The organism is Chromobacterium sp. CCUG 30098, assembly GCF_059916605.1.
In genome coordinates this window covers 57,672-278,927 of sequence record NZ_JAUCGS010000001.1, presented here as the reverse complement: position 1 = coordinate 278,927, position 221,256 = coordinate 57,672, and the positions used below count along the sequence as shown (strand labels likewise).

Sequence of the window (221,256 nt, the reverse complement as noted above, 5' to 3'; positions counted from 1 at the left end):
TCGACTTCGCCTGCCTGGAATGGCAGGGCGTCCGGCTGGAAATCGTGCGGGCCGACGCCAAGGTGGGCTCCGGCGCGGCCGGCAGCGTCGTCTATTGGCGCAGCGGCGACCTGGACGCCGACATCCATCGGCTGACCGGCCTGGGCGCCGCCTTGTATCGCGGCCCGCTGGCGATAGAAGCGCAACAGGGCATCTGCCAATTGCGGGACCCATGGGGCAATTGCATCGGTTTGCGCGGCCCATGGACGCCCGCCACAAGGACAAGGACACCGTGAGCTACCTTTACCTGAAAGCCTTTCACATCTTTTTCGTGGTGTCCTGGTTCGCCGGGCTGTTCTACCTGCCGCGCCTCTATGTCAATCTGGCGCTGGCGGAACAGGACGCCGAATACCAGCGCCTGCTGCTGATGGCGCGCAAGCTCTACCGCTTCATGACCCCGCTGGCCGCGCTGGCGCTGGCCACCGGTCTTGGCCTGTGGCTGGGCTTCGGCATCGGCGGCGGCTGGCTGCACGCCAAGCTGACCCTGGTGCTGCTCTTGGTCGGCTACCACGGCTGTTGCGGCAAGCTCTACCGCGACTTCGCCGCCAAAACCAACCGCCGCAGCCATACCTGGTTCCGCGTGTTCAACGAACTGCCGGTGCTGGTCTTGCTGGCGGTGGTGATTCTGGTGGTGGTCAAACCGTTCTGAGGAGATGGATCGCATGCGCAAATGGATTGCATTGTGGCTGGGCTGCCTGCCCGCCTGGGCCGCCACCCCGCTGCCGCCCAAACCGGCGCTGCCGCCGGAAGTGGTGGCCACGCTGCGCCGCGACGGCGCGGAGCTGCTGCGGCTACCGATGTGCGTGGACGCCAAGGGCGCTTTTTCCGGCCAGCGGGAGGTCGGCGACGCCCTGCTCAGCATCGGCGGCACCGTCTCCGCGGCGCGCGCCCAGCACAAACCCTTGCTGAACGCCAACGCCAGCTGGAGCGACCAGGACGGCAAACGCGTGGTCAGCGCCCAGACCCTGATCGGCGCCCAGCCGGAATTGGTGGGGAGCTGGCCGCAACGCGCCACGCCTTACGGCCAGAGCAGCGGCGTAGTCTCTCAGCAAAGCAGCCTGTCGCTGTATCTGCAGATCTCGCCGCGGGCGGAAGCCTGCGGTAAACCCAAGGGCGAACAGATCGCCCATTAGAAGCTGTTCAATGTCCGCTGCACTGCGGCGATACAGCGTTGAACTGGCTGGAGTAGGTATAAAATGGCAGTGGAAATCGAACGCCGCTTCATCGTCGTAGGCGACGCCTGGCGCGGCCTGGCCCCAGGCGTGCAATACCGCCAGGGTTATCTGTCGGTGGAAAAGGAACGCACCGTGCGCGTGCGCGTGGTCGGAGATCAGGCCTGGCTGACGTTGAAAAGCAATATCAGCAACGTCAGCCGCCACGAGTTCGAATACCCGGTGCCGCTGGCCGACGCGCAAACCATCATGGGAGCGATGTGCCCGATGGTGGTGGACAAGCTGCGCCACCGCATCGAGCACGGCGGCTTCATCTGGGAAGTGGACGAATTTTTCGGCGACAACGCCGGCCTGGTCTTGGCCGAAATCGAGCTGCCGGATGAAAGCACCTCATTCGACCAGCCGGCCTGGATAGGCGAGGAAGTCACCGAGGACGGCCGCTACACCAACGCCTATCTGTCCAAGAACCCCTATAGCCGCTGGTAGTCTTGCCGGCCTGACGCCATGGATTAGCGATGGCTCGGATCAAGGCTATGCGAATGGGTTGCCATATTGCAGAACGTAATCATGGTAGCCCATTTTAAATAACTTATGCTCCATCTCTATTTCCGCCGAATCACCCGCGTGCAAAGATTTTAATACGCTTTCCGAAAACTCCATGGCCGCAGTTCCATTCGCTGTGATCAGGTTTCTATCCCGCACCGTTTGCGCTGCGATAAAGCCAGCGTGATGGCGATATTCCGGATATTCCGCCCACAAATGCTGAGCATTGCCGGTGTGGCGATAATCATTCAACAAGCCATTCCGCGCCAAAAAATCCACCGCGCCGCAAATTGCCGCCACGACAACCCCTGTTGCCAAGCAAGCGGCAACCCTCTCCCTCAACTCAGGGCTGTCCAGGCCCCAGGCGTTGCCGCCGACTAAAACCAACAGCGCGGTATCGCCGGGAATATCCATCAGAGCGTAGTCAACAACCGTTGTAAAACCACCCATGGATTTGCACACGCCCCGCTCCAAGGAGGCCGTGGCCACCGACCACTGCTTGCTCATCGCCAGCCGGCTGGCCAGAAAAGCGCTTTCCCACTCGGCGTACTCATCCAATAAGAAAAATACGGCTTTTTTCATGACGCGTTCTCTATCGAAAATGACATGGTCAAAAGCATATATCACTCATAGCCCACCTACGCCAGCCTCGGTTAAAATAGCGGCCAATGGCGGGTCCAGCGCCCGCGCCCAATCCGAACACACCCGCGGCCGCGGCCGCCCGACAAGGAAACGCACATGTCCCGCAATCTGGAACTGTTTGAACGTGGCAAGAAATCCATCCCCGGCGGCGTCAACTCGCCGGTGCGCGCCTTCGGCCAGGTCGGCGGCACGCCGCGCTTCGTCAAGCGCGCCGAAGGCGCCTACTTCTGGGACGCCGACGACAAACAGTATCTGGACTATGTAGGTTCCTGGGGCCCGGCCATCGTCGGCCATGCCCACCCGGACGTGGTGCGCGCGGTGCAGGAAGCGGCCGTCGGCGGCCTGTCCTTCGGCGCGCCCACCGAGGGCGAAGTGCTGATCGCCGAGGAAATCCGCAAGCTGCTGCCCTCGGTCGAGCAAGTGCGCCTGGTCTCCTCCGGCACCGAGGCCACCATGTCGGCGATCCGCCTGGCGCGCGGTTTCACCGGCCGCGACCTCATCGTCAAATTCGAAGGCTGCTACCACGGCCATTCCGACAGCCTGCTGGTCAAGGCCGGCTCCGGCCTGCTCACCTTCGGCAACCCGTCCTCCGGCGGCGTGCCGGCCGACTGCACCAAGCACACCCTGGTGCTGCAGTACAACGACGTCGAACAGCTGGACAAGACCTTCCGCGAAATCGGCGACCAGATCGCCTGCGTGATCCTGGAACCGATCGCCGGCAATATGAATTTGATCCAGCCCTCGGCCGAGTTCGTCCAGGCGCTGCGCAGCCTGACCGAGCAACACGGCGCGGTGCTGATCTACGACGAAGTGATGACCGGCTTCCGCGTGGCGCTGAACTGCGCCCAGGGCCTGCACGGCATCAAGCCGGACCTGACCACGCTGGGCAAGGTGGTGGGCGGCGGCATGCCGCTGGCGGCCTTTGGCGGCCGCGCCGACATCATGGCCTGCATCGCGCCGCTGGGCAACGTCTACCAGGCCGGCACCCTGTCCGGCAATCCGCTGTCGGTGGCCGCCGGCCTCGCCACCCTCAAACTGATCCAGCAGCCGGGCTTCCACGCCGAGCTGGGCCGCCGCACCGCGCGTCTGGCCCAGGGCCTGGCCGACGCCGCGCGCGCGGCCGGCGTGACCATGAGCAGCGACAGCGTGGGCGGCATGTTCGGCTTCTACTTCAGCGAGCACGCGCCCAAGTCCTACGCCGAAGCCACCCGCTGCGACATCGAACGCTTTAAGCGCTTCTTCCACGCGATGCTGGACGAAGGCGTCTACTTGGCGCCGTCCGCCTACGAAGCCGGCTTCGTCTCCAGCGCCCACAGCGACGACATCATCGAGCAGACCCTGGCCGCCGCAGCCCGCGCGCTGAGCCGCGTCTAAGCCTGAACGCCGCCGCCTCCGCGCGGCGGCGCCTTCCCGTATGCACACTCCCCCCACCCGCCTGGCCTGGCGGCTGCGCGTCGAAGCCTCCGGCGTGGAGCTGCAGCCCTGCGAGCAAACGCGAGGCCCCGACGGCTACGGCCGCGGCCGGCGCCTGCCGCTCACCAGACTGCTGGCGGAACAGGACGGCCTGGACTGGCTCGGCGGCCAGGACCGGCTGATCCTGCGCGCGCTGGCCGCCTTGCAGGCCGACATCGCCGCCGACGGCCACGCGGCGCTGGACGCGCTGGCCGCGCTGCCGCTGCTGGTCGGCCACCCGGCGCTGTACTGGGCCGACGCGCCGGAACAGCCGCTGCGGGTGGAGGCCGGCCAAGTGGCGCTGGAACTGGAGCGCCAGGGCGAACAGATCTCCCTGCGGCTGAGCCCGCCCGGCATCGCCGCATGCGCAGGCGTGCTGTGGCGCAAGCTGGCGCCGGACCGTCTCGCGGTCTACCGGCTGGACGAGGAGGTGCGCCAGATCGCCGCCCTGCTCGGCCACAGCCTGAGCCTGCCCTGGCACGCCCGCAAGAAAGTGCTGGACGCCATCCGCGACATCGCGCCGGAGCTGCCCTTGCACGACGTCAGCGCCAGCTTTGACGACAGCCTGCCCAGCCAGCCGGCCGACGCCGTTCTGCGCGCGCTGCTGCGGCTGGACGAGGCCGGCCTGCGGCTGCAGCTGAAAGTGCGCCCGCACCCGGCCAGCGCGCTGTACGCGCCCGGCCGCGGCGCGCCCGGCCTGGTGGTGAGCGCGGACGGCGTCGCGCTGCAGCTCAAGCGCGACCTTCCCGCCGAGCGTGCCCGCCAGCGCCGGGTCCACGCCGCCTGCCCGACGCTGGCCGCCGCGCGCCGCGACAGCGACGAATGGGTGCTGGACGGCCAGCAGGCGGCCTTGGACCTGCTGGCCGAACTGCAGACGCTGGACGCGGACACCCTGCAATGCGAATGGCCGTCCGGCCAGCGCCAGCGCATCCGCGCCGGCGTCGGCCTGCCGCAGCTGAAACTGAGCGCCAAGCGCAAGGGCGGCTGGCTGGAAGTGGACGGCGAACTGGGGCTGGACGACGGCAACATCCTGGCGCTGCGCCATCTGCTGGAAGCGCTGGCCGGCCAGTCCGGCCGCTACCTGCGCCTGTCCGACGGCGACTGGCTGGCGCTGTCCGACTCCCTCGCCGCCCGCCTGCGCCAACTGACGCTGCTAGCCGACCACGCCGCGCCCGGCGGCCTGCGCCTGAGCCCGCTGGCCGCGCCGCGGCTGGGCGAACTGGCGGCCGAGGCCGGCGCTTTCGACGGCGACGCCGGCTGGAATGAACAATGGCGGCGGCTGCAATCGCTGCAAAGCTTCGAACCCGAAATACCGGACACCCTGCGCGCCACGCTGCGGCCTTACCAGCAGCAAGGCTACAACTGGCTGGCGCGGCTGGCCCACTGGGGCGCCGGCGCCTGCCTGGCCGACGATATGGGCCTGGGCAAGACGGTGCAGACGCTGGCGCTCTTGCTCAGCCGCGCCGCGCTCGGCCCGCAGCTGGTGGTGGCGCCCACCTCGGTGGCGCTGAACTGGCTGGCAGAGGCCGCCCGCTTCGCGCCCAGCCTGCGGCTGCGGCCCTACCAGCAACAACGGCGGCTGGACAACGCCGGCCCCGGCGATCTGGTGGTGGCCAGCTACGGCCTGCTGCAACGCGACGCCGACACCTTCGCCGAGGTGCGCTGGGCCAGCGTGGTGCTGGACGAGGCGCAGGCGATCAAGAACGCAGCCAGCCAGCGCGCCCAGGCCGCCCACGCGCTCTACGCCGATTTCCGCCTGGCCGCCAGCGGCACCCCGGTGGAAAACCATTTGGGCGAATTGTGGAGCCTGTTCCGCTTCGTCGCGCCCGGCCTGCTGGGCAACGAGGACAAATTCCAGCAGCGCTTCGCCCAGCCCATCGCCGACGGCGACGAAGACGCCCGCGACGCGCTGAAGGCGCTGATCCGCCCCTATCTGCTGCGCCGCACCAAGCAACAGGTGCTGACCGAGTTGCCGCCGCGCACCGACATCACCCGCGCCGTCCCGCTGAGCGAGGCGGAAATGGAAGTCTACGAGGCGATGCGTCAGCAGGCGCTGGACAAGCTGGGCCAGCCGGGCGAGGCCGAGGGCGGCGCGATGCAAGTGCTGGCCGAACTGACCCGGCTGCGCCGCTTCTGCTGCCACCCCACGCTGACCCAGCCGGACAGCGCCTTGCCCTCCGCCAAGCAGGCATTGTTCCGCGAACTGATGCTGGAACTGCTGGACAACGGCCACAAGGCGCTGGTGTTCAGCCAGTTCGTCGATCACCTCGCCATCGTCCGCCGCTGGATGGACGAGCAAGGCATACGCTACCAATACCTGGACGGCGCGGTGCCCGGCCCGCAACGCAAGGCGCGCATGGACGCCTTCCAGGCCGGCGACGGCGAGGTGTTCCTGATCAGCCTGAAAGCCGGCGGCACCGGCCTCAACCTGACCGCCGCCGACTACGTGATCCACCTCGACCCCTGGTGGAACCCGGCGGTGGAAGACCAGGCCAGCGACCGCGCCTACCGCATGGGCCAGCAGCGGCCGGTGACGGTGTACCGGCTGGTGGCCCAGCACACCATAGAAGAAAAGATCGTGGCGCTGCACGCCAGCAAGCGCGAGCTGGCCGACAGCCTGCTGGACGGCGGCGATCTCAGCGCGCGGCTGGACGGCGCGGCGCTGTTGGCACTATTGCGCCAAAGCTGAGCATTGCCCTTTCGTCATAAAATGGGCAAGCTGGCGTCATTTCCTTGATTCCGGATTATCCATGCTCAAAGCCCTCCTGCTGTCCAGCCTGCTGCTGTCCGCGCTGCCCGCCTGGGCCGGCCTGTCCCAGACCGACACCGCCTCCGAGAAAATCTCCGTCGGCACCCTGTCCATCGTCGCCGCGCCGGCGATCAGCGTGGCCGGCAGCGCCCAGGGCAAGGGCGAATCGCTGCTGGCCCCGGTGCTGGCGGTGACCGGCAGCGCCTATGTGATCACCGGCCTGGCCCAGGGCGCCGGCGACACCGTCAAGATGTCGCTGGATGCGGTGCAAGGCGGCGCCAAGCTGGTGGTGGAGTTGTCCGGCAAGGCGCTGAAAGCCACCGGCGCCGCGGTCGGCGCCTCGGTGCAAGTCACCGCGGTGGCTAGCGGCACCATGCTGGTCACCTCCGGCAAAGTGCTGGCCTTCATCCCCAACAAGCTGGGCGAGGCCCTGCTGGAGCACAACCGTGTCCCGTCCTGACGCTCTGCCCGCCCGCCTCGCCGGCCTTGGCCTGGCGCTCTGCCTGCTGCTGCCGCACACCGCCCAGGCCGGCCGCAGCTGCGAGGAACAAACCATCACCCCGGCCACCTTCGGCAAGGCGATGGCCGCCGCCGAACAGCTGCGGCAAAAGCTGGACGCCAGCGGCGGCGGCGTCGCGGTGATCGGCCGCGTCGGCCAGGACCTGTCGCGCTTCAAGCTGCGCTACACCCATGTCGGCATCGCCTACCGCCAGCCGGAAGGCCGCTGGCGCGTCGCCCACCTGCTCAACGACTGCGGCAGCGCCAGCTCCGACCTGTGGTACGAGGGCCTGGGCAATTTCTTCCTCGACGATATGTATTCCTTCGAATCGGTGGCGCTGCTGCCGCCGCCGGCGCTGGCCGCCCGCCTGCGCGAACGGCTGCAGGCGCCGCCGCGGCTGCGCGAACTGCACACCCCGCAATACAGCCTGCTGGCCTATCCCTTCGCCACCCGCTACGAAAACTCCAACACCTGGGTGCTGGAAACGCTGGCGGCCTCGGCCAGCCAGGAAGCGCGCATCGCCAACCGCGAACAGGCGCAAATGTGGCTGAAGCTCAACGGCTACGCGCCGTCGGAACTCAAGCTGGGGCCGCTGACGCGGCTGGGCGGCCGCATGTTCAAGGCCAATGTCGCCTTCGACGACCACCCCAACGAGATGCGCTACGCCGACCGCATCCAGACCGTGACCGTGGATTCGGTGATGAACTTCCTGCAGGCGCGCAAGGAGGGCTGGCAAGTGTTGGACATCCCCGCGCCTTGACTTGGCCTCGAGCCTGTTCACGATCTTTTATGAGTACCTTGAGATGCTGTGTAGATACGTAGGAGACTTCGTATTCGACGCGCCCCGGCACCCTTCAAGCCTGCCGTCGGGGGGCGGGCCCGAGGTTTTAGCTACGCAACAACTTCGCTTCGCGGGTTTTAAGCGGCGGCTTGTTCGAGCACCGCGACCTTAGCGCCCCATCACTGAGAATCTTTGATTCGCTCAGCGATGGGGCGGCTGGGCCGCGCACATCTCCCTTTCCGTTTGATTTCCTCGCGACGCTTCGCTCGGTCAGGGCGGAACCGGCCCTAAATCATCATTTAGGCCATTAGCCCGATCTGAAATAATCAAAAACGAGCTCCAGCAGCAAAACCAGCCTACATAGCGCAGCGACGGGCCTGTGCCGCCGCCGCGCCTGGCCTCAACCGCTGTTGCGCAAGCCGGCCGAAGTGCCGTTGATGGTCAGATGAATCGCGTACAAGGCCTCGGCGTCGTCCGGCTGACGGCGCAGCCGGCTCAGCAACTCGGCCTGCAACAGGCCCAGCGCGTCCAGATACGGCAAGCGCGTTTCCAGGCTGCGGTGCAGCGTCGGGTTCTTCTCCAACAGCGCGCTTTGGCCGGTGACGGCGTAGAAAGCGTCCAGCGTGGCCTGCCACTCGGCCTGGATGCGGCCGAACAGCGCCTCGGCCAGCGCTCGGTCCTCCACCAGGCCGGCGAAGCGGCGGGCGATGCCCAGATCCGCCTTGGCCAGCACCTGCTCCATATTGGACAACACCACCTGGAAGAACGGCGAACTGCGATACAGGCTTTGCAGGCGCGCGCGGCCGGCTTCGCCGTGGCGCTCGATGAAGGCGCGCACCGCCGAACCGACGCCGAACCAGCCGGGCAGCATCACCCGCGATTGCGACCAGGAGAACACCCAGGGAATGGCGCGCAGGTCCTTGATCGAAGCCAGGCTCTTGCGCGAGGCCGGCCGGCTGCCGATATTGAGCTTGGCGATGGCGTTGATCGGCGTCGCCTCCAGGAAGTACTGCATGAAGCCCGGCGCTTCCACCAGCTCGCGATAGGCGCGGTAGGCGGCGTCCGACAGCTCGTCGAACACCGTCTCGTCGGTCTCGCAGCTGGCGCAGCCGCTGAGGCTGGCTTCCAGCGTCGCCGCCACCAGGGCTTCCAGGTTGCGGCCGCCGATGGCCGGGTCCGAATACTTGGATGCGATCACCTCGCCCTGCTCGGTGATGCGGATGCGGCCGGCCACGCTGCCGGCCGGCTGCGCCATGATGGCTTCGAACGACGGACCGCCGCCGCGGCCCACCGAGCCGCCGCGGCCGTGGAACAGCCGCAGCTTGACCCGGCCGTCGGCGAAACAGCGCACCAGCCGCTTTTCCGCCTGGTAGAGCTGCCATTGGCTGGTCAGATAACCGCCGTCCTTATTGCTGTCGGAATAGCCCAGCATCACTTCCTGCATGCGGCCGCGGCTGTCCAGCAGTTGCTGGTACCACGGCAGCGCGAACAGCGCCGTCATCACCTGAGCGCTGCGGTCCAGATCGGCGATGGTTTCGAACAGGGGCACCAGGTTGACGCTGGCGCGCGGCTGCCCGTCCACCAGCCGGATCATGCCGGCCTCCTTCAGCAGCAGCGCCAGCGCCAGGATGTCGCTGACCTGGGCGCAATTGGAAATAATGCTCTGGCCGATGGCGTCCACGCCGAACTGACGTTGGATCAAGGCCGCCTCGCGGAAGATGGCCAGTTCCTTCTCCGCTTCGGCGCTGTAGTCCAGATAGGGCGAATACAGCAGCCGCGGCGTGGCCAGCTCGCGCAGCAGCACCCGGGTCCGCGCCGCCTCGTCCAGCGCCGCGAACTCCTCCAGCCCGGCGCGGGCGAACAGCTCGCCCACCACCGCCTCGTGGCTGCCGGCGAACTGGCGCAGGTCCAGCGGCATCAGGAAGAAGCCGAACACGTCCACCGCGCGGATCAGTTCCGCCAGCCGGCCGTCGGCCAGCGTCGCGCTGCCGTGTTCGCGCAGCGAGGCATCCAGCACCGCGAGATCGGCCTGGAATTCAGCCTGGTCGGCATAGGGCCGGCCCGCCGGCCAGCGGCCGCTCAGGCTCACGCCCAGCCGCAGGCCGGTGGCCAGTACCCGCGCCTCCATTGCCGCCAGCGCGCGCCGATACGGTTCCTCGCGGCGGCTCTCCTCCTGGTCCGGCGTCAACGCCGCCAAGCCCACCAAGGCCGGGCTGACGCCGACCAGGCGCTGCGACAGCGACAGCTCGCGGTACAAGGCCGCCAGCTCGTACAGATAATGTTCGAAGGCCACTTGCGCCTGGCGCGTCACCGCGTGGCGCAGCACCACGGCGTCGACATTGGGGTTGCCGTCGCGGTCGCCGCCTATCCAGCTGCCGACGCGGATGAAGGACGGCAACGGCGTCGTCTGGCCCCAGGTGGCCTCAATCTGCCGGTCCAGGCGCTGATACAGCGCCGGCAAGGCCTGGAAGAAGGTCAGCGGGTGGTAGGCGACGCCGTTTTCGATCTCGTCCTTGACCGCCAGCTTGAAGTGACGGATTTCCGAGGTCTGCCACAGCGCGACGATCACGCGCTTGAGCTTGGCCTCCAGTTCCTCTTCTTCTTCCGGCGTCAGGTCCGCCGCCGCCAGCTTGCCCAGGAAACGGCGCACCGCGCGGTGGCCGTCCAGCACGCTCTGGCGCTGCACCTCGGTGGGGTGGGCGGTGAGGATGGCGCCGACATAGGCGTCGCGCAGGGTGTCGGCCAGCATGGCGATGCTGACGCCGTCCGCCTTCAGCTTGCCCAGCGCGCGCGACAGGCTGCCCTGCTGCGGCGCGGAACCGGCCTGTCGGTGGGCGCGGCGGCGGCGCACATGGTGCAGGTCCTCGGCGATATTGAACAGCTGGGCGTACAGGCCGCAGGCGCGCACCAGCGCCATCGCCGCCGCCGGGCTCAACTCCGCCGCCAAGGGCTGGCTGCGTTCCTCGGCGCTGCGGCCGGCGATGGCGCGCACCTCGGCGTAGACCTCGGGGCCGGCCTGTTCGCTCAACACTTCGGCCAGCGCGCGGTCCAGGCGCGCCAGATCGGCGCGCAGCGGCAAGTCCTTGTCTAAATCGCTCATTCGGTATTCCTTGATGATGACGAGCGGCCGTGGCCGCTCCTAGTTTTGAATCGGCTCAAGTCAGCGCGGTCGCTGACTTCAGACGATTCGTTTCGCATGCAAAACATCATAAGCAGGCTTGCCTCTGTAGTGGCAACACTACTGTCATTTAAGCCGTTAGATATTGACCTGACTGCGCATTGCGCAACATCAAGCTTTACGCCCCCGCCTGGACGATGCCGCGGCGCTGCGCGTCGGGCCGGCGTGCTAGAATGCCCGCCATCCAAGCACATAGCCCAATCGGAAACCGGTTTTCATGGACAAAATCGTCATCGCCAGCCGCGAGAGCCGGCTGGCCATGTGGCAGGCCGAACATATCCAGGCCCGGCTGCAAGCGCTCTACCCCCACCTCAGCGTGGACATCCTGGGCATGACCACCCAGGGCGACCAGATTCTGGACAAGACCCTGTCCAAGATCGGCGGCAAAGGCCTGTTCGTCAAAGAGCTGGAAGTGGCGCTGGCCGAAGGCCGCGCCGACCTGGCCGTGCATTCGATCAAGGACGTGCCGATGGTGCTGCCGGAAGGCTTCGCGCTGGCCGCCATCTGCGAGCGCGAAGACCCCCGCGACGCGCTGGTGTCCGCCCGCTGCGCGGACTTGTCGGAGCTGCCGGACGGCGCGGTGGTGGGCACCTCCAGCCTGCGCCGCGAATCGCAGATCCGCGCCCGCTATCCGCGGCTGGTGGTCAAGCCGCTGCGTGGCAATGTGCAAACCCGGCTGCGCAAGCTGGACGACGGCGAATACGACGCCATCATCCTGGCCGCCGCCGGTCTCAAGCGCCTGGGCCTGTCCGAGCGCATCCGCAAGGAGCTGCCGCCGTCGGAAAGCCTGCCGGCCGCCGGCCAAGGCGCGCTGGGCATCGAAATCCGCGCCGACCGCGCCGACCTGATGCGACTGCTCGCGCCGCTGAACCACGCCGCCACCCACGCCTGTGTCAGCGCCGAGCGCGCGCTGGCGCGCGAGCTGGGCGGCAGCTGCCAGGTGCCGCTGGGCGCCTTCGCCACCCTCAGCGAAGACACGCTGACGCTGGGCGGCTTCGTCGCCAGCCCGGACGGTTCGGTGATGCTGACCGCCAGCGCCAGCGCCCCGGCCGATTACGCCGACGCGCTGGGCCGCGTCGTGGCCAAGAAGCTGCTGGACGACGGCGCCGGCCCGCTGATCGAAGCGGTGCTGGCCGACCCGCGCTGAGACGGCGATGCCGCGCGTCCTGGTCGCCCGCCCGCTGGCGCAAAGCGCCGAGCTGCTGCGCCTGCTCGCCGCCGCCGGCTTCGACGCCGGCCATCTGCCGCTGATGGAGATCGCTCCGCAGCCGGATGCGCTGGCGGCGCTGCCGCGACAAGCGGCGGCGGCGGACTGCCTGGTCTTCGTCAGCCCCAGCGCCATAGATCAGGCCTGGCCGGCACTGCGAACGCTGGACCTCGCCGCCAAGCGGCTGGTCTGCGTCGGCCGCGCCAGCGCCGCCAAGCTGGCCGCGCTCAGCGGCCGGACGGCGCTGCACCCCGCCGAGGGCAGCGACAGCGAAGCCTTGCTGGCCCTGCCCGAACTGGCCGATATGCGCGGACAGCGCGTGCTGATCGTGCGCGGCGTCGGCGGCCGGCCGCTGCTGGCGCAAAGCCTGGCCGCGCGCGGCGCGGCGGTGGAGTTCGCCGAAATCTACCGCCGGCTGGACGGCGCGCCGGACTGGGCGGCCTTCGACCTCGCGCCGCCGGACGCGGTAATCGTCACTTCCGGCGAAATCGTAGAGCAATTGTTCCGTCTCGCTGGCCCCAGTCGAATCAGGACGTTACAATGCCTGCTATATTGCGTGCCGCATCCGCGCGTGGCCGACCGGCTCGCCGCGCAAGGCGCGACGCGCATCATGACAACCCGGGCCGAAGACAGCGCGCTGGTCGCCGGCCTTAAAAAATGGTTCTGTCGTCACCCATGAGCGAATCCCAGATCACCGAAACCGCCAAACCCGAGTCCAAGAAATCGCTGAGTCCGGCCTTGCTGATCGCCATCGCCGCGCTGGGCGTGTCCGGCTGGCAGTACTTCAGCACCCAGCAGGAACTGACCGCCGCCCGCCAGGAACTGGCGCGCCGGCTGGCCGAAGGCAGCGGATCCGCCAAGGAGCTGCGCGCGATGACCGAGCAGGCGATCAGCGCCAACCGCGCCACCGAAGGCCGGCTGGCGCTGATGGAGGCCCGCGTCAACGAATCCGCCGGCCAATACGCGACGCTGAACGGCATGTACCAGGAACTGACCAAGAACCGCACCGACTGGCTGCTGTCCGAAGTCGAGCACACCCTGGCCATCGCCAGCCAGCAATTGCAGCTGGCCGGCAATGTGCCGGCCGCCGTGTCCGCGCTGGAGATGGTGGACGCGCGCCTGGCCAAGTTCGACCGCCCGCAGCTGATCGGCGTGAAAAAGGCGGTGGCCACCGACCTGGAAAAACTCAAGGCCCTGCCCTATCTGGACAGCGTCGGCCTCACCGTCAAGCTGGACCGGCTGATGCTGTCCGCCGACAGCCTGCCGCTGGCGGTGGACGCCCACCGCCTGGCCAGCCAGAAACCGCAGGCCAAGGCCGCGACGCCGGCCAGCGCGCCGCTGTGGGAACGCTTGGTGGCCGACGTCAGCAAGAGCCTGGGCGAGCTGATCCATATCCGCCGCATGGACAAGCCCGAAGCGCTGCTGCTGTCGCCGGAGCAAGCCTTCTTCCTGCGGGAAAACCTGAAAATGCGCCTGCTGGACGCGCGCCTGGCGCTGATCCAGCGCGACGGCAAGACCTTCGCCGCCGACATCGTGGCCGCGCGCAGCTATGTGCAGCGTTACTTCGACCGCGACGCTCCGGCCGTCACCCAATGGCTGGGCACGCTGGGCGAACTGGAAGGCGCGCCGCTGGACGTGGCGCTGCCGGACATGAACGCCAGCCTCAAATCGGTGCGCGACGCCCAAGGCGCGGCAGGAGAATAAACCGTGAAATTCGCCTTGTGGATTACCGGGCTGTTTGCCCTCGCGGTGCTGGTCGGCCTGGCCGCCACCCTGAACACCGGCTACGCCATCCTGTTCCTGCCGCCTTACCGGATGGAAGTGTCCTTCAACCTGCTGATCGTGTCGGTGGTGGCGCTGATCTTCGTGGTGCACCTGGTGCTGCGCATGGTGGCGGTGGCCGCCAATCTGCCGGCGGAAGTGCGCCGCTTCCAGCGCCAGAAAAAGCTGAAAGCCTCCCGCCACGCGCTGCGCGAAGCCGGCATTTCCTACTTTGAAGGCCGTTTCCAGAAAGCCGAGCGCGAGGCCAGCAAATCGCTGGACGACGAATACTCGCCGGAAAACAAGGCGCTGGCGCTCTTGATCGCCGCCCGTTCCGCCGGCGCCGCCGGCGATCTGGACAAGCGGGACGGCTATCTGGCGCAACTGGACGCCATGCCGCCGCGGCTGCAGCTGGCGCGCCATATGCTGGACGCGGAACTGAAGCTGGAAGCCAAGGACCCGCTGGGCGCCTTGGCCGCCATCGAACGCGCGCGCGCGCTGTCGCCCAATCTGACCAACGCCTTGCGGCTGGAATTGAAGGTCCGTCTGTTGCAGAAGCAGCCGGAGGCGGTGCTGGCGCTGACCGAGAAACTGCTCAAGGCCGACGCGCTGGAGCCGGAACAGGCGCGGCGCTACCGCTTGGCCGCCTACCAGCAACAGCTGGTGACGCTGCTGGGCGGTCAGGAAATCCGCGACTGGCTGCGCCGCATTCCGGAAGCCGAACGCAGCAACCCGCAGCTGATGGACCAGGTGGTGGCGCGGCTGATCGTGCTGCAGGACTACGACTACGCCGCCACCTTGCTGGCCGGCGCGCTGGCCAACGACGACCACGACACCCCGGAGCTGTCTCGCGAACTGGGCAAGCTGGCCGAGCACCTGAGCGAGGACAAGCGCCTGGAACTGCTGAAAACCGCGGAAAACTGGCTGAAGAAGCGGCCGCGCGACCACTGGCTGCTGATGGCCTTGGGCCGTCTGGCCCTGTGCCAGCAGCTGTGGGGCAAGGCGCAGAGCTATCTGGAAGCCAGCGCCTCGATCTCGCCGACGCTGTGCGCCCACGCCGAGCTGGCGCGGCTGTTCGAAGCCACCGGCAAGGAAGAGCTGGCGGCTCAGCATTACAACAAGAGCCTGGAGCTGGCGCTGAAACAGGGCTGCTGACCCCGGGGACTCCATACGAAAAAGGACATGCTCGCGCATGTCCTTTTTTATTTGCCCTGATTGTTATCGGCTCAACTCGACAACAGCAGCACCCCCCAGGCCAAGGCCAGATAGCGCGCCGCCTTGCCCAGGGTCAGCCACAGAATGCTGGACCACCAGGGCAGGCGCAGCCAGCCGGCGGCCAAGGGGATGGCGTCGCCGATCACCGGCAGCCAGGACAGGGCCAGCACCGCCGGGCCGAAACGCTGAAACCAGCCGGCCAGCCGCGGCGGCAGCTCCTTGCGCGGCGCCAGCCGCCCCAGCCACAGACTGGTGACGCTGCCGGCGGTATTGGCCACCGTGGCCACCAGCAAGGCCGGCCACAGCCACTCCGGCCATTTGTACAGAAAGGCGGACAGCGCCAGTTCGGAATTGCCGGGCAGGATGGTGGACGAGGTGAAGGCCGACACCGCCAGCCCGCCCAGGCCCAGCCAAACCAAATGACTCATTCATCAAACCCGATGGTTTCGCCGCAGGCGGCGGCGATGGCGGCGCTGAGCGTGGAGAAGAACTCCGAACCGTCGCGCGCGGCGATCCAGCGGCCGTCGCGGAAGGCGAAGTGGTAGCCGCCGCTCTTGGCCGCGATCCACAGCTCCTGATTGGCGGTGTGGCGGTTGACGATGATCTTGGCGCCGTCGCTGAACTCGATGTCCAGCACATTGCCGGACACCAGGTAGTCGGCGTCCAGATCATTGTCGTCGATGGCGGCTTCGATGCGTGCGAAGATGGCGTCGGTGTGCCGCAGAAATTCGGTTTCGTTCATTGCGCTTTCCCGTTGAATGACGGCCTGGACGCCGTCTTGGCGCGGCTCAGGCCTTGATCGCCGGGCGCATCGGAATCACACGACGCGCCGCAGCTTTGCTAGTATCCAGATTTTGCCACATTGGAACTCATTCGTATGCGCACCTTGCTGGCTTGTGCAAGCCTGACCCTGTTCCTGGCCGCCTGCGGCTTCAAAGGCCCCTTGTATCTGCCCGCCCCCGCCGCCAAGCCGGCCGCCGCCGCGCCGGCCGTCAAACCCGCGGCCAAGGCCAACGCCTCCGCCCCGCGCGCCGCGGCCGAACCCGCCGCTCCCGCCGTCCGCTGACGGTTCCCGCCGCGCTTTGGGCCCGGCGCGGCGGCCGCGAAATGCCGAAGACATATTGATATTCCCACGCGGTTTCCTGCGCTTCAGTCATATCCTTTACACTCAAAGGCTGTATCTGCAGATAAAGGAGCCGCCGATGTCCCACTTCGCCCGTCATCTGGAACATCACACCATCGTCAACCCCTTTCCCGGCATCGCCAAGCTGGAAGCGGCCTTGGGTCACCGCATCGGCGCGCGCATCGGCTCCAATGAAAGCATGGCCAAGCCGGCCTCGCCGCTGACGGCGGAATTCGGCGAGATGATGACGGAGCTGGCCCGGCTCTACCCGGACCCCTACGCGCACGGGCTGCGCCAGCGCGCCGCCGCCCACAACCGCGTGGACCCGAGCCAGGTGCTGTTCGACACCGGCGCCGACAGCCTGATCCTGCTGGCGCTGCGCCTGGCCTGTAATGTCGGCGACGCGGTGGTGTGCACCGCCGGCACCTATCCCACTTTCCGCTATTTCGCCGAAGGCGTGGGCGCGCGCATCCTGGAAGTGCCCTACCAGCAGCAAGGCGACCGGCTGCAAGCCGATCTGCCGCGGCTGGCGGAGGTGGCGCGCGCCGAACGCGCCGCCGTGCTCTATCTCGCCAACCCGGACAATCCCAGCGGCCATTACTGGGGCGCGGACGATATCCTGGCGCTGCGCGAAATGCTGCCCTCGTCCACGCTGTTGATTCTGGACGAGGCCTACGTCGATTTCTGCGTGGACGCGCAGGACGCGCCGCCGCAAGGCGCGCTGCCCAACACGCTGCGGCTGCGCACCTTGTCCAAAGCCTATGCGCTGGCCGGCCTGCGGGTGGGCTACGCCGTCGGCCCGCAGCACATCGTCGCCAAGGCGGACCAGATACGGCCTCAATTCGCGCTGTCCAGCTTCGCCCAGCTGGCGGCTCAAATCGTGTTGGACGATCCGGACTACTCGCGCCAGCTGATCGCCGCCACCATCCATCTGCGCGACAAGCTGTCCGACGCCTTGCGCGCGCGCGATCTGGTGGTGATGCCCTCGCACACCAACTTCGTCTGCATCGCCTATCGCGACGCCGCCAGCAGCGAGGCCATTCACCGCCAACTGCTGTCCGACGGCATCGCCGTGCACCGGCCGCCGCATCCGGCGGTGCGCCATCTGCTGCGCGTCACCGCGCAGCCGCAGGCGCTGTCGGCCAAGGTGATGGCGGCGCTGGCGGAAGGTTAAGAAGCGGCTCAACATCCGATGCGCTTCGTGATACGAGGCGCGGCGAGCACCGCTTCGTAAATGCCCACGCGCTACGCGTGCGTTTCGCTTTCTCAGCGGTTTTCGCCTTGTCTCGCCCTGGCTCGCAAGACTTTGAACCGCTCTCCCGCCCCATAAAAAACGCCCTGGACCGGCTAGCGGCCCAGGGCGTGGTCTTTTCCCCGCCGTCCTCACTCCGAGGTGCTGGGGTTCCAGTAAGCCTGGCTGATGAAAGGCTGGGCCACCAGCTTGGCGGCGATCTCCTCCAGCTCCTCCCACTCCACCGAGGTGGACAGCAAGGTGGCGGTCATCTCCACCTCGTCGTCGCCGAAGGGCTCCACGTCCAGATCCCCCACCGGGTATTTGGACTCCTCCAGCAGATCGCTGAGCAAGGCCATCGCGTGCTTCTGGCCGGAACGGCTGGAAATCACGCACAGCTGGTAAGTGACTTCGCTGGTTTCGTCGTCGATCGGCTTGCGGTTGATGGAGTTCACCACCGGACGCAGCAAGGTGTTGCTGGCCAAGACGAACAGCGTGATCAGAAAGGCCTGCGGAATCTGACCGGCGCCGGCGCTGGCGCCGACCGCGGCCGAGCCCCACAAGGTGGCGGCGGTGTTCAAACCGCGCACATTCAGGCCTTCCTTCATGATGGTGCCGGCGCCCAGAAAGCCGACGCCGGACACCACGTAGGACGCCACCCGCGCCGCGCCGCCGGTGCCGTCCAGCTGCAAGGCCATGTCGACGAAGGCCGCCGCGCCCACCGCCACCAGGGTATTGGTTCGCAAGCCGGCGGTACGCTGACGGAACTGCCGCTCATAGCCAATGGCCGAGCCCAGGATGAAAGCCGTCAACAGGCTGAGCAAGGTTTGCAGCAGACCAGACCCGTTGAAGCCCAGAAACTGCAGTAAGGTTTCCACTTCTTATTCCTCCTGCGGTCGATTGAAAAAACAGCGCTCCCGTCGCGCCGGGAAACAGTCAGGCAGTTTGCCACATCCGCGTCACCGGGTCGTGTCCGACCAGGCGATTGCTGCGCGGCGAAGCACACGTGGCGCCGGCCCAAGCAGGAAAATTGACGACGGCGGATTCCTGCTGACAGTACGCTGTCAGCAGGGGGGCCGCACACTGTCCTCCAGGCCGCAACGCCGCCTCCGTCCCGCCCGGAAGCGGCGCCGGGATGTCCCCGGCCGGATCTCGATAAAACCTGTTCAAGGAGTGTGCCATGTCCCCCGTTCTACACTGGTTTGAAATTCCCGTGCTCCAATTCGAGCGCGCCGTCGCCTTCTATCAACAGGCGCTGCGGGTGGAGCTGCAAGAAGAGAGCTTCGACAATAATCGCATGGCCCTGTTTCCCCAAACCGGCGACAGTTGCGGCGGTGCGCTGCTCAGCTGCCCGCAAGCCCGCCCCCATGTCGACGGCGTGCGCGTCTATCTGGACGGCGGCGCCGATCTCGACGCCACGCTGGAACGGATAAAGAGCGCCGGCGGCATCGTGGTGCAGCCCAAGACCGCGCTGCCGGAGAACTGGGGCCAGATCGCGCTGTTTTCCGATCCGGACGGCAATCTGATCGGCCTGCACAGCGCCGCATGAGCCGGCGCTACTGGATAGGCGTGGCCAGCCGCGACCATGTTCGGCGCGGTCTGGCCGGCGGCTTCGCCCAGCTCTGCCACGGCAAGGCCGCGCCGCTCAGGCGGATGGCGGCCGGCGACGGCCTGATCTATTACTCGCCGGTGTTGAGCCTGGAGGGGCGCGAGCCCTGCCAGCGCTTCACCGCCGTCGGCCTGGCGGCGGACGCGCGGGTCTATCCCTTCCGGGTCAGCGCCGATTTCGAACCCTACCGGCGCGACATCGCCTTCTGGCCGGCGGAGGACGCCGACATCCGTCCGCTGCTCGGTCAATTGGCCTTTATCGAGGATCCGGCGCGCTGGGGCTACGCTTTCCGCTTTGGCCACCTGGAAATCGGCCGTGCCGATTTCCTGTTGATCGCGCGCGCAATGCGGGCGACACTGCCGCCATCCATGCTGCGGGAATCCGACTGAATGCGCCGAGCCGACCGACTGGTCCAAATCCTCTTGCTGCTGCGCGGCCGCCGCCGCACCACCGCCCGGCAATTGGCCGAATGGCTGGAGGTGACGCCGCGCACCGTCTACCGCGATATGGCGGACCTGATGGCCAGCGGCGCGCCGGTCAACGGCGAGGCCGGCGAGGGGTATTGGCTGGAAGCCGGCTTCACGCCGCCGGCGGTGGCGTTTTCCGCGCGCGAACTGGCGGCGCTGGAAGTGGGCGCCCGCATGCTGGCCGCCTGGGCCGACCGCGACACCGCGGCGGCGGCGCAATCGGCGCTGGGCCGCATCCACGCGGTGCTGGGCTCGTCCGGCCTGCCGCCGGAACCGCTGTACGCGCCGACGTCGGGCAATTACCCGCGCGAGCGCTTGGCGCCGCTGCGCGACGCCATCGTCTCCCGCCAGCCGCTATGGGTGGACTACCGCGACGAAAGCGGCCGCGGCAGCCAGCGCGCCTTGATGCCGCTGGCGCTGTTCTTCTGGGGCGACCGCTGGCTGCTGGCCGCCTGGTGCGGGCTGCGCCTGGACTACCGCAGCTTCCGCGTGGACCGGCTGCAAAGCTGGCGCGCCACGGACTTGAGCTGTCCGCCCGGGGTCAGCCTGGCCGGCTATCTGAGCCATGTGGACGCCGGCGGCCAGGCGCTGGCCTGGCTGGAACAACACCAGCGCCAACCCTGGCATCAGGAATAAGACCCGCTAACAAAACCCCTGATCCCGCGTTGCGCCTCCTTGTCGTACTACGGGTACTGCCTGCGTCGGCGCGCCTTGGCTCAGGTTCTCTGCGAGGTGTTGTTAGCGGCTCTAAGCGCCGCGTCGCCGGCTCAAGGCAGCAAGATGATGGAGCCGCTGGTCTTGCGTCCTTCCAGATCGCGGTGCGCCTGCGCCGCCTCGGCCAGAGGATAGCGATGCGAAGGCGCCACCTTGATCCTGCCGTCCGCCACTCGTTCGAACAGCGCCTGGGCCGAAGCCTCCAGCTCCGCGCGGCTGGCGATGTAATCGGCCAGCTTGGGCCGGGTGAAGAACAGAGAGCCGCGGCTGGTCAATTCCAGCGGCGCGAACGGCGGCACCGCGCCGGAGGCGTTGCCGAAGCTGACCAGCATGCCGCGCGGGCTCAGGCTGGCCAGCGAGATCTGGAAAGTGTCCTTGCCCACCGAATCGTAAACCACCGGCACGCCCTGGCCGCCGGTGATCTCGCTCACCCTGGCCACTACGTCTTCTCGGCTGTAATTGATCACATGCTGGCAGCCCAGACCGCGCACGATGTCGGCCTTGGCGTCGGAGCCGACGGTGCCGATCACCGTCGCGCCCAGCGCCGTCAGCCACTGCACCGCGATCTGGCCGACGCCGCCGGCGGCGGCGTGCCACAGCACGGTCTGCCCCGGCCGCACCGGGTAGCTGCGCTGCACCAGATACTCCACGGTCATGCCCTGCAACATCATGCAGGCGGCGGATTCGTCGCTGATGCCGTCGGGAATCTTCACCAGCACCGCCGCCGGCAACAGCCGCTCGCTGCTGTAAGCGCCCAGCGGGCCGCCGGCGTATGCGACGCGGTCGCCCACCGCCAGGCCAGACACCTCCGGCCCCAGCGCCTCCACCACCCCCGCCGCTTCCTGGCCCAGGCCGGACGGCAGCGGCAGCGGATACAGGCCGCTGCGCTGATAGGTGTCGATGAAGTTGACGCCGATGGCGGTGTGACGCACCCGCACCTGGCCCGGTCCCGGCGCGGCCAGCGTCTGGCTCTGCAGGCCCAGCACTTCCGGCCCGCCGGTATGGGAGAAAACGATGGCTTGAGTCATGGCGGCCTCCTCGGCGCAAAAAATCCAGTGTGCGGCAGCGCCCTCCCCCGGACAAGACACTGTCGCAGAACAGACTGTTTCGATGCTCAGGCCAATAATTGCCCGCGCCCCCAGGCCAGCGCCTCCGGCAAGACGCGCGGCCAGGCTTCAAGCCTGTGGTCGTCGCCGTTGAACACCGTCTGACGGCAGTCCAGATACAGCGCGGCCGCTTCGCGCCAGTCCAGCACCTCGTCGCGGCTGCCCAACAGCAGCCAGTAACGGCGCGCGGACGGCTGCGCCACGCGCTGCGCCAGCAAGGCCCGCATATCGGCGTCGCTCAGGGTATAGACCACGCCGGTATAGGGATTGGTTTGTTCGCCGATGAAGCGCGCCAGGTCGTCGTAAGGCCGCACCGCCGGGTTGATCAGCACCGCCGGGCGTTGATGACGCTCGGCCAGAAACGTGGCGTAATACCCGCCGAGGGAGCTGCCGATCAACAGGGTGTCGGCCGGCAAGGAGGCCACCAGGGCGGACGCCTGCTCAATCGCCTCGGCCGGATGCGGCGACAGCTGCGGACAATGCAGGGTCGCATCGAAAGCGTTCTGTTGCAGATAAGCGGCGGTTTCGTTCGCCTTCAGCGATTGCGGACCGGAGTTGAAGCCGTGCAGGTAAACAATATGCATGCGAATGGGAACAAACGGAAAAGAAAGAGTTCATTCTAAATGGCCATCGTCCCAAGAAAAACCCTGGCAGCCGCGGCTGGCAACCGTCCTTTCGACGGGCTTGCCAATACATTCGCATGAATGATACAAAAACGCGGAAAAAATAATAAAACCGACGATTTATGCCATTGAGCGCGGTTTACAAAGATAACAGGAGAACATTAATGCTTGCCACCCTGCCGGACAACGCCCTCGTCGCCGACGCCACCACCACCAAGCCTTACTCCGTCGCCAGCCTGATCATGGCTTGCGGCTTTCTGCACCACAGCGCGCAGGCCTTTCTCGACGACGTGCGCGCCGATCAGGCGCTGATCCGTTCCGGCTTCTGCCCCCGTCACCATGTGCATGTGGACCGCGACGGCCAGGCCACGGTGGACGGCTTCGTCCACGAGCAAGTGGGTTTGTTGCTGCAACACAACGCCTCCCTGCATTTCGCCCTGCATGAGATGCTGATGCAGTTTGGCCCGGACGCCTGCAACGACACCCTGGCCGGCATCATCGTGCGCGGCCTGTGCGGGGTTCAGGACTGGCAGGCCGCCTGCCAGTGCCTGGCGGCGATGCGCCGCGGGCCGGCCCGCGCCTGAAAGCCCGGCCTGGGTTTCGAGGCCTACTTGGCCCTCTTGGCCAGATCCAGCGCCTTGAGCCTGGCGCCGACGTCGCCCTGAACCGCCGCCTTGGCGTACCAGCGTATCGCCGCCGGCAGATCCCGCTCCACGCCGTCGCCGTGCTCGTACATGCTGGCGATCAGATATTGCGCGCCCATATCGCCCTGCTGCGCGGCTTTTTCGTACCAGTACGCGGCCAGCCGGTAGTCCTTGGCCGCGCCGCGGCCCAAGAAGTACTGGGTGCCCAGATCCAGCTCCGCCGGCAGATAATCCTGCCGCGCGGCCAACTGGAACCAGCGCGTCGCCTCGGTCTGCGATTTGGCCACTTGCTGGCCGCTTTCATACAGCGCGCCCAAGGCGTGCTGCGCCTGCGGCAGACCCGCGTCGGCAGCGCGGCGCAGCCAGCGCTCGCCCTGCGCCCGGTCCGGCGCGCCGCCTTCGCCGCGCCAATGCATCATCGCCAGGTCGAAAGCCGCCACCCGGTCGCCCGCCTGGGCCGCTTGCTCGAACTGCCGGCGCGCGGCGGCGAAATCGCCGCGCTGATAGCTGGCCCAGCCCGCCACGTCCGCGGCCAGGGACGCCAGCGCCCACGCCGCCCATATCCCGCCTGCCCACGCCTTCATCGCGCCTCTCCTCATCGGGCCCGTACTACCAAAGCTTAGAAGCTGTTCAAAGCCCGCTGAAGCGCCAATGCGCTACTGACGCATTCCGCTTTCTCAGCGGCGTTCGCCCTGTCTCGCTCTCGCTCGCGAAACTTTGAACAGACTCTTAGTCGGCGGCGGCTCGCCGCCCAGCTTCCTGTCGATGAACTCCAGGAAGGCGCGCGCCTTGGCCGGCACGTGCTTGCGCTCGGGAGACACCGCGTGCAGCGGCAGGGGATAGCGCTCCAGCAGAGGCAGCAGCCGGCCGGTAGCCCGGCGCAATGCTTGCTATGCTGAAAGTCCATCCCGCGCGACTAAACCACCATGGCTCCACCCCTAGGCCCTCATCCCGAGCGACAGCTGTACCGCGACGCGGACGGCCGATATTGCGCGCGTCTGGGCGGCTGTCAGCTCAGCAGCGTGTTCCAGCCCTTGTTCTACCGCAGCGGCGGCGTGTTCGGCTACGAGGCGCTGCTGCGCGTGCGGACGCAGGACGGCCAGACGCCGTCCCCCGACTCTTTTTTGTCCGGCCTGCCGCCGGAGCTGGCGCTGGAGGCCGATCAGCTGGCGCGGCTGATCCACATCCGCAATTTCGCGCAAAGCGGCCAATCCGGCTGCCTGTGCCTGAACCTGCTGGCCCAGACCGCGGTGGTGGACAACCACGGCCGCAATCACCTTCCCCTGCTGCAAGGCCTGCTGGACTCGCTGGAACTGGACAGCGGCGGCGTGATTTTCGAACTGCCGGAATACGAGGTGGAACACCACGGCCAACCGCTGATCAACAGCCTGCGTCTGACCGCCGAGGCCGGCTTCGGCCTGTCTGTGGACGATTTCGGCGCGGTGGCCGCTCGCCACGGCAAGGTCAAGTCGCTGTGCCCGGACCTGATCAAGATAGACCGCAGCCTGCTGCTGGACTATATGTCCGGCGAACGCCACCGGCTGCCGGTGCTGCTGGAGCTGGGCTGGCAGATAGGCTGCCGCATGGCGGTGGAAGGCATAGAAACCCGCGAGCAACACCAGGCGATGCAGGAACTGGGGGTCGAGCTCTACCAGGGCTTCTACCTGGGCAAGCCGGCCGAACTGCCGGTGACCTGCCAGCTGTGACCGGCGCGGTCCAGCCACAGGCTGAGCAAGGCCAGCGCGGCCAACGCCGCGCCCAGCCATACCGGCGCGCGCAGGTTCCAGCCGGCGTCCAACAAAGCGCCGCCGCCCCAGGAACCCAGCATCAGACCCAGATTGACCACCGACATGTGCAGGCTGTTCACCATAGGCCCGCTGCCGCCGGCGCGCACCACCCGCGCCACCATCGCCGGATTCATCGGCAGGCCGGCCAGGCCCAATAGCAGCACGCACGCCGCCGTCGCCGCCTGCCATTGCGCCAGCAAGGCCAACGCCACCAGGGCAGCCAGCAAGACCAGCAGACCGCCGCGCAGCACGGCGCGGGTGTGGCTGTCCGCCAGGCGGCCGCTGAACAGATTGCCGAGCACCGTCGCCAGCCCGTAAGCGGCGAACAGCCAGGGCAGCTCCGAAGCGGCGAAGCCGCTGACCCGGGTGAACAAGGGCGCCAGATAAGTGAAGGCGGCGAACACCGCGCCTATGATCAGGCCGCTGCTCAGATAAGCCGCCCACAGGCTGGGTCGCGCCAGCCGGCGGCCCTCCTCGCCCAGACTCAAGGTCTGCGGACGGACGCCGGACGGCGTCAGCGCGGCGATGCCCGCCGCGGCCAACGCCACCATGCCCGCCACCAGCCAAAAGCTCACACGCCAGCCCCAGCTCTGATCCACCCAGGCCGCCAGCGGCAGGCCGGCCACCGAAGCCAGCATCAGGCCGTTGAGCACCAGCGCGGCGGCGCGCGCCACCCGGTGTTCGCCCACCAGTTCCGCCGCCAAGGCCAGGGCCACGCCGAAGAAAGCCGATTGCGCCACGCCGCAGATCAGCCGCGACCACAGCATCTGCCGGTAATCGCCGGCCAGCGCGCCCAAAGCCTGCCCGGCCAGGAACAACAGCAACAGACCGATCAGGCTGTGCTTGCGCCGCGCCGAACGCAGCAGCCAAGTCAGCGCCGGCCCGCCCAGGACCACGCTGGCGGCGAAGGCCGATACCAGATTGCCCACCGCCGGCAAGCCGACGCCCAGGGCCGCCGCCAACGACGGCATCATCCCCGCCACCATGAATTCCGACGTCGCCATCGCAAAAATGCATAAGCCCAATAGATACACCGTCGCCGGCATCGCCGACTCGCCGCTCTTGCCTGTCATCCCGCTTCTCCCGTATCGCACATGAACGAGGGCTTATGCTAGATTCCTTGGCGATACGGAAAAATAGTCTTCAATTCCATACATAACGGAACTGTATTCCGTAATTTCGGGGCAAACCATGGAAAAAATGAGCGGCATCGAGCTGTTCGCCCACATCGCCCAACAAGGCAGCCTGGTGGCCGCCGGACGGCAACTGGGCATTTCCGCCTCGGCCGCCGGCAAAGGCCTGGCGCGGCTGGAGGCGCGCTTGGGCGCGCGTCTGGTTCAACGCAGCACCCGGCGGCTGACCTTGACCCCGGCCGGCGAACAATACCTGCAACGTTGCCTGCGCATTCTGGACGAAGTGGAAACGGCGGAGCGCGAGTTGCAACAAGAGCAGGCCGCGCCGCGCGGCCGGCTGAAGGTGGGCCTGCCGCACGAATGCGGCGTGCTGGCCCCGCTGCTGGCCGCCTTCATGCAAGACTATCCGGAGATCGAACTGGATCTGGACTACAGCGACCGTCTGGTGGACGTGATAGGCGAAGGCTTCGATGTGGTGATTCGCGGCGGCGAACCGGGAGACTCGCGCTTGAGCGCGCGGCGGCTGGGCGCTTACCGCATGCGGCTGGTGGCCGCGCCGGCCTACTTCGCCCGCTGCGGCGAGCCGGCGTCGCCGATGGATCTGACGAAGCACCGCTGCCTGCATTACCGCTATCCGCGCAGCGGCAAACTGGCGCCGTGGCCGCTGGCCGGCCAGGATGAAGACGCGCCGGCGCTGCCGGTCCATGCCTGCGCCAATACCGGCGACGCGCTGATCCAGCTGGCGGAGCAAGGCGCCGGCATCGCCTGCCTGCCGGACTTCACCGTGCGCCGCCAACTGGCGGACGGACGGCTGCAGGCGCTGCCGGAAGCCTGGGCCGAGCGCAGCGGCGTCCTTTATCTGCTATGGCCCGGTTCGCCCTATCCGCCGCCGCGGCTGCGCGCCTTCATCGACTTCTTCGCCAAACGCGGCTTCCCCGGCGGCTGAACCCCGCCGGACTCTGGCTCAGGGCGCCGACACCAGCCGGTCCGCCATCGCCTTGATCGCCCGCATCTGCACCCCGTTCTTCCAGGCGAAATTCACGCCGGTATAGCCGAACCAGTCCCAGCAGCCGTTCGGGTTGCCCGGCGGCATCGCCGTGGTCTGCGGATACAACACGATGATGCGATTGCTGTCCGCCCATTCGTTGTAGCCGGCATGGCCGTAGAAAGCGTCGCCGACCGCGCCCGCGTACTGGCGGCAACCGTGCAGCGCCACATGCACCTTGCAGGATTCGCCCTCGGCGCAGGCGCGCGGCACATAGACATAGCCCTCGTCGGCCAGGCTGCTGCCCGGCGGCGCGTACGGCTTCTGGTTGAAAGCGGACACCTGGCTGCTCAATTGGCCGGCGCGCGGCTGCAAGGGGCCGTAGATTTGCGTCAGGATAGCGCCGGCCTGGTCGTAGCCTTCGCCTTTCCAGTCGCAATGGTTGACGTAAGGCGACTTGGTCTCGCCGCAGTCATTGCCGTAAGCCGGCGTGATCTGGGCATGGCCGGCCGGCAGGCTGCGCAGGTAGTCGATGCTCGCCGCCGGCACCCCCAGCTTGCGGAAATAACGCTCGGCGCTGTCCACCACCGCCGTCTTGACGGTATTGTCCTGGCTGCCGCTGAACAGATAGACGCGGCGCTTGGCCAGGTTGGACAAGGGATCGATCTGTCCCGCCAGCGCGAACTGCTGCGTCGCCAGCACCAGGCCGCCCACCTCCGGCGGCGGACCGCTCATGCAGGCCGGCGCGCCCGCCAGCATGCCCTTGGAACAATAGTAAGGCCCGCCCGCCACCACGCCGACGCCTCGCACCGAGGCGGAAAACGCCACCTGATACTGCACCGCCATGAAGGCGCCGGACGACAGACCGGACACCGAAGACTGCCGCGCGTCGCCGCGATACGCCGGCAGCGGCTCCGCCGCCGCCATCTGCGCCAGCGTCAACGCCAGCGCCCCAGCCCACCACCAAGCAGGTTTCAACATAAGCCCTCCTTAAAGAACCCGTTCCCTGTCCGCCCCGCGTCGTCAAACGCGACACGGCGAGCGCGGCTTTGAAACGCCCATGAGCCACGAGCGCTCCGCGTGCTCGGCTGCTTCGCCTTCGCTCGCGAGACTTTGAACAGACTGCGGTATCGCGCGAGGATCGCGCTCCCGCCTGGATTATGGCGTCCCCAGCCGGCAAAAATCACCCCAATGTCATGAATCGTCGGCAAATCGGTCAGTTCCCGCCCTGCCCCCAACCCCTCTCTGCCGCCGGAGCTGTTCCGCGTCGCTGGTATTCCGTACTATTCCAGTTTCATCAATGACAAGAAGAACGGCATGCCCCCGCTCCCCGCGCCCCGTACCGCCGGCCTGCGCGTCTCGCTGTTGCTCGGCCTGACGCTGACGCTCGCCGCCTGCAAACCCCAGCCGCCTCCGCCCGCCGCCGAGCCGGCCGACACCGCCAGCGCGCCGTCCGTCGCCGGTCAAGTGCGACGCCTGAGCGCCGTGCCGGCCGGCGTCGAGCTGCGCGGCAAGCTGACCGCCGCCTACGGCTGGACGGACAGCGCCGGCGAGCACGTGCTGGTGCTGGCGGAGCGACAGGAAGCGCGCGGCGCCGACGGCGCGCAGAGCGCGACGCTCTACGCCGCGCAATACACGCTGGGGCAGGATAGGCCGCGACGGCAGTGGATGCTCAGCGACGGCGTGACGCGCTGCGAGTTCGACGCCAGCGCGACCTTCGATCTGGCCTCCATTGCTTTTCCGGACCTCAACCGCGACGGCGCGCTGGAAACGGTGGTCGGCTATCGCAGCGCTTGCGCCAGCGACGTCAGCCCCAACGACTACAAGCTGATTCTTCACGCCGGCAAAGCCAAATACGGCCTGCGCGGCCTGGATCGCCAGGGCGTGCGCTGGCTGGACCCGGACAGCGGCCACCTGACCGGACTGCCGCTGCCCGAGGACTGCAGCCCGCAGGGCCAGCGGGCGCTGCAGGCCAAGGGCTGGGAGAAAGACTTCGAACCGCCCTATCTGCCCGGCTGTTACACCGACGAAAACGACTTCGCCGCAGCGCCACCGGCTTTTGCCCGCCACATGCGCCAGCAGTGGTTCGCGCTGATGCGGCATCAGGAAGACAACTGGCTCAAGCAACAACAGGAATGAGCGCGCGGCTTGCGGCCCTCGCAAACCTGCCCTTCGGTAATTATGATAATAATTCTTGTTTGCAATAAAATCGGAGCCACCACCCGCGTCTATCCTAAGGATTTTCATGGCTTCCGATTTTTCCCGCCCGCGCCGCGCCGCGCTGCGCTTATGGCTGAGCGCCGGCCTCGCTCTGGCCTTGAGCGCCTGCGGCGCGCCTGAACAAAGCGCCGACGCCTCCGTCGCCGCCGCCGGCCAGTGGCCGCGCACCTTGAGCACGCCCAAGGGTCCGTTGACGCTGGAGCGGCCGCCGCTGCGCATCGTGTCCACCAGCGTGACCCTGACCGGCACCCTGCTCGCCATCAACGCCCCGGTGGTGGCCAGCGGCGGCAGCGCCGCCAATTCCAAAGTCACCGACGGCCAGGGCTTCTTCACCCAATGGGGGGCCGTGGCCAAGCAACGGGGCGTGCAGCCGCTTTACCAGGGCGAGCCCAATGCCGAAGCCATCATCGCCGCCCAGCCGGACCTGATCGTGATGGCCGGCACCGGCGGCGACTCCGCGCTGAAGCTGTACGAGCAATTAAGCCAGATGGCGCCGACTCTGGTGGTCAATTACGACGACAAGAGCTGGCAGGAGCTGGCGACGCTGCTGGGACGCGCCAGCGGCCGCGAGGCCGACGCCCAGGCGGTGATCGCCCGTTTCGACGCCGAAGTCGCGCAGTTGAAAAGCAAGCTGAAGCTGCCGCCGCAGCCCACCGCCGCCATGGTGTACAGCGAGGACGGCTCCGGGGCCAATCTTTGGACGCCGGAATCGGCCCAGGGCAAACTGCTGCAAGCGCTGGGCTTTACGCTCGCCACCGCGCCGGACAGCGTCAAGGGCAACACCAGCCAGGGCGTGCGCCGCGACATCGTGCAACTGTCCGGCGAGAAATTCGCCGAAGGGCTGCGCGGCAACAGCATCCTGCTGTTCAACGCCGACGCGCCCAGCGTGCCCAAGGTGCTGGCCAATCCCTTCCTGGCCGGCAACGCCGCGGTGCGCGGCAAGCAGGTCTACGCCGCCGGCTTCGACACCTTCCGCCTGGATTACTACAGCTCGCGCAATCTGCTGGCGCGGCTGGCGCGGCAATTCCAATAGCCGGCACGGCCGGCTTCCTTCCCGACAGGCTCGCGCCCGACACGGCGCGGGCCTGTTTTCACATTGATCGCCGCCATCCGGCGCCGCCTTCTCCATGAGCCGCCTTCCCATGACGGAGCAGTGTAATTTTTTTAAGTAAATAAACAATGTTACTCATTAAATAAATTACATTAATGGCAATCGATGGAAAAGCATCGATAGCAAAGCCTATTTAGCCCCCCATCTGAAATCACGGCCAAATCAGGAGGCTCCCACCACAAGCGCCGCTTGTCAGGCGCAAAAAAAGCCCCGGGCGCGGACGCGCCTCGGGGCACTTCAATGCATTCCATGCCGCGATCAACTTGATGAGCGGCCATGCCGGCGCACGGCGCCGCGCCACGCGACAAAAAAGGCCGCCTTGAAAGGCGGCCTGTTCGGCATGCGGCGCTTATAGCCGCCAAGCGGGATGATTCACGACCAACCCAGGCTGGCCAGCTCCTCCGCGCTCAGATGCCGCCATTCGCCCTGCGGCAGCTCGCCCAGCGCCACGCTGCCCAGGCTGATGCGGTGCAGCTGTTCCACCCGGTTGCTGGCCGCCGCCACCATGCGTTTGACCTGGTGATACTTGCCCTGGGTGATGGTCAGCAGAATCACATGGCTGTCCAGCCGCTCTATGCTGTCGGCGGCGAACTCCGCGCCTTCGTCGTTCAGATAAACCCCGCTTTGCAGCTTGGCGATGAACTCCTCGCTGGCCGCGTGTTTCAGCGTCACCTGGTAGCACTTGGGCACCAGCTTCTTGGGCGAGCTGAGCGCGTGCACGAACTGGCCGTCGTTGGTCAGCAGGATCAGGCCGGTGGTGTCCACGTCCAGCCGGCCCACGGCGGTGATGCCCAGATTGCCGAACTGATAAGGCAGCAGCCGATAAATGCCGGGATTGTGCTGCGGCTTGTGCGAGGTTTCGTAATTGGGGGGCTTGTGGAACAGCAAGTAGAGCGGCCCGGTCACCACGTCCCAGGGCTTGTCGTCCACCACCAGTTGCCGGATATCGGCCAGTTCCACCTGCTGACGGTAGTTGTCGACGATCTCGCCATTGAGTTCGACCAGGCCGTAGTCGATCAGCTGCCGGCATTCCTTGCGGCCGCCAAAGCCTTGTTGTTGCAGTAGTCGGTAAAGTTCCATCAGCGGATGGTAGCACACCGCCCCCGACGCGCCAGGCCGCCAAGCCGGAGCGTCAGGACACCAGCGGACGCATGGGATCCGCCACGCACACCCGGTCGCGCCCTTCCTTCTTGGCGCGGTACAAGGCCGCGTCGGCGGCGGCCACCACGCTGCCGGCGTCGGTGCCGTGCAGCGGGCACAGCGCCAGCCCCACCGACAAGGTGACGCGGATATCGTGCCCGCCGGCCACGATGGGCAGAACGCGCACATCGTGGCACAGCTGGCGCGCCTTGGCGTAGGCGTCGTTCAGCGACGCGCCGGGCAGCAGGATGAAGAACTCTTCGCCGCCGTAGCGGCAAACGATGTCGCCGCTGCGGAAGGCGTCGCTCAGATGCGCCGCCAGCGCCGTCAGCACCGCGTCGCCGCAAGGGTGGCCATACCGGTCGTTGATCTGCTTGAAATGATCCGCGTCGACCATCAACACCGCCACGTCCCTGTGCACCGCCAGCATATGGCTGAGGATGCGCGGCAGAATATCGTCCAGATGACGGCGGTTGAACAGGCCGGTCAGCGGATCGCGCAATGCTTGCTCACGCAAGCCCTGCTGCAGCAGTTCTATTTCATTCAGATTCTGGCGCAGCGCCTGGTTGGCCTGCAGCAAATCCTGCTCCAGCTGTTTGCGCTCGCTGATGTCGTTGACGCCGTTGATCACAAACCAGCCGTCGTCGGCCCTCACCACGGAACAGGAGATCAGCGCCCAGAACTCCCGGCCGTCGGCGGCGCGCAGCCGCACTTCGCGGTCGCGCACGCAACCGCCTACGCGCAGCAGCGCGGACACGCGCTCGCGCTCGGTTGGATCCACGTAGAAGTCCTGCACCCGCAGCGGCCGCCCGGGCGCCAGACGTTCGCGGAACAACTCCTCGGCGCGGGCATTGGCGTAGATCAGTTCGCCGCCCTGCAAACGGTTCATCGCCAAGGGGAAGGGCGCCGCGTCGGCCATCAGGCGCAAACGCGCCTCGCTGTCCGCCAGTTCGCGGGTCCGGGCGCGGACCTTGCCCTCCAATTGGCGGTTGACGCCGCGCAGCCTGGCCTCGGTGCGTCGCAGATCCACCGCCAGCGCGCCGAACACCAGCAAGGTGGTGGTCTGGATCAGCATCAGCATGCTGAGAGTCAGCAATGCCTGCTCGCCGTGCCCGAAAGCGCCGTGGCCGGACACGCCGCCGGCCAGAGCCAGCAGCAAAATCCCCAGCGACAGGCCATGGGCCAGCCGCAAGCGCTGGCGAAACGCGAACCACAGCAGAGGCAGGCTGAAGCAATAAGGCAGGGCGGCATAACGTCCGGTGCTGTCGTCTATGCCCAGCATGGCCAGGCCGGCGACCAGCAAGGTCAGCCAGGCGGTCAAACCGTCCAGCGAGCCGAGGCCGCCGTGGCCTTCGCCTGTCACCGCGCGCCTCAACAGCAGCAGACAGGGCGTCAGGCTGAAAATGCCGGCAAGGTCCGCCAGCCACCAGGCGATGAAGTGACGCCCCAGCGGCAATAAGAGTTGCGGCTGGCCATGCAGCAGGGCCGCCGTGCCGCCCATGGCGGCGATGGCCGCGGCCAGCGCCGCGCCGGCGATGAAGGCCTGGACATAGGACAGGCTGTGCAAGGGCAGGCGCCGGCCGCAGCGGTAGCGCACCAGCAAGGCGCCCAACAAGCTGCCCACCGTATTGGCGCCGGCGATCAACAAGGCGTCCGCCAGCGGCAACTGGCGCGACAAGAGGCTAAACAGCAAAGATCCCGCCGCCAGCCCCATGCCGTAGCGCTGGCCGCCGCGCAAGGCGACCGCCATCGCCAGACCGGCCGGAAACCAGGCCGGTGTCAGCCAGGTTTCCGCATTCATGAAGCCGGCCATCAATAGCCGCGCCAAGCCCCAATAGGCCGCGGCCACGCTCAGCTGCCGCCATGCGGCCGCCCAAAAGCCCGCGGCGGCATCCCTCCATCGCTGCATGCTTGTCTCCACCCTCCCTCAGCGCACAGCCGCGACGGCCGGCGAATGGGGGAAACCATCCGTCCCCCGCGCGCCGGCTTGAGCGCGACCGGTGTTCCGGGCCGTCCCCGGAACGGGGAGCAAGGCGGGAAACGCCGCTTTTTAGTCAATATAGATATATTGGATAAATTCCGCCGTCATTCCTTGGCTTTCTTGACTGCCACGCACGCAGGGGACGGGCGGGCTATCTTGCTGATTCACATCGCGATTGAATAAATGATAGCTATCATCTAAAACGGAATCACCGCTTCGTCATTGCGTTGCGTCACCCTCTAGCCGAACAGGAAGGTCAACGATGCGCTACAGCTCAACTCACAAGACCGAAACCCGTCAACGGATCCTGACCATGGCCTCGCTGCGTTTTCGAGCCGAAGGCGTGGCCAATGTCGGCATCGCCAATCTGATGGCCGATCTGGGACTGACCCACGGCGGTTTCTACGCCCACTTCCACAGCAAGGACGATCTGGTGGCGCAATCCTGTCGCCAGGCGCTGCTGGACATGAACGAGATTTGGCAGGCCCAACTGGAGCAGGCGCCCAACGGCGCCGGGCTGAAACGGCTGGCCAAGGATTATCTGAGCGCGGCGCACCGCGACTTTCCTGACTCCGGCTGCGCCGCCGCCGCGCTGGCCGGGGAGCTGGCCCGCCACGACAAAGCCACGCGCCAGGCGTTTTCCGAAGGCTTGCAGGCGCTGCTGCACACGCTGCGCCAGGCGCAACAATGCGACACGGCGGCCGGCTCGCGGCCGGCGCTGGCGCCCGAAGCCTGCCTGGCCCTGATGGTGGGCGCCTTGCTGCTGTCCCGCGCCATCTCGGACGAGACGCTGTCCGACCGGCTGCTGAAAACCGCGGCGGCGGCGCTGGCCCTGCAAGCCCGGGCGTAGAACCCGTTCAAAACCTCGCGGACAAGCGCGAGACAAAACCTTGCGGCGGAAGAAACGGAAGGAGCGCGCGGCGCGTGAACGTGCTGAGGCCTAGCCGCCGCGTGAGATCTCGCGCAGCGCAGCAGGCAGGAAACGGCCTCTTTAGACGATGTCGAGGTGGTCTATGCCTTCCAGCGGGTCCCTGGACTTGGAGCCTTCGCTGTAAAGCTTGATCTTCAACCGCAGATCGTTGATGGAGTCGGCGTTGCGCAGAGCGTCCTCGTAGCTGATCAGATCCGCCTCGTACAGCTCGAACAAGGACTGGTCGAAGGTCTGCATGCCGGTCTCGCGCGAGCGGCCCATCACTTCCTTCAGGCCGGCGATTTCGCCCTTGAAGATCATGTCGGACACCAGCGGGCTGTTGAGCAGGATTTCCACCGCCGCCACCCGGCCGCGGCCGCTTTTGATCGGCACCAGCCGCTGGGAAATGATGGAGCGCATATTCAGCGACAAATCCATCAAGACCTGTTGATGACGCTCCTCGGGGAAAAAGTTGAGGATGCGGTCCAGCGCCTGGTTGGCGTTGTTGGCGTGCAGCGTGGCCAGGCACAGGTGGCCGGTTTCGGCGAACTGCAAGCCGTAGCCCATGGTTTCGCGGTCGCGGATCTCGCCCATCAGGATCACGTCCGGCGCCTGGCGCAGGGTGTTCTTCAAGGCGATGTCCCAATCATCGGTGTCCACGCCCACCTCGCGCTGGGTGATGATGGACTTCTTGTGCTGGTGCACGTATTCGATCGGATCTTCGATGGTGATGATGTGGTCGTGGTTGTGGCTGTTGCGCCAGTCCACCAGCGCGGCCAGCGAGGTGGATTTGCCCGAGCCGGTGCCGCCGACGAAGATCACCAGCCCGCGCTTGATCAGCGCGATGTCGCGCAAGACCAGCGGCAGGTTGAGCTGGTCGAAGGTGGGGATTTCGGTGTTGATCTTGCGCAACACCATGCCGGCGTGGCCCTGCTGCACATAGGCGCTGACGCGGAAGCGCCCCAGGCCCGGCGGATTGATCGCGAAGTTGGCCTCCTTCTTGGTTTCGAACTCCTCGGTCTGCCGGTCGTTCATCACCGCGCGCACCAATTCCTTGGTGTGCTGGGCGGACAGGGGCTGCGGCGCCACCGGTGTGATCTTGCCGTCTATCTTCATCGCCGGCGGGAAATCGGCGGCGATGAAGACATCGGAGGCGTTCTTGCCGGTGGCGTGCTTCAGCAGATCCAGTATGAACTTGGAAGCCTGGTCTTTTTCCATGATGAGGTCCCGCGGGTCGCCGTTTCTAGTGTAGCGCAGCGCCCGCTCAGAATTGATCCTTGTTGGCGGCCTTTTGTCTGGCGTCCGCCGGCGACACCATATTGCGCCGCACCAGCTCCTGTAGACACTGGTCCAGCGTCTGCATGCCGTGCTGCTGACCGGTCTGGATCATGGAGTTGATCTGGGCGATCTTGTTTTCGCGGATCAGGTTGCGGATCGCCGGGGTGCCCAGCATGATTTCATGCGCGGCCACCCGCCCGCTGCCGTCCTTGGTCTTGAGCAGGGTCTGGGCGATCACCGCGCGCACCGATTCGGACAGCATCGAACGCACCATCTCCTTTTCCCCGGCCGGGAACACGTCGACGATACGGTCTATGGTCTTGGCGGCGGAGCTGGTGTGCAGGGTGCCGAACACCAGGTGGCCGGTTTCCGCCGCGGTCAGCGCCAGGCGTATGGTTTCCAGATCGCGCAATTCGCCCACCAGGATCACGTCCGGGTCTTCGCGCAGGGCGGACTTCAGCGCATTGGCGAAGCTGTGGGTCTGCAAGCCCAGCTCGCGCTGGTTGATCAGGCACTTCTTGCTGTCGTGGACGAACTCGATCGGATCCTCCACGGTCAGGATATGGGAGAAGTGGTTGTCGTTGATGAAATCAATCATCGCCGCCAGCGTGGTGGACTTGCCTGAGCCGGTGGGGCCGGTCACCAGCACCAGCCCGCGCGGAAAGGCGGCGATTTCCTGGAAGATCTTGGGCGCGCCCAGCTGCTCCAGCGACAGCACCTTGGACGGAATCACCCGGAACACCGCCCCCATGCCGCGGTTCTGCACGAAAGAGTTGACGCGGAAACGGGCGATGCCGGGCAGGTCGAAGGAAAAGTCGCACTCGAAGGTGTCTTCGAAGATTTTGCGCTGGTAATCGTTCATGATGTCGTACACCATGTCGTGCACGTCATGGTGGTCCATCGGCGGCAGGTTGATGCGGCGGATGTCGCCGTTCACCCGGATCATCGGCGGCAGCCCGGCGGACAGGTGCAGGTCGGACGCCTTGTTCTTGACCGTAAAGGCCAAGAGCTCCGAAATTTCCATAATATAATCTCCACGATGACTGCGCCGCCGCCATGGTTTCAGCCGCCAGGCGACCACTTGAAAAATAATGAAGAACCGCCCGCGTCGGCGACGCGCCCGAACGAGACCCCGGCATTTCCGGCTCTGGCGCTGATTGTAAGCTCAACTCAGCCATTTGGGATATCGCCGTCACCCCATATTATTAATGATGCGCGGCCATGATTCTTTGTAGAAACCCCAAACCCGGGCAACAAGCCTCACCGCCCGCAGCAAACCATTTCTCGACGCCATGACAGACTCCATCTCCCAACCCTTGCAGCAAGTCCGCCAACGCCTGGCGGACGCGGAACACGCCGCCGGCCGTCCGGCGGGATCGGTGCGCTTGCTGGCCGTCAGCAAAACCTTCCCCGCCGCGGACATCGAGCAAGCCTATCTTGCCGGCCAGCGCGCCTTTGGTGAAAACTACGTGCAGGAATTGCAGCAGAAGGCCGAGGCGCTGGCCGGCCTGGAGATCGAATGGCACTTCATCGGCCCGATGCAATCCAATAAAACCCGAGCGGTGGCGGAATTGGCGCACTGGGCCCACTCGGTGGAGCGGCTGAAAATCGCGGAACGGCTGTCGGCGCAACGTCCGGCGGCGCTGCCGCCGCTGAACGTGTGCATTCAGGTGAACGTGTCCGGCGAGGCCAGCAAGAGCGGCTGCGCGCCGGAACAGGCGCTGGAATTGGCGCGCGCGGTGGCGGCCTTGCCGCGTCTAACCCTGCGCGGCCTGATGTGCATCCCGGAACCCACGGAGGACACGGCGCGACTGGCGTCTCAGTTCGCCCAGCTGCGCAGGCTGCGCGAACGCCTGATCGCCGAAGGGCTGGCGCTGGACACGCTGTCCATGGGCATGTCCTCCGACATGGCCGTCGCCGTCGCCGAAGGCGCCACCCTGGTGCGGGTGGGCACGGCCATTTTCGGCGCGCGCCATTATCATTGAATGACATCGGCTTGAAACGATAGCGGTTTCAGGCCGGTTTATAAGGAAAAAGCATGCGGATTACCTTCATAGGCGGCGGCAATATGGCCAACGCCATCATCGCCGGCCTGATCAAGCAGGCGGCGCATCGCATCCACGTGGTGGACCCGGACGCCGGCAAAGTGGAACGGCTGCGCCAGGAATACGACGTCAGCGGCGGCGCGGCGCTGCCGGACGCCTTCGGCATCGGCGACATCGTGGTGCTGGCGGTCAAGCCGCAGCATCTGCGCGACTTGTGCCTGGAGCTTGAGCCCAGGCTCAACGGCGCGCTGGTGATCTCCATCGCCGCCGGCATCCGCCTGGACGCGCTATGCCGCTGGCTGGGCAGCAAGCGCGTGGTGCGGGTGATGCCCAACACCCCGGCGATGATAGGCAAGGGCGTGTCCGGCCTGTTCGCCTCGGTGGGCGTCAGCGAAGACGACCGCCAGGACGCCAACACCGTGATGCAGGCGGCCGGCATCACCGTCTGGCTGCAAAACGAACAGCGCATCGACGACGTCACCGCCGTGTCCGGCAGCGGCCCGGCCTATGTGTTCTATTTCATCGAAAGCATGATAGAAGCCGCCCAGCAAACCGGCTTTTCCGAAGCGGAAGCGCGCCGGCTGGTGCTGGCCACCTTCGAAGGCGCGGTGGAACTGGCCAAGCAAAGCCCGCTGTCCGTGGCCGCCTTGCGCACCAATGTGATGTCCAAGGGCGGCACCACCGAACGCGCCATCGCCCGCTTTGAGGCGGAAGGCGTCAAGCAGGCCATCATCGCCGGCACGCTGGACTGCCGCGACCGCTCCATCGAAATGGGCCAACAACTCAGCCAGGACTAAGCCACATCATGTTCTTCGACACTTTGCGCTTTCTGATCCACACCCTTTGCGGCCTGTTCGTGCTGGTGCTGCTGCTACGCTTCTATCTGCAAGTGGCGCGCGCGCCGTTCAAACACCCGCTGTGCCAGTTCGTGATGGCCGCCACCAATTTCGCGGTGCTGCCGCTGCGCAAGCTGGTGCCGGCGATGCGCGGCTACGACAGCGCCACCATGTTGCTGGCCTGGCTGGTGGCGCTGCTGTCCAATGTACTGGTCACCTTGCTCAGCTCGGTGCCGGAAGTCTTCACCTTTCCGCAAGTCTGGGTGGCGCTGTCGCTGCTGTCGCTGCTGGAAGTGTTCAAGCAATCGCTGACCCTGTTGATGGGCAGCGTCATCGTTCAGGCCGTGCTCAGCTGGGTCAGCCCCTACAACCCGCTGATGCCGGTGCTGGACGCGCTGACCCGGCCCTTCCTGCGCCCGTTCCGCAAGGCCAATATCGGCGGCGTGGACCTGTCGCCGCTGGTGCTGCTCCTGATCATCCAGGTGATCCTGATGCTGCCGGTGCGCATGCTGGAAGCAAGCTTCTTGACCCAACTCAAGGTAGTACTGTAGCAATTCAGGTTATTTGTCATATTTTTTCGCGGCCGCGCTTTGCGGCCGCTCGTTTGGCAACCGATTTGCATCACCACACCAGGAGACTTCCAATGAAAAAAGCCTTGCTCGCCGCCGCCCTGTTGAGCGCCGCCGCCGCTCCCGCCTTCGCCAATATGCAGCTGGCGCAAAAATACAGCTGTACCGCCTGTCACGCGGTGGACAAGAAGATCGTCGGTCCGGCCTATAAGGACGTGGCCAAGAAATACGCCAGCCAGAAAGGCGCGGAAGCCATGCTGATGGCCAAGATCAAGAACGGCGGCTCCGGCGTGTGGGGCCCGGTGCCGATGACCCCGCATCCGAACATCCCGGACGCGGACCTGCGCGCGCTGGCCAAATGGGTGCTGTCGCTGAAATAAGCCATCCCGACGCTAGAAACCCGGCACGCCGCACGGCGCGCCGGCTCCCGGAAAAAGGCGGCGGATTGCCGCCTTTGAACTGTCCGGGACATTTTATGTCTTAGCCTGTTGCGCCAATACCCTTTTAACGATGCCTCAGGCTTGTTACCGGAGTGAAACAACGCTATACCGATTGTCAGCAGCAGGGAGTTAATATCACCTAAGCGCCTAAGACAGTTGCAGAAATAGCGGGGCGCCGGTAATCTTCTCCGCCTGTTGCCAACTCTATGCTGGAAGCACCTATTATGGCCAAACTAACCGAACAGGATATCCTCAACTGGACCGGCGACGATTACATGAACGCCGACCATCTTGAGTTTTTCAAAGACCGGTTGTTGCAGATGCAGCAGGAGTTGCTCTCTAACGCAAATGCGACCGCCAATCACCTGCAAGAGCAGGAAGCCACGCCGGATCCCGCTGACCGCGCCACGCTGGAAGAGGAATACGCGCTGGAACTGCGCACCCGCGACCGCGAGCGCAAGCTGCTGCAAAAGATCCAGGCCTCGCTGCGCCAGATCGAAGACGGTTCTTACGGCTTCTGCGAAGACACCGGCGAACCGATCGGCCTGCGCCGCCTGATGGCCCGCCCCACCGCCACGCTGTCGGTGGAAGCCCAGGAACGCCGCGAACGCATGAAGCGTCAGTACGCCGACTGACCGTTCCGGTTCTCGCCCGCAAAACGCCCTGGCCGCATCCGGGGCGTTTTTCATGTCCACCTGTTCCCCGTCCAAGAAAAACAAGCAGATAAATCGGGAGCCGATAGCTTATCCCTAACGATCATCTAGTATGAATTTAGGGCATTAAAGCAGGCCGGCCGCTTGTCTAGCGTCGTGGAATCCGGTTATCTTGCTGCTATGCAAAAACTGAAATAGCAAGGAAGCCGCCTTTATGCAACGCCAGACCGACGACGTCAGAATCCGCGAAATCAAGGAATTGCTGCCGCCCATCGCCCACCTGTACGAACTGCCGATCACCGAGGCCGCCTCCGAGGTGATTTACGCCGCCCGCCGCGACATCTCCGCGCTCTTGCGCGGCGAGGACGACCGCCTGCTGGTGGTGATCGGCCCCTGCTCCATCCACGACACCGAAGCCGCCATCGAGTACGCCAAGAAGCTGGCGCCGCTGCGCGACAAGCTGTCGCAGGAGCTGGTGGTGGTGATGCGCGTCTACTTTGAAAAACCGCGCACCACCGTCGGCTGGAAAGGCCTGATCAACGATCCGCTGCTGAACGAATCCTTCGACATCAACAGCGGCCTGCGCATCGCGCGCCGTCTGCTGCTGACCCTGAACGACATGGGCATGCCGGCCGCCACCGAATTCCTGGACATGATCACGCCGCAGTACTTCGCCGACCTGATCAGCTGGGGCGCCATCGGCGCGCGCACCACCGAAAGCCAGGTGCACCGCGAACTGGCCTCCGGCCTGTCCTGCCCGGTGGGTTTCAAGAACGGCACCGACGGCAATCTGAAGATCGCCGTGGACGCCATCCGCTCCTCCAGCGTGCCCCACCATTTCCTGTCCGTGACCAAGACCGGCCACTCCGCCATCGTCTCCACCGGCGGCAACCCGGATTGCCACGTGATCCTGCGCGGCGGCAAGGAACCCAATTACTCGGCCGAGCACGTGAGCGCCGCGGCGGCGGAACTGGTCTCCGTGGGCCTGCCGCAAAAGCTGATGGTGGATTTCAGCCACGCCAACAGCCGCAAGGACTACCGTCGTCAAATGGAAGTGGCCGACGACATCGCCGGCCAGCTGGCCGCCGGCAACGCCAATATCTTCGGCGTGATGGTGGAAAGCCACTTGGTGGAAGGCCGCCAGGACCTGAAGCCGGGCTGCGAGTTGACCTACGGCCAGAGCGTCACCGACGCCTGCATCGGCTGGGACGACACGGAAAAACTGCTGACCACGCTGGCCGACGCGGTGAAGGCGCGCCGCGCGCGTCAAGACTGAGCCGGCGCCAAGCCGACAGCCTCGCGGCGGAGCATGCGCTCCGCCGTTTTCATTGGCTCAGCTGCTCGCCGGCCAGGCGGCCCAGAGTGGCGATCGCCCGCGCCAGCGCCGGCGACCACGGCTGGCCGAAGTTCAGCCGCAGGCAGTGGCCGAAACGCGGCTCGGCGGAAAACACCAGGCCCGGCGCGAAACTGATAGATTCGGCCAGCGCCCGCTCCAACAAGCGGCCCGCGTCCAGCCCTTCCGGACATTCCACCCACAGCAGCAGACCGCCCTGCGGCCGCCGCAGCCGCGTGCCCTTGGGGAAGGCCGCCAGCACTGCGTCGGCCAGTTGGCCCATCTGCCGCGCCAATTGCCGCCGCAAACGCTCGGCGAAACGCGCGTAGTCGCCGTCGGCCAACACGTCCGCCAATAAGCCCTGATACAAGGCCGAGCTCACCAGGCTGCTGCTATTGCTCTGCCGCGCCAGCGCCGCGTGATGACGGCCGCCGGACAACCAGCCCAGACGAAACGAAGGCGCGAAGCTCTTGGTGAAGGACGAGCAGTAAATCACCTCGCCGCGGCTGTCCCAGGCCTTCAGCGGCGTCGGATGCTGCTCGCCGAAGTAAAGCTCGCCGAACACATCGTCCTCGATGATGGTCAGGCCGTGACGGTAAGCCAGCTGCAACAAACGCTTCTTGGCTTCGTCCGGCATCAAGGCGCCGGTGGGATTCTGAAAATTGGTCACCGTCACCAGGCAGCGCGGCGCCGGTCCGTGGCGCAAGGCGAACTCCAGCGCCTCCAGCGACAGGCCGGCGTCCGGCGTGCACGGGATTTCAAGCGCTTTCAGTCCCAGGGCCTCCAGGGTTTGCAGCAGACCGAAGTACACCGGCGTCTCCACCGCCACGGTGTCGCCCGGCCGGGTCAGCAAGCGCAGCGACAGGCTGATCGCCTCGGTGATGCCGTGGGTGAACAGAATGGCGTCCGGCTCCAGCGCCAGCTGCCACTGCGCCGCCAGCCCGCACACCAGCCGATGCAGCCGCGCCTGCTCGCCGCGCGGCAGATAGGCGCCGATCAGCTCCGGCCGCTGGTTCAGCGTCTGTTGCAGCCGACGCGCCAGCGCCGCCGCCGGATACATGCTGCCGTGCGCTTCCGCCATGTGCAGCTGGGTGCCGATGTCCAGGCCCGACCATTCGATCAATTGCGACATGCGGCTGTCCACCCGCACCAGGGTCGCCGCCGACGGCAAGCCGTCGTCCCGGGCATGCGCCTGCTGCGCGCGGCTGGGCAAGGCGGCGAAAAAGCCGGCGCGCGGCCGGGCGCTGACGCGTTGCCGGCGCTCCAGATGGCGGTAAGCCGCCAGCGCGGTCAAGACGTTGACGCCGTGCAGGGCGGCCAGGCGGCGCACCGAGGGCAGCCGGCTGCCGGGCGGGTACTCGCCGCTGTCCAGCCCGCGCTCGATGTCCGCGGCAATGCGTAGATACAGGGAATCAGTCATCGCTGTTATATAGAACAGATTGTGCGCAGCATAAACTGTTTGCGTCGGCTGTGGGAAGGCGAGGCGCGGCGCTTGCGCTAGGCTGGCCCTACTTTTCATCGCAAGAAAGCGCATCATGCCGTCCACCTTCTGGCGCGACCTGTCGCCCTCCGCCGCGCTGGCCGCGGCGCTGGCCTTATTGGTCGGCTATTCCGGTCCCTTCCTCATCATCGTCCACGCCGCCCAGTCCGCCGGCTTGTCCCCGGCCCAGCTCGGCTCCTGGATCTGGGCGGTGTCCATCGGCTCCGGCGTGGCCGGCCTCTACCTGTCCTGGCGCTGGAAGGCGCCGGTGATCACCGCCTGGAGCACCCCCGGCGCGGCCCTGCTGCTGGCGGCCCTGCCCGGCGTGCCCTACGGCGAGGCGGTGGGCGCCTTCCTGGCCGCCGCCGCCATCGTCACCCTGCTGGGCGTCAGCGGTCTGTTCGACCGGCTGATGAAGGTGTTCCCCGCCGCGCTGGCGGCGGCGATGCTGGCCGGCATCCTGTTCCGCTTCGTCGCCGAACTGGCCAGCGCCGCCGGCCACGATCCGCTGCTGGTGGTCAGCATGGCCGCGCTGTTCTTCGTCGGCCGCCGCTTCTTCCCGCGCTACGCGCTGCCGGCCGCCATCCTGCTGGGCCTGCTGCTGGCGGCGGCGCAAGGCCTGTTCCAGCCGCTGCCGGCCCACGGCGGAGGCGGCGGCGGTCCGCTGTTCACCGCGCCGCAATGGTCGTGGAGCGCCTTCTTCAATCTGGCCTTGCCGCTGGCGCTGGTGGCGCTGACCGGTCAATTCCTGCCCGGCATGGCGGTGCTGGCCTCCTCCGGCTACCGCATCCCGGCCCGCTCGCCGGTGTCGCTGCTGGGCGCGGTGTCCATGCTGACCGCGCCCTTCGGCGGCCACGGCGTGGTGCTGGCGGCGATCACCGCCGCCATCTGCACCGGGCCGGAAACCCACCCCGATCCCAAACGCCGCTACGTGGCCGGCGTGATCTGCGGCGCGCTCTATCTGGCGATAGGCGCGGCCGGCGGCGCGCTGGCCAGCCTGATCCTGACCCTGCCCAAGGCGCTGGTGGCCACCGCCGCCGGGCTGGCGCTATTCGGCACCCTGGCGTCCTCCTTGAGCGCGGCGCTGAGCGACGAGAGCCGCCGCGAAGCGGCGCTGATCACCTTCGTGGTGGCGGCCTCCGGCGTCAGCATCGCCGGCCTGGGCGCGCCGCTGTGGGCCTTGCTGGCCGGCGGCGCGGTGGCCTTGATCCTGCGTCCGGCCAAGGCCCGGCAGGCCGAAGCCGCCGTCGGCCAGCGCGGCTGAACCGGCACTGGCAGCCCGGCGGCGGGCATGATAAGTTAAGGGACTGGATACAATATTCCGCGCGGCGACCGAACCGGGCGGACCCTGCCCACCCTCGAGGAAACCATGTTCGCTGCCACCGTATACGCGCAACGCCGCGCCCGTCTGCAAGCGGCCGGCCTGTCCGGCCTGCTGCTGTTTGTCGGCAATGTCGATTCGCCGATGAACTATCACGACAACACCCTGCCCTTCGTGCAGGACTCCAGCTTCCGTTATTTCTTCGGCCTGAACGAACCGGGCCTGGCCGGCCTCATCGACGCCGACAGCGGCGAAGCGACGCTGTTCGGCAACGATCCGGACGTGGCCGACATCGTCTGGACCGGCCCGCTGCCCAGCCTGGCCGAACGCGCCGCGCTGGCCGGCCTGACACACAGCCGCGGCTACGCCGAACTGGCCTCCGCGCTGAGCGCCGCGCGCGCCGCCGGCCGCGCCGTCCATTACCTGGCACCGTACCGCGGCGAGACCCTGATTGAAATGGGCCGCTTGCTGGACGTTCATCCGGCCAAGGTCAAGGACGGCTTCTCCGCGCCGCTGACCCATGCCGTGGTGGCGCTGCGCGAAATCAAGGGCGACGAAGAAATCGCCGAAATGGAAGCGGCGCTGGCGGTGACCCGCGACATGCACGTCGCCGCGATGCGCCACGCCAAACCCGGCGTGATGGAATACGAAGTGGTGGGCGAGATGGAAGGCATCATGCGCCGCCGCGACTGGCAGCTGGCCTATCCATCCATCTTCTCCCGCCGCGGCGAAGTGCTGCACAACCATCACCACGACAACCGCCTGGAAAGCGGCGACCTGGCGCTGAACGACACCGGCTGTACCTCCGGCGGCGGCTACGCCAGCGACATCACCCGCACCTTCCCGGTGGGCGGCAAGTTCAGCCCGCGTCAGCGCGAACTGTACAATATCGTGCTGGACATGCAGCTGGCCGCCATCGAGGCGATGAAGCCGGGCGTGCGCTATCTGGACGTGCACAAGCTGTCCGCGCGGCTGATGGTGGAAAGAATGAGCGCGCTGGGCTTCTTCCAGGGCAACGCCAACGCCATCGTCGAATCCGGCGCCTACGCCATCGCCTTCCCGCACGGCCTTGGCCATCAGATCGGCATGGACGTGCACGATATGGAAGGCCTGGGCGAAGACCTGGTGGGTTACGGCGAGGACACCGAGCGCAGCCCGCTGTTCGGCCTGGGCTACCTGCGTCTGGGCAAGCCGCTGAAACAAGGCATGGTGGTGACGGTGGAGCCCGGCATGTACTTCATCCCGGCGCTGATCGAAGCCTGGGCCGCCGAAGGCCGCCACAGCCAGTACATCGACTACGACAAATTCCGCGAATACCAGGACTTCGGCGGCATCCGCATCGAAGACAATGTGCTGGTCACCGCCGACGGCAGCCGCGTGCTGGGCGCGCCGATTCCCAAGACGGTGGAAGAAGTCGAAGCCGCGATGGCCGGTTGAAACCCGCCGCTCCCGCCTTCCAGCCGCCCATGGGCGGCTTTTTCACGCCCGGTCGCCTGCGCTCGCCCCCGCGTCGCATTCTGACCAGCCCCCGCCGCGGGCCGATGCTAGTGTCGGTCTTTCCTTGCGTCAGCATCGGGAGACCCCTACATGGCTGCATTACCGGAAACCGGGGCGACAGACCGCCTCAACCGCACGGTGTTCCTCGGTTCGTCCAGCTGCATTCTGGCGCTGGCGCTGTGGGCGATGCTGGACACCGACGCCGCCGCCCGCGTCATGGCCCAGGTGCTGGGCTGGATCACCGAGGGCTTTGGCTGGTACTACTTCCTGGCCGCCACGCTCTATGTCTTGTTCGTCCTCGTCATCGCCTGTTCCCGCTTTGGCAGCATCAAGCTGGGACCGGCCCATTCGCGGCCGGAATACAGCCTGTTCACCTGGGGCGCGATGCTGTTCGCCGCCGGCATCGGCATCGACCTGATGTTTTTCTCGGTGGCCGAACCGGTCACCCACCTGCTGGCCCCGCCCGAGGGCGCGCCCGGCACTCACGCTGCCGCGCGCCAGGCCATGTCCTGGACCCTGTTCCACTACGGCATCACCGGCTGGTCGATGTACGCGTTAATGGGCATGGCCCTGGGCTATTTCAGCTATCGCCATCAATTGCCGCTCAGCATCCGCTCGGCCCTCTATCCCATCTTCGGCCGCCGCATCCACGGCGCGCTCGGCCACGGCGTCGACATCGCTGCCGTGCTCGGCACCATCTTCGGCATCGCCACCTCGCTGGGCATAGGCGTGGTGCAGCTCAACTACGGCCTGCGCTTCATGTTCGACATTCCTGAAGGGGTGCTGGCGCAGGCCTTGCTGATCCTGCTGTCGGTGGCGATGGCCACCCTGTCCGTGGTCTCCGGCGTGGACAAGGGCATCCGCCGGCTATCGGAATTGAACGTGCTGCTGGCCATCCTGCTGATTCTGTTCGTGCTGTTCAGCGGCAATACCGTGTTCCTGCTCAACGGCCTGGTGCTGAACGTGGGCGACTACCTGAACGGCTTCGCCGGCATGACCCTGAACACCTTCGCCTTCCAGCGCCCGGTGGACTGGCTGAACGCCTGGACCCTGTTCTTCTGGGCCTGGTGGGTGGCCTGGGCGCCCTTCGTCGGCCTGTTCCTGGCGCGCATCTCGCGCGGCCGCACCCTGCGCCAATTCATCATCGGCACCCTGGTCATCCCCTTCGTGTTCACCTTGATCTGGATTTCCATCTTCGGCAACAGCGCGCTGGACCTGGTGCTGGCCGGCAACCAGAGCTTCGGCAAGACCGCGATGGAGACGCCGGAACGGGCGTTCTATTCGCTGCTGGCGCAATACCCGTGGACCGGTTTCAGCGCTCTGCTCGCCACCGTCACCGGTCTGCTGTTCTACGTCACCTCGGCCGACTCCGGCGCGCTGGTGCTGGGCAACTTCACCTCCATCCTCAAAGACCCGGCCAGCGACGCGCCCAAGTGGCTGCGCATTTTCTGGTCGCTGGCCATCGGCATCCTGACGCTGTCCATGCTGATGGTGGGCGGCGTGCCCACGCTGCAGAACGCCACCATCATCATGGGCTTGCCCTTCTCTTTCGTGATGTTCTTCATCATGGCCGGCTTGTACAAGGCGCTGCGGCGCGAAGGCATGCGCGAAGACAGCCGCCAGGCCAGCCTGGCCGGCTCGCTGTCCGGCCGCACCTACGCCCACTCCGATCCGCGGCTGAACTGGCAGCAACGGCTGAGCCGGGCGATGAGCTATCCGGACGCGGACCAGACCCGAACCATGCTGGAACACAGCTGCCTCCCCGCCTTGCGCGAGGTTTGCGCCGCGCTGCGCCAGCGCGGCGCCAAGGCGCGGCTGGAACAGGAAACAGACCCGCAGACCGGCCTGCCGCGGCTGGGCCTACTCATCGCCGGCGACGGCGACGCCGCCTTCCGCTACCGCATCCAGGCCGCCATGGCGGCCACGCCCTCCTTCGCCATCCGCGCCGCGCCCGGCCATTACTGCCGATTGGAAGTGCACTTGCAGGACGGCAGCCAGGGCTACAGCCTGTGGGGCTACCACAAGGAACAGATCATCGCCGACATCCTGGACCAGTACGAACGGCATCTGCACTACCTCCACCTCAGCCGGCAAGCGCAGTCCGCCGCCTCATAGACCTCCGCGCCGCCGGGCTGGACGCCGCCGCCGCGGCGTCGCACCATGCGCTATTCAATCCGGCATGATGGGAAGCGCGATGGAAACCGTGGAATGCGTGGTGATAGGCGCCGGCGTAATCGGCCTGGCCATGGCGCGGCAGTTGGCGATGGCCGGCCGCGAAGTCGTCATCGTGGAAGCGGAAAGCGCCATCGGCCAGCATGCGTCCAGCCGCAACAGCGAAGTGATCCACGCCGGGCTCTACTATCCGCCCGGCAGCCTGAAAGCGCGGCTCTGCGTGGCCGGCCGCCAGCGGCTGTACGACTACTGCGCCCAGCGCGCGATTGCCCACCGCCGCTGCGGCAAGCTCATCGTCGCCGCGAACGAAGCCGAACTGCCGCGGCTGCAAGCCTTGCAACAGCGCGCCGCCGCCAACGGCGTCGATGATCTGCGCTGGCTGGACGCGGAACAGCTCCGGGGGCTGGAGCCGGCCTTGCAGGCCCGCGCCGCGCTGTTGTCGCCGTCCACCGGCATAATAGACAGCCACGGCCTGATGCTGTCCCTGCTGGCCGACGCCGAGGCCCACGGCGCGACGCTGGCGCTGAACTCGCCGCTGAGCGGCGGCCGCGTTGGCGACGATGGGCTGGAACTGGACATCGCCGGCCTGCGGCTGCGCGCGCGTTGCGTGGTCAACGCCGCCGGCGCGTGGGCGCCGCGAGTCGCTGCCAGCATTGCCGGGGTTCCACGTGAAACCATTCCCACGCCCTATTACGCGCGCGGCGTCTATTTCGCGCTGCAAGGCCGCTCGCCGTTCCAGCGCCTGATCTACCCGCTGCCCGAGGCCGGCGGCCTGGGCACGCATCTGACGCTGGACCTGGCCGGCCAGGCGCGCTTCGGCCCGGACCTGGAATGGGTGGACGCCATCGACTACCAAGAGGACCCGGCGCGCGCGGAGCGCTTCTACGCCGGCATCCGCCGCTGGTGGCCGACGCTGCCGGAACAGGCGCTGGCGCCGGCCTACGCCGGCATCCGCCCCAAGATCGCCGGACCCGGCGCGCCGGACGCGGACTTCCTGATCCAGGGCCCGGCGCAGCACGGCGTGCCCGGCCTGCTCCAACTCTACGGCATCGAATCCCCCGGCCTCACCGCCAGCCTGGCGCTGGCCGAATACGCGGCGGCGACGCTGACGGCATAGCGCCGGGACGAGTTATCCGCTTACAATCGAACCGTCCCAACCCGCCGCCTCGCAGTCTATGCTCATTCTGAATCAACGCCAGCAGGAATTGCTGGCCATGGTCAAACGCGACAGCTACGTCAGCGTGGAAAAGCTGGCCGAACATTTTTCCGTCACCCGGCAGACCATACGCCGCGACATCGCGCTGCTGGCCGAGCATCAGTTGCTGCAACGCTATCACGGCGGCGCCAGCGTGCTGTCCAGCGTGGAGAACGTCGCCTACCAGGCGCGGCAGGTGCTGTGCATAGACGAAAAGCGCCGCATCGCCGAATGCCTGGCCCGCCACATCCCGGACAACGCCTCGCTGTTCATCAATCTAGGCACCACCACCGAGGAAGTGGCCAAGGCGCTGCACCAACACCGCGGCCTGCGGGTGATCACCAATAATCTGCACGTGGCGGACACCATGTGCGACTACCCGGACTGCGAAGTCATCGTGCTGGGCGGCATGCTGCGCAAACGCGACCGCGGCATCACCGGCGAGGCCACGGTGCAGCTGATCCGCCAGTTCCGCGTCGATTACGGCATCATCGGCATTTCCAGCATCGAGCTGGACGGCACGCTGCGCGATTACGACTACCGCGAGGTGCGCAGCGCCGAGGCCATCATCCAGCAATCCCGCCACGTGTTCCTGGCCGCCGACCACAGCAAGTTCGACCGCCCGGCGCTGGTGGAGCTGGGCCATCTGTCGCAGATAGACGCGCTGTTCACCGACCAGCCGCCGCCGCCCGCCGTCGTCGAGCTGATGCGGGAGGCGGATACCCAATTGTACGTGGCGGACTGAGCCGGCCTCGGAGCCCGCTCAAGGTCCGTCCGCCTTGCGCCGCGTCTCAGGGCTGCTGCCGCGTCGCCGCCAGCACGATCTCGCGAATGCACACATTCTGCGGCTGCTGATAGGCGTAGACGATGGCGCTGGCCACGTCTTCCGCCGCCAACACGCCGCCCATCTCCTGTTTCCAGGCTTCGTAACCGGCCTTGATCGCCTCGCTGCTGGTATGCGACAGCAACTCGGTGTCCACCGCGCCCGGCGCTATCGTCACCACCCGCACGCCGTGGTCCGCCACTTCCTCGCGCAGATTCTCAGACATCGCGTGCACCGCGAACTTGGTGCCGCAATAGGCCACATGGTTGGGGAAGGTCTTGCGCCCGGCCACTGAGCTGATATTGATCACCGTGCCGCGCTTGCGCTCCACCATGCCGCCCAGCACCGCGTGGATGCCGTTGAGCAGGCCGTGCACATTGACGTCGAACATGGTTTTCCACTCTTCCGGCGCCTGCTCGGCCATCTGCCCCAGCAACATCACGCCGGCGTTGTTGACGATGGCGTCCACCGGCCCGAAGCGGCCCTCCGCCTCCGCCACCGCGGCGGCCAGCTGGGCGCGGTCGGTCACGTCCACCGCGCGGCACAAGGTATTGGGCAAGGCCAGCGCTTCCAGCCGCTCCGCCCGACGCGCCAATAGCAAGAGCGGATGGCCTTGTTGCGACAACAAACGGGCGGTGGCGGCGCCGATGCCGGAGCTGGCGCCGGTGATGACAATGAGAGCCTTACTCATGGAACTTCTCCTTTAGCAATAGAAATAACTGATATCAAATCCTTGAGCAGCACTATAATTCGCTGACGATTCCACGAAAAATCGTTTATTCCACTTGCTGCCATCGGTTTAATTTATGGATATCCGCTCGCTCAAAGCCTTCATCGCTGTATTCGAAGAGCGCAACATCACCCAGGCCTCGGCGCGTCTCTACCTGAGCCAGCCTGCGCTGTCCGCCACCATCCGGCAACTGGAAGAACAGCTGGGGGCCGCGCTGTTCCAGCGTCAGCCGCGCGGGGTGGAAGTAACCGACGCCGCCCGGCTGCTGTACCCGGCGGCGCGGCGGCTGGTGGAAGAAGCCGACAGCCTGACACAGCTGTTTCGCGGCCGGCAGGACTGCCTGCCGCTGACGCTGGGAGTGGCGGCGGACCTGGGCCAGGCCGATGTGGCGCGCGTGTTGGCGGCAGCCTACCGCGCGGTGGACGGCTTGCTGCTGGAGCTGGCTGCGGGCTGCGCCGGCGACGCGCGGCTGGACGAGGAGGCCAATCGTTGCGAGGACGAGCTGTTCCTGCCGCTGTGGGAAGAGGATTATGTGCTGGCGATGCGCGCCGACGCGCCGCTGGCGGGACAGCCGCTGCTGCGGCCGGGACAACTGCTGGGCCAGGACCTGATCGCCTGCCCGGACCATCCGTCACACCAGCGCTTCGCCAGCCTGTTGGGCGAGGCGGCGCGGGAACTGGCGGTGGCGGCGCGCTGCGCCACCCTGCAACAGGCGGCGACGCTGGCCGCGGCCGGCGCCGGCGTCGCCTTCGTCCCGCAGGGGCTGGCCCTGGACCAACCCGGCCTGTGGAGCTGCCGGCTGGATCAGGCGGCGCTCAGCCGCCGCGTCGGCCTGTGCTACGCGCCGGACGCCTTGGCCAAGCCGGCGCTGGCCCGTTTGAAACAAGGCCTGGCCGCCGGCTGAGGACCTGTTTTAACAGCGGCTGACAAAACTCAGTTTTACGGCAGAGGCAAGACGCGCCGACGTAGGCAGTGCCTTGAGTACGACAAGCCGGCGCAGCACGGCATCAGCGGTTTTGTCAGCCGAGCTTGGTCTTAGAACCTGCTTACGATCTCGCGAGCTAAGGCGAGACAAGGCGAAAACGGCTGAGAAAGCGGAATGTACACGTGGTACATGAGCATTTCGAAGCCGCACTCACCGTGTCACGTCTCACGACGCGCAGCAGATCGTAAACAGGTTCTTACTGCACCGCGGCGAAAGCCTTGGCCACATAAGGCGCATTGGCGCGGGTCAAGCCGGCCACGCACATGCGGCCGGTGCCCACCAGATAGACGCCGAAACGCTCGCGCAGGGCGTCCACCTGGGCCTGGCTGAAGCCGGTGTAGCTGAACATGCCACGCTGATGGACCAGATAGGCGAAGTCCTGCTCCGGCAGCGCCTGCTTCAGCACTTCCACCAGAATGCCGCGCATCTCCAGGATGCGGCCGCGCATCTCGTTCACCTCGGACACCCACAGCGCTTTCAGCTCGGCGTCGCCCAGCACGGTGGCGATCAAGCGCGCGCCGGTGGTGGGCGGATTGGAGTAGTTGCGGCGCACCGTGGCCTTGAGCTGGCCCAACACCAGCTCCGCCTCGGCCTGGTTCGGGCATACCACCGACAGGCCGCCGCAGCGCTCGCCGTACAGCGAGAAGATCTTGGAGAAGGAGTTGCTGACCAGGAAGGACACGCCGGCGTCGGCCATCGCGCGGATGGCGTAGGCGTCCTCTTCCAAGCCGGCGCCGAAACCCTGGTAGGCGATGTCCATGAAGGGAATCAGCTGCTTGCGCTTGGCCAGCGCCACCACCTGATCCCACTGCGCATTGTCAAGATCCGAGCCGGTGGGGTTGTGGCAACACGGATGCAGCAGCAGGATGCTGCCGGCGGGCAGGGTTTCCAGCGTGTCCAGCATCGCCGCGAAGTCCACGCCGCGGGTTTGCGGATCGAAATAGGGGTAGCGATTGACCGCGATGCCGGCGCCTTCGAAGATGGCCACGTGGTTGTCCCAGGTCGGATCGCTGACCCACACCTGGGCGTCGGGGAAATAGCGCTTGAGGAAGTCCGCGCCCACTTTCAGCGCGCCGGAGCCGCCCAGGGTCTGGATGGTGGCGACGCGGCCGGCGGCCAGCGCCGGGTGTCCCTCGCCGAACAACAGCTCCTGCACCGCCTTGCGGTAGGCCGGCAGGCCGTCCATCGGCAGATAAGTGCAAGGCTGGGCCGGCTGGGCCGCCAGCTTGGCCTCAGCCTGCTGCACCGCGTTCAGGCGCGGAATGCGGCCCTGCTCGTCGTAATACAGGCCGATGCTGAGGTTGACCTTGTCGCCGCGCGCATCCTTGCCGAAGGCGTCGACCAGCGACAGGATGGGATCGCCGGCGTAGGCGTCGACGTGCTGAAACATGTGTTTCTCCTTGAGTAGTGTGGTATCGCCTCGTGCAGCCGTTTAGAACGGCTAACAAACCCCTGATGCTGCGTTGGACCGACTTGCCGTACTCAACGGCGCGCCATGCCTCAGGCGTGAAACCCATGTTTGTTAGCCGCTCTTAGAACGTGTTTACGATCTCGCGAGCTCAGGCGAGACCAGGCGAAAACCGCTGAAAAAGCGGAATGTACGAGTGGTACATGAGCATTTCGAGACGGTACTCGCCGTGCCACGTCTCACGACGCGCAGCAGATCGTAAACAGCTTCTTACGCCGCCCTCTGACGGGGCGGTAAAGATAGAGTATTGTGCCAGACGGATTCAGGACCCGGACGCCAGATCGTCGCGCTTCAGCGCCAGCATCATCGCCGCGATCCACGGCAGGATCAGCCAGCCGCCCAGCACATTCAGCGCCGCCACCAGCTTCAGCCGCGGGCTGCCCACCAAGGCGGCGGTCAAGGTCGGCACCAGATAAGCGCCGCCCAAGGCCAGCGCATTACCCAGATACATCGCCCATTGCTGCCACTGCGGCTCTCCGCTGTAAGCGCCGTAAGCCCACAAGGCCAACGCCGCCGCCAGCACCGTGAAGAACAGCTTGCGCGCCATCGTCAAAATCTTCATATCTTCCTAATCCGTTCTCGCCGCGACGGCGCCATCAGCCGCCGCCACAATGAAATGCCAAGCTTAATCAGGCTTGCGCCAATATGGCAAAAGCAATTGCATAAATCAGACAGTTTGCGCCACATTTTTACCAAACAGCGCAAGATTGATATGCATCAGGCAAGCATGGGATTCCCATTTCAACTAATGCGAACCATCTGCCTACAATCCACTTGCCCTCACCGCCAAACCGCCGCACGCTTAGCGCGCGGCCACCATGAGCCGTCTCGCACCGCGACTGACTGCTCAGAACCTGTTTACGATCTGCTGCGCGTCGTGAGACGTCACACGGTAAGTACCGCTTCGAAATGCTCATGTACCGTTTGTACACTGCGCTTTCTCAGCCGTTTTCGCCTTGTCTCGCCTTAGCTCGCTAGATCGTAAACACGCTCTCAGAGAAGAGGAATGCATCATGACGCCGCGCCCTACCCTGCTTGCCCTGGCCACCGCCCTTGCGCTGGCCGCCCCGCTCGCCGACGCCTGCTCATCGCTGATCGTCGGCAAACAGGCCTCCGCCGATGGCTCCATCATCATCGCCCGCAACGAAGATTATTACATCAATAACTGGAACAAGCGCCTGGTGCTGCATCCGGCGCGCGCGGCGGCCAAGGATGAGACGCTGAGCTTCAAGAACGGCCTGAAAGTGCCGGCGCCGGCACAGTTCTACCGCTACAGCGGCCTGATGGACTGGAACGGCGACAGCGCCGGCGGCGACGGTCTGTACGAGGAACGCGGCGTCAATGAATTCAATGTGGCGGTATCCGCCACCAATAGCGCGGAGATCAACGCCCGCGCCAAGAAAGCGGACCCGCTGCTGGACAGCGGCGTGGTGGAGGCGGTGATCCCCTCGCTGATCCTGCCGCAGGCCAAGACCGCGCGCGAAGGCGTGGAACTGCTGGGCCGCTATCTGAGCCAATACGGCGCCGGCGAAGGCAATGGCGTGCTGATCGCCGATCCGAACGAAGCCTGGTATATGGAAATCGGCTCCGGCCACCACTGGCTGGCCTATCGCGTGCCGCAGGACAGCTATTTGATGGTGGCCAACGGCCTGCGCCTGCACGACATCGACCTCGCCGACCGCGCCAATGTGATCGCCAGCCCCGGCCTGGCCGAGTTCACCGCCAAACACCAGCTGCTGGCCAAGGTGGACGCCAAGCGCTTCAACTTCGCCCAGGCCTTCGGCGTCACCGGCGACAAATACAATGTGGACCGCGAATGGCTGGGCCAGCATCTGCTGAACCCGGCGCTGCGCCAGGCCACGCGGCAGGCGCAATACCCGCTAACGCTGAAGCCGGAACACAAGATCGCGGTGGCCGACGTGGCCAAGGTGCTGCGCGCCACCTTCCACGGCACCGCACTGGCCAAACAGAAGGACGCGGACCGGCCGATGGGCGTGGACCGCACCATAGAAACCCACGTCATCCAGCTGCGCGCCGGCCTGCCCAAGGAATTGGCGGCGCTGACCTGGCAATCCTTCGGCAGCCCGGCCGGCGCGGTGCTGGTGCCAATGTACGAGAACGCGATGAAGGACATCCCCGCGCCGCTGCGCGCCGGCGCCGCCAATTACGAGAGCGGCTCCGCCTACTGGGCCTTCCGCGCCAACGCCACGCTGGCCCAGACCAAGCCGGACAAGTATCTGCCGGTGCTGGCGCAATGGCAGGCGCGGCTGGAGCGGCAGTTCCAAAGCCAGCAGCCGGCGGTGGACGCCATGCTGACCAGTCTCTACGCCAGTCAGCCGCAAACCGCGGTCGGCTTTGCCGGCCAGTGGAGCGGCGGCAATATGCTGAGCGCGGTGCAATCGGCGCGCGACGTGCACGCCGGCCTGCTGACCGACCTGACCAAAGCCAGCGAGAAGAAATACAGCCCGGAGGAGCTGGAAAAAATCAAAAACCTATAAGAACGTGTTTACGATCTCGCGAGCTAAGGCGAAACAAGGCGGAAACGAGCGAAACAGCGGAATGTACAGGTGGGACATGAGCATTTTGAGCGGGTCCTCACCGTGCAACGCTTCACGCCACGCAGCAGATCGTAAACAGGTTCTAAGTGGCTAGCAGCCAGGAGCGGCGCCGGCAAGCCCGGCCGCTCCCGCCAGTCCGGGCGTGTTATCTTTGATGGCATCCCCATCGCCCGGCTGGCTGCGCCATGACCCTCCACATCGACACCGATCCCGCGCGGCTGGACCGCGAACGCGTCTACCGCTACCTGTCGGAGCAATCCTACTGGGCGCGCCAACTGCCGCGCGACATCTTCGAGCGCTCGCTCGACCATTCGCTGTGCTTCGGCGCCTACGCCGCCGACGGCGAGCAGATAGGCTTCGCCCGCGTGATCACCGACTACGCCACCTTCGCCTATCTGGCCGACGTGTTCGTGGTCGAAGCCTGGCGCGGCCAAGGCGTGTCCAAGCAATTGATGGCGGCGATCGATAGCCATCCCGGCCTGCAGAACCTGCGCCGCATGCTACTGGCCACCGCCGACGCTCACGGCCTGTACGCGCAGTTCGGCTTCAGCCCGCTGTCCCGGCCGGAATGGATGATGGAAAAAAGAGACGCCGACATCTACCAGCGGCTGGCCGCGAATCCCGGAAGCGCGGCATGAGCGTGCGCAAACAGTTCTGGGTCGATCCCTACCAGACCGAGCTGCACACCACGGTGGCGCACGTGGACGGCTCGCGGGTCTGGCTGGACGCCACCCTCTTCTACGCCTTCTCCGGCGGCCAGGAAAGCGACACCGGCAACATAGCCGGCCGTCCGGTGCTGCGCGCGGAAAAACAGGGCCTGGACATCGCTTATACCCTGGCGGACGACCATGGCCTTGGCGCCGGCGACGCGGTGACGGTGGCGATAGACTGGCCGCGCCGCTACCGGCTGATGCGGCTGCACTTCGCCGCGGAGCTGGTGCTGGAAACCATTTGCCGCGAACTGCCCGACGCGGAAAAGATAGGCGCCCACATCGCGGAGGACAAGGCGCGCATCGATTTTGCGCTGGCCCGGCCCATCACCCCGCTGCTACCCGCCATCGCCTCCAAGGTGCAGGCGCTGATAGACGCCGATCTCGCCATCGTCAGCGCCTATTCCGACGAAGCAAACCAGCGCCGCTACTGGGAACTGCCCGGCCTCTACCGCGTACCCTGCGGCGGCACCCATTTGCGCCGCAGCGGCGAAGTGGGCGAACTGAAGCTCAAACGCAAAAACGTGGGCCAGGGCAAGGAAAGAGTGGAGATCACGCTGGCGCGGCCATAAGAGCCTGTTCAATGTCTGCTGCGCTACGTGAGTCGTGGCGCGGTGAGTACACCTTCGAAATGCTCATGTAGCACGTGTACATTCCGCTTTCTCAGCTATTTTCGCCTTGTCTCGCTCTTGCCCGCGAGACTTTGAACAGGCTTTAAGAAAAACCCGCGCGGGCATGCCCGGCGCGGGTGGTTTCACGTGGAACAGCAGTCTGCAAACGCTCAGGCAGGCTGCTTCGGCCAGTCCGCCTCGGCCAACTGCGGCCACGCGGTCTGCTGCGGCAGGCGCGACAGCTCGACGCAGTAACGCTTCCACGCCGTCAACAAGCCCTGCTCCTGCGTCGTCGCCAGCCCCAGTTCCTGCGCGTCCTCCAAGGGCCGGCGCTGAGCATAGGCAATCGCCAAACGCTGCTGCAACTCCTGCTGCGCCTGCGCCATTAGCGCCGCACGCTGCGCATCGGCATCCACTTTCCAGGCTTTCTTGTTCCACACCGCGAAAGGCGGCGGTTCCAGCTCGGTGGCCTGCAAGCTGTCCGGCGTGTCGCCGATTTGCGCCGTCACCGGCTGCGCGCTGGCCTTGCTCCACAGCTTAAGCGCGCGAAAATCCACCACCAGCAGCCAGCCGCCGTCGCGGTAGACCGCCGCTTGCTTGTCCCCTGCCTGCGGGGGTTGCTGCTCGGTGGCATTGGCCGGAATCAACCAAGTTTCCTCAACATCCAGCGGCGATAGATCCGCCGTAGTGGTGCCCAGATACTCGCCGGATTCCGGATGGTAGGCGTAGACGGTTTTCTGTTTGCGTTCTTGCATGGCGGTTTCCTTAGTATTTGATGCAGGCGAGCAGGGCTACGTTGCGGGGACGGGTTTCAACGCCAATGCCACTGTTTGCGCCCGTTACGAGTGTCATTTGATCAGATGACAACATCACTCTGCCGTATGCCCAGGCGCCACCGCCCGAGCCAGGAGTAAGCGCCAATGCACCTCCATCGTTTGGGCGTATGATTGTGTGGACATGAGGCCCGACAATCCCGACCTGCGCGCTCCCCAGCGCACGGCCCGGATCAACGTTGCCCCCATCATCCCACCCTCGCACAAACTCCCCGCGCAAATCAGGCAGATTGAACGTCGTCGAGCCATCTCCGGCACCATAAGAGGTTCCAATCACGGCAAACAAACCGGGGTAAGTGCTGCGACTAACCGGAGAACCGTCGCACTTCAACCAACCAGGCGGCGTATAAGGCATCGCGAAATGCCCTACCAGGCCCGGCGCGCCGGACATGGTCAGCAGATTGGTGATAGGGCCGTCCTCGCACTGGGTCAGGTCCACGTAAAAACCACGAGACTTGACGCCATCGTTGTTGAACACGCGGAACTGGTTGCCCCAGACATCGATATTCACGTCGCTGAGCTTGCTGTCGCTTTGCGGCGCTTGCAATTGCAGCTGGCCGCCTTCCTTGCCGCCCTCGGCCAGGAAACGAGAATTGGGCTGAAAATCCACCCGGCCATTCATCTTGCCGCCGCTCAACGGCAAAGCGTCGGTAATGCCGTAGCCGGCCAGCGTGGTCGGCTTGCTATTGCCGCCCCAGGTCAGCTTCTTCAGCGCCTGCAGTAACTGGTCCTTGCGCGCCGGATCAGCGCTCTGGCCGCTGTCGCGTATCACCGTCAACAGCTCGTCCTGGCTGGATTGGGCGGCGGACTGGACATTGTTCAACCACTCCGAGGTCACCACCGTGCCCAATTCGCCGGTGTAAGGGTTGCCGTCGTGGAATAGGCCGTCCGGGCTGTTGATCGGCTTCATGGTGTTTTGCATCGCGCTCTCGCTCCATTTACAGGGTTGGCCCGCTGGCCGGGCTGGCGGCCTGGTGCGGACTCCGGGCCGGGCGAGTGGTCCGTAAACCACCCGCTGACCTGCTTCGCTAGTGAATCAATACCGTCATTTTGCCGGGAAGCGACGCGCGTCAGCAGTGGACGGATGTCAGTAGTTTGGAGCGCAGCCACAAAGCAAAACGGCGGCCAAAGCCGCCGTTTTGCAGACACTTAACGCTCAGTTTTTAGACCGGCGCCGCAGGCCAGTCCGCCTTGCCCAGCTGCGGCCACGCGGTCTGCTGCGGCAGCCGCGACAGCTCAACGCAGTAACGCTTCCACGCCGTCAGCAGACCTTGTTCCTGCGTCGTCGCCAGCCCCAGTCCTGCGCGTCCTCCAAAGGCCGGCGCTGAGCATAAGCCGCTGCCAAGCGCTGCTGCAGCTCCTGCTGCGCCTGCGCCGTCAACGCCGCACGCTGCGCATCGGCGTCCACTTTCCAGGCTTTCTTGTTCCACACCGCGAAGGCCGGCGGCTCCAGCTCGGTGGCCTGCAGGCTGTCCGGCGTGTCGCCGATTTGCGCCGTCACCGGCTGCGCGCTGGCCTTGCTCCACAGCTTGAGCGCGCGAAAATCCTCCGCCAGCTGCCAGCCGCCGTCGCGATAGACCGCCGCTTGCCTGTCCCCCGCCTGCGGTGGTTGTTGCTCGGTGGCATTGGCCGGAATCAGCCAGGTTTCTTCAACGTCCAGCGGCGACAGATCCGCCGTGGTGGTGCCCAGATACTCGCCGGTTTCCGGATGGAAGGCGTAGACGGTTTTCTGTGTGCGTTCTTGCATGGCGGTCTCCTTAGTATTTGATGCAGGCGAGCAGGGCTACGTTGCGGGGGCGAATAGAACGTATAAAATCAGCCCCGTAGGGGGCACTACCAACTGATTTCGCATAGTGAAGATGCGCAACATTAACACTCGCCGGTTCATACCCTAGATTCACTAAGTTATTATTTGTCCAATCAGGCGCCCCGACAGCTTCGTTCGCATCATCATCAACCCAAACCTGGGTGGATATTTGGGCACTGCCAAACACACGTCCAGCATCAACCAATGGGCGGTCACTGCTCCAGCCGCGGATAAATTCTCCGCGCAAATCAGGCAAGTTAAACGTCGTCGCCCCATCTCCTATACCGTATCGCGTCCCAATGGCCTCAAACAACGCGGGATAAACAGTGCGGCTGGCCAAGGAGCCATCACATCTCAACCAACCGGACGGTGCGGATGGCATTGCAAAGTAGGTCACCTCGCCGGCGGGCGCCGCAGCACGCAATTGACTAGCCGTCGCGCCATCGGCAATGCCGTAACCCGCCAGCGTACCCGCCTTGTCCGCCTTGATGGAAACCTCGGCCTTAGTGGCCCCATCGGTAATCCCGTAACCCGCCAACGTTGTCGGCTTGCTATTGCCGCCCCAGGCCAGTTGCTTCACCGCCTGCAGTAATTGATCCTTGCGGTTGGCGTCCAATGCCTGGCCGCTGTCCTTGATCAAGGCAATCAACTCGTCCTGAGTGGCGGCAGTCGCCTGCTGCAGGCTGTTCAGCCAATCGGCGCTGACGATGGTGCCCAGTTCGCCGGTAGTGGGGTTGCCGTCATGAAACAGGCCGTCCGGGCTGTTGATCGGTTTCAGGGTGTTTTGCATCGCGCTCTCGCTCCTTAATTGAGTCTGCCCATGAGCCGGGCCGGCGACATAGGCGGGGTACGGACCACATTAGCCGTCGTCAGACCGCCAGTTGACCCGCTTCGCTAGTGAATTAATGCCCTCATTGTGCCGGGGAGCGACGCGCGTCAGCAGCGGACGGATGTCAGTGGCGGGCAGGCAAAAAAATGGCAACCCCGCAGGATTGCCATACTTGAAAACCAATGATGTTTACGGCGCGATCGGCGCTTTGTGTACGTAACCGCCATGCATACCGGACAGCGCTGCAGGCAAGGCCAGTTGGAAGACCGAGTTATTTTCGGCGTAGACATGACTGATGCTGTAGCCGCCGCCCCAATCCCCGACTCCAGCCAGATGCACCCAGCCATCGCTGGGCGTGATGCGCTTGTTCTCCGCAACCTTGCCATTACGATACTGGCCGTAGTCATAGTAGATAGAGCCGCTGATGCAACGCAGCCAATTCATAAAAGTGACCGGCCCTTCGGTGCCAACCCCGTACGCCAGCGCCACCGCCATATTTTTGCCATCCAACACTTGCGGCGAATAGGTCAAAGCGCCGCAGTGCACCTCCGCAATGTGAAACTCGTAACCATAACGTTTGTTTCCACGCTCCATTGCATTCAGCAAATCCACCACCGGCTGCGTCAGCTTCGGACCCGTGCCCTCAAACGAGCCATTATCGTGAATGAAACGCCCCACCGAACCGACACTCTGGCTATAGGAAACAGCATGCATGGGTGTAGCAAACGGCGCGGTAATCTGGTTGGTTCTCGCCTGCACCATGCCCTCGGGCGTGAACGGATCAAAGAAGCGGCCGCCATCCGCCAGCAGGTTGCGGCGCGGCAACATGGCCACGGTGATGCCATCCTGGATGCCATAGCCGGCCAGGGTGCTGGCCTTGTCGGCCTTGACCGACACCTCGGCCTTGGTCGCGCCGTCGCTAATGCCATAGCCCGCCAATGTGGTCGGCTTGCTGTCTCCGCCCCAGGCCATTTTTTTCACCGCCTGCAACAGCTGGTCCTTGCGGCTGGCGTCCAGCGTTTGACCGCTGTCCTTGATCAGGGAGATCAGCTCCTCCTGAGCCGAGCGCGTAGCCAGTTGCAGGTTGTTCAACCAGTCGGCGCTGACGATGGTGCCCAGTTCGCCGGTGGTGGGGTTGCCGTCGTGAAACAGAGTGTCCGGCGTGTTGATGGGCTTGAGTGCTTCTTGCATGGAATCGTCTCCCGCGGATAAGAAAAGGCGAAAAGAAAAATCGGCCGGAGGCCGATGACAGCTGTCGCTGCTGAAATGACTGGGAACGATTTTGCGGGAAACGCGCGCAAGGCGGCAGGCGACGGGTGTCAGTGCCATAGCCGCAAAAAAAGCCGCATCCGGAAAGGATGCGGCTGGCGTGCGCTTGGCCGACTTAACTGAAGCTGAGCACGCTGTTGGCATTGCCCGCCACGCCGCTGGTGGCCGGCGAATATACCGTCGGGCAACCGGTCGATGCGGCCTTGGTGTCGTAGGCCTCCAAATAACTGGTGCTGTAGGTCTCAAACCCCACCTGGCAGTTCTTTGCCCAACCGCCATTAATTACCATGGTCGTTCCGCAAAGCGCTCGGAACCCATTGTTGCAGTTTTCCGCAATGGCCATCGGCGCGTAAATCACCCCAGCCCAAACCGCTTGGAAACCCGTATCGCAATTGAGCGCCTTGCCGCGCCGCCCCTGCGGCAAAGACGGCACCGGTCCGGAACCATGATTCCATGTCACAGCGCCAGAATGCGCCTCGAAGCCGACCCCCGATTGCTCCACCACGCTGCCATCGCACCAGAGATAGGCGTTGCGGGCGGAGGCAAAACCAGTTCGCACCCCGGTAATACGCCCCTCGGTTACCCAAGCTCGGCTGGTATCCGCGCATATTATCCCTTGCGGATTGGTACTGCGGTCGTTGATATCCAGGCGCAATGGCACCTTGGTCAGATAGTTCTTACCCTCCCCGACAATGTTCAAGTTGTGCAGCTCGCAGTGGGAGCCGCCGCCGACAGCGGCGCCCCACTCTTTAACCTTGTTGACCCTCAGCTTGCTGTTGCTGAAGCGGGAGTTTTGCTCCACTTGCAGGCCATTGCTCGCGCCCTCCAGGATCAAAGAGCTTTCCGCGCCCCAAACCCAGGAGCCTTCGCCGATATGCAGGCAACGATGGGTCCAGTTGTTTTCGGTGGCTTCGCCGATCAAGTGAAAACCGGAAAATTCGACGCCGCGGGCATTGGAGAACACCACGCCGTGGCTGACCTTGTTGGCGTCGGCGATGAAGCGGATCTGACAAGCCGAGGGGTTGGCGATATTGCCGCGGATGCGGATGCGGCTGGCGAAAGGCTGGTTGCCCAGCCAGATGCCGGTGGCGGTGTATTGACCATCGTCCACTTTGATCAGCACATCGGTCTTCAGGGTTTTGCCGTTGAGGCTGTTCCAGGCGCTGGCAATGTCGGCAAACTCGCGGCCGGGGCCCACTTGCAGCTCCTTGTAGCCGTTTATCCCCCAATCGTCGGTCTTCATCGCATCGGTGATGCCGTAGCCGGCCAGCGTGGTCGGTTTGCTGGCGCCGCCCCAGGCGATCTGCTTCACCGCCTGCAGCAACTGGTCTTTGCGCGCCGGGTCCGCGTTCTGGCCGCTGCTTTTGACCACGGTCAACAGCTCCTCTTGGCTGGCGATGACCGCGGACTGGACGTTGTTCAGCCAGTCGGCGCCGACAATGGTGCCCAGCTCGCCGCTGCTGGGGTTGCCGTCGTGAAACAGGGTGTCCGGCGTGGGAACCGGCTTGATGACATCTTTCATCAGTCTCTCCAAAAAACAGTGAATGAATCAGGATAGGGACGGGGTTTGCTGGGATTGGCTGCCTAGGCGCGCCCAAACCTCCTGCTGCGTATCGAAGACCGAAGACGCCGGAACCGGCGCGGGGTCGGCCGCAAGGTCTTTGTTTTGATCGGGGTTTGCCGTGGATTGGGGGTCTTGCATGGAGCGCTCCTGAAGGAAGGGAAAGAGCACAGGCTCCCGCCCGCCGGGGCGGGGCTGTGAGGGGAAGGGAGAAAAGACGGGAAGGTCCGCGTGAGGCGCGGTTTAAGGCTGGTAGGCGAAGTAGACGTAGGTGTGGGCCGGCTTCAGATCCTTGAACAGATCTTCCAGTCGCGGATCGCCGAAGGTGGTCAGGCGTTCCCCGGCCAGCGACTGGCCGGCGCGGAAAAAGTACGGCCGGGTCTTGGCGCCGAACACGGTGACTTGCCACACCCAGGGGATGTCCGCCGTCCACAGCTGCTGGCCGGCGCGGTTGAGACCGGCGCGGAACGGCTGCGGCTCGCTGATGGCGATACGGTAGCCCATGCCCGACGCCAGCCGGGTGAAGTAAGGAATGGACAGGCCGCCGGTTTCCGCCAGCTTGGCCAACACCGCCTGCTGGCGCTGCTGGTAGGGCGCGTCCGTCGGCGGGGTCAGGCCGCAGACGCGCTCCCAGTCCGGCAGCAGGCCTTCGGCCAGCAGCGGCGTGGTGGCGCCCACCAGCTGCCGGGCGCCGTTCTGCACCCGGTCCAGCGCCGCGCCTTCGCTGCCCAGCTCGGCTTGCAGCCGCGGTCCGTCCGGACTGTAGCTGACCGGCGGCAACAAGCGCGTCAGCAGTTCGCTATGCGGGGTTTGCGGGCTCATTGCATCCCCCTCACCGTGAGTTTGCCCAGGCGCAGCCATTCCACCGTTTTCTCATTCACCGCCGGCGCGATATTGTCGGCGGGCGACAGCAATTGACGGTCCACCACGCCGGGCAGGTCGGAGATCAAGGCTTCCAGCCGGCTCTTGTACAGCTTGCTGCCGGGGGCCAGGCTGGAGAAATGGGCGGCCAGCACCTGACGCAGCGGCTCGGTGACGGCTTGCACAGTGGTGCCGTCCACCGTCAGCGCCACCTCGATGTCCACCGGACGCGGCGTGGGCGCCAGCACCAGGCAGTTCTTGGCGGTGACCGGGCGCAGGTCTTCGATATGGGCTTGCACCGCGGCCAGGGTGTCGGCCGAGGGCAGGCTGTCCTGGGCGGTGATCACCACGTCCACGGTGCCGAGGCCGCGGCGCAACGGGTAGACATAGGCGGCGGACACACCCGGCACCTCCAGCGCCCAGCGTCGGTAATCATGGCGGTTGCCGCCGGCCGGCGGACGACGGATCAGCTCCAGCAGCCGCGCCAACAAGGCGGCGTCGTCCTCTTCGTCCACGCCGCCGTCCATGCTGGCGAAGCTGACGCGGCTGGCCAGGCCGCTGGGCGCGGCCATCAGTTCCGCCACCGTGCCGGCCGGCACATTGCCGGCCAGGCCGGGCAGATCGGCGGCCACCGCCGCGCGGGCCTGGCCGTCCACATCCAGCTGGCCGCCGGCCTGAGTGGTGTAGAGCTGTTCGCCCAAGCGCACTTTCAGACCGGCGGCGAAGCCGGCGCCGGGATTGCCGCTCAGTTGCAACAGGCCTTTGGCCGCCACCGGCGGCTTGCGGCTGAGGCCGCGCACCCGGGCGTGCTGTTCCAGATAGTCGCGGTCGGCGCTGTCCGGGAAGATCTGGCGGGCGATCCAGCTTTGATGCTGGTACAAGCCTTCCACCGCGCTGGCGACCGAGCTGGCGCGCACGTAAAAGTCGCTGTCGGGACCGACGTCGGCGTCGGCGCGCAGGTTTTGCAGATCGCGCAGCAGCGCGCCGCGTATGGTTTCAAAATCCGGGGTGGACAAAGGCATCAGGCTATCCTCACATGGTGTTGGAAATGTCGGGTCTGGCCGCCGGCCTCTTCCACTTCGACCAACAGCAGCAAACGGCCGCTGCCGGGGCGTTGCGCCTCTACGCCGACGCGGCGGGCGCGTCCGTCGCGCAACAAGGGTTGCAAGGCTTGTTCGGCGTATTGGCAGGCCAGCAGGTCGATCTGGTTGCTGTCCTTGCTGCGAGACAATAGATGCAGGCGGGAGCCGAGTTCGGGATCGGCCCACCAGCCGCCCAGCGGGGTCATCAGCCTCAGGTAGACGGCATTGGCCAGGGTGTCGGTGGTGCCGCCGGCGTAATCGCCGGTGATGGGGTCCAATAGAGGGTCCATGGCGTTATTTTCCGGGTTTGCAGGGGTTGGGGATAAGGGACGCGGGTCAGTGCCGGCGAACATTCAAACAAGCGATATCAACAGCACGCTTGGTGAAAATCGTGTTTTACAACGGTGGACTGGTCGTACCGTGCACGCCGTTATGTTGGTGGCCCACCAGGCTCTTGCCGCCGGCCACCACGTCGCCGCTGACGGTGACGCCGCCCTGAATGGCCATGCCGCCATTGCCTTTGATCTGACCTTGCGCCACCAGCTGCGCGCTGGTGCTGAGCGTGGGCGTGGTAAAGCTGGCCTGCTCGCTGGCGTTGACCTGCCAGTTCTTGCAGCACAGGCTGAAGGTGTCGCACTCCACCTCGATCAAGCGGCCGCGTTTAAGCACGATCTTGCTGCCTTCGTCGCTGTACAGCGCCACTTCGCCGGGTTTGAGCTGCTTCAACCGGTAGTTGCCGTGCTCGGTGGCGATCACCACGCCGTGGCTGCTGCGCCCGCCCAAGGGCAGCACCACCGCCATGCTGCCCGGCGGCGGATTGGCGCTGTAGCCGTAATGCTGGAACAGCTCGGCGTCCTGCAATTGCTCGCCGGCCAAGGCGTCGGCCTGCACGGTTTGCACGTCGCCGGCGCTATCCACACGGGTCAGCACCGCGCGAAAGCCCTGCCGCACATTGCTGAAGGCGCGGCGAATTCTCTGGTCTACGTCATTCCACATCGTTTCAACCTTTCTTTGTCTCAGCGTTTGCGCATGACCGGCAGCCAGCGGCCGTCCTCTTTCAACGTCAGCCGGGTAGTGCTGCCCTGCCCGCGCCCGCCGCTGAAGGTGCGCGCCATCAGGAAATAAGTGCCGCCCTTGATGCCGTGCGGCTCGCTTTCCACCTGGATGCGCTGGCCGGGGGTCCACAGTTCGCCGGCGCTGTTGCGATGTCCGGCCACGGTGGCGCTAAGGGTGTAGCCGGCCAGCCGCGCGTCGGCCAGCATCTTGTCCGCGCGCGCCGCCAGTTCCGCCGGGTTGGCGGCGTCCGGCTCCACCACGATGCGCGGTTTGTGATACCGAACATCCGGGTCCGCGGACTGGTGCTTGAGATCGTGTCTGCCTGGGGTCAAGGCTTGACGATGGCCCTGGCCCAGCAGGGTCAGCTGCGAGTAGCGCGGCGCGTGGGAACGGGTTTCCGCCAGGCTGAGCACATTGTTGCCCTTGCCGTCGCGGCGCAGGATCAGCTTGGCCTTGGCCGGCGCGCTGTAGTCCGGTCCGCCCACCACCAGGGTGCCGTCCGGATCGAACCAGGCGGCCAGGCCATTGGCCGCGGCGGCGCGGGTGAGCACGTCCCAGGCGCTGTTGCCCGGGTCCACGCTGATTTTCTCGATCTGGCCCTTGCCCTTGGCGTCCACGCGCACCCGGCTGACGCCCAGCGGCTTGATCACGTTCTCCAGCACGTCGCTCAGCGTCATGCCCTTGCCGGTGAGCAGCGGCGCGCTGCAGTCCAGCAACATGCCGGCCAGATCCCGGCCCGACAGCGTCAGCTGGTGGCTGCCGGCGCCTATGCTGTGACTGATGTCGTCCACCCGCCCCTGCAGCACCACGTCCGCGCCCACCAGTACCTTGACCTCGGCGCCCGGCTCCACCGCCGGCGGCACCTCGCCGCCGGGCAGGCCCAGCGACACCTGCCAGGCGTCGGCGGCCACGGTCAGATCGGAGTCGATGCTGTACTGGGTCCAGTAACGATGAGCCTTGCCGGCGATCTCCAGGCTGACTTCATTCTTGGCCGAGGCGCTTTTAGCGGGCGTAACCATGGATCAGCTCTCCTGCTTGCAGATGGTTGGGATGCGCCAGCTGCGGATTCAGGCGCAGCAGTTCGGCGGCGCGGCCGCTGTCGCCGTACCACAGATGGGCCAGCTGACGCAGATTGGCGGCGGATTCCACCTTGCGGGTAATCAAGGGCGGCTTGGCGGCCACCAGGCCGGCGGCGCTGCGTTGCACCTGCAGGCCCAGATCGCGCAGGCTTTCAATCACTTGGCGCGCGTCCTCGCCCGGCAGCGCCTTGCGCCATTGCTCTATGGTCTGCTGCAAGGTGGCGCGCACGTCGCCGGCCACTTGCTCCAGCGCCGGCGGCGTCAATGTCGGCTGCGCGGCTTCCGAGCGGAACAGATCGGCGGCGGCGTTCGCCATCGAGGTGGACACGGTCAACTTGAGCAAGGCGTCGATGCGGATCTCGTCCTCGGTCCAGACCTCCAGCGCCTTGCCGGCCTGGCTCAAGCTGTCCGACGCGCGGCCGATTTTCTTGGACACGCCGTTGAGCCTGTCCTTCATCGCGTTCCAATCGGCCAGAGTGGCCTGCGGCAGCTTCGCTTCCGCCTCCCACTTCAGGCCCGGCCAGATTTCCAGCTTGACGCCAAAACGCCAGTTGGCGACCTCGTCCACCAAGGACGTCACCTGGCCGATGAAGGCTTGCGGATAGGCCAGCAAGTCCACCACCTGGGCAATGCCTTGCTGCGCCATGCCGGCAAGCTGCCGCACGGTATCGCTCAAGCGCACGCGCAGCGCGCCCAGCCGGGTCAGCGCGGTATTGGCGTTTTGCAGCAGGCCCTGAGCCTTGGCGAAGGCCTCGCCGCCCAGGCTGCGCGCCTTGGCCGCCAAAGCGCTGATGGCCTCCACCTGCTGCAAGGGCTGCTGGCTGGCGAAAAAGGGATTGCCCGGCGTGGCCTCCACCCAGTTCACTTCCACGGTGCAGGAATCCGGCGCGTCGGCCTCGTGACTGATCTGGTAATCCAGCAGTTGCGCCTTGGGCATGCTGCCGAATACCGGGTGGATCAACTCGCCCGGACCGGCCTGGTCCAGCGCGGCGACGAAGTCGCGCAGCCGCTGCTGATAATCGCGGCCCCAGAAGAAGACGCTGAGCGAAACCTTGCGCGCCTTGCGGCCCAGGTCTTCTACGTCGGCACCGTCCAGATAGGGGTATTCGTGCATCGCCTGGTCGCGCTGGGCGCTGTCCACGCTGCGCAGGCATTCGAAGCGCACCCCGCGGAAACTGGCGTCCACCAGCGCGCCGGCGGCGGAACCGGCAAACAGACTGAGATTGAACATCAGCTTCTCCTTTGTTGTTGGCTATTGGCGGTGTTGACGGCGGCGACGATATTGCCGTTTTGGACGTCGACGGTGATATTGGTGGGCTGCGCTAGATGGCTGACCAACTGGCTCAAGCTGGCCTGGATCTGCGACATGACCATCAGCAACTGCTCGTTTGAAGCATTAGCGCTTGGACCGTCGAGCATGCCGGTATTGGAGAGCGCCGGAGATGGTGAAGCCAATGCGGCCATCGCGACAGGAGTAGACAGGGCATCCTCTGCCCCAGGCTGCGCCATGCCTGCCGCAGCCGCCGTTTTCTTGGTTGGCTTTTGCGCTGGCTGCGCATTTTTGGGCGTGGTACGCGGCTTATCCGTCGCCGCTTTTTTCGCAGCCTCTTTAGGCGTGGTCTGCGCGCTGGTTTTTGGAGTCAAATTGACAGCCTTTCGCTGTTCCTGCTTTTCCAGCTTTGCCCTTGCCGCATATTCTTTTTCAACGGACTTAATATAATTTCTGTTCAGCTCGGCTATTTTCTCTCCAGTCATGACTTCCGTATATCTCGCGCCCATCAAATCGCTACGATCATTATGCGCAAACCAAGAGAATACTCCCGTACCATCGATATCCACCGCGGAATAGGCTTGGCCGTTTTTATCCACTAAGGTTTTTTTCAAATCGACATCATTAGGCAGCGTGCGAGGGGGTCCCCACTTATTAACATAATCTCCGCCGGTCATGCCTTGGGCGAACAATTTGACACTATCCCCCGCAGCCTTGCCCACAATGGCTTCCGCCGCGCGTTGCGCAGCAGCGCCTTTCACCAGTTTTCCAGCTTTACCCCCGACACTCATTGAAGCCGCAACTCCAAGACCCTCGGTCATTGCCTCATGGAATCGGCCATTAATGACATGGTCGCCAAACGCGATAACATCGTTTGTTGCGCTCAAGGCCATTGCCGCACCAGGCATCATGTCGGGAAGCTTGGGAATTAATTTTGCCAATGCACCCGGCACCGCCTCTTTCCCCAAAATTGATGCCGCCAATGTCGCGGCATCGGGAATCGCCTGCTTGCTGGCCACCTTCTTTCTTAATTGCTCCAGCTTGATTTTCTTCTGCCCTTCGGGCAGGTCCTCAAGAGTCTTGGCTGGGCTGGGAAGTTTTTTGGGCGCTTGTTTTTTCGGCCGTGCAGGCTCCTGATTTTTCTTGTCGCCAAATAGTTTTTCGTACAGTCCCAGCCCCGTGTCCGCGAGCGATCCTGTTATTTTATTTTCGAGTGGGTCGGTTATTTCGCTGACTTTGCTGCCAACCACATCCATCGAGCTTTCGGCTGCATTCAACAATGTGTCGGCAAGGCCGATCTTGCCATCCTTGGGCAGGGATACATGGTCTCCGCCCAAAGCAAAGGTATCGAAAGCGGTTCCAGGCCAGCTGCCTTCCGGCAAGTCAAAAGCCTCGGTAAAATTTTTGGCGTCCGCTTGCACTATTTTTTTGATATCCATCCCCTGATCCTTGAGGATCTGGGGGATCATTTCTTTGGCAAGCTTATTTGAGGCCTGATTGTAAATCGCATCGGAATATGGCTTTTCCCCATGCTTCTTCATTAAATTCTTGGTTGATGCACGGAGAAAAGAGTCATAAACATCGCCAGTCCCGCCATTGGTCGACTCCGCCACGGACAGCCATAGATACAGCCCATCCAGCTCCTGCGAACGCTTGATTGCCTTGGCTTTTTCATGCGGCAGCACTGCGCTTTGATGCGCTTCTTGCTTCATCTTTTCTGCAACCGCACCCTTCAGAAAAGAGTAAATATCCGCATAATTCCCTCTTTTCCTGGCGGCCATTTCTTCTAGCTTCTTCAACTGCTCCGGGCTTAATTTAAGCATAACTGCTCCAGGTCAATACTTCACCGCCCCGTGAAATCAACTACTCATCAGATAAGACTCTATATCTGTCAAAATGCACTGATGTTTTACCGCAGCTTAAAACTGCGTATTCGCTCATATGATTTTCTGAGGCGACAAGGCGGGAATATATGAGAAGACGGCCAGATGCTTCCTGTTAACCAACGCTCCACATCCAGCCGTTCATTATTTAATCAGCCGATTAAATAAGCTTGAACTCACTCCTGAACTTTACGCAGCGACAGCAGCTTGATATCGCGGCGCGCTTCGCTTTCCACGCCGTATTTCTCGCCCACTTCCAGCGTGAAGCAGTCCAGGTAGCTGGTGCGCTTGCCGCCCGGCGCCACCGGGAATTCGGTGAGCTTGGCGCCTTCGATCGCTTCCCAGTCCAGCTCGCCGGACAGCGGGATGGAGACGGTGACGGACAGCTCGTATTCCGAGATGCCGCGCGCGAAGCCGCGGGCGCGGCCGCTGCTGTTCATGGTTTTCACCAGCTTGCGGCCGGTCTTGCTGCTGACGTTCAGATCGATGACGTCGATTTCCTGGCCGTTGACTTCCAGTACGATCGAACCTGCGTATTCTTTCAAAGCCATGTGAATGTCCTTTTCGGTTTCATGTGGGCGGCCCGGCCGGTTTGACGGCGGGCCGCCGGATCAAGCGTTAACGGGGGAAAACTAGGTCCGCCCGGGTAAGCGCGCGGGAGCAAGACGGCGCGCCGCGGCACCCCGCGTGTTTACCCAGCGCCGCTTAGAGCCTGTTTACGATCTGCTGCGCGTCGGCGATACGGCGTTGAAACCCGCTTCGAAATGCTCATGTACCACGCGTACACTCCGCTTTCTCAGCCGCAACGCCTTGTCTCGCCTTAGCTCGCGAGACCGTAAACACGTTCTTACAGCAGCAGATCGATGCGGCCGGCGAACACGTGCAGGCCGTTGACCACGTCCACCGGGATCTTGGCGTCCAGACGGTTCACGTCTTGCGCGTCGCGCTCAACGATCAGGCCGTCCTTGTTGGCCTCCACCGCCTCGATGATTTCCAGCTCTTCCAGCTTGTAGAGCACGTCCAGCAGCTCGGATCGGACCTTGGACGGGGTGCGATCGGACAGTTTTTCGCGCGGGAAGCGCAGCGCCACGCGCTCGCGGCAGGCGCGGCGCACGTAGTCCAGGGTGCGGATGGTGGTCAGATCCAGCAGCGACACGTCGTCCACGCCCTGCGCGTCCTTGGTGTAGGTGCTGATGGAGCGCACGATCTGCACGCGTTCGCCCGGGCCCACTTCCAGCGGGGTCACGCCGTTGTAGAGGGCGTTTTCCTGCTCGGTGCGGCTGGTGCGGGCGGCTAGTTCCACCACATCCAGGCCTTTGAGCTCCAGGGTGTTGAGCGGACGGGCCGGATCTTCCTCGCTGGCGATCACCGCGGCGTAAGCGGCGGCCAGTTCGCCCGGCAGCTTGGCGGAGCCGCGATACCAGGCGGCGCTGACGCGGCCGCTGGCCAGTTTGGAGGCGACGGCGCTGACTTCCGACAGCGCGCCGACGGCGCCGACCACGCCGATGGCGCCGCGTTGCTCCATCGGACCGGACACGAAGTCCAGATGGGTGCGCAGCGCGGTGAAGGCGGTGTCGTTGTTGAAGGGGTTGACCACGATGTGGTGGCCGCCGCTGACCACGGCCGCCAGCGCCGGAGCGATGTCCGGATCGGCGGCGCCGCCCTTCATCGCGCCCACGGTGATGCCGAGGCCGGCGATCTGTTCCTGCGCTTTCAAGGCGACGGCGTTGCCGGCCGCGCCCTTATGGCGCGCGGTCAGGGTCAGCACTTCCTTGGCGGCGGCGGCGGTCACCGGCAGATCCGCCAACTTGTCGACGGCGGCCTTGGCGGCGGCGGCGATCTTGGCGGCGTCGTCGCCTGCGGCCACGGCCACGTCGATGCGGCGGCCGCCGATGAACAGGCTGGCCACGCCGGCGCCGGTGGCCGGGCCGGTGAAGGTGAAGGTGCCGACGGCGGCGGCGGCGCTGTCCGCGTCGTCAACCGCGATCACGCTGAGTTGCAGATAGGGATTGGCGTTGATGGCGGCGCGGGCCAGCAGATGGGCGTAGGAGCCGCGGCCGAAAGCCTGGGCGGCCTGCTCGTCGCTGAACACGTCCAGCGCGGCCAGAGCCGGCTGAGCGGAGTCGGCGAAACGCTGGCCGATCACCAGCACGCGCTGCGGATTGCCCGGCAGGGTGCGCACCGCCAGCTTGGTGTTGAACTCGAAGTATTTGCCCGGCTTGCGGATGGACGCCGGAATCTGGTCGAAGCTGATGTTGGGGCTGGCCATAAAGTATGGGCTCCTGATTGATGCGGTTGGGGGAAAGTCGCCGCGCCGGACAGCGCGGCGGGATACTGCGAAAAATCAAACGGCGGGCGACTTGGGCTGCAGCACGACATCCTGGGCCTTGACGGCCGTTTTACCGTCCAGGCTGTAGTCCAGCCGGGTGCTGCGCCATTCGGCGGCGGGGCCTTCCAGCCTGCCGCCGAAGCGGGCGAACAGCTGGTCCGGATCCGTCTCGCCTTGCGGCGACGGCCAGTGGCCGTTGTCCAGCGCCTCGTCCAGCCAGTGGGTGGCGAAATCGCAAGCCACCAGGCTCCAGGGCTCGCCGTCCCGCTGCGCCTGAGCCAGCGGTCGCACTTGCTCGGGAATCAGCGGCGACACCGCCAGGCCGAAATCCTGGGCCGCCAGCAAGCGACGCACCGCGTAAACCAGCTGCCAGACGCCGGCGCCGGCGTAGCCGCGATCCGCCTGCAGGCGGTCGCCGACGATGACGGTGAAGCGGGCCTGCGCCTTGTAGCGCTGGCGTTGGCTGGCCGAAGGCTGGCAGGCGATAACGCCGCCGGCCACGGTCCACAACGCCGGCAGGCGCGCCAGCGCCTGCGGATTCAGACCCGGGCTGCCCGCCGCCGGCGTCAGCCGGCTTTGGTAACGGCCTTGCGCCAGATCCAGCCCGCAGAGGCCGGTTTCGTCCAGATCGGCCGCCACTTCGCGCACCATGCGGCCCAGGCCTTGGCGCAGGCGGTCGGCGATGGCGTCTTGCAGTTGGATCAGCTGGGACATGATTTCCTCAATGATTCAGCGGTTTATCGATACGGCTATTGTCTCGCGCCCGCGGTTTTGGGCTTAGCTGAGCGATGTCAGTGGGGGCTTGCGGCCGCGGGCGCGGCCGAGGTGGATCAGGCCTTGATGCAGGCCAACAGGGCGAGGTTGCGAGGACGGATGGATCGGAGCGATTGGGCGTCGCCCACCGCTTGGCCACTAGGAGTGAGCTTGTGAACTTGAACGGATGAGGAAGTCGCCGGCTCATACCCCAACTCAAGCAAGTTATTGCTCTTGCGATCGATGACTCCAACCGCCAGAGCAACATCGTCGTCCACTAGTGCTTGCGTCGATGCTTGCGCCGAACCTAATACCCGACCTGCATCAACCTTACGTCCATCGTCCCAACCACGGATGAATTCGCCCCGCAGATCGGGCAATTGAAACAGCTCGGTGTTTTCCGGACGGGACGAGCCGGTTTGTTCACCCGGCGGAGTGAACTCGGCCTGGTAGCGGCACTTCTTGGAAATCATCCAATCCTGGAAGTAGCCGCCGGCGGAGTCGGCGTAAATCGGGTCGTGGCCATCCACCGAGAACACAATGGTGTTGTCCGGAATATTGACTTTCAGCTCAGTCTTCAGGCTCCACGCCAGCTTGCCGTCGACAAACAGGCGATAGGTCGCGCCGTCGTAACACAACGCGATGTGATACCAGCGGGCCTCAGGAAACGCATTGGCCTGGCCCTGTACGCCTTCGCAGATAAAACCGGAACCGGGACCGGCCAACCAAACCATCGGCGCCTTGGTCTGCGAATGGATGCCGAGACCGATCTCGCCCCAGGGCGCCGAAGCGTTCATGCCGAAAATCCAGTTGGGATGACCGGTGAACATCGGGTAATGCCAGCCTTCAATCGTGAACGCGTCCGGGTTGAACTTGCTTTGCACGGTGAAGCGGGCGTAATGGCCCTTGGCCTTGGTCTGCAAACTGGTTTTGCCGAATTTGCTTTGCTCGGAGCTCAGGTTCGCGGTGCCCACCAGCACCGCCTCTTTGCCGCTGATCAGATCGATCAATTTGTTGCGATCGTCAAACTTGAGCAGCGCCTGGATGTCCGTGTCCATTTCCTTGTTGGCGAACATATCGCCAATAGCCTGGTACAAAGAGGCATATTGCTGTTTGGACACCAGCGAGCCATCCGCCTTGATCCAGCCCGCCGGCGCTTCCTTGCGGGCGAAATACTGGATGGCGCCGCTCGGAACCGAAGCGCCCGAGTTTGCGCCGTCGTCGCAGCAGCACTGATTCATTTCGATACGTACGGGATTGGTTTCCGCTTGCCCCAGGACATTGACCTGGAATTGCGGCTTGATGCAGACAGTCGTGTTCGACATCTGGCTCTCCTTCTCTGGGTTGATTGAATACGAGGCAGAATCGGCGTCGCGCCTTGGACGCTGTTACCGATCCGCAGCGCGTGGGCGGGGGGAGGAAAATAACTTGGAACCGGTGTAGAAATGCACGCGCGGCATTTGCGCCAAAGCTGTTTGCGCGCTCAGTGGATCAAGCGCTTAAGGAACTCGCCCAGCAGCGTCACCGCCAGCGCGGACACCGCGCCGGACAAGGCGCCGCTGCGCGCGGCCTGGACTTCGACGTCGCGCAGGCGGCTGTCCAGCTCTTCCAGTTTTTTGTCTTGTTTGGCGAGGTGGGCCACGATCATGTCCAGCTTGCCTTCTATGCGGCCCAGGGCCATCAGATTGTCATGTTCCACGTGAAACCCGCCTTTCAGCCTTCGGCCAGTTGTTGGCAAATCACGCAGCGGGTGCAGCTGGGCATGATCGCCCGTCGCGCGGACGGAATGGGGTCGCCGCAATCCTCGCAGTGGCTGTAGCCTGTCTGGTCGAACTGCTGGTAATGGCGGGCAATCGCTTGCTCGCGGAACTCGGTTTCCAGCTCGCTGGCCCGATCGAAAAAGTCGCTCATGGTTGTGGTCCTTCGGAAGTAAACAGCCCGCCGAGCGCCGTCAGCCTTTGTTCCAGCTGCTGGCACCAGGCGCCGTAATCGGCGGCGTGGGCCAGGAGGTCTGCTGCCGGTAGCCCGGCGCCGGCGGAGGCGGCTTGATGGGGATTTGCAATAGATACGGAGTCGGTTGCGGGCACTGCGGCGGCGGAGTAGCCGAGGACTTGCCAGTAGAGGCGCAGGCTGTCAGGGCCAAGGCCGCCATAGCGGCCGCCATCCTGTTGCACGACATATTCGATCCTTTGTTTCTGGTCTCGCAGCCGCTGCTGCAGATCCTGTTGCTGACTCAACAAGCGCGCCTCCTGCCTGCCCAGCAGTTCGCGCAGACGTTGCTGCTGCTGCAAGGCCGCCTGCAGTTGCAATTGAGCGCGCTCCGCTTCCGCGGCCTGGCGGCCTTGATCCGCCGCCCGCTGTTCGGCCAAGCGCGCGCGCCAGTTCTCCGCGCCGTGACGCAGCCCCAGCGGGTAGGCCAGGCCCGCCGCCAGCAAGGGCGGCAGCAGCCAGCCCCCCAATTTCAGCCATGCGAAGCCCGGCCCCATCAGCGCCCGCCTCGATCGCGCCAGGCGGCGATCAGCCGCAAACCGGCGGAGTAGCCGCCGACGATGCCGAGATAAATCAGCCAGATATCCGCGCCCAGGGTGCCGCGCAGCCCTTCCACCACGAACAAGAGCGTGGCCGCCGCGCAGGCGATGTTCGCCCACAGCCGGGAATGGCTCAGCCGGCGGCCGCCGGGCCGGGTCAGCAAGTCGGACAGACGCATCATTTTTTCTCCTTGTCGAGGTCGGTCGGATTCAACTCAAAGTGGGGAAACTCGCGGAACGGCGCGTCCGGTCGGCCATACCAATTCAGGCCTAGCGCGGCGCCGATCTCGCCCATCAGCTGCCAGTGCGGATGGTGGGCGTCCCAGACCGGCTTGCCGCCGATCAGCGGCACCACGTCGAAGGCGCGCGCCGCCGGGCTGCCGTGCAGCATGGCGTTGTGCGCGGACTGGCCCGCGCGGGCGTTGGTCACCTTGAGCCCGGGCCGGCTGCGGCCCTGCGCGTACAAGGCGTCTTGTTCCGCTCCGGAACGCCAGGTGCAGGTGATCAAGGCCTCCACGCCGGCGTCGCGGCAGCGCCGCACAAACGCTTCGGCCAGGGGTTGCAACTGCGGGTGCAGGTCGGAAATAGCTCTGCTGGCCATGAAGACTCCTTTTGTTGACGAAACGTGGCTCATTGGCCGGCCGTCATGCGCGGCGCGCGCGCAGCCCTGCCAGGCGGACGGAACCGGCTTGAAACAAACAGGAGAAATCGGAAGAGAGGGGGAAGCGGCGTATCGCCTTAGTGCAGATCTTGGCTGGGCGTTTTCAGCACGCGCCACACCATGCGGTCGCTCAGTTGGAAACGGATGGCCAGCACGCTGACCGCCTCGTTGGCGCCCAGTCCCTGGTCCAGCAGTTGGTCGAAGTCGCTCAGCAATTGTTGATTGCGCGCCAAGCGCAAGGCCTGGCTGCAGCGCGGCACGTACAGGATGTCGCCGCCAAAATGATGAGTCAGGCTGGCTGCGGCGTCTTCGCCTATCACCTCCACCAGCGCGGCGAAGCGCAGTTGCCCCGCCTTGCTTTGGTTTTTGGAGATGGGCAAGGTAGTGCCGCCCAGCGCCTGCACCAATTGCAAGGTGCGCGGCAAACCGATCAGTTCCGCCACCAGGCGCATGGTTTCGGGCAGGGCCGGGGCGATATTGGCTACGGTCATCGCGGAAATCTCCTTGTAATCACGGAACAAAGACGATAAGTTCTAAATGAGTTATAATTAATCAAGGCCATGTACGCAGTTTGCATTTAGAACTGTCGTTCTAAACACTGGCAAGCCCATGAATTCTATCGAATACAGCCATTCATGCGCTGGCTCACACAAGGACCTTGCCTTGCGCCGACTTGTTTTGAACTTGCCTCAGATTCATAAGTGCTATTTTAGTTCAAAACGTAAAACCGATCAATTAGTACGATGTCACTACCTGTCCTTTAGTGCAGGTCATTTGACCGAGCCGTGGCGCCGGCCTCGCACGCCAAATGGAGTTCTATATGGAAAAAAACTTGGAACAAAGTGACTTCAAGCAACGGCTGGAGTTGCTGATAGGCGCGGAAAAGCCCTACGCCTGGGCCACCCGCATTGGAATCAACAAAGGTTCGTTCACCAATATGTGGTATCACGGCGGGGTGCCGCGCGCGGCCACAGCCAGCAAGATCGCGGAGGCCAGCGGCTGCAGGCTGGAATGGCTGCTGCACGGCAGCGGGCCGCAGTACGAGTCGGCGCCGCCGCTGGGCGCTTCGATCAGACTAGAACGCGATTCGGACTGTTTTGTACCCGACAACGTCCATGAAGAGTTCTGTTTCATCCCGCGCTATAACCTGAAGGCCTCGGCCGGCTTCGGTTCCAATGCCAGCGATGAAGCGCCGATGTTCTATATGGCGTTCCGAAAATACTGGATCAAGAACCATCTGAACGCGTCCGCCCGGGACCTGGCGGTGATCAGCGTCAAGGGCGACAGCATGAGCGGCGTGCTGGAGGACCGCGACACCATCCTGGTCAACACCGCGGAACACTCGCCCGGCGAGGGTCTGTACGTGATCCGCATGGGCGAAGACATCTTCGTCAAGCAGTTGCAGCGTTTGCCCGGCGGCGCGGTGCAGGTGCGCAGCGCCAATCCCTTGTACGAAACCTTTACCGTGGACCTGCAACGCAATACAGGCGAATTCGAAGTCATCGGCCGCGTGGTCTGGTTTGGCCGCCAGATCGGCTGACCCGGACCCGACGCGGGTGTAAACTGTTGTTTTGCCGCACCGCATGAAACGAGACACCACCATGATTCAACACATCGAAGCCAGCCTGAACGAGGCGCAAACCGCCTTGGCCAATCTGCTGGCCAACCCGGAAGCGCTGGCCAGCATCGACGCGGCGGCGCAAACCCTGATCGCCAGCCTGACAAACGGTGGGCGCGTCTTTTCCTGCGGCAACGGCGGTTCGATGTGCGACGCCATGCATTTCGCCGAAGAGCTGACCGGCCGCTACCGCAAAAACCGCCGCGGCATGGCCGCCGTCGCCATTTCCGATCCCAGCCACATGACTTGCGTGGCCAACGACTACGGTTACGAGTTCGTGTTTTCGCGTTATCTGGAAAGCCACGCCCGCGCCGGCGACGTGCTGATCGGCATCAGCACCAGCGGCAATAGCCAGACCATAATCAACGCCGCGCAAGTGGCCCGTGAAATGGGCGTCAAGGTGATTATCCTCACCGGCCGCGCCGGCACTCGGCTGGAGCCGCTGGCCGACGTCTACGTCAACACGCCCGGCGGTCAGTTCGCGGACCGAGTGCAGGAGTTGCACATCAAGGTGCTGCACATCCTGATCGAACTGGTGGAACGCCACTTCTGCCCGGAAAACTATTGAGTTTCCCCGCTTGGTCACGCTTGCCATTGTGCTGACGACGCGCGCCGCGCCATAAGCGACGTCCGTCAGTACAACGGCATTAATGCGACGCAAAAAAACCGCCGCCCGGTCTACCCGGCGGCGGTTCTGCTTTCCGGCGGCGCGCGCTAGCGATTGAGGAAGGCAGCGATGCGCTGATACACCATGCGGCAGACGTCCGGCACGATGGCCTCCAGATTGAGGAAGGCGTGCACCATGCCGTCCAGATGCAAATGCTCCGCCTCCACCTCCGCCGCTCGCAGCTTGTCGGCGTAAAGAAAGGCCTCGTCGCGCAGCGGATCGAAGCCGGCCGACACCAGCATGGTCGGCGACAGCTTGCGGCTGAATCCGCCATGCAGCGGCGAGGCCTGCAGGCGGTTCTCCGCGTGCTGGAAGTAGTTATCGAAATACCAGGCCACCCGCGCCTTGGTCAGCAGATAGCCTTCGCCGTTCTCGTCCACCGACGGCTGGCTCAAGGTGTAGTCGACGCTGGGATAGATCAGCACCTGGCGCTTGATCCGCAGCGAAGCGTCGTACTGCCCCAAAGCGCTGAGGCTGGACGTCAGCGCGCCGCCGGCGGAATCCCCGGCCAGCGACAGCTGGCGCAGATAGGGCAGCCCGCGCGCGTCCAGCGCCTGCCACAAGCCCTTGGCCACGACGGCGGCGTCCTGCAAGCCGGCCGGGTACGGGCTTTCCGGCGCCAAGCGGTAGTCGGCGGCCACCACCACGTGCTGGCTGGCGGCGGCCAAGCGCCGGCAGATCGGATCGTAAACGCTGACGCTGCCCACCATGTGCCCGCCGCCGTGGAAGAACGCCAGCACCGGCAGCGCTCGCTTCGGATCCGGGTGATAGACGCGCACCGGCACGGTGAAATCGCGGCCGGGCACCAGGTCGTCGTTGACCCAGGCGATGTCCGGTCCCGGCGTCACCAGCTGTCGGGTCAGATTGGCCAGCGCTTCGCGCGCGCCTATCGACGTCGCCTTGTAGCCTTTGGCCACCAACTCGGCCAGTTCGCGGTTGTATTCTTCCAGCCAGACGGCCAGAGCGGGATCGAGCTGATGCATGCAAGCTCCTATCGGCCCAGGCGTGACGGACGGCGCGCGGGCGCAGCGAGAGAAAGGGGACGGCCGGGCGCGGGCCGCCGCGGCGCCAAGCGCACGGCGAGCGGTCCGTTGCGGACTTAAACCGGTTCAAAGCCCAGCGAGCAGCAGCGAGGCCAAGCGAAAACCGCCGGGAAAACGGTTTTGCCCCTACGGGCTTGGAACAGGCTCTCAGCCAGCTTATACCATTGGTATTGCCACGCAAGCGTACAAGCGCGCATGGCCTCGCTGTTATTCCCGTCGGACCGCGCCGGCGCTCCTTCAACCAAACAGGCGCTCGAGCAGGCTGGGTTTGCGCGTTTGCAACAATTGCTCGGCGCCCAACAGCAGATCGTCGATCAGCCCCGGGTCGGCCCGCGGCTGGCGCGCCAGCGCCGGATTGGAGTGGCCGGACGGCGCCAGCTCCAGATGCGGCCCGCGTCGCGTCAGCCTATAGCCGCCGGCGCAGCTGGGACAGAAGATCTCCTCGCCGTCGGCCATGCCGCGCGGCACCGCGATGATGGGACCGCAGCCCTGACAGCATTGCAGCGGAATGCCCGGCTCGCTGTGGCCGATCACGTGATCGAACCGGCCGGCCTCGCCCAGCAGGATGAAGCGCTCGCCCAGTTCGCGGTCGAACTGGGTGCCCAGATTCTCCCGTACGATGGCCAGCGCGCGCTCCTTGGGCATGCCCCGCCGATACGGCCGGGTGCTGGTCATCGCGTCGAAGGCGTCGGCGATGCCGACGATGCGCGCCGCCAGCGGTATCTCCTTGTCCCTCAGCCCCTGCGGATAGCCGCGGCCGTCCGGCGTTTCGTGGTGGCGCAGCACCGCGTCCAGCGCCAGCTCCGCCAGCGGGTGATCGCTGAGCAAGTCCGCCCCCACCCGGGGATGGGTCTTGATCACCTCGTACTCGGCGTCGCTGAGTTTGTCCGGCTTGTTCAACACCGCGTCCGGCACGCCCACCTTGCCCAGATCATGCAAAAAGCCGCCCAGCGCGATGCGCTCCACCTCGGACTGCGGCAGGCCAAGATCATCGGCCAGCGCGTAGCTCAAGCGCGATACCCGCCATAAGTGCCCGCCGGTATAGGCATCGCGCGCCTCCACCATCATCGCCATCGTATACAGCGTTTTCAGCAGCTCCCGCGCTTGTCGCATTTCCGTCCCCGCATGCCGATGAAGCCCGGCCGCGAGAGCGATATCTGCAAGCGCTCCGGCGGCGACTCAGGCCGAATGATTTCAATATGGCATATCAATGCGGCTTTGCTGCGCTGGCAGCAATACGACAGTCAAACGCTTGGAAATAGAGCAATAATTCCATTTGCATGAAATTTTCATTTTTCTTGGCTAGCCTAGGCGGCACGCGGATTGCGCGCCGCCAGCGGCGCCGGTCCATGCGTTCGCGCCGTCGCCTGACGGCGCTCCACACGAGGAGACAACAATGAAATCGCTGCTATTGCTGGGCCTTGCCCTGAGCCCCCTGGCCCACGCCGCCGCCGCCGAACCCATCCAGCCCGACCCGCGCTACAGCCATGTGCTGTCCTCGTCCGGCCCGCTGAGCCGCGAGCAGCTGCTGAAGACGGCTCCGCCGGCGCCGCAGAGCCGCGCCGCGCGCGGCGACGCCAATGTCGAGCTGATGTCGGTGCCCGGCCCGGCCACCTACACCTATCTGCGCTGCTATTACCGCACCGGCGGCGACGCCGCCAAGCCCACCACCGACTACGTGTGGGGCCTGGACCCCAGCAGCGGCGACTACTACCGCCTGAACGGCTATTGGTGGTCCAGCAGCGCCTTGGACTGGAAGAACATGTATTACACCGACGTGGCGCAAAGCACGCTGCAATCGGTGTGCCGCGGCACCTTGCAGAAGAAGGGCATCCAGCAGAACCCGGCGATGGTGTTCGCCGCCGACAACCAGCTGTCGTTCAACTACACGGTGTGGACCAACGACAAGGCCGGCCAAGGCTCCGCCGTCAACAAGATCGTCGCCTTCGGCGACAGCCTGTCGGACAACCAGAACGTCTACAACGCCTCGATGTGGACGCTGCCCAACCGCAACAGCTGGTTCCTCGGCCACTTCAGCAACGGCCAGGTGTGGGTGGAGTACCTGGCCGGCCGCCTGCAGCTGCCGGTGTACAACTGGGCGATAGGCGGCGCCGGCGTGGACACGCAAAAGCTGGTGATCCCCGGCGTGCTGCAACAGGTGCAGTCGTGGAAGGACTACATGAAGCAGGCCCGCGACTACGATCCGGCCACCACGCTGTTCACCATGCTGATCGGCGGCAACGATTTCGTGAACTACAACAACTCGGTGGACAAGGTGATCAGCGGCCAGAGCCAGGCGCTGACCAGCCTGATAGACGCCGGCGCGCGCAACATCCTGGTGCTCAATCTGCCCGACGTGTCGCGGGCGCCGGTGTTCCAGTTCAAGTCCGGCGCGGCCCAGGTGGCCGTCCAGGTGCGCGACTACAACCAGCGCCTGAACGCGCTGGCCGCCCAGCTGCGCCTCAAATACGGCAGCGGCCTCAAGCTGAACGTGTTCGACAGCTACGCGCTGTTCAACAAGGTGCTGGGCAACCCCGCCGCCTACCAGTTCAACAACGTCACCCAGTCCTGCCTCAACATCAACGCGGACTCCAGCACCAACTACCTGAGCGCCCAGAGCCCGCGCGCCAACTGCGTGAATCCGGACAGCTTCGTGTTCTGGGACACCTTGCACCCCACCACCCGCACCCACAAAGTGCTGGCGGACGAGGTGTACGGCTTCCTGAACGGCTCCGCCGGCCTGGCCGCCCTGCCGCGACGCTGAGGACCGGTTCTAAAATCGATTGAATCAAGCAAGCGACCCAGCCCTTCCCCGACAGGCCGCTCACCGGCGGCCTGTTGTTTTGCAAGGGCTTTTCCGGACGCGCATTTGAGCGCGGCTGCGGCAAGGCATACAATGAAGGATTTTCCGGCGCGCCCGCCCTCAAGCAGCGAGCCGGCCCGGAACCGCAAGCGAAGGCCCCCGATGTCCTCCCTGACCCCATTGCTGCAGAGCGCCGAAGCCGCGCGCGCAGAACTGATCGCCCGGCTGCAAGCCGAAGACACCAATTGTTACCGCCTGTTCCACGGCAGCGTGGAAGGCGCGCCCGGCCTGACCGTGGACCGCTACGGCGAGCAGCTGCTGGCCCAGACCTTCCACCAGCCGCTGAGCGAGGACGAACTGGCTGCGATCCACGCCCACTACCAGGCCAGCCATCCCGGCCTGCCGCTGCTCTACAACGACCGCAGCGCCGGCAACTCCCGCATCGGCAACGCGCTGACGCTGGAACAACAGGCCGAAGCCGAAGCCGACCACACCATCCGCGAACTGGGCGTCAACTACCACTACCGCGCCCGCCACAAGGGCCAGGACCCGTGGCTGTTCCTGGATTTGCGCGCCGCGCGCCGCCGCGTGATGCAGCTGGCCGCCGGCAAGAGCGTGCTCAATCTGTTCGCCTACACCTGCGGCGTCGGCGTGGCCGCGGCCAAGGCCGGCGCCAGCTTCGTGATGAACGTGGACTTCGCCGAATCCAGCCTCAGCGTGGGCCGCGCCAACGCCAAGCTCAACCTGCTGGCCACCCGGCCGCGCTGCGTGCAGAGCGATGTGTTCGCCGCCATCCGCCAGCTGTCCGGCATCGGCCAGCCGGAGCGCGTGCGCGGCAAGAAAATGCCGCCCTTCCCCAAACTGGAAGCTCGCCAGTTCGACCTGGTGTTCCTGGATCCGCCGCGCTACTCCAAGAGCCCCTTCGGCGTGGTGGACCTGATCAACGACTACCAGGCGCTGTTCAAGCCGGCGCTGCTGGCCACCGCGCCCGGCGGCACGCTGATCTGCTGCAACAACGTCGCGCAGGTGGACGGCGACGACTGGCTGGAAGCGCTCAAGCGCAGCGCGGCCAAGGCCGGCCGCGAAGTGCGCTCGGCGGAATGGATCGCCCCGGACGCGGACTTCCCCAGCCCGGACGGCAAGCATCCGTTGAAGATCGTCGCGCTCAGCGTCTGATCTGTGCTCTTGACGGCTTAGGCCCCCGCCCTAGCTGCCGCCGTCACATCCAATCCCAGTGAACGCCCGCCTTCCGCGGGCGTTTTCGCATGAAAAACCACAGCGTTTAAGCCATATGGCATTTTTACGCATAACTTAAAATTACCGTTTATTTTCACCTGTAAATACTTAAATATCCCGATACGGCACCACGCCGCAACGGCCGCGCTAGACGGCATACAACAGACAGCTTGACTCAAATCACGTATCGGGAAAGTCGCTATGAAACCTCAACTGCTACGCGGCCTGCTGGCCGCCGCCGGCCTGTTCGCCGCCAGCCAGGCCCATGCCCAGCTGGACCCGCAATTGGACTATCTGTCTCCGGGCGGGCCGCTCAGCGAAGCCCAGGTCAAGGCCGCGGCGGCCAAGCCGGCCGTGGCGATGGGAGCCGCCACCTACACCTATCTGCGCTGCTATTACCGGCTGGACATGAACGCCGGCAAGCCGCAAACCAGCTACCACTGGGCGCTGGACCCCAGCAGCGGCGACTACTACCGCGTCAACGGCTACTGGTGGTCCGGCAGCATCGTCGCGCTGAAGAACATGTTCTACAGCGACGTGGCCCAGGACACCCTGGCCGGGGTCTGCCAGAAAACGCTGGCGGCCAAGGGCGTCAACCGCCCGGTGGCGCTGTACGCCGCCGCCAACAACCAGATGTCCTACAACCACACCATCTGGAGCCAGGACAGCGCCAGCCAGCCGGCGCGCGTCAACAAGCTGATCGTGTTCGGCGACAGCCTGTCCGACACTCAGAACATGTACGGCGCCTCGCAATGGCGGCTGCCCAACGCCAAGAGCTGGTTCATCGGCCGCTTCAGCAATGACCGGGTGTGGGTGGAGTATCTGGCCGAGCAGTTGAAGCTGCCGATCTACAACTGGGCGATCGGCGGCTCCGCCGGCGATCAGCACCTGGTGGTGCCGGGCTTGCTGCAGCAGGTGGAATCGTGGTCGCAATACATGCAGAAGGCCGCCAACTATCGGCCGGAAAACACCCTGTTCACCATGCTGATAGGCGGCAACGATCTGCTCAACTACGGCCGCACCGTGGACCAGGTGATCGCCGACCAGGGCAAGGCGCTGGAACGCGTCATCACCGCCGGCGCGCGCCACATCGTGGTGCTGAACCTGCCCAATCTGGCCCGCACTCCGGCGGCCCAGGCCAGCGGCAAGGCCGCCGCGCTGGCGCCACAGGTGCGCGATTACAACGCAAAACTGGCGCTGCTGGTGACGCAATTGCAACAGAAGTACGGCAGCACGCTGAAGCTGAACCTGTTCGACAGCAACACCCTGTTCGACGACTTGCTCGACAACCCGGCCAAGTACCAGGTCAGCAACGCCACCCAGTCCTGCCTGGACATCGCCGGCAACGCCAGCCTGCCCTATATCTGGGAGCAGAAACCGCGCGCGGAATGCGGCAATCCGGACGCCTTCGTGTTCTGGGACGTGCTGCACCCCACCACCCACACCCATAAGCTGTTGGGCGGCTACGTCGCCAACTTCGTCAAGGCGGCGGATCCGGCGGTTTCGGCCGCGGCGGCGCTGAAGGCGCGCCGCTAAAAGCCGCTAACAAAACTGCGCAGCGTCCCTTAAGCCAAGACGCGCCCGCGCGGGGACGGCGAGCGCCGCTCCCGTCCTTCGGCCGCCGCCCGCGCGCGGCGGCCGGCTTTGCGGCGCGGCGTCTTGCGGTAAGATGCCGGTTTTAGCCGGACATCCCGCCATGAACCAAGCCCCGCAAACCGTCCTCAAGCCCTGCCCCAAATGCGGCGCGCCCGCCCTGCTGGTCAAGGCCGGCTCCCGCCGCTTCTGGGTGCAATGCAGCCGCTATCCGGACAACGGCAACTGCGGCGCCATCGGCGCTCAGGCCGACAACAAGAAAGAAGCCGTCGCCAACTGGAACGCCGGCCGCTGAGCGCGCATCATGAATCTCTCGCCCTATCTGCTGACGCCGCTGTTGCTGGTGTTGTCCAATGTGTTCATGACCTTCGCCTGGTACGCCCACCTGAAGGACATGTCGTCCAAGCCCTGGTGGCTGGCCGCGCTGGCCAGCTGGGGCATCGCCTTGTTCGAGTATTTGCTGCAGGTGCCGGCCAACCGCATAGGCTACGGCGCGATGAGCTTGTCGCAGCTGAAGATCATTCAGGAAGTGATATCGCTGTCGGTATTCATACCGTTCGCGGTGTTTTACATGAACCAGCCCTTCCGCTGGGATTACGTCTGGGCCGGGCTGTGCCTGGTGGGCGCGGTCTATTTCATGTTCCGCGGCTGAAGCCGGGCTATTGGTTGGCGCGCACCCAGCGGTGCCATTGGGAGAACAGCTCCGGATTCAGCGCGGCGATGGCGGAGCGCTTCCAGATCACGTCGCTCCAGTAGTCGTCGCTGTTGAGGCTGGCGATCTGACCGCCGGCCTCTTCCAGGATCACCGCGCCGGCGGCGTAATCCCACAGCCGCTGGCCGCCGTGCAGATAAAGATCGTAGCGGCCGGCCGCCAGATAACACCAGTCCAGCGTGCTGGAGCCCAGATTGCGCAGGCTGCCGCAGGGGCAGGTGCTGCCGATGCGCGCGGCCAGCTTGCCGGAGCGCAGGTATTTGACCTCCACGCTGGCGATGGCGTCGCACATGGTGTTGACCACGGTTTTCAAGGGCAGGCGCTGGCCGTTCAGATAAGCGCCCTCGCCGCGGCTGGCGTAGAACATTTCCTGGGACACCGGGTTGTAGATCACGCCCAAGCGGCTCTTGCCGCCCACCATCAGGCCGACGGAGATGGCGAAATACGGCAGGCCGTTGACGAAGTTGGTGGTGCCGTCTATCGGGTCCACCACCCACAGGCCGTCCTGGTTTTCCGCCCACAGCCGGTCTTGCTCGGCCAATTCCATCTCCTCGCCCAGCACCGGGTGAGGCAGAATGCGCGGCAAAGCGGCCTGCAGCGCCTGCTGGCAAGCCATGTCGGCCTCGGTGAACAGCGTGCCGTCGTCCTTGCGGCTTTTGCCCACGCGCAAAAAGCGCGGCATCACCTCGTCGCGCGCCACTTCCCTGAGCACCTGCATCACCTGTTCCAGCACCTGCATTCGTTTTCCCCCAAGGCCGCTGCAATCCCATTTGCTGCAATCGCAGCAAACAAAGCAAAATACCGGTATCAACAGCGACTTTCAATACGTCATGCCCAGGTTTTACATTGACGCCGACCTTAGCGTCGGCCAAACGCTGGCCTTGCCCGACACCGTGGTGCGCCATGTCCAGGTGCTGAGGCTCAATGCCGGCGACGCCGTCACCCTGTTCAACGGCCGCGGCGGCGAGTATTCCGCCACGCTGGACGCGGTGATGAAACGCGACGCCCACTGCCGCATCGAAGGCTTCGACGAGGTTTCACGTGAAACGCCGATCTGGCTGGGCCTGGCCCAGGCCATTTCCGGCGGCGACAAAATGGAGTTCACCCTGCAAAAAGGCGTGGAGATGGGCGTGTCCGCGTTTCAGCCCATCGCCGCGGAACGCTCCATCGTCAAGCTGTCCGGCGAGCGCGCCGACAAGCGCGTGGCGCGCTGGCAGGAGATCGTGATTTCCGCCTGCGAGCAAAGCGGCCGCAACGCCATTCCTCAAGTATTGCCCATCCTGTCGCTGGAGCAATGGCTGAAACAGCCGCCGGCCGCCGACGCGCGGCTGATTTTGTCGCCGGCGGGCACCCAGCGCCTGGCCGACATCGCCGCCGCGCCCGCGCGCGCCTGGCTGATGGCCGGGCCGGAGGGCGGCTACTCAGCCCGCGAAGAGGCCGCGGCGCTGGACGCCGGCTGGACGCCGCTGAAGTTGGGGCCGCGCATCCTGCGCACCGAAACCGCGGCGCTGGCCGCGGTGGCGGCGATACAGACCGTGTGGGGGGATTACCGCTAGCCTGAGCGGCGCGGGGCGCTCCGCCCCGCTATAGGAAACGCAGCGGATCTATCTTCCACTTGTCCGGCGACTCATGCTTGACGATGCGGTCGCCGCCGCCGAAGCCCATGCCTCGCGACAAGTCCACCATCTCAGGCGGGATGTAGACATTGCTCTTGGTGCTGAAGAACACCTTCACCTTGGGCGAGATCAGATTGCTCTCGTTCTGCTCCACCACCACGCCCAGCCGGCCGCTCTCCAAGCGCACCAGGGTGCCGATCGGATAAATGCCTATGCTGCGCATGAAAGCCTGCACCAGCTGCGGATTGAAGTGGAACTTGGACCACTCGTAGATCTTGCGCAAGGCGTCGGTGGGCGCCATGCCCTTGTGGTAGCAACGGTCCGAAGTCAGCGCGTCGTAGACGTCGACGATGGCCGCCATCTGCCCCAGTTGTGAGATCTCCTCGCCCTTGAGCCCGGCCGGATAGCCGCTGCCGTCGTGGCGCTCATGGTGCTGGGCCGCCACCAGCACCGCGGTTTCGGAAATGCCGGTGGTTTGCAGCAGGATCTGCTTGCTCTCCACCACATGGCACTTCATCACCGAGAACTCCTGCTCGGTCAACTTGCCCGGCTTGTTGAGGATGCGGTCCGGAATCTTCATCTTGCCGATATCGTGCAGCATGCCGCCGATGCCGGCGTGATGAATCACCTCCTTGCTCATCCCCATCGCGTTGCAGAAGCTGACCATCAAGGCGCCGACGCTGACCGAATGCTGGAAGGTGTAATTGTCCTTGTCCTTGATCCGGCACAGCGACAGCAGCGCGCCGCCGTTGCGCAGGATGGACGAGGTCATCTTGCTCACCGAAGGCTCCACCATCTCCAGCTCCACCTGCTTGCCCAGGCGCACGTCCTTGAGAATGCCCTGGATGATCTGGTTGGCTTCGCTGTGGATCAGCTGGGCGCGGCCGAACTCGGCGCCGGCCTCCACCTGCCGCTCCAGGATGGTCTCGTTGCTGCCGAACTCGCGGATCTGCTCCTCCAGCTGCTTCTTCACCTCGGTGGCGGTGGGCGCGGAGGGCAAGTCCATCCCCTTGCGCGTGTCTATGTACACCTCGTGAATGCCGGAGTCGGCAATCTTGCGGATCTCTTCCTCGTCCTTGACCAGAAAACGCTTAAGCAAAAAGGGGTGCGACATCCAATCGCAGTTCAAGTCGTGGATGTACATGCCCACCTTAAGATCGGCCACTTCTATGCACTTGATCATTCTGTGCTCTTTATCCCGCCGCGCGCCTGTGCCGCCGGCCGCGCGCATGCGTCTCCGCCACCCTGTCACCGGGACCTCGCCGGCCGATATCGCCGGCGCAAATGGACCGGCCCGCCCGATGCCGCTTGGGCGCGCCTTTCTTCAGCATCAACTCCGCTATCGGCATTTGCAAGGTATACCATTAGCCCGGCGGCCAAATTAGCGGCCTCGCATGACATGCGAATTCACCGTCAAGCTCGCGCAAAGCCTGCTAGATAACGCGGCGCGCCGTCGCTTGTCACGCGGCTGTAAATATTGCCGCCGCGGCCCTTGTGGCGCGCTCCCCACGTTCCGCCGCGCGGCGGCCCGCTTTTAACGCATCGGCATGGACCGGCGCGAGCCTCTGGCTTTAATGTCTATAAATAAGGGCAAGACGCCGGGCTTCGCCTCCGCTCGCGCGCTGCCGCGGCAGACCGCCCTATAACAAGCTTCGCAAGGTATTGGGGAAAGAAGAATGGAACAGCAGAAATGGGGCCGCCTGAGCACCCGCATCATCCTGGTGGCCGCCGCCGCCATCGCCGTCGGCTTCGCCGTCATGATCGGCCTGATCGCCTGGCAGAGCTACAGCTCGGCGGTGGACCAGGGCTACAAGCTGGCCTCGGAACAGGCCAGCAGCTACGCCAAGGACGCGGAAAGCGACTTCGCGCGCAACTTCACCCTGCCGCGCCACCTGGCCGACGCGGTGCAGGGCATACAGCGCGTCGCCCACCCGGACCGCAAGCACACCGACAACACGATACAGCAGATGCTGGACAACGCGCCGCAATCGGTGGGCCTGTGGATGCTGTGGGAGCCCAACGCCTTCGACGGCAACGACAACGGCTTCCGCATGGACTGGCCGCGCCACGACCCCACCGGCCGCTACCAGCCCTACGTCACCAAGAACGACAAGGGCAAGGCGCAGATGGACGTGATGATGTCGGCGGACCGGGTCAAGGAATTCCCCAAGTTCAAGGAGCACCCGGAAAGCTATCAGCCCGACTACGAAAAACCGGGCTGGGGCGATTTCTACTACGTGCCCAAGCAGCGCGGCCGCGACACCATCACCGAGCCCTACCCCTACGAAGTGCAGAACCGCAAGATCCTGGAAAGCTCGCTGGCCGTGGTGATCAAGGACGCCGCCGGCAAAATGCTGGGCGTGTCGGCCACCGACATCGCGCTGGACGACCTGCAAAAGAAATTCGGCCAGATCCGGCTGTATGAAACCGGCTACGTCAGCATGCTGTCCGAAGGCGGCCTCTACGTGGTGAATCCGGAAGCCGGCCTGCTGGGCAAGCCGGCGCCCAAGGACAGCCCGCTGACGCCCTATCTGGGCAAGATCAAGCAGGGCGAGGACTTCGTCTACGAGGCCGGCGGCTTCACCCACTTCTTCCACCCGGTGAAAGTGGCCAATACCGGCCAGTTCTGGACGCTGGGCGTCAGCATCCCCACCGCCGCCATCACCGCCGACGCGCGCCGGCAAAGCCTGACCGCGGTGCTGATAGGCGCGGTGGCGCTGGCGCTGATCCTGCTGGTGCTGGCCGGCGTGGTGCGCGCGCTGACCCGGCCGCTGAACCACCTGGCCGCCACCATGGAACAACTGGCCTCCGGCAAGGGCGACCTGACCATCCGCATCCCGATCCGCAACCGCGACGAAATCGGCCGCACCGCCGACGCCTTCAACCGCTTCATCGCCAGCCTGCGCGACATGTTCGTGGAAGTGCGCGAGCAGAGCCAGGCGGTCACCGCCGCCGCGGTGTCCTTGCAGGAGTCCGCGCGCCAGGTGGAAAGCGCCTCCGCCTCGCAATCGGACGCGGCCAGCGCCACCGCGGCCGGCGTGGAGGAAGTGACCGTCAGCGTGCAGCACATCGCCAACACCGCGCAGCTGGCGGAAAGCACCGCGCGGGAGACCGGCAGCCTGACCGAACAGAGCGTCGCCACCGTCAACCAGGTCACCGCCGAAATCCGCCGCATGACCGACAATATGCACGCGCTGGCGGAACGGGTGAACGGCCTGGGCGCGCGTTCGGCCGAAGTCAGCACCATCGTCAACGTGATCAAGGACATCGCCGACCAGACCAATCTGTTGGCGCTGAACGCGGCGATCGAAGCCGCGCGCGCCGGCGAGATGGGTCGCGGCTTCGCCGTGGTGGCGGACGAGGTGCGCAATCTGGCCGGCCGCACCGCCGAGGCCACGGTGGAGATCAGCCGCATCGTCAACGCCATCGGCCAGGAAACCCGCGACGCGGTCAGCGATGTGCAAAAGAGCAGCCAGCTGGTGGGCAACAGCGTCTCCATCGCCGAAGACGCCAACCAGGCGATGCAGACCGTGCTGGACCGCAGCCACGGCCTGGTGGGCAGCATCGTCGACATCGCCTCCTCCACCCGCGAGCAATCCGCGGCCAGCCTGGAGATCGCCCAGAACGTGGAGCGCATCAGCAGCATGGCGCAAAGCAATAGCGACGTGGTGCGCCAGGTGGCCGCCTCGGTCGGCCATCTGCGCGAACTGTCGGCGCGGCTGGAAGCGCTGGTGGGCGATTTCCGCACCTGAGCCGCCGGACGACGAAAGGAAAAGCCCGATGATTGAAATCGACTGGTGGCCGTTTGTCGCCGCCTCGCTGCTGCTGGTGGTCACGCCGGGAGCCGGCACCCTGTCCATCCTCGGCGCGCTCGGCAGCGGCGGACTGCGCGCCGGCTACGCGGCCCAGGCCGGGCTGCTGGCCGGCGATCTGATCCTGATCGCGCTGGCCGGCGGCGGCGTGGCGGCGCTGCTGGCCGCCCATCCCGGCTGGTTCGAGCTGCTGCGCTACGCCGGCGCGCTCTATCTGGCCTGGCTGGGCGCGAAACTGTTGTTCCGCCGCGGCGGCGGAGCCGCCGCCGTGGCCGCGCCGACGCCGCGCAGCGCCGGCGCCTGCTTCCGCCGCTCGCTGTTGATCACCCTGGCCAACCCCAAGGCCATCCTGTTCTTCATGGCTTTCTTCCCGCAATTCCTGGATGCCGGCCGCGCCGGCCCGGCCGGCTTCGCGCTGCTGGCCGCGGTGTTCTGCCTGATCAATATGCTCTATCTGGCGCTGCTGGTGTGGCTGGCCGGCCATCTGCGCCGCCGCGCGTTCGCCCCCGGCGGCCGCCAGCTGCTCAACCGCCTGCTAGGCGTCTGCTTTCTGGGCCTGGGGATCAAATACGCGCTGCGCTGAGGATCTGTTCATAGTCTGCTGCGCGCGCGGAAGTGTCCCTTTTCTGCCATCAATTTCGATAAATGCGACACGGGTCTTACCGCCGATCCGGAATTGGGATTACAATCCCGCAGTTTTGTTCGGACCATAGGCAATGAACCACGCAACGACGCTTCCCGCACGACGCACCGCCCGCCACGGCGGCGATCTGGCGTTGGCGCGAGGCCTTGCCGTTCCCGGACCCCGACGCAGTAATAAAACAAGCTCCTGATGCCAGGGGCTTTTTTTTTACCCGCGACTCATAAAGCCAATATTGAAAGGACGCGACCATGGCCAACCCCCTCTACCGCAAACACATCATTTCCATACCGGACTTCAGCCGCGAGGAACTGGAGCTGGTGGTGGCCACGGCAGCCCGCCTGAAACAACAGCCGCGCAACGACCTGCTGAAGGACAAGCTGGTGGGCAGCTGTTTCTTCGAACCGTCCACCCGCACCCGGCTGTCCTTCGAGACCGCGGTGCAACGGCTGGGCGGCAGCGTCATCGGCTTCGCCGACGGCGGCAACACCAGCGCCAAAAAGGGCGAAACCCTGGCGGATTCGATCAAGATCATCGCGTCCTACACCGACGCGGTGGTGATGCGCCATCCCAAGGAAGGCGCGGCGCGGCTGGCCAGCGAATTCTCCGAGGTGCCCATCATCAACGGCGGCGACGGCTCCAACCAGCACCCGACCCAAACCCTGCTGGACCTGTTCACCATCCGCGAAACCCAGGGCACGCTGGAAAACCTCACCGTCGCCTTCGTCGGCGACCTCAAATACGGCCGCACCGTGCATTCGTTGACCCAGGCGCTGTCGCTGTTCGGCGCGCGCTTCTACTTCGTGTCGCCGGAGCAGTTGGCGATGCCGGACTACATCTGCGAAGAGCTGGACGAAAAAGGCATTCAGTACACCGTGGTCGGCAGCCTGGACGACGTGATCCCGCAAGTGGACGTGCTGTACATGACCCGGGTGCAGCGCGAGCGCTTCGACGAGGCCGAGTTCAAGAAAATCCAGGGCAAGTTCGTGCTGCGCGCCGACATGCTGCACAGCGCCCGCACCAATATGAAGATTCTGCACCCGCTGCCGCGCGTCGACGAGATCGAAACCAGCGTGGACGCCACGCCGCACGCTTATTACTTCGAACAGGCCAAGAACGGGGTCTACGCGCGCCAGGCGCTGCTGTCGCTGGTGTTGAACGAGACCGTCTGATTCAGGAAAAGGAAACCATCATGCAATACACCCGCACCGTAGAAGCGCTGAAGCAAGGCACCGTCATCGACCACATCCCGGCCGGCCAGGGCCTGATCATCCTGCGCCTGTTCAAGCTCAGCGAAACCGGCGAGCGCGTCACCGTGGGCCTGAACCTGTCCAGCCGCCACATGGGCGCCAAGGACATCATCAAGGTGGAGAACATCGCACTATCGGAGGAGCAGGCCAACGAGCTGGCGCTGTTCGCGCCGCAGGCCACCGTCAACGTGATCGACAATTTCGAAGTGGTGAAGAAACACAAGCTGGCGCTGCCGGACACCATCGAAGGCATCTTCTCCTGCCCCAACTCCAATTGCGTCTCGCACAATGAGCCGGTGACCAGCTTTTTCTACGTCAAACCCCAGGCGCGCGACACAAAAATGAAATGCAAGTATTGCGAAAAGGTGTTCAGTAGGGATATCGTTGCAGAGGTGCGCTAAGTCGTACAAGGGTGAATAGAGAAATATCAAGAAAACACTGCGTTCGACAGTGGTAAAAAGCACGAGCAAGCGCCGCAGTCATCTGCGGCGCTTCTCATTTCAGGCTCAGGACGCCGCCGGACCCTCGCTGGCGCCGTCGATGAAGCGCTGCAAGAACACCAGGTCCAGCCAGCGGCCGAACTTGAACCCCACCTGCGGCAGCATGCCCACCTGCTGGAAACCCAATTTTTCATGGAAGCGGATAGAGCCCGCGTTGGCGGCGTCCACCGCGCCCACCATGGTGTGTTTGCCCAGCGCCTTGGCGCGCGGGAACAGAGCTTGCACCAAGGCGGTGCCTATGCCCTTGCCGCGCGCGTCGGCGGACAGATGCACGCTGTGTTCCACGGTGAAGCGGTAGCCCGGCTTGACGCGGAAATCGCCAAAGCTGGAAAAGCCCAGGATCTTGCCGTTTTCCTCGGCCAACAGCACCGGATAACCGGCGGCGGTGCGGTCCTGGAACCAGACGGCGAACTCGCCGGCGGACAGCGGATCGTCGTTGTAGATGGCGGTGGTGGTGGCGATGACCTCGTTGTAGATATCGAGTATCGCCGCCAGGTCTTCCAGCGTGGCGTCGCGGATAATCATGTTCTGTCCCTTGCTGATGTGGCTTGTTGTTTGGATCGCGGGCACGGACGCCGACGCGGATCCTTAGAACCTATTTACGATCTGCTGCGCGTCGGCGATACCGCGTTGAAACCAACTTCGAAATGCTCATATACCACCTGTACATTCCGCTTTCTCAGCTGTTTTCGCCTTGTCTCGCCTTGTCTCGCCTTGTCTCGCCTTGTCTCGCCTTGTCTCGCCTTGTCTCGCCTTAGCTCGCCTTAGCTCGCGAGATCGTAAACACGTTCTTTAGGAATGCAAACAGTGTACCAGCAGCCGGTTCAGCCGGCAGCAGCCGGCTTTTTGCGCGGGCTGCGCTTCTTGCGCACCGGCGTCTCCGGCGTCGGCTCCGCCGCGGGCGGCGTTATCACGGGCGCCGCGAGCACGGATTCCCCGTCCTGTTTGAGCCGGATCTCGCAATGCAGTTTGGAGCCGTTGCGGCTTTCCTGCACCGTCAGGAAGTCCAGCTTTTTCACCATCTGCGACAGCCGGGAATGACCGTAAACCCGCGGGTCGAACGAGGGGTCGTTCTTGGCCAGATAAGTGCCCACCACCGACAGCTCGGCCCAGCCGCTGTCGCGCGACACCGCCTCGATCGCATTGGTGAACATGTCCTGCAGCGGATGGCGCTCCTTCTCCGGCTGCGGTTTGGCGCGGCTGCGCGCGCTGCGCGTCTTGGGCTTGTCGACCGCGCTCTTGGCCGCCGCCGGCTCCGGCCGCAGAATCTCGGTGAACACGAATTTGTCGCAGGCGGCGATGAAGGGCCGCGGCGTCTTGGACTGTTCGCCCAGGCCGATCACCATCAGCCCGGATTCGCGCAGCCGGGTGGCCAGCCGGGTGAAATCGCTGTCGGAGGACACCAGGCAGAAGCCGTCGAAATTGCCGGTGTAGAGCAGGTCCATCGCGTCTATGATCAGCGCGGAGTCGGTGGAATTCTTGCCCTTGGTGTAGGCGAACTGCTGGATCGGCGAAATCGCGTACTGGTGCAGCACTTCCTTCCAGCCCTTCAGCTGGCTGGTGGTCCAGTCGCCGTAGGCGCGCTTGACCACGGCGGTGCCGTATTTGGCCACCTCGGCCAGCAATTCGGCGATCAGCGCCGACTGCGCGTTGTCCGCGTCGATCAATACCGCCAGTTTGCGGTTTTCCATGCTTGCTTTCCCTTAGGCAACCGAGCCATGCTAAAACCGGCCGTCGCGGCTGTCAAAACCGGCGGCCGGACGCGGCGGTGAACCGCGGCTACGGCGGCGCGGCGCGCAGCGTCTGCTCCACAATGGCGGCAATCCGCCCCTCGCGCTTCATCTGCTCCAAGACGGCGTTCAGCTGCCGGATGAAATCGTCCAGATAGGGAAAACGCTGCTGGCCGTGCTTGGTGAAGCCGACATAGGCCTGCTCGCCGTTCAGGCTGGCCGCCGCCACCAGTTCGCCGCGCTGCTCCGGGCTGATCGCGCCGCGCCGCTGCAAGCGCTCCAGCACGTAGAGAATGGACAGCTTGTCGTTCAAATAACAGTCGGTGCGGCCATTGATCAGCTTCAGCAGATTGCCCTGGGTGTCCGGCGCCTCGTCCAGCTGGATGTCGCCGCGCTGCACCGCCAGCCAGAACGCCTTGCCGCCGGGACGGAAACCGGCGTTGTTGCCGAAGCGCAGGCCCACAAAGTCTGCCGGCCAGTGCGGACGCGGCGCGCGCATGATCTCCGCCCGGCAATACACCGCCAGCTGCTCCTGCCAGAACGGCGCCGAATATCCCATGTAGTCGCGCTCCGGCCGGTAATATGGCGGCGACAGCGCCGGCGCGCGGCCGGCTTCCAGCTCGGACAGGCCGCGCTTCCACGGCACCGGCCGCAGATCGATGCGATAGTCGCTCAAACGCTGCGAGGCCGCGCGCAGCACCTCGTTGTAAACGCCCTCCGCCCGGCCGTCCTTCTCGTAGGAATACGGCGGATAGCCGTTGTCGACCAAGACCACCACCTGGCGCGGCGGCGCGGCGGCGGCGCCCGCCGCCAGTCCGGCCAGCAACCATAACAACAAGCCCGATCTGATCATTTGAATGACATAATCCGTGTCGATAAACACGTTATAGCCGCTGCGCCGTCCAGGCGTTGGCACGAGTCTTGCAGCGTCGCAGGCATCGTCCACTCCCGCCGCGAGGCCCGCCATGAAACTGTTTTCGCGCCAAACGCCCGCCGCCGCCAGCGAGGTGGTGATGTTCAATTATCGCCGGCCGGTGCGCGCGCGCCAGGTGGCGCTGGGCGGCGGCGGCCGCCTGTGGCTGGTCGAGGCGCTGGACCCGACCCACAATGTCTGGGTATGGCAGGAAGAATCCAGCCAAGCGGAGGCCGCGGTGGATACCGCGCGCCGGCTCAGCCTGATGCTGAACTGAACCGGAATGGTGCGCCGCGGCACCAAGCTGGCGCGCGGACAAGCAAAAAGCCGCCCTTGGGCGGCTTGGATCGCACTACGCGTCTTCGCTTATTTCTTGGCGACGCTCTTGCCGAAGCTTTCCGCGGCGGCGCGCATCTTGGGCAGCAGCACCGGCTCGGCGGCCTTCAGCGTATCGCCGGCGATGGTGTTGATGATCTGCGGCTGCTGCTTCAGCAGTTTCTGACCGGCGGCGGTCTTGTAGAACACGTTGATCTGCTTGAGTTCGTCGGCGCTGAACTGAGCGCTGTAGGCCTTGGCCACGGTCTGTTCGAACTGCTGCTTGGCCGCGCTGGAACCGAAGTAATCGCTGGCCAGCTTGTGCACGTTCTCGCCGTAGGTCTTGAAGCCTTCCTGCGCTTTTTTCTGCTGGGCTTCGCTCAGCTTGATCTTGTTCTTGACGAAGTATTCCTGCAGCAGCGGCATGGCGCTGGCGGTGGTGCGCTGCGCCAGCTCCGGCAGCATATTGTTCAGGTTCAGCGTGGCGGACAACTCTTTGACGGCGGCGTCCTGGGCGGCGTCGGCGTGCGCCAGCAGCGGCAAAGTCAGCGCCAGGGCGGCCAGGCCGGCTTTGAGCGGGCGTGATGCGAACATGTGGAATCCTTTGGCTTGAGTTGGAAACAGCTGGCGTCGGCCAGGCCGACGCGGAAACACCGGCAGTGTGACACCGCCGCCGCCGCAGGTCAAAAAAGACCGGGAGCCGTCTCCTAGCGCGCCGCCGCGGGCGCCGGCGGCAGCTGACTCTGCCAACCCTGATAGGCGCCGATATTGGCGCGGGTGATCAGCTGCACCGGCACCGTCACCGTGCGCGGCTTGGCTTTGGGATTGTCCAGCAATTGACGGCCCAGCTTCACCGCCTCCACGCCGATGGCGTACGGGGCCTGGCTGGAGGACGCCACGATCTGGCTATCGCCGCGCAGCGCCTTCTCGATGTCCGGTGAACCGTCCACGCCGGCTATCATCACCTCCTTGCGCCCCGCCTCCCTCACCGCCTGCTCCGCCCCCAGCGCCTGGCGGTCGTTGCTGGCGAACACGCCGTTGATCTCCGGGTAGCGCCGCAGATGCCGCTCCATCAGCCGCTTGCCGCCCCAGCTGGACGCCAAGCCGCTTTCCTGGTGGCTGAGCAGCCGGATCTTGGGAAAAGCGGCCAGACTGCGGCGACAGCCGGCCACCCGGTCCCAGACCGAAGACACCGGCGGACCGCTCTGAATCACCAGCGCGCCGCGGCCGCGCATCCGCTCCGCCAGATAACGGCAAGCCAGCGCGCCGGCCTGGACATTGTCCGATTTGACCGTGCCGTCGGCGCCGGGCGCGTCCACGTCCACCGCCACCACCCGCACCCCGGCCTGATGCGCCAGCCGCACCAGCGGCGCCACCGCCTTGCTGTCCGCGGCCACCAGCAGGATCAGCTCCACCTGCTGGCGCAGCAGCTGCCGCACTTGTTCCTCCTGACGCTCCAGGCTGAAATTGGCGGACAGGGTGGTGACTTGCGCATTGGGATTGGCCGCGCGCGCCTCGTTCAGCGCGCCGCGCGCGACGATCTGGTAGAAAGGGTTGTCCAGCGCTCCCACGGAGATGCCGATGCGGCTCAAGGGCGCGGCGTAAACGGCTCCGGCCAGGGACAGCCAGCAACAGGCAAGGAATCGGCTCGATCTCATGGCCACCCAGGATGGTTAGATGCGTGTCACCCCAGTTTAGATCACGCCGACCCCGCTACGAAACCGGACTCGGCGCCGCCGAGCCAGGGCGATGCAAGGCCTTGCGGCCGAAGCCGCGGATAGGCGAGCCCGCTATCGCCCGCCGCAAGGCGGCAGACAGTCAACCGCTTCTCAAGCCGCCTGGTTCAAGCTGGCCCTCACCCTTTGCGCCAGCAAATCCAGCTGCAGCCAGCCCTCCTCCCACTGCCCGTGGCCGGACTCCACATTGATGTGGCCGGCCTGGCGCAGCCAGGCGATGGGCGCGCGCCAGTAACCGGCCAGCCGCGCCGCGCGCGGGGTCTTGCAGAAGGGATCATTGCTGCTCGCCACCATTCTGGCGGGAAACGGCAGGGCTTGGCGCGGCGTCGGCGCAAAGCCCATCAGCTCGCGCGGCACGAAGGGCCGCTCCACGTCCGCCGGCGCCACCAGCAAGGCGCCGGCGATCCGCCGCGGATGGCGCTGGGCGTAATGCGCCACCGCCACGCAACCCAGGCTGTGGGCGATGACGATGACCGGCTTGCGCGTCCGATCCAGCGCCTGATCCAAACCCCGCAGCCAGTCATCCAGCTGCGGCGCGTCCCAATCGCCCACCTCCACCCGCGCGGCGTTCAAGCGGCGTTGCCAATGGCTTTGCCAGTGCCGCGGGCCGGAGTTGCGCCAGCCGGGCTGAATGATCAAGTCGAAATCCGCCAGCGAAGGTTCCATCGCTCAGCTCCTCAAAGGGGGAACTCGCACTGTAGAATGACTTTGATATTCTTGGAAATGATATTGAACGAGAAACTTATTCCCGATTCCTCTAAAAGATCGCGCCATTACATAGACTTATTTGGAATTTAAAGATAAAAAACAATCACTTCTGGCGCTAAAACATTTCTGATTAGATGCATTCATCGCTTGCCTCCTCAGGACACCGCCATGCCACGTCATACCTTCCGCCACGCCCTGCTGTCTCTCGCCCTGTTCGGCGCCGCCGCGCCGCTGCTGGCCGCCGAGCTGCTCAACGTTTCTTACGACCCCACCCGCGAGCTGTATCAGGACGTCAACAAGGCTTTCGCCGAGCAATGGAAGAAACAGGGCGGCGACGTCGCCATCAAGCAATCGCACGGCGGCTCCGGCAAGCAATCGCTGGCCATCCAGCACGGCCTGGAAGCCGATGTGGCCACGCTGGCGCTGGCCTACGACATCGACGTGCTGGCGGACCAGGGCCTGCTGCCCAAGAACTGGCAAAGCCGGCTGCCGGACAATAGCTCGCCCTACACCTCCACCATCGTGTTCCTGGTGCGCAAGGGCAACCCCAAGGGCATCCGCGACTGGGGCGATCTGATCAAGCCCGGCATCCAGGTGATCACGCCCAATCCCAAAACCTCCGGCGGCGCGCGCTGGAATTATCTGGCGGCCTGGGGCTACGCGCTGAAGCAGCCCGGCGGCAACGAGGCCAAGGCCCGCGCCTATGTCGGCGAACTGTACAAGCATGTGCCGGTGCTGGACACCGGCGCGCGCGGCGCGACGCTGACCTTCGCCCAGCGCGGCTTGGGCGACGTGTTGCTGGCCTGGGAAAACGAGGCGGTGCTGGCAGTGAAGGAACTGGGTCCGGACAAATTCGACATCGTCACCCCTTCGCTGTCCATCCTGGCCGAACCGCCGGTGGCGGTGGTGGACAAGGTGGCCGACAAGAAAGGCAATCGCAAGTTGGCCGAAGCCTATCTGAAGTTCCTGTACACCCCGCAGGGACAGACCATCGCCGCGCAGAACTACTACCGGCCGCGCGACGCCAAGATCGCCGCGCAATACGCGGGCCAGTTCCCCAAGGTCAAGCTGTTCACGCTGAAAGACACTTTCGGCGATTGGCGCGGCGCCCAGCACAAACACTTCGCCGACGGCGGCGTGTTTGATCAGCTCATCACCAAGAAATAACCCGCCCCTCAACGCGAACAGCCCGGCAAAGCCGGGCTGTTGTCAATGCGGGAAACGCAGATCAGGCCGTCTGGCTTTCTCTCCAGGTCAGCCACACCCGCATGTCGAACTCCAGCTGGTGGTAGTCCGGTTCCATGTGGCAGCACAGCTGGTAGAAGGCCTTATTGTGGTCCTTCTCCTTCAGGTGGGCCAGCTCATGCACCACGATCATGCGCAGGAAGGGCAAGGGCGCGTCGCGAAACAGCGCGGCGACGCGGATTTCGTTCTTGGTCTTCAGCTTGCCGCCCTGCACCCGCGACACAAAGGTATTGGTGCCCAGCGTGCCCTTGACCGGGTGCTGCTGGCTGTCGTACCTCACCTTGGCCGGCAAGGCGGCGTTCTTCAGATAACGCAGCTTGATCTCGGACACGTACTGATACAGCGCCTTGTCCGTCTGCACATCGTGGCTTTCCGGATACTTGCGCGCCAGCCAGGCGCCCAGCTGGCCGGAATCCAGCAGCGCCTGCACCTGGCCGAGCAAGGCGGCGGGATAATGCTGCAAATAGTTGAGGGTAGACATCGCGCCATTGTAAAACGACTGCGCGATCAGGTGTTGCCGCGGCGCAAACCGGCATTACAGCAAGCAGGACGGATCGTCCCACTGATAGCTGAGCGCCAGCGCGCGCCGGCCGCCGACGGTGTCCACCTCGCAAGGCGAGGACGCCTCGCCGCCCAGCGCCCGGTAAAAGGCGCAGGCGTCCCGGTTGGCCTGGTAGGCCCACAGAAACAAGGGCCGCCCCGGCGCGACGCGCAAGGCCTCCGCCGCCGCCGCCGCCATCAGCGCGCGGCCGATGCCGCGTCCCTGCTGCCCGGCCTTCACATGCAGATTATCCAGATACACGCCCCGCTCCGGCGCCTCGTCCGGCAATAGGCAAACAAAGCCCGCCGGCTCATCCTGCCACAGCGCCAGCCGCACCCACAGCGCGCCCGGCGCGGCGAAGCGCTCCCGCCACATGGCCAGGCGTTCGTCCGCGGCGCGCAAATCCAGGTATTCGTCCGGCAAGATGCCGCGATAATGCTGTTGCCAACTGGCGACATGCAGCGCCGCGATCCGCTCGGCGTCCCGAGCGTCGGCCGCTCGCAACAACAAACCCTGATTCATGTTCGCTCCCCTTGCCGCGGTGGTTCCACACCGGCGGTCCAACTGGCTCTGGCCAAGGCCGCCGGCAATCGAGACAATACCGATACCGCCTACCTTATGCGAGGAAGACTTTCCATGCATGTCGTGATTTTTCGCGCCGCCACGCGGCAACTGGATGCGGAATACTCCGCGGTCGCCCAGCAGATGCGCCGGCTGGCCATGGAGCACTTCGGCTGCCTCGCCTTTGTTTCCGCCTGTGAGGACGGCCAGGAAATCGCCTTGTCCTACTGGCCAGACGCCAACAGCATCCGCGCCTGGAAGGCGCATGCCGACCACGTGCTGGCGCAGCAACTGGGACGGGAGCGCTGGTATCGGCAATACCGGGTGGAGGTGGCCTGTATCGAACGCAGCTATGAATGGACCTTGGACGCGTCAGACTGAGGTCCGCGGCATGGCGCTGTTTCACGTGGAACCGGACCGCGGCGCGACTAGCCGCTTTTTATCCGCGCCCGCGCTTTCTTTAGCCGCTTTTTACGCGCCGGAGCCTAGCATGCAGCCAAGATCCCACTGCGAGGCCCTTGCCGATGAGCGCAAGCAAACCCGTCCGCCGCGCGCTGCCGACGCGCGGCATTCCCGACTATCTGCCGGACGATGACGCGGCGCCCTTGGCGCTGCGCCGTTATATTCTCAACGCCCGCTTTCCGGCCGCGTCCGCCCGGACCCCGCCCGATGGCGGCTGGCGAGCGTCCTTGCGCGCCTGGTGGCGCTTGGTGAGCGCGCGGCGATGAAGCGCGGCGATCTCGCCCTGCGCCACCGCCGGCTATTGCACGCCTACGCCCAGGCCCGCCATCAGGATAGGCCCTGGCTCAAACGCAAGACGCGGCTGCCGCGCGCGGCCCAAATGGGCTTGCTGCAGCGGCTGCGCGCCTGGCTACGCCTTATTTGAGCCGCAGCGGCTCCACCAGCACATTGTTGGACTCGTCGGCCAGCCACATCTGACCGTCCTGGATGGTGGCGCTCAACTGCATGCTGCGCTGGCAGATGGCGACCAGCTCCGCCAGCGTGGCCGTCTCGACGCGAAACACGCTGAGCTTGTCCAGCCGGGCCAGCTTGTTCTCCATCTGCGGCCACCACACTTCGCTGGCGCGGCCGCCGTAGCTGTACAACACCACTCGCTCGGCGCGGCTGCACGCTTTCTTCAGCCGTTTTTCGTCGGGCTCGCCCAGTTCCACCCACAGCTCGATCTCGTCGGCATAGTTTTTCTGCCACAACTCGGGCTCGTCGTCGGCGCTCAGACCGCGGCTGAATTGCAGGGTTTCGCTAGCGTTGAGCGCAAAGGCGGCCAGACGCAGCATCATGCGTTCCACGGTTTCGGACGGATGCTGGGCCAGCGTCAGCTGATGACTGGCGTAATAGCCGCGATCCATGTCGGATACGGCGAGATTGGCTTTATAAATGGTGGCGGACAGGGCCATGCGGAAACCGGCTTTGCGAAAAAAGAAGCCATTGTACGGGGCCGCCGGCCATTGCGCCCGTTCAATCGCTAGACGGCGGGGCGCGCCGCCATGAACGGCCTCTTAAAACGCGTTTACGATCTCGCAAGCTAGAGCGAGACAAGGCGAAAACGGCTGAGAAAGCGGAGTGTACACACGGTACGAAGCGGTACTCACCGTGTGACGTCTCACGACGCGCAGCAGATCGTAAACAGGTTCTTAAGGCGAAGGCTGGCTGGAGCAGTCCAAAGGTTCGCCGCGCCAGGTGATGCTGGCCTCGCGGCCCTTGATCCACAGTTCCAGCCCCGGCGCCGCGTAACGCGCGCCGCTGCCGCTCAGGCCCTGATGCAGAATGGCAGTGGAGCCGTTGTACTCCAGCTTCACCGTGGGCGGGTGGGTGCGATAGAAGGTGGCCAGCACGGTGCGGGTGGCGTTGCCCTTGCAGACATAGCGCAAGGGCGTCAGCGACGGCGCCAGCCCCCAGGCCGCCTGCAATTGGGTGATGCGCATGATGTAGACGTCGCCCAGACACATATGCATGTCCTCGGTCTTGACGCAGTCCTTCAGACTTTTGACCCAGCGGCGCTGCTCGGCGATCAGCTTGGCCTCGGCCCCCGGCCGGCCTTGCTGGGCCTGTTCCAGCGCCAGGGCGTAGACCTTTTCCAGCCGATTGTCCTGGCGGGTCAGGCTGTCGTCCTGGCACACCATGGCCTCCACCGGATTGCCCGGCTTTTCGCAATTGAAATCGGTCGCCGCCGGCGGATTGGCCTCCGCCGTGTCCTCGGCGGTCCTGCCGCTCTCCGCCGCGCGGCCGTGGCCGCCTTCCGACCCGCCCTTGCCGGCGGCCAGCGCCAAGGCCGGACACAATATGATCAAGCCGACCAGCCTATGGGCGGATCCAGGCATACCGATTTCCTCTGAACTGCGTTATTCGCCGCCCATGCCGGGCGGACACATCAAAACAGGGCATCTCTCCGCCGCGGGCCGATGCGCTCAACCCCGGCGGCGTGACAGCATGATACCAGTTCGCCCATTCGCATTTATTAATAATATCGGCCGTCAAAAAGGCTTTTCGCGGCTCAGGATTCCGTTGGAATGGATATGACAATGCCGCGACAAGTTCCCAAACCGACAATTTGAAGGTAAACTCCGGCCTCTCGCGCGCAATTCCAATCTTTGCGCGTCGCGCGCGCTTCATCCCGAAGCGCCCATCGCATCCCTAACTTTTTCCCGTCAGCCTGGATTGGTTCGCACATACTGCGATAGGCCGTCGCAGGAGCAAACATGTCCACACTCACCTTTGCCGACCTCGGTCTGGCCGAATCCCTGTTGCGCGCCGTCAGCGAAACCGGTTACACCACCCCCACCCCGATCCAGGCCCAAGCCATCCCGCAAGTGCTGCAAGGCGGCGATCTGCTGGCCGCGGCCCAGACCGGCACCGGCAAAACCGCCGGCTTCACCCTGCCCTTGCTGCAGCTGCTGATGGGCAAGCCGTCCACCCAGCCGGGCCGTCCGCGCGCGCTGGTGCTGACGCCCACCCGCGAGCTGGCCGCTCAGGTGGAGGAGTCGGTGCAAACCTACGGCAAATACCTGCCGCTCAAATCCATGGTGATGTTCGGCGGCGTCAACATCAACCCGCAAACCCGCGAGCTGCGCAAGCCGCTGGACATCCTGGTGGCCACCCCCGGCCGCCTGCTGGACCACGCCGGCCAGCGCAACATCGATTTGTCCGGCGTTGAGATCCTGGTGCTGGACGAAGCCGACCGCATGCTGGACATGGGCTTCATCCACGACATCCGCAAAGTGCTGGCGCTGCTGCCGGCCAAGCGCCAGAACCTGCTGTTCTCCGCCACCTTCTCCGACGAGATCAAGGGCCTGGCCGATCGTCTGCTGGACAGTCCCAAGCTGGTGGAAGTGGCGCGCCGCAACACCACCAACGAGCTGGTGGATCAGAAGATCCACCTGGTGGACCGCGACCGCAAAACCGATCTGCTGATCCATCTGATCAAGGAGCACAACTGGTTCCAGGCGCTGGTGTTCACCCGCACCAAGCACGGCGCCAACCGTCTGGCGGAAAAACTGGACAAGACCGGCATCCCCGCCGCCGCGATTCACGGCAACAAGAGCCAGAACGCGCGTACCCGCGCGCTGGCCGACTTCAAGAGCGGCGAATTGCAGGTGCTGGTCGCCACCGACATCGCCGCGCGCGGCCTGGACATCGACCAACTGCCGCACGTGGTCAACTTCGAACTGCCCAATGTGCCGGAAGACTACGTGCACCGCATCGGCCGCACCGGCCGCGCCGGCAGCAGGGGCGAGGCGGTATCGCTGGTCTGCGTGGACGAGTTCAGCTTCCTGAAAGACATCGAGAAGCTCACCAAGCAATCGATCGAGCGCTTCGCGGTGCCGGGCTTCGAGGCCGATCTGTCGGTGAAGCCGGAACCCATCCCGATGGGCGGCGGCAACCGCCGCGGCCAGCCGCAACGCCAGGGCGGCGGCGGCAAACCGCGCCACCAGCCGGACAGCAAGCCCACCGGCCACGGCCATCGCTCGCCGGCGTCCAAGCCGCGCCAGGGTCAAGGACAGGGTCAGGCCAAAAACGCCACAACCGGCCAGCCGGGTCAGCGCTCGTCGCAAGGCCAGGGTCAGGGTCAGCGCGGCAAGCCCGCCTCCTCGCGTCCGAGCTCGGCGCTGTTCAGCCCGCCGAAAGGCCGCTAAGAACCAGTTCATAGTCTGCTGTGCTTCGGCGATACAGCGTTGAAAACAAGCTCAAGATGCTCATGTACCACGTGTACATTCCGCTTTTTCGCTTGTTTTCGCCTTGTCCCGCCTTTGCTCGCGAGACTTTGAACAGGCTCTAAGACCCGCTAACAAAACCCCTGATCCAGCGTTGCGCCTCCTTGTCGTACGACTAGTACTGCCTACGTCGGCGCGCCTTGGCTCAGGTTCTCTGCGAGGTTTTGTTAGCGGCTCTAAGCCCGCGCAAGCGGCGCCGCGCTTCTTCGCCGACCCCGCGGCGATGGAAGCGCTTTACGCCGGACGCCAAACCTGCCTACGATTCAGCAATAGGCCCTTGGGGCCGACAACAATATCGAGCGGAGACGGCGCGCGCCGCGCTCCGCACGGGCAGCACGCATGCCGCGCGCACAGATCGATCAAGGATTCGGGGAAATGATGAGACTTCGCAGCTGGCTGCTGGGCAGCCTGGCTGTAGTCCTGCTGGCGGCAGCTCAGCCGCAGGCCGCGCCACGTCTGAAAATCACCCTGTCCAACCAGGAGTGGCCGCCCTATATGGGCAAGGAACTGCCGTACGACGGCATTTTGTCGCGTTTGGTCAAAGAGGCCTTCGCCCGCTCCAACGTCGACGTCGCCTTCCGTTACTACCCCAACAACCGCACGCTGCAATCGGCGCGCAACGGCACCGTGGACGGCAGCTTCGGCTGGGCGCCGACGCCGGAACGCAAGCAGGACCTGCTGTTCACCCAACCGGTGTTGCATGCGCGCATGGTGTTTTTCCAGCGCCGCAGCGCCAGTTTTCCCTGGAACGATCTGTCCAATCTGCGCCACGCGCGGGTGGGCGTCACGGTCGGCAACTTCTATTCCGACGAGTTCAATCGGCAGGTCAAGGCCGGCCACCTGATTCCGGACATGGCGCCGGACGACGTCACCAATCTGCGCAAGCTGCTGGCCGGCCGCATCGACTTATTCCCCATCGACGTGGAAGTGGGCCAATACCTGATCGCCCGCAACTTCCAGCCGCGGCTGGCCCAGCAATTGGAGCCGCAGAGCAAATCGTTCTGGGTGGCGCCGCTGCACGTGGTGATCTGGCGCAAGCACCGCCAGGGCCCGGAGTTGGTGGAACGTTTCAATCGCGGCCTGAAGGCCTTGCAGGACAGCGGGGAGTTCGAGCGCATCGTGGCGGAGACCCGCGCCGCCAGCCTGGCCTACCACAAACCGATCAAGGCGCAGTGAAGCGAAAACGGCGCTAAGGCGCGTCCGCGCTGCTCAACACCACCGGCCGGCCGTGAAAATAGCCCTGGAACCAATGGAAGCCCAGCGCGCGGCAACGTTCGAACTGCTCGCGGCTGTCCACCTTTTCCGCCAGCAGGATGCCGTCGAAATCGCTCAATTGCGCCATCAGTTCCGGCAAGCGTTCCGCTTCCACCGCCGCCACGTCCACTTTGACGATGTCCACCAGCGGCAGCATCGCCGCCTGATCCGGCCCCAGGTGGATCACGTCGTCCAACGCCAGGCGAAAGCCGCGCTGGCGCAACAAGGCCATGCGTTGCAGCAAGTCCTGAGTGACGGTCACCGTTTCCAGGATTTCCAACACCAGCCGCTCCGCCGGCAATTGGTCCAGGATGGGATCTTGCAACAAATCGGCGCTGGCGTTGATGAAACCGGGGAACTGGCCCAACACATCCGCGCAGCCCAGCTCTCCGAAGGCGTTGCGCAGCACCTCGGCGCTGGCGAGCAGATCGTCGCGCACCAAGGCGAAATTGGCCGGGCTGGAACGGAACAATAGTTCATAGGCCACCAGCTGCTGCTGGCGGTCGACGATTGCCTGCCGGCCAAGATAACGTGAAGAATTAGGCATGCCGACGATACTACAGGATATTGCCGCCGCTGTTGGGCATCTCCTGCTGGTGCCGTCAAAAAATATGACAGCTTATGCCTGACCATCGTCATTAAATGCGGTAAGGTTGCAAATTACCCTCAAGTCAGCGAGTCCGCCATGTTGCCAACCCGACAAATTCCTCGCGAGGAGATCAAGGCGCTGCCGCTGTTCGCCGGCCTGACGCCGGAACAGGTGCGGCTGGCCGCCACGCCGGAGCTGGCCGCCGCCGCGTTGCGGGACCTGGCCGGCTGCGCGGAGCTGGGCTTCGACACCGAATCCCGCCCCACTTTCCACAAGGGCGAAAAACCGACCGGTCCGCACCTGGTCCAGCTGGCCTGCGACGACAGCGCCTGGCTGTTCCCGGTGCAGGACGGCCAGTGCGCGCCGGAGCTGAAAACCCTGCTGGAAGACCCTCAGCGGCTCTTGGTGGGCTTCGAGCTCAGTTCGGACCAGACGCTGCTGCAACAGCGGCTGGGCATCCGCTGCGGCCGGGTGCTGGACCTGGTGGACCACTTCTCCAGCGACGATGCGCGCATCACCGTCGGCGCGGTGCAGGCGGTGGCGCGGCTGTTCGGCCAGTACTTTCGCAAATCCAAGAAGCTGTCCACCACCAACTGGTCCAAACTGCCGCTGACGCCGGCGCAACAAGCCTACGCCGGCAACGACGCCTGGGTGGCGCTGCGGGTGTACCGCGAGCTGGACGCCCGCGGCGGTTTGCGGCGCGGCGGCTGAAGCCGCGCCGGAACATCAAGGCAGCCGCGTGATGCGGTTCAGCGCCGGCACCGCCACTGGCGAAGCGCTGGCGAAATAGCTCTCCAGCACGTCCACGTCCACGCCGCCGCCCACCCGGTTGCTCCCCTGGGTCAGCACGGTGAAGCCGTCGCCGCCGCCGGCGATGAAGTTGTTGACCTGCACCCGGTAGCTGGCCTGCGGATCGATGGCCACACCGTTGATCTTGATGCTGGCGATGTCCACCTTGGCGCCCGCCGGCGCCGACAGGCTCCAGCTATAGCTGAATCCCTTGGACACTTGCAGAATCTTGACCTTGGACGGATCGCTCCATTGCTGCTCCAGCAGCTGGTCGATCTGCGCGCCGCTCAGGGTCAGCGTGGTCATCACATTGCCGAAGGGCTGGGTGGTGAACAATTGGTTGTACGTCACAGCGCCGCCGACGCCGGGAAGGATGTCGGCGCGTACGCCGCCCGGATTCATGAAGGCCACCACCGCGCCCTGGGCGGCGCCGGCCGCCAATTGCGCGTCGGCCACCACGTCGCCCAGCACGGTTTCGCCGGCCGCGGACGGAGTGCGGTCCAGGGCGCCCGCCGCCTGGCCCACCACGCGGTTGGCCACCGGGGCCACCAAGTCCTTGTACAGCTTGACCAGATTGCTGACCGAGGCCAGCGGCGCGATGTCGCGCGCCACCACCCGGTTCTGCGCCTGGATGGAGCCGGGCTTGACGTCGCGGGTGGCCGGGTCCAGCACGAAGTCGATCTCGGTGAACAACTGACCGTAGTTCTTGGCGCTGGTCACCCGGCGGCCGTCGATCACGCAGTTGTAGGCCTGATGGGTGTGGCCGGTGACCACCAGCTTCACCGCCGGGTCCAGCTTCTTGACGATGTCGACGATGGGGCCGGACACGCCGTTGCATTCATTGAAATTGCCGCTTTGATAGCCGCCCTCGTGCACCACCACCACCACGGCGGACACGCCCTGACGTTTCAGTTGCGGAATCAGCTGATTCACCGTGGCCGCCTCGTCCTGGAAGCTCAGCCCCTTGATGCCGTCCGGCGACACGATTTCCGGCGTGCCTTTCAGCGTCATGCCGATGAAGGCCACCGGGATGCCGCCGAACTTCTTGATCTCGTAAGCGGGGAACAAGGTGCCGCCGTCGCTTTTCTTGACATTGGCCGCCAGAAACTTGAACTTGGCGCCGGCGAACTTGCCGTTCTGGCAGGAGGTGGTGGGCGCGCCCGTCTTGCAGCCGCCGTTCTGCATGCGCAGCAATTCCTGCTGGCCATCGTCGAACTCATGGTTGCCGACGGCGTTGAGGTCCAGGCCCAGCAGATTCATCGCCTCGATGGTGGGCTCGTCGTGGAACAGGCCGGACACCAGCGGGCTGGCGCCGATCAGATCGCCGGCCGACACCACCACGGTGTTGGGCGATTTGGCGCGCAGCGATTGCACCCAGGCCGCCAGGTAATCAACGCCGCCGGCGTTGATCTTGATCGTCTTGCTCGGGTCGGCCGGATCCGGCACCGTCAGTTGGCCCGGCATGTCCAGATTGCCGTGGAAATCGTTGAAGGCGATCATCTTCACCGCCACCGGCTGGCGCGAGACGCCGGTGTTCTGGTCGCCCGGCCCCCAGCCGCCGGAGCCGGCGGAACAGCCGAACAGCGCCAGACTCGCCGCCAGGCACAAGCTCATGGTTTTCAGTTTCACGAAACGCATCCTTGTCTTGTTTGTTGTCGCGCGCGCCGGCGCCGCCAGCCGCGACCGAATGAGGAGACGTCCGTCCACTGCCATGGACCGCGATGGACGCTCCGATCGCGCGCACTATAGCAAAACAAAATGACAAAGAGTTAAAACTTTCATGATGCGAAACAAATCGCCATGCGGCCTCAGTCGGCGCGCGGCTCCGCCTCCAGCGCCGCCAGCGCGTCCGCGGTGTTGAGATTGGGAAAGAGATGGTCGAAGCCGACTTCGACATGGTTAAGACCGGCCAGCCAACCGCGGATGGAACGGCCGCCGCCGGCCAGATAGGCGGCCAGCCCGGCGCGGAGGCCGGGCCCCAGCGCCAGCAGGCTGGGATGCCAGCCTTCGCGGTCGCGCGCGCTGGCGGCCTGGCGGCCGTTCGCCACTTCCGCCAGCAGCCGGCGCGAGAAATCGGCCGGCAGCCGCACCGCGTCGCAAGGCATCACCAGCCAGACCGCGCCGTCCTCGCGCTCCAAGGCCGCCAGCACCCCGGCCAGCGGCCCCGGATAATCCGGCAGACTGTCCGGCAGCAGCGGGCAGCCAAAGCCGGCGTACACGTCCAGATTGCGATTGGCCGAGACCCACACCCGTTCGGGCGGCGGCGTCTGCGCGGACAAGGCGGACAAGGCGTGCGCCAGCAGCGGCCGCCCGGACAATATCGCCAGGCCCTTGTCGACGCCGCCCATGCGCGTGGCGCGGCCGCCGGCCAGAATCAGCGCCTGGTGGTTCATTGCCAGCGTTCCGCCGCCTGGGCGTCGCTGTGTTTGGCCTCCACCCAGCGCTCGCGGCCGTCCGCCAGGATTTCCTTTTTCCAGAACGGCGCGTCCTGCTTCAGATAGTCCATCAGGAATTCCGCGGCGGCGAAGGCGTCGCGGCGGTGGCTGCTGGCCACCGCCACCAGCACGATGGGCTCGCCCAGCGCCAGCCGCCCCACGCGATGGATGACGGTGGCCGCCTGCAGCGGCCAACGCCGGCGCGCTTCCTCCACGATGGCCTCCAAGGCCTTTTCGGTCATGCCCGGATAATGCTCCAGCTCCAGCGCCGTCACATCGCGGCTGTCGCCGTAATCGCGCACCAGCCCGCTGAAGCTGACCACCGCGCCGCAGGCCGGGTTGCCGGACAGCGCGTCGATTTCCACGCCGGCGCTGAAACGCTGCGGCTGCACCCGCACCGTGAACGCGTCCATGCTCATCCTCCGGTCACCGGCGGAAACACCGCCACTTCGTCGCCGTCGCTCAGAACGGAGTCCAGGCGCGCCATCTGCTGGTTCACCGCCACGCGGAACACCCGGTCGGCGGCCAGTTCCCGCGACCAGGCTTCGCCGCGCAGCCGCAACTCCACCAGCAGTTCCTCCACCGTGGCCGCGTCGCTGTCCAAATGTTCGCTCTCCAGGCCGAACTCGTCCCGCAAGCGGGCAAAATACAAAAGATTCAGTTTCATCGCCTGCCTCTGCGCAGTTGAGCGGATACCGCAGTGTAAGCAATCCGCGCCGGGCCTCCAATACGTCAAGGTGGCTAGGCGCCCGCCCGCAAAAAAGCCCGCTCGCGGCGGGCTGATTCAAGAAGAAGAACTTGGCTTTACTTGACGATCTGCGCCAGCTCGCCCTTCAGGTATTTATTGGCCATGGCGTCCAGGTTGATCGCCTTGATCTTGCTGGCCTGACCGGCGGAGCCGAAGGCTTCGTAGCGGGCGATACAGATGTCGCGCATCGCGTCGGTGGACACTTTCAGGTATTTGCGCGGATCGAACTCGGCCGGATGCTGGGCCAGGAAGCGGCGGATGGCGCCGGTGGAGGCCAGGCGCAGGTCGGTGTCGATATTGACCTTGCGCACGCCGTGCTTGATGCCTTCCACGATCTCTTCCACCGGCACGCCGTAGGTTTCGCCCAGATCGCCACCGAACTCGTTGATGATCTGCAGCCATTCCTGCGGCACGCTGGAGGAGCCGTGCATCACCAGGTGGGTGTTGGGGATGCGGGCGTGGATCTCCTTGATGCGGTCGATGCGCAGTACGTCGCCGGTGGGCTTCTTGCTGAATTTGTAAGCGCCGTGGCTGGTGCCGATGGCGATGGCCAACGCGTCCACGCCGGTGTCCTTGACGAACTGGGCGGCTTCTTCCGGATCGGTCAGCAGCTGGCTGTGGTCCAGCACGCCTTCGGCGCCCACGCCGTCTTCTTCGCCGGCCATGCCGGTTTCCAGGCTGCCCAGGCAGCCGATCTCGCCTTCCACCGACACGCCGCAGGCGTGGGCGAAATTAACCACGGTGCGGGTCACGTCCACGTTGTAGGCGTAATCGGCCGGGGTCTTGCCGTCGCTTTTCAGCGAGCCGTCCATCATCACCGAGGAGAAGCCGAGCTGGATAGAACGCTGGCACACGTCCGGGCTGGTGCCGTGGTCCTGGTGCATCACCACCGGGATGTGCGGAAACTCTTCCACCGCGGCCAGGATCATGTGGCGCAGGAAGGGCGCGCCGGCGTATTTGCGCGCGCCGGCGGAGGCCTGCACGATCACCGGGGCGTTCACCTTGTCGGCGGCCTCCATGATGGCGCGCATCTGCTCCAGGTTGTTGACGTTGAAGGCCGGCAGGCCGTAGCCGAATTCCGCTGCGTGGTCCAGCAGCTGACGCATGGAAACGAGAGCCATGGTGTTCAATCTCCGCAAACTGCTCCGCCGGGGCGGAGCATGGTTGGCGCCCGGACCGCGCGGCGGCCCGAGGCGAATTCATCAATTCAGTGTCTGGACACGCCGGACAACAACAGGCCGGCGCCGACGAAAGCGCCGCCGGACACTTTGTTGACCAGCTTGAGGCGCCGCGCGCTGTTCAGCCAGCCGGCCAAACGCGCGCCGCCGCCGGCGTAAGCCAGCTGCCAGGACGCCTCGATCACGTAAAACGTCGCCGCCAGGATCGCCAACTGCGGCCCCTGCGGCTGCTGCGCGTTCATGAACTGCGGGAACAGCGCGGTAAAAAAGATAAAGGCCTTGGGATTGCTCATCGCCACCAGAAAGCCGGTGCGGAACATGCCCCAGGGCGTGTGCTTGCCGGCCGCCGCCTCGCGGATTTCCTCCACCGGCTGCGGCTGGCTGCGCCAGGTCTTGATCCCCAGATAGATCAAATACGCGGCGCCGGCGTATTTTACCAAGGAAAACAGCAGTTCGGAGGTGGCCAGCACCGCGCCCAGTCCGGCGGCGGAGCCGAACATGATCAAACCCAGCGCCGTCATCAGGCCAAGACAAGTCATCAGCGTGCGCCGCACCCCGTAGTGAATGCCGTGGGTCATCGCCAGCAGCATATTGGGGCCAGGCGTGGCCGAGACGAAAAACACAGTGGTGACGAACAGCAACCAGGTATTGAGCGACATGGATATCTCCGGCGGGTGGGCCATCAGAATGAAACGGCGGCGAATACGCCAGTGTAACGCAAGCCATTCATCCCGATAGCCTTTTTCCCCTCAGCCCGCGCGCTCGCCCAGGATGGCCACCGCCGGCAACTCCTTGCCTTCCAGGAACTCCAGGAAGGCGCCGCCGCCGGTGGAGATGTAGCTGATATCGTCGGTGATGCCGTACTTGGCGATCGCCGCCAGGGTGTCGCCGCCGCCGGCGATGGAGAAGGCCGGCGAAGCCGCGATGGCCTGGGCCAGGGTCTTGGTGCCGCCGCCGAACTGCTCGAACTCGAACACGCCCACCGGGCCGTTCCACACCACGGTGCCGGCCTGGGCGATGATGGCGGCCAGCGCCTGCGCGGAATCCGGGCCGATGTCCAGAATCATGTCGTCGGCCTCCACCTCCGCCGCGCTCTTGGTCACGGCGGCGGCGGTTTCGGCGAACTCCTTGGCGCAGACCACGTCAGCCGGCAACGGCACATCGCCGCCGCGGGCGCGAATCTTGGCGATCACTTTTTTGGCCTCGTCCACCAGCTCGGCCTCGGCCAGCGATTTGCCTATGGCCTTGCCCTCGGCCAGCAAGAAGGTGTTGGCGATACCGCCGCCGACGATCAACTGGTCCACCTTGTCGGCCAGCGATTCCAGAATGGTCAGCTTGGTGGACACCTTGGAGCCGGCGACAATGGCCACCAGCGGCCGCGCCGGCGCTTGCAAGGCCTTGCCCAGCGCTTCCAGCTCGGCGGAGAGCAGCACGCCGGCGCAGGCGGCCGGCGCGAACTGGGCCACCGCGTGGGTGGAAGCTTCGGCGCGGTGGGCGGTGCCGAAAGCGTCGTTGACGAACACGTCGCACAAGGCGGCGTAGGCGCGGCCCAGGTCGGCGTTGTTCTTTTTCTCGCCCTTATTCAGGCGCACGTTTTCCAGCATCGCCACTTCGCCGGGCGCCACGCTGAGGCCGGACTGCCAGTCCGCCACCAGGCGCACCGGCCGGCCCAGCAGGCCGGACAGGCGCTCCACCACCGGCGCCAGGCTGTCTTCCGGCTTGGGCTCGCCCTCGGTGGGGCGGCCCAGATGGGTCATCAGGATCACGCCGGCGCCGGCTTTCAGGCACAGCTCGATGGACGGCAGGCTGGCGCGGATGCGGGTATCGTCGCCGATGACGCCGTTTTTCACCGGCACGTTCATGTCCACGCGGATCAGCACGCGCTTGCCGGCCAGGGCCTGTTCGGAAAGTTTATTGAATTTCATCGTTCGCTCGCTCGGGTTTGGATTCGCTTGTCGATTGATTCATCGGCGCAGGCTCCGGCTTGGCGCCGGGGCGGCCGCATTTTTTGCAGTACGGAAAAAAGGCGAAATTGCGCGCGCCGCAGTCGCAGCCGCGGAACAGCTGCAGGCCGCAGTGCACGCAGTAGTCGGCGTCGTCGCCGGCAATATTGTATTGATGGTCGCAGGACGGGCAAGTTTTCTTCTGGTAGGCGCCCAAGGCCTGGGCGTAGGCCACGTGGCGCGCGCGCTCGCTCTGGCTTTGCTGCAGCTCGGCGCGCTTTTTCTCGGCGTAGCGCTGGAAGGCCTGAATCATGCGCAGGCCGGCGAACACCGTCAGCGCGATGCCGACGGCCAGCCGCACATAGCCGCCGAAATTGGGCAGATAGGGCAGCAGTTCGACGAAGAAGGCGAACAGCGCGAACAGGCCGAAGCCGTAAACGAAGAACCAGTAACGATGGGTACGGTAGCGGCTGAACAGCCATACCGCCAGCAAGAGCAGCGGCAAGATCACCGCCAGCCGCAGCAGGAAGACTTTCAACTCGAAACGCTGGTAGGCCTGCTGGTAACGGTCCTGGGCGACGGCATCCACCCGGGCGATCTCTTCTTGCAGCGTTTGCCGGCTCCGCTCCAGCGCGCGCAGGCCGTCGCTCGCCCGGTCTTCCTTCTGCTGCCATTGCAGGATTTGCGCCTGCAGGGCGTCCAGCTCCCGAGTGCGGCGGCTGACTTCGGCGCTTTGCCGCGGATCGGCGCTGGCGGCGCGGCTGGCCAGCCAGTTGGCCAGGCCCTTGCGCTGAGTCTGGTAATTGCGCTCCAGCTGCTCGCGGGTGGCGCCGAGGTTTTCCAGCTGGGCGCGCTGCGCGTCGTTCTGGCGCTGCAAGACCTGCTGCCGCTGCCGCAGCGGCTCGATGCCGGCCTGCCGCTGCAGCGTTTCCAGCTGCGGCGGGCCGCCGTCCGGCACGTAGAACAGATCGCGGATCACCAGCTCGCCCAGATTGGACAGAAAGCCGGCGAACACCAAAGCCACCAGCCAGGAGGCCAGCCGGACCCATTTTTCCGGGCGGGACAATGCTTGGTTCTGTCGCATGCTGCTCTCCTGTGACGGCGGTTCAGCGGGGGGCGATATCGGCGATCGCCCGGCAAGTGTATGCCAAAAAAACGGCCCTACCTTAACACCAATCAAATGCCGGTGGATGTAGCGCCCGCGCTAGCGGACGCAAAAAATCCGGGCCGGCAACGCATGCCGGCCCGGATTTCCTGGATCACTTCGTCGTCAGCAAGCGAACATCGCGCGCGCGGTGCGCAGCATCTGGCAGCTGAAACCCCATTCATTGTCGTACCAGGCCAGCACTTTCACCATATTGCCGCCGGTCACCTTGGTCAGCGTGGAATCGAAGGTGGAGGCTTCTTCGGTGTGGTTGAAGTCGCCGGACACCAGCGGCAGGGTGTTGTAGCCCAGGATGCCCTTCATCGCGCCGTTGGACGCTTCCTTCAGGATGTCGTTGACCTCGTCCTTGGTGGTGTCGCGCGCGGCGCTGAACGTCAGGTCCACCAGCGACACGTTGATGGTGGGCACGCGCACCGAGAAACCGTCCAGCTTGCCCTTCAGTTCCGGCAGCACCAGGCCCACGGCCTTCGCCGCGCCGGTCTTGGTCGGAATCATATTGTCGGTGGCGGAGCGGGCGCGGCGCAGGTCCTTGTGCTTGACGTCGGTCAGCACCTGGTCGTTGGTGAAGGCGTGAATGGTGGTCATCAGGCCTTTCTTGATGCCGATGGCCTGGTGCAGCGCCTTGGCCACCGGGGCCAGGCAGTTGGTGGTGCAGCTGGCGTTGGACACCACGGTCATTTCCGGCTTCAGCACGTCGTGATTGACGCCGTAAACAATGGTGGCGTCGACATCGTCGCCGCCCGGCGCGGAAATCAGCACCTTCTTGGCGCCGGCGTCCAGGTGGGCCTGGCATTTTTCCTTGCTGGTGAAGGCGCCGGTGCATTCCAGCACCAGATCCACGTCCAGCGCTTTCCACGGCAGTTCCGCCGGATTGCGGGTGCTGAAGAACGGGATTTTGTCGCCGTTCAGGATCAGGTGGGCGTCGTCCTGCTCGACCTCGCCGGGGAAACGGCCGTGCACGGTGTCGAACTTGGTCAGGTGGGCATTGATGTTGAGATCGCCGGTGGCGTTGACGGCCACTACTTTGAAATCGTCATGCAGCTGGTTTTCGTAGATGGCGCGCAGTACCTGGCGGCCGATGCGGCCGTAACCATTGATGGCGATGCGGATAGTCATGCTTCTAAATCTCCTGGGGACGATCCGGAGCGCCCGGTTTCCCGGCCGGCGCTCCGCGTGTTGTGTAGTGCGTCCACTACATGAAACGGCGAACAAAAGGCCATTGCTTTCGCAATGGCCTGTCTTTACATCACAGCAGCGCTTTGGTCTTGGCCACTACATTGTCGACGGTGAAGCCGAAGGCCTGGAACAGCTGCGGGGCCGGGGCGGATTCGCCGAAGTGGTCGATGCCGACCACATCGCCGTCCAGGCCCACGTATTTGCGCCAGAAGTCCGGATGGCCGGCTTCGATCGCCAGCCGCGGCAGGCCCGCCGGCAGCACGCTGTCGCGCCAGGCCTTGTCCTGGCGGTCGAACACATTGGTGCACGGCATGGACACCACGCGCACGGCGACGCCTTCCGCCGCCAGCGCGTCCTGCGCCTTCAGCGCCAGTTCCACTTCGGAACCGGTGGCGATCAGCACCGCGCGGGCGCCGGCGGCGTCGCGCAGCACATAGCCGCCTTTCTGGATGGCGGCCAGCTGCGCCGCGTCGCGGGCGACGAAGGGCAGATTCTGGCGGCTCAGCACCATGCTGCTCGGCGTGGTCTTCTGCTCGACGGCGTGCGCCCAGGCCGCCGCGGTTTCGGCGGTGTCGCACGGACGCCAGGTGTGGTGGTTGGGGATGTAGCGCAGCGTGGCCACTTGCTCCACCGGCTGGTGGGTGGGGCCGTCTTCGCCCAGGCCGATGGAATCGTGGGTGAACACGAAGATCGGGTTGATCTTCATCAGCGAAGCCATGCGCAAGGCGTTGCGCGCGTATTCGCTGAACATCAGGAAGGTGCCGCCGTACGGACGCAGACCGCCGTGCAGGGTCATGCCGTTCATGATGGCGGCCATGCCGAACTCGCGCACGCCGTAGCTGATGTAGTTGCCCTGGCCGTCGCGGTCAATCCACTTGGAGCCGGACCAGTTGGTCAGGTTGGAGCCGGTCAGGTCGGCAGAACCGCCGACGAATTCCGGCAGCGCCGGCGACAGCGCTTCCAGCGCGATCTGGCTGGCCTTGCGGGTGGCCACGGTCTGGGCGGCGTCGGCGATCTTGGCCAGCGCGGCGGCCTTGGTCTCTTCCCAGCCGGACGGCAATTCGCCGCTCATGCGGCGGCTGAATTCGGCGGCCAGTTCCGGGAAGGCGGCGCGGTAGGCGTCGAAGCGCTTGTTCCATTCGATCTCGGCCAGCGCGCCCTTGTCGCGCGCGCTCCACTCGGCGTAGATCTCGGCCGGGATCTCGAACGGCGCGTGCGGCCAGTTCAGGCCTTCGCGCGCGGCGGCGATTTCGGCCGCGCCCAGCGGCGCGCCGTGGCAATCGTGGCTGCCTTGCTTGGTGGGCGCGCCAAAACCGATGGTGGTCTTGCAGCAGATCAGCGTCGGACGCGCGCTTTCCTTTTGCGCGGTGGCGATGGCGGTGGCCACTTCCACCGGATCGTGGCCGTTGACGTTCTTAATCACCTGCCAGCCGTAGGCTTCGAAGCGGGCCGGGGTGTCGTCGGTGAACCAGCCTTCCACATGACCGTCGATGGAGATGCCGTTGTCGTCCCAGAAGGCGATCAGCTTGTTGAGCCCCCAGGTGCCGGCCAGCGAGCACGCTTCGTGGCTGATGCCCTCCATCAGGCAACCGTCGCCCAGGAAGGCGTAAGTGTGATGGTCTACGATCTGATGGCCGTCGCGGTTGAACTGCGACGCCAGCATTTTCTCGGCCAGCGCCATGCCCACCGCGTTGGTGATGCCCTGGCCCAGCGGGCCGGTGGTGGTTTCAATGCCGGGAGCGTAGCCGTATTCGGGATGGCCGGGAGTCTTGGAGTGAAGCTGACGGAACTGCTTGAGGTCTTCGATGGAGAGGTCGTAACCGGTGAGGTGCAACAGGCTGTAGATCAACATGGAACCGTGACCGTTGGACAGCACGAAGCGGTCGCGGTCTGGCCAGTTGGGATTGGCCGGGTTGTGTTTCAAGTGATCGCGCCACAATACTTCCGCGATGTCTGCCATCCCCATCGGGGCGCCGGGGTGACCGGATTTGGCTTTTTCAACGGCATCCATGGACAGGAAACGGATGGCGTTGGCAAGCTCGGTACGGGTGACCATTTCGGGAAAACCTCAAGACTTGTGTGGAAACCGGGACGACGGCCGCGCCATCCGAACATGCCTCCGGCATGGACCAACCGTCGCAAAATCATGGAATTATCGCCGATTTTCACCATTGGCGGCAACCGCCCCGCCGCGCGGAATACCGCTGCGGCATGAAGGGGCATGAAAAATAGCCGGATGCGGCCGTTTTGCAAGATAATGCCCAGGCCGGCATAAAATGCATTTTGAATCAAAAGCCTGCGAGCGACTCCGCGCCGGGTTCCGCCGATGACGAATGGGCAGAATGCGCGACGGACGCGCCGGCAGGGAAACCCGCGACGCAAATCGCTGTCAGTCTGGCTCTGTCTTTAGCCGCGAAAAAAAACGAACCGGCCGACGCGGCCAAGCGCCGCCGGCTCGATCGCCACAACCTTTTTGGAGATTTCGATGCAATCATTCGATGCCCTACCCGCTCCGCGCAAAGTCGCTTTCGGACGCGGCTGGCGCTGGATCGTGGAGGCCTTTTACATCGTCCGCCAGCAGCCGCTGACCTGGGTCCTGCTGGCGCTGGCCTATCTGGTGATCAATTTCATCGTCAATATGATCCCCTTGCTGGGCGGCCCGCTGTCCTTCTTCCTGGCGCCGGTGTTCGCCGCCGGCTTCATCCTGGCGGCAAAGAAATGCGAGCAGGGCTCGGAGCTGGAACTGGGCGATCTGTTCACCGGTTTCAAGACCGCGCTGCGGCCGCTGATCAATGTGGGCATGCTCTACCTGGCCATCCTGATCGTCATCGGCGTGGTGCTGGGCCTGTTGATGGGCGCGATGGGCGTGAGCGTGGCCAAGAGCGATCCCAACGCGATCCCGGTGATCGCCGGCCCCATCGCGCTGTTCGCCTTCATCGGCGGCGTGGCCATCTTCCTGGTCAGCCTGGCTTACTGGTTCGCGCCGGCGCTGGTGACGCTGAACCAGGCCGGCCCGTGGCAAGCGATCCGCACCAGCTTGCAAGCCGGCCTCGCCAACTGGGGCGCGGTGCTGGTCAGCGGCCTGATGCTGGCGGTACTGGCCTTCATCGCGATGATTCCGCTGGGCCTGGGCCTCTTGCTGTGGTTCCCGGTGCTGTACGTGACCGCCTACACCGGCTGGAAGGATATCTTCGGCCAATCCGCGGCGCCGGCGCGTCCGGACGAGCCGGTGGTGTTCTAAAGGCCGTTGAATAAGAAAAGCCCGCCGTCAGGCGGGCTTTTTTTGCGGCTGCGGCGGCGCTTACAGCGAGGGCAGCAGGCCGGCTTCGACGAAGCGGTTGTAAGAGCCGCTGGCCACCAGCGCGGCGGCTTTCTCGATGTCCGGCGCGAAGTAGCGGTCCTTGTCGTAGAAGCTCACCTGTTCGCGCAGCTCGGCCTTGGCCGCTTCCAGCTTGGCCGAGGTCTTGTGCGGCGCGCGGAAGTCCACGCCCTGGCAGGCGGCCAGCAATTCTACCGCCAGGATGCCGGCGGTGTTGCCTGCCATGTCGCGCAGACGGCGGCCGGCGAAAGTGGCCATGGACACGTGGTCTTCCTGGTTGGCAGAGGTGGGCAGGCTGTCCACCGAGGCCGGGTGCGCCAGCGATTTGTTTTCCGAAGCCAGGGCCGCGCCGGTGACCTGGGCGATCATGAAGCCGGAGTTGACCCCGCCGTTGTTGACCAGGAAGGGCGGCAGCTTGGACAGATTGCTGTCGATCAGCAGCGCCATCCGGCGCTCGGACAGCGAGCCGATTTCGGCCAGGGCCAAGGCCAGGTTGTCGGCGGCGAAGGCCACCGGCTCGGCGTGGAAATTGCCGCCGGACAGGATGTCGTTGTCGGCGGCGAACACCAGCGGGTTGTCGGACACCGAGTTGGCCTCCACCGTCAGCACCGCGGCGGCCTGGCGGATCTGGGTCAGGCAGGCGCCCATCACTTGCGGCTGGCAGCGCAGCGAATACGGGTCCTGCACCTTGCCGCAGTTCTCGTGCGAGCCCTCGATCTCGCTATGCTCCAGCAGATCGCGGTAGATGCGGGCGGCGTCGATCTGGCCGGCGTGGCCGCGCACCGCGTGGATGCGCTCGTCGAACGGGGTGCGGCTGCCCAGCGCGGCTTCCACCGACAGCGCGCCGGCCACCGAAGCCGAGGCGTACAGGTCTTCGGCGGCGAACAGGCCTTCCAGCGCGAAGGCGGTGGACGCCTGAGTGCCGTTCAGCAAGGCCAAGCCTTCCTTGGGCGCCAGGGTGATGGGTTCCAGGCCGGCGGAGCGCATCGCCACCGCGCCCGGCACGCGGGTGCCGTTGACGAAGGCTTCGCCCTCGCCGATCAGCACCGCGCTCATATGCGACAGCGGCGCCAGATCGCCGGACGCGCCCACCGAGCCCTTCTGCGGGATCACCGGGTAGATGCGCTGGTTGAACAAGGCGATCAGCGCCTCGATCACCAGCCGGCGGATGCCGGAAAAACCGCGCGCCAGCGAGTTGATCTTCAAGGCCATCACCAGGCGCACCGTGGATTCGTCCATCGGCGCGCCGATGCCGGCGGCGTGGGACAGCACGATGGAGCGCTGCAACAGCTCCAGCTCTTCCGGCGCGATGCGGGTATTGGCCAACAGGCCGAAACCAGTGTTGATGCCGTAGGCGGTGCGGCCTTCGGACAGCACCCGCGCCACGGTGGCGGCGGAGGCGTCGATGCCGGCGTGGCTGGACGGGTCCAGATGCAGTTGCAGATCGGTTTCACGTGAAACGCGGCGCAGCTCGGCCAGGCTGAGCGTGCCGGGAACGATGTTCAATACCATCTTGAGATTCTCCTTCTAAAGCGTTTGCAGCGCCGCTTGCCGCGGTGAGCGCTGGTCTTGTGTTATCGCGCCCTGCCGACAAGCGGCTTGAATGTTCCGGCGAGCCCGCGCCCGCCGGACAGAAAACCTTGCGCCGCGCCTTTAGGCGGCGTCGCGCCGAGCCTCAGCCTCCGCGCCGGGCGCCAGCACCCGGCTCCACAGGAAGTGGCCGGCCACCACCAGCGCCACCCAAGCGGCGCCCACCAGCAACGCGGAGCGGGTATCCTCGAAGTAACCGAGCACGCCGATCACGAACAGCATGAACCCTATCGCCGCCAGCGGCGCGTACGGCCAGAACGGCACCGGGAATTTCAGCTCCGCCGCCTGCTCCTTGCTCATCTGGCGACGCATCGCCACCTGAGACAGCAGAATCATCAGCCATACCCACACCGTGGCGAAGGTGGCGATGGAGGCGATCAGCAGGAACACGTCCTTGGGCATCAGGTAGTTGAGCACCACGCCCAGCAGCAAGGCGGCGGCCATCACCAGCACCGTCATCCACGGCACGCCGTTGGCCGACAGCTTGGCGAAGCTTTGCGGTGCCTGGCCCTGACGCGCCATGCCGTACAACATGCGGCCGGCGCCGAAGATGTCGCTGTTGATCGCCGAAATCGCCGCCGAGATCACCACCGCGTTCAGAATATGAGCGGCGGCGGGAATGCCCAGGCTTTCGAAAATCTGCACGAAGGGGCTGCCCTGGCTGCCGATCTTCGGCCACGGGAAGATGGACATCAGCACGGTCAGCGTCAGCACGTAGAACAACAGGATGCGCACCGGCACCGCGTTGATCGCACGCGGGATGGTGCGCTGCGGGTCCTGCGCCTCGCCGGCGGAAATGCCGATGATCTCGATGCCGCCGAAGGCGAACATCACCACCGCGAGCGAGGCGATCACCCCGCCCCAGCCATTGGGCATGAAGCCTCCGTGCGACCATAAATTATGCAGGCCGCTGGCCTCGGCGCTGCCGAAGCCGAACAGGATGATGGCCACGCCGCCTATGATCATCGCGATAATGGCCCCCACCTTGACGATGGACAGCCAGAACTCCATCTCGCCGAACACCTTGACGCTGCACAGGTTCAAGGCGCCGATGAAGAAGATGATGCTCAGCACCCAGACCCAGCGGTCCACTTCCGGAAACCACAAGCTCATATAGATGCCGAAGGCGGTCACGTCGGCCAGGCAGACGATGATCATCTCGAAAGCGTAGGTCCAGCCGGTGATTACCCCGGCCAAGGGGCCCAGGTAGCTGGTGGCGTAATGGCCGAAGGAACCGGCCACCGGATTGTGCACCGCCATTTCGCCCAGCGCGCGCATCACCATGTAAACGGCGGCGCCGCCGATCAAATAGGCCAGTAATACCGCCGGACCGGCCATCTGTATCGCCGCCGCCGAACCGTAGAACAAGCCGGTGCCGATGGCCGACCCCAGCGCCATGAAACGGATGTGACGGGCGGACAGGCCGCGCGTCAGTGTTTGTGTTTGCATCTCTCTCCTCCTGGGCATGGCTGCGCTTGCCGACCGAACGCGGATGCGCCCGCTACGCCGCATCCCGCGGCCCGGCATGTTTCGTTGAGCAACCCAGCGCCGGCAAACTGTAGAGCCAGCGTGGGCGGATCACAAGACCAAGACGCGGAAAGAGCGGCCGGTCATGACGAAGCAATGCGGACTGCGGGCGCGAACGCGCCGGTGCGTCTCAGTGGACGGGCAAGAACAACATGACCGTTTTTTCCTTTGCAAGACGATTGCCAGCCCCGCCGCTTATTTGTACAAGCTTGTCGTGCGGGACCGCGGATCCGGGCCCTCCCGGATGCCGCCAGCCGCCACCGGCGTGAGCGCGGCGGCGTTCCTACATTCAGAACAGGTTTACGATCTTGCGCGCTAGAGCGGGACAAGGCGTGGCGGCTGAAGACACGGAATGGTCATATGGCACATGAGCATTCTGAAACGGCTTTCAACGCCCTTTTCCATCTATCCTGCCGACGCGCAGCTGATCGTAAACAGGTTCTCAGCGCTTCAGCATCGGCAGGTCCAGCCCTTGCTCGCGCGCGCAGTGCTCGGCGATCTCGTAGCCGGCGTCGGCGTGACGCATCACCCCGGTGCCCGGGTCGTTGCGCAGCACGCGGCCCACCCGCTTGGCCGCGGCGTCGCTGCCGTCGCAGACGATGACCACGCCGGAATGCTGGGAGAAACCCATGCCCACGCCGCCGCCGTGATGCAGCGACACCCAGGTGGCGCCGCCGGCGGTGTTGAGCAAGGCGTTCAGCAGCGGCCAGTCCGACACGGCGTCGGAGCCGTCCTTCATGCTTTCGGTCTCGCGGTTGGGCGAGGCCACCGAGCCGGAGTCCAGATGGTCGCGGCCGATCACGATAGGTGCTTTCAATTCGCCGTTCTTGACCATCTCGTTGAAGGCCAGGCCCAGACGGGCGCGGTCTTGCAGGCCGACCCAGCAGATGCGCGCCGGCAAGCCCTGGAAGCTGATGCGCTCCTTGGCCATGTCCAGCCAGTTATGCAGATGCGGATCGTCCGGGATCAGCTCCTTGACCTTCTGGTCGGTCTTGTAGATGTCTTCCGGATCGCCGGACAGCGCCACCCAGCGGAAGGGGCCGATGCCCTCGCAGAACAGCGGACGCACATAGGCGGGCACGAAGCCGGGGAAGTCGAAGGCGTTGGCCACGCCCTCTTCCAGCGCCATCTGGCGGATGTTGTTGCCGTAGTCCAGCGTGGCGGCGCCGCGTTCTTGCAAAGTCAGCATCGCGCGCACCTGCGCCGCCATCGATTTCTTGGCGGCGGCGGTGATTTCGGCGCCGGAGGTCTTCTGCTTGGCGCGCCATTGCTCCACGGTCCAGCCCTGCGGCAGATAGCCGTGCACCGGGTCGTGGGCCGAGGTCTGGTCGGTGACCACGTCCGGGGTGATGCCGCGCGCCACCAGCTCCGCGAACACGTCGGCGGCGTTGCCCAGCAAGCCCACCGACACCGCCTTGCCGCTGTGCTTGGCCTCGTCGATGATGGCCAACGCCTCGTCCAGGGTCTTGGCCTTGCGGTCCACATAGCGGGTTTTCAGGCGGAAATCGATGCGGGTCTCGTCGCATTCGACGGCGATCATGCTGAAGCCGGCCATGGTGGCGGCCAGCGGCTGGGCGCCGCCCATGCCGCCCAGACCGCCGGTCAGAATCCAGCGGCCTTGCGGCTTGCCGTCGAAATGCTGATTGGCGACGGCGAAGAAGGTTTCGTAAGTCCCCTGCACAATGCCTTGCGAGCCGATGTAGATCCAGGAGCCGGCCGTCATCTGGCCGTACATCATCAGGCCCTTCTTATCCAGCTCGTTGAAGTGCTCCCAATTGGCCCAGTGCGGCACCAGATTGGAGTTGGCGATCAAGACGCGCGGCGCGTCGGCGTGGGTCTTGAACACGCCCACCGGCTTGCCGGACTGCACCAGCAGGGTTTCGTCGTCCTCCAGACGCTTGAGCACGTCCAGGATGGTGTCGTAGCACTTCCAGTCGCGGGCGGCGCGGCCGATGCCGCCGTACACCACCAGGCTTTGCGGGTGCTCGGCCACTTCCGCGTCCAGATTGTTCTGGATCATGCGGTAGGCGGCCTCGGTCAGCCAGCTCTTGCAAGTCAATTCGCTGCCGCGCGGCGCGCGGATGTGGCGGGTCGGATCAAAACGCGGGTCGGACATCGGTATTCTCCTTTGTAGGCCCGCCGCCGGTTGTGGCCCGGCGGGCGGGGAATGACGCTATCGCTATCAACGGGTTCAGGGCTGTTTCAGATGCCGGCCTATGCTCCACGCCAGCCGGGCGGCGGTTTTGGCGCCGTGGCTGTCGATGTCGAAGGCCGGGTTCAGTTCCACCAGGTCGGCGGCCGCCAATTTGCCGCTTTCGGCCAGACGCCGGACCAGGGCCTCGACCACGGGCAGCGCCACCCCCATGGCGGCGGGGGCGGAAACCGCCGGCATCACGCTGGCGGGCAATACATCCAGGTCTATGGTCAGGTAGACGATGTCCACCTGATCGACGAAGGCCATCATCGCGCTGCGCACCGTGGACAAGGTGTCCAGCGTCATATCGCTGTCCAGCGTCCACTTGACGCCGAGCGCGCGGGCGCGGGCGAACAAGGCCTGGGTGTTGGACGGCTCGGCCACGCCCAGGCACAGATAATGGAAGGACCGGCCGGCCTGCGCGCAGTCGGCGGCGATCTGGGCGAACGGGGTGCCGGAGGTGGCTTCGGCCGCTTCGCGGATGTCGAAATGGGCATCGAAATTGACGATGCCTATCACCTTGTCCGGATGCGCGGCCGCCAGTCCGCGCCAGGTGCCGTAGGCGGTTTCGTGGCCGCCGCCCAGCACCAGCGGAAAGTGGCCGTCGGCGCGCAGCCGGCGCACCTGTTCGCCCAAGCGCGCCTGCGCGGCGTCCAGGTCGCCGTCGGCGCAGGCCACGTCGCCGGCGTCGCACAAGGGCAAGGCCTGATGCCAGGCCAGATTGGCCAGCGCCTTGCGGATCGCCGTCGGGCCGGCGGCGGCGCCGACGCGGCCCTGATTGCGGCGCACGCCCTCGTCGCAGGAGAAACCGACGATGCCGACGCCCGGCTCCAGCCCGGCGGCGTAGGGACGCGCCAGCTGATGCCAGCGCCGCGCCAGATCGCCCTCGCCGGCGTCGACCCGGCCGCTCCAAACACTCATGTCCACGCTCATGCTTCAACAGCCTTTCATATGCTGCGCCACGCCGCGGAACACGCGCTGACGCAAAGGATTGTCGCCCAGGCCGTAAACGATCTCGGCCGGCGAATCGATGTCCCACACCAGCAAGTCGGCGACATGGCCGGCGGCCAGCCGGCCGTGGCTGGCGCCGCGGCCCAGGGCTTGCGCCGCGTGGCGGGTGACGCCGGCCAGCGCCTCTTCCGGCGTCAGACCAAACAGCACGCAGGCCTGGTTCATCGCCAGCCGGATGGAGGCGAACGGACTGGTGCCGGGGTTGAGATCGGTGGACACCGCCATCGGCACGCCGGCGGCGCGCAGCAGGTCCACCGGCGGCTTTTGGGTTTCGCGCAGGAAGTAGAACGCGCCCGGCAGCAGCACCGCCACGGTGCCGGCGGCCTTCAGCGCGGCCACGCCGGCGGCGTCCAGGTATTCGACGTGATCGGCGGACCAGCCGCCGAACTCGGCCACCAGTTCGGCGCCGTGCAGATTGGACAACTGCTCGACATGGCCTTTGACCTTGAGGCCGTGCGCGCGCGCCGCTTCGAACACGCGGCGGGTCTGCGCCGGGCTGAAGCCCACGCTTTCGCAGAAAGCGTCCACCGCCTCGGCCAGGCCGGCGCGCGCGGCGGCCGGCAGGATGGCGTCCACGATGTGGTCGATGTAGGCGTCGGGCCGGCCGGCGTACTCCGGCGGCAGCGCGTGGGCGGCCAGCAAGGTGGCGGACACCTCCACCGGCAGCTCGTCCCGCAGCCGCCGCGCCGCGCGCAGCTGCTTGAGTTCGTCCTCCAGGCTCAGGCCGTAGCCGGACTTGATCTCCACCGTGGTCACGCCCTCGGCCATCAAGGCGCGCAAGCGCGGCTTGGCGGCGGCGGCCAGGCCGGCTTCGTCCAGCGCCCGGGTGGCGCGCACGGTGGAGACGATGCCGCCGCCCTCGGCGGCGATCTGCTGATAAGGCACGCCGTTGAGGCGCTTTTCCCATTCGGCGGCGCGGTTGCCGCCGTAAACCAGGTGAGTGTGGCAATCGATGAAGCCGGGCGTGATCCAGGCGCCCTTGGCGTCGATCACCGCGCCGTCGAAGCCGGCGGGGTCCACGTCCGCGGCCGCCGGCAGCGCGACGATGCGGCCGGCTTCCAGCAATAGCGCGTGGCCGTCCAGCGCGCCGTAAGGCGCCGGGCGGCTAGGGTCCATGGTCGCCAGCCTGGCGTTGATCCACAGGCTGCGGCGATCCGTTTCGGCTTGACTCATGGTGGGCTCGCTGCGGGTTATTTGTATATACAATTAATCCTATCCAAACAGCCTGTCAAGTTTGAAGCGGTGATTTTTGTAAACAGGCCGAATTGGCAGATTTTACTTATAGTCCAATCACTTGATGTTGCATGGCAACAAAAAAGCCGCCCGGCGGCGGCTTGAGGCGACTGGAAAATTCAGCCTCAATTTGTATATACAATATTGCGCTCAAACAAGCGCGGCAAGCTGCGGCGCAGCATCCCCGCCGCCGCTCAGCGCTTGACCCGGGTTTGCGAACGCAATTTGTAGCGCGAGCCCGGATGCGTCAGCCGCGCGAAGCTGACCAGCTTCTTGTGCGACCAAGTGCGGCGCAAAACCAATAGGCAAGGCTCCTGCGCCCTCATGTCCAGCATCGCCTGCTCGGCCGCGCTGGGCAGCACCGCCTCCACGCTGTGCTCGATGTCGGTCAGCGGGCAGTTCTTCATCAGGTAGTCGTTGGGCGTGCGGCTGCTGAAGTCCTGCTCCAGATAATCCGGCGCGAAAGCGGGATTGACGTAGCGGTCTTCCAGCTGGATGGCCACATCGTCCTCGCGGTGGACGATGAGCGAGCGGAACACCGTGCTGCCCTCCTTCACGCCCAGGCGCAGCGCCACGTCTTCGGTGGCCTGCACGGCCTTGAGTTCGTAGACGTCGGCGCTGTGGCGATGGCCGCGCGCCTCGATTTCTTCGGAGATGTTGTTGATGTCCAGCAGCGGGGACTCCGCCTTGCGCTCCGCCACATACGTGCCGTCGCCGGCGAAGCGCAGCAGAATGCCGGCCTCGGCCAGATCCCGCACCGCCTTGTTGACGGTCATGCGCGATACCTGGAACTGACGCGCCAACTCCAGCTCGGGCGGAATCTTGCCGCCTGGCAGAAACTGGCGGGAACGAATGCCTTCAAGGATGTATTCCTTGATGCGCAGATAACGCGGTTGTGCTGTGGATGACACCTTGGGAACCCAGACATTAACGGTTGGCAAAAGGATTGTAGCCCAAGGCGACGCGCAAGCCCCTGATCCAGCGCAGACAAAACCGGCCGCGGGCATTGCCGCCGCCGCTTGTCTGCGCCAAGATGGAAGCCCGTCGCCCGTTTGCGAGGCCTGACATGACGCTTGAGCAATGGTTGCAAGAGTATGATCTCAGTCACCGCCATCCCGTCAATATCCGCATTCATAAAATCTGCGTGCCCGCCATCGTGTTCGCGCTCTTGGGCCTGCTCTCCAGCGTGCCCTCGCCGCTGAGCCTCGCCTGGCTGGCGGCGGCGGCCGGCCTGGCCTTCTATTGGCGGCTGGGCCGCGCGCCCGCGCTGGCGATGGCGGCGATGTGCCTGCCCATGCTCTTGCTTCTGGAGGCGGCGTCCCGCGCCGGCCTGCCACTGGCGCTGCTCTCTCTGGGGCTGTTCGTCGTCGCCTGGATCGGCCAGTTCGTCGGCCACGCGATCGAGGGCAAAAAGCCCTCCTTTCTGCGCGACCTGCAATTCCTGCTGATCGGCCCGCTGTGGACGCTGCGCCGCTGGCTGTAGCGCGCTATCATCGGTTTTTTGCCCGGAAGCTCCGTATGTCCGTCGCCCTGCCTCCCGCCGCCGCGCTGTCCAGCCGCGCGCCCGGCGTCGATATCCTCGTCATCTCCACGGCGGATTTTCACGCGGAAATCTCCTTGCTGGGCGGCCAGTTGCTCAGCTTCCGCGCCGCCGGCCAGCAACCCTTGCTGTATTTGTCGCCGCAGGCGCGCTACCAGCCGGGCAAGGCCATACGCGGCGGCGTGCCGCTGTGCTGGCCCTGGTTCGGCCCGCACCCCGACGACGCGAGCCTGCCGGCCCACGGCGTGGCGCGCACGCAAGCCTGGCGCCTGGACGAGGTCCGCGAGGACGCCGGCGCGTTCCACGTGAAACTCTCCGGCCCGGAATGCGACGGCCTGACGGCGGAAATGGAATACCGGCTGGGCGCGGCGGTGGACGCGGCGCTGACCACCCGCAACCGCGGCGACCGCCCGCAACGCCTCGGCGCCGCGCTGCACAGTTATCTGGCGGTGGGCGACGCGCGCCAAGCCGCCTTGTCCGGCCTGGACGGCGAGCGCTGTCACGACAAGGTGGCCGGCCGCGAAAGCCGCTGGCCGGACGGCGAATTCCGCTTCCGGGGCGAGGTGGACAGCATTGTTTACAGCGAGCGCCCCGCCTTGCTGCGCGACCCGGTCTGGCGGCGTTGCATTCGCGTCACAGCGGAAGGCGCCGGCAGCGTGGTGGTGTGGAATCCGGCGGCGGAGAAAACCGCCTTGCTGGGCGACTTGCCGGACGCCGCCTGGCTTGATTTCGTCTGCGTGGAAACCGCCAACGCCGGCGACGATGTCCGACTGCTCGCCCCCGGCGCCAGCCACCGCCTGGCCTGCCGCTTGACGCTGGAACCCTTCCACGGCGAGGCCGGGGTATAATGAGGGCCGATGCCGCCGCGGCGCACAGCCCGGCGGACCGCGTTTTTCAGTTCCGGAACCCCTAGCGATGGCCAGACCCGACAAGATTTCCCGTTTCCTGCCGATTTCCTTTGCCAACGGCAACAGCGTGCGCCGCTTCGGCAAACACTGCCCCAGCTGCCGCGCGATGGTGGGCTCGGAGCATATGGAAGGCATCGCCAGCAAACAGCAGGACAAGATCTTCCTCGCGGCCCAGGCACGCTGCCCGTCCTGCGGCGCCGGTTTCCCGGTGCGTTGCGTGATCACGGACGACAAGCGCGTGCACCGCGTGCTGCTGCCGCATTGGGCCTTCCGCATGTGGCTGCACATGGCCACCCGCAACGATCCGCAGCCGCCCGGCGACGAAAACTGGACGCTGGAGGCAAGCCCGTCGGAAACGCCGCAGCAAGGTTTCGTGCTGCCCGACAACGCCTTCGTCACCCGCTCGGAAGAAGTGCTGGGTCGTTTTCAGGGCGAGCCCATCAACGCCTGGATCGAATATCAGGGCCAGCGCTTCGTGTTCGAACGCGCCGCGCCGCCCAGCGGCGACGCCCGGCTGGATTCAAGCGAGCTGCTGTTTGAAGGCCGGCTGATCTACCGCCAGGCCTGAAGTCTATAGCGCGGCTTCGGCTTCTGAGCGAGGACAAAGAAAACGGCAGCCCTTGGGCTGCCGTTGTCATGCGCGGCCTCAGAACGTGTTTACGATCTCGCGAGCTAAGGCGAGCGTCTGAGAAAGCGAAATGTGCACATGGTACATGAGCATGTTGAGCTTGTACTCACCGTGTAACGCTCCGCGACGCGCAGCAGATTATGAACAGCTTCTCAGTGCGCCGCGGCCGGGTAGCGCTCTCTGACCCAAGTCTCGAAACGGCGGCACATTTCCGCCTCCCCGGCCTCGTTGTCGGCGATCAGCTCGGCGCCGTGCACCAGCCGTATCGTCGCGTCCAGCCGCTCCGGGTAATCCTGCGCGTAGTTCCGCTCCGCGGCGGCGGCGATCTGCCGCTCCGCCTCTTGCCAGGCCTCGGCCGCGCTGCGCTTGCAGGCCTCGGCCAGATAAAGGGCGTTGAAATGCTCGCCGGTCAGGCTCAGCAAGGTGGCGTCGTGGCTGAGGCTGTTGCCCGGCGCCCAGTAATGCTCGGCCAGCAGCGGGCCGATCGCAGGGTTGTCGGTCAGATAGCCGTATTGGCGCAGGAAATGGGCGCGAGTCTGGTACACCGCCATATGCGCCAGCAGATAGCCGTGATAGGACGCCGCCGATTCCTGATTCAGCAGATGCGGAATCGCCAGCAAGGGCCTCGGACCGCATTCCACGCCCAGAATCTCGCGTTCGCAACGGCGCGCCAGCGCCAACACCGTCTCCGGCTTCAGTTCCACCTCCGGCAAGCGGTACAGTTCGCGCTCGAAGTAGGCGACCACGGCGATGGAGCGCTCGGAGAAGGCGAAGAAAGGCTGGACCGCTTCGATGCGCGCGCGGATCAAGGCGTCCGGCATCGCCTCCCCCGCGGCGTTGCGCGCGTAGCGCTTCAGCCAGTCGGCGTCGTTCAGCAGGCTGTCGCAGAACATGCTCTGGGTTTCGGCGTAAGCCATCGAAGTGGGCGCGAACTCCTGGGAGAAGCACGGCGCGTTCTGGATCACATTGGCGAAGTGCGCGGCGTGACCGCCTTCGTGGAACAGGGTGTTGATCGCGCGCGCGCCGCTGCCCACCTGATCCGGCGTGGCGTCGGCGGTGAAATTGATCCGGCCCGGCACCCAGCGTCCATCGTCGTAAAAGCTAGGCACCGGTCCGTGGCAGAAACCGTTCTGATACTTGCCCTTGCGCTCCACCAGGTCCAGCTGCATCGTGGCTTGCCGGTATTGCACGCCCAGCCGGCGGAAACTCAGCACCCAGCGCTCCACCGCCTTGGAGAACGGCAGATAGGGGTCCATCTGCCGGGTGACGTCGCCGCTCATGTGAAAACGCAGATTGTGCGGCAGCAGCGCGTCCTCGCCCTTGTCGTCGGCCAGACGCCGCAGCGCTTGCTGATTGGCGTCGCGGGTGCGCGCCTCGAAATCGTCGAGCACGGCGAACAGCGCCTCCGGCGTCATCTGCTCGTTCTTGCGCACCTTGTGCTCGAAATAATCGGCGCTGCCCAGGCTGCGCGCCAGCGCGTTGCGCTGTTTGACGATGTCGAGGAAGCCGTTGTCCAACACCCAGCGCTCGAGATCGAGCAAGGCGTCGTGCGAGCTCTTGCGCGCGGCGGCGTCCGGGTTGGTGGTCATATTGATGCTCAACATGGTCAGCGTCGCCTCTTCGCGCTCGCCGCGCTCGTTGACGTGGCTGAGCGCGAGGTCGCGGCGCTTGGCGAACAGCGCGGCCTCCATCTCGATCAGCCGGCGCATCTGCTCCTGCGCCGCCTCGCTGTCGACGATATTGCTCTCGAACAAGGCCAACCATCCCCGATAACCGTGCAGCAGGGCGTCGCGCTCCGCGCCGGCCGGCTGCGCCTGCAAGCCCTCCAGCGCCGCGCGCACCGCCGTCAGCCGCTCCGGGCTGGAGATGAAGGCCTTGTAGGCGGCTTCCGCGCGGGCGAAACCGTCGTGGTCGTCGGACACCGCCATATAGGTGTCCCAGAACAGGTCTTCCTTGGTCTTGTGCACCGCCAGGTAATCGCGGTTGAGCTGGTCGAAGCCCGCGCGCAGTTCGGCAATCGCTGTCATCTTGCTCACTCTCCTTTGCGCTGTCCGTCGGCCGCTTGTGGCGGGCCGGAACAGTCTGTTTATGAAGTTTGCATTAAGTGTGCGCGAGCGTCCTCCGCCGGTCAAGCGCGGGCCGCGCCCAAGCTAGCCGCGCGCTTCCGCCGCCCATTGCAGGACTTCCCGCCGCGGGCCGGCGAAGGGCGGCGGCACCGCGGACAAGAGCAGGCTCAGCCTCGGCTCAGCGCCCAGCGGCTGCACCACGAAACCCAAACGCCGCGCCAATTGCAGCATGGCGATGTTGCCGGGCGCGCAATCGGCCCAGATCCGGTGCCAGCCCAATTGGCGGTAGCCGAAGTCCAGCATCATCCGCGCCGCCTCCAGCGCGTAGCCCTGGCCCCAGGCCGATTCCGCCAGTTCGATGCCGAAGCCGGCTTCGCCGCCGCGTCCCAGGCCGCGCAGGCCGACCGAACCGAGCAGCGCCTTGTCTTCGACGCGCACGATGGCCAGCTGCCAGCCGCGGCGGGGGGCGTCGCGCTGCTGCTCTAGAAAGCGCAGCAACAACTGCCCGCTGCGCGCAGGCGTGAGTTCTTCCGGCGGGTAATGACGGGCGAACTCGCGGCCGCTGCGCGCCATCGCGTAGGCGGCGTGGTCGTCCGGGCGGAAATCGCGCAGCATCAGACGCCGGCTGTAGAGCAAGGGGCTCAGCATAAGCCGCCCTTCTCCAGCCGTAGCCGGTGAATGCGCTGTTCCAGCTCCTGGCGACGGTGTCGCTCTTGTTGATCCTGGTGTTGAGTCTGGCTTCTCAGCCATGCTTTATCGGTCAACGCCGCGTGGTCGTCGCCGAGAATGTCGCGCAGCAAGTGCCGCGACAGGGGAATAAAGAACAATGCCATGATGGCGTAACCTGTAAAGAACGATAAAGATCATGGACGGCTGGCCCGCGGGGAGCGGGAAGGCGTCCGGCATGCGTCGTCCGGCTTGTGGGGCCGAGCGACGCTGCGCAGTCTGCTACCGGGATGGCATGGCGTCAAGCATAATCTGAGCGAAACATACCTATGGCATGGAGAGAGGGAAGCCGTAGCCGCTAAATCCGTTTACGCTCCTCGCGAGCGGGAACGAGACAGGCGAACGCCGCCGAGAAAAGCGTAGGAGCGGTACGAAGGGGCGCGCCGCGCCCGGCGGGCATGGCGCAGGCGCTCAGCGCCACCAGCCGAGATAACGGGCCAGGCTGGTGGAAATGGCCGCGTCGGTCAGGCCCAATTGCAGGCCCACCATCGCCGCGTAGAGCTGCATGCCGTGTTCGTCCGGCATATAGGGCAGCGCCCAATCGCTCAACATCGGATACAGCAAGCACGCCAGCAACAGGCCTGCCGCCAGCGCCGCGCCCACCCAGGCGCGGGAACGCGCGCGCAGGGCCAAGCGGATCAGAAGATCCGAACCGAAGAAAACCACGCTAACCAGATAGAGCGCCATGACGCGCCTCCTTGCAAAATATTGACCATGTCACTCCGCTGCCGGCGGCACGAGGGCGGCTCGGAGCGAATGCTTGTTTTTGGGGCAATCAGGGGCGGCAACGCATTGCAATGATGCATGGGCGGCGCGGTGCAACCGCGCTCGGTGCTTTTGAACGGCTGGCGCGGGCCGGATTCGGCTCGGCAATGGGCCGACGCCGGAAACACTCGGCGACGGCCCATTGAGTGGTTTATAGCAGACTCTCCTAATGAAAACAGCCCGCGTTTCTTGCGAAACGCGGGCTGCTCCAAACGCGGAAAAACTCAGGTCGCGGCGGCGCGTCGCCCCTGCCACATCTGCAGCAGACCGGCGGCGGAGTACAGCAGCAGGGCCGCCCAGATCAGGCCGAAACCCAACGCGCGGCCGCTGTCGAACGCCTCTCCGAACAAGAGCACGCCCAGCGCCAGCTGGATGCTGGGGCCGATGTACTGGATCACTCCCACCGTCGCCAGCTTGAGCCGGCGCGCGCCGGCGGCGAACAGCAGCAAGGGCACCGCGGTCACCACGCCGGCGCCTATCAGCAAACCGGTCTGCGCGGCGGAGCCATGGCCGAAAGCGCCCTGCCCCTGCCATTCGAACCAGACCAGGGCCAGCGCCGCCAGCGGCGTCATCAGGAAGGTTTCCAAAGCCAGGCCCTCCAGCGAGGCCAAGGGCGCCTTCTTGCGCAGCAGGCCGTACAAGCCGAAGGTGGCCGCCAGCGACAGCGCGATCCACGGCAAGGCGCCGGCGCTGTAAGTGATCCAGGCCACGCCGGCCGCCGCCAGCAGCAAGGCGGCGTTCTGCAGCCCGCTCAAGCGCTCGGACAGAAAGATCCGGCCCAACAACACATTGAACAGCGGATTGATGAAATAGCCCAGGCTGCCCTCCACCACGTGGCCGGCGTTCACCGCCCAGATATAGATCAGCCAGTTCAGCGACAGCAGCAAGGAAGACAGGCCGAAGATGCCCAGCTTTCGCGGCTCTCGCACCGCAGCCGGCAGCCAGCCCCAATGATTGCGCGCGGTCAGCACCGCCGCGACGAACACCGCAGACCAGACAATGCGGTGGCACAGAATTTGCAAAGCCGGGACATCGTGCAGCGGCTTCCAGTACAGAGGAAACAGACCCCAACAGATGAAGGCGGCAACGGTGAAAACGACGCCGCGGCCGCTTTCGGAGGTAGAAGAAACTGAACTCATGGGATTTCACACAGCAAGGGAGGGGGTCAGGATGACAGCTTAACCAAATTGCCTCAGCGGAAAAACCGCTATTCAATCAACAGATTGTTCAATATTTAAAACAATGACTTTCCGGATGGCAAACATGCTGCGCTGGCACAATCGCCGCAGTCGCCGTCCAATTCAGTCAATCTCTTTGACGTTGACGTAAACGTAACTTATAGTCCGATCAAATAGAGAAAAGACTCTAGAAACCAGCCCCGGACCAGGGACCGCGCCGGCATGCAGAACATGCCGGCGATCAAAAAAACACCGGCTGGAAGATGGAGCTCAACCGCTGACAGCAAAGGAGAAGCCGTCGGCGCCGCACAGACCGCACACATGCGGCGGGCGCAGACACACCGGGTCGCCGCCCTTGCATAGAACCTGTTCAATGTCTGCCGCGCTCAACGCGCGAAACTTGAAACAGGCTCTCATAAGGGCGGTGACACCGGGCCAGCGGGTCTAAAACTTAAGGAGAAGGCCGGCCGAACGCGCCCACAAGGCGCAGGCCGGCCCCATCGCCACAAGCGATGGGACGTCCGCCGCGCGGCGGACGCGCCCGAGAATGACAGGAGGAGAAACCATGTCGATCCGCCACGCAGACCTGGAAGAAAAATACACGGCCCCCACCGGCCAGGTGCTGATGACCGGGATTCAGGCGCTGGTGCGCCTGCCCATGCTGCAACAACAACTGGACCGCGCCGCCGGGCTCAATACCGCCGGCTACGTCACCGGCTACCGCGGCTCCCCGCTGGGCAATGTCGACCAGACCATGCAGAAGGCCGGCAAATACCTGAAGGAACACAATGTGGTGTTCCACCCCGGCCTCAACGAGGACCTGGCCGCCACCGCGGTCTGGGGCACCCAGCAGGTGAATATGTTCGACGGCCCCAAATACGACGGCGTCTACGCGCTGTGGTACGGCAAGGGCCCGGGCGTGGACCGCTCCGGCGACGTGCTCAAGCACGGCAACGCCGCCGGCACCAGCCGCCACGGCGGCGTGCTGCTGGTGGCCGGCGACGACCACGCGGCCAAGTCGTCCACCTTCCCGCATCAATCCGACCACATCCTCGCCGCCAGCATGATTCCGGTGCTCAGCCCGTCCGGGGTGCAGGAAATCCTGGACTACGGCCTGCACGGCTGGGCGATGAGCCGCTATTCCGGCTGTTGGGTGTCGATCAAGGCGATCTCCGACACCATTGAAAGCTCCGCCATCGTCGACATCTCCCCGGAACGGCTGCAGTTCAAGATTCCGGAAGACTTCCCCTTGCCCGAGGACGGCCTCAACATCCGCTGGCCGGACGCGCCGCTGGCGCAGGAAAAACGCGTGCTGCACCACCGCCTGTACGCGGCGCTGGCCTATGCCCGCGCAAACAAGCTGAACCACATCACGCTGGATTCCCCCAAACCGCGGCTGGGCATCATCACCTGTGGCAAAAGCTATCTGGACGTGATGCAGGCGCTGGACGATCTGGGCATAGACGAGGCGCTGGCCGCCGACATCGGCCTGCGCATCTTCAAGGTGGGCATGGTCTGGCCGCTGGAGCCGGAAGGCGTGCGCCAGTTCGCAGAAGGCCTGGAAGAGATCCTGGTGGTGGAGGAAAAACGCCAGATCATCGAATACCAGTTGAAAGAGCAGCTGTACAACTGGCGCGACGACGTGCGCCCGCGCGTGGTGGGCAAGTTCGCCGAAAAAGGCGAATGGGCGCTGCCGCACGGCGACTGGCTGCTGCCGGCCGCCGGCGAGCTGACCCCGGCGATGATCGCCCGCGCCATCGCCGGCCGGCTGGCGCTGATCTTCGACAGCCCCATCATCCACGACAGGCTGAAGTTCTACGACGACAAGGAAGCCCAGCTGGTCAAACCGCGCGAGTCCATCGCCCGCGTGCCCCACTACTGCTCCGGCTGTCCGCACAACACCAGCACCAAGGTGCCGGAAGGCAGCCGCGCCGTCGCCGGCATCGGCTGCCACTATATGGCGCACTGGATTCAGGCAGACAGCACCAAGACCTTCACCCAGATGGGCGGCGAAGGCATCACCTGGGTGGGCCAGGCGCCGTTCACCCACACCAAGCACATCTTCACCAATCTAGGCGACGGCACCTACTTCCACTCCGGCTTGCTGGCCATCCGCGCCGCCGTGGCCGCCAAGGTCAACATCACCTACAAGATCCTGTACAACGACGCGGTGGCGATGACCGGCGGCCAGCACGTGGACGGCTATCTGGACGTGCCCATGATCACCCGCCAGCTGGCGGCGGAAGGCATCAAGCGCATCGTGATCACCAGCGACGATCCGGACAAATACCAGAACGTCCAGGGCCTGGCGGCCGGCGTGGAAGTCTTCCACCGCCGCGAACTGGACCGGCTGCAAAAAGAACTGCGCGAAGTCGAAGGCACCACCATCCTGATCCACGATCAGACCTGCGCCGCAGAGAAGCGCCGCCGCCGCAAACGCGGCGACTACCCCGACCCGGCCAAACGCGCCTTCATCAACCAGCAGGTCTGCGAAGGCTGCGGCGATTGCGGCCAGAAATCCGGCTGTCTGTCGGTGTTGCCGGTGGAAACCCCGCTGGGCCGCAAACGCAAGATCGACCAGTCCAGCTGCAATAAGGACTACTCCTGCGTAGAGGGCTTCTGCCCCAGCTTCGTCACCGTGGAAGGCGGCCAGCTGAAGAAATCCGCCGGCAGCAGCGCCAGCCTGGGCGCGATGCCGGCGCTGCCGGAACCGACGATTCCGCAACTCCACGAACCGTTCAGCATCATGGTCACCGGCGTCGGCGGCACCGGCGTGGTCACCATAGGCCAGGTGCTGGGCATGGCCGCCTATCTGGACCGCAAGGGCGTCACCGTGCTGGACATGGCCGGCCTGGCGCAGAAAGGCGGTTCGGTGTGGTCGCATGTGCGCATCGCCGACAGCCAGGACAAGCTGCACGCGGTGCGCATCGCCGCCGGCGACGCCAACCTGGTGCTGGGCTGCGATCTGGTGGTCACCGCCGCCGAGGAGGCGCTGGCCAAGATGCGCGACGGCTTCAGCCACGCCATCGTCAACAACTACGAATCGCCGACCAGCGCCTTCCTGAAAAACCCGGACGTGCGCTTCCCCAGCAAGGCGATGAAGGACGCCGTCGTCGAATCGGTGGGCGCCGGCCGCTACAGCGAGGTCAACGCCACCCGGCTGGCCACCTCGCTGCTGGGCGACGCCATCGCCAGCAATATGTTCATGCTGGGCTACGCCTGGCAAAAGGGTTTGGTGCCGGTGACGCTGGAAGCCATCATGGAGGCGGTGCGCCTGAACGGCGCCGCGGTCAAGTTCAATCAGGACGCCTTCAGCTGGGGCCGTCACGCCGCCCATGATCCGGCGCGCATCGAAGCGCTGGTCAGTCCGTCGGCTGTGGTGGCCTTCGTTCCACGTGAAACGCCGGACGCGGTGCTGCACCACCGCTCCAGCGCGCTGACCGCCTACCAGAACGCGGCGCTGGCCGAACGCTACAAGGCGCTGGTCGGCCGCGTGCGCCAGGCCGAGGAAGCGCTGAACCCGGCCAGCAGCGCGCTGACGCTGGCGGTGGCCAAGAACTACTACCATGTGCTGGCCTACAAGGACGAATTCGAAGTGGCCCGGCTCTACACCGACGGCGGCTTCCAGCGCGAGCTGGCGCAGCAGTTCGACGGCGATTACCAGCTGCGCTTCCACATCGGCGCCGGCTGGATCACCGGCGGCCAGCCGCGCAAAGTGGCTTTCGGCCCCTGGCTGCTGACCGGCATGAAGTGGCTGGCCAAGCTGCGCTTCCTGCGCGGCACCCTGCTGGACCCGTTCGCTTGGCAGGCCGACCGCAAGCTGGAGCGCCGGCTGATCGGCGAGTTCGAACAACAGGTGGACGCCTTGCTGGGCAGTCTGACGCTGGACGCGCTGCCGCGCGCGGTGGAGCTGGTGAAAACCTGGGAAGGCGTGCGCGGCTTCGGCCACATCAAGGAGCGCAACTACCAGCAGGCCAAGAGCAAACAAACGCAGCTGCTGAGCGAGTTGAAGCCGGGGGGCAAAAACCGCCAGGTGGCCTAAGAACCTGTTTAGGATCTGCTGCGCTTCGTGGAGCGTTGCACGGTGAGTACAAGCTCAAAATGCTCGTGTACCACGTGTACATTCCGCTTTTTCACTCGTTTTCGCCTTGTCTCGCCCTGGCTCGCGAGATCGTAAATAGGTTCTAAGTTGAACAGATTGAAGTTGCTGTAAACGTAGTACCCGAGTGTTCCTACAGCTTGCGGGCGTCGACCAAGGTCGACGCCCTTTTTTTACCCATTCTTTCTGCCGGTCGCGCCCTGCTCGCATTGAAAATGCCAAAAGCATTTCCTAGCCTCAAGACTGGCGCACTCTCGCGCCGTCCCATCCCAAGCTTGTCCGCATAGGAGACCCCATATGTCCCTGAACTGTCGCCACTGGCTGCTCGCCTCCGCCTGCGCGCTGCTATTGGGCTGCGCGTCCACGCCCGGCAGCGACCGCTGCGCCGGCCTGACCCAGCCAGCCCTGCCCGGCATGGCCGCGGTGGACAATCCCGATCTGCTGAACAGCGCATTGGGCCAGCCCGGCAAAGGCGGCCTGTGCGCCGGCCAGGTACGGCGCCAGGAGCCGGCGGATCAAACCGTGACGGTCTACCGCGTGTACGACAGCGCCAAGGCCAATTCGCGGCTGGGCCGCTGGTGGTCGTTCAGCCAGCCGCAAGGGCCGGTGGCCGCCTACCGCGCCGCCAACGCCATCTGCCCAAGCTGGAGCCAGCTCAACCGCATGGTGCGCTGCCAATTGAAAGTGGGCGCCCAGGTGGCGGTGGGCCCGGGCCAGAGCGCCGATTGCGCGCCGGACGCCAACTATCCGCCCTCGCCGGTCAACCAGGTCTACATCCCCAACGCCAGCCCAGACAGCCTGCTGGTGGAGCGCTGCGAGGACCTGGGAGATTTCCCGCCGGCCTCTTGAGCGAGACCCCACTCAATTGACGCCAACCTTCTAAGCCATCAGCATGGTCGTTTATTCCAACAAGAGAAACGACCATGCGCCTTAAGCCCCTTCTCGCCGCCGGCCTGTGCGCCGCGCTGTTCCACGCCGGCCCGGCGTTCGCCGCCGAAGACAGCGTCGCCGCCGCCAAAGCCCTGCTGCGGGCGATGCGTTACGACGAGATCATCGCGCAAACGATGCAACAGATGGAAGCCTCCATGCAGCAGCAAATGGAGCAGCAGCTGTGGCAAAACCTGCCAAACTGCGCGGAAACGCCGGACTGCAAAAGCAAGGTCGGCGCTTTTCTGCAGCAGGTGATGAAAACCCAGCAAGCCTATTTCCAATCCCCCGAAACCCGCAAATTGATGAACGAAGTGCAGGTCCAGGCGCTGAGCAAGAATTTCAGCGTCGCCGAGATCCGCGAGATGAGCGCTTTCTATCAGACCCCCACCGGCAGCAAGATGCTGCGGCTGATGCCCAAGATCACGGCGGAAATCGGTCCGGTGCTGATGAAGGACATCGGCCAGCGCTTGATGCCCGAGCTCAAGCAGCAGATGGACGAGTTCGCGCGGCGGAACGACGTCCGCTAAACCGGCCAACACGCAGCAAAACGGGGCCAGCGGCCCCGCTATTGTTGTCCAGCGCCCGCGGCGCTCAGCTCTGACGCACCACCATCGCCTGCTCCGGCGCCGGGAAGCCGCCGGCGGCCAGGGTCTCGCGAATCACGCGGTTGCTGTCGAAATACACCTGCCAGTAATCCTGCGGCTTGCAATAAGGCCGCACCGCCAACACCGGTCCCAAGGGCGTGAACTCCAGCAGGCCGATGTCCGGCGCCGGGCTGGCTAGCACATTGGGCACCTTGGCCACCGTCTCCCGCAGCAAGCTCATCGCCGCGGCGTGATCGGCGCTGGCGGCCAACTGGGCTTTCAAATCCACCCGCCGCTGTTCGTTAACACTGAAGTTCTGGATGGTGTCGGAGAAGATCTTGTTATTGCCGATCAGGGTCAGCACCCCGTCCGGCGTGTCCACCGCGGTGGCGAACAAGCCGATATGCTTGACCGTGCCGATCACGCCGGCCACGCCCACCAGATCGCCCACTTTGAACGGCCGCAACACCACCAGGAAGATGCCGGCGGCGAAATTGGCCAGCAGTCCGCTCCAGGCCATGCCCACCGCCACGCCGGCGGCGGCGATCACCGCGGCGAAGGTGGTGGTCTGCACCCCGAAGAAACCGAGGATGCCGATCACCAGCACAATGGTCAGCGTCACGTCCAGGAAGGACTTCACGTACTGGCGGATGGTGTGGTCCAGCGACTTGCTGGCCAGCTTGGCGTCCAGCAGCCGGGTGGCGAAATTGATCAGCCAGCGGCCCACCAGCCACAGCAAGATGGCCGACAAGATATTGAGGCCGATCTTCACCGCCAGATCGGTCCAGTGAGTCCAGTTAATGGCATCCATTTGTAAATTCCCCTTTTGAACGGTTTTGCAACATGTTTAAAGATAGGAGTTTGCCACAGAAATACCAAATGAATTTTAAATGCGAAACCGCCTCGTCGTTTTTTAGCACCGGTTCAAAGTCCCGCGAGCCGACGCGCGGCGGGCCCTGCGCCGCCTCTCAAGCGTCGGACAAGGCGCGGCAGGTCTCCCCGATGCCGCCCAGAATGCGCAGGTCGAAAGCGTGCTCCATGCGCGTGGGCGTGTAATTGATCAAGGCGGTGGCCACGCCGGCCTGCGCCGCCTCCAGCGGGATCAGATTGACCGGCGACACCTCCAACGACGAGCCCATCACCAGCAGCAGGTCCGCCTGCAAGGCGGCGTCGAAGGCCAGCTCGATCAAGGGCACCGCCTCCCCGTACAGCACCACGTCGGGCTTGAGCACGTCGTGACACAGCCGGCAGACCGGCAGCGGGTGATGCAGCACGTAGTCCAGCGCGTGAGTGGTGTCGCAGCTGGGGCAGCTGGCGGTCAGCAAGCTGCCGTGCAATTCCAACACCTGGCCGCTGCCGGCGCGCGCGTGCAGGCCGTCTATGTTCTGAGTCAGCACTGTCACCCGCTTGCCCTGCTGCTCCAATTCCGCCAGAAACTGGTGGCCGGCGTTGGGCCGGTAATCGCCAATCAACTTGATGCGGAAGATCTCGCGAAACGCCTGCCAGAACGCCTCCGGATCGCGACGAAAATAATCGATGGACACCACTTCGGCCAGGCTCATGCTGCGCGACCACAGGCCGTTGGCGGAGCGGAAATCCGGGATGCCGGATTCGGTGCTCATGCCGGCGCCGGTCAGCGCCACAATGGTTTCCGCCTGCTCCAGCATCTGGCGCAGGCGGTGGATTTGCTCGGACATCTATGCATTCCAGCTATTGATTGAATCCACTATAGAAGCTGGCCGCGTCATGCACTCGCGTACCGTGGCCTCAGCTTAGCCGTTTTCATGCCATACGCTCAGCCGGCCGTTGGCACAGGGTATTTGACGGCGTTCTTGGCCATTTTGTCGCGTACCGCCGCGTCCAGGTTCACTCCCGTCACCATCGCCAGCCGCGTCAGGTAGAGCAGCACATCGGCGATTTCCTCCTGCAGATGGGTGAAGCGCGCCGGATCGTCGCGCAGCGCGGCGGCTTCCTCGTCGCTCAGCCATTGGAAGATTTCCGCCAGTTCGCCCACCTCGCCCACCAGCGCCAGCATCAGGCCGCGCGGCGTGTGGTAGCGGTTCCAGTCGCGTTCATCGGCAAAACGCTGCAATGCGGCGGTGAGTTTTTCAGTAGCAATCAGGGCTTCGGTCATCGCTCAATCCGGGTTTCACGTGGAACATCAGGCGCTTGCCGCCTCAGAGCCTGTTCAAAAGCTCGCGAGCGAAACAAGGCGTTGCGGCTGAGAAAGCAGAGTGTACATACGGTACATGAGTATTTCGAAGTTGTACTCAACCGTGCCACGTCTCAGCAGACTTTGAACAGGTTCTTAAACCTTTCTCTTATTCCACCAGCTCCAGGCTCACCGAACCGTCGCCATGCTCCGCCGCCAGGCGGAACTGCGGCTGGCGCGCCAGATAGCGCAACGCGCCGGCACCGGTGTCGAAGCGCATGGCGACGCCGGCCACCGGCAGGATGCGCCAGGCCGGCTTGGCCGCCGGGTCCACCACCTTGCGCTCGGCCAGATAGGCGGCCACCGCCGCGCGGTTTTCGTCCGGCGAATCCACCACCACGCGGCTGGAGTCTATGCCGGGGAAGTGGCCGCCGCCGGAGGCGCGGTAGTTGTTGGTGGCCACCAGGAAACCGGCGTTCTCGTCTATCGGCTTGCCCTGGTAGCTCAGCTTGACGATGCGATGGCTGTCCGGCGCCGCCAGCTTGCCGTCGGCGTCGTAGCGCGCCGGCCGGCTGACGTCGATCTCATAGCTGACGCCGGCGATGCTGTCGAAGTTGTAAGAGCGGAATTCCGGGTTCAGCAGCGGCTGGGTCTTGGGGCCCTTGGGATCGATGCGCAGGAACTGCCCGGCCGACATCTCCAGCCACTCGCGCACTTCGCGGCCGCTGACCTTCACCACCTTCAGCGTATTGGGATAGATGTAGAGATCGGCCAGATTGCGGATCGCCAGCGGACCGGCCGGGATTTCGGTGTAGTAATTCCAGCCCTGGCGGCCGCCGGCCTTGAACGGCGCGGCGGCGGACAGCACCGGCAAGCCTTCGTACTCGGTGCCCTTGATCGCGTTCTTCACATACCAAGCCTGGGCCTCGGCCACGATCTGCACCGAGGGATCGTCCGCCGCCTGGGCGAAGTAGCTGTAAATCGGCGCGCGGGTTTCCGCCACCTTGCCGCGCACATAGTCCAACGTCCGGCGGTGTTCGGCGGCGATCAGCTCGGCCACCTTGGGCTCGGCGGCCGCCAGCGATCGCTTGGCCTGCTTGTCGTAGACGGCGCGCAAGCCGGCCTGTTTGCCGCTCACCTTCCAGCCGCCGTCGCCGCGCTCCAGCACCAGGTCCACCACGCCGATATGGTCGCCCCAACGTCCCGGCATCACCGCCGGCACGCCGTTGATGGTGCCGGCGGCCAGGTCCACCTTGGGATAGCCGGCGAAGGCGGAAGACGGGAATTCCGCGTGAGCGTGGCCGAACAAGATGGCGTCGATGCCGGCCACCTCGGCCAGGCCGGCCACCGAGTTCTCGGCGAAGCGCGCGCTCTCGCCTTTTTCGAAACCGGAATGCGGCACCGCAATCACGATGTCGGCGCCCTTCTGCTTGAGTTCAGGCAGATAGCGGCGCGCGGTGTCGACGATGTCCCTCACCTCCACCTTGCCCTGCAGATTGGCCTTGTCCCACTGCATGATCTGCGGCGGCACAAAGCCGATCACGCCGATGTTCAGCGTCTGCGGCTGGCCGTCCTCGTCCTTGAACTCCCGCTTGAGCAACACATAGGGCTGGAAATACGGCCGGCCGGTCTTGGCGTCCACCACATTGGCGTTGACGTAGGGAAAGGCCGCCGTCTTCAGCGCCTGACCCAGAAAGGGCAAGCCGTAATTGAACTCGTGGTTGCCGATATTGCCGGCGTCGTAACCCAGCCAGTTGAGCACTTTGTAGGCGGGATGAACCTCGCCGGCGCGCAGCGGCTGAACCTTGGCCACCAGATCGCCCAGCGGATTGCCTTGCAACAGATCGCCGTTGTCTATCAGCAGGCTGTTGCGCGCCTCTTGCCGCGCCGCGCGGATCAGCGTCGCCGCGCGCGCCAGGCCGAAGTCCTGCGTCGGCTTGTCCTGGTAGTAATCGTAATCCAGCAGGTTCATGTGCACGTCGGAGGTTTCCAGCACCCGCAGCTTCAGCGGGGCAGCCCAAGCGTTCACGGCCGTCGCGGCCAACAGGGAGGTGAGGAGGAGAGGCGCAAGTTTCACGGGACAGCCTTTTTCTGGTTTTATCGCGCCCGCATTATACGCCCGCCGTCGGCCGCTCCAGATAGAAAGCGCCCCAGGCGCACATCGCGTCTATCACCGGCCGCAGCGTGTCGCCCAGCTCGGTCAGCCGGTAATCCACCCGCGGCGGCACTTCCGCGTAAACCGTGCGCGCGATCAGGCCGTCGCGCTCCAGTTCGCGCAGTTGCTCGGTCAACACTTTCTGCGACACCCCGCCCAGCAAGCGGCGCAGTTCGCCGGTGCGCCGGCTGTCTTCGGACAAATGGCAGAGGATCGCGCATTTCCATTTGCCGCCCACCAGCCGCACGGTGGCGTCGATGGGGAAATTCAGTTCGCTCATGCGGGCACAGTTACCTCTTGGTGCTTATGAAACAAAAAAGTGCATACTTATCAACAACTTGATCCGTTGTTAGCATGCCCTCTCCCATTTTACAGGAAGCGCCATGAAAACCCTGATCATCGTTGCCCACCCCGATCTGGAACAATCCCGAATCAACCGCCGCTGGATGGCCGCGTTATGCCGGCACCCGGAGCGCTACACCGTGCACTCGCTCTATCAGGCCTACCCGGACGGCAATATCGACGTGGCGCGCGAACAGGCGCTGCTGAACCGCCACCAACGCATCGTGCTGCAATTCCCGCTGTACTGGTTCAGTTCGCCGCCGCTGTTGAAAACCTGGCAGGACCAGGTGCTGGACGAGGGCTTCGCCATCGGCGCATGGCCGGAAGACTGGCGCATGCGGGACAAGCGCATCAGCGTGGCGGTATCCACCGGCATACGCGAGCGGGACTTCGCGCCCGACGGCCGCTATCTGTACCGGATGGAGGAAGTGCTGCGGCCGTTCGAGCTGACCTGCCGCTACCTCCGCGCCGAATGGCTGCCCGGCTTCGCGCTGCACGGCGCCGAGCACGATCTGAGCGACGCCGAGATCGAGGCCAGCGCGGACGCGTATCTGCGGCACCTGCAGGCCGAGGCAGTATAAATCCACTCGCCATGAAAAATGCCCGGCCGAAGCCGGGCATGATCTTGTCTGGAACGGAGAACGTATTCCCGTTCCAGTTGGAATTATTCCAGCAAGCCTTCCGCCTTCAAGGCCTGCTGCACGAAGGGCAGCACCGCCACGCGTTTCTGGAAATCGATCAGCGCCGGGAAATCGCCCAGCGAGCGCTGGACGAACTGCGCCCAGTTCAGGCAGGTGAACAGATAGGCGTCGGCCACGCTGAAACGTTCGCCCAGCAGATAGGGCGTTTTCGCCAGCTGCTGTTCCACCAGTCCCAGGCGGCGGGTCAGCTTGTCCCAGGCCTGCTGCTTGAGCTCGTCGCTATTGGGATAGAACAGCGGCGAGAAGCCCTTGTGCACCTCGGTGGAGATATAGTTCAGCCACTCTTGCAGCCGGTAGCGCTCCAGCGTGCCGTTGGCCGGCGCCAACTGCTTGGCCGGCACCTGATCCGCCAGGTATTGCACGATGGCCACGCCCTCGGCCAGCAGTTCGCCGTTGTCCAGCTGCAAAGCCGGCACATAGCCGCGCGGATTGATGGTGGAGAAGTCCACCCCGCCCTCGGTCAGATGCGGCTGAACCTTGAGATTGACCTTCTCGGTGTCGAACGGCAGGCCGCTGGCGAACAACACGATATGCGGGGACAGCGAGCAGGCGCCGGGGGAAAAATACAGTTTCATCGCTTTTCTCCAGTTCAGAATGTCTCGGGACAAAACGCAGGATTGCGGAAAACCCGGACAGCCTGATCCAAATCGATGACAGTTGCAACCCTGCCGCCGATAGGGCCGCAGCCTCGGCGGCTCAGCCCAGCAAGGAAACGATCCAGCCCGGATGGATGTTCCAGCCGGCAAAGCCCGCCAGCCAGAAAAACACGCCCAGCGCGCCAAAAGCCCAGGCGCACAAGAGCGGAATGAAATTGGCGGCCAGCGCCGCCACCGCGGCGCAAGCCACGGCGATGGACAGGCCGGCGTCGCTGACGTCGAACAGCTCATGGCGAGCGTTCAACTCCTCGAAGCCCTGCTCCTTGGCCTTGGCTTTCTGCTGCAAAGCCTGCGCCTCCGCCGCGTAGCGGGCGATATCGCCTTGAATCGCCGCTTGCTCCGGCCGCAAGGCCGCCGCCGCCGCCGGATTGGCCAGCGCCAGCAAACGCGCCTGGCGCAGGCTGCTTTCCGCCAGATGCTGTTTGATCTTCTTGGATTGGTATTCGGACCAGCCGTCCACGGCGTCCGCCTTCAAGAGCTGGCGCGCCTGCACGATATTGTCGTCCTTCAGCTTGCCCAGTCCCATGAACACCGACAGCAGCACCACGGTCAGCGCCACCAGGCTGTTCAAGTACTTCTTCTCCGCTTCCACGCTGATTTCCAGTTCCATCTCACGCTCCCGGCTGACGATAGGGGGTTCCCATCGCCATAACGCAATACAGCGTCAAACCGTGGACAGGGACAATGGATCGTCAGGACGATTTTTTGGAAAACAGCCGCGGACGGGAGTCCGTTCCGGAACCGGCGGCCGCCTGCGGCCGGGTCTTCAGCGCCACGAACAAGTCTTCCACCTGCTGGCGCGCCCACGGGGTGCGGCGCAAGAAGGCCAGGCTGGATTTGACGCTGGGATCGTGATTGAAGCAGCGGATCTGGATGCGCCGGCCCAGCTCCGGCCAGCCGTAGTGGCCGACCAGCTGGTTCAGCATCTGTTCCAGCGTGACGCCGTGGGTGGGGTTCTTGGCTTGCGATGCGTTCATGATCGTGTTTTCTGGCTTGGGCGGGCGCAGTGTACCTTGCGCCCGCCGCGCCGCAAAGCCACCCTCACGCGGCCGGCTTGGGCTTGCGTTGCCGCGGCGCGCGCTGGGGCGCGGGCTTGACGGGCGCCGGGGCCGCGGCGGGAGCGGCGTGCCGCTGCGCCAAGCCCATCGCCAGCGCCAGCCGGCCCAGCCGCTGTTGTTTTTCGCCGCTGATGGGCCCGGCCGCCTGCAGCAACAGGATGGCCAATTCCAGCGAGAACTGGCGCTGCTCCTCGGTGGGCAGCAAATGCTCCAGCGTCGCCAGCGCGCGTTTCTCGTCGTTGCGCACCAGCCAGGTTTGCCGCCGCACCGCCTGCTTGAACTGCTCCAGCGTCAAATCCTCGCCCAGGGCGGTTTCCTGCATCACCCGGCGGATGGCGTTGAACGGCCTCACGTCCACCACGCCGTTGCCGATGGCGACATAGATCAGCAGCCGCAAAAAGCCGTCCACCGGCCCGCCCTCGGCGTAATGGGCTTCCAGCTCCTGGCGCTTGAGCCGCAGCATCTCGCTGCGCTCCCAGCTGCCATCCGCCTTGCGCACTCCGTATTCGCGCTGCGGCTTCAAGCCGGTCAGCGCCGCGCTCCACGGCGATTCGAACAGGCTACGGAAACTCAGTTCCTGCCAGGCGTCGCGGCCGTCGCGCCAGCCGTCCAGCGCGGTCTCCATCAAGCGCGCGTAGCTTTGCTGCCATTGCCAGAAGGGATTGTCCTCCGCCGCCGGCCGCCGCTCGTCGCGCACTTGCTCCGCCCATTGCCTCAGCCCGGCCAGCCAGGGGTTGCGGCTGGAGAACCAGCGCCGCTCCAGGCGCGACGGGTGCATTTCGCGCCACCAGCGCGCGGTGTGCTCATTACCGTACAAACGCAGCCAGGGCGAGACGAAGGTGTCGTACAACTGCTGGTTGACCTCGCCCACCCGACGCACCACTTCGAAAGCGGCCTCGCCCTGGCGGCCGTCGCCCAGGGCCAGGATGTCGTCGATGTCGCGCGGCTCGAAGCGGATCACATAGCGCCCTTGCAGATATTCCAGCCCGGCCATTTCCGGGTGGGTATCGGTGATGATGGCCTCGTACAGGCCGGGCGGCAGCACGTCGATCAGGTCCAGCGCGCTGGCCAGTTCGCTGTGCTCCTTGTTGGCCACGCCGGCGGACACGAAAATGCCCAGATGGCCCACCTGTTCGTGCAGGCAATAGACGATGGTCTGCTCATTGACGCGGATGTCCTCCACGCTGTGGTACAGATCCGCGATCCAGAACAAGGCCTGCTGCGGCGGCGTGATGTTGTCGCCCCAGGAGGCGAACACCACGATGGGCGAACGGATATTGCGCAAATCCACCGCCTGCCGCCCCTGCTCCAGCGTCACCTCGCCGTGGCTCAGCCGGTTGCCGACGAACAGGTTCTGCACAATCCACTCCATTTCCGCCTTGTTCAGCAGATAGTGGCCGCCCCACCAGCGTTCAAACTCCAGAAAGCGTTCGCGCTCGCTGTCCACCTTGGCGTACAGGGTGTAAGGCTTTTTCCAGTAGGTGTTAGCCGGGTCCAGCTGCTCGAAATTGCTGACCAGATGGGCGCCGTCGAACTGGCCGTGGCCCAGGTCTCCGGCCAGGGAGGCCATCCAGGTGCCGCCGTATAGGCCGCCGGAATAACGCATCGGATTCTTGCCGGCCACGCCGGCCCAGTAGGACAAGGGCGAACCGGCCAGCAGAATGGGGCCCACCAGTTCCGGCGCGGTGGCCGCCAGCATCGCCAAGGCCCAGCCGCCCTGGCAATTGCCGATGACGAAGGGCTTGCCGGAACTGTGCGGATGCAGTTGATTGACCTTTTGCAGAAAGATCTTCTCGGCCCGCCACACGCATTCAATCGTCTGCTTGGGCTCCGGCACCGGGAAGAACATCACGAAATAACAAGGATGGCCTTGGCGCAACGCGATGCCGATCTCACTATCCATCTTGAAACCGCCTATGCCGGGCCCGTGGCCGGCGCGCGGGTCTATCACCACGAAGGGCCGTTTGGCCGGGTCCGGTTTCGGGCAGCCGTCCGGCGGACGGATGGCCGACAAGGCGTAATTGACCGGTTGTTCCAGTTCGCGGCCGTCGACGATGATGTCATAGTCGAACACCAGCACCGGCGGGTGGCCGGAGGCGGCGTGCTCCAGATAGGTGTCGCCGCGCTGGCGCAAAATATCGCAATACAGCACGGAACGCTGCCAGGCATCGATCCAATACTCCACCAAGGCGCCGTTCAAACCGCCCGCGCCCAGCGCGGAGAACCAAGGAAATGAAGAGTCAGGCAGGCTCATGCGAAAACGCTCCGGCGACGATAAGGGAATGCCGCAATTCACTCTAGTTCAAATCCCCGCGCCGGTCGGGAAAAAGCCCGTAGGCAAAACGCTTGCGGACGGGCTTTACATTTGGTAACAATTGACCCCGGCCAACTCATACTTAATTGACAGTCGCCATCCAGAATAATGGAGTGATCCTGCCGATGCCGTCCGCCCGCGTCGCAGCCATCAATGGAATGGCCCGCCTATGAAACCGCAGATACCCTTTATACTCGCCAGCCTCGTCGCCGGCGCCGCTCTGGCCGCGCCGCCGGAGCCCGCATGCCCGCCGATGGGCAACTTCGCCGGCCGGTCGTGGAAGATAGACCCGGCCAAGCGCGACGCCTTCATCGCCCAGCACCAGAAAGCGCTGCACGACAAGCTCAAGATACAGCCGGCGCAGGAAGCCGCCTGGCTGGCCTTCGCCAGCGCCACCCGCCCCGGCCCGCCGCCGCCTTGCGAAAACGCGTCCACCGCGCCCGAGCGCATGGAGCAGCGCGTGCTGATGGCGCAGCGCCACCTGCTGAACCTGCAAAAGCGGCTGGAAGCGCTCAAATCCTTCTACGGCCAGCTCACGCCCGAGCAGCAAAAAATCATGGACCAGGACAGCCCACCGCTGATGGGCGGCCGAGGCCAGGGGCCGATGCGCAAACTGCAGGCCGGCCAAGGCAATGAGTCCCACAACTAAGAAGCGGTTCAAAGCCTCGCGAGCAAGATCGGGGCAAGACCTTGCGGCTGAGAAAGCGGAAAGCGCCCACGGCAGATGGGCCGGTCGCGTCTCACCAAGCGCAGCAGACTTTGAACAGACTCTAAGCATCGCTTAATCGCCTCGCCGGCAGGACAGAACCTTAAGCAGCCGGCCCCCGACGACATCCCTCCGCGCATTGTTGCAAACTGCTAAGCCGGCCGGCCCGGTTAACACTCGATAACAAGCCCCGCCCTAGCCGCAACACTTGCCAGACATCCGTGGTCAATACTGGCTGCATGATCAACCTCGGTAGGAGTCTTCAATCATGACCAAGCTGTTCAAGCCCATGCTGATCGCCACGCTGCTGGCCGCCGGCGTTGCCGGTTCCGCGCTGGCCGCCGGCGAGGCCCCGACGCAAAGCCCGATGCCGATGATGGAAAAAGGCCGCCACATGGACCCGGCCCAGCGCGAAGCCATGGCCGCGCGCCATCTGCAAGGGCTGCACGATCAACTGAAGCTGCAGGCGAACCAGGAAGCCGCCTGGAAAACCTTCGCCGCCTCGATGAAGCCGGGCGAACGGACGATGCCGCCCAAGCCCCAGGCCGGCGACACCGCGCCGCAGCGCATGGAGCGCATGCTGGACATGATGAAACAACATCAGGACGCGATGCAGAAGCGCCTGGACGCGCTGAAAACCTTCTACGCCCAACTGACGCCGGAGCAACAGAAGGTGATGGACCAATGGCACGGCCAGATGGGCCGCCGCATGAGTCCGATGGCCAAGCCGCAACCCAAGTAAGCGCCGCGCGCCGGCCAAGAAAAACGGCAGCCTCAGGCTGCCGTTTTTAGCGTGTTGGCTCCGCGCCCATCATTCAAGCGCGTCCAAACCACTTGTCGCCGAAGTTGACCAACAACACCCCGCCCACCACCAGCGCCGCGCCCAGCAGCCGAGGCGCGTTCACCTCGCGCAGCGGCATCGCCAACCAGCCGAAACGGTCGAACATCAGGGATACGCACACTTGGCCGGCGATCACCAGGGACAGCATGGCCGCCACGCCCAGCCGCGGCGCCAGCAAGGTGGTGCCGAACACGAACATCGCCCCCATCGCGCCGCCCAACAACATCCACCACTCTACCCGGCCCAATTGCGCCAGATCCTGCCATTTTTGACCGGTGGCGACGGCCAGGCCGGCCAGACACAGGCTGCCCACGGAGAACGACACCAGCGCCGCCAGCAGCGTGCTATTGCCCAGCACGCCCTTGAGCTGGTTGTTGATGGCGGCCTGCAGCGGCACCACGACGCCGATGAGGAAAGCGAATAAAGGATAAATGGGGTTCATGACAATCCAGTCGAATCAACGGAGGGTTTCACGTGAAACAGCGTTCACGCCGCGGTGTTGCGATGGAAAGCGATCTTCTGCGGATTGCGGGTATACGCGCAAAAGCCCGGCTTGGGGCCCACCTTGGGATGGTTGCGGCAGGTATTGGGCCGCCGCTCGTAGATAGTGCACAAACGGGTCTTCTGATCCAGGTGCATGCAATCGCCGTTGGCGCGCCGCGCCAGCGTGAACAGCTCGCGCTTGAAATTGAAATGCTGGATCAGCCGCTGCTTTTCCAGGCGCTTGGCGATGTTCTTGATCGGTTCTTCCAACTCGAACTCGTCCACCACGCCCATGCGCACCAGATCGGGCAGCCGCACTTCCACCGGCATGGAACAGCAGCTGCCCATGCAGTCCTCGCATAAACCGTTCTTGTATTTGACCCAGGTGTCCAGGCGCTCGATGTCGGCCACGTTTGATTCCCCGTGCTGCCGGCGTGGCCGGCGATCGTTTATTAAAGGATTGTTCCAAATAGGAAAAAAGGAAAGAGGCGCATTTTACGCGCCTCCCCGCCGCCGCAATCGGCGCGCCGGCCGTTTCAGACCGGCAATCCAGCACTCAAGACTGCGGACGCTGCTTGAAGAAGGTCAGGGGCGCGGTGTAGGGCACCTCGCTCGGCGGCGCCGCCTTCAGGATGTGCTTTTTCATCTTGCCCATCACATGCATCTCGCAGGGCCGGCATTCGAACTTCAGCGTATAGGTCTCGTTGCCGGACTTCAGCGTCATCGGATCGGCGCGCACCTGGCCCATCACGCCCTTCACGCCCTTGGCCTGCTTCGGACACAGATTGAAGGAGAAGCGCAGGCAGTGCTTGGTGATCATCAGGCTGACCTCGCCCTCTTCCTCGTGCGCCTCGTAGGCGGCGTCGATGAGCTCCACCCCGTGCTTGCGGTAGAACTGCCAGGCCAGGTTGTTGTAGACATTGGCCAGATAGCTCAGCGTCTTTTCCGGATACGGCGCCGGCGGCTCCAGCGCCGCCTTGCGCGGCTGGCGCGGCCAGGCCTGCAAGCGCGCGGCCTCCAGCCGGGCGATGGCGTCGCGGCGCAGCGCGTTGATCGCCGAGGCCGGCACGAACCACGGCTGGGACAGCTGCAGCGTCACCTCGTGGGCGACGAACATGGTGTTGCCCAGCTTGCCCAGATTGTCGCGCAGGCCGGCCAGCGCCTTGTCGGCGTCCTTGGCCGGCTCCAGCGCCAGCGGGCTACAGGCGGAGGCGCTGACGCCGTCCTCGTCGGTAATGCTCAGTTCCAGGCCTTCGGCGTTTTCGCTCAGCGTCATCCACACGCCCACCTTGCGTTCGGCGGACTTCTTCAGCAGCGCCAGTTCCCAGGCGTGGTCGCGGTTGCGGCTGATGTCCACGCCCGGCTTGAGGCCGGCCAGCACCGAAACGTCGTTGGGAAACACCCGCCACAACAGCTCGCCGTCCGCGGTCTTGCCCACTTGCTGCACGGTGTTGGCCTGCACGCCCACCACTTCGCGCTTCTTCATGAAGTTGATGCCGTCGCCGTTGCTCATGGTTTCGCCGGTGGCGATCTCCAGCCAGTCCGAGCCCACCTTGCTGACCACGCCCAGGCCGACGCCGACGAATTTGGGCGAATCGAAAGCGCCGATGTCGATCTTGCGGCCGGTGGCGAAGTAGTCGGTGCCGCCGCGGTGGAAGGTCTTGTCCGGGTCCGGCGCGAAGAAGATCTCGCTGTCGCCGCTGGAGGCGCGCGCCAGCTCCGGCCGCCGCTCGATGATCTCGTCCAGCAGCAGCCGGTAATGGGCGGTGATGTTCTTCACATAGGACACGTCCTTGTAGCGGCCCTCGATCTTCAAGGAACGCACGCCGGCGTCCAGCAAGGCCTCCAGGTTGGCGCTCTGGTTGTTGTCCTTCATCGACAGCAAATGCTTGTCGAAAGCCACCACGCCGCCATCCTTGTCGGTCAGCGTGTACGGCAGCCTACAGGCTTGCGAACAGTCGCCGCGGTTGGCGCTGCGGCCGTTGTCGGCGTGGCTGATATAGCACTGGCCGGAGAAGGCCACGCACAGCGCGCCGTGGATGAAGTATTCGATGGTGGCGTCGTCGCCCACCGCGTCCGCCGCCTTGCGGATTTGCGGAATGGTCAGCTCGCGGGCCAGCACCACCTGGGAGAAGCCGGCGTCGGACAGGAAACGCGCTTTTTCCGGCGTGCGGATGTCGCATTGGGTGGACGCGTGCAGCTGGATAGGCGGCAGATCCAGTTCCAGGATGCCCATATCCTGGATGATCAGCGCGTCCACGCCGGCGTCGTACAACTGCCAGATCAGCTTGCGCGCCGGCTCCAGCTCGGCGTCATGCAAGATGGTGTTGAGCGTGGCGAAGATGCGCGCGTGGTAGCGGTGGGCGAACGCGGTCAGGCCGGCGATGTCCTCCACGCTATTACAGGCGTTGTGGCGCGCGCCGAAGCTGGGCCCGCCGATGTACACCGCGTCGGCGCCGTGCAAGATGGCCTCGCGGCCGATTTCGGCGGTCTTGGCGGGCGATAGCAACTCGATCTGGTGCGACAACAGGCTCATGGCGTTTCCTGACATTTAGTATAGGTGGCCGCGTCGGGCGATGGCGGCCGCAAAGGGGCGGAATTATAACGGAATCATGTAGTTATAGGTAGAATTTTGCAGCAGCGGCTTTTAAGTTAAACCCCCAGGTTCACGGCCTTGCCATGCCGCCGTCACATGCCGCGACTACACCTCCAAATAGTCAAAATCGGTTTTATGCATGTAAAAACCAATTCGGAGAGCGTCATGTTCAACCGCCTGACCATCGCCCAGCGCCTAAGCGCGCTCGTCGCGGCCCTGCTGGCCATCACCATCCTGATCAGCCTGTTTGGCCAGCACGCGCAAAAAGGCATACTCGACGACTTCGCCACCACCTACAACGACCGGGTGGTCTGCCTGAAACAGCTGAAAACCGTGGCCGACAGCTACGCGGTGGGCATTGTGGACGGCGCGCACAAGCTGCATGCCGGCGCCATCGACGCCGCCGGTTTTCTAGGCGGCATCGACGCCGCGCAGGCGGCGCTGAAAAAACAATGGGGCGATTACCGCGCCACCTATCTGACCGCCGAGGAAAAAACCCTGGCCGACCAGGCCGAGGCGGCGATGCGCCAGGCCGACGCCAGCGTGGCGCGGCTCAAAAGCCTGGCCCAGACCGGGGACCGCGCCGCGATGCAGCTCTTCCTGGACAAGGAAATGTACCCGGCCATCGATCCCATCGCCAACCGCATCGCCGCGCTGATCGACTTGCAGCTGCGGGTGGCGGCGGAAGAGTTCGCCAAGGCGCAGGAACGCGCCGCCGCCAGCCGCGCCGTCGCCATCGCGCTCTTGATCTGCGGCGTGGCGCTGGGCGCCGTGCTGTCGCTGATCATCATCCGCTCGCTGATGGCCGAGCTGGGCGGCGAGCCGCGCGACGTAGTGGCGCTGACCGAACGCATCGCCAACGGCGACCTCAGCCAAAGACTGCAGGTCAAGGCGGGCGATCAACACAGCGTGATCGCCTCCATGGCGCGGATGCAGAGCGGCTTGATCCGCATGGTGCGCGCCATGCAGCAGATCATCAGCCAGCTGAGCGCCAACGCCACGGAACTGGCGGCGGCGGCGGAGCAGGTGGCCGCCAGCGCGGAGGAACAGACTCGCGCCGCCTCGTCGATGTCGGCGTCGGTGGAACAGTTGTCGGTCAGCATCTGCTCGGTGGACGACAACACCACGGACGTGGCCACCGAATCCGTCTCCACCGGCGAACTGGCCACCCGCGGCGAATCCATCATCGACCAGACCCTGCACACCATAGAATCGGTGGCCGACATGGCACGCGCCTCGCAAGACCAGGCCGACCTGATGAGCAGCCGCTCGCAGCAGATCGCCAACGTGATCCAGGTGATACGCGACGTGGCGGACCAGACCAATCTGCTGGCGCTGAACGCCGCCATTGAGGCCGCGCGCGCCGGCGAACAGGGCCGCGGCTTCGCCGTGGTGGCCGACGAAGTGCGCAAACTGTCCGAGCGCACCGCCCAATCCACCTCCGAAATCGGCGCCAGCATCCGCGAAATGCTGGATAGCAGCGCCCACGTGGTGCAGAACATCCACCACACCGTGGACCATATGGAAGTGGGGCTGCAACAGGCCAGCGACGCGCGCGCCGCCATCACCGGCATCAACGACAAGGTGGCCAGGGTCAAGCAATCGCTGAGCGCGATCTCGGTGTCCCTGCACGAGCAGCAGGCCGCCGGCACCGGCATCGCCGCCAATGTGGAGAAAGTGGCGCAGATGTCCGAGGAAACCAGCGCCGCCGCCAGCCAGACCGCGGACTCCGCCAGCCAGATGGAACAGATGTCGCACGAGCTGCAATCCAGCATCAACTACTTCACCCTGCCTCAGGCCGGTCAAAGCCAGGGCGGCGAAACGCCGCTGCAGACCGGCCATTCGCTGGCGGCCGCCGGCTGAAGCGCCGCTTACCTCCTCTCCGCACTTGGCCTGGCGCTTGCCAGGCTTTTTTTTAGTCTGGCAATGGCCGGTGGCCTATGGGTCAGCCGGAGCCGGACTTGGCCTCAAGGTCATGCTGCACAGCAGCAATGTCGACAAGCGAACATTCTCCGCGCCCACACACGCTATCGCGACTGAAAACGCATAGCCTCCACGGCCAGTCATTCGTTGACGCTCCAAATTTTGTTCGTAAAAACAAAAAGCAGATGCCTTTCATTCGCATTCAGCGTCCATCTGACGTCAAAGAACGGCTACTTCCTGCAAACCCATGTGCATGGCAGCATTGCAACAATATGACGAATTATTTTGCAATACCAATGAGATACCAATTGAGCACCAGTAAAAGACCAGATAGTTTTAGCGCAGGACATCCGCCAGAGGTGTCGCCACGTGATTGGAGTGACTGAAATGCCTAAGCCGACCAAGCTTGCCCTACTGCTGTTGACCGCCCTGCCCTGTGTCGTCATGGCGGCGGAAGACTCGATTCCGACCAACGACACCTCGCCCACCCAGGGCGCGCCGTCCACCTTCGAACCGGTGGACGTCTACGACTTGATCACCAAGTCCGAAACCACCGTCAGCGCCATCTATTACGGCCGCAACCGCCAGGCGGACTGGCCGGCCCCGCCCAACGGCAAGAACCGCGACGACATCACCGTCAACGCGCTCAACCTGGGCCTGAACTTCCGTTCCGGCTACGCCTGGAACAAGCTGGGCTTCGACGCCGCCGCCCACGCCGCCATCCGCCTGGACAGCGGCAAGGGCTGGTCGGAAGTGCTGAATCACGACGTCAACGACAGCTCCCAGCCCGGCGGCGTGGACAAGAGCGCCGCGGTCTTAAGCCAGGCGGCGCTGAAATTCCGCCAGCACGAGGACGGCCAGGGCTTCTCCGCCCGCGCCGGCTACACCCCGATAGGCATCGGCACCCTGGGCACCTCCGGCGGCCTGCAATCCCACGCCTACCGCGGCGTGGAAATGAAATACAAATTCGGCGACTTCGAAGTGGGCTACGGCTGGGCCGACCAGTTCCGCAACGAATGGGACACCCGCTTCCGCGACATGAGCAACTCCTGGGAACAGGGCCGCAGCAACGGCAGCGCCGCCAAGCGCGTCGACTACGTCAACAGCCTGGGCTTCCGCTACGCGCCCAAGAACGGCTTCGTCGACGTCGGCGTAGGCGAAGGCAAGGACTACCGCCGCAACGCCCAGATCGCCGGCTCCTACTCCTGGCAGCTCAACGGCGACGACAAGCTGACCGCCACCGGCTACTACTTCACCGGCAAGTACCAGACCCAGCTCTCCGGCATCCAGAATCCCAAGAACGAATACCACGCCAGCGGCAGCGTCAGCTACGCCACCAACGGCTGGACGCTGATGGGCGGCCTGGGCTACACCAAGGCCCCGGACTCCGGCGAACTGAACTTCCGCATGACGCCGTGGGGCAATAGCGACAACCGCAACTTCATCCAGACCTGGGGCCAGCTGGACGACTTCGTCTGGGACGGCACCACCGTCTACAAGCTGGGCGTCAACTACGACCTGGCCAAGGTGGGCGTGCCCGGCCTGACCGTGGGCCTGTCCGGCAACTACGCCACCGGAATGAAAAACCCGGGCAAGGCCGACACCAAGGCGCACGAAGTGGACTTCAGCATCGGCTACAGCGTGCAAAGCGGCATGTTCAAGGGCGCCAGCATCGGCGTCTACCCGGCCTGGCTGCGCACCGACGGCTTCTACGGCAAATCCGACCGCAACGACGTCAAGGTGATCGCTTCCTACAGCAAGACCTTCTGATCCGCGCGGCCGGCCGGGGCCCTTCCTCCCCCGTCCGGCCGTCGGCTCACTGGCATTGAACTGGTCTCGCTTTCATTGACACCACTTCAATGCCACAATGCGGAAAAACGCCAATCAAATGGCATAACAACACAGCAAGCCCGCCGTCAGACTGGCCGCCCGCCAGCGCCGGCCCCCAAGGAGAAACCATCATGAAACTCAACGCCTTCGCTCGCGCCGCCCTGCTCATCGCCGGCTGCGCCGTCGCCCTGCCGGCGCTGGCCGCCGACAAACCAGTGCTGGAAGTGTGGACCATGAGCTTGTCGCCCAAATTCGACGGCTACTTCAAGGACCTGGTCGGCAAATACAACGCCCAGAACCCCAATGTCGAAATCAAATGGACCGATTACCCCTGGGACGTGATCCAGTCCAAGTTCACCGCCGCCGTCGGCGCCGGCAAACCGCCGGCCCTGGTCAACCTGAACGTGCCCTGGGCTTACGACTACAAGCAAAGCGGCCTGCTGCAGCCGCTGGACGGCGTGATCAACAAGGGCCAGTACGTGGACGGCGCGATCAAGGACGTGACCTTCGACGGCAAGGTCTACGCCTTCCCCCACTACAACGGCGCCAACGTCATCGCCTATAACGCCGAACTGTTCAAGAAAGCCGGCCTCAACCCGGCCAAGCCGCCCAAATCGCTGGACGAGCAGCTGGCTTACGCCAAAACCATCAAGGCCAAGACCGGCGTCGCCGGCTTCGCGCCGGCGCTGGGCCCCACCAAGATCGAAGGCTTTCTGATCCAGAACGGCCTGCCCTTGCTCAAGGACGGCAAGCCGGTGTTCAACAGCCCGGCCCACGTGGCCATGCTGAAAAAACTGGGCGACGCCTACAAATCCGGCGCGCTGCTGAAGGACAATCTGTTCGCCCAGGACAACTTCCAGGTCTCCATCGCCGCCTACAACAGCGGCCGCATGGCCATGCTGGTCACCACCCCGGCCTCGCTGACCCGGGTGCGCGACGAAGCGCCCAAGCTCTACCAGTCCACCCAGGTGGCTCCGGCGCCCATCGGCCCCACCGGCATCGCCGCCGGCGGCTGGATGTTCAACTTCGGCGTGGCGCGCAACGTCAACAAGGCGCTGCTGCCGGAAATAGGCAAGTTCGGCAACTACCTGACCAACGCCGACAACCAGCTCGCCTTCGCCAAACTGGCCGGCACCCTGCCCACCGCGCGCAAGGCGGCGCAGGACCCCTACTTCCAGAAAGTGGCCAATGACGCCGGCGCGGCGGAAAAAGCCGTAGGCGTGGCCGCCGCCAGCCTGGACAAGACCCGCACCATCTACCTGGCCGGCGTCAAGGATCCGGACGTGCTGTCCGCCCGCCTGGCCGCCGCGGTGGAAAAAGCCGTCACCGGCCGCCAGGACCCCAAGGCCGCGCTGGACGAGGCGGCGGCGTTCTGGAGCGGCAAGCTCTGAGAACGTGTTTACGATCTCGCGAGCGAAGACGAGACAAGGCGTTGCGGCTGAGAAAGCGGAATGTACAAGTGCTACATCAGCATTTCGAAGCGGTACTCACCGTGTGACGTCTCACGACGCGCAGCAGATCGTAAACAGGTTCTGATACGCGCTTGAACGCGGCGGCGTCCCAGACCCCGCCGCCCCGCAACCCGCAGGCCGACGCCGCATCCCGGCGCCGGCCTGCCGCTACGTCACAAGGTTCTGCCCATGCGCACCAAGACCACGCTGCAAGCCTATCTGTTCCTGGCCCCGGCGCTGCTGCTGATGCTGGCGTTCTCCTTCTGGCCGGTGGGCTTCGGCAGCTTCATCGCCTTCACCCAGTACAATCTGATCGACAGTCCGCGCTGGGTGGGCCTGGACAATTTCCGCGATTTGTTCGGCGACGAACTGTTCCTGGCCTCGCTGAAAAACTCCGCCGTCTACCTGCTGGTAGTGCCGGTGATCCAGATCATCGCCATGCTGCTGGCGGTGCTGGTCAACAACCAGCTGCCGGCGATCAAGTGGTTCCGCGCCGCCTACTACCTGCCGGTGGTCACCTCGGTATCGGTGATCGGCATCATCTGGAACTTCATGTACACCGAGGACGGCGTGCTCAACGCTGCGCTGCACTGGCTGCGGGTGATCAACGAACCGGTGGGCTGGCTCAACGACGACCGCATCGCGCTGTTCGCGGTGATGTTCATCACCATCTGGCGCGGCCTGGGCTGGTATATGGTGCTCTACCTGGCCGGCCTGCAAGCGGTGCCGGCCGACATCTACGAAGCCGCGCAGCTGGACGGCGCCAATGCCTGGCAGCGCTTCTGGCGCATCACCGTGCCGCTGCTGGCGCCCACCATCCTGCTGTGCTCGGTGATGTCGGTGCTGGCCGCGGTCAAGGCCTTCGAAGAGGTGCAGATCATGACCAAGGGCGGACCGATGCAATCCACCTACACCGCGCTGTTCTACGCCTACGAGTTCGGCATCAAATCGCTGAATTTCGGCCGCGCGCTGGCCGCCAGCCTGGTGATGTCGGTGTTCTGCGTGGCGCTGGCCTGGTTGAACTTCCGCTATCTGCAGCCGCGCGACGCTTAAGGAAACGCCATGCACAACACCGCCACCCTCGCCGCGCCCGCCGCCCGCCGCCACAGCACCCGGCTGAGCAAGCTGGCCGGCCGCGGCCTGCACTATCTGGTGCTGAGCCTGATCGCCGTCGTCACCGTCTATCCGTTCTGGTGGACGCTGGTCACCGCGCTGTCCACCGAGGGCGACGTGTTCGCCTTCCCGCCGCCCTTGCTGCCCAGCGCCCCCGGCCTGGACAACTTCAAGGAGGCGGTGTCCAGCATCGATCTGCTGGCCTTCTACAAGAACTCCGTCGTCATCGCGCTGGCCACCGTGGCCGGCACCCTGCTGGTCAGCGCGCTGGCCGCCTACCCGCTGGCGCGGATGCGTTTTCCCGGCCGCAAGCTGGTGTTCGGCGCCATCCTCGCCACCATGATCCTGCCCAGCGAAGTCAATTTCCTGGTCAACTTCATCACCGTGTCCAAGCTGCAGCTCACCGACAGCTACAGCGGCGTGGTGCTGCCCACGCTGGCGGGCGCGGTGGGCATCTTCCTGATGAAGCAGGCCTTCGAAGCCGTGCCGCAGGACTTGATCGACGCCGCCCGCGTCGACGGCGCCGGCGACTGGCAGATCTTCTGGAAAATCATGCTGCCGCTGTCGCGCCCAGCCTTGGCGGCGCTGACCATACTCACCATGGTGTCGGCGTGGAACCAATACATCTGGCCGTCCATCGTGATGTCCAGCCCGGACAAATTCCCGCTGTCGGTGGGCGTGCTCTACCTGTCCGGCGCCTTCAGCTTCAAGACTCGGGTGGTGGCCGCCGGCGCGGTGCTGACCGTGCTGCCCATCCTGCTGGTCTTCCTGTTCACCCAGCGCTACTTCCTGCGCGGATTCGATGGAGCCGTCAAATGAGCGATACCCTGCAACAACTGGCCGGCCAGGCGCTGATGGTGGACGTGGCCGGCCCGCGCCTGGGCGATGAGGAAGCCGCCTTCCTGCAAGAATTGGGCGCGCGCGCCATCTGCCTGTTCCGCCGCAATGTGCCGGACGAGGCCAGCATCCGCCGGCTGATCGCCGATCTGCAATGCGCGCTGGGCGAGGACATCCTGATCGGCATGGATCAGGAAGGCGGCGCGGTGATGCGCACCCTGTTCCTGCCGGCGGCGCCGTCGGCGATGGCGCTGGGCGCGGTGGACGACGCCGAGCTGGCCGAGAAAGTGGGCGCCGCGGTGGCGCGCGGCCTGGCCAGCCTGGGCGTGAACTGGAACTTCGCCCCGGTGCTGGACCTCAACAACAACCCGGCCAATCCGGTGATCTCGGAACGCTCCTTCGGCGAGGACCCGCTCAAGGCGACGCGGCTGGCGCGCGCCTGGATCAACGGCCATCTGTCCGAAGGCGTGGCCTGCTGCGTCAAGCACTTCCCCGGCCACGGCGACACCCATACCGACTCCCACCTGGACCTGCCGGTGGTGGACAAACCCAAGGCCGAGCTGCGCGATTACGAACTGTCGCCGTTCGCCACGCTGGCCGACCTCGCCCCCGGCATGATGAGCGCCCACATCCGCTTTCCCACGCTGGATACGGACTGGCCGGCCACGCTGTCGCCGGCCATCTTGCAGCAACTGCTGCGCGAGCAGCTGGGCTACCAGGGCGTGGTGATCACCGACGGCATGAATATGAAGGCCATCCGCGAACGCTGGGGCCAGGCCCAGGGCAGCGCGCAGGCGCTGGCCGCCGGCGCCGACCTCAGCCTGGTGCTGCAATTCCCGGACGAAATGGAGGAGAGCAAGCAGGCCTTGATAGCCGCCGTCGCCGCCGGCCGGCTGAGCGAGGCGCGGCTGCAAGAAGCGGCCGCGCGCGTGGACGCGCTGATCCGGCGCTACCCCAGCCGTCAGCGCGATTACGACGCGGCGCAGCGCGCCGCCGACGCCGACTTGTTCGCCGACGCCTGGCGCCGCGCGTTGACCGCCCACGGCCAGCCGCAACGGCCGCCGGCCGGCGCCACGTTGCGCCTGGTGGTGCAGGACCAGGCGCCGTCCGACGGCGTGTCCGAGGCCGGCCTGTCCGCCGACGCGCTGATCGCTCGGCTGATCGCCCAGCTGTCGCGCCGCTTCAGCCTGGAAGTGATCCGCTACCAGCGGCGCGAGGAACTGGACTGGCGCCGGCTGCCTCAGGACGGCCGCTACACCGTGGTCGCCTCCACCACCCGCGAACGCTACGGCGCGCGCGAGCGCGCCGAATGGCGGCCGGACCTGCACCTGGCCTTGTGGAACCCCTACGCCGCCGCCGATCTCGACGCGCCGGCGCTGATCAGCTACGGTTTCGCCGACGCGGCGCTGGACGCCGTCGCCCAATGGCTGGCCGGCGAGATAGACGCCGCGGGCGCGCTGCCGGCGCGCCTGCACTAAAAGGATTCGATATGGCCCACCTCAAGCTCAGCAATATTAAAAAAGTCTACGACGACGGCAACGCGGTCATCCACGGCGTCGACCTCGCCGTCCGCGACGGCGAATTCATGGTCTTCGTCGGCCCGTCCGGCTGCGGCAAATCCACGATGATGCGCATGATCGCCGGCCTGGAAGACATCAGCGCCGGCGAACTGTGGATAGGCGGCCAGCTCGCCAACGACATCCAGCCGTCCAAACGCGGCGTGGCCATGGTGTTCCAGAGCTACGCGCTCTATCCGCACATGACGGTGCGGGAAAACATGGCTTTCGGCCTCAAGCTGGCCGGCAAAAGCAAGCAGGAAATCGCCGCCGCCGTGCACCGCGCCGCGCTGACCCTGCAGATAGAACACCTGCTGGACCGCAAACCCAAGGCGCTGTCCGGCGGCCAGCGCCAGCGCGTGGCCATCGGCCGCGCCATCGTGCGCAAGCCGGAGGTGTTCCTGTTCGACGAGCCGCTGTCCAATCTGGACGCCGCGCTCAGGGTGCAGATGCGCATCGAACTGGCGCGTCTGCACAAGGAACTGGGCAGCACCATGATTTACGTCACCCACGACCAGGTGGAAGCGATGACCATGGGCGACCGCATCGCCGTGTTCAACGCCGGCCGCATCGAACAGGTGGGCACGCCGCTGGAACTCTACCAGCGCCCGGCCAACCGCTTCGTCGCCGGCTTCATCGGCTCGCCCAAGATGAACTTCCTGCCGGCGGCCATCGCCGCGGACGGCCCGGCCGGCCTGGCGCTGGAACTGCCCGGCGGCCACCGGCTGAGCCTGCCCTTCCAGGGCCGCGCCGGCGACGCCGCCACCCTGGGCGTGCGCGCCGAACACCTGCGCTTCGCCGACGCCGGCGTGCCGGCGACGGTGCAACTGGTCGAACACCTGGGAGATGTGCAGATCGTCTACGTCCAGGCCGACGGCGTAACCGAACCCATCGCGGTCAAGCTGGGCGGCCAGGACGCCGCCCCGCCGGCCGGCAGCGCCTGCCGCCTGGCGCTGGACGCCGAGCACTGTCATCTGTTCGACGCCCGGGACCAGGCCTTGCCCCGGCTGACGACTCAAGCGCAGGCCCAGACCGAGACGGTGTGAACAACGGCAGCGCATACGCAAAAAGGACGCGATCGCGTCCTTTTTCATTTATCCACAGAAAACCTTATCCTGCCGTTTTATCCACAAGCTGCCATCGCCGCGCGACGATGCTCGACTAAAAAACAGGCCTGCGCGACTTACCCACAAGCCGGCATCTTCACGCCGCTTTATCCACAGCGGCCAGTTCAAAGCTCGCCCGCGCCGCGTCCAGTTCGAAACGCAGCAGCCTTCCGGCATGCGGCCGCAGTTGCTCAGCCAGCCAGTCCATGCCCGCCGCGCCGGAAGGAAACCCCTGATCCGGCCGTTCGCTGACGAAGACCACGTCGCGGCTGCCGGCGTCCAGCTTGAACAGGTCCGACTCCAGCCAGTTCAGACAGCGGCACACCACCCGCCGCTCGCCGTTCAGCCACACCGCTTCGCCCGGCTGCGGCGTTTCCGCCTGATCCCGTCCCAGCGGCAGGAAGGACTCGTCGCCCACCGCCAGATCCAATTGCAATACGCCGCCCAGCTTGGCGATGTCCTCGCCGCCAAACGGGCTCAGGCTCGACAAGGACGCCTGATTGTACAAGTCCACCAGCGGCAGAATGCTGCGCAGCTTGTCCTTTTGCGCCGCCTTGACCAGGTATTCCAGCGAACAGCGCGCCTTCTTGTCGCCGGGCAAGTCCTTGTACAACTGCTTCCAGGCTTGCAGCAACGCATCCAGATCGCGCTCCGGCTCCGGCAGCGTCGGCAAGCGCGCGGGCAAGGCGGCGGCGTCTATCTCCAGCGCGATCAGGCCGCTGACCTGGATCTGCGGCAGGCGGGACAATAAGGCGGGGCTCAGGGCAATCTGCATCTCGGACTTTCCACGGTTGAATCCGCCTCAGCATAGGCCCGCCGCGGACAAAGGGGAAACGCGTTTTTTTGCTGGGGCATTAGAGAAACTGAATCCATTATGATTTTTGGCTGCCCATTCAATAAAAACCATTACTTCCAACAAATAACCCATCATTAAAAACAAGCAAAGCATCAATCATTTTTAATGTATTTATTTTTTTATATAAACGCAATGGAATGCAAATAGAAATACTAGTCTTTAAGCCAGTTGCCCGTGCCTACTATTAAATAAACCATCGTTATTTTTAATTGATGGAAAAGTAAAAGGCGGCGATATGAGCTTACGCGCAGTTATCCGCGAAGGGGACTCCTCCTCTCACGGCGGAACGGTGTTGGAATACTTCCCGAAATTTTAATATTCGCGGCAAGAACGCTGCGGGCGTCGGCCACAAAGGCTATTGCCCGCAATGTAAAAAAGACTTCGTGATCGTGGAGGGAGTAGAACACTTCACCTTCAGGGGTAAAAACGTTGCAGTTGAGGGCATGCGGACTTCTTGCGGGGCGATATTGATCGCTTATCAGCATGCGTTTCGTATTGCAGCCTAGCCAAGGGCTGTTCAGATGGTTCCAGGCCCGTTGAGCGCGATGGTAACGGCGGGGGTGCCCTTGTCGGCGGAAGGTCCGAACTGGATCGAGTTCGCCTTACGCCGGCCAGAAAACTACCGGGGCTTGGCCTGCATGATCAACTTCAACAACGGCAGCACCAAAAACATGGTGTTTGACCAAGAGGGTTGCTTGCGGATCGACTCCATGGCGGAGGTGGCGGGCATCCATGTTGAAATTCCAGAAAATAGCGAAGATAGCGACGCAAACCTTGCCAGCCAAATCCTTAATCTGATCGAGGACTGAGACATGAACGATTCCGTAACCTATGGCAGAAGCCGCAGCACCGGCACCTCCACGACCAGCGGGAATAGTTTTCCCGAGTATAAGATTGAATACCGTGGCTATTATCAAGTGAATAAGCGGCATGAGCTGGAATCTCCGCTCAAGAAAAGTCTTGAAAATCTTGAAGCGGCGGCGGCACGTTTTGCGACGGATGCAATTAGTGATGGGAATGTGCGTGCTTCGTATCAGAAAAATATTCAAAGAATGGCACAAGCCGTGCTTGAGGATGTAGACACAGGAAAAATTTCTGCTAAAAGTGGAATGGAATTTTCCAATAAAATGCGCAACCAAATTATGATAGAGCACCGGACGGTGACTTCTGCTCAAGGAGTTGCCGTTGCTGAAAAATATAAGAAAGATGGCAGAACCATAGAGCACCTTTTAGACAAAAAATCTAGAGAAATTTATGGCAAGGGATTTTATTTGCTAACAGCAACGGAGCAAAATAAAATTTACTATGCCATTATAGAGTCATCAGCAAGATCAAGCGCTATATTTGACAAGAGCGCGAAAAGGTTAAGTGTAATGGGGAAAGTAGGATGGATTGTGACGGCTGCTCTTGCTGCACATGCTGTTTTGGATGCTCGCAATAAGAAAAAAGAAGTTGTCAGACAGGGAGCCTTGATTGGAGGCGGAATGGCTGGAGGAGCTGCGGCTGGTTTGCTGGTTACACCAATATGTGGGCCAGGCGCACCAATCTGTGCAGTTGCCGTTGTTTTGATCGGTAGTATCATTGGTGGAGTGGTATCAGAAGACGCCGTAGATAGTTTGGATGAGGAGCTAGAGGAATTTAGTAAATGGCAAATGAAATAAACTGCTTTGGATTGATTAAAAGTAAAAAAATGGAAGAGGGTGGAGGGATATATTATCATCTCACGCACAAGGAATTTGACATTGGTATTAAGGATTTTTTTGAAACCATATTTGCACAATATGAGTTGAATGATGGAAGGTTTTTTATTGTTTTACAAAATGCTCCTTGGGAAGAGACAAATTATAAATTTTATATTTTATCGAAAGATTTTATGATTTTGGATTGTGTGCATCTGTACTCTCCACCAGATAGAGATGATGGCTTAATTGAGAGGTACAGCTTAGAAGGAAATATATTTACCTTTCAAAAATATGACAATAATCATCGTTATGCAGTAAAAATAAACGATAAAGGGGAACGCCACTATTCTATCAGTGATTTAAAACACCGGTCTCTAGCAAGTTTTTTAAAGCTACGTAAACTGTTGATCCTGAGTAAGTTGTAAGCCTGGGCCACTCAACACTAATTTATATTCCGGCAAGAGAACATGAGGGATTAGAGGAAAAGTGGAAAATGCAATGACAGACCTCAGCTTAGGATAGGTATCCTGGGGTGGAGAGACTCACCAAAGTGATGTTATCCAATATTTAAATAAATATTGCAATAAAGCAACAAAAGCGCTTACTGATTAAAGTACCAAGCAAACCCTGAAGTGGTGGCGGAATTGATGAAATGGAACGAGGTCTTTGGCATCGTAGAATGAAACCCACAGGCTGGGTTACCGATACTCGCCCCCTCCTAGACATGCAGGCTTGGACGCTGTGGATAAGAACAGCCCGCAGCTAAGCGGCGTCAGCTTCTAAAGCAGCATGCTGCAAACCAAGCAAGCCGGGCACAAATAGCAAGCCCGGCGCCATGGCCGGGCAGAAACCGCAATGGCGCGAGCTCAGTGGATAGAGCCACCCGTCTTGCCATCCGCGTCCAGGAGTTCAACCGCGTTGAGCACCGCCTCTTCTATCAGCGAAAAAAAGCCGGCCCAGTATTCGCCTTCCAGCCCTTCCGCGGTGAAATCGGCGTGCTCCGCCATGCGCGCCAACAACGAATCTTCCGCATGGCAGGGGTGCTCCGCCACGTAGGCCATGTAATGGCCGGCAAACGCGCGGCCCATCCGGTAAGCCTCTTGATTGCTTGCCGTGGCTGGCACCAACTGGCAGTACAAACGCAAACGCGCCGGCAGACACACGGCGAAAGAGGGCTCCTGCAAGGACTCCGTCTGGGCGACGGAATGCTCATCATGACGAAATGGACGTTTTACGGACATAAAGCCTCCCATTGGTCGTAGAACCTGTTCAATGCCTGCGCTGCGCGAAGCTTTGCGCGGCGAACGCCGCTTCAGAACGCCCACTACCGTATTCTTCAGCGCTAACGCCTTGCCTCGCTCAAATTGATCAGGCTCCCACTGCATGCCTGGCTTCAGGCTAGGAAAGCAAAGAGTAGCAGCTTTGGCGCGGCAAGGCCCGCGCATGCCGTCCCGGCCCCGCCGAGGGCGGGCGGCGAGCGATCAAACCGGCCGCTTGCCTGCGCTGTGGATGAATCCGGGTTTCAGGCTTGCCTGTGGATAAATCCGCTACAGTCCGCATCGCGCCGCCCGCCAAAGAACCGGCAAAGAAAAAGCCCGGCGCAAGGCCGGGCTGTTCTGGCTTGAAACCGCCTTGAATCAGGCGGTCAGCCGCTGCTCGCGCGCGGCGGCCTGGCCCAATAACCAGGCGTCGATCACCTGGGCGGCGTGCGCCGGCAGGTGCAGCTTGAGCTTGGAACGGCGCCACAGAATGTCCTCGCTGCGCGTCGCCCATTCCTCGTTCACCAGATAACGCAACTCGGCTTCGTACAGGCCGGGCAGCAGTTCCGCGCCCAATTGCTCCAGGCCGGCGGCCTCGCCTATCAATCTAGCCACGCGGGTGCCGTAGGCGCGCGCCCAGCGTCGCGCCAACGCTTCCGGCAGCCACGGATATTGCTGGCGCAGGCTTTGCAGGAAGCGCTCGAAATCCGCGCCCGGCATGTCGCCGCCCGGCAGCGGCGCGTCGGCGGTCCAGGTGGTCTTGTTGTTGCCCAGCAACGGCGCCAGCTTGTCCACCGCCTCTTCCGCCAGTTTGCGGAAGGTGGTGATCTTGCCGCCGAACACCGACAGCAGCGGCGCGCCGTCCAGATCCATTTCCAGCGAGTAATCGCGGGTGACGCTGGCGGCATTGCTGGCTTCGTCGTCCAGCAGCGGGCGCACGCCAGAATAAGTGGACAGCACGTCGGCCGGGCTGATCTGGGTCTGGAAGTAGCGGTTGCTCATCTGGCACAGATACGCCACTTCCTGATCGTCTATCGCCACCTTGGCCGGATCGCCGCGGTATTCCACGTCGGTGGTGCCGATCAGGGTGAAATCCTGCTCGTAGGGAATCGCGAAAATGATGCGCTTGTCCGGGTTCTGGAAGATGTAGGCATAAGGGTGGTCGAACAGCTTCTTGACCACGATGTGGCTGCCCTTGACCAGACGGATGGACTTGCCGGACGGCAAGGCCAGCGTGTCCTTGATCAGGCTTTCCACCCACGGGCCGGCGGCGTTGACCAGCGCGCGGGCGCGCGCCTGGCTGCGGCTGCCGTCTTCGGCCTGCAGTTCGCACAGCCAGTGTTCGCCGTCGCGGCGGGCGCCGACGCAGGCGGTGCGGGTCTGCACGCGCGCGCCGCGCTCGGCGGCGTCCTTGGCGTTGAGCACCACCAGGCGCGCGTCCTGCACCCAGCCGTCGGAGTAGACGAAGCCGCGCTTGAACGCCGGCTTGATCGGCTGGCCGGCCGGGTGGCTGGCGAAGCTGACGGTTTCGGAGCCGGGCAGCACTTCGCGGCGCGCCAGGTGATCGTAGAGGAACAGGCCGCAGCGTATCATCCATTCCGGACGCTGGTTCTTGTCGTGCGGCATCACGAAGCGCAGCGGCCAGATGATGTGCGGCGCGGCCTTGAGCAGCACTTCGCGCTCTTGCAGCGCTTTGCGCACCAGGCCGAATTCATAGTATTCGAGATAGCGCAGGCCGCCGTGAATCAGCTTGGTGCTGGCGGAGGAGGTGTGCGCGGCCAGATCGTCCTTTTCGCACAGCATCACCGACAAGCCGCGTCCGGCCGCGTCGCGCGCGATGCCGGCGCCATTGATGCCGCCGCCGATCACCATCAGGTCGTAAATCTCCACTGCCATCTTCCCTACCTCTTTCTTTCCAGGGGCCTGCTTAGAGGCTGTTCAAAGTCTGCTGCGCGTCGTGGAGCGTCACACGGTGAGTACAGCTTGTACCACGTGTACATTCCGCTTTCTCAGCCGCAAGGCCTTGTCTCGCTCTTGCTCGCGAGACTTTGAACAGCTTCTTAGCGCCGTTATTCCCTCGCCGGCGCGCGTCAACGCCCCAGCAATGCCATCCTACCCAGAATAATTATAAACGAACAAAAATACAACATTTCACTTTCGTTTTTACGTTGTTAGCACGCGATTTTGTCTTTTTGACTGCTTAAACGCGGAAATACGCAAAAAAACAGGCGGCAACCAGGGTCGCCGCCTCGTAAAGCGCCCGGCAGCGCCGGGCCCTGCGGGATCTACACCCGGTTCAAGGCGGCGTCCTGATCGCGCCCATGCCAGGTGGTCAAAGCCAGCAGCACGATGGCGGCGACGCATGAGCCCACCATCAGCATGAAGCCGCCGTCCCAGCCAAAGTGGTCGACGGTGTAGCCGACCACCGCATTGGCGGCCACCGAGCCGCCCAGGTAGCCGAACAGGCCGGTGAAGCCGGCGGCGGTGCCGGCGGCTTTCTTCGGCGCCAGCTCCAGCGCGTGCAGGCCCACCAGCATCACCGGGCCGTAGATCAGGAAGCCGATGGCGATCAGCGCCAGCATGTCCACGGTGGGGTTGCCGGCCGGGTTCAGCCAGTACACCACGGTGGCCACGGTCACCAGGGCCATGAACAGCATGCCGGTGGCACCGCGGTTGCCCTTGAACAGCTTGTCGGACATCCAGCCGCACAGCAGGGTGCCGGGAATGCCGGCCCATTCGTACAGGAAGTAGGCCCAAGACGATTTATCCACCGAGAAGTGCTTGACCTCTTTCAGATAGGTGGGCGCCCAGTCCAGCACGCCGTAGCGCAGCAGGTAGATGAAGACGTTGGCGAAGGCGATGTACCACAGCAGCTTGTTGGGCAGGATGTATTTCTTGAAGATGTCGCGCGCGCTCAGTTCTTGCTCGTGACTGGCGTTGTAGTCTTCCGGGTAGTCGTTCTTGTAAGCCTCCACCGGCGGCAGACCGCAAGACTGCGGGGTGTCGCGCATGGTCAGGTAGGCGAAGATGGCCACGCCGATGGCGGCTGCGGCCGGCACGTAGAAGGCCGCGCGCCAGTCGTTGAACCAGCCCATGCCCAGGATGAACAGCGGGCCGATCAGGCCGCCGCCCACGTTATGCGCGCAGTTCCAGATCGACACGATGCCGCCGCGCTCCTTCTGCGACCACCAGTGCACCATGGTGCGGCCGCTGGCCGGCCAGCCCATGCCCTGGAACCAGCCGTTGAGGAACAGCAGCACGAACATGATGCCGACGCTGGAGGTGGCCCAGGGGGCGAAGCCCATCAGCAGGAAGATCGCGGCGGACAAAATCAGGCCAACGCTGAGGAAGACGCGGGGGTTGGAGCGGTCGGACACCGCGCCCATCAGGAATTTGGAAATACCGTAGGCGATGGCGACGCCGGACATGGCGAAGCCCAGGTCGCCGCGCGAATAGCCTTGCTCCACCAGGTAGGGCATGGCCAGGGAGAAATTCTTGCGCACCAGGTAATAACCGGCGTAGCCGATGAAGATGCCGAGGAAGATCTTCCAGCGCAGTCTCCGGTACAAGCTGTCTTGCTCAGAGGAGGGCAATAGCGGCTGATGCGCCGCCGGACGGAACATGCTGATCATGGGAACACCTCATTTTTTAGTGTGGCAACTACGGTCCGATCTGCGCCGGCTCCGGATTACAAGCGCGGCGGCTAAAACGCCGCCGCGCGAAAACTGCGGCCGGTTCCAAGGAACCGGCCAGGCATCACAGGGTATAGGCCAAGGCCGCCAGCGCGCCGCCGATCAGGGAGCCGACCACCGGCACCCAGGCATAGCCCCAGTCGCTGTCGCGCTTGCCGGGAATCGGCAGGATGGCATGCATGATGCGCGGCGCCAGATCGCGGGCCGGGCTCATCGCATAGCCGGTGGTGCCGCCCAGCGACACCCCGATGCCCAACACCAGCAGCGCCACCGGCAGCGCGTCGATGGCGCCCAGCGACATCTTGGGCGCCACCATGCTGAGGATGGCGAACACCAGCACAAAGGTGGCGACGATTTCGGACACCAGATTGCCCGGCAGGCTGCGGATGGCCGGGCCGGTGCAGAAGGTGGCCAGCTTGGTGTCGGCGCAATCGGTGCTGTCAAAATGCTTGCGGTAGATCAGCCACATCAGGCCGGCGCCGCTCATGCCGCCCAGCATCTGCGCCAGCACGTAGCCGGGCACCTTGGCCCAGGCAAACTTGCCGGCCACCGCCAGCGCCACGGACACCGCCGGGTTCAGGTGGGCGCCGCTGATCGCCGCCACGCTGAACACGCCGACGAAGACCGCCATCGCCCAGCCGAAGGCGATGACAATGAGGCCGCTATTGTGGCCCTTGGTGTTTTTCAACAGCACATTGGCCACCACGCCGTTGCCCAGCAACACCAGCAAGGCGGTGCCGATGAATTCGCCCATTAAAGGATTCATGATTGTTTCTTCCGGATAAGGAGTGCGTCCGCCGCGCCCGGGCGGCGGAACCTATCAGTCGTCGCGTCCGAGACAGGCCGCGTTCATCAAGCCTGTTCGTCGTCGGCCCAGACCTTGGCGGCGTTCACCGCGCGCCGCCAGCCCTTGACCTTGCCGGCCACGTGAGCGGCTTCCAGCCGCGGCTTGAAGCGGTGGTCCAGCTGCCATTGGCCCTGGACGTCGTCGACGTTCTTCCAGTAGCCGACGGCGAGGCCGGCCAGATAGGCGGCGCCCAGCGCGGTGGTTTCGGTGATCTTGGGGCGCACCACATCCACGCTCAGGATGTCGGACTGGAACTGCATCAGCAGTTCGTTGACGGTGGCGCCGCCGTCCACGCGCAATTCGGCGATGTCGAAGCCGGCGTCGGCCTCCATCGCCTTGAGCACGTCCATGGTCTGATAGGCGATGCTGTCCAGCGCCGCGCGGGCGATGTGGGCGGCCTTGGTGCCCAGGGTGGCGCCGACGATGGTGCCGCGCGCGTTCGGATTCCAATGCGGCGCGCCCAGGCCGGCGAAGGCCGGCACCAGGTAGACGCCGTCGTTGTCGGCCACTTCCTGGGCCAGCGGACCCACGTCGGCGGAATGGCGGATGATGCCCAGGCCGTCGCGCAGCCACTTGACCACCGCGCCGCCGATGAAGATGGAGCCTTCCAGCGCGTACTGCACCTTGCCGTCCACCTTCCAGGCGATGGTGGTCAGCAGATTGTTCTTGGATTCGATCGGCGCGTCGCCGGTGTTCAGCATCATGAAGCAGCCGGTGCCGTAGGTGTTCTTCACCATGCCGGGGCGGGTGCATTGCTGGCCGAACAGCGCCGCCTGCTGGTCGCCGGCCACGCCGGCGATGGGGATGGCCACGCCAAGGTGGGCGGCGTGGGTGTGGCCGTAGACTTCGCTGGAGCTTTTCACCTCCGGCAGCATGCTGGCCGGAATGCCCATGATGTCCAGCAGCTCGGCGTCCCATTCCAGGGTATGGATGTTGTACAACATGGTGCGCGAGGCGTTGGACACGTCGGTGACGTGCACCTTGCCGTGGGTGAAATTCCAGATCAGCCAGCTGTCCACGGTGCCGAAGGCCAGCTTGCCGTCGCGGGCGCGTTCGCGCGCGCCCGGCACATTGTCCAGAATCCACTTGATCTTGCTGCCGGAGAAATAGGCGTCCACCAGCAGGCCGGTCTTAGAGCGGATCAACTCGCCCAGGCCGCGCCCCTTCAGCTCATCGCAGAACTCCGCGGTGCGGCGGTCCTGCCATACGATGGCGTTGTAGACCGGGTGACCGGTTTCGCGGTCCCATACAATCGTGGTTTCACGCTGATTGGTGATGCCGATGGCGGCGATGCTGCGGCCGTCGATGCCGGCCTTGGCCACGGCCTCGGCCGCCACGCCCACCTGGCCGCCCCAGATTTCCTGCGGATCGTGCTCCACCCAGCCCGGCTGCGGGTAGATCTGACGGAATTCCTTTTGCGCCAGCGACACGATGTCGCCGCTGCGATTAAACAAAATGGCGCGAGAACTGGTGGTGCCTTGATCCAAGGCCAACACGAATTGATCCTGCATAGGGTTTCTCCTGTTCAGCCGGTGGGCGGCCTGGTGTCTGTTCGTTCGTTGCATGCGGCGGTGGATGCCGGTTGCAGACCGTGCTCCATCGCTCAAGTTATTGATAATGTTTCTTTTTGTACTTATGACGTTCGTTTTATTTTCGAGCCATTCTAGGCCCCGGCCAAAGCTTGTCAATCGTTCTTCGTAAAAAAATCTTAATATCGCGACTTTCCGCGCCGCTCCAATGTATGCTGCAAAGCAATAACAGCAAGGGTTTGCTCCCTGTAGCGCTCCACTACAAAGGGTGCCGTTTCAGCAAGTTATCGAGTAAAAGCCCTATGTTGCAGCGCATTGGCCGCCATGATTCTCCACTGACTCTGTGTTGCAACAAAGTTTTTGTCTTTATCTGGAGATAAAATAACCCTGCTCTGGTCCCAAGATCCCCCTAGGGCCAGCTTTTCGGCGGCTTCTCTCGCTTGCCGCTGAAAAGGGTAAAACGCGCAAAAAACGAACATTCACCCTGATCCAGTGGCGGGATTCGCACACAGGCCGCGCGTTTTCCGGCCTTAAACGCCGCCGGCCTTACGTAGTCAAGCCGCTACAGTCCGACTGTGGCAGCATGACAGACAGTTCCATCAAACGCGGCGCAGCCTAGATGGAAAGACGCACGGATGTGATTGGCAAAACAACACCGCCCACGCCAGGCCGCGCAACGCCTCGCGGCCGGACCGGGCATAAAGGACTGTCATGCTTCGCAATACCAAAATCCTAGCCACGCTGGGCCCGGCTTCCAGCACGCCCGAAATCATCCTGGAACTGGCGCGCTCCGGCGTGAACGTGTTCCGCCTCAATATGAGCCACGGCAGCCATGACGATCATCGCGCGCGCCTGGCCTCCATCCGCGCCGCCGAAGCCGCGCTCGGCCGCCCGCTGGGCGTGCTGGTGGACCTGCAAGGACCCAAGCTGCGCATCGGCCAGTTCGCCGTGCCGACGATGGTGAACACCGGCGACGCCTTCGACTTCGTGCTGGACGAGGTGGACGGCGACGCGCAACGCGCCAGCCTGCCGCATCCGGAAGCCTTCGCCGCGCTCAAGCCCGGCCATCGCATCCTGGTCAACGACGGCAAGCTGGCGTTTCACGTGGAACAAGTGGAAGCGCGCCGCATCGCCACCCGGGTGGAGGTGGGCGGGGAGTTGTCCAGCCGCAAGGGCTTCAATCTGCCGCAAACCATCCTGCCCCTGTCCGCCATCACCGACAAAGACCGGCTGGACGCCGAATTCGCGCTGAAGGAAGGCGCGGACTGGCTGGCGCTGTCCTTCGTGCAAACCGCCAACGACGTGCGCGAGCTGCGCGAACTGGTGGGACAGAAGCTTGGCATCATGGTCAAGATCGAAAAACCGTCGGCGGTGGACGAGCTGGACGCCATCACCGAACTAGCCGACGCGGTGATGGTGGCGCGCGGCGATCTGGGCGTGGAGCTGCCGCCGGAAGACGTGCCGGTGGTGCAACGCCGCATCGTCCATCAGTGCCGTCATCTGGGCCGCCCGGTCATCGTCGCCACCCAGATGCTGGAATCGATGATCACCGCGCCCACGCCCACCCGCGCCGAGGCCAACGACGTGGCCACCGCGGTTTACGAAGGCGCCGACGCGGTGATGCTGTCGGCGGAAACCGCCGCCGGCCAGTTCCCGCTGGAAGCGGTGCGTATCATGGACCGGGTGATCCGCCGCGTGGAAAGCGCGCCGGACTACCGCCGGGTGATGGCGCTGGATTACAGCGCCGCCGACGCGCCGGACCGCGCCGACGCCATCGCCGCCTGTGTGCGCAAAGTGGGCTCGCTGCTGCCGGTCACCGTGTCCGCCGCCTTCACCACCAGCGGTTCCACCTGCCTGCGGCTGGCGCGCGAGCGCCCGCACACCCCCATACTCGGCATCTCGCCGCGGCTGAACACCGCGCGCCGGCTGACCCTGGTCTGGGGCGTGGTGGCCTATAACGGCCCGGACGCGGAAAACCTGGAAGACATGGTGGTGAAAACCACCTTCGCCGCCACCAAACTGGGCCTGGCGGAACAAGGCAAGCCCATGGTGATCATCGCCGGGGTGCCCTTCGGCACGCCGGGCACCACCAATTTGCTGCGCATCGTCTACCCTTGAACGCCGGCTGAGCGTCACAGCAAACGGAACCTTAGGGTTCCGTTTTCGTTTGCCCGTCGTCGGCCGCGGCAGCGGCTATGCTTAGCTGATCAGCACGTTCCGGATTCCTCTCGATGATCGCTAGCATCCGCCGCCTCGGCCTGACCCTGCTGCTGCTCGGCGCCTGCCTGACCGCGCCCTGCCGCGGGCAAGACGCGGACATCCTGACCGTGGCGGTGGACGCCAACGCGCCGCCCTTCATGTACGAGGAGAACGAACGGGTCGGCGGTCTCTACCCGCGCCTGGTCAGCGCCGTCTGCGATAAAGCCGGCATTCCCCATGCGTTTCGAGCCCTGACGTGGCGCCGCGCGATCTTCGAACTGGACCGCAGCGCCATGGCGGCGGCCGGCATCTATAAAACCGTCAACCGCGAACAGCGTTACGACTTCAGCCTGCCGCTGTATCAGGAACGCATCGTGGTGGTCTACCTCCGCCAACGCCCCATCGATTTTCGCAGCCTGGCGGATCTGGACAATAAGCGCGTCGGCGTGATGGCGGGCTGGAGCTACGGCGACGAATTCGACCGCGCCCGCGCCGACAAGCGTTTCAGCGCCTACGACGGCGACTCCGACCGCCAGAACCTGCAACTCCTGCAGCGCGGCAATCTGGACGCGGTGCTGGCGATACAGGAGGCGATGGACGCCAGAATGCAAAACGGCGCCTACGCCAATCTCGCGGTGGCGCCGGCCATCCTGGCCAGCAAAGCCACTTATCTGGCCATCAACAAAACCTCGCCGCAGCTGCCGCTATTGCAGCGCTTCAACCAGGCGCTGGAGAAAATGCGCCAGGACGGCAGTTATCAACAATTGGTGAAGCAGTTCTTCTCCGGTCGCCCCCCCTCCAAACCCTAGGCCGGACTTAGCGCCCCCCCGAGCAAAACGGTTTTTGCTATAGTCATCCACTTGTCCTACCGATGACCATGCCATATCCATTTTGCACCTGTCGCCGCAGCAAGCCCGCCATCTGCAACTGGCCGCCCAAGGCCTGCTGAGCCCGCCGCGCCGCAAAGCCGGCAAGGCCGACGTGCTGGCCGCCATCCGCCGCATGGCCTTATTGCAGATCGACACCATACACGTGGTGGCGCGCAGCCCCTATCTGGTGCTGCACAGCCGGCTGGGATCCTACGATCCGGCCTGGCTGGACCAATTGCTGGCCGAAGGCCGGCTGTTCGAATACTGGGCGCACGAAGCCTGCTTCGTTCCCGCCGAGGACTACGGCCTGCTACGCCACCGCATGCTGAATCCGGAAGCGATGGGCTGGAAATTCTCGCTGCGCTGGCTGGAGCAGCACCGCGCCGACATCGACGCGCTGATAGACGGCATCCGCGTCAACGGCCCGGCGCGTTCGGCGGACTTCGAACGCAAGGACGGCAAGGGCAACGGCTGGTGGGACTGGAAGCCGGAGAAACGACATCTGGAAGTGTTGTTCACGCTGGGCCGGCTGATGGTCAGGGAAAGACGCAATTTCCAGCGCGTCTACGATCTGGCGGAACGGGTGAAGCCCGGCTGGGACGACGCGCGCGACCTGCCCACCGAAGAACAGGCGCAATGGCGGATGCTGCGCAACAGCTGCCGCGCGCTGGGCGTGGTCAAGGCCGGCTGGGTGGCCGATTACTACCGGCTCAAGCGCGGCCGCTACGACGCCATGCTGCACCAGATGGCCGATGCCGGCGAACTGATCCCGGCCCGCATCGACGGCTGGCAGCACGACGTCTTCGTCGACGCCGATCTGGCGGAACGCCTGCCCCAAGCCGTCTCCGGCCAGCTCAAGGCCACCGCCATCCTGTCGCCGTTCGACCCGCTGGTCTGGGACCGCAAGCGCGCGTCGGAACTGTTCGACTTCGACTACCGCATCGAATGCTATACCCCAGCGCCCAAACGCCAGTACGGCTATTTCGTGCTGCCCATACTCAACCGCGGCAAGCTGGTGGGCCGGCTGGACGCCAAGGCCCACCGCGCCCAAGGCGTGTTCGAGGTCAAGGCGCTCTACCTGGAGCCCGGCGTTCGCCACAGCGCGCGGCTGAGCGCCGATCTCAAGACCGCGCTGCAAAAGCTGGCCGACTGGCACGGCGCGCCGCGGCTGCACGTGGAGCGCGCGCCGGGGACGCTGGCCCAGGCATTGAACAGTTGATTCAGCCCTGGGAGGCTTCCAGCGGCTTAACCCCGTATCGCTTGAAAGCCGCCTCCCGTTGTGAAGCTTCCGTAGTCCCGGCGATCAAGCGGTAACTGGGCGCCACAATATCGCTGACGCCTTCCACGGCAATGGAGATCAATCTCCTAATGGGAAACTGGCCCTGTCCCATGGCGAGCAGCGGAGCGGCCAGCGCCAAAAACTCGGGCTGGCCCTGCTCTATGATGCTGGCCGTGCCGCGCAATTTGCAGCCTCTTTGCGCGAATATATCCAGCAGAGCCACGCATACCTGGGGATTGACGCGAATATTCGCCACCGACCGGGGAGAAGCGATGTCCGCGATCAGCAGATGAGAGTCGTCCACCGCCATGAACATTTCCTTGGGCGAAACATTCGGCAGGCCATTTCCGTCGCTCGTAGCCAGCCAGCACAATACCGAACGTTCGGCCCAGTATTCCACGCTATGCGTTGACATGGTTGCTCCTGATCGCCCGTGACGGCTATAGGGTCTTCCGGTACTGGATATAACCCAGGTTCTCCGCCAATTGATCGTAAAGCCGCCGCGCGGTGGCGTTGGTCTCATGGGTCAGCCAATACACCCGCGAACACTCGCGCTCGCGCGCCCACCGGTACACCCATTCGATCAGTTGCCGCCCGGCGCCCAGGCCGCGGCAATCCTCGGCCACGAACAAATCCTGCAAATAGCAGTAATCGCCCAAGGTCCAGCTGCTGGGGTGCAATACGATGTGCACCAGCCCCACCGCCCGCTCGCCGTCCCAGGCCAGCCAGCCGCGCATCGCGTGATCCGGCAGCAGATAGCGCCGCCAGGTCCCCATGACCGTGGCCTCGTCCATCGTCACTTGGTAAAAACGCTGATAGCCGCGCCATAGCGGCAACCAGGCCTCGTAGTCTTCGGCCCGCAACGGGCGGATGGAAAGCGTATCGCTCATGCCGATCTCCAGTGGCGGCGCAAACGCGCCCAATGCGCGCATTGTGGCCCAAGCAAGACGGAGTCATAAGAACCACTTGGCCTTGCAGCCAGGAGCCACCCCGGAACTTCGGCCTTCGCCGGCGCTCAATACAGCATTTTCCCCAACGAGGACGTTTACATGCGCGCCACGCTTTTGATCGCCGCCGCTTCCGCCCTGGCTCTGGCCGCTTGCAGCGAGAAGCAAACCAACCAATTGCAAGAGTCCGCCTCCAGCGCCATCGGCACGGTGCACAACACGCTGCAGGACAGCAGCGCGCCGCTGGGCCAGCTCAAGGAACAGGCCAGCGCCGCCATCGGCGTCGCCAAACAGGCAGGCGCCGCGGCCGCCGCGCTGAGCCCGGAACTGAAAGAGCAGGTGAACAAGCTGAAAGAACAGGCTTCCGCCGTGAAGGGCGCGCTGCAGGCCCAGGAGAAAAAGGCCGAGCAGCCGCAATCCGAGCAAAAATAAGCCCGGCCGCGTTGGCGGCATTTTTATGCCGCCGCGCGTTTTCTTTAGCGGATCTTTAGCCCCTGCTGACTAGGATGAGGTCGCACCCCTAGCCAAAGGAGAAATCCGCCATGCTGACCCTGCCCGACCTCTGCGGCCCGCAAGACATCCTGCTCAATCAAACCCTGGCCGACAAGGCCGCGCTGCTGGAACACGCCGCCTCCCAGCTGGCCCAGCGCCACGCCCTGCACCGCCCGACGCTGGCCGCCGCGCTGCATGAGCGCGAACAGGCCGGCAGCACCGCGCTCGGCCACGGCCTCGCGTTGCCGCACGCCCGCATTGAGGGCCTGACGGAAGCCCGCGCGCTGCTGCTGCGGCTGCAAACCCCCATCGCCTTCGACGCCCCGGACCAACAAGCGGTGCATACCGCGCTGGTGCTGCTCCTGCCGCGGCAAAGCCGCGAGGCCCATCTGCATATTTTGGCCAGCTGCGCGCGCATGTTCGCGGAACGGCCGTTCCGCCAGGCGCTGGAACGCTGCCACAGCGCGCAGGCGCTCTATCACCTGCTGTGCGACTGGGCCGATCCGGAAGAACTGAACGACCCGCACTTCCTGCTGGACAGCAACCGTTACTTCATGGACAGCGAAGCCAGCCTGCGGCCGGATTACACGGTGAAGCGCAAGATGGTGGCCCGCTTCTGATCACAGCTTGCCGATGGACACGCCGCCGTCGACGAACAAGGTGGTCCCGGTGACGAAGCTGGACGCGTCCGACGCCAGGAACAAGGCCGCCCGCGCGATCTCCTCCGGCGCGGCCATGCGCTTGAGCGCGTGCAGGCCGGCCACCGCCTCGCGCTGCTCCGGCGTCGCCGCCGCGGCGCGGCCCATCTCGGTGTCGGTGCCGCCCGGCAACAAGGCGTTGACGCGCAGGCCCCGTGCGCCGTATTCCGCCGCCAGCGTGCGCGCCAGCCCCACCAGCCCCGCCTTGCTGGCCGCGTAAGCGGCCATGCCGGGAAAGCCGATGGCGTGGCCGACAAAGGACGAGGTGAAGATCATCGATCCGCCGCCGCTGCGCAACAAGGCCGGCAGTTGGTGCTTGGCGCACAGAAAGGCGCTGCTCAGATTGCTGTCCAGCGTCTCGCGCCAGCCGTCCAGCGACACCTGGTCCAGGCTGCCCAGCGCGCCCAGGCTGCCGGCGTTGTTGAAGGCGACGTCCAGGCCGCCGAATCTATCCAGCGCCAGCTCCACCGCCTCCCGCGCGCAATCCTCCGAGGTCAGATCGCCGGCCAGAGCCGCCGCCTGACCGCCGCCGGCCACGATTTCCGACACCAGCCGATCCAGCTTGGCCGCGCGCCGCGCCACCAGCACCACGCGCGCGCCTTCGCTCGCGAACAGCCTGGCCGCCGCCATGCCGATGCCTGAACTGGCGCCGGTGACGATGGCGGTTTTATTGATCAATGCGCCCATTGGGTTTCCTCCTGAAAGTGAATGAGGCCCGCGCCGGTCTTCGGCGCGGCGACAGCTTCAGTTTCAGGCCGATCAACCCGTTTGGCATTCCGATTCTTGCTGACTTGATGCGCGGTTTCGACGCGAAAACCGTTTATCATGGCGCGATTCCATTTCTATCCGGATTTTCGTCATGAAAGCATTCAAGGTTCAGTTAGTTGGCGCGCTGCTGGCGCTGAGCGCCGCCGTCCACGCCGCCCCCGTTCTGGACGCGGCGCCGCGCACCGCCGTGGTTTCGGCTTTCGGTCCGGAGGAAACCCTGCTGCTGAACCAGGCCGTCGATAAACGCGAATACCGCGTCAACGGCGTGCGTTTCACCACCGCGCAACTGGAAGGCCGGCCGGTGCTGCTGTTCATGAGCGGGGTCAGCATGAGCAATGCGGCGATGAACGCCCAGCTGGCGCTGGACCGCTTCAATGTGAGCCGCATCGTGTTCAGCGGCATCGCCGGCGGCGTGGACGACCGCTTGCGCATCGGCGACGTGGCGGTGCCACGGCGCTGGGGCAATTACGCTGAAGCCATCTACGCGCGAGAAACCGCGCCCGGCCGCTACGCGCCGCCGCCGTACGCGGACCCGGCCGCGCGCGCCCACTACGGCATGATCCACCCACGAGACGTCAAGCTGGCCACCGCCGACGGCGGCAGCGAAACCCGCTTCTGGTTCGAGGTGGACCCGGAACTGCTGCGGCTGGCCAAGAACTTGCCGGCGGACACCCTGCGCGGCTGCGACGTCGCCCAGCGCTGCCTGTCCGCGCCGCCGCGCATCGTCGCCGGCGGCAACGGCCTGTCCGGCCCCATCTTCATGGACAACGCCGGCTACCGCGATTACCTGGCCAAGACTTATCAGGCCCAGGTGGTGGATATGGAAACCGCGGCGGTGGCCCAGGTGGCGCACGCCAACCGCGTGCCCTTCATCGCCTTCCGCAGCCTGTCCGATCTGGCCGGCGGCAGCGAACACGCCAATGAAATGGACACCTTCATGCAAATCGCCGCCGACAATGCCGCCAATACGGTACGGGGGCTGCTGCGCACGTTGAAACCCTAGCCCAGCTGCAACAACACCGCCAGCTCATCCACCTCCTCGCTCCAGTCCGCGTCCTCGGCCAAGGCCTGACGCAGAAAATCCGCCTGCGCCGGCGTCCAGAACGGCGCGTCGGCCAGCACCGCGTTCCGCGGCAAGGGATGGCTGGCGATGAAGGCGCGGATGGCGGCGGGCTCGTCCGCTAGGCCCAACTGGCGGAACAGCCCGGACAGGGAATGTTCGCTGGTGTCCATGACGCTTCTCCTATGAGGGGATGTCTGATGATAGACCCGAATCGCCGCCGCCGCCGCCGACCCTTGCGCCATGAAAAACGGCGGCCGCGGCCGCCGTTTTCTCCTGACTCCGGGCTCACACCTTATCGTAAAGCTTGGAGCCGCCCTTCAGAAACTCCACCGACTTGACCTCCATCCCCCGCGCCAGCGCGTCCTGATCGCTGATGCCCTGCTTGGCCGCGTATTCGCGCACGTCCTGGGTGATCTTCATGCTGCAGAAATGCGGACCGCACATGCTGCAGAAATGCGCGACCTTGGCGCTGTCCTTGGGCAAGGTCTCGTCGTGGAAGGCGCGCGCCTTGTCCGGATCCAGGCCCAGGTTGAACTGGTCTTCCCAGCGGAATTCGAAACGCGCCTTGGACAGCGCGTTGTCGCGGATCTGCGCGCCGGGGTGGCCCTTGGCCAGGTCGGCCGCGTGCGCGGCCAGCTTGTAGGTGATGATGCCTTCCTTGACGTCGTTCTTGTCCGGCAGGCCCAGGTGTTCCTTCTGAGTGACGTAGCACAGCATGGCGGTGCCGTACCAGCCTATCTGCGCCGCGCCTATCGCCGAGGTGATGTGGTCATAGCCGGGCGCGATGTCGGTGGTCAGCGGCCCCAGGGTGTAGAACGGCGCCTCGTGGCACCACTCCAGCTCCTTGTCCATATTCTCCTTGATCAGCTGCATGGGCACGTGGCCGGGGCCCTCTATCATCACCTGCACATCGTGTTTCCAGGCGATGGCGGTCAGCTCGCCCAGCGTCTTCAATTCCGACAGCTGCGCCTCGTCGTTGGCGTCCCAGACGCTGCCCGGCCGCAGGCCGTCGCCCAGGCTGAAGGCCACGTCGTAGGCCTTCATGATTTCGCAGATGTCCTCGAAATGGGTGTAGAGGAAGTTTTCGCGGTGATGGGCCAGACACCATTTGGCCATGATGGAGCCGCCGCGCGACACGATGCCGGTCATGCGGCCGGCGGTCATCGGCACATAGCGCAGCAATACGCCGGCGTGGATGGTGAAGTAATCGACGCCCTGCTCGGCCTGTTCGATCAGCGTATCGCGGAAGATTTCCCAGTTCAGGTCCTCGGCCTTGCCGCCCACTTTTTCCAGCGCCTGGTAAATGGGCACGGTGCCGATAGGCACCGGCGAATTGCGGATGATCCATTCGCGGGTTTCATGGATGTTCTTGCCGGTGGACAAGTCCATGATGGTGTCCGCGCCCCAGCGTATGCCCCAAGTCATCTTATCCACTTCTTCGCTGATCGAAGACGTTACCGCGCTATTGCCGATATTTCCGTTGATTTTGACCAGGAAATTGCGGCCTATGATCATGGGTTCGGATTCGGGGTGATTGATGTTGGCCGGCAGGATGGCGCGGCCGGCGGCGATCTCGGCGCGCACGAACTCCGGCGTGATCTCCTCCGGCAGCGCCGCGCCGTAAGCCTGGCCGGGATGCTGGCGCGTCATCAGTTCCGCCAGCCGGCTGTTCTTGCCGCCGGCTTCGCGCAGCGCGTCCAGGTATTCGCGGCGACGCAGGTTCTCGCGGATGGCGACGAACTCCATTTCCGGCGTGACGACGCCGCGGCGCGCGTAATGCATCTGGCTGACATTGCGGCCCGGCAGCGCGCGCCGCGGCTGGCGCGTCAGGTTGAAACGCAGCTCGGCCAGCTTGGGGTCGGCCTCGCGGGCGCGGCCGTATTCGCTGGACAGGCCGGCCAGCTGCTCACAGTCGCCGCGCTCGGCGATCCAGCCGGCGCGCAGCGGCGGCAGGCCGCTCTGGATGTCGATGCGGGCGTCCGGGTCGGTATACGGGCCGCTGGTGTCGTAAACGGTGATGGGCGGGTTGGCCTCGCCGCCGAACTGGGTGGGCGTGTCGCTTTGGCTGATCTCGCGCATGGGCACGCGGATGTCCGGCCGGCTGCCGGCGACGTGGATCTTACGGGAATTGGGCAAGGGCTGAATGGCGGCGGTGTCCACCACCATGGCTTGATTGGGTGTTGCGGGCGCGTTCATCGGGCGATTCTCCTGGTCGATGAATGGCGCAAGGAGCGGACCGCCGCTTGGGCGGGCTGCGGGCCGGTCCGACAAGACAATGCCGGGCCGAAGGCAGCTGACGCTTCCCTACGCCGGTATTATCCGGGTCAGGTTCCAAGGGTGTTTCTCACCCGCGCAACAATCTTTAACGATTATCCTATCCTTTCAAGGATATGGATCATCTTGCCGACCGTCGCGCAGGACCCCTAGCGATGCTGTGAAGGTACGGCAAATGTGGGATAATCGCAAGTTATCGTCATGACACGCCGCCGCTTTTTTCACTCGGCGGCAAGCCCCTCCGGAGTGAGCTGATGGATTTTGAGAATGCCCGTTTCAACATGGTCGAGCAGCAGATTCGTCCGTGGGACGTACTTGACACGAACGTGCTGGACCTGCTGTTTCACGTGAAACGCGAGCAGTTCGTCGCCGCCGACAAACGCAGCCTGGCCTTTGTCGACACCGAACTGCCGCTGCCCAACGGCAGCTTCATGCTGCAGCCCAAAATGGAAGCGCGCCTGGTTCAGGACGCCGCCATCCAAGCCAAGGACAAGATCCTGGAAATCGGCACCGGCAGCGGCTATCTGACCGCGCTGCTGGCCAAGCAGGGCCAACATGTCTACAGCGTGGAAATCGACCCCGCCCAGCGCGAAGCCGCGGCCGCCAACCTGAAACAGGCCGGCATCGCCAACGTGACCCTGGTGGAAGGCGACGGCGTGCTGGGCCTGCCGCAACAAGCGCCCTTCGACGTGATCGTGGTCGGAGGTTCGCTGCCGGTGGTGCCGCAGGAACTGAAAGACCAGCTGGCCGTGGGCGGCCGTCTGATCATGGTGGCGGGCGATCTGCCGGTGATGACCTGCAAGCTGATCAAGCGCGAAACCGAAGCCAGCTTCAGCGAAACCGGCCTGTTCGAAACCTGTATCGCCCGCCTGGCCAAGGCGGAAGCGGTAGAGCCGGAACGCTTCGCGTTTTGATGGTTCAGGAAATCCGCGCCCGCGATCTGGCGGCGGCGCTGGCCGACACCACCGCGGAACCGCCGGTGCTGCTGGACGTGCGCGAAGCGTGGGAAGTGCAGCTGTGCATGATTCCCGGCTCGCGGCACATCCCGATGAATCTGATTCCGCTGCGCATGAGCGAGCTGCCGGACGCGCCCATCGTGGTGATCTGCCACCACGGCGTGCGCAGCGCGCACGTGGCGCGTTTCCTGCTGGACGCCGGCTTCGAACAGGTGCTGAGCCTGGCCGGCGGCGTGGAAGCCTGGGCCGCGGAAGTGGACCCGCAAATGGCGCGCTACTGACTTAGCCGCCGCGCGCCGTCGTCGCCAGCCGTTCCCGTGGGAACGGCTTTTTCATGGAACGAAACCGGTCTGCCGGATTCCAATCCCCCACACGATAGCAAGAGCCGTAATTTTCCATGCAAGCATTGTCTTACCTGTCTCCCGCCCTGGCCCGCGTTCATCCCGACTGGGAGAAAGTGCTGTCAACGCCGGTTATTCAACAGCAATTGGCCGGCATAGACCGGGAACTGCAAACTCAGCAAGCGCAGGGCAAAATCCTCTTTCCCCCTGCGCCGCTGACTTTCAACGCGCTGACCTTCACCGCGCCGGCCGATGTGCGCGTGGTGATCCTGGGGCAAGACCCCTACCACGGCGACGGCGAGGCGATGGGCTTGTCGTTTTCCGTGCCGCCCGGCGTGCGGGTGCCGCCCAGCCTGCGCAATCTGTACAAGGAGCTGGCCGCGGATCTGGGCTGCGGCGTGCCCAATAGCGGCGACCTGACCCACTGGGCGCAACAAGGCGTGCTGCTGCTCAACAGCGTGTTCACCGTGGAGCGGGACAAGGCCGGCAGCCACGCCAAGCTGGGCTGGCAAATGGTCAGCGACGCGCTGATCGACGCCGTCAACGCGCAAAGCGCCGGCTGCGTGTTTCTGCTGTGGGGCAATTGGGCCAAGACCAAGGCCGAACGCATCGACGCCAGCCGCCACCTGGTGCTGGACGCCGCCCATCCCTCGCCGCTGTCCGCCAGCCGCGGCTTCCACGGCTGCCGCCATTTTTCGCAGGTCAACGCCTGGCTGCTGTCGCGCGGCCGCGGCGCCGTCCAGTGGGGCGCGCCGGCGCCGCAGAACAGCCTGTTCTGAGCAGGATGGCGGGCAGGCCTCCCCTGCCCGCCCTTCTTGTCTCGCTCTTGCTAGCCAGACTTTGAACTGGCTCTTAGACTCTTTTCCAGCGCGCCGTCATGGCCTAAGCTAGGGCTCCCTCTCCTCAGCCCCAGTCCTCGCCGTGGAAATTCTCGTTCTGCTGTTCCTGATTCTGCTCAATGGCCTGTTCGCCATGGCGGAAATCGCCATCGTCTCTTCCCGCAAGGTCCGCCTGCTGCAACGCGCGGACGACGGCCAACGCGGCGCGCAAGCCGCGCTGAAACTGGCCAACGACCCCAGCCGCTTCCTGTCCACGGTGCAGATAGGCATCACCTCGATCAGCATCCTGTCCGGCGTTTACGGCGAGGCCGCGCTGTCAGAACAACTGCGCCGGGCGATGCAGGACTATCCCTTGCTGGAGCCCTACAGCAAGCCGCTGTCGGTGGCGCTGATGGTGTTCATCATCACCTTGCTGTCGCTGATCTTCGGCGAGCTGGTGCCCAAGCGGCTGGCGCTGCTCAACCCTGAGGCGGTGGCCACCGCGCTGGCGCGGCCTATGCTGCTGCTGTCGCGGCTCAGCGCGCCTCTGGTCCAGGCCCTGAGCCGCTGCACCGACGGCCTGTTGCGGCTCTTGGGCGCCAAGAAGAGCAGCGATCCGTCCATCACCGAGGAGGAAATCCGGGTGCTGATGGAACAAGGCGCGGACGAGGGGGTGTTCGACCGCGCCGAACAGGAGCTGGTGACCAATATCTTCCGGCTGGACAACCGCAAGGTGGCCGCGGCGATGACGCCGCGCAAGGACATCGTGGCGCTGGATCTGGACGACGCGCCCGAACTGAACCACCGCCTGCTGCAAAACCACCATTTCAACCATTTCCCGGTCTGCCGCGGCAGCATCGAGCAGATCGTCGGCGTGCTGCACGCCAAACGCGTGCTGGACCGCATGCTGGCCGGCCAACAAGCCGACGTCGCCGCCGAACTGTCCCAGCCGCTCTACGTGCCCGCCAAGATCACCTTGATGCAGCTGCTGGAGCAGTTCAAGCAGACCCGCCATCACATGGCGCTGGTGGTGGACGAGTACGGCGAGCTGGAAGGCCTGGTGACGATGAACGACGTACTGGAAGCCATCGTCGGCGACATGCCCGCCATCAGCGCCGAAAACGACGACATCGCCCAGCGCGAGGACGGCAGCTGGCTGATAGACGGCATGCTGTCGCTGGACCGCTTCAAGGAGTTTTTCGACATAGACGAGGCGCTGCCGGGCGAAGCCGGCGGCAATATCCACACCCTGGGCGGCATGGTGATGTTCCAGCTGGGCCGGGTGCCCAGCGTCACCGACCGTTTCGACTGGAACGGCTTCGGCTTCGAAGTGGTGGACATGGACAAGACCCGGGTAGACAAGATTCTGCTCACCCGACTGCCGACGCCGCCGGCGGCGCTGCCGGCCGACGACGGCATTTAGAACCTGTTTACGATCTCGCGAGCCGGAGCGAGACAAGACGAAAAGCGCTGAGACAGCGGCATGCACAGGCGGTAGGCGAGCATTCTTAAGCGGTTTTCAACGCCTCCTGCTTAAAGTCCCGCCGCAGCGCCGCAGACCAAGCGTTCAGCCCAGCAAGCGCCCGCACACCGTGCTGCGACGGCTGCCGCCGGCGCGGCGTTCCCAATCGTCGAAGCTGGCCAGTTCGACGAAACCCGCCTTGCGCATCATGCCGCCGGACGCGGCGTTTTCCTCGTGGCGGTCCGCCGTCACCCAGCGCGCGCCGCGCGCGGCCAGATCCTCGCAAGCCTGTCGCAACAACAAGCTGCCCAGGCCCTGCCCGGCCTGATCGCGCCGCACCACCGCCTCCATGATGTAGCCGGCGGCGTCCGCCGCCACCTCGGCCGGCCGGTGTTGGGGAAAAGCATCGTGCAGCCGATACAGGATGGCGGCCCCCAGCAGGCCGTCTCGCTCGAACAAGGCCGCCCAGGCTTCGCCGGCAGCCACCTGGCGCAAACTCCGCTCCACCCCGTCCGCCGGCAGCCAGTTCCACGGATTGGGTCCGTGCTCCGTGATCAGCGTCCGCAACGCGTCCACATCCCCCGCCCCGGCCAAACGATATTGCCAACTCATGCGCATCCTTTCGCAAAACGCAGCGTAGCCTGGCCCGCGTCTACTTCCAGTTCGGCCCAGGCGCCGTTCATCAATGTCCATTGCGGCGGCACATGGCCGATATCGGCGTCCACCGCCACCGGATACGGCAGTCCGTCCAAAGCCGTTTCCACGGCCTGGCTGTAGCTCAAGGCGTTCGCGTCCGCGGCGTCCGGCCCGCCGCTGCGGCCCAACACCAGCCCGCTCAAGCCGTCCAGCGCGCCGGACAGGCGCAGGCCCAGCAGCGCGCGCAGCAACTCGCAAGGCCTCAGCTCGCAGTTTTCCAGGTAAAGCAGCGCGGGTTCCCGTTTGAACGCGCGCAAATCGAAATAAGGGCTGCCCTGCAGCCGGCTCAGCGTATCCAGGCAGCCGCCTATCAGCCGGCCGGCCATGCGGGCCCTTTGCGCGCCCAACACGCGCAGCGTGGACGGATAAGACTCTCCCGGAGAGTCCCAGCGCCAAAACGCCTTGTAATGGCCTTGCTGAGGCGGCAAACCGTGGCGCAAGACGTGCAGCAGCGCCGAATTCTCTTCCATCCGCTGCGGATTGCCCAGATCGAAGAGGTTCGGCCCGTGCAAGGTCGCCCACCCCGCCAACAGGGTCAGCGGCGTCAGCACGGTGGAAATATCGGAAAACCCGGCCAGCCATTTGGGCGGCAAACGCGCCAAGGCGGCGAAATCGATGCCGGCCAGCAATTCCATCGCCCTTTCGCCGCCCCAGGGCGGCAGGATGGCGCGAATCTCCGGATCGAAAAGAAAATGGTTGAGCTCCGCCAGACGTTGGGCGGCCGGCGCGCTGGCGTCCTGGGATTCGCCGCGCAGGCAAGCCCCCTCCACCACTTGCCAGCCCTGATCGCGCAGACATTGCAGCGCGCGATCCAGTTGTCCGTGCAAGACCGGAGGCACGCCGGAGGAAAAAGCGGTGACGGCGATGCGGTCGCCTGGCTTCAAGGGCGCGGGAAAAGCCGTCATCGGCGATTGCTCCTGTGGATAAACATCAAGGCAGGACGGCTTCCTCGCTCAAATCCCGCGCAAAGCTATGGCTGGTCTTCAGTTGCCGATAACCAAGATGACGATAGAAGGCATGGGCTTCGACGCGATGAACGCTGGAGCGCAGGCGGATGTGCCGATAACCGAGTTGCCGCGCCCAGGCTTCGCAAGCGCTGAGCAAACGCCGTCCCAAACCCTGGCCCTGACAAGCCGGGCTGACCACGATGCCGACAATCTCTATCGCCGACGGCGCTTGCAGCAGGTGCACGCCGCGGCAATGCGCCCAAGCAAGCACGACGCCGTCTCTTTCGGCCACCCAAACCTGGTTGTCCGGCAGTGTCGTCAACCTGGCGAAACGCTCGCTGATGTCCGCTTCCGTCGCTTCATAGCCCAGATCCAGGCATAGCCGCGTCGCGGCGGCGGCATCCGCCGCCCGCATTGTCCTGATCTCCACCATCTGTCTTCGCCTAGTTGCTCAAGGAAATGACATTGTCAGCATAAGGAGGGATAACCGGCAAGCCGGTTATTTGTTCTTCAGCCGTCGCAGTTCGATCAATTTGGCGTATTTGATGTAGCTGTTGAAGCAACCGATGCTGATGTGGACCAAACCGGGGACGCCGTCGAGAAAACCGCGGCGAAAAAAATAGAACTTCACGAAGCGCAGCAGCGGGCTGAGGATAAGTTTGGCGATACCCACACGTTTTCCCCTTTGCAACAGCTGTTCCGCCTGCAAGCTGGTATAGCGGTTCTGCTTGCTCAGATACAGCGCGATGTCTTCGCCGGATTCGTGCATCAGCTCGTGACACAGCTTATGCACAGGGCCGTCGGCGATCACATACTCGTGAACCAGATCGTCGGACCAACGCGCGTGAGCGCGATGGAACAAGCGCAAGGACCAGTCCGGATAGCCTTCTCCGTGTTTCAGAAAACGACCCATGAAACGGTTGCAACGCGGGAACTGGTAGGCCGCGGCCTGTGGATTGTCCAGCAGTTCTTTGATTTCATTGACTAAATTTTCCGACAACCACTCGTCGGCATCCAGGCACAGCACCCAGTCGTGGCTGGCCGCCCTTACAGCCAATTGTTTCTGAGGACCGAATCCCAGCCAGCCTTGGTGGATAACTTTTGCCTTATAGGCGGAAGCTATCGCCAATGTCCTGTCAGTGCTGCCTGAATCCACAAGCACGATTTCATCGGCGAAGCCCACGCTGTCCAGGCATTTTTCCAGCGAGGTTTCCGCATTCTTGGTGATTAGCACCACGCTAATTCGCGCACGCATCTTGTTATATGTTTTCCCATATGTAATTTGAAGAAACTGGTAGAAGGCGTCCCATTTCTGTGGATAACCCTGTTTTTTTCATTGTTTTCATCATGTTGTACAAGCTGAAATCTTGTTGTTCACCCTGCGTTTTGTAGACGGAAGACTTGTGGATAAATCTGAGAGAACGGTGAAGTCCCTGCTTGTCCACAGCTCCGATCCCCTTTGTTCCCACCTGCTTGTGCATGGCGTGAATTTGCCTGCCTAGCTGCTACAGCCACCGATAACTCTTTAACGCAATTTTATATTGATGAAACTGATATAGTCGGCCATTGCTGTGGATAAGCGACAAAAACTTCAAAGGGTTCAGTTACTTGTCCTGTTGATGGGCTTTGGATAGTTTAGGTGCGCTGCGGCATTGCAAATTGTGGATAAATTCGCGCTCAGTTGTCCACAGCGCTTTATCCACAATTGAACTGCAGGGATTTTACTTGGTTAACCACAGCCATGCTCGGGTACAATGCGCGCCATGATGAATGTGCTGATTGTGCGCACCTCGTCGATGGGCGACCTTATCCACACCTGGCCCGCCATTTCCGAGTTGAAAGCGCATTACCCGAATTTCCGCATCAGTTGGCTGGCCGAAGAGGCTTTCGCCGACATTGCCCGTTTGCATCCGGCGGTGGACAGGGTGATCGCCTTGAATGGGCGGCGCTGGCGCAAACGCTGGTGGCTGCCCTCCACCTGGCGCGAGATCCGGGCTTTGCGCAAAGAACTACGCGACACGCCCTGGGAATTGGTGGTGGACAGCCAGGGCCTGTTGAAAAGCGCCTTGCCGGCCCGCTGGGCCAAGGCGCCGCTGACCGGTTACGACTGGGGCAGCGCGCGCGAGTCTCTGGCCAGCTGTTTTTACGATAAGCGCCACAAGGTGGACTGGAGCTTGTCGGCGATAGAACGCAACCGGCTCTTGTTCGCGCGGGTGTTCGGTTATCAGCCGCAGGGCGAGCCCCGTTTCGGGGTGCCGGCCGGCGAACGGCCCGCCTGGGTGCTGTCCGGCCGCTACGCGGTATTGCTGCACGCCACCAGCAAGGCGTCCAAGGAGTGGCCGGAAGGCCATTGGGTGGAACTGGGCAAACGCCTGTCCATGCAGCATGATCTGGTGATGGTGCTGCCCTGGGGCAATGAACGCGAACGCGAGCGCGCCGAAAGGCTGGCCGCGCGGATGCCGGCCGCGGTGGTGGCGCCCAAGATGGGCCTGATCGAGGCCGCCGGCCTGCTGGGCCACGCCAACGCGGTGGTGGGCGTGGACACTGGGCTGACTCATCTGGCCAATGCCTTGAACGTGCCCTTGGCGGCGATTTACACCGATACCGATCCGGCCGCCACCGGCGTGGTGGAAACGCCGTGGGCCACCAATTTGGGCGGCATAGGGCTGTGCCCGTCGGTGGACGAGGCGCTGCAAGCCTTGTTCGCGCGCAAGGACTGGACATGAACTGGCAACGCAGACTGTATTCCTGGGCCTGGCTGCTGGCCACGCCGCTGGTGCGGCACTATCTGAAGAAGCGGGCGCGCAAGGCGCCGGCTTATCTGGAACACTGGGACGAGCGTTTCGGCAGTCAATTGCGGCCGCGCGCAGAGGGCGCGATCTGGATCCACGCGGTGTCGGTGGGCGAAACCCGCGCCGCTCAGCCCTTGGTGGCGGCGCTGCGCGAAGCCTGGCCGGACGCGCCGCTGCTGATGACGCAGATGACGCCCACCGGGCGGGCCACCGCCTTGCAGCTGTATCCCGACGCCGAAGTGCGTTATCTGCCTTACGATTATCCGCAAGCCGCGCAAGCTTTTCTCGCCGCCTACCGGCCGCGCCTGGGCGTGTTGATGGAAACCGAGCTGTGGCCCAATCTGATTCACGCCGCGGCCGAGCAGCAGGTGCCCTTGTTCCTGGCCAATGCGCGCTTGTCTGAAAAATCGCTGAACGGCTATCTGAAAATCAGCGGTCTGATTTCGCCCGCGGTGGCGGCTTTGAGGGCCGTTGCCGCGCAAACGCCGGAAGATGGCGAACGTTTGCGTCAATTGGGCGCTAAATCCGTCGAAATCTGCGGCAACACCAAGTACGACATTCAGCCGCCGCCGGCGCAGCTGGCGCTGGCGGAAGCATTCAAGTCCAGGATAGGCCGACGCCGGGTCCTGGTCTGCGCCAGCACCCGCGACGGTGAAGAGGCTTTGATTCTGGATGCCTGGCGGGCTGCGGCCCAAGCGCTGGGCGACGCGCTGCTGGTGTTGGTGCCACGTCATCCGGAACGGTTCGGCGAAGCGGCCGCGCTGGCCGAGAGCCGCGGCATGAAAGTGCAGCGCCGCAGCGACGGCGCGCCGGTGGACGCCGCCACCCAGGTTTGGCTGGGCGACAGCATGGGCGAGGCCTTCGCCTATTTCGCCTGCGGCGACCTGGCCTTCGTCGGCGGCAGCCTGCTGCCCTTGGGCTGTCATAATCTGATCGAACCGGCCAGCGTGGGCGTGCCGGTGCTGTTCGGTCCCTCCATCTTCAATTTCAAGCAGGCGGCGGCGCTGGCGCTGGCCGCCGGCGCGGCGCGCCAGGTGGCCAATGCGGCGGACTTGATCGGCGCCGTCGTGGAACTGCTGGGCGATGAGCGCCGCCGTCAGGCGATGCGCGAGTCGGCGCTGGCCTTCAGCGGCGCCCATCGCGGCGCCAGCCAGCGCATGAGCGCCCTGTTTCGCCGCAAGCTGAGGGCCGAACGGGACGAATGACGGACCCGCGGCCGCGTTTGCGAAAAAATTAATCATTCGCCGGCTGATCTGCGCCGCGCCTTCTTCTACTCTTCAAACAAGAGCCGCGTCGCCGACGCGGTTCTCCCGAGGCCGCCGGCCCGGGAAGGACGTGCAAAATCCAGTCATGCCCCAGGCCGGTCCACGCCGTCGGAGAACTTCCGAGCGGACAGATCGAATATGACGGGCGCAAAGCGCCGCCGCATCGACTCCGCTGTCTAAGAAGACAAGGAGCTACCATGTTAGCCAACTACAGCGTGTTGCCCACGATGAGCCTGCCGTCCACCACCGACCTGGTGCGCCTGGATCAGCGCCCGCACCCGCCTATCACCCTGAACAGCCCGGCTCTGGACGTGATGACCGATTTGCGGCTGATCAATCCGGTGGGCATTCATCAGAACGCCAGCTTGCGCGAAGCGCACGACCGAATGATCAGCCACGGCATCCGGCTGCTGTTCGTCCACGATGGCGACGGACAGTTCGCCGGCCTGATCACCGCCACCGATCTGCTGGGCGAGCGGCCCATCCAGTGCATGAAGGAACACGGCAAGCACTATGCGGACATCGGCGTGGGAGATGTGATGACGCCGCGCAAGCAGCTGGAAGCCTTGAACCTGGGCGATATCGAGCACGCCAGCGTGGGCCATATGGTGGCGACGATGAAGCAGATGGGACGCCAGCACGCGCTGGTGGCGGAGTTCAACCCCGGCAGCGGCCATCACGAATTGTGCGGCCTGTTCTCCACCTCCCACATGGCCAGGCTGCTGGGCATGCCGCTTTCCTTCATCCGCGTGCCGCAGGCCCTGTCGGAAATTCAATATTCCTTGCTGCACGCGATATGAGGGGCGCGGCGCGCAAGTGGGCAAGAATCGGGTCGCCGCGGCGGCCCGATCTGCTTATGCTGGGGCTGTGATCGAATGGAGAGCAGACCATGCACGGCGAAATTCTCGAGGAAGACCGCGACTACGGCCGCATTCGCGACGCCATCCGCTATCTGGTGGCCAACGCCGAGCGCCAGCCGGAGCTGGCCGAGCTGGCTGGTGCGCTGCACCTGTCGGAATCGCGCTTGCAGCGCTTGTTCACCCGCTGGGCCGGCGTCAGCCCCAAGCGCTTTTTACAGCATCTGACCTGCGAGGCCGCCAAGGCCAGGCTGGGCGGACAGGCCTTGTTGCCGCTATCGCATGAACTGGGCTTGTCCGGCGGCGGGCGCTTGCACGATCTGTTCGTGACGCTGGAGGCGATGACCCCGGGCGAATACCGCAACGGCGGCGCCGGATTGGCGATCGAATGGAGCGTGGAAGCCAGCCGTTTCGGCCCGGTGCTGGTGGCGCGGACCGCGCGCGGCGTGTGCGCGGCGCAATTCGTCGCGGACGAGAAAGAGGCCGTGGCCTGGCTGAGCCGGCGCTGGCCCAAGGCCGCGTTGAGCCATGTTCCCGGCGGCGGCGCCGAGGTGGCCGCGGCCATGTTCGAGCCGTTGCGCGCCGAAGGCCAGGCGCCGCTGGCGCTGCGGGTGCAGGGCAGCAATTTCCAGATCCAGGTCTGGCGCGCGCTGCTGTCCATTCCCTACGGCGGCTTCGCCAGTTACGGCCAGATCGCCGCCGCGGTGGGGCGGCCGCGCGCCGCGCGGGCGGTAGGCAGCGCGGTGGGCGCCAATCCGGTGGCCTGGCTGATTCCCTGCCACCGGGTGATACGCGCCGAGGGCGCTTTGGGCGAATACCGCTGGGGCGCGGAACGCAAGGTGGAGTTGATAGGCTGGGAAGGCGCGGTGATGGCGGGCTTGCAGCCGGCCTAGACCGCGAACTGGCCCAGCGCGCGGAAGAACAGCCGGGACAGCAATTCCAGCCCGTCGTCGTCGCGCTGGCGGTAGAGCGCCAGCGGCACCGCCGGCAGCGGCGGCAGGCTGTGTTCCGGCAAGGGCCGCAGCTGCGCGGAGACGGCGTCGGGAAACAGGGCGCCCACGCCCAGGCCCGCTTCCAAGGCCGCTTGCACCGCCAGCTGACTGGTGCTTTCGAAGACGATGCGATAAGGCTGGTCAAGCTGGTGCAAGGCGCGCAGCATCGCGTCGCGCCAGCTGCAGGGCGCGGAGAACATCACCAAGGGCAGGACCTCCGCTTCCGGTTTCACGCCGTCGCGCGCCAACCATTGCAATGGGTATTCCAGCACCCAGCTCGGCGTCCGCTCCAGCCCGCACTGACGCGGGTTGGCGATCAGCAGATCCAGTTCTCCCTGGCGAAAAGCCGGGCTGAGTTCCCGTTCCAAGGCCACCCGCACTTCGAGCTGCCACTGCGGCTGGGTGGCGGCGAAGTCGGCCAGCACCTGCGGCAGATGACGGCTGATCACATCCTCGATCAGGCCCACCCGGCAACGCCGCGCGGCGGCGGGCGCGGCCGTCGGCTGCATCTGTTCGGTCAGGCTGACGATGCGTTCGGCGTAGGGCAGCAATTGCAGCCCCGCCGCGGTGAGGCTGACGCCGCGCGGAGAGCGTCGCAACAGGGTCTGGCCGCAGTGCTGTTCCAGTTTGCGCAGTTGCAGGCTCAAGGCCGGCTGCGTGCGCCCCAAGTCCGCCGCCGCGCGGTTGATGCTGCCGTGGCGCGCCACCGTGATCAGCGCGCGCAGCAAGCCGGTGTCCAAATCTCCAGTCATGATTTTTTCTTATAACAATGCCCTGATTTTTCAGTCTACCTATAAGCGGCGGGAAAGTTTAGCCTAGGGACGGATATTTCTCATGAGGCGTTCAAACATGTTCATCGCGGCTTTATTGCTGGCGGTCGCCGGCTCCGTCGTCTATCACCTGTCGATCAAGCAGGTGCCGGAGGCGGCGAATCCTTTCTTTTCATTGGCGGTCAGTTACGGCGTGGCCATGCTGGTGTGCGTGCTGGGGATGTGGTGGCTGCCCGGCGGCGGCCAGCGCGGGCTGGCCGCGCTGAACTGGAGCAGCCTGGGCGTGGCGGCGGGTATCGTCGGCATCGAACTGGGCTTTTTGCTGGCCTATCGCGCCGGCTGGCATGTCGGCTACGCGGCGCTCAGTTCCAATGTGCTGACCGCGCTGGTGTTGCTGCCGCTGGGCTATCTGCTGTTTCGCGAACAGCCGTCGCTGGGCAAGCTGGGCGGCATGGCCTTGAGCATGGGCGGGCTGTGGATGATGCTGCGCTTCCGCTGAGCGCCGCCCGGTAGACGGGCGACGCTCGGACCGCGTTATCAAGCGGCGTTCAGCGGCAGATGCACGGCCAGCTTGAAGCCGTCCGCCTGATCGCAGAACTCCAGCCGGCCGCGGTGTTGCTTGACCACGCGGCTGACGATGGCGAGGCCGAGGCCGCTGCCGCCGTCGGTGCCGCGGTGTTCGGCCAGCCGTTCGAACGGCGCCAGCGCGGTTTCGCGCAGCTCGGCCGGAATGCCCTTGCCGTGGTCCAGCACGCTGAGCACGGCGAAGCCGTTGTCTTGTTCGACGCAGACCTCCACCGGCGGCGCACCGTAGCGGCGCGCGTTTTCCAGCAGATTGGACAATAAGCGCTCCAGCGCCAGCCCGTCGCCTTGCAGCTCCGGCTCCGCCAACCGCTTCAGGCGCACGTCCATGCCCTCGCGGGCGAAGCGCGACACCACGCTGGCGGCGAGGTCGGCCAGCGCCACCGGCTCCAGCCGGGTGGTTTCCTCGGCGCGGGCGAAGTCGATGAACTGGCGGACGATCTGCGACAGCTCGTCGATGTCGGCCAGCATATCGTGCTGATCCGGGCTGTCCTGCTGCAGTTCCAGCGAGAGCTTGAGCCGGGTCAGCGGCGTGCGCAGATCGTGGGACAGGCCGGCCAGCATCAGCCGGCGCTCGCGCGCGGCGCTGTCCAGCGCTTGCGCCATCAGGTTGAAATTATGCGCCAGCACCTTCACCTCGCGCGGGCCGTCCTCCGGCACCGCGGCCGGCATGGTGCCGGCGGCCAGTTCCCGGCTGGCCAGCACCACGCGGCTGATCGGCCGCGTCACCCGCCAGGCGACGACGAAGGCCAGCAGGCTGGCGACGATGGAGGCCAGCAGCGCCGCCTGCATGATGGTGTTGATCGGGCGGTCGCTGTAGCGGCCGAAGGGCAGCACCAGCCAGTAGGCCTGGTCCAGCACGTGCACATTGACCCACAGCTCGCTGCGATCGTCGATCTGGGCGTGGCGCACTTCTATCGGCTCGTTGAGGCCGTGCGACAGCCGCTGCGCCAGGGTCTCGCCCAGGCGCGGCACGTAGTCGGTGAAATTGACGCCTTGATCGGCGTTGATCGGCAGCAGGCGCGGCAGGCCGGGCCGGTTGTAGCCGGCCAGGAATTCGGCGCGCTCGGTGTTGGTCATCGCCTCCATCGTGCCTTCCAGGAAGGCCAGGGTGTCCACCGTCTGCGAATACAGCTGCTTGTCCAGCAGTTTGTGGCGTTCGCCGGCGGCCATCCACAGGGTGACGAACTGGGTGGTCAGCACCACCAGCACCACCAGCACCGCCAGCCGGAAAAACAGCGAGCCGGTCAGCTTGCGCACCGCTTACTCCCGCGGCGTGCCGTCCGGCACGAACACATAGCCGTAGCCCCATACCGTCTGGATGAAGCGCAGCTGGCTGTCCCCGCTTTCCAGCGCCTTGCGCAACCGGGAGATATGCACGTCTATGCTGCGGTCCAGCGATTCGCCGTTGCCCTTGCCCAGCGCCATTTCCATCAATTGCTCGCGGGTCAGCGGCCGGCGCGGATGGCTGACCAGCACCGACAGCACCGCGAATTCCGCGCTGGTCAGCGTCACCGGCTGGCCGGCCTTGCGCAGTTCCCGCTGGCCCAGATTGAGCACGAATTCGCCGAAGCTCACTTCCTCGTCGGCGTCGTGGCGCGCGCCCAGCGCCGGCGTGGCGTGATGACGGCGCAGCACCGACTGGATGCGGGCGGTGAGCTCGCGCGGATTGAACGGTTTGGGCAGGTAGTCGTCGGCGCCCATTTCCAGGCCGAGGATGCGGTCGATGTCCTCGCCGCGCGCGGTGAGCATGATCACCGGAATGGTCTCGCCCTGGGCGCGCAGCCGGCGCACCACGGCCAGCCCGTCCTCGCCGGGCATCATCACGTCCAGCACCATCAGGTCCGGACGATTGCGCGCCAGCTTGCGGTCCAGGTCCTTGGAGTCCGGCAGGGCCTCCACCGCGTAGCCTTGCTGGCTCAGATAGCGGGTGAGCAGCTCGCGCAGCTTGGCGTCGTCGTCGACGACCAGTATCTTATTGTGTTCCATGCGATTTTTCCTCGGAGCGGTGTGTCAGCTTAGCGGCTGGCCCCGGGCTGCGGCAGCGCGCCTGATGAAGATATGTTAAGCCGGTTCCCGCGATCACACACCTTAACAAATCAGCGATTGTCGCTCATGTCTGCCTCATGCCGCGAGTCTAGGCTGCCTAATGAGGCGTTCCGGCGGTTTGGCCGCGGGGAGATGCCTTTGGCATCGGCGGCGCATGGTGTATGCTGTCCGCCCTCGCCGGCCCGGATCTTGGGACCGGACGCCCCTTTTCCAGCCCCTTCGACAGGATAAAAAAGCTTTCATGACGCGGTTGCCGATTCTTCTCATCTTTGCCTTGCTGCAAGCGCTCGCCGGCGCGCCGGCCCTGGCGCGAGGGAAGGAGCGCGGGCCCATGCCGCCGGACCTGGAGCCGGCGCCGGGCCGCCGCTGCCAGGCGCAGCCGGATCCGGACTGCAAGGAATTGCGCCGCCTGCGCAATTTGCGCCTGCGCGAAGCGGTGCAGGATGGCGATCTGCCGCCGGAGCTGATGCATCGCGCGCCGCCGCCGTACTGGCGGATGAACCCGGACGGCGCCGCGCCGCCGCCGCCGGATCGCGTCAAGCCTCATTTCTGGCGCGACCGCCGCAAACATGGCTCGGAGTGAGTCTCCGACGCGTCAAGCCCGGCTGGCGAAGCGGGATTTCTATTGATAAGCTTTGAATAGAGTACGCCAGCCTTTTCATTCCAATTCCAATTCTCATTTGCCGGAACGGTTTGCGGAGCAAAACGATTTCGCCGGCATGAGCCGGGCTGGCCGTCCGTCGCGCCGTTAGCGCGCAGCGTCGTTTTCGCCCAATAAAAGCGGTTCACGCTCTCGCGAGCGACAAGGCGTTGCGGCTGAGAAAGCGAGCAGTACACGCGGCGCATCAGCATTTCGACATTGAGCGGATCGTCAACAGATGTGCTTAGGCGGGCGTGGAGATAAGCGGTCATGCGCAAGGGGCATGCCTTGAAAAACAATAGGGGATACGGCGCGTTGCGGCGCGCCTGGGGATGGGGGCTGGTCTTGTGCTGGCTGGCGGACGCGGCGGCGGCGCAATGGGATTGCAGCCGCGCCACCGCGCCGCAGCGCTGCGAGCTGCACCGTCAGGGCACGATGGCCTGCAATGATTTGCCGGTCAACGGGCGGCACGCCTGCCTGGAATTTTACACGCCGGCCTTGAGCTGCCTGCGCGAGCGCGACGCCAAGCGTTGCGAAGCCTTGCGGGCGGCGCACAGCTCTTGCGACGGGCTGGAAGGCAAGGCGCGCCGCGTCTGCATCAACGAGCGGCTGCCGCCGCCGGATTGCGCGCGTTCGGCCAACCCCGCGCGCTGCCGCGCCCGCGCCGAGGCCGAGCTCAAGTGCGCGGACCGCGAGATCGCCCAACGGCTGTGCGTACGCCAGGCCTTGCAAGCGGAGTGAGCGCTTTTATTTGGCCGTGGTCGGATCGAACCACAGGCCGCGGTCGGCGAAGGGCGTGCTGGGCGGCAGGAAGGGATTGTCGATGCGGATCAGCCGCCGGTGCTTCAGGTCCAGCCGCTGGATCAGCCCGGCGTGGTATTTCTGGAACAGCCGCTGGTATTCGCCGTTGCGCATCATAAGCCGCATGCCCTGTTCCGCGCGTTGCGCCAGCTTCTGCCCTTCCGCGTCGCGGCCGAACCAGAAATAGGTGGGCAGCGGGTAGTACAGCAACAAAGACCGCTCCAGCGCGATATGCTTGTATTGCGGCTGGTAAACGCGAATCTCCTCCTCCACTTCCGCCACGCCGCGCGAGAACGCGTCGCCCAGCCCGCGTTCCAGCATGCGGAACAGGCCCTCGTAATTGGGGTCGGTCACCACGGTCAGCCCGGACTGTTTCAGGATGGCGTTGTCGCCCCAGCCGTCCCCCTGGATGACGCTGAAACGGCGCAAGTCCGCCAAACTCGTCACCGCGTCGAAATCCGCTTGCCGCGCGTCGCGGATCAGCAGCACGCGATAGCCGAGCAGGCCGCGGTCTATCGGAATCCGCACCGGCAGATAGCGGCGTTCGTAGTCGCGGTTGGTTTCGCGGATCACCACATTGAGCCGGCCGCGCGGATGGCCCAATTCCTGCAGCTGGCGGGCTTCGTTCATCCGAGGCGCGAAGCGCAGGCTGTAATCTCCCCAGCCCGCGCGGGTGGCGTCCAGCGCCGCGCGCAGAATCGCCCAATGGTAGTCGTAGCGCTCGTCGGCGGCGGTTTCCGGCGCGTGGCCGACGTAGATCATTCCGGCCGCCTGAACGGATGGGGACACGCTGCCGGCCAAGGCGATGAGGACGGCCAGCCAGCAGCCGGCCAGCCGGCGAAGGAATAGGGATTGCCGCATCGGAATAACCTCGAGATGGCGCGCGGAAGCTGCGCGCCGCCCCTTCATGATGGATAGCCGCGCCGCGCCGCGCAAGGGCCGCTCGCCGTTGCCGGGTTTGCGCGCGGTCAAGCGCTTATGCAAAACCAGGACTAGCAGTGAATATTCATATCGACATGAATATATCTGCCTCCTATCATCTCCCGGATGCCGGAACGGCCTTGTCGGCAAGCGGCATTCACACTCGGGGGACGATTTATGCAATTCAAGAAAACACTGCTGGCCTTGTCGCTGGGCCTGGCCCTGGCGCCCGCGCTGACCATGGCGGCGCCGCCGCTGACCGCGGCCAACAGCGGCTCCACCGCGGAAGCCGCGCGCGGCAACGCCTGGCTGGAAATCGACAAGGCGGCGCTGGATCACAATCTGGCCGAACTCAAGCGCCTGGTGGGCGCCGACACCAAGGTGTGCGCCATCTTGAAGGCCGACGCCTACGGCCACGGCATCGCCAACGTGATGCCGTCCATCATCGCCCAGGGCATTCCCTGCGTGGGCATCGCCAGCAATGAAGAGGCCCGCGTGGCCCGCGCCAGCGGCTATAAGGGCGTGGTGGCGCGCGTGCGCAGCGCCACGCAGGAAGAGATAGCGGACGGCCTGCAATACGATATGCAAGAGCTGGTGGGCAATCTGGAACTGGCGCGCCAGGCGTCCGCGCTGGCCAAGCGCCAGGGCAAGACGCTGCAAATCCATCTGGCCATCAACTCCGCCGGCATCAGCCGCAACGGCGTGGAACTGGCCAGCAAGCAAGGCCGCCGCGACGCGCTGGCCATGCTCAAGCTGCCCAATCTGCAAGTGGTGGGCATCATGACCCACTTCCCGGTGGAGGATAAGGCCGACGTGGAAAAAGGCCTGGTGGCCTTCAAGCAGGAAAGCGCCTGGCTGATCAAGGCGGGCGGCCTGGACCGCAGCAAGATCACCCTGCACTGCGCCAACAGCTTCGCCACGCTGGAAGTGCCGGAAGCGCGGCTGGACATGGTGCGTCCGGGCGGCGCCATCTTCGGCGACACCGTGCCCAGCCATACCGAATATCTGCGCGTGATGGCCTTCAAATCGCGCGTGGCGGCGGTGAACCGCTATCCGGCCGGCAACACCGTCGGCTACGACCGCACTTACACCCTGAAGCGCGAGTCCTTGCTGGCCAATATCCCGGTCGGCTATTCCGACGGCTATCGCCGCGCCTTCACCAATAAGGCGCATGTGCTGATCAACGGCCAGCGCGCGCCGGTGGTGGGCAAGGTGTCGATGAATACGCTGATGGTGGACGTGACCGAGATTCCGGGCGCCAAGATCGGCGACGAGGTGGTGTTGTTCGGCAAGCAGGGCAAGGGCGAAATCGGCGCCGCCGAGCTGGAGGACATCAACGGCGCCTTGCTGGCCGACCTGTACACGGTGTGGGGCAATTCCAACCCCAAATTGCTGGTGAACCGCTAGCGCCGGTTCAAGGCCGCGCGCGTTTTGAATAGGCGCTGAGCCTGGCCGCGCCGCCGCCGTTCGCGGCGGCGGCGTGTGAGTCTTCACAGTCTGCTGGCGAATTGCCCTGGTTTGGACTTAGATGAATCATGTTCACGCATCAGGAGTGCGCCATGCAGTTCGACGAAGTTCGCCCAGAGCATTTCACCACGCTGTCCCGCAACCCGTTTCCGCATATTCTGATCGACCGGGCCTTGCAGCAGATCGCCGGCGGCAGCGCCGATGGCTCGCAGTTCCGCAAGGACGTGCTGGCCGCGGCGGGCTGGAGCCATGGCGGGCTGACGCCGTTCGGCAAGTATCCGGCCGACGCCTGCGTGGCGTTCAACCGCATCCGCAAGGTTCTGGAAGTGACCCAGGAGCCTGGCGCGATTCTGGCGGAGCTGGAGAAGGACGCGCCCACGGTCTGAAGCCCGGCGCGCATCATGCAAAAGCCCGCCTGTCGGCGGGCTTTGTTCTTGCGCGCAGACGCCGGATTTAGCCGGCGGCCTTTCTCAGGATGATGTACAACTCATCCTTCAGCCGCAGTTTTTCCTTTTTCAGGGTTTCGATTTCGAAGTCGACGGAAGGCTCGATGCGCGCTTCCATATTCTTGATCTTCTGGTCCAGGTCGTTGTGTTTGTTGAACAGGCGGGTGAAGTGCTCGTCTTCGGTTTTCAGCTTGCTGATCAGTTCGCGGTATTCGGGAAACATGGGCGACTCCTTGGGCGGGTGGATACATGGAGCGGCTGACGACGCGGACCCGGGCGAAGCCTAAGGGCAAAAACTGCGGCCGTCAGCGATCAGATACTGCCAAACCATGCTAACACCGCGCGGCGGCGAAGGTTATTGATCCAGAGCAGACACCCACCCTTAGGCCAGCCGGGCGCGGCAAGGCGCGCTCAGAGTCTGTTCAACGCCGTATCGCCGAAGCGCGGCAGACTTTGAACGGGTTCTCAGGGCTTGAACCAGGGGCGTCCGCGCTGGGTGGGCAGCTGGTAGCGTTCGGCCAGCTTCTCGTAGCCGCCGGCGGCGGCGAAGCGGCGCAGGCCCTGGTTGAAGCGGTCGCGGTCGCGGACGTCGCGGAAGGTCAGCCGGTAATGGGTGGGGGTGAACAGCGCGTACGGGCAGAGCTTGGCGCCGACGTCGATTTCCCGGCGCAGCTCGTGGCTCAACTGCTGGAAGATGTTGACGTCGGAAATCGCCACGTCGGCGCGCTCGCTGTACAGCAGGCGGTTGAGGGTGACCTGCGGCGATTCTTCCCGGTAGGACGTAATCTGCGGCGCCAGCGCGGCGAAGTCGGGGCCCAGGTAGAGGTGGGCGCCCTGGAAGGCGGCCACCCGGAAACGGGCCAGGTCGTCCAGCCGGCGCAGGCGGATGCGGCGTTTGCACAGCGTGATCGCCATGTTCTGGTAGACGATGTAGGGCTCGGAAACATGGCCGCCGCTATTGGCGATGGCGGCGTCCACCTGGCCGTTGGCCAGCCAGTTGTGCGCGCGCAGATTGGGGCCGAAGCGGATCTGGGGCTGATAGCCGGCCTGGATCAGGGCCTGGCGGACGATATCGTATTCCACGCCTTTGGCGCGCTCTGCGTCGATATAGGGCTGCTTGGTTTCGCCCAGCGCCACCCGGATTGACGGCAGCGCGGCTATCGGGGCGCTGAGCGCGCCGAACAGCAGGGCCGGCAAGGCGCGGCGGGCGAGGTGGAGCGGCGAGAAAGCCATGGGGCGGTAGCGGATATCGATGTCTTGCAATGGCGCGCGCGCTTGGGCGGTGCCGCCGAATAGATTATTTATAGCCGCTGGTCCGGGTCCGGTCTTGTCTGATGCGCGGACGCGGGCCGCGGCTGCCGCATTGTAGCGATTGCGCGGCCGGGCTTCCCGGCTTTCCGGCAAGGGGCCGGCAAAAAGCGAGAATATGGCTTATCCACAGGATTTGGCGCAATGCCGTGCTTATCCACAACGTGCTTAGCGCAGAGCCTGCTGCGCGTCGGCGATGCCGTGTTGAAAACCCTTCTTATTTGATGCCCAGCCTTTCCATCCGATAACGCATAGAGCGGAAGGTCACGCCCAGCTGCTTGGCGGCCTGGGTGCGGTTGAAGCGGGTGCTTTCCAGCGCCTTGAGTATGGCCTCGCGCTCCACCCGGTCCAGAAAGTCCTGCAGCGCCTCGCCGTCGGCGCATGTCGGCGCTTCGCCGTCGCCGTGGCCGCCGTGATCGCCTGGCAGCAGTTGCAGGTCCGGCAATTCGATGCGGGCGTCGTTGGCCAGCGCCACCGCGCGCTCCAGGATGTTTTCCAGTTCGCGGAAATTGCCCGGGTAATTGTATTCCAGCAAGGCCTTAAGCGCCGTCGGCGCCAGCCGCGGTTTTTCATCGGGGGAAAAGCGTTCCAGCAGGCCGGCGATGTAGCGCGGCAGATCCTCGCGCAGTTCGCGCAGCGGCGGCATGCGCAGCGGCAGCACGTTCAGCCGGTAATACAGGTCCTGGCGGAAGCTGCCGGCGTCCACCCGCGCCGCCAGGTCTTTGTGGGTGGCGCAGATGATGCGCACGTCCACCGCTTCTTCCTGGGCGTTGCCGAGGCGGCGCACTTTCTTTTCCTGAATCGCGCGCAGCAGCTTGACCTGCATCGCCAGCGGCAGATCGGCCACTTCGTCCAGAAACAGCGTGCCGCCGTTGGCTTGCTGAAAGAAGCCGTCGCGGTCGTTGTCGGCGCCGGTGAACGCGCCTTTGCGGTAGCCGAAGAATTCGCTTTCCATCAGCGTTTCCGGGATGGCGCCGCAGTTGACCGGAATGAACGGCCGTTCGGCGCGCGCGCTGTGCTCGTGTATCATCCGCGCCGCCTGTTCCTTGCCGGTGCCGGACTCGCCGCTGAGGTAGACCGCGGCCTGGCTGCGCGCCAGCTTGCCGACCAGGCGCAAGGCTTCCTGGATCGCCGGGGATTCGCCGTCCAGCCGCACCGCAGCGCCGGGCTTGCCGTTGTCCACGCGCAGCACGGACTTCACCAGGCTGCGCAATTGCGCCAGGCTGACCGGTTTTTGCAGGTAGTCGAAGGCGCCGGCCTTCATCGCCAGCACCGCGTTGTCGGTGTTGCCGTAGGCGGTGATCACCGCGATGGGCACGTCCAGCCCCTGCTCGGCGATATGGCGCACCACCTCGATGCCCTCGCCGTCCGGCAGGCGCATATCGGTCAGCGCCAGGTCGAAGGGCTGGCTGTTCAGGCTGAGTTTGGCGGCGCCGACGCTGGCGGCGGTGGCCACGTCCAGCCCCATCTTGATCAGGGTCAGTTCCAGCAGTTCGCGGATGTCCGGTTCGTCGTCGATCACCAGCACGCGCAGGGAGGATTTAGCCATAAGCCTTGTGACAGATCAGACGGAACACGCCGCCGGGCGGGCAGTAGTCCAGCCGCGCGTCGTTGGCTTCCGCCAGCTCGCGCGCAATGTACAGGCCCAGTCCGGTGCCGGCGCTTTCCGTGGTGAAAAAGGGTTCGAACAAGCGGGCCTGGGCATCTTCGCTCATGCCCGGCCCATCGTCCATGACCTTGATGGTCAGGTGGTTTTCCACTTCGCCCACTTCGATGCGCACCGCGCCCGGCTGTTTGCTGGAGTAGCGCCAGGCGTTGGCCAGCAGATTATTGAGAATCTGGCCGAAATGACCGCGGTCGAACTGGACCGCGGCGGCCTGCGCCTGGTAGACGCAGCAGATCGCGCCGGCGGCGGCGGCCTCCACCACGCCGAAGTGGTCCAGCAGTTCGTCCAGAAAAGGCTGCAGCCGGATGGGCTCGGGCTTGATCCGATCGCGGCGGTTCAAGGCCAGCACTTCCTGCACCATGTGGTTGATGCGCTTGCTATTGCCTTGCACGATGCGGATCAGCCGCTGGCGCGCGGGATCGGTTTCGTCTTCGGCCAGCAGATCCGCCGCGTGGTTGATCGCCGACAGCGGGTTGCGGATTTCATGGGCGATATTGGCGGTGAGCCGTCCCAGCGCCGCCAGCTTCACGCGTTTGCCCTCTTCCGCCATGTCGGCCATATCGCGCATGAACAGCAAGAGCGCGTGGTCGTCGCCCATCAGCACCGGCACCATGCGGCCCACCAATTGGCGGCCGCGGATATTGCGGTCTATGAAGCTGGGATTGGGTGGGCAGCCGTTGTGCCGCCAGCGCTCCACCAGCGGCAGCAGTTCCGGGACGACGTGGCCGCGGCGCATGGCGCCGAAGTAGCGCGCCGCCTGGTTGTTGAACTGGCGCAGCAGGCCGGACGGGTCCAGCACCACCACCGCGTCGCGCTGGCTTTGCAACACCAGTTCGTTCAGGCGGTTGAGGTTGGCGATTTCGCCGCCGCGGCGGGTGGCCAAGGCCTCGGAGTCGCGCGCCACCCGGCCCAGCTTCCAGGTGACGATGGAGGTGATGAAGCCGGCGGTGGCCAGCAGCGCGGAGTAGTAGAAGTCGGAACCGCGGCCTATGCCCAGGTATTGCTCGACGCCGACGAAGGACAGCAGGATCAGCGTGGCGATGGAGGCGTAGAACAGCGCGTAGCGGCCGGAGGACAGCAGGCCGGCCACCGCCAGATAGGGCAGGAGCAGGATGCCGTAGCCGCTGCGCACGCCGTCGTTGATGCCCATCAGCAGCACGATCATCGCGATGTCGGCGGCGATGGCCAGTGTCAGTTGCAGGGTGTGGGCCAGCCGGCCGTTGCGCAGCAGGAACCAGGCGCCGATCAGCGCGGCGTAGACGCCGCTCCACAGATAGAAGGCCTTGCCGCCGGCCACCAGCGATTCGCCTTCGCGGTTGGCGAACAGCGACATCGCCAGCAGCACCAGCAGCAGCGCCGCCCGGAAGCTGTTGATGAAGACCAGCCCGCTGCGCGGGGTCAACGGCGTGGGCGGGCGGTCCCGGTTCATGTCGTCGGCAGCTCGCTGATGGCGCCGACGCTCCATTTCTTGGGCATCAGCTTGCCCTTCTTGCCGCGCTTGCCGGCGAACTCCGCCAGCGCCAGTTTTTCATCGGAGGCCTTGCCGCGCACCGACAGCGTGGACAGCAGCGCCTTGTCGCCGTTGACGAGGCCGACGGCGGTGAGGGCTTCGCCGTTGTCCAGCGCCATCAGCATCAGGCCGCGGCCCTTGGCCAGCTCCTTGAGCTCGGCGGCCGGGAAGGCCAGCAGCCGGCCGTTGTCGGCGGCGGCCACCAACTGGGTGGCTTCGACTATGCCGGCCGCCGGCAGCGGCGCCGGGGTCAGCACGCTTTCTTCCGGGTTCAGCGTCAGGAAGGCCTTGCCGGCCTTGACCCGGCCGGCCATGTCGCCCAGCTTGGCGATGAAGCCGTAACCGCCGGAACCGGCGACGACGAAGCGGGCTTCGTCCTTGCCGGACAGCATCTGCGCCGGCTTGGCGCCGTCCTGCAGGTCCACCAGCGAGGCCACCGGCACGCCGTCGCCGCGGCCGGTGGGCACGTCGGCCGGATCCACGGTGTAGGCGCGGCCCTTGGAGTCCAGCACGATCACCGACCACACGGTGCGGGTTTCCACCACGGTGTGCAGCGCGTCGCCGTCCTTGAAGGCCAGCGCGGCGAGGTCTACGTTGTGGCCGACGCGGGCGCGGATCCAACCCTTTTGCGACAGGATGATGGTGACCGGCTCGTCGGCTATGGTCTGGGTCAGCACCGCGCGCTCGGCGGTCTTGATCTCGCTGCGGCGCTTGTCGCCGTATTTGGCGGCGTCGGCCTGGATTTCCTCGCGCATCATGGTGCGCAGCGCGTCCGGGGTGTCCAGCACGTGGCGCAGGCCTTCGCGCTCCTCGCGCAGGTCGGACAGCTCTTTCTCCAGCTTGAAGCCTTCCAGCCGCGCCAGTTGGCGCAGGCGGATTTCCAGGATGTCCTCGGCCTGGATCTCGGTCAGGCCGAAGGCCTTGATCAGGTCCGGCTTGGGCTCGTCGGATTCGCGTATCACGCGTATCACTTCATCGATGTGGATGAAGGCGATCATCCGCCCTTCCAGGATGTGGATGCGCTTTTCCACCTGGGCCAGCCGGTGCTGCAGGCGGCGGGTGACGGTGGTGCGGCGGAAGTCCAGCCATTCGCTGAGGATGGGCTTGAGGCCTTTCTGACCCGGCCGGCCGTCCAGGCCTATCATCACCAGGTTCATCGAGGCGTTGCCTTCCAGGCTGGTCTGCGCCAGCAAGGTGTTGATGAACTCGTCCGGGTCCTGGCGGCTGGATTTGGGTTCGAACACCAGGCGCACCGGGCACTCGCTGTCGGATTCGTCGCGCACGCGGTCCAGCAGCGACAACATCAGGCTCTTCAGGTTTTGCTGGTCCTGGGTCAGCGCCTTCTTGCCGGTCTTGACCTTGGGATTGGTGGCTTCTTCGATCTCCGCCAGCACTTTCTGCGCGCTGGAGCCGGGCGGCAGTTCGGACACGATCACGCGCCACTGGCCGCGCGCCAGTTTTTCCACTTCCCACTTGGCGCGCACGCGCACGCTGCCGCGGCCGCTCTCATAGGCGGCGAGGATGTCTTCGGCCGGGGTGATGATCTGGCCGCCGCCGGGGAAGTCCGGGCCGGGCACGTATTGCATCAGCGCCGCGGTGTCCAGTTCCGGATCGTCCAGCAGCGCGACGCAGGCTTGGGCCACTTCGGTCAGATTGTGCGGCGGGATTTCGGTGGCGAGCCCCACGGCGATGCCGGAGGCGCCGTTGAGCAGCACCATGGGCAGGCGCGCCGGCAGCAAGCGCGGCTCTTCGAAGGCGCCGTCGTAATTGGGCACGAAGTCCACGGTGCCCATGTCGATTTCCGACAGCAGCAGATCGGCGATCGGCGTCAGCCGCGCCTCGGTGTAACGCATCGCCGCCGCGCCGTCGCCGTCGCGGCTGCCGAAGTTGCCCTGGCCGTCGATCAAGGGGTAGCGCAGCGTGAAGTCCTGCGCCATGCGCACCAGCGCCTCGTAGGCGGAGCTGTCGCCGTGCGGGTGATATTTACCCAGGATCTCGCCAACTACGCGCGCGGATTTCACCGGCTTGGCGCCGTGGGCCAGGCCCATGTCGCGCATCGCGTACAGGATGCGGCGCTGCACGGGTTTCTGGCCGTCGGCCACTTCCGGCAACGCGCGGCCCTTGACCACGCTCATCGCGTATTCCAGGTAGGCGCGCTCGGCATAAAGGTCCAGCGGAATCCACTCGCCGTCGTCGGCGTCTGCCGCGGGCGGAGTGGGCGGAGTGGGCGGCGGCGGGGTCAGGGCGGCGGCGCCGTCCGGCGTAATCTCGGCAAACAGATCGTTATCGTTCATATGGGCAAGGCAGGAGTTGAATCGGTTAGCGTTCATCGGCCGGCGTTTGCGCCACGGCAAAGCCTGTCCTCACGGTTATAGCTGGCAAACACGCCTTGTCGTAAGCTTGGCCCGGGCGCGCCGCTAAGCCGGCCGATGATAATGAATCAGTTCAGGGGAATTCTACTATGGCAAACCGAGTTGCGTGGCACTGCCACCGTTTCGATGGTTTTACGCCGCTGGCGCTGTATCGGGCCTTGCAGTTGCGCGACCGGGTGTTCGTGGTGGAGCAGCAGTCGATTTACGGCGACGTGGACGGCGTGGACCTGCACTGTCTGCACCTGTCCGGCCACGACGACGGCGGCCGGCTGCTGGCTTACGCGCGCCTGATCGCGCCGGGGGAGAAATATCCGGACGCGGCGGCGATAGGCCGGGTGGTGGTGGCGCCGGAGGCGCGCGGCCAGGGCCTGGGCAAGGCGCTGCTGGCGCAGGCGGTGGCGCAGTGCCGCGCGCATTTTCCGCAGGCGGCCGTCATGTTGTCGGCGCAGACCGACGCGCAGGCCTTGTACGAAAGTTTCGGCTTCTGCGCGGTGTCCGAGGCTTACGACGACGGCGGCATTCCGCATGTGGACATGCGGCGAGAGGCCGGCGTCTGAGAACCTGTTTACGATCTGCTGCGCGTCGGCGGAATAGTTAGACAAGGGCGTTGAAAACGCTTTCAGAATGCTCATGTACCACCTGTACATTCCGCTTCTTCAACCGTTTTCGCCTTGTCTCGCCTTAGCTCGCGAGATCGTAAACACGTTCTGAGCGCTCGCGGCATGGCCCACAATGAAAAACCCACCCCCGGGAGGGGGTGGGCGCATTGGACTGCGCTTGGGGTCAGCGCTTGACCGCCGGGCCGTCGCTGCCCAATTCCACCGCGTAGGCCAGCGCCAGTTGCGAGAACTTCAGCGCGTGGCGAGCCTGGTTGCCGGCGCTGGCGAGGGTGTCGCGCACGGTGTGGATATTGGGGTTGGACTGGTTGAAGGCGGACTCGAACGGGAAGGACGCCGGGTAGCCGTTCTTGTGCCAGGAGGCGTGGTCCGAGCACGCGTAGCCGCACGAGCTGTAGCCCACTTTCAGATTGGGCAGATAGACCTTGGCCAGGTTGGCGAGGAAGGTGTTCTGCGACGCGTTGGTGTAGTCGGTGAACAGGAAGATGTCCTCCGCGCTGCCCTGGTAGTTGGTCATGTCCATCTGCAAGGCGCCCACCACGTTGACCTTCTGCTGCTTGTAGCGGTTGGCGATGTCGGAGGAGCCGCGCAGGCCCACTTCTTCCGCCGCGTAGGCCATGAACTTGATGGTGCGGCGCGGCTGGTAGTTGTTGGCCATCAGCACGCGGATCACCTCGGTCAGGCTGGCGATGCCGGAGGCGTCGTCGTCGGCGCCCGGCGCGCGGCTGGTTTCGCCGGTGCCGTTGCCCACGGTGGAGTCCAGATGCCCGCCCAGCACCAGGGTTTCGGCGGCGTTGTCCTTGCCCTTGATGGTGAGGATCACCGATTTCTGCGGCCAGGCGCTGTGGGCGAACTGCTCCACGCTCACGTCGCCGCGGCCGGCGGCCAGCTGCCGCCATTGGCTGGCGATCCAGTTGGAGGCGTTGACGCCGTGGCTGGTGGTGTAGAAGCGGTTCTGGTAGTTGGACAGGGACTGGATGGTGCCGAGGATGTTGCTGTCCTGCAGCTGCGGCAACAGCTTGTTGACGGCAGCCTGGTCGTTGATCTGGTAGCTGGGCAGCAGCGCGCTGGCCACCGGGGCCTTCAGCGCGGTGCGCGCGTCCTGCAGATCCTTGTGCACGATGAAGCCGCCGCAATGGCGCAGGCTGTGGTGGATGGCGTCCGACAATTGCGGCAGCACGCTGTCGTCCACTTGCACCAGGTGGACTTTCTCGGTGGCCACGCCCTTGGCGGACACGCCGGCCGGCAGCGCGCTCACCGCCAGCTGGCGGCTTTCCTGACTGCGGCTTTTCGGGCTGACCTGTTGCAATAGCTGGTAGGCGTCGTCGCCGATGGAAATCCACACCGGGGCGGCCTGGGCGGCGCCGGCCAGGCTGGTGGCGGCCAAGAGCGCGACGAGACTCGGTTTGAGAGTGAGCATTCCGGAATTCCTGAGCGATGCCGGCCATGGACGGGCCATGGCCGGCGGATGGGAGAAACGGCGCGGGCCGTCATGGCCGCGCCGTCAGGCGGTCATCAGCTGCCGCAAGCCACGCCCACGGCGGTGAAGGCCTTGGTCACGTCGGCCTTGCTGTAGCCGCGCGCTTCGGCCGCTTTTTCAACGCCGCAAGCGGCGCTGTTGTAAGTGGCGTTGGAGGTCCAGTACAGGCGGTTGGCGTCCACGAACACTTCAAAGGCCTTGCGGGTGTTCCAGCCGGCGCTGGTGGCGATCAGGTAGAAGGCCTTGTTGTACACGCCGCTGGAGTAGTGGACGTCCAGGCCGCTGGTGTAGTCCTTGGCGTGGCCGATGGAGCGGCCGTCCTTGGTCGGATCGGCGAAGTAGCGCAGCGCGCCGGTCTGCTTGAAGATTTCCGCGCCCACCAGGAAGTCGTTCTTGCCCTTCATGTAGTACTCGGCGGCTTCGCCGGCCATGTCGGAGAACGCTTCGTTGATGCCGCCGGACTGGCCGCTGTAGACCAGGCCGGAGTTCTGCTCGGTGAAGCCGTGGCTGACTTCGTGAGCGGACACGTCCAGCGACACCAGCGGATAGAAGCGGGTGGCGCCGTCGCCGAAGGTCATCGCGCTGCCGTCCCAGAACGCGTTTTCATAGTTGCGGCTGTAATGCACCTTCATCAGCAGCTTCTGGTTGATCGGACGCAGGTTGAACCAGTCCTTGTACAGATTGAACACCACGTTGCCGAAGTAGTGGGCGTCGTTCAGCGGCGAGTAGGCGCCGTTGATCTGCTTGTAGGTGTTGGTGGGGCAAGCGAACTTGTACGGGGTGGTGCCGCTGGTGCCGCCGTTCAGGTTGATGGTGGCCACGTTGCCGCTGTCCATCTTGCAATCGCTGGTGACGATCAGCGGGCCGTAGTTGGTGCCGTACAGGTATTTGCCGGTCTTGGCGTTGCCGCCGGGGCCGTTGGCTTCGGCGTGGTTCAGGCCTTCCCACTGCTTCAGCACCTGGCCGCTGTTGGCGTCGATGATGAGGTGCGGGCGGCTGGGCTCCTTGCCGCCTTCCACCAGGAAGGACACCAGGTAAACCAGCTGGGCGGTGTTGTTGTCCAGACGGACCACCAGTTCCGTCTTCTCATTGCGGGTTTCGTAGCCGTTGGCCTTCAGCGCCTTGGCGCTGGCCAGCACCTGGGAGGCGCTGAGCGCCGGCTTGACCGAAGCCAGGTCGGAGCCGATGCCGCGCACATAGTAGCCGGACAGCTTGCTGGCCGCGGCGGTGGACGAGCCTTTGGCGAACTGTTTTTCCTCCACCACGGCCTCGCCCCACACCGGCACGCCCTGATAGAACTGCTGGTAGCGGGTGACGACTTTGCCGTTGGGGAACTGGGCGCTGCGCTGCGCTTTCAGTTCGCCCTGGTTGATGCCGGCGGCGCTGAACACGCTGGCGCCGTCGACGAGTTTGCTGGATTTGGCCAGCGCTTCCAGGTTGACGCGCTCGGCGGCGTGGGCGGAACCGTAAGCCAGGGCGAGAGCGGACAGCACCAGTACGCGAACCATCGCAGTTTGGGTTTTCATCACGACTTTTTCTCCAATGTAGATCAGCAGGACACGGTAATGCCCCGCGTCAAGCCGGCGGGTCTTGCATAAAGGCCGCCGGCGCCAGACAGGCTTGCGCCTGCCCTTTCGGACGCTTGGAAACCGTTCCCTCAAGATGGCTGCCGCCATCGGGCGGGGAGGTTTTCGCCGCGTCCCTTATGCATTCCCGACATGGGACGTCGCTCTGAGCATGGGAAAGGAATTGCTGAAACCAGAGGACGTTGGCTTGGTTTGTTCTGACGACCACTTGCCAAATGCATAAATTATGTATTGGTTTTTCCGACTTGATATGCATCTGTTCTAAGTGCCAGTTGCCTGGGCATGGCCGGCGGCGGGCATGACCGAAATCAAAGCGGGGCGTCGAATCCTTGGTAGACAAGGAGAAGAGAGGGAAACATCAAGAAAATGAAAAGCCGCATCATCCCGATGCGGCTTGTTGTGATGCGGCAACATCCAAATCGCTATAAAAGCGGACAAACTGTCTAATTTGAGATGGTTGCAGTTTTTTGAATATGCGTAAAACTCATTATTTCAATGAGTTGTCCTCACTGGAGACCGGTTCACGGCGCCAGCCGCGCGATCTTCCAGCCGCCGTCTTCCCGCAAGGCGTACTGCACCCGGTCATGCAGCCGGCTGGGTCGGCCCTGCCAGAATTCCAGCCGGTCCGGCGTCACCGCGTAGCCGCCCCAATGCGGCGGCCGCGGCACGTTCAGCGGGTGTTTGACCCCGAACATCGCCGCGCGCGACACCAGCACGCCCTTGGAGCCGATCTCGCTGCTCTGCTCGCTGGCCCAGGCACCTACGCGGCTGGTGTAGGGCCGGCTGGCGAAATAGGCGTCGGATATTTCCGGCGCCACCTGGGCGGCGCGGCCCTCGATGCGGATCTGCCGTTCCAGCTCCGGCCAGAAGAAGGTCAGCGCCACATAGGGGTTGTCGCTCAGCTGGCGGCCCTTGCGGCTCAGATAATTGGTGTAGAACAGCAGCTGGCCGTCTTCCACGCCCTTGAGCAACACGATGCGCGATGTGGGGCGTCCGTCCGCGCCGGCCGTGGCCAGGTTCATCGCCGTGGGTTCCGGCATCTGCGCGGCGATGGCCTGGTCCAGCCAGCTCTCCAGTTGGGCCAGCGGGTCCGGCAGGCACTCCTCCGGCGACAATTCTTTCTTGGAAAAATCCTTGCGGATGTCTGCGAGGTTCAGCGACATTTCGTCCTCCTTGATGGGGCTTATCTTATGCCAGCTTCGCTTGGCCCATATAGGGGTTTGCGCAAGAAGAACGCGTTATTTGGGACGCGCGCGGCGCCGGATTCTGCTATGTCGTATAAGGCGCCGGCGACGGGCCGGCGCGGCTTGCCGCCGCGGCGCAGGACTTGCGGTTCAAGTTAGGCTAAAATACCCCATTTCGTTCCGCGGCTTATCCGCCCATGCATCTGTTCGCCCTTGGTTTGAACCACCATACCGCACCGCTCTCCATCCGGGAAAAGCTGGCTTTTCCTGCGGAGGTGTTGCCCAAGGCGCTGGACAGCCTGGTCAGCTCGCATGCGGCGCGCGAGGCGGCCATCGTCTCCACCTGTAATCGCACCGAAATCTATTGCACCGGCGGCGATCCGCAGGCGGCGCTTAGCTGGCTGGCGCAATATCACGGCCTGGCGCTGGCGGAAATGCAGCCCTATCTGTATCAGCTGGACGAGGCCAACGCCGCGCGCCACGCTTTTCGCGTCGCCTCCGGCCTGGACTCCATGGTGCTGGGCGAAACCCAGATCCTGGGCCAGCTGAAGGACGCGGTGCGCAGCGCCGAACACGCCGGCACCATGGGCACCCTGCTCAACGGCCTGTTCCAGCGCACCTTCGCCGTGGCCAAGGAAGTGCGTTCCAATACCGCGGTGGGCGCCAGTTCGGTGTCGATGTCGGCGGCGGCGGTCAAGCTGGCAGAGCAGATCTTCCCCACCATTGGCGAACTGAACATTCTGTTTGTCGGCGCCGGGGAAATGATAGAGCTGGTGGCCACTCACTTCGCCGCGCGCAATCCCTCCTGTATCACCGTGGCCAACCGCACGCTGGAGCGCGGCCAGCGGCTGGCGGAGCAGTTCGGCGGCAACGCCGTCACCCTCGCCGAGCTGCCGGACATCCTGCCGCGCTACGATGTGTTGGTCACTTCCACCGCCAGCCAACTGCCCATCATAGGCAAGGGCATGGTGGAGCGCGCGATCAAGGCGCGCCGTCATCGCCCCATCTTCATGTTGGACCTGGCGGTGCCGCGCGACATCGAAGTGGAAGTGGGCAAGCTGGCCGATGTGTTCCTGTACAGCGTGGACGACATCGCCAGCGTGGTGGAAGTGGGCAAGGAAGCGCGTCAGAGCGCGGCCGCGGAAGCCGAAACCATCATCCAGGCCCGGGTTTGCGAGTTCAGCGACTGGCTGAAGAAGCGCGAAACCGTGCCCTTGATCCGCGCGCTGCGCGACGACGCGGACCGGCTGCGCCGCGCCGCGCTGGACGCCGCGCTCAAGCAGCTGGCGCGCGGCGAAGCGCCGGAGCGGGTGTTGGAAACCCTGTCGGTGCAACTGACCAATAAATTGATGCATCCCCCCACCCGGGCCTTGTCGTCCGGTCGCGGCGCGGAGCACGACGCGCAGGTGGAAGCCGTGGCGCGTCTTTATCGTTTACACCCGGAGTCGTAATGAAAGCGTCAATTGCGGCCAAACTGGCGCAACTGGCCGATCGTCTGGAAGAGGTGACCCACCTCCTGGCCAGCGAGGCGGCCACTCAAAATATGGATGCGTTCCGCAAGCTCACCCGCGAGCACGCCGAACTCAGCCCGGTGGTGGAAACCTACCAAGGCTACCGCCAGTGCGAAAGCGACATCGCCGCGGCGGAAGACATGTTGTCGGACCCGGAAATGAAGGAGTTCGCCCAGGCGGAAATCGCCGAGGGCAAGGATAAGCTGGCGGTCTTGGAGCTGGAGTTGCAGAAGCTGCTCTTGCCCAAGGACCCCAACGACGAGAAAAACATCTTCCTGGAAATCCGCGCCGGCACCGGCGGCGACGAGGCCGCGCTGTTCGCCGGCGACCTCCTGCGCATGTATACCCGCTACGCCGAACGCAATCGCTGGCAGGCGGAGATCGTCTCCGCCAGCGAATCCGACCTGGGCGGTTATAAAGAGGTCATCGTGCGGCTGATCGGCTTCGGCGCCTATTCCCGGCTCAAGTTCGAATCCGGCGGCCACCGCGTGCAGCGGGTGCCGGTGACCGAGACCCAGGGCCGCATCCACACCTCGGCCTGCACCGTGGCGGTGATGGCCGAGGCCGACGAACTGGCCGACGTGGTGCTGAACCCGTCTGATCTGCGCATCGACACCTTCAGGGCCAGCGGCGCCGGCGGCCAGCACATCAACAAGACGGATTCCGCGGTGCGCATCACCCATATTCCGACGGGGATTGTGGCGGAGTGTCAGGACGGCCGTTCCCAGCACGCCAACAAGGCCAGCGCCATGCAAGTGCTGGCGGCGCGCATCATGGACATCCAGCGCCGCGAACAGCAGCAGAAGGAAGCGGCCGAGCGCAAGAGCCTGATCGGTTCCGGCGACCGTTCCGAGCGCATCCGCACCTATAACTTCCCGCAGGGCCGCATCACCGACCACAGGATCAATCTGACCTTGTACAAGCTGGATTACGTGATGGACGGCGATCTGAGCGAACTGACCGGCGCCTTGATCGCCGAGCAGCAGGCGGAACTGCTGGCGGAATTGGGCGAGTGAAAGCCGGGCGGTACTAGCCAGGATTATTGCGTTGCCGCTGTCGGCGCAACGCGCTACACTCGCAAACTCAAACTCAAGAACGGGCGGTTCGCCGCCCGCGCCCAAGCGACGTTCGCGCCGCCTGGGCTTATTCTCCGAACTTTGGGCCACTCGCGTGGCCTTTTTTCTTGTCCGCTCGCCGGAGCGCGGGCAAAAAAAAGCCGGGCCCTGTCTGAACCCGGCAATGCCCAACGTGGATTGGCAGTTAATCTGGCGACGCCGCCGCAGTTTCGGCGACACGCGATAAGCGGTGGAAAATTCTCCGTTGCAAGCGGATGTCATCCTGTAATATTTATAATCCGTTACTATTTCAGTACGGATAAAGCCTTAGGCTCGGGAATGACGGTTCCGTTTCCGGGAAAGCCAAGGCCGGGCTTGGTTTTGGCTGCGGGCGCCGCGCTGGAAATCGGGGAGCGCGGCAGGGACGGTTCGATCAACGCGGAGCGGCGGTCTTCATGCTATTGACGCATGGCGGCGGCTTGCATGCCGCGGTCCGCCGTTCCAAGCCCAGCCATGCCCGGCATGCCTAGCATACGATGTTGCGCCTGGCATGACAAAGCAGTTAATTTCATGATAACCATGATAAAAAGGCATGTAAGATGAAGCTGCCACCGCTGAATGCATTACGCGTATTTGTCGTCGCCGCCGAGCATTTGTCCTTCACCCGCGCCGCCGCCGCGCTCAGCCTGACCCAAGGGGCGGTCAGCCGCCACGTGCAAACGCTGGAGGAATACTACGGCGCCACCCTGTTTACCCGGCAGGCGCGCGGCCTGTCGCTGACCGCCGAGGGCGAGGCGCTGATCAAGCCGGCGCGCGAGGCCTTCCAATTGCTGAACGAGGCCAGCGAAGCGCTGCGGCTGCGGCAGAGCGATCTGCGCGTGCGCATGCCGCCCACCCCGGCGATGCGCTGGGTGCTGCCCAATCTGCCGGACTTCCAGACCCGCTATCCGGAATACACGCTGCACCTGGTGACCCAGCTGATTCACGACAAGCCGTTCAACCGCGCGGAGTACGATCTGGCGGTGGTGGGCATGGCGCGCGCCGAAGTGGCGCCGGACCTGCGCACCGAATGCATCTGCCGCGAAAAACTGATCCCGGTCTGCTCCCCGGCCCTGCTCAACGGCAAGCACCCGCTGAACACCCCGGACGATTTGCGCCATCACACCCTGCTCCACCCCTGGCGCGATCAGGACACCTGGAAGCGCTGGCTGAAACTGGCCGGCGTCAACGGCGTGAATCCGGAAAGCGGCGTCACCTTCGACGCCTCCGAATACGCGCTGCACGCCGCCGTCGCCGGCATGGGCGTGACCCTGGCCCAGGTGTCCATGGTGACCCAGGACCTGGATTCCGGCCGGCTGGTGATGCCTTTCGACACCGTGCTGGAGACCGAGTGGAGCTACTACCTGGTTTATCCGCACGAGCTGGCGGAACTGCCCAAGGTCAAAGTGTTCCGGGACTGGCTGGTGGCCATTCTGGCCAAGAGCGAGGCCAGCAGCTGGCTGGCCCGGCGCGGTTACTGAAGCGCGCGGCGGCGCGTCCGCGCCGCCGCCTAAGAACCCGTTCTAAGTTTGCGGCGCTTTGGCCGGATAGTTTAGACAAGGGCGTTAAGAACGCTTTCAGAATGCACAGGTACCCGCTGTACATTCCGCTTCTTCGATCGTTTTCGCCTTGCCCCGCTCTTGCTCGTGAGCCTTAAACAGGCTCTAAGAGCCCCTGCTTTGTAAATCTTTGTGTCCGCCACTGGATTCCTGGCCCTTCTCGGCGCAAAATAGTTGACTAGTCAATTATTGATGGATCAACAAAAATGAACACCTTAGCCGCAACCGCTGGAGCGGCCGGCGCGCTGGATTTCCGCCAGAAAGTGCTGGCCATGCTCGGCCTGTGCTTCGTGCTGCTGATGGTGGCGCTGGACCAGACCGTGGTCGGCACCGCCATGCCCACCGTGGTGGCGGAGCTGCACGGTTTCGATCTGTACGCCTGGGTGGGCACCGCCTACCTGCTCACCTCGGTCATCACCGTGCCCATCTTCGGCAAGCTGGGCGACGATCACGGCCGCAAGCCCTTCGTGCTGACCGCCATCATCCTGTTCACCGTCGCCTCCATGCTATGCGGCCTGGCCCAGAACATGCTGGAACTGGTGCTGGCGCGCGCGCTGCAAGGCGTGGGCGGCGGCATGCTGGTGGCCACCACCTTCGCCTGCGTGCCGGACATGTTTCCGGAAACCGCGCAGCGTCTGCGCTGGCAAGTGATGCTGACCGCGGCCTTCGGCCTGGCCAACGCGGTGGGCCCGACCCTGGGCGGCTTTCTCACCGAATACCTGG

The 221,256-nt window shown here is 64.8% G+C and carries 219 protein-coding genes, 2 pseudogenes and 1 riboswitch (2 of these 222 running past the window's edge); of the genes and pseudogenes, 103 read left to right on the top strand and 118 right to left on the bottom strand.

Annotated features, from left to right (window positions below):
• From QUG03_RS01340 to QUG03_RS01325, 4 genes are all read left to right on the top strand, one after another.
• Positions 1-275: the 3' portion of a VOC family protein gene (locus QUG03_RS01340; RefSeq protein WP_107801189.1), read on the top strand. 115 nt of this gene lie to the left of the window's left edge; 275 of the gene's 390 nt are visible here — the last part of the coding sequence; the start codon falls outside the window, past its left edge; it ends in the stop codon at positions 273-275.
• The gene (locus tag QUG03_RS01335; protein WP_107802058.1) at positions 272-688 is read left to right on the top strand and encodes a CopD family protein; all 417 of its coding nucleotides are present in this window, start codon (positions 272-274) and stop codon (positions 686-688) included. Before QUG03_RS01340 ends, QUG03_RS01335 begins: the two co-directional genes overlap by 4 nt.
• A gap of 13 nt (positions 689-701) precedes the next feature.
• Positions 702-1,172 carry a hypothetical protein gene (locus QUG03_RS01330; protein WP_235085752.1) on the top strand — a complete coding sequence of 157 codons (471 nt, stop codon included), beginning with the start codon at positions 702-704 and terminating at the stop codon, positions 1,170-1,172.
• Between the two features lie 63 nt (positions 1,173-1,235).
• Entirely contained in the window at positions 1,236-1,697 is a 462-nt protein-coding gene (locus QUG03_RS01325; RefSeq protein ID WP_166450475.1) for a CYTH domain-containing protein, read from the top strand.
• A gap of 45 nt (positions 1,698-1,742) precedes the next feature.
• Here the strand turns inward: QUG03_RS01325 and QUG03_RS01320 are convergent, their stop codons facing one another.
• Positions 1,743-2,336, bottom strand: coding sequence for a DJ-1/PfpI family protein (locus tag QUG03_RS01320; protein WP_500819196.1), 594 nt, complete (start codon positions 2,334-2,336; stop codon positions 1,743-1,745).
• Between the two features lie 156 nt (positions 2,337-2,492).
• On the opposite strand from QUG03_RS01320, the gene hemL reads away from it, so the two are divergent.
• The 4 genes from hemL to QUG03_RS01300 all read left to right on the top strand — a co-directional run bounded on the left by hemL (position 2,493) and on the right by QUG03_RS01300 (position 7,856).
• Complete coding sequence (hemL, locus tag QUG03_RS01315; protein WP_500819195.1) at positions 2,493-3,770, top strand: glutamate-1-semialdehyde 2,1-aminomutase; 1,278 nt, start codon at positions 2,493-2,495, stop codon at positions 3,768-3,770.
• A gap of 40 nt (positions 3,771-3,810) precedes the next feature.
• On the top strand, positions 3,811-6,537 hold the full coding sequence (locus QUG03_RS01310) for a DEAD/DEAH box helicase (RefSeq protein ID WP_500819194.1): 2,727 nt from the start codon (positions 3,811-3,813) through the stop codon (positions 6,535-6,537).
• 61 nt (positions 6,538-6,598) lie between these two features.
• Entirely contained in the window at positions 6,599-7,057 is a 459-nt protein-coding gene (locus tag QUG03_RS01305; RefSeq protein WP_227105711.1) for a hypothetical protein, read from the top strand.
• Complete coding sequence (locus tag QUG03_RS01300) at positions 7,044-7,856, top strand: DUF2145 domain-containing protein (protein ID WP_227105712.1); 813 nt, start codon at positions 7,044-7,046, stop codon at positions 7,854-7,856. Before QUG03_RS01305 ends, QUG03_RS01300 begins: the two co-directional genes overlap by 14 nt.
• A 421-nt stretch (positions 7,857-8,277) precedes the next feature.
• Here QUG03_RS01300 and ppc read toward each other — a convergent pair whose 3' ends face one another.
• Complete coding sequence (ppc, locus tag QUG03_RS01295) at positions 8,278-10,977, bottom strand: phosphoenolpyruvate carboxylase (protein ID WP_227105713.1); 2,700 nt, start codon at positions 10,975-10,977, stop codon at positions 8,278-8,280.
• Positions 10,978-11,272: 295 nt separating this feature from the next.
• Between ppc and hemC the strand changes: the two genes are divergently transcribed.
• From hemC to QUG03_RS01275, 4 genes are read left to right on the top strand one after another with little or no spacing between them, the layout of a single operon-like run.
• Positions 11,273-12,202 carry a hydroxymethylbilane synthase gene (gene hemC / locus QUG03_RS01290; RefSeq protein ID WP_500819193.1) on the top strand — a complete coding sequence of 310 codons (930 nt, stop codon included), beginning with the start codon at positions 11,273-11,275 and terminating at the stop codon, positions 12,200-12,202.
• Between the two features lie 7 nt (positions 12,203-12,209).
• Positions 12,210-12,941, top strand: a complete 732-nt coding sequence (locus QUG03_RS01285) for a uroporphyrinogen-III synthase (protein WP_227105715.1) — start codon at positions 12,210-12,212, stop codon at positions 12,939-12,941.
• Positions 12,938-13,966: a uroporphyrinogen-III C-methyltransferase gene (locus QUG03_RS01280; RefSeq protein ID WP_107801199.1), complete on the top strand. Its 1,029-nt coding sequence runs from the start codon at positions 12,938-12,940 to the stop codon at positions 13,964-13,966. The genes QUG03_RS01285 and QUG03_RS01280 overlap by 4 nt, the downstream gene beginning before the upstream one ends.
• A 3-nt stretch (positions 13,967-13,969) precedes the next feature.
• Positions 13,970-15,178, top strand: coding sequence for a heme biosynthesis protein HemY (locus QUG03_RS01275; protein ID WP_048412739.1), 1,209 nt, complete (start codon positions 13,970-13,972; stop codon positions 15,176-15,178).
• 71 nt (positions 15,179-15,249) lie between these two features.
• Here the strand turns inward: QUG03_RS01275 and QUG03_RS01270 are convergent, their stop codons facing one another.
• Entirely contained in the window at positions 15,250-15,666 is a 417-nt protein-coding gene (locus QUG03_RS01270) for a YqaA family protein (protein ID WP_107801200.1), read from the bottom strand.
• The gene (cyaY, locus tag QUG03_RS01265; protein WP_107801201.1) at positions 15,663-15,980 is read right to left on the bottom strand and encodes an iron donor protein CyaY; all 318 of its coding nucleotides are present in this window, start codon (positions 15,978-15,980) and stop codon (positions 15,663-15,665) included. Before cyaY ends, QUG03_RS01270 begins: the two co-directional genes overlap by 4 nt.
• 135 nt (positions 15,981-16,115) lie before the next feature.
• On the opposite strand from cyaY, the gene lptM reads away from it, so the two are divergent.
• On the top strand, positions 16,116-16,304 hold the full coding sequence (gene lptM / locus QUG03_RS01260) for an LPS translocon maturation chaperone LptM (RefSeq protein WP_500819192.1): 189 nt from the start codon (positions 16,116-16,118) through the stop codon (positions 16,302-16,304).
• Between the two features lie 136 nt (positions 16,305-16,440).
• The gene (locus QUG03_RS01255) at positions 16,441-17,535 is read left to right on the top strand and encodes a pyridoxal phosphate-dependent aminotransferase (RefSeq protein ID WP_107801203.1); all 1,095 of its coding nucleotides are present in this window, start codon (positions 16,441-16,443) and stop codon (positions 17,533-17,535) included.
• A gap of 209 nt (positions 17,536-17,744) precedes the next feature.
• On the opposite strand, the gene QUG03_RS01250 is transcribed toward QUG03_RS01255, so the two are convergent.
• Positions 17,745-18,470 carry an MgtC/SapB family protein gene (locus QUG03_RS01250; protein ID WP_019103569.1) on the bottom strand — a complete coding sequence of 242 codons (726 nt, stop codon included), beginning with the start codon at positions 18,468-18,470 and terminating at the stop codon, positions 17,745-17,747.
• A gap of 302 nt (positions 18,471-18,772) precedes the next feature.
• On the opposite strand from QUG03_RS01250, the gene QUG03_RS01245 reads away from it, so the two are divergent.
• The 3 genes from QUG03_RS01245 to QUG03_RS01235 are packed head-to-tail and all read left to right on the top strand — an operon-like array spanning position 18,773 to position 20,304.
• A complete protein-coding gene (locus QUG03_RS01245) occupies positions 18,773-19,141 on the top strand; it encodes a VOC family protein (RefSeq protein ID WP_107801204.1) in 369 nt (122 codons plus the stop codon).
• Positions 19,138-19,590, top strand: a complete 453-nt coding sequence (locus QUG03_RS01240; protein WP_500819191.1) for an EVE domain-containing protein — start codon at positions 19,138-19,140, stop codon at positions 19,588-19,590. Before QUG03_RS01245 ends, QUG03_RS01240 begins: the two co-directional genes overlap by 4 nt.
• Entirely contained in the window at positions 19,591-20,304 is a 714-nt protein-coding gene (locus QUG03_RS01235; protein WP_107801206.1) for a helix-turn-helix transcriptional regulator, read from the top strand.
• Positions 20,305-20,435: 131 nt separating this feature from the next.
• On the opposite strand, the gene QUG03_RS01230 is transcribed toward QUG03_RS01235, so the two are convergent.
• Together QUG03_RS01230 and QUG03_RS01225 are read right to left on the bottom strand one after the other, a co-directional pair.
• The gene (locus tag QUG03_RS01230; RefSeq protein ID WP_107801207.1) at positions 20,436-21,410 is read right to left on the bottom strand and encodes a quinone oxidoreductase family protein; all 975 of its coding nucleotides are present in this window, start codon (positions 21,408-21,410) and stop codon (positions 20,436-20,438) included.
• A gap of 86 nt (positions 21,411-21,496) precedes the next feature.
• Positions 21,497-22,072, bottom strand: a complete 576-nt coding sequence (locus QUG03_RS01225) for a YqiA/YcfP family alpha/beta fold hydrolase (protein WP_474454997.1) — start codon at positions 22,070-22,072, stop codon at positions 21,497-21,499.
• Positions 22,073-22,275: 203 nt separating this feature from the next.
• On the opposite strand from QUG03_RS01225, the gene QUG03_RS01220 reads away from it, so the two are divergent.
• Entirely contained in the window at positions 22,276-22,695 is a 420-nt protein-coding gene (locus QUG03_RS01220) for a hypothetical protein (RefSeq protein ID WP_500819190.1), read from the top strand.
• Positions 22,696-22,718: 23 nt separating this feature from the next.
• Here QUG03_RS01220 and QUG03_RS01215 read toward each other — a convergent pair whose 3' ends face one another.
• Positions 22,719-23,339: a tetratricopeptide repeat protein gene (locus QUG03_RS01215; RefSeq protein ID WP_500819189.1), complete on the bottom strand. Its 621-nt coding sequence runs from the start codon at positions 23,337-23,339 to the stop codon at positions 22,719-22,721.
• A 93-nt stretch (positions 23,340-23,432) separates the two neighbouring features.
• The gene (locus tag QUG03_RS01210; protein ID WP_500819188.1) at positions 23,433-23,639 is read right to left on the bottom strand and encodes a hypothetical protein; all 207 of its coding nucleotides are present in this window, start codon (positions 23,637-23,639) and stop codon (positions 23,433-23,435) included.
• Positions 23,640-23,681: 42 nt separating this feature from the next.
• Here QUG03_RS01210 and QUG03_RS01205 point away from each other — a divergent pair, with 42 nt between their 5' ends.
• Positions 23,682-24,461 carry an EAL domain-containing protein gene (locus QUG03_RS01205; protein WP_107801210.1) on the top strand — a complete coding sequence of 260 codons (780 nt, stop codon included), beginning with the start codon at positions 23,682-23,684 and terminating at the stop codon, positions 24,459-24,461.
• Here QUG03_RS01205 and QUG03_RS01200 read toward each other — a convergent pair.
• Positions 24,416-25,615: an MFS transporter gene (locus tag QUG03_RS01200; RefSeq protein WP_500819187.1), complete on the bottom strand. Its 1,200-nt coding sequence runs from the start codon at positions 25,613-25,615 to the stop codon at positions 24,416-24,418. The genes QUG03_RS01205 and QUG03_RS01200 overlap by 46 nt on opposite strands.
• A gap of 118 nt (positions 25,616-25,733) precedes the next feature.
• Between QUG03_RS01200 and QUG03_RS01195 the strand changes: the two genes are divergently transcribed.
• Positions 25,734-26,621: a LysR family transcriptional regulator gene (locus QUG03_RS01195; RefSeq protein ID WP_500819186.1), complete on the top strand. Its 888-nt coding sequence runs from the start codon at positions 25,734-25,736 to the stop codon at positions 26,619-26,621.
• An 18-nt stretch (positions 26,622-26,639) separates the two neighbouring features.
• On the opposite strand, the gene QUG03_RS01190 is transcribed toward QUG03_RS01195, so the two are convergent.
• Positions 26,640-27,641: an extracellular catalytic domain type 2 short-chain-length polyhydroxyalkanoate depolymerase gene (locus tag QUG03_RS01190; protein ID WP_500819185.1), complete on the bottom strand. Its 1,002-nt coding sequence runs from the start codon at positions 27,639-27,641 to the stop codon at positions 26,640-26,642.
• Between the two features lie 336 nt (positions 27,642-27,977).
• Between QUG03_RS01190 and QUG03_RS01185 the strand changes: the two genes are divergently transcribed.
• Positions 27,978-28,799, top strand: a complete 822-nt coding sequence (locus QUG03_RS01185; RefSeq protein ID WP_107801213.1) for a M949_RS01915 family surface polysaccharide biosynthesis protein — start codon at positions 27,978-27,980, stop codon at positions 28,797-28,799.
• 106 nt (positions 28,800-28,905) lie between these two features.
• Positions 28,906-29,913, top strand: coding sequence for a Fe2+-enterobactin ABC transporter substrate-binding protein (gene fepB / locus QUG03_RS01180; RefSeq protein WP_488876709.1), 1,008 nt, complete (start codon positions 28,906-28,908; stop codon positions 29,911-29,913).
• Positions 29,914-30,363: 450 nt separating this feature from the next.
• On the opposite strand, the gene QUG03_RS01175 is transcribed toward fepB, so the two are convergent.
• Both QUG03_RS01175 and QUG03_RS01170 read right to left on the bottom strand, forming a co-directional pair.
• Entirely contained in the window at positions 30,364-31,071 is a 708-nt protein-coding gene (locus QUG03_RS01175) for a pseudouridine synthase (protein ID WP_107802064.1), read from the bottom strand.
• A gap of 52 nt (positions 31,072-31,123) precedes the next feature.
• Positions 31,124-33,040, bottom strand: coding sequence for a sensor domain-containing diguanylate cyclase (locus QUG03_RS01170; protein WP_488876710.1), 1,917 nt, complete (start codon positions 33,038-33,040; stop codon positions 31,124-31,126).
• Positions 33,041-33,374: 334 nt separating this feature from the next.
• Between QUG03_RS01170 and QUG03_RS01165 the strand changes: the two genes are divergently transcribed.
• The gene (locus QUG03_RS01165) at positions 33,375-33,962 is read left to right on the top strand and encodes a TetR/AcrR family transcriptional regulator (protein ID WP_107801222.1); all 588 of its coding nucleotides are present in this window, start codon (positions 33,375-33,377) and stop codon (positions 33,960-33,962) included.
• A 141-nt stretch (positions 33,963-34,103) separates the two neighbouring features.
• Here QUG03_RS01165 and QUG03_RS01160 read toward each other — a convergent pair whose 3' ends face one another.
• Together QUG03_RS01160 and QUG03_RS01155 are read right to left on the bottom strand one after the other, a co-directional pair.
• Positions 34,104-35,240 carry a PilT/PilU family type 4a pilus ATPase gene (locus tag QUG03_RS01160; protein ID WP_048412756.1) on the bottom strand — a complete coding sequence of 379 codons (1,137 nt, stop codon included), beginning with the start codon at positions 35,238-35,240 and terminating at the stop codon, positions 34,104-34,106.
• Positions 35,241-35,286: 46 nt separating this feature from the next.
• Positions 35,287-36,324 (bottom strand): type IV pilus twitching motility protein PilT, encoded by a 1,038-nt coding sequence (locus QUG03_RS01155; protein WP_043589321.1) that lies wholly within the window; start codon positions 36,322-36,324, stop codon positions 35,287-35,289.
• A gap of 268 nt (positions 36,325-36,592) precedes the next feature.
• Here QUG03_RS01155 and QUG03_RS01150 point away from each other — a divergent pair, with 268 nt between their 5' ends.
• The 6 genes from QUG03_RS01150 to aroG all read left to right on the top strand — a co-directional run bounded on the left by QUG03_RS01150 (position 36,593) and on the right by aroG (position 41,119).
• Positions 36,593-37,285: a YggS family pyridoxal phosphate-dependent enzyme gene (locus tag QUG03_RS01150; protein ID WP_227105727.1), complete on the top strand. Its 693-nt coding sequence runs from the start codon at positions 36,593-36,595 to the stop codon at positions 37,283-37,285.
• 53 nt (positions 37,286-37,338) lie between these two features.
• Complete coding sequence (gene proC / locus QUG03_RS01145) at positions 37,339-38,142, top strand: pyrroline-5-carboxylate reductase (RefSeq protein WP_107801224.1); 804 nt, start codon at positions 37,339-37,341, stop codon at positions 38,140-38,142.
• 8 nt (positions 38,143-38,150) lie between these two features.
• Positions 38,151-38,732, top strand: coding sequence for a YggT family protein (locus tag QUG03_RS01140; protein WP_107801225.1), 582 nt, complete (start codon positions 38,151-38,153; stop codon positions 38,730-38,732).
• Positions 38,733-38,824: 92 nt separating this feature from the next.
• Entirely contained in the window at positions 38,825-39,130 is a 306-nt protein-coding gene (locus QUG03_RS01135; protein WP_107801226.1) for a c-type cytochrome, read from the top strand.
• Between the two features lie 284 nt (positions 39,131-39,414).
• Positions 39,415-39,825 (top strand): RNA polymerase-binding protein DksA, encoded by a 411-nt coding sequence (gene dksA, locus QUG03_RS01130; protein WP_019102526.1) that lies wholly within the window; start codon positions 39,415-39,417, stop codon positions 39,823-39,825.
• Positions 39,826-40,057: 232 nt separating this feature from the next.
• Positions 40,058-41,119: a 3-deoxy-7-phosphoheptulonate synthase AroG gene (aroG, locus tag QUG03_RS01125; protein WP_235085726.1), complete on the top strand. Its 1,062-nt coding sequence runs from the start codon at positions 40,058-40,060 to the stop codon at positions 41,117-41,119.
• A 49-nt stretch (positions 41,120-41,168) separates the two neighbouring features.
• Here the strand turns inward: aroG and QUG03_RS01120 are convergent, their stop codons facing one another.
• Positions 41,169-42,596, bottom strand: coding sequence for an aminotransferase-like domain-containing protein (locus QUG03_RS01120; protein WP_500819184.1), 1,428 nt, complete (start codon positions 42,594-42,596; stop codon positions 41,169-41,171).
• Between the two features lie 115 nt (positions 42,597-42,711).
• Between QUG03_RS01120 and QUG03_RS01115 the strand changes: the two genes are divergently transcribed.
• The 5 genes from QUG03_RS01115 (at position 42,712) to QUG03_RS01095 (ending at position 49,586) form a co-directional block, all read left to right on the top strand.
• Positions 42,712-43,920 (top strand): benzoate/H(+) symporter BenE family transporter, encoded by a 1,209-nt coding sequence (locus QUG03_RS01115; RefSeq protein WP_500819183.1) that lies wholly within the window; start codon positions 42,712-42,714, stop codon positions 43,918-43,920.
• A gap of 105 nt (positions 43,921-44,025) precedes the next feature.
• The gene (locus QUG03_RS01110; protein ID WP_500819182.1) at positions 44,026-45,414 is read left to right on the top strand and encodes an aminopeptidase P family protein; all 1,389 of its coding nucleotides are present in this window, start codon (positions 44,026-44,028) and stop codon (positions 45,412-45,414) included.
• 150 nt (positions 45,415-45,564) lie between these two features.
• Positions 45,565-47,589, top strand: a complete 2,025-nt coding sequence (gene betT, locus QUG03_RS01105) for a choline BCCT transporter BetT (protein WP_500819181.1) — start codon at positions 45,565-45,567, stop codon at positions 47,587-47,589.
• Positions 47,590-47,668: 79 nt separating this feature from the next.
• The gene (locus tag QUG03_RS01100; protein WP_500819180.1) at positions 47,669-48,763 is read left to right on the top strand and encodes an NAD(P)/FAD-dependent oxidoreductase; all 1,095 of its coding nucleotides are present in this window, start codon (positions 47,669-47,671) and stop codon (positions 48,761-48,763) included.
• A gap of 58 nt (positions 48,764-48,821) precedes the next feature.
• On the top strand, positions 48,822-49,586 hold the full coding sequence (locus tag QUG03_RS01095) for a DeoR/GlpR family DNA-binding transcription regulator (RefSeq protein ID WP_107801233.1): 765 nt from the start codon (positions 48,822-48,824) through the stop codon (positions 49,584-49,586).
• Positions 49,587-49,632: 46 nt separating this feature from the next.
• Here the strand turns inward: QUG03_RS01095 and QUG03_RS01090 are convergent, their stop codons facing one another.
• A complete protein-coding gene (locus QUG03_RS01090; RefSeq protein ID WP_500819179.1) occupies positions 49,633-50,355 on the bottom strand; it encodes an SDR family oxidoreductase in 723 nt (240 codons plus the stop codon).
• 115 nt (positions 50,356-50,470) lie between these two features.
• On the opposite strand from QUG03_RS01090, the gene QUG03_RS01085 reads away from it, so the two are divergent.
• On the top strand, positions 50,471-51,298 hold the full coding sequence (locus QUG03_RS01085) for a LysR family transcriptional regulator (RefSeq protein ID WP_500819178.1): 828 nt from the start codon (positions 50,471-50,473) through the stop codon (positions 51,296-51,298).
• A 277-nt stretch (positions 51,299-51,575) separates the two neighbouring features.
• On the opposite strand, the gene QUG03_RS01080 is transcribed toward QUG03_RS01085, so the two are convergent.
• Together QUG03_RS01080 and QUG03_RS01075 are read right to left on the bottom strand one after the other, a co-directional pair.
• A complete protein-coding gene (locus tag QUG03_RS01080) occupies positions 51,576-52,769 on the bottom strand; it encodes an amino acid aminotransferase (RefSeq protein WP_253314988.1) in 1,194 nt (397 codons plus the stop codon).
• Positions 52,770-53,109: 340 nt separating this feature from the next.
• Positions 53,110-53,409 carry a superinfection immunity protein gene (locus tag QUG03_RS01075; RefSeq protein WP_107801237.1) on the bottom strand — a complete coding sequence of 100 codons (300 nt, stop codon included), beginning with the start codon at positions 53,407-53,409 and terminating at the stop codon, positions 53,110-53,112.
• Positions 53,410-53,860: 451 nt separating this feature from the next.
• Between QUG03_RS01075 and QUG03_RS01070 the strand changes: the two genes are divergently transcribed.
• The 3 genes from QUG03_RS01070 to QUG03_RS01060 all read left to right on the top strand — a co-directional run bounded on the left by QUG03_RS01070 (position 53,861) and on the right by QUG03_RS01060 (position 56,687).
• Positions 53,861-55,345 (top strand): C69 family dipeptidase, encoded by a 1,485-nt coding sequence (locus QUG03_RS01070; RefSeq protein WP_227105751.1) that lies wholly within the window; start codon positions 53,861-53,863, stop codon positions 55,343-55,345.
• Positions 55,346-55,590: 245 nt separating this feature from the next.
• Positions 55,591-56,043, top strand: a complete 453-nt coding sequence (locus tag QUG03_RS01065; protein WP_107801239.1) for a GNAT family N-acetyltransferase — start codon at positions 55,591-55,593, stop codon at positions 56,041-56,043.
• Positions 56,040-56,687: an alanyl-tRNA editing protein gene (locus tag QUG03_RS01060; RefSeq protein ID WP_500819177.1), complete on the top strand. Its 648-nt coding sequence runs from the start codon at positions 56,040-56,042 to the stop codon at positions 56,685-56,687. The genes QUG03_RS01065 and QUG03_RS01060 overlap by 4 nt, the downstream gene beginning before the upstream one ends.
• Positions 56,688-56,896: 209 nt before the next feature.
• On the opposite strand, the gene QUG03_RS01055 is transcribed toward QUG03_RS01060, so the two are convergent.
• The 23 genes and pseudogenes from QUG03_RS01055 to QUG03_RS00945 form a co-directional block, all read right to left on the bottom strand.
• Positions 56,897-57,481, bottom strand: a complete 585-nt coding sequence (locus tag QUG03_RS01055; RefSeq protein WP_500819176.1) for a tail fiber assembly protein — start codon at positions 57,479-57,481, stop codon at positions 56,897-56,899.
• A 10-nt stretch (positions 57,482-57,491) separates the two neighbouring features.
• The gene (locus tag QUG03_RS01050; protein ID WP_500819175.1) at positions 57,492-58,469 is read right to left on the bottom strand and encodes a tail fiber protein; all 978 of its coding nucleotides are present in this window, start codon (positions 58,467-58,469) and stop codon (positions 57,492-57,494) included.
• 253 nt (positions 58,470-58,722) lie between these two features.
• Positions 58,723-59,306, bottom strand: a pseudogene (locus QUG03_RS01045) (tail fiber assembly protein).
• A 10-nt stretch (positions 59,307-59,316) separates the two neighbouring features.
• Positions 59,317-60,156: a phage tail protein gene (locus tag QUG03_RS01040; RefSeq protein WP_500819174.1), complete on the bottom strand. Its 840-nt coding sequence runs from the start codon at positions 60,154-60,156 to the stop codon at positions 59,317-59,319.
• 228 nt (positions 60,157-60,384) lie between these two features.
• Complete coding sequence (locus QUG03_RS01035; RefSeq protein ID WP_488876722.1) at positions 60,385-61,386, bottom strand: hypothetical protein; 1,002 nt, start codon at positions 61,384-61,386, stop codon at positions 60,385-60,387.
• 193 nt (positions 61,387-61,579) lie between these two features.
• A complete protein-coding gene (locus tag QUG03_RS01030) occupies positions 61,580-62,986 on the bottom strand; it encodes a hypothetical protein (RefSeq protein WP_500819173.1) in 1,407 nt (468 codons plus the stop codon).
• Positions 62,987-63,268: 282 nt separating this feature from the next.
• Positions 63,269-63,847 carry a YmfQ family protein gene (locus tag QUG03_RS01025; protein ID WP_253315718.1) on the bottom strand — a complete coding sequence of 193 codons (579 nt, stop codon included), beginning with the start codon at positions 63,845-63,847 and terminating at the stop codon, positions 63,269-63,271.
• Positions 63,844-64,908, bottom strand: a complete 1,065-nt coding sequence (locus tag QUG03_RS01020; RefSeq protein WP_488876724.1) for a baseplate J/gp47 family protein — start codon at positions 64,906-64,908, stop codon at positions 63,844-63,846. The genes QUG03_RS01025 and QUG03_RS01020 overlap by 4 nt, the downstream gene beginning before the upstream one ends.
• Positions 64,908-65,258 carry a phage GP46 family protein gene (locus QUG03_RS01015; protein ID WP_107801249.1) on the bottom strand — a complete coding sequence of 117 codons (351 nt, stop codon included), beginning with the start codon at positions 65,256-65,258 and terminating at the stop codon, positions 64,908-64,910. Before QUG03_RS01015 ends, QUG03_RS01020 begins: the two co-directional genes overlap by 1 nt.
• A gap of 106 nt (positions 65,259-65,364) precedes the next feature.
• Positions 65,365-65,964, bottom strand: a complete 600-nt coding sequence (locus tag QUG03_RS01010) for a phage baseplate assembly protein V (RefSeq protein ID WP_500819172.1) — start codon at positions 65,962-65,964, stop codon at positions 65,365-65,367.
• Positions 65,965-65,984: 20 nt separating this feature from the next.
• Complete coding sequence (locus QUG03_RS01005) at positions 65,985-67,043, bottom strand: phage baseplate assembly protein (protein ID WP_253315721.1); 1,059 nt, start codon at positions 67,041-67,043, stop codon at positions 65,985-65,987.
• Complete coding sequence (locus QUG03_RS01000) at positions 67,027-68,334, bottom strand: DNA circularization protein (protein ID WP_081549105.1); 1,308 nt, start codon at positions 68,332-68,334, stop codon at positions 67,027-67,029. Before QUG03_RS01000 ends, QUG03_RS01005 begins: the two co-directional genes overlap by 17 nt.
• A complete protein-coding gene (locus QUG03_RS00995; protein ID WP_500819171.1) occupies positions 68,334-70,196 on the bottom strand; it encodes a hypothetical protein in 1,863 nt (620 codons plus the stop codon). Before QUG03_RS00995 ends, QUG03_RS01000 begins: the two co-directional genes overlap by 1 nt.
• A 236-nt stretch (positions 70,197-70,432) precedes the next feature.
• Entirely contained in the window at positions 70,433-70,807 is a 375-nt protein-coding gene (locus tag QUG03_RS00990) for a hypothetical protein (RefSeq protein ID WP_019104097.1), read from the bottom strand.
• A 296-nt stretch (positions 70,808-71,103) separates the two neighbouring features.
• Positions 71,104-72,525 carry a phage tail sheath C-terminal domain-containing protein gene (locus QUG03_RS00985; protein WP_227105788.1) on the bottom strand — a complete coding sequence of 474 codons (1,422 nt, stop codon included), beginning with the start codon at positions 72,523-72,525 and terminating at the stop codon, positions 71,104-71,106.
• Between the two features lie 75 nt (positions 72,526-72,600).
• Complete coding sequence (locus tag QUG03_RS00980) at positions 72,601-73,299, bottom strand: DUF1834 family protein (protein WP_500819170.1); 699 nt, start codon at positions 73,297-73,299, stop codon at positions 72,601-72,603.
• Positions 73,300-73,415: 116 nt separating this feature from the next.
• Complete coding sequence (locus QUG03_RS00975; RefSeq protein ID WP_107801255.1) at positions 73,416-74,663, bottom strand: tail fiber protein; 1,248 nt, start codon at positions 74,661-74,663, stop codon at positions 73,416-73,418.
• A gap of 158 nt (positions 74,664-74,821) precedes the next feature.
• The gene (locus QUG03_RS00970; protein ID WP_019102036.1) at positions 74,822-75,037 is read right to left on the bottom strand and encodes a hypothetical protein; all 216 of its coding nucleotides are present in this window, start codon (positions 75,035-75,037) and stop codon (positions 74,822-74,824) included.
• A 14-nt stretch (positions 75,038-75,051) separates the two neighbouring features.
• The gene (locus QUG03_RS00965) at positions 75,052-75,249 is read right to left on the bottom strand and encodes a TraR/DksA family transcriptional regulator (protein ID WP_043589247.1); all 198 of its coding nucleotides are present in this window, start codon (positions 75,247-75,249) and stop codon (positions 75,052-75,054) included.
• A complete protein-coding gene (locus QUG03_RS00960) occupies positions 75,246-75,824 on the bottom strand; it encodes a hypothetical protein (RefSeq protein ID WP_500819169.1) in 579 nt (192 codons plus the stop codon). The genes QUG03_RS00965 and QUG03_RS00960 overlap by 4 nt, the downstream gene beginning before the upstream one ends.
• Positions 75,824-76,048, bottom strand: coding sequence for a hypothetical protein (locus QUG03_RS00955; protein ID WP_227105798.1), 225 nt, complete (start codon positions 76,046-76,048; stop codon positions 75,824-75,826). The genes QUG03_RS00960 and QUG03_RS00955 overlap by 1 nt, the downstream gene beginning before the upstream one ends.
• Positions 76,045-76,467, bottom strand: coding sequence for a M15 family metallopeptidase (locus QUG03_RS00950; protein ID WP_107801257.1), 423 nt, complete (start codon positions 76,465-76,467; stop codon positions 76,045-76,047). Before QUG03_RS00950 ends, QUG03_RS00955 begins: the two co-directional genes overlap by 4 nt.
• A 137-nt stretch (positions 76,468-76,604) precedes the next feature.
• The gene (locus QUG03_RS00945; RefSeq protein ID WP_048415913.1) at positions 76,605-77,018 is read right to left on the bottom strand and encodes a Mor transcription activator family protein; all 414 of its coding nucleotides are present in this window, start codon (positions 77,016-77,018) and stop codon (positions 76,605-76,607) included.
• A 329-nt stretch (positions 77,019-77,347) separates the two neighbouring features.
• Here QUG03_RS00945 and QUG03_RS00940 point away from each other — a divergent pair, with 329 nt between their 5' ends.
• Positions 77,348-78,067, top strand: a complete 720-nt coding sequence (locus QUG03_RS00940; RefSeq protein WP_053077522.1) for a S24 family peptidase — start codon at positions 77,348-77,350, stop codon at positions 78,065-78,067.
• 61 nt (positions 78,068-78,128) lie between these two features.
• Positions 78,129-78,713, top strand: coding sequence for an SIS domain-containing protein (locus tag QUG03_RS00935; RefSeq protein WP_500819168.1), 585 nt, complete (start codon positions 78,129-78,131; stop codon positions 78,711-78,713).
• Positions 78,714-78,859: 146 nt separating this feature from the next.
• On the opposite strand, the gene QUG03_RS00930 is transcribed toward QUG03_RS00935, so the two are convergent.
• Positions 78,860-79,795 (bottom strand): alpha/beta hydrolase, encoded by a 936-nt coding sequence (locus QUG03_RS00930; protein WP_500819167.1) that lies wholly within the window; start codon positions 79,793-79,795, stop codon positions 78,860-78,862.
• A 297-nt stretch (positions 79,796-80,092) separates the two neighbouring features.
• Positions 80,093-80,968, bottom strand: coding sequence for an HD domain-containing phosphohydrolase (locus tag QUG03_RS00925; protein ID WP_205466635.1), 876 nt, complete (start codon positions 80,966-80,968; stop codon positions 80,093-80,095).
• 283 nt (positions 80,969-81,251) lie between these two features.
• Here QUG03_RS00925 and QUG03_RS00920 point away from each other — a divergent pair, with 283 nt between their 5' ends.
• From QUG03_RS00920 to QUG03_RS00900, 5 genes are all read left to right on the top strand, one after another.
• Entirely contained in the window at positions 81,252-82,619 is a 1,368-nt protein-coding gene (locus QUG03_RS00920; RefSeq protein WP_500819166.1) for an SGNH/GDSL hydrolase family protein, read from the top strand.
• Between the two features lie 201 nt (positions 82,620-82,820).
• Positions 82,821-83,834, top strand: coding sequence for a class I SAM-dependent rRNA methyltransferase (locus QUG03_RS00915; RefSeq protein WP_500819165.1), 1,014 nt, complete (start codon positions 82,821-82,823; stop codon positions 83,832-83,834).
• A 261-nt stretch (positions 83,835-84,095) separates the two neighbouring features.
• Positions 84,096-85,430 carry an SGNH/GDSL hydrolase family protein gene (locus tag QUG03_RS00910; protein WP_205466631.1) on the top strand — a complete coding sequence of 445 codons (1,335 nt, stop codon included), beginning with the start codon at positions 84,096-84,098 and terminating at the stop codon, positions 85,428-85,430.
• 160 nt (positions 85,431-85,590) lie between these two features.
• Entirely contained in the window at positions 85,591-85,782 is a 192-nt protein-coding gene (locus QUG03_RS00905; RefSeq protein ID WP_048415908.1) for a Lar family restriction alleviation protein, read from the top strand.
• Positions 85,783-85,791: 9 nt separating this feature from the next.
• Entirely contained in the window at positions 85,792-86,139 is a 348-nt protein-coding gene (locus QUG03_RS00900; RefSeq protein ID WP_048415907.1) for a DMT family protein, read from the top strand.
• A 7-nt stretch (positions 86,140-86,146) separates the two neighbouring features.
• Here QUG03_RS00900 and QUG03_RS00895 read toward each other — a convergent pair whose 3' ends face one another.
• Positions 86,147-86,938 (bottom strand): inositol monophosphatase family protein, encoded by a 792-nt coding sequence (locus tag QUG03_RS00895; protein ID WP_048408466.1) that lies wholly within the window; start codon positions 86,936-86,938, stop codon positions 86,147-86,149.
• A 91-nt stretch (positions 86,939-87,029) separates the two neighbouring features.
• On the opposite strand from QUG03_RS00895, the gene QUG03_RS00890 reads away from it, so the two are divergent.
• Entirely contained in the window at positions 87,030-87,755 is a 726-nt protein-coding gene (locus QUG03_RS00890) for a 16S rRNA (uracil(1498)-N(3))-methyltransferase (protein ID WP_500819164.1), read from the top strand.
• Between the two features lie 28 nt (positions 87,756-87,783).
• Here QUG03_RS00890 and QUG03_RS00885 read toward each other — a convergent pair whose 3' ends face one another.
• On the bottom strand, positions 87,784-88,998 hold the full coding sequence (locus QUG03_RS00885; protein ID WP_500819163.1) for a cyclic di-GMP phosphodiesterase: 1,215 nt from the start codon (positions 88,996-88,998) through the stop codon (positions 87,784-87,786).
• Between the two features lie 493 nt (positions 88,999-89,491).
• Between QUG03_RS00885 and QUG03_RS00880 the strand changes: the two genes are divergently transcribed.
• The 4 genes from QUG03_RS00880 (at position 89,492) to pyrI (ending at position 93,918) form a co-directional block, all read left to right on the top strand.
• The gene (locus QUG03_RS00880) at positions 89,492-91,567 is read left to right on the top strand and encodes a methyl-accepting chemotaxis protein (RefSeq protein ID WP_048415906.1); all 2,076 of its coding nucleotides are present in this window, start codon (positions 89,492-89,494) and stop codon (positions 91,565-91,567) included.
• A gap of 28 nt (positions 91,568-91,595) precedes the next feature.
• Positions 91,596-92,210, top strand: a complete 615-nt coding sequence (locus QUG03_RS00875) for a LysE family translocator (RefSeq protein ID WP_500819162.1) — start codon at positions 91,596-91,598, stop codon at positions 92,208-92,210.
• 308 nt (positions 92,211-92,518) lie between these two features.
• On the top strand, positions 92,519-93,439 hold the full coding sequence (gene pyrB, locus QUG03_RS00870) for an aspartate carbamoyltransferase (protein WP_500819161.1): 921 nt from the start codon (positions 92,519-92,521) through the stop codon (positions 93,437-93,439).
• Positions 93,440-93,459: 20 nt separating this feature from the next.
• Complete coding sequence (pyrI, locus tag QUG03_RS00865; protein ID WP_107801270.1) at positions 93,460-93,918, top strand: aspartate carbamoyltransferase regulatory subunit; 459 nt, start codon at positions 93,460-93,462, stop codon at positions 93,916-93,918.
• 105 nt (positions 93,919-94,023) lie between these two features.
• Here pyrI and QUG03_RS00860 read toward each other — a convergent pair whose 3' ends face one another.
• The 3 genes from QUG03_RS00860 to QUG03_RS00850 all read right to left on the bottom strand — a co-directional run bounded on the left by QUG03_RS00860 (position 94,024) and on the right by QUG03_RS00850 (position 96,585).
• Positions 94,024-94,542 (bottom strand): GNAT family N-acetyltransferase, encoded by a 519-nt coding sequence (locus QUG03_RS00860; RefSeq protein WP_107801271.1) that lies wholly within the window; start codon positions 94,540-94,542, stop codon positions 94,024-94,026.
• Positions 94,543-94,841: 299 nt separating this feature from the next.
• Positions 94,842-95,708 carry an NYN domain-containing protein gene (locus QUG03_RS00855; RefSeq protein ID WP_500819160.1) on the bottom strand — a complete coding sequence of 289 codons (867 nt, stop codon included), beginning with the start codon at positions 95,706-95,708 and terminating at the stop codon, positions 94,842-94,844.
• Positions 95,709-95,796: 88 nt separating this feature from the next.
• A complete protein-coding gene (locus QUG03_RS00850; protein ID WP_227105821.1) occupies positions 95,797-96,585 on the bottom strand; it encodes a substrate-binding periplasmic protein in 789 nt (262 codons plus the stop codon).
• Between the two features lie 127 nt (positions 96,586-96,712).
• Here QUG03_RS00850 and QUG03_RS00845 point away from each other — a divergent pair, with 127 nt between their 5' ends.
• Positions 96,713-96,937, top strand: a complete 225-nt coding sequence (locus tag QUG03_RS00845; RefSeq protein WP_107801274.1) for a hypothetical protein — start codon at positions 96,713-96,715, stop codon at positions 96,935-96,937.
• A gap of 89 nt (positions 96,938-97,026) precedes the next feature.
• Here QUG03_RS00845 and QUG03_RS00840 read toward each other — a convergent pair whose 3' ends face one another.
• The 3 genes from QUG03_RS00840 to QUG03_RS00830 all read right to left on the bottom strand — a co-directional run bounded on the left by QUG03_RS00840 (position 97,027) and on the right by QUG03_RS00830 (position 99,377).
• Positions 97,027-97,569: a DUF2059 domain-containing protein gene (locus QUG03_RS00840; RefSeq protein ID WP_107801275.1), complete on the bottom strand. Its 543-nt coding sequence runs from the start codon at positions 97,567-97,569 to the stop codon at positions 97,027-97,029.
• A 113-nt stretch (positions 97,570-97,682) separates the two neighbouring features.
• A complete protein-coding gene (locus QUG03_RS00835; RefSeq protein ID WP_235085637.1) occupies positions 97,683-98,633 on the bottom strand; it encodes a substrate-binding domain-containing protein in 951 nt (316 codons plus the stop codon).
• A 171-nt stretch (positions 98,634-98,804) separates the two neighbouring features.
• A complete protein-coding gene (locus tag QUG03_RS00830) occupies positions 98,805-99,377 on the bottom strand; it encodes an RBBP9/YdeN family alpha/beta hydrolase (protein ID WP_107801277.1) in 573 nt (190 codons plus the stop codon).
• 210 nt (positions 99,378-99,587) lie between these two features.
• Between QUG03_RS00830 and QUG03_RS00825 the strand changes: the two genes are divergently transcribed.
• Complete coding sequence (locus QUG03_RS00825) at positions 99,588-100,586, top strand: sulfate ABC transporter substrate-binding protein (RefSeq protein WP_235085634.1); 999 nt, start codon at positions 99,588-99,590, stop codon at positions 100,584-100,586.
• A 61-nt stretch (positions 100,587-100,647) separates the two neighbouring features.
• Here QUG03_RS00825 and QUG03_RS00820 read toward each other — a convergent pair whose 3' ends face one another.
• Complete coding sequence (locus QUG03_RS00820; RefSeq protein ID WP_488905245.1) at positions 100,648-101,145, bottom strand: M48 metallopeptidase family protein; 498 nt, start codon at positions 101,143-101,145, stop codon at positions 100,648-100,650.
• Between the two features lie 54 nt (positions 101,146-101,199).
• Complete coding sequence (locus tag QUG03_RS00815) at positions 101,200-101,727, bottom strand: GNAT family N-acetyltransferase (RefSeq protein WP_500819159.1); 528 nt, start codon at positions 101,725-101,727, stop codon at positions 101,200-101,202.
• A 114-nt stretch (positions 101,728-101,841) separates the two neighbouring features.
• On the opposite strand from QUG03_RS00815, the gene QUG03_RS00810 reads away from it, so the two are divergent.
• The 3 genes from QUG03_RS00810 (at position 101,842) to QUG03_RS00800 (ending at position 102,652) form a co-directional block, all read left to right on the top strand.
• Complete coding sequence (locus QUG03_RS00810) at positions 101,842-102,147, top strand: antibiotic biosynthesis monooxygenase family protein (RefSeq protein ID WP_500819158.1); 306 nt, start codon at positions 101,842-101,844, stop codon at positions 102,145-102,147.
• 143 nt (positions 102,148-102,290) lie between these two features.
• Positions 102,291-102,494 carry a hypothetical protein gene (locus tag QUG03_RS00805; RefSeq protein ID WP_227105833.1) on the top strand — a complete coding sequence of 68 codons (204 nt, stop codon included), beginning with the start codon at positions 102,291-102,293 and terminating at the stop codon, positions 102,492-102,494.
• A complete protein-coding gene (locus tag QUG03_RS00800) occupies positions 102,491-102,652 on the top strand; it encodes a hypothetical protein (protein ID WP_500819157.1) in 162 nt (53 codons plus the stop codon). Before QUG03_RS00805 ends, QUG03_RS00800 begins: the two co-directional genes overlap by 4 nt.
• Here the strand turns inward: QUG03_RS00800 and QUG03_RS00795 are convergent.
• Both QUG03_RS00795 and QUG03_RS00790 read right to left on the bottom strand, forming a co-directional pair.
• A complete protein-coding gene (locus tag QUG03_RS00795; protein WP_107801283.1) occupies positions 102,645-103,181 on the bottom strand; it encodes a YaeQ family protein in 537 nt (178 codons plus the stop codon). The two genes, QUG03_RS00800 and QUG03_RS00795, sit on opposite strands and share 8 nt — an antisense overlap.
• Before the next feature lie 237 nt (positions 103,182-103,418).
• Complete coding sequence (locus QUG03_RS00790; RefSeq protein WP_227105837.1) at positions 103,419-104,105, bottom strand: MliC family protein; 687 nt, start codon at positions 104,103-104,105, stop codon at positions 103,419-103,421.
• 378 nt (positions 104,106-104,483) lie between these two features.
• Here QUG03_RS00790 and QUG03_RS00785 point away from each other — a divergent pair, with 378 nt between their 5' ends.
• The gene (locus QUG03_RS00785) at positions 104,484-105,917 is read left to right on the top strand and encodes a DEAD/DEAH box helicase (protein ID WP_107801285.1); all 1,434 of its coding nucleotides are present in this window, start codon (positions 104,484-104,486) and stop codon (positions 105,915-105,917) included.
• Positions 105,918-106,370: 453 nt separating this feature from the next.
• The gene (locus tag QUG03_RS00780; RefSeq protein ID WP_500819156.1) at positions 106,371-107,171 is read left to right on the top strand and encodes a substrate-binding periplasmic protein; all 801 of its coding nucleotides are present in this window, start codon (positions 106,371-106,373) and stop codon (positions 107,169-107,171) included.
• Between the two features lie 13 nt (positions 107,172-107,184).
• On the opposite strand, the gene QUG03_RS00775 is transcribed toward QUG03_RS00780, so the two are convergent.
• Positions 107,185-107,796 carry an EAL and HDOD domain-containing protein gene (locus QUG03_RS00775; protein WP_107801286.1) on the bottom strand — a complete coding sequence of 204 codons (612 nt, stop codon included), beginning with the start codon at positions 107,794-107,796 and terminating at the stop codon, positions 107,185-107,187.
• Between the two features lie 138 nt (positions 107,797-107,934).
• Between QUG03_RS00775 and QUG03_RS00770 the strand changes: the two genes are divergently transcribed.
• On the top strand, positions 107,935-108,549 hold the full coding sequence (locus QUG03_RS00770) for a 3'-5' exonuclease (protein ID WP_500819155.1): 615 nt from the start codon (positions 107,935-107,937) through the stop codon (positions 108,547-108,549).
• A gap of 15 nt (positions 108,550-108,564) precedes the next feature.
• Here QUG03_RS00770 and QUG03_RS00765 read toward each other — a convergent pair whose 3' ends face one another.
• The 10 genes from QUG03_RS00765 to tkt form a co-directional block, all read right to left on the bottom strand.
• Positions 108,565-110,256 (bottom strand): bifunctional metallophosphatase/5'-nucleotidase, encoded by a 1,692-nt coding sequence (locus QUG03_RS00765; RefSeq protein ID WP_500819154.1) that lies wholly within the window; start codon positions 110,254-110,256, stop codon positions 108,565-108,567.
• Between the two features lie 179 nt (positions 110,257-110,435).
• Entirely contained in the window at positions 110,436-111,020 is a 585-nt protein-coding gene (gene mobA, locus QUG03_RS00760) for a molybdenum cofactor guanylyltransferase MobA (RefSeq protein WP_500819153.1), read from the bottom strand.
• On the bottom strand, positions 111,017-111,475 hold the full coding sequence (moaE, locus tag QUG03_RS00755) for a molybdopterin synthase catalytic subunit MoaE (RefSeq protein WP_107801290.1): 459 nt from the start codon (positions 111,473-111,475) through the stop codon (positions 111,017-111,019). Before moaE ends, mobA begins: the two co-directional genes overlap by 4 nt.
• A gap of 2 nt (positions 111,476-111,477) precedes the next feature.
• On the bottom strand, positions 111,478-111,729 hold the full coding sequence (moaD, locus tag QUG03_RS00750) for a molybdopterin converting factor subunit 1 (RefSeq protein ID WP_107801291.1): 252 nt from the start codon (positions 111,727-111,729) through the stop codon (positions 111,478-111,480).
• Positions 111,730-111,866: 137 nt separating this feature from the next.
• Positions 111,867-112,931: a class II fructose-bisphosphate aldolase gene (fba, locus tag QUG03_RS00745; protein ID WP_107801293.1), complete on the bottom strand. Its 1,065-nt coding sequence runs from the start codon at positions 112,929-112,931 to the stop codon at positions 111,867-111,869.
• Positions 112,932-113,017: 86 nt separating this feature from the next.
• Positions 113,018-113,647 (bottom strand): LysE family translocator, encoded by a 630-nt coding sequence (locus QUG03_RS00740; RefSeq protein ID WP_107801294.1) that lies wholly within the window; start codon positions 113,645-113,647, stop codon positions 113,018-113,020.
• A gap of 90 nt (positions 113,648-113,737) precedes the next feature.
• Complete coding sequence (locus QUG03_RS00735; RefSeq protein ID WP_227105845.1) at positions 113,738-114,913, bottom strand: phosphoglycerate kinase; 1,176 nt, start codon at positions 114,911-114,913, stop codon at positions 113,738-113,740.
• Positions 114,900-116,015 (bottom strand): zinc ribbon domain-containing protein, encoded by a 1,116-nt coding sequence (locus QUG03_RS00730; RefSeq protein WP_199225957.1) that lies wholly within the window; start codon positions 116,013-116,015, stop codon positions 114,900-114,902. The genes QUG03_RS00735 and QUG03_RS00730 overlap by 14 nt, the downstream gene beginning before the upstream one ends.
• Before the next feature lie 186 nt (positions 116,016-116,201).
• A complete protein-coding gene (gene gap, locus QUG03_RS00725) occupies positions 116,202-117,212 on the bottom strand; it encodes a type I glyceraldehyde-3-phosphate dehydrogenase (RefSeq protein WP_048408492.1) in 1,011 nt (336 codons plus the stop codon).
• A 130-nt stretch (positions 117,213-117,342) separates the two neighbouring features.
• Positions 117,343-119,328 carry a transketolase gene (gene tkt, locus QUG03_RS00720; RefSeq protein WP_500819152.1) on the bottom strand — a complete coding sequence of 662 codons (1,986 nt, stop codon included), beginning with the start codon at positions 119,326-119,328 and terminating at the stop codon, positions 117,343-117,345.
• A 429-nt stretch (positions 119,329-119,757) separates the two neighbouring features.
• On the opposite strand from tkt, the gene QUG03_RS00715 reads away from it, so the two are divergent.
• On the top strand, positions 119,758-120,513 hold the full coding sequence (locus QUG03_RS00715; RefSeq protein WP_500819151.1) for a BPSS1780 family membrane protein: 756 nt from the start codon (positions 119,758-119,760) through the stop codon (positions 120,511-120,513).
• 60 nt (positions 120,514-120,573) lie between these two features.
• Here QUG03_RS00715 and hutH read toward each other — a convergent pair whose 3' ends face one another.
• The 6 genes from hutH to hutC form a co-directional block, all read right to left on the bottom strand.
• Positions 120,574-122,103: a histidine ammonia-lyase gene (hutH, locus tag QUG03_RS00710; protein ID WP_488905236.1), complete on the bottom strand. Its 1,530-nt coding sequence runs from the start codon at positions 122,101-122,103 to the stop codon at positions 120,574-120,576.
• A gap of 141 nt (positions 122,104-122,244) precedes the next feature.
• A complete protein-coding gene (locus tag QUG03_RS00705; RefSeq protein WP_107801299.1) occupies positions 122,245-123,630 on the bottom strand; it encodes an amino acid permease in 1,386 nt (461 codons plus the stop codon).
• Between the two features lie 520 nt (positions 123,631-124,150).
• Positions 124,151-125,824 (bottom strand): urocanate hydratase, encoded by a 1,674-nt coding sequence (gene hutU / locus QUG03_RS00700; RefSeq protein ID WP_107801300.1) that lies wholly within the window; start codon positions 125,822-125,824, stop codon positions 124,151-124,153.
• Between the two features lie 75 nt (positions 125,825-125,899).
• Entirely contained in the window at positions 125,900-126,823 is a 924-nt protein-coding gene (gene hutG, locus QUG03_RS00695; protein WP_500819150.1) for a formimidoylglutamase, read from the bottom strand.
• A 15-nt stretch (positions 126,824-126,838) separates the two neighbouring features.
• Complete coding sequence (gene hutI, locus QUG03_RS00690) at positions 126,839-128,086, bottom strand: imidazolonepropionase (protein ID WP_488876741.1); 1,248 nt, start codon at positions 128,084-128,086, stop codon at positions 126,839-126,841.
• A 254-nt stretch (positions 128,087-128,340) separates the two neighbouring features.
• Complete coding sequence (gene hutC, locus QUG03_RS00685) at positions 128,341-129,057, bottom strand: histidine utilization transcriptional repressor HutC (RefSeq protein WP_199225959.1); 717 nt, start codon at positions 129,055-129,057, stop codon at positions 128,341-128,343.
• A 155-nt stretch (positions 129,058-129,212) separates the two neighbouring features.
• Between hutC and QUG03_RS00680 the strand changes: the two genes are divergently transcribed.
• The 3 genes from QUG03_RS00680 to QUG03_RS00670 all read left to right on the top strand — a co-directional run bounded on the left by QUG03_RS00680 (position 129,213) and on the right by QUG03_RS00670 (position 131,162).
• Positions 129,213-129,629, top strand: a complete 417-nt coding sequence (locus QUG03_RS00680) for an Mpo1 family 2-hydroxy fatty acid dioxygenase (RefSeq protein ID WP_500819149.1) — start codon at positions 129,213-129,215, stop codon at positions 129,627-129,629.
• A gap of 35 nt (positions 129,630-129,664) precedes the next feature.
• A complete protein-coding gene (locus QUG03_RS00675; protein WP_500819148.1) occupies positions 129,665-130,534 on the top strand; it encodes a D-hexose-6-phosphate mutarotase in 870 nt (289 codons plus the stop codon).
• Positions 130,535-130,601: 67 nt separating this feature from the next.
• On the top strand, positions 130,602-131,162 hold the full coding sequence (locus QUG03_RS00670) for a hypothetical protein (protein WP_227105857.1): 561 nt from the start codon (positions 130,602-130,604) through the stop codon (positions 131,160-131,162).
• Between the two features lie 212 nt (positions 131,163-131,374).
• Here QUG03_RS00670 and QUG03_RS00665 read toward each other — a convergent pair whose 3' ends face one another.
• From QUG03_RS00665 to rarD, 5 genes are all read right to left on the bottom strand, one after another.
• On the bottom strand, positions 131,375-133,249 hold the full coding sequence (locus QUG03_RS00665) for a M3 family metallopeptidase (protein WP_500819147.1): 1,875 nt from the start codon (positions 133,247-133,249) through the stop codon (positions 131,375-131,377).
• A gap of 123 nt (positions 133,250-133,372) precedes the next feature.
• Positions 133,373-133,936, bottom strand: coding sequence for a GNAT family N-acetyltransferase (locus QUG03_RS00660; protein ID WP_158274391.1), 564 nt, complete (start codon positions 133,934-133,936; stop codon positions 133,373-133,375).
• Entirely contained in the window at positions 133,930-134,121 is a 192-nt protein-coding gene (locus QUG03_RS00655; protein WP_158274392.1) for a hypothetical protein, read from the bottom strand. Before QUG03_RS00655 ends, QUG03_RS00660 begins: the two co-directional genes overlap by 7 nt.
• Positions 134,122-134,425: 304 nt before the next feature.
• A complete protein-coding gene (locus QUG03_RS00650) occupies positions 134,426-134,701 on the bottom strand; it encodes a hypothetical protein (RefSeq protein WP_081547485.1) in 276 nt (91 codons plus the stop codon).
• 302 nt (positions 134,702-135,003) lie between these two features.
• Positions 135,004-135,918, bottom strand: coding sequence for an EamA family transporter RarD (gene rarD / locus QUG03_RS00645; RefSeq protein WP_227105863.1), 915 nt, complete (start codon positions 135,916-135,918; stop codon positions 135,004-135,006).
• A gap of 604 nt (positions 135,919-136,522) precedes the next feature.
• On the opposite strand from rarD, the gene QUG03_RS00640 reads away from it, so the two are divergent.
• The 3 genes from QUG03_RS00640 to QUG03_RS00630 all read left to right on the top strand — a co-directional run bounded on the left by QUG03_RS00640 (position 136,523) and on the right by QUG03_RS00630 (position 141,513).
• Positions 136,523-139,999 carry an indolepyruvate ferredoxin oxidoreductase family protein gene (locus QUG03_RS00640; RefSeq protein WP_227105865.1) on the top strand — a complete coding sequence of 1,159 codons (3,477 nt, stop codon included), beginning with the start codon at positions 136,523-136,525 and terminating at the stop codon, positions 139,997-139,999.
• Positions 140,000-140,353: 354 nt separating this feature from the next.
• Positions 140,354-140,905 carry a hypothetical protein gene (locus tag QUG03_RS00635; protein WP_107801309.1) on the top strand — a complete coding sequence of 184 codons (552 nt, stop codon included), beginning with the start codon at positions 140,354-140,356 and terminating at the stop codon, positions 140,903-140,905.
• A gap of 74 nt (positions 140,906-140,979) precedes the next feature.
• The gene (locus QUG03_RS00630; RefSeq protein WP_227105869.1) at positions 140,980-141,513 is read left to right on the top strand and encodes a DUF2059 domain-containing protein; all 534 of its coding nucleotides are present in this window, start codon (positions 140,980-140,982) and stop codon (positions 141,511-141,513) included.
• Between the two features lie 64 nt (positions 141,514-141,577).
• Here the strand turns inward: QUG03_RS00630 and QUG03_RS00625 are convergent, their stop codons facing one another.
• From QUG03_RS00625 to QUG03_RS00605, 5 genes are all read right to left on the bottom strand, one after another.
• Positions 141,578-142,381: a mechanosensitive ion channel family protein gene (locus QUG03_RS00625; protein ID WP_107801311.1), complete on the bottom strand. Its 804-nt coding sequence runs from the start codon at positions 142,379-142,381 to the stop codon at positions 141,578-141,580.
• Between the two features lie 157 nt (positions 142,382-142,538).
• On the bottom strand, positions 142,539-143,267 hold the full coding sequence (locus QUG03_RS00620; RefSeq protein WP_500819146.1) for an NAD-dependent protein deacylase: 729 nt from the start codon (positions 143,265-143,267) through the stop codon (positions 142,539-142,541).
• 98 nt (positions 143,268-143,365) lie between these two features.
• Entirely contained in the window at positions 143,366-143,704 is a 339-nt protein-coding gene (locus QUG03_RS00615; protein WP_500819145.1) for a nucleotide pyrophosphohydrolase, read from the bottom strand.
• Between the two features lie 187 nt (positions 143,705-143,891).
• Positions 143,892-145,799, bottom strand: coding sequence for a bifunctional 2',3'-cyclic-nucleotide 2'-phosphodiesterase/3'-nucleotidase (locus QUG03_RS00610; protein ID WP_500819144.1), 1,908 nt, complete (start codon positions 145,797-145,799; stop codon positions 143,892-143,894).
• 34 nt (positions 145,800-145,833) lie between these two features.
• Entirely contained in the window at positions 145,834-146,157 is a 324-nt protein-coding gene (locus QUG03_RS00605; RefSeq protein WP_107801315.1) for a winged helix-turn-helix transcriptional regulator, read from the bottom strand.
• 103 nt (positions 146,158-146,260) lie between these two features.
• Here QUG03_RS00605 and QUG03_RS00600 point away from each other — a divergent pair, with 103 nt between their 5' ends.
• On the top strand, positions 146,261-146,800 hold the full coding sequence (locus QUG03_RS00600) for an NAD(P)H-dependent oxidoreductase (protein ID WP_500819143.1): 540 nt from the start codon (positions 146,261-146,263) through the stop codon (positions 146,798-146,800).
• A gap of 83 nt (positions 146,801-146,883) precedes the next feature.
• Here QUG03_RS00600 and gstA read toward each other — a convergent pair whose 3' ends face one another.
• From gstA to QUG03_RS00580, 4 genes are all read right to left on the bottom strand, one after another.
• Positions 146,884-147,495 (bottom strand): glutathione transferase GstA, encoded by a 612-nt coding sequence (gene gstA / locus QUG03_RS00595; protein ID WP_500819142.1) that lies wholly within the window; start codon positions 147,493-147,495, stop codon positions 146,884-146,886.
• 121 nt (positions 147,496-147,616) lie between these two features.
• Complete coding sequence (locus QUG03_RS00590) at positions 147,617-148,186, bottom strand: DUF4337 domain-containing protein (RefSeq protein ID WP_227105875.1); 570 nt, start codon at positions 148,184-148,186, stop codon at positions 147,617-147,619.
• Positions 148,187-148,268: 82 nt separating this feature from the next.
• Positions 148,269-148,553, bottom strand: a complete 285-nt coding sequence (locus QUG03_RS00585; RefSeq protein ID WP_107801319.1) for a VF530 family protein — start codon at positions 148,551-148,553, stop codon at positions 148,269-148,271.
• 64 nt (positions 148,554-148,617) lie between these two features.
• Positions 148,618-150,888: a TerB family tellurite resistance protein gene (locus QUG03_RS00580; protein WP_227105877.1), complete on the bottom strand. Its 2,271-nt coding sequence runs from the start codon at positions 150,886-150,888 to the stop codon at positions 148,618-148,620.
• A 229-nt stretch (positions 150,889-151,117) separates the two neighbouring features.
• Here QUG03_RS00580 and QUG03_RS00575 point away from each other — a divergent pair, with 229 nt between their 5' ends.
• A complete protein-coding gene (locus tag QUG03_RS00575; protein ID WP_253314751.1) occupies positions 151,118-151,597 on the top strand; it encodes a Spy/CpxP family protein refolding chaperone in 480 nt (159 codons plus the stop codon).
• Between the two features lie 325 nt (positions 151,598-151,922).
• Entirely contained in the window at positions 151,923-152,396 is a 474-nt protein-coding gene (locus QUG03_RS00570; protein ID WP_227105879.1) for a Spy/CpxP family protein refolding chaperone, read from the top strand.
• 73 nt (positions 152,397-152,469) lie between these two features.
• Here QUG03_RS00570 and QUG03_RS00565 read toward each other — a convergent pair whose 3' ends face one another.
• The 3 genes from QUG03_RS00565 to QUG03_RS00555 all read right to left on the bottom strand — a co-directional run bounded on the left by QUG03_RS00565 (position 152,470) and on the right by QUG03_RS00555 (position 155,514).
• Entirely contained in the window at positions 152,470-152,937 is a 468-nt protein-coding gene (locus tag QUG03_RS00565; protein WP_107801322.1) for a DMT family transporter, read from the bottom strand.
• A gap of 44 nt (positions 152,938-152,981) precedes the next feature.
• Entirely contained in the window at positions 152,982-153,389 is a 408-nt protein-coding gene (locus tag QUG03_RS00560; protein WP_235085579.1) for a YkgJ family cysteine cluster protein, read from the bottom strand.
• A 145-nt stretch (positions 153,390-153,534) separates the two neighbouring features.
• Positions 153,535-155,514 carry a peptidase U32 family protein gene (locus QUG03_RS00555; protein WP_488905227.1) on the bottom strand — a complete coding sequence of 660 codons (1,980 nt, stop codon included), beginning with the start codon at positions 155,512-155,514 and terminating at the stop codon, positions 153,535-153,537.
• Between the two features lie 225 nt (positions 155,515-155,739).
• Here QUG03_RS00555 and QUG03_RS00550 point away from each other — a divergent pair, with 225 nt between their 5' ends.
• The 7 genes from QUG03_RS00550 (at position 155,740) to QUG03_RS00520 (ending at position 165,330) form a co-directional block, all read left to right on the top strand.
• On the top strand, positions 155,740-157,437 hold the full coding sequence (locus tag QUG03_RS00550; RefSeq protein ID WP_488905226.1) for a methyl-accepting chemotaxis protein: 1,698 nt from the start codon (positions 155,740-155,742) through the stop codon (positions 157,435-157,437).
• A 447-nt stretch (positions 157,438-157,884) separates the two neighbouring features.
• Positions 157,885-159,267, top strand: a complete 1,383-nt coding sequence (locus tag QUG03_RS00545; protein ID WP_107801326.1) for an OprD family outer membrane porin — start codon at positions 157,885-157,887, stop codon at positions 159,265-159,267.
• Positions 159,268-159,458: 191 nt separating this feature from the next.
• Complete coding sequence (locus QUG03_RS00540; RefSeq protein WP_227105885.1) at positions 159,459-160,718, top strand: ABC transporter substrate-binding protein; 1,260 nt, start codon at positions 159,459-159,461, stop codon at positions 160,716-160,718.
• A gap of 249 nt (positions 160,719-160,967) precedes the next feature.
• A complete protein-coding gene (locus QUG03_RS00535) occupies positions 160,968-161,831 on the top strand; it encodes a carbohydrate ABC transporter permease (RefSeq protein WP_500819141.1) in 864 nt (287 codons plus the stop codon).
• A gap of 9 nt (positions 161,832-161,840) precedes the next feature.
• The gene (locus tag QUG03_RS00530) at positions 161,841-162,710 is read left to right on the top strand and encodes a carbohydrate ABC transporter permease (RefSeq protein WP_500819140.1); all 870 of its coding nucleotides are present in this window, start codon (positions 161,841-161,843) and stop codon (positions 162,708-162,710) included.
• Positions 162,707-164,206 (top strand): beta-N-acetylhexosaminidase, encoded by a 1,500-nt coding sequence (nagZ, locus tag QUG03_RS00525; protein ID WP_500819139.1) that lies wholly within the window; start codon positions 162,707-162,709, stop codon positions 164,204-164,206. Before QUG03_RS00530 ends, nagZ begins: the two co-directional genes overlap by 4 nt.
• Before the next feature lie 11 nt (positions 164,207-164,217).
• On the top strand, positions 164,218-165,330 hold the full coding sequence (locus QUG03_RS00520; RefSeq protein ID WP_500819138.1) for an ABC transporter ATP-binding protein: 1,113 nt from the start codon (positions 164,218-164,220) through the stop codon (positions 165,328-165,330).
• A 157-nt stretch (positions 165,331-165,487) separates the two neighbouring features.
• On the opposite strand, the gene QUG03_RS00515 is transcribed toward QUG03_RS00520, so the two are convergent.
• Positions 165,488-166,165 carry a B3/B4 domain-containing protein gene (locus tag QUG03_RS00515; protein WP_488876750.1) on the bottom strand — a complete coding sequence of 226 codons (678 nt, stop codon included), beginning with the start codon at positions 166,163-166,165 and terminating at the stop codon, positions 165,488-165,490.
• A gap of 392 nt (positions 166,166-166,557) precedes the next feature.
• Between QUG03_RS00515 and QUG03_RS00510 the strand changes: the two are divergent.
• From QUG03_RS00510 to QUG03_RS00495, 4 genes and pseudogenes are all read left to right on the top strand, one after another.
• Positions 166,558-166,752 (top strand): annotated as a pseudogene (locus QUG03_RS00510) (PAAR domain-containing protein); the annotation flags it as partial.
• Positions 166,753-166,782: 30 nt separating this feature from the next.
• The gene (locus QUG03_RS00505; RefSeq protein WP_500819137.1) at positions 166,783-167,055 is read left to right on the top strand and encodes a hypothetical protein; all 273 of its coding nucleotides are present in this window, start codon (positions 166,783-166,785) and stop codon (positions 167,053-167,055) included.
• 3 nt (positions 167,056-167,058) lie between these two features.
• Positions 167,059-167,907 (top strand): hypothetical protein, encoded by an 849-nt coding sequence (locus tag QUG03_RS00500; protein ID WP_500819136.1) that lies wholly within the window; start codon positions 167,059-167,061, stop codon positions 167,905-167,907.
• Positions 167,892-168,353 (top strand): hypothetical protein, encoded by a 462-nt coding sequence (locus QUG03_RS00495; protein ID WP_488905221.1) that lies wholly within the window; start codon positions 167,892-167,894, stop codon positions 168,351-168,353. The genes QUG03_RS00500 and QUG03_RS00495 overlap by 16 nt, the downstream gene beginning before the upstream one ends.
• Positions 168,354-168,794: 441 nt before the next feature.
• On the opposite strand, the gene QUG03_RS00490 is transcribed toward QUG03_RS00495, so the two are convergent.
• From QUG03_RS00490 to glpK, 5 genes are all read right to left on the bottom strand, one after another.
• On the bottom strand, positions 168,795-169,313 hold the full coding sequence (locus QUG03_RS00490) for a hypothetical protein (RefSeq protein WP_253314762.1): 519 nt from the start codon (positions 169,311-169,313) through the stop codon (positions 168,795-168,797).
• A 252-nt stretch (positions 169,314-169,565) separates the two neighbouring features.
• Positions 169,566-171,083 (bottom strand): glycerol-3-phosphate dehydrogenase, encoded by a 1,518-nt coding sequence (gene glpD / locus QUG03_RS00485; protein ID WP_235085554.1) that lies wholly within the window; start codon positions 171,081-171,083, stop codon positions 169,566-169,568.
• Positions 171,084-171,472: 389 nt separating this feature from the next.
• A complete protein-coding gene (gene glpT / locus QUG03_RS00480) occupies positions 171,473-172,819 on the bottom strand; it encodes a glycerol-3-phosphate transporter (RefSeq protein WP_500819135.1) in 1,347 nt (448 codons plus the stop codon).
• A 124-nt stretch (positions 172,820-172,943) separates the two neighbouring features.
• A complete protein-coding gene (locus QUG03_RS00475; protein WP_107801339.1) occupies positions 172,944-173,645 on the bottom strand; it encodes an MIP/aquaporin family protein in 702 nt (233 codons plus the stop codon).
• A gap of 86 nt (positions 173,646-173,731) precedes the next feature.
• The gene (gene glpK / locus QUG03_RS00470) at positions 173,732-175,237 is read right to left on the bottom strand and encodes a glycerol kinase GlpK (protein WP_500819134.1); all 1,506 of its coding nucleotides are present in this window, start codon (positions 175,235-175,237) and stop codon (positions 173,732-173,734) included.
• A 729-nt stretch (positions 175,238-175,966) separates the two neighbouring features.
• Here glpK and pyk point away from each other — a divergent pair.
• The 3 genes from pyk (at position 175,967) to QUG03_RS00455 (ending at position 179,542) form a co-directional block, all read left to right on the top strand.
• Complete coding sequence (pyk, locus tag QUG03_RS00465; protein ID WP_107801341.1) at positions 175,967-177,373, top strand: pyruvate kinase; 1,407 nt, start codon at positions 175,967-175,969, stop codon at positions 177,371-177,373.
• A gap of 113 nt (positions 177,374-177,486) precedes the next feature.
• On the top strand, positions 177,487-178,263 hold the full coding sequence (locus tag QUG03_RS00460) for a substrate-binding periplasmic protein (RefSeq protein ID WP_107801342.1): 777 nt from the start codon (positions 177,487-177,489) through the stop codon (positions 178,261-178,263).
• An 82-nt stretch (positions 178,264-178,345) separates the two neighbouring features.
• The gene (locus QUG03_RS00455; RefSeq protein WP_500819133.1) at positions 178,346-179,542 is read left to right on the top strand and encodes a winged helix-turn-helix domain-containing protein; all 1,197 of its coding nucleotides are present in this window, start codon (positions 178,346-178,348) and stop codon (positions 179,540-179,542) included.
• A gap of 1 nt (position 179,543) precedes the next feature.
• Here QUG03_RS00455 and QUG03_RS00450 read toward each other — a convergent pair whose 3' ends face one another.
• Positions 179,544-180,017: a pyridoxamine 5'-phosphate oxidase family protein gene (locus QUG03_RS00450; RefSeq protein ID WP_488905219.1), complete on the bottom strand. Its 474-nt coding sequence runs from the start codon at positions 180,015-180,017 to the stop codon at positions 179,544-179,546.
• 25 nt (positions 180,018-180,042) lie between these two features.
• On the bottom strand, positions 180,043-180,492 hold the full coding sequence (locus tag QUG03_RS00445; protein WP_107801345.1) for a GNAT family N-acetyltransferase: 450 nt from the start codon (positions 180,490-180,492) through the stop codon (positions 180,043-180,045).
• 159 nt (positions 180,493-180,651) lie between these two features.
• On the opposite strand from QUG03_RS00445, the gene QUG03_RS00440 reads away from it, so the two are divergent.
• Both QUG03_RS00440 and QUG03_RS00435 read left to right on the top strand, forming a co-directional pair.
• On the top strand, positions 180,652-180,981 hold the full coding sequence (locus QUG03_RS00440; RefSeq protein WP_227105915.1) for a hypothetical protein: 330 nt from the start codon (positions 180,652-180,654) through the stop codon (positions 180,979-180,981).
• 110 nt (positions 180,982-181,091) lie between these two features.
• Positions 181,092-181,661, top strand: coding sequence for a PTS sugar transporter subunit IIA (locus tag QUG03_RS00435; RefSeq protein ID WP_107801347.1), 570 nt, complete (start codon positions 181,092-181,094; stop codon positions 181,659-181,661).
• Here the strand turns inward: QUG03_RS00435 and QUG03_RS00430 are convergent, their stop codons facing one another.
• Both QUG03_RS00430 and QUG03_RS00425 read right to left on the bottom strand, forming a co-directional pair.
• Positions 181,662-182,426: an SDR family oxidoreductase gene (locus tag QUG03_RS00430; protein ID WP_253314765.1), complete on the bottom strand. Its 765-nt coding sequence runs from the start codon at positions 182,424-182,426 to the stop codon at positions 181,662-181,664. It lies immediately after the preceding gene.
• A complete protein-coding gene (locus QUG03_RS00425) occupies positions 182,414-182,566 on the bottom strand; it encodes a hypothetical protein (protein WP_488876760.1) in 153 nt (50 codons plus the stop codon). The genes QUG03_RS00430 and QUG03_RS00425 overlap by 13 nt, the downstream gene beginning before the upstream one ends.
• 32 nt (positions 182,567-182,598) lie before the next feature.
• Here QUG03_RS00425 and QUG03_RS00420 point away from each other — a divergent pair, with 32 nt between their 5' ends.
• Positions 182,599-183,510 carry a 5'-methylthioadenosine/S-adenosylhomocysteine nucleosidase gene (locus QUG03_RS00420; protein ID WP_500819132.1) on the top strand — a complete coding sequence of 304 codons (912 nt, stop codon included), beginning with the start codon at positions 182,599-182,601 and terminating at the stop codon, positions 183,508-183,510.
• On the opposite strand, the gene QUG03_RS00415 is transcribed toward QUG03_RS00420, so the two are convergent.
• Together QUG03_RS00415 and thiC are read right to left on the bottom strand one after the other, a co-directional pair.
• Positions 183,507-183,740, bottom strand: a complete 234-nt coding sequence (locus QUG03_RS00415; RefSeq protein WP_107801350.1) for a DUF2789 domain-containing protein — start codon at positions 183,738-183,740, stop codon at positions 183,507-183,509. The genes QUG03_RS00420 and QUG03_RS00415 overlap by 4 nt on opposite strands.
• A 115-nt stretch (positions 183,741-183,855) precedes the next feature.
• Positions 183,856-185,736, bottom strand: a complete 1,881-nt coding sequence (gene thiC, locus QUG03_RS00410) for a phosphomethylpyrimidine synthase ThiC (protein WP_227108623.1) — start codon at positions 185,734-185,736, stop codon at positions 183,856-183,858.
• Positions 185,737-185,854: 118 nt separating this feature from the next.
• Positions 185,855-186,005: riboswitch (TPP riboswitch) on the bottom strand.
• 93 nt (positions 186,006-186,098) lie between these two features.
• Here thiC and QUG03_RS00405 point away from each other — a divergent pair.
• The 4 genes from QUG03_RS00405 (at position 186,099) to QUG03_RS00390 (ending at position 189,382) form a co-directional block, all read left to right on the top strand.
• Positions 186,099-186,758, top strand: coding sequence for a protein-L-isoaspartate O-methyltransferase family protein (locus tag QUG03_RS00405; RefSeq protein ID WP_107801352.1), 660 nt, complete (start codon positions 186,099-186,101; stop codon positions 186,756-186,758).
• Complete coding sequence (locus tag QUG03_RS00400) at positions 186,758-187,081, top strand: rhodanese-like domain-containing protein (RefSeq protein ID WP_227105922.1); 324 nt, start codon at positions 186,758-186,760, stop codon at positions 187,079-187,081. The genes QUG03_RS00405 and QUG03_RS00400 overlap by 1 nt, the downstream gene beginning before the upstream one ends.
• Positions 187,082-187,197: 116 nt before the next feature.
• The gene (locus QUG03_RS00395) at positions 187,198-187,920 is read left to right on the top strand and encodes a uracil-DNA glycosylase (protein WP_227105924.1); all 723 of its coding nucleotides are present in this window, start codon (positions 187,198-187,200) and stop codon (positions 187,918-187,920) included.
• Between the two features lie 142 nt (positions 187,921-188,062).
• Positions 188,063-189,382 (top strand): hemolysin family protein, encoded by a 1,320-nt coding sequence (locus QUG03_RS00390; RefSeq protein WP_107801355.1) that lies wholly within the window; start codon positions 188,063-188,065, stop codon positions 189,380-189,382.
• A 144-nt stretch (positions 189,383-189,526) separates the two neighbouring features.
• Here the strand turns inward: QUG03_RS00390 and QUG03_RS00385 are convergent, their stop codons facing one another.
• From QUG03_RS00385 to QUG03_RS00370, 4 genes are all read right to left on the bottom strand, one after another.
• The gene (locus QUG03_RS00385; RefSeq protein WP_107802081.1) at positions 189,527-190,033 is read right to left on the bottom strand and encodes a GNAT family N-acetyltransferase; all 507 of its coding nucleotides are present in this window, start codon (positions 190,031-190,033) and stop codon (positions 189,527-189,529) included.
• Positions 190,030-191,022 (bottom strand): S66 family peptidase, encoded by a 993-nt coding sequence (locus QUG03_RS00380; protein ID WP_500819131.1) that lies wholly within the window; start codon positions 191,020-191,022, stop codon positions 190,030-190,032. Before QUG03_RS00380 ends, QUG03_RS00385 begins: the two co-directional genes overlap by 4 nt.
• Before the next feature lie 25 nt (positions 191,023-191,047).
• Entirely contained in the window at positions 191,048-191,479 is a 432-nt protein-coding gene (locus QUG03_RS00375) for a GNAT family N-acetyltransferase (protein WP_500819130.1), read from the bottom strand.
• A gap of 84 nt (positions 191,480-191,563) precedes the next feature.
• Entirely contained in the window at positions 191,564-192,319 is a 756-nt protein-coding gene (locus tag QUG03_RS00370) for a glycosyltransferase family 2 protein (RefSeq protein WP_500819129.1), read from the bottom strand.
• Positions 192,320-192,830: 511 nt separating this feature from the next.
• Here QUG03_RS00370 and waaC point away from each other — a divergent pair.
• The 4 genes from waaC (at position 192,831) to QUG03_RS00350 (ending at position 196,871) form a co-directional block, all read left to right on the top strand.
• Positions 192,831-193,790 (top strand): lipopolysaccharide heptosyltransferase I, encoded by a 960-nt coding sequence (gene waaC / locus QUG03_RS00365; protein WP_107802083.1) that lies wholly within the window; start codon positions 192,831-192,833, stop codon positions 193,788-193,790.
• Positions 193,787-195,061 carry a lipid IV(A) 3-deoxy-D-manno-octulosonic acid transferase gene (waaA, locus tag QUG03_RS00360; RefSeq protein WP_500819128.1) on the top strand — a complete coding sequence of 425 codons (1,275 nt, stop codon included), beginning with the start codon at positions 193,787-193,789 and terminating at the stop codon, positions 195,059-195,061. The genes waaC and waaA overlap by 4 nt, the downstream gene beginning before the upstream one ends.
• A gap of 257 nt (positions 195,062-195,318) precedes the next feature.
• The gene (locus tag QUG03_RS00355) at positions 195,319-195,921 is read left to right on the top strand and encodes a CBS domain-containing protein (RefSeq protein WP_107801360.1); all 603 of its coding nucleotides are present in this window, start codon (positions 195,319-195,321) and stop codon (positions 195,919-195,921) included.
• Between the two features lie 89 nt (positions 195,922-196,010).
• Positions 196,011-196,871 (top strand): methylated-DNA--[protein]-cysteine S-methyltransferase, encoded by an 861-nt coding sequence (locus QUG03_RS00350; protein WP_305883556.1) that lies wholly within the window; start codon positions 196,011-196,013, stop codon positions 196,869-196,871.
• Here QUG03_RS00350 and QUG03_RS00345 read toward each other — a convergent pair.
• Positions 196,868-197,722, bottom strand: a complete 855-nt coding sequence (locus tag QUG03_RS00345; protein WP_488905212.1) for a LysR family transcriptional regulator — start codon at positions 197,720-197,722, stop codon at positions 196,868-196,870. The genes QUG03_RS00350 and QUG03_RS00345 overlap by 4 nt on opposite strands.
• Before the next feature lie 82 nt (positions 197,723-197,804).
• On the opposite strand from QUG03_RS00345, the gene QUG03_RS00340 reads away from it, so the two are divergent.
• Complete coding sequence (locus QUG03_RS00340) at positions 197,805-198,239, top strand: EamA family transporter (protein WP_227105935.1); 435 nt, start codon at positions 197,805-197,807, stop codon at positions 198,237-198,239.
• Positions 198,240-198,277: 38 nt separating this feature from the next.
• Here the strand turns inward: QUG03_RS00340 and QUG03_RS00335 are convergent, their stop codons facing one another.
• Positions 198,278-199,582 carry an ATP-binding protein gene (locus QUG03_RS00335; protein ID WP_107801364.1) on the bottom strand — a complete coding sequence of 435 codons (1,305 nt, stop codon included), beginning with the start codon at positions 199,580-199,582 and terminating at the stop codon, positions 198,278-198,280.
• 3 nt (positions 199,583-199,585) lie between these two features.
• A complete protein-coding gene (ompR, locus tag QUG03_RS00330; RefSeq protein WP_043636475.1) occupies positions 199,586-200,311 on the bottom strand; it encodes an osmolarity response regulator transcription factor OmpR in 726 nt (241 codons plus the stop codon).
• Positions 200,312-200,702: 391 nt separating this feature from the next.
• Here ompR and QUG03_RS00325 point away from each other — a divergent pair, with 391 nt between their 5' ends.
• Complete coding sequence (locus QUG03_RS00325) at positions 200,703-200,954, top strand: hypothetical protein (RefSeq protein ID WP_500819127.1); 252 nt, start codon at positions 200,703-200,705, stop codon at positions 200,952-200,954.
• A 327-nt stretch (positions 200,955-201,281) separates the two neighbouring features.
• Positions 201,282-201,752 carry a hypothetical protein gene (locus tag QUG03_RS00320; protein WP_146176767.1) on the top strand — a complete coding sequence of 157 codons (471 nt, stop codon included), beginning with the start codon at positions 201,282-201,284 and terminating at the stop codon, positions 201,750-201,752.
• Positions 201,753-201,758: 6 nt separating this feature from the next.
• Here QUG03_RS00320 and QUG03_RS00315 read toward each other — a convergent pair whose 3' ends face one another.
• Positions 201,759-202,673 carry a transporter substrate-binding domain-containing protein gene (locus QUG03_RS00315; RefSeq protein WP_474455121.1) on the bottom strand — a complete coding sequence of 305 codons (915 nt, stop codon included), beginning with the start codon at positions 202,671-202,673 and terminating at the stop codon, positions 201,759-201,761.
• 237 nt (positions 202,674-202,910) lie between these two features.
• Here QUG03_RS00315 and alr point away from each other — a divergent pair, with 237 nt between their 5' ends.
• Together alr and QUG03_RS00305 are read left to right on the top strand one after the other, a co-directional pair.
• On the top strand, positions 202,911-204,140 hold the full coding sequence (alr, locus tag QUG03_RS00310) for an alanine racemase (protein ID WP_500819126.1): 1,230 nt from the start codon (positions 202,911-202,913) through the stop codon (positions 204,138-204,140).
• A 152-nt stretch (positions 204,141-204,292) separates the two neighbouring features.
• Positions 204,293-204,586 carry a hypothetical protein gene (locus tag QUG03_RS00305; RefSeq protein ID WP_107802085.1) on the top strand — a complete coding sequence of 98 codons (294 nt, stop codon included), beginning with the start codon at positions 204,293-204,295 and terminating at the stop codon, positions 204,584-204,586.
• Between the two features lie 67 nt (positions 204,587-204,653).
• Here QUG03_RS00305 and QUG03_RS00300 read toward each other — a convergent pair whose 3' ends face one another.
• From QUG03_RS00300 to parC, 5 genes are all read right to left on the bottom strand, one after another.
• Positions 204,654-204,869 (bottom strand): HP1242/YdcH family protein, encoded by a 216-nt coding sequence (locus tag QUG03_RS00300; protein ID WP_107801369.1) that lies wholly within the window; start codon positions 204,867-204,869, stop codon positions 204,654-204,656.
• Positions 204,870-205,111: 242 nt separating this feature from the next.
• Positions 205,112-205,909: a transporter substrate-binding domain-containing protein gene (locus tag QUG03_RS00295; RefSeq protein ID WP_227105940.1), complete on the bottom strand. Its 798-nt coding sequence runs from the start codon at positions 205,907-205,909 to the stop codon at positions 205,112-205,114.
• Between the two features lie 262 nt (positions 205,910-206,171).
• Positions 206,172-207,503 carry a sigma-54-dependent transcriptional regulator gene (locus tag QUG03_RS00290; protein WP_500819125.1) on the bottom strand — a complete coding sequence of 444 codons (1,332 nt, stop codon included), beginning with the start codon at positions 207,501-207,503 and terminating at the stop codon, positions 206,172-206,174.
• Positions 207,496-209,049, bottom strand: coding sequence for a sensor histidine kinase (locus QUG03_RS00285; RefSeq protein ID WP_107801372.1), 1,554 nt, complete (start codon positions 209,047-209,049; stop codon positions 207,496-207,498). The genes QUG03_RS00290 and QUG03_RS00285 overlap by 8 nt, the downstream gene beginning before the upstream one ends.
• Positions 209,046-211,424: a DNA topoisomerase IV subunit A gene (gene parC, locus QUG03_RS00280; RefSeq protein WP_500819124.1), complete on the bottom strand. Its 2,379-nt coding sequence runs from the start codon at positions 211,422-211,424 to the stop codon at positions 209,046-209,048. The genes QUG03_RS00285 and parC overlap by 4 nt, the downstream gene beginning before the upstream one ends.
• Positions 211,425-211,591: 167 nt before the next feature.
• Between parC and QUG03_RS00275 the strand changes: the two genes are divergently transcribed.
• On the top strand, positions 211,592-212,059 hold the full coding sequence (locus QUG03_RS00275; RefSeq protein WP_500819123.1) for a GNAT family N-acetyltransferase: 468 nt from the start codon (positions 211,592-211,594) through the stop codon (positions 212,057-212,059).
• Positions 212,060-212,285: 226 nt separating this feature from the next.
• Here QUG03_RS00275 and QUG03_RS00270 read toward each other — a convergent pair whose 3' ends face one another.
• The 3 genes from QUG03_RS00270 to pdxH form a co-directional block, all read right to left on the bottom strand.
• Positions 212,286-213,539, bottom strand: a complete 1,254-nt coding sequence (locus QUG03_RS00270; protein ID WP_500819122.1) for a M28 family metallopeptidase — start codon at positions 213,537-213,539, stop codon at positions 212,286-212,288.
• Between the two features lie 95 nt (positions 213,540-213,634).
• On the bottom strand, positions 213,635-215,125 hold the full coding sequence (locus QUG03_RS00265; RefSeq protein ID WP_107801376.1) for a M4 family metallopeptidase: 1,491 nt from the start codon (positions 215,123-215,125) through the stop codon (positions 213,635-213,637).
• Between the two features lie 581 nt (positions 215,126-215,706).
• Positions 215,707-216,348, bottom strand: a complete 642-nt coding sequence (gene pdxH / locus QUG03_RS00260; RefSeq protein WP_107801377.1) for a pyridoxamine 5'-phosphate oxidase — start codon at positions 216,346-216,348, stop codon at positions 215,707-215,709.
• Between the two features lie 218 nt (positions 216,349-216,566).
• On the opposite strand from pdxH, the gene hemA reads away from it, so the two are divergent.
• The 4 genes from hemA to QUG03_RS00240 all read left to right on the top strand — a co-directional run.
• Entirely contained in the window at positions 216,567-217,820 is a 1,254-nt protein-coding gene (gene hemA, locus QUG03_RS00255; protein ID WP_107801378.1) for a glutamyl-tRNA reductase, read from the top strand.
• Positions 217,820-218,896, top strand: coding sequence for a peptide chain release factor 1 (prfA, locus tag QUG03_RS00250; RefSeq protein WP_107801379.1), 1,077 nt, complete (start codon positions 217,820-217,822; stop codon positions 218,894-218,896). Before hemA ends, prfA begins: the two co-directional genes overlap by 1 nt.
• 638 nt (positions 218,897-219,534) lie before the next feature.
• Complete coding sequence (gene gcvA / locus QUG03_RS00245) at positions 219,535-220,455, top strand: transcriptional regulator GcvA (protein ID WP_019102440.1); 921 nt, start codon at positions 219,535-219,537, stop codon at positions 220,453-220,455.
• A gap of 284 nt (positions 220,456-220,739) precedes the next feature.
• Positions 220,740-221,256, top strand: partial view of an MDR family MFS transporter gene (locus tag QUG03_RS00240; protein WP_486636202.1) — the 5' end (the start) only. The gene runs 1,064 nt beyond the window's last position; 517 of the gene's 1,581 nt are visible here — the first part of the coding sequence; it begins with the start codon at positions 220,740-220,742; its stop codon lies beyond the right edge, outside the window.

Coding starts and splice junctions, on each gene's coding strand:
- QUG03_RS01330 (WP_235085752.1), top strand. CDS start 702: ATGCGCAAATGGATTGCATTGTGGCTGGGCTGCCTGCCCGCCTGGGCC.
- QUG03_RS01325 (WP_166450475.1), top strand. CDS start 1,236: ATGGCAGTGGAAATCGAACGCCGCTTCATCGTCGTAGGCGACGCCTGG.
- QUG03_RS01320 (WP_500819196.1), bottom strand. CDS start 2,336: ATGAAAAAAGCCGTATTTTTCTTATTGGATGAGTACGCCGAGTGGGAA.
- hemL (WP_500819195.1), top strand. CDS start 2,493: ATGTCCCGCAATCTGGAACTGTTTGAACGTGGCAAGAAATCCATCCCC.
- QUG03_RS01310 (WP_500819194.1), top strand. CDS start 3,811: ATGCACACTCCCCCCACCCGCCTGGCCTGGCGGCTGCGCGTCGAAGCC.
- QUG03_RS01305 (WP_227105711.1), top strand. CDS start 6,599: ATGCTCAAAGCCCTCCTGCTGTCCAGCCTGCTGCTGTCCGCGCTGCCC.
- ppc (WP_227105713.1), bottom strand. CDS start 10,977: ATGAGCGATTTAGACAAGGACTTGCCGCTGCGCGCCGATCTGGCGCGC.
- hemC (WP_500819193.1), top strand. CDS start 11,273: ATGGACAAAATCGTCATCGCCAGCCGCGAGAGCCGGCTGGCCATGTGG.
- QUG03_RS01285 (WP_227105715.1), top strand. CDS start 12,210: ATGCCGCGCGTCCTGGTCGCCCGCCCGCTGGCGCAAAGCGCCGAGCTG.
- QUG03_RS01280 (WP_107801199.1), top strand. CDS start 12,938: ATGAGCGAATCCCAGATCACCGAAACCGCCAAACCCGAGTCCAAGAAA.
- QUG03_RS01270 (WP_107801200.1), bottom strand. CDS start 15,666: ATGAGTCATTTGGTTTGGCTGGGCCTGGGCGGGCTGGCGGTGTCGGCC.
- cyaY (WP_107801201.1), bottom strand. CDS start 15,980: ATGAACGAAACCGAATTTCTGCGGCACACCGACGCCATCTTCGCACGC.
- lptM (WP_500819192.1), top strand. CDS start 16,116: ATGCGCACCTTGCTGGCTTGTGCAAGCCTGACCCTGTTCCTGGCCGCC.
- QUG03_RS01255 (WP_107801203.1), top strand. CDS start 16,441: ATGTCCCACTTCGCCCGTCATCTGGAACATCACACCATCGTCAACCCC.
- QUG03_RS01245 (WP_107801204.1), top strand. CDS start 18,773: ATGTCCCCCGTTCTACACTGGTTTGAAATTCCCGTGCTCCAATTCGAG.
- QUG03_RS01240 (WP_500819191.1), top strand. CDS start 19,138: ATGAGCCGGCGCTACTGGATAGGCGTGGCCAGCCGCGACCATGTTCGG.
- QUG03_RS01235 (WP_107801206.1), top strand. CDS start 19,591: ATGCGCCGAGCCGACCGACTGGTCCAAATCCTCTTGCTGCTGCGCGGC.
- QUG03_RS01230 (WP_107801207.1), bottom strand. CDS start 21,410: ATGACTCAAGCCATCGTTTTCTCCCATACCGGCGGGCCGGAAGTGCTG.
- QUG03_RS01225 (WP_474454997.1), bottom strand. CDS start 22,072: ATGCATATTGTTTACCTGCACGGCTTCAACTCCGGTCCGCAATCGCTG.
- QUG03_RS01220 (WP_500819190.1), top strand. CDS start 22,276: ATGCTTGCCACCCTGCCGGACAACGCCCTCGTCGCCGACGCCACCACC.
- QUG03_RS01215 (WP_500819189.1), bottom strand. CDS start 23,339: ATGAAGGCGTGGGCAGGCGGGATATGGGCGGCGTGGGCGCTGGCGTCC.
- QUG03_RS01205 (WP_107801210.1), top strand. CDS start 23,682: ATGGCTCCACCCCTAGGCCCTCATCCCGAGCGACAGCTGTACCGCGAC.
- QUG03_RS01200 (WP_500819187.1), bottom strand. CDS start 25,615: ATGACAGGCAAGAGCGGCGAGTCGGCGATGCCGGCGACGGTGTATCTA.
- QUG03_RS01195 (WP_500819186.1), top strand. CDS start 25,734: ATGGAAAAAATGAGCGGCATCGAGCTGTTCGCCCACATCGCCCAACAA.
- QUG03_RS01190 (WP_500819185.1), bottom strand. CDS start 27,641: ATGTTGAAACCTGCTTGGTGGTGGGCTGGGGCGCTGGCGTTGACGCTG.
- QUG03_RS01185 (WP_107801213.1), top strand. CDS start 27,978: ATGCCCCCGCTCCCCGCGCCCCGTACCGCCGGCCTGCGCGTCTCGCTG.
- fepB (WP_488876709.1), top strand. CDS start 28,906: ATGGCTTCCGATTTTTCCCGCCCGCGCCGCGCCGCGCTGCGCTTATGG.
- QUG03_RS01175 (WP_107802064.1), bottom strand. CDS start 31,071: ATGGAACTTTACCGACTACTGCAACAACAAGGCTTTGGCGGCCGCAAG.
- QUG03_RS01170 (WP_488876710.1), bottom strand. CDS start 33,040: ATGCAGCGATGGAGGGATGCCGCCGCGGGCTTTTGGGCGGCCGCATGG.
- QUG03_RS01165 (WP_107801222.1), top strand. CDS start 33,375: ATGCGCTACAGCTCAACTCACAAGACCGAAACCCGTCAACGGATCCTG.
- QUG03_RS01160 (WP_048412756.1), bottom strand. CDS start 35,240: ATGGAAAAAGACCAGGCTTCCAAGTTCATACTGGATCTGCTGAAGCAC.
- QUG03_RS01155 (WP_043589321.1), bottom strand. CDS start 36,324: ATGGAAATTTCGGAGCTCTTGGCCTTTACGGTCAAGAACAAGGCGTCC.
- QUG03_RS01150 (WP_227105727.1), top strand. CDS start 36,593: ATGACAGACTCCATCTCCCAACCCTTGCAGCAAGTCCGCCAACGCCTG.
- proC (WP_107801224.1), top strand. CDS start 37,339: ATGCGGATTACCTTCATAGGCGGCGGCAATATGGCCAACGCCATCATC.
- QUG03_RS01140 (WP_107801225.1), top strand. CDS start 38,151: ATGTTCTTCGACACTTTGCGCTTTCTGATCCACACCCTTTGCGGCCTG.
- QUG03_RS01135 (WP_107801226.1), top strand. CDS start 38,825: ATGAAAAAAGCCTTGCTCGCCGCCGCCCTGTTGAGCGCCGCCGCCGCT.
- dksA (WP_019102526.1), top strand. CDS start 39,415: ATGGCCAAACTAACCGAACAGGATATCCTCAACTGGACCGGCGACGAT.
- aroG (WP_235085726.1), top strand. CDS start 40,058: ATGCAACGCCAGACCGACGACGTCAGAATCCGCGAAATCAAGGAATTG.
- QUG03_RS01120 (WP_500819184.1), bottom strand. CDS start 42,596: ATGACTGATTCCCTGTATCTACGCATTGCCGCGGACATCGAGCGCGGG.
- QUG03_RS01115 (WP_500819183.1), top strand. CDS start 42,712: ATGCCGTCCACCTTCTGGCGCGACCTGTCGCCCTCCGCCGCGCTGGCC.
- QUG03_RS01110 (WP_500819182.1), top strand. CDS start 44,026: ATGTTCGCTGCCACCGTATACGCGCAACGCCGCGCCCGTCTGCAAGCG.
- betT (WP_500819181.1), top strand. CDS start 45,565: ATGGCTGCATTACCGGAAACCGGGGCGACAGACCGCCTCAACCGCACG.
- QUG03_RS01100 (WP_500819180.1), top strand. CDS start 47,669: ATGGAAACCGTGGAATGCGTGGTGATAGGCGCCGGCGTAATCGGCCTG.
- QUG03_RS01095 (WP_107801233.1), top strand. CDS start 48,822: ATGCTCATTCTGAATCAACGCCAGCAGGAATTGCTGGCCATGGTCAAA.
- QUG03_RS01090 (WP_500819179.1), bottom strand. CDS start 50,355: ATGAGTAAGGCTCTCATTGTCATCACCGGCGCCAGCTCCGGCATCGGC.
- QUG03_RS01085 (WP_500819178.1), top strand. CDS start 50,471: ATGGATATCCGCTCGCTCAAAGCCTTCATCGCTGTATTCGAAGAGCGC.
- QUG03_RS01080 (WP_253314988.1), bottom strand. CDS start 52,769: ATGTTTCAGCACGTCGACGCCTACGCCGGCGATCCCATCCTGTCGCTG.
- QUG03_RS01075 (WP_107801237.1), bottom strand. CDS start 53,409: ATGAAGATTTTGACGATGGCGCGCAAGCTGTTCTTCACGGTGCTGGCG.
- QUG03_RS01070 (WP_227105751.1), top strand. CDS start 53,861: ATGACGCCGCGCCCTACCCTGCTTGCCCTGGCCACCGCCCTTGCGCTG.
- QUG03_RS01065 (WP_107801239.1), top strand. CDS start 55,591: ATGACCCTCCACATCGACACCGATCCCGCGCGGCTGGACCGCGAACGC.
- QUG03_RS01060 (WP_500819177.1), top strand. CDS start 56,040: ATGAGCGTGCGCAAACAGTTCTGGGTCGATCCCTACCAGACCGAGCTG.
- QUG03_RS01055 (WP_500819176.1), bottom strand. CDS start 57,481: ATGCAAGAACGCAAACAGAAAACCGTCTACGCCTACCATCCGGAATCC.
- QUG03_RS01050 (WP_500819175.1), bottom strand. CDS start 58,469: ATGAAGCCGATCAACAGCCCGGACGGCCTATTCCACGACGGCAACCCT.
- QUG03_RS01040 (WP_500819174.1), bottom strand. CDS start 60,156: ATGCAAAACACCCTGAAACCGATCAACAGCCCGGACGGCCTGTTTCAT.
- QUG03_RS01035 (WP_488876722.1), bottom strand. CDS start 61,386: ATGCAAGAAGCACTCAAGCCCATCAACACGCCGGACACTCTGTTTCAC.
- QUG03_RS01030 (WP_500819173.1), bottom strand. CDS start 62,986: ATGAAAGATGTCATCAAGCCGGTTCCCACGCCGGACACCCTGTTTCAC.
- QUG03_RS01025 (WP_253315718.1), bottom strand. CDS start 63,847: ATGAGCCCGCAAACCCCGCATAGCGAACTGCTGACGCGCTTGTTGCCG.
- QUG03_RS01020 (WP_488876724.1), bottom strand. CDS start 64,908: ATGCCTTTGTCCACCCCGGATTTTGAAACCATACGCGGCGCGCTGCTG.
- QUG03_RS01015 (WP_107801249.1), bottom strand. CDS start 65,258: ATGGACCCTCTATTGGACCCCATCACCGGCGATTACGCCGGCGGCACC.
- QUG03_RS01010 (WP_500819172.1), bottom strand. CDS start 65,964: ATGTGGAATGACGTAGACCAGAGAATTCGCCGCGCCTTCAGCAATGTG.
- QUG03_RS01005 (WP_253315721.1), bottom strand. CDS start 67,043: ATGGTTACGCCCGCTAAAAGCGCCTCGGCCAAGAATGAAGTCAGCCTG.
- QUG03_RS01000 (WP_081549105.1), bottom strand. CDS start 68,334: ATGTTCAATCTCAGTCTGTTTGCCGGTTCCGCCGCCGGCGCGCTGGTG.
- QUG03_RS00995 (WP_500819171.1), bottom strand. CDS start 70,196: ATGCTTAAATTAAGCCCGGAGCAGTTGAAGAAGCTAGAAGAAATGGCC.
- QUG03_RS00990 (WP_019104097.1), bottom strand. CDS start 70,807: ATGGCTTTGAAAGAATACGCAGGTTCGATCGTACTGGAAGTCAACGGC.
- QUG03_RS00985 (WP_227105788.1), bottom strand. CDS start 72,525: ATGGCCAGCCCCAACATCAGCTTCGACCAGATTCCGGCGTCCATCCGC.
- QUG03_RS00980 (WP_500819170.1), bottom strand. CDS start 73,299: ATGTCCCAGCTGATCCAACTGCAAGACGCCATCGCCGACCGCCTGCGC.
- QUG03_RS00975 (WP_107801255.1), bottom strand. CDS start 74,663: ATGTCGAACACGACTGTCTGCATCAAGCCGCAATTCCAGGTCAATGTC.
- QUG03_RS00965 (WP_043589247.1), bottom strand. CDS start 75,249: ATGAGCGACTTTTTCGATCGGGCCAGCGAGCTGGAAACCGAGTTCCGC.
- QUG03_RS00960 (WP_500819169.1), bottom strand. CDS start 75,824: ATGGGGCCGGGCTTCGCATGGCTGAAATTGGGGGGCTGGCTGCTGCCG.
- QUG03_RS00955 (WP_227105798.1), bottom strand. CDS start 76,048: ATGATGCGTCTGTCCGACTTGCTGACCCGGCCCGGCGGCCGCCGGCTG.
- QUG03_RS00950 (WP_107801257.1), bottom strand. CDS start 76,467: ATGGCCAGCAGAGCTATTTCCGACCTGCACCCGCAGTTGCAACCCCTG.
- QUG03_RS00945 (WP_048415913.1), bottom strand. CDS start 77,018: ATGACCGTAGCCAATATCGCCCCGGCCCTGCCCGAAACCATGCGCCTG.
- QUG03_RS00940 (WP_053077522.1), top strand. CDS start 77,348: ATGGAAAAAAACTTGGAACAAAGTGACTTCAAGCAACGGCTGGAGTTG.
- QUG03_RS00935 (WP_500819168.1), top strand. CDS start 78,129: ATGATTCAACACATCGAAGCCAGCCTGAACGAGGCGCAAACCGCCTTG.
- QUG03_RS00930 (WP_500819167.1), bottom strand. CDS start 79,795: ATGCATCAGCTCGATCCCGCTCTGGCCGTCTGGCTGGAAGAATACAAC.
- QUG03_RS00925 (WP_205466635.1), bottom strand. CDS start 80,968: ATGCGACAAGCGCGGGAGCTGCTGAAAACGCTGTATACGATGGCGATG.
- QUG03_RS00920 (WP_500819166.1), top strand. CDS start 81,252: ATGAAATCGCTGCTATTGCTGGGCCTTGCCCTGAGCCCCCTGGCCCAC.
- QUG03_RS00915 (WP_500819165.1), top strand. CDS start 82,821: ATGTCCTCCCTGACCCCATTGCTGCAGAGCGCCGAAGCCGCGCGCGCA.
- QUG03_RS00910 (WP_205466631.1), top strand. CDS start 84,096: ATGAAACCTCAACTGCTACGCGGCCTGCTGGCCGCCGCCGGCCTGTTC.
- QUG03_RS00905 (WP_048415908.1), top strand. CDS start 85,591: ATGAACCAAGCCCCGCAAACCGTCCTCAAGCCCTGCCCCAAATGCGGC.
- QUG03_RS00900 (WP_048415907.1), top strand. CDS start 85,792: ATGAATCTCTCGCCCTATCTGCTGACGCCGCTGTTGCTGGTGTTGTCC.
- QUG03_RS00895 (WP_048408466.1), bottom strand. CDS start 86,938: ATGCAGGTGCTGGAACAGGTGATGCAGGTGCTCAGGGAAGTGGCGCGC.
- QUG03_RS00890 (WP_500819164.1), top strand. CDS start 87,030: ATGCCCAGGTTTTACATTGACGCCGACCTTAGCGTCGGCCAAACGCTG.
- QUG03_RS00885 (WP_500819163.1), bottom strand. CDS start 88,998: ATGATCAAGTGCATAGAAGTGGCCGATCTTAAGGTGGGCATGTACATC.
- QUG03_RS00880 (WP_048415906.1), top strand. CDS start 89,492: ATGGAACAGCAGAAATGGGGCCGCCTGAGCACCCGCATCATCCTGGTG.
- QUG03_RS00875 (WP_500819162.1), top strand. CDS start 91,596: ATGATTGAAATCGACTGGTGGCCGTTTGTCGCCGCCTCGCTGCTGCTG.
- pyrB (WP_500819161.1), top strand. CDS start 92,519: ATGGCCAACCCCCTCTACCGCAAACACATCATTTCCATACCGGACTTC.
- pyrI (WP_107801270.1), top strand. CDS start 93,460: ATGCAATACACCCGCACCGTAGAAGCGCTGAAGCAAGGCACCGTCATC.
- QUG03_RS00860 (WP_107801271.1), bottom strand. CDS start 94,542: ATGATTATCCGCGACGCCACGCTGGAAGACCTGGCGGCGATACTCGAT.
- QUG03_RS00855 (WP_500819160.1), bottom strand. CDS start 95,708: ATGGAAAACCGCAAACTGGCGGTATTGATCGACGCGGACAACGCGCAG.
- QUG03_RS00845 (WP_107801274.1), top strand. CDS start 96,713: ATGAAACTGTTTTCGCGCCAAACGCCCGCCGCCGCCAGCGAGGTGGTG.
- QUG03_RS00840 (WP_107801275.1), bottom strand. CDS start 97,569: ATGTTCGCATCACGCCCGCTCAAAGCCGGCCTGGCCGCCCTGGCGCTG.
- QUG03_RS00835 (WP_235085637.1), bottom strand. CDS start 98,633: ATGAGATCGAGCCGATTCCTTGCCTGTTGCTGGCTGTCCCTGGCCGGA.
- QUG03_RS00830 (WP_107801277.1), bottom strand. CDS start 99,377: ATGGAACCTTCGCTGGCGGATTTCGACTTGATCATTCAGCCCGGCTGG.
- QUG03_RS00825 (WP_235085634.1), top strand. CDS start 99,588: ATGCCACGTCATACCTTCCGCCACGCCCTGCTGTCTCTCGCCCTGTTC.
- QUG03_RS00820 (WP_488905245.1), bottom strand. CDS start 101,145: ATGTCTACCCTCAACTATTTGCAGCATTATCCCGCCGCCTTGCTCGGC.
- QUG03_RS00815 (WP_500819159.1), bottom strand. CDS start 101,727: ATGAATCAGGGTTTGTTGTTGCGAGCGGCCGACGCTCGGGACGCCGAG.
- QUG03_RS00810 (WP_500819158.1), top strand. CDS start 101,842: ATGCATGTCGTGATTTTTCGCGCCGCCACGCGGCAACTGGATGCGGAA.
- QUG03_RS00805 (WP_227105833.1), top strand. CDS start 102,291: ATGAGCGCAAGCAAACCCGTCCGCCGCGCGCTGCCGACGCGCGGCATT.
- QUG03_RS00800 (WP_500819157.1), top strand. CDS start 102,491: ATGAAGCGCGGCGATCTCGCCCTGCGCCACCGCCGGCTATTGCACGCC.
- QUG03_RS00795 (WP_107801283.1), bottom strand. CDS start 103,181: ATGGCCCTGTCCGCCACCATTTATAAAGCCAATCTCGCCGTATCCGAC.
- QUG03_RS00790 (WP_227105837.1), bottom strand. CDS start 104,105: ATGCCTGGATCCGCCCATAGGCTGGTCGGCTTGATCATATTGTGTCCG.
- QUG03_RS00785 (WP_107801285.1), top strand. CDS start 104,484: ATGTCCACACTCACCTTTGCCGACCTCGGTCTGGCCGAATCCCTGTTG.
- QUG03_RS00780 (WP_500819156.1), top strand. CDS start 106,371: ATGATGAGACTTCGCAGCTGGCTGCTGGGCAGCCTGGCTGTAGTCCTG.
- QUG03_RS00775 (WP_107801286.1), bottom strand. CDS start 107,796: ATGCCTAATTCTTCACGTTATCTTGGCCGGCAGGCAATCGTCGACCGC.
- QUG03_RS00770 (WP_500819155.1), top strand. CDS start 107,935: ATGTTGCCAACCCGACAAATTCCTCGCGAGGAGATCAAGGCGCTGCCG.
- mobA (WP_500819153.1), bottom strand. CDS start 111,020: ATGAACCACCAGGCGCTGATTCTGGCCGGCGGCCGCGCCACGCGCATG.
- moaE (WP_107801290.1), bottom strand. CDS start 111,475: ATGGACGCGTTCACGGTGCGGGTGCAGCCGCAGCGTTTCAGCGCCGGC.
- moaD (WP_107801291.1), bottom strand. CDS start 111,729: ATGAAACTGAATCTTTTGTATTTTGCCCGCTTGCGGGACGAGTTCGGC.
- fba (WP_107801293.1), bottom strand. CDS start 112,931: ATGGCTCTCGTTTCCATGCGTCAGCTGCTGGACCACGCAGCGGAATTC.
- QUG03_RS00740 (WP_107801294.1), bottom strand. CDS start 113,647: ATGTCGCTCAATACCTGGTTGCTGTTCGTCACCACTGTGTTTTTCGTC.
- QUG03_RS00735 (WP_227105845.1), bottom strand. CDS start 114,913: ATGAAATTCAATAAACTTTCCGAACAGGCCCTGGCCGGCAAGCGCGTG.
- QUG03_RS00730 (WP_199225957.1), bottom strand. CDS start 116,015: ATGCGACAGAACCAAGCATTGTCCCGCCCGGAAAAATGGGTCCGGCTG.
- gap (WP_048408492.1), bottom strand. CDS start 117,212: ATGACTATCCGCATCGCCATCAATGGTTACGGCCGCATCGGCCGCCAG.
- tkt (WP_500819152.1), bottom strand. CDS start 119,328: ATGGTCACCCGTACCGAGCTTGCCAACGCCATCCGTTTCCTGTCCATG.
- QUG03_RS00715 (WP_500819151.1), top strand. CDS start 119,758: ATGCAATCATTCGATGCCCTACCCGCTCCGCGCAAAGTCGCTTTCGGA.
- hutH (WP_488905236.1), bottom strand. CDS start 122,103: ATGGTATTGAACATCGTTCCCGGCACGCTCAGCCTGGCCGAGCTGCGC.
- QUG03_RS00705 (WP_107801299.1), bottom strand. CDS start 123,630: ATGCAAACACAAACACTGACGCGCGGCCTGTCCGCCCGTCACATCCGT.
- hutU (WP_107801300.1), bottom strand. CDS start 125,824: ATGTCCGACCCGCGTTTTGATCCGACCCGCCACATCCGCGCGCCGCGC.
- hutG (WP_500819150.1), bottom strand. CDS start 126,823: ATGAGTGTTTGGAGCGGCCGGGTCGACGCCGGCGAGGGCGATCTGGCG.
- hutI (WP_488876741.1), bottom strand. CDS start 128,086: ATGAGTCAAGCCGAAACGGATCGCCGCAGCCTGTGGATCAACGCCAGG.
- QUG03_RS00680 (WP_500819149.1), top strand. CDS start 129,213: ATGACGCTTGAGCAATGGTTGCAAGAGTATGATCTCAGTCACCGCCAT.
- QUG03_RS00675 (WP_500819148.1), top strand. CDS start 129,665: ATGTCCGTCGCCCTGCCTCCCGCCGCCGCGCTGTCCAGCCGCGCGCCC.
- QUG03_RS00670 (WP_227105857.1), top strand. CDS start 130,602: ATGGCCAGACCCGACAAGATTTCCCGTTTCCTGCCGATTTCCTTTGCC.
- QUG03_RS00665 (WP_500819147.1), bottom strand. CDS start 133,249: ATGACAGCGATTGCCGAACTGCGCGCGGGCTTCGACCAGCTCAACCGC.
- QUG03_RS00660 (WP_158274391.1), bottom strand. CDS start 133,936: ATGCTGAGCCCCTTGCTCTACAGCCGGCGTCTGATGCTGCGCGATTTC.
- QUG03_RS00655 (WP_158274392.1), bottom strand. CDS start 134,121: ATGGCATTGTTCTTTATTCCCCTGTCGCGGCACTTGCTGCGCGACATT.
- QUG03_RS00650 (WP_081547485.1), bottom strand. CDS start 134,701: ATGGCGCTCTATCTGGTTAGCGTGGTTTTCTTCGGTTCGGATCTTCTG.
- rarD (WP_227105863.1), bottom strand. CDS start 135,918: ATGAGTTCAGTTTCTTCTACCTCCGAAAGCGGCCGCGGCGTCGTTTTC.
- QUG03_RS00640 (WP_227105865.1), top strand. CDS start 136,523: ATGTCGATCCGCCACGCAGACCTGGAAGAAAAATACACGGCCCCCACC.
- QUG03_RS00635 (WP_107801309.1), top strand. CDS start 140,354: ATGTCCCTGAACTGTCGCCACTGGCTGCTCGCCTCCGCCTGCGCGCTG.
- QUG03_RS00630 (WP_227105869.1), top strand. CDS start 140,980: ATGCGCCTTAAGCCCCTTCTCGCCGCCGGCCTGTGCGCCGCGCTGTTC.
- QUG03_RS00625 (WP_107801311.1), bottom strand. CDS start 142,381: ATGGATGCCATTAACTGGACTCACTGGACCGATCTGGCGGTGAAGATC.
- QUG03_RS00620 (WP_500819146.1), bottom strand. CDS start 143,267: ATGTCCGAGCAAATCCACCGCCTGCGCCAGATGCTGGAGCAGGCGGAA.
- QUG03_RS00615 (WP_500819145.1), bottom strand. CDS start 143,704: ATGACCGAAGCCCTGATTGCTACTGAAAAACTCACCGCCGCATTGCAG.
- QUG03_RS00605 (WP_107801315.1), bottom strand. CDS start 146,157: ATGAGCGAACTGAATTTCCCCATCGACGCCACCGTGCGGCTGGTGGGC.
- QUG03_RS00600 (WP_500819143.1), top strand. CDS start 146,261: ATGAAAACCCTGATCATCGTTGCCCACCCCGATCTGGAACAATCCCGA.
- gstA (WP_500819142.1), bottom strand. CDS start 147,495: ATGAAACTGTATTTTTCCCCCGGCGCCTGCTCGCTGTCCCCGCATATC.
- QUG03_RS00590 (WP_227105875.1), bottom strand. CDS start 148,186: ATGGAACTGGAAATCAGCGTGGAAGCGGAGAAGAAGTACTTGAACAGC.
- QUG03_RS00585 (WP_107801319.1), bottom strand. CDS start 148,553: ATGAACGCATCGCAAGCCAAGAACCCCACCCACGGCGTCACGCTGGAA.
- QUG03_RS00580 (WP_227105877.1), bottom strand. CDS start 150,888: ATGAGCCTGCCTGACTCTTCATTTCCTTGGTTCTCCGCGCTGGGCGCG.
- QUG03_RS00575 (WP_253314751.1), top strand. CDS start 151,118: ATGAAACCGCAGATACCCTTTATACTCGCCAGCCTCGTCGCCGGCGCC.
- QUG03_RS00570 (WP_227105879.1), top strand. CDS start 151,923: ATGACCAAGCTGTTCAAGCCCATGCTGATCGCCACGCTGCTGGCCGCC.
- QUG03_RS00565 (WP_107801322.1), bottom strand. CDS start 152,937: ATGAACCCCATTTATCCTTTATTCGCTTTCCTCATCGGCGTCGTGGTG.
- QUG03_RS00555 (WP_488905227.1), bottom strand. CDS start 155,514: ATGAGCCTGTTGTCGCACCAGATCGAGTTGCTATCGCCCGCCAAGACC.
- QUG03_RS00550 (WP_488905226.1), top strand. CDS start 155,740: ATGTTCAACCGCCTGACCATCGCCCAGCGCCTAAGCGCGCTCGTCGCG.
- QUG03_RS00545 (WP_107801326.1), top strand. CDS start 157,885: ATGCCTAAGCCGACCAAGCTTGCCCTACTGCTGTTGACCGCCCTGCCC.
- QUG03_RS00540 (WP_227105885.1), top strand. CDS start 159,459: ATGAAACTCAACGCCTTCGCTCGCGCCGCCCTGCTCATCGCCGGCTGC.
- QUG03_RS00535 (WP_500819141.1), top strand. CDS start 160,968: ATGCGCACCAAGACCACGCTGCAAGCCTATCTGTTCCTGGCCCCGGCG.
- QUG03_RS00530 (WP_500819140.1), top strand. CDS start 161,841: ATGCACAACACCGCCACCCTCGCCGCGCCCGCCGCCCGCCGCCACAGC.
- nagZ (WP_500819139.1), top strand. CDS start 162,707: ATGAGCGATACCCTGCAACAACTGGCCGGCCAGGCGCTGATGGTGGAC.
- QUG03_RS00520 (WP_500819138.1), top strand. CDS start 164,218: ATGGCCCACCTCAAGCTCAGCAATATTAAAAAAGTCTACGACGACGGC.
- QUG03_RS00515 (WP_488876750.1), bottom strand. CDS start 166,165: ATGCAGATTGCCCTGAGCCCCGCCTTATTGTCCCGCCTGCCGCAGATC.
- QUG03_RS00500 (WP_500819136.1), top strand. CDS start 167,059: ATGAACGATTCCGTAACCTATGGCAGAAGCCGCAGCACCGGCACCTCC.
- QUG03_RS00495 (WP_488905221.1), top strand. CDS start 167,892: ATGGCAAATGAAATAAACTGCTTTGGATTGATTAAAAGTAAAAAAATG.
- QUG03_RS00490 (WP_253314762.1), bottom strand. CDS start 169,313: ATGCAGTGGGAGCCTGATCAATTTGAGCGAGGCAAGGCGTTAGCGCTG.
- glpD (WP_235085554.1), bottom strand. CDS start 171,083: ATGGCAGTGGAGATTTACGACCTGATGGTGATCGGCGGCGGCATCAAT.
- glpT (WP_500819135.1), bottom strand. CDS start 172,819: ATGATCAGCATGTTCCGTCCGGCGGCGCATCAGCCGCTATTGCCCTCC.
- QUG03_RS00475 (WP_107801339.1), bottom strand. CDS start 173,645: ATGAATCCTTTAATGGGCGAATTCATCGGCACCGCCTTGCTGGTGTTG.
- glpK (WP_500819134.1), bottom strand. CDS start 175,237: ATGCAGGATCAATTCGTGTTGGCCTTGGATCAAGGCACCACCAGTTCT.
- pyk (WP_107801341.1), top strand. CDS start 175,967: ATGCTTCGCAATACCAAAATCCTAGCCACGCTGGGCCCGGCTTCCAGC.
- QUG03_RS00460 (WP_107801342.1), top strand. CDS start 177,487: ATGATCGCTAGCATCCGCCGCCTCGGCCTGACCCTGCTGCTGCTCGGC.
- QUG03_RS00450 (WP_488905219.1), bottom strand. CDS start 180,017: ATGTCAACGCATAGCGTGGAATACTGGGCCGAACGTTCGGTATTGTGC.
- QUG03_RS00445 (WP_107801345.1), bottom strand. CDS start 180,492: ATGAGCGATACGCTTTCCATCCGCCCGTTGCGGGCCGAAGACTACGAG.
- QUG03_RS00440 (WP_227105915.1), top strand. CDS start 180,652: ATGCGCGCCACGCTTTTGATCGCCGCCGCTTCCGCCCTGGCTCTGGCC.
- QUG03_RS00435 (WP_107801347.1), top strand. CDS start 181,092: ATGCTGACCCTGCCCGACCTCTGCGGCCCGCAAGACATCCTGCTCAAT.
- QUG03_RS00430 (WP_253314765.1), bottom strand. CDS start 182,426: ATGGGCGCATTGATCAATAAAACCGCCATCGTCACCGGCGCCAGTTCA.
- QUG03_RS00425 (WP_488876760.1), bottom strand. CDS start 182,566: ATGATAAACGGTTTTCGCGTCGAAACCGCGCATCAAGTCAGCAAGAAT.
- QUG03_RS00420 (WP_500819132.1), top strand. CDS start 182,599: ATGAAAGCATTCAAGGTTCAGTTAGTTGGCGCGCTGCTGGCGCTGAGC.
- QUG03_RS00415 (WP_107801350.1), bottom strand. CDS start 183,740: ATGGACACCAGCGAACATTCCCTGTCCGGGCTGTTCCGCCAGTTGGGC.
- thiC (WP_227108623.1), bottom strand. CDS start 185,736: ATGGTGGTGGACACCGCCGCCATTCAGCCCTTGCCCAATTCCCGTAAG.
- QUG03_RS00405 (WP_107801352.1), top strand. CDS start 186,099: ATGGATTTTGAGAATGCCCGTTTCAACATGGTCGAGCAGCAGATTCGT.
- QUG03_RS00400 (WP_227105922.1), top strand. CDS start 186,758: ATGGTTCAGGAAATCCGCGCCCGCGATCTGGCGGCGGCGCTGGCCGAC.
- QUG03_RS00395 (WP_227105924.1), top strand. CDS start 187,198: ATGCAAGCATTGTCTTACCTGTCTCCCGCCCTGGCCCGCGTTCATCCC.
- QUG03_RS00385 (WP_107802081.1), bottom strand. CDS start 190,033: ATGAGTTGGCAATATCGTTTGGCCGGGGCGGGGGATGTGGACGCGTTG.
- QUG03_RS00380 (WP_500819131.1), bottom strand. CDS start 191,022: ATGACGGCTTTTCCCGCGCCCTTGAAGCCAGGCGACCGCATCGCCGTC.
- QUG03_RS00375 (WP_500819130.1), bottom strand. CDS start 191,479: ATGCGGGCGGCGGATGCCGCCGCCGCGACGCGGCTATGCCTGGATCTG.
- QUG03_RS00370 (WP_500819129.1), bottom strand. CDS start 192,319: ATGCGTGCGCGAATTAGCGTGGTGCTAATCACCAAGAATGCGGAAACC.
- waaC (WP_107802083.1), top strand. CDS start 192,831: ATGAATGTGCTGATTGTGCGCACCTCGTCGATGGGCGACCTTATCCAC.
- waaA (WP_500819128.1), top strand. CDS start 193,787: ATGAACTGGCAACGCAGACTGTATTCCTGGGCCTGGCTGCTGGCCACG.
- QUG03_RS00355 (WP_107801360.1), top strand. CDS start 195,319: ATGTTAGCCAACTACAGCGTGTTGCCCACGATGAGCCTGCCGTCCACC.
- QUG03_RS00350 (WP_305883556.1), top strand. CDS start 196,011: ATGCACGGCGAAATTCTCGAGGAAGACCGCGACTACGGCCGCATTCGC.
- QUG03_RS00345 (WP_488905212.1), bottom strand. CDS start 197,722: ATGACTGGAGATTTGGACACCGGCTTGCTGCGCGCGCTGATCACGGTG.
- QUG03_RS00340 (WP_227105935.1), top strand. CDS start 197,805: ATGAGGCGTTCAAACATGTTCATCGCGGCTTTATTGCTGGCGGTCGCC.
- ompR (WP_043636475.1), bottom strand. CDS start 200,311: ATGGAACACAATAAGATACTGGTCGTCGACGACGACGCCAAGCTGCGC.
- QUG03_RS00325 (WP_500819127.1), top strand. CDS start 200,703: ATGCCGCCGGACCTGGAGCCGGCGCCGGGCCGCCGCTGCCAGGCGCAG.
- QUG03_RS00320 (WP_146176767.1), top strand. CDS start 201,282: ATGCGCAAGGGGCATGCCTTGAAAAACAATAGGGGATACGGCGCGTTG.
- QUG03_RS00315 (WP_474455121.1), bottom strand. CDS start 202,673: ATGCGGCAATCCCTATTCCTTCGCCGGCTGGCCGGCTGCTGGCTGGCC.
- alr (WP_500819126.1), top strand. CDS start 202,911: ATGCAATTCAAGAAAACACTGCTGGCCTTGTCGCTGGGCCTGGCCCTG.
- QUG03_RS00305 (WP_107802085.1), top strand. CDS start 204,293: ATGCAGTTCGACGAAGTTCGCCCAGAGCATTTCACCACGCTGTCCCGC.
- QUG03_RS00300 (WP_107801369.1), bottom strand. CDS start 204,869: ATGTTTCCCGAATACCGCGAACTGATCAGCAAGCTGAAAACCGAAGAC.
- QUG03_RS00290 (WP_500819125.1), bottom strand. CDS start 207,503: ATGGCTAAATCCTCCCTGCGCGTGCTGGTGATCGACGACGAACCGGAC.
- QUG03_RS00285 (WP_107801372.1), bottom strand. CDS start 209,049: ATGAACCGGGACCGCCCGCCCACGCCGTTGACCCCGCGCAGCGGGCTG.
- parC (WP_500819124.1), bottom strand. CDS start 211,424: ATGAACGATAACGATCTGTTTGCCGAGATTACGCCGGACGGCGCCGCC.
- QUG03_RS00275 (WP_500819123.1), top strand. CDS start 211,592: ATGGCAAACCGAGTTGCGTGGCACTGCCACCGTTTCGATGGTTTTACG.
- QUG03_RS00270 (WP_500819122.1), bottom strand. CDS start 213,539: ATGCTCACTCTCAAACCGAGTCTCGTCGCGCTCTTGGCCGCCACCAGC.
- QUG03_RS00265 (WP_107801376.1), bottom strand. CDS start 215,125: ATGAAAACCCAAACTGCGATGGTTCGCGTACTGGTGCTGTCCGCTCTC.
- pdxH (WP_107801377.1), bottom strand. CDS start 216,348: ATGTCGCTGAACCTCGCAGACATCCGCAAGGATTTTTCCAAGAAAGAA.
- hemA (WP_107801378.1), top strand. CDS start 216,567: ATGCATCTGTTCGCCCTTGGTTTGAACCACCATACCGCACCGCTCTCC.
- prfA (WP_107801379.1), top strand. CDS start 217,820: ATGAAAGCGTCAATTGCGGCCAAACTGGCGCAACTGGCCGATCGTCTG.
- gcvA (WP_019102440.1), top strand. CDS start 219,535: ATGAAGCTGCCACCGCTGAATGCATTACGCGTATTTGTCGTCGCCGCC.